A 223,262-nucleotide genomic window follows, 5' to 3' on the forward strand; every position below is an offset into this window, starting at 1 on the left:
ACGCGTTGCAGATCGTGCTGATGCTGGCGCTGGTCGACGGCCTGCTGCGCACACCGTCGCGCGCCACCGGCGCGGTGATGGGGCTGGTCGTTGCCGCCAGCCTTGCCATCGGCCTCGAATCGGCACCCGAACTGGTGGCGGTGATGGCGGCGCTCGGCTGGCTGTGGCTGACCGGCGACGCGCGTGAGGATGGCCGGGCGCTGGGCTTCGGCATCGCGCTGGCGGGGGCGACCGGCCTGATGCTGACGTTCATGCACCCCTATGTCTGGCCGCGCGAATGGTGTGACGGCTTTACCCCCGCCTCGACCAGCGCGACGCTGGCGCTGGCAGCCGGGTGGAGCGTGCTGGGGCTGGCCGGCTCCCGCCTGCGCGGGGTGGGGCCGCGCCTTGCCGTCGCCGCGCTGGTCGGGTGCGTCGTCGCGTGGTCGGTGTCGCGGACGTCGATGGTGTGCCTGGCCGGCCCGTATGACGCGCTCACCCCGTTCCTGAAGCGGGTGTGGATGAGCAATGTCAGCGAGGCGCGCGGGCTGTTCGTCGGACAGGACACGCTGGGCACCATCGTTGCCTACGGCACCCTGTCGCTGATCGGCAGCGCGCTGGCCGTGGTGCAGGCGATACGCGGCGGATGGCGTGCGCGCGACGCCATCGCCTTTGCGATCGTGCTGGCGATCAGCGCGGTCGCCGCGATCCTGCAGATTCGCGTGACCTACATCCTCGCCGGACTCGCCGCGATCCCGTTCGCCATCGGCATCGCCGCGACGCGCGGCGCGCCGGACCAGATGCCCCGCCGCCTGCTGCTGTGGCTGCTGGGCGCCGGCGTCACCTATCTCGCCGTGTCGAAACAGATGGACGCGGTGCTGGCGCAGCCGGTGATGGTCGTGCGGGAGAATGTCGGACGCTGCACCACGGCCGACCAATTCGTCGCGATCGCCCGCCAGCCGCGCGGGCTGGTCGTCGCGCCGATCGATCTCGGCTCCTACCTGATCGGCATGACGCCGCACCGCGTGTGGGCGGCGGGCTATCACCGCAACAATCGCGGCAACATGGCGGCCTATCGCTTCTTCCTCGCCCCGCCCGATCGCGCCGCCGCGTTCGCCCGCCGGTCGGGCGTCGATTATGTCGCGCTATGCCCTGATATCATGCACGAAAGCGAACTCGCGCCCTATCGCCCCGGCAGTCTGGTCGAAGCGTTGCAGGCCGGGCGCGTGCCCGCCTGGCTGGAACCGATCCCGCTCCCCGGATCGATGCTGTTCTTCAAAGTGCGCGGACGCTTGCCCGAAGGCCCTTCCCCCCTCTAAAAGCGGCCGATGCAGGGGGACAGGCTCAACTGGTGGCAGACGCGGTGGTTCGTCGCGCTGATGGCGGTATTGGCGGCGGTGCCGCTGCTATGGCCCGATATTCCGCCGATGGTCGACCTGCCCGGTCATATGGGCCGCTACCGGGTCCAGCAATTGTGGGACACCGGACAGGCGCCTTGGTTCCACGACTGGTATAATTTCGACTGGAGCCTGATCGGCAATCTGGGCGTCGACCTGCTGGTCTGGCTGCTCGAACCGCTGATCGGCCTCGAACCCGCGGTCAAGCTCATCATCCTGACCATCCCGGCGCTCACCGCCGTCGGGCTGCTGTGGATCGCGCGCGAGGTGCATGGCCGCATCCCGGCGACCGCGCTGTTCGCGCTGCCGATCGTCTACAGCTTTCCGTTCCATTTCGGCTTCGCCAATTTCCTGCTGTCGATGGCGCTCGCGCTCAACGCCTTTGCGCTGTGGCTGCGGCTGGGGCGGCAGGGGCGGCTGGTGCTGCGCGGGGTGGTGTTCGTGCCCATCGCCGGACTGATCTGGCTGACGCATACCTTCGGTTGGGGGACGCTGGGCGTGCTCGCCGCCTCGGCCGAGCTGATCCGCGAACATGACAAGCGTCGCAACTGGTTCGCCGCCGCCTTCCACGCCGGGCTCCACTGCCTCGTCCTCGCGCCCCCTGCGCTGCTCATGCTGTTGTGGCGTTCGGGCGGCCATGTCGGCGGGCAGACCGCCGACTGGTTCAACTGGCGCGCGAAGATGCAGTGGATGACGATGACGCTGCGCGACCGCTGGCAGCTCTACGACCTCGCCTCGGTCGCGGTCTTCTACCTCGTGCTGTTCAAGGGGTTGCGCGATCCCAACATCGGCTATTCGCGCAATCTGGGCCTGTCGGCGCTGTTCCTGATCGCGGTCTATGTCCTGCTGCCGCGCATCGTTTTCGGCTCGGCCTATGCCGATATGCGGCTGGTGCCGTATCTGTTCGGGATCAGCCTGATCGCGCTCAGGCCCAAACCCGGCCTGTCGATCCGTCATGCCGGGGTATTGGCAGGGATCGCGCTGGCGATCTTCGTCGGGCGGATGGGGGCGACGACGGCCAGCTTCTGGCTGTACGACCGCGATTACGACCGCGAACTGGCCGCATTGGACCATGTGCCGGTCGGCGCACGGCTGGTGACCTTCGTGGGTGAGACCTGCTACAACGAATGGCGCATGACCCGGCTGCAGCATCTGCCCGGCATGGCGCTCACCCGGCGGCTGGCCTATGCCAACGACCAATGGTCGATGGCCGGCGGACAGCTGCTGACGGTGAAGTACAAGGAAGCGCGCGGGTTCTCGCACGATCCGTCCGAACTGGTCACCGACGTCAAATGCCCGCGCGAATATTGGCGGCCGATCGCCGGCGCGCTGTACAAATTCCCGCGCGATGCGTTCGACTACGTATGGCTGATCCGCCCGCCCAAATATGACCGGCGGCTGGAACAGGGGCTGATCCCGCTGTGGCGCAATGGTCGCTCCGCGCTGTTCCGCATCGACCATAATGTGCCGCCGCCCGTGCTGACATGGAGCGATCTGGGCAATCGTCCGTTCGCCAAACCCCGCCGCCGCCCATCGCGACAGATGGCGGCCAACGAACCGCTGAGGAAAAACTGATGGACCTGCTGAACAACGCCCTGAAGCTGGCCGGCCAATTCGACCTGCCCGCCATCGCCGACAAGGCGGGGATCTCGCAGGAACAGGTACAGACCGTGCTCGGCCTGCTGATGAAGTTCGCCGGCCATGCCGATCCCGCACAGGAAGCCGCCGACCATAGCGGCGTATCGCGCCACCAGATCGAGGCGATCCTGTCCGAAGTCGGCGGTCCCGATGCGCTGGGCCAGTTCGCGCAGTTGCTGGGGCTCGACGTCAATCCCGGTGCGCTGGGCGGGATCGGCGACATGCTGCCGGGCGGCCTGGGCGGATTGATGGGCAAGAAATAAGGCTGGCCGCACAGGGTGTCGTCCCCGCGTGGGGCGGCGCCCCTGTCCGGGTGGATCGGCCGCTATGCCCGCTTGAACGGCGTCAGGTCGTTCAGGAACGCCTGTTCCTGCCCCACGGCCGCGCGCTCACGCTCCAGAAACTCGGCCACGGCCGCGTGGAACCCCGGATCGGGCAGGAAATGCGCCGACCAGGTCGTGACCGGAACATAGCCGCGCGCGAGCTTGTGTTCGCCCTGCGCCCCAGCCTCGACCCGTTGCAGCCCGCGCGCGATGGCGGCGTCGATCGCCTGATAATAGCATAGCTCGAAATGGAGGAACGGCACCTCCTCCACCGCACCCCAATAGCGACCGTAGAGCGCATCGCCGCCGATCAGGTTGAGCGCCCCCGCGATCGGCCGGCCGTCGCGTTCGGCAAGGATCAGCAGCACCGCGTCGCCCATCCGTTCCGACAGCAGCGAGAAGAAGCGGCGGGTGAGGTACGGGCGGCCCCATTTGCGGTTGCCGGTATCCTGGTAAAATGCCCAGAACGCATCCCAATGCGCTTCGGTCAGGTCGCGTCCGGAGAGGTGCCGGACGGTCAGCCCGTCGAGCGCGGCGGCGCGTTCCTTGCGGATCGCCTTGCGCTTGCGGCTGGCCAGGTCGTTCAGGAAATCGTCGAAGCAGCCATAGCCGCGATTGGCCCAGTGAAACTGCGTGCCGGCGCGCAACAGCCAGCCCGCCGCCTGAAACGCCGGCAATTGCGCGTCGTCGATGAAGGTCGCGTGTGCCGACGACAGCCCGTTCTGCCGCACCACCGCCTCGACCGCGCCGATCAGTGCACTGGGATCGGCACCGTCGCGCAGCAACAGCCGCGGACCCGGCACGGGGGTGAAGGGCACCGCGATCTGCAGCTTGGGATAATAATCGCCGCCGGCCCGCTCCCACGCGTCGGCCCAGGCGTGGTCGAACACATATTCGCCCTGGCTGTGCCCCTTGGCATAGGCCGGGGCGATCGCCTGCGGCACGCCATCGGCATCGTCGACGATGATCGGCAGCGGTTGCCACCCCGATCCCGGCGCGACGCTGCCCGATTCCTCCAGCGCCGACAGGAACGCGTGGGACAGGAACGGATTGCCCTTGCCCGCGCAGGCATCCCACTGGTCGGCGGGCACGGCGCGGACGCCCTCGGCGATGCGGGCGGTGATGGCTGTCACGCAGGGCAAGATAGGGGGTGGTCGGCGGCGGCGAAAGGGTGCGCTACCCCTTCGTCCCCTGCGCCCCGTCGCGGAACATCAGCTCGCGCCGCGGCACCGGAATCTCGATCCCATTCTCCTTGAACAGGTCCCACAACCGGTTGAGCACGTCCGACCGGACATTGCCGACGCCCTGTTCGGGGTCGCTGATCCACGCCAGAATCTCATGCTCCACGGCATATTCGCCGTAGGAGATCAGCCAGACATTGGGCGCCGGGCTGCGCAGCACCCGTGCGCTTTCGGTCGCGGACTGCAACATCAGCTGCTGCGCCAGCCGCAGGTCGGTTTCATACCCCACCCCGACCGGAATGCGCACCCGGACGTTGCGGTCGGAAAAGGACCAGTTCTCCACCTCCTGCGTCATCAGGATTTCGTTGGGGATCAAATGCTCCTTGCCATCACGGGTGATGACCGACACCGCGCGCACCCCGATCTTGTTCACCCAGCCGAAACTGTCGCCGACAACGATCACGTCGCCCGGCTTGATCGACCGGTCCATCAACAGGATGATGCCCGCGATCAGGTTGCCGACCGTCTTCTGCAACCCGAACCCGACCGCAAGGCCCAGCCCGCCCGAGAAAATCGCAAAGGTCGTCAGGTCGATGCCGAGCAGGTCGATCCCGAAGAAGAAGGCGGCGATGACCACCGCGATCGACGCCAGCTTTTGCGCCAGCAGTTTCTGCGCGGGGTCGAGGCTCTTCGCCTGATCCACCGCATGGCCGACCAGCTTGTTGGCGACGCGCACCACGGCATAGAGGACGACCGCGGTCAGCAGCGCGCTGACCAGCGCCAGCAGCGACAGGCGGCGGCGGCCCACCGAAAAGCCGATCGCGTCGAGGGTGGTGGTGATCGGCTCCAGCCCGCCGACCGATCCGGCCAGCACCGCGACGAACAGGATCGACGATACCGCCCACGCCAGCCAGCGCGCCAGGTTGACGCCGCGCAGCAGCTGCATCGCGAGGCGGCCGACCGCCGCGCCCAGCGCCAGGCCAACGACGATATCGGCCAGCGCCCCCCAGTCATGCCCCTGCGCGACCAGCGCCAGCGCGATGACCGCCACGAAATGCCGCACGATGTCGCACATGCGCGTGGCAAGGCCGACGGCATGGTCGCCCACCCGATCGCGCCACAGCGTCGTCAGATGCGGCCCGGCCCAGCGCCCGGCCAGCCAGCCGAGCAGCAGCGACAACAGCACCAGCCCTGCCACGATACCGGCCTCGGCCAGTTCCCGCCCGTCGGCGACCGGCAATCCCTGTGCGGCCAGCCCGGCGGCAAGGCCGTTCACGGTGTCGCCCGGAACCGTGCCAGCCCGGCGGCGAGATCGGCGATCAGGTCGTCGGGGTTCTCCAGCCCGATCTGCAACCGGATCATCGGCCCCTCGGCCTCCGCGCGCGTCACGCTGCGATAGCGATGCGGGTCGATCGGCAGGGCAAGGCTTTCGAACCCGCCCCAGCTATATCCGATGCCGAACAGCTTGAGGCCGTCGATCAACGCGACCCGGCCGGCATCGCTGCCGCCGTTCAGGACAAGGGCGAACAGCCCGGCACTGCCACGGAAATCGCGGGTGAAGATGTCATGCCCCGGACAGCCCGGCAGCGCGGGATGCAGCACGCGCGCGACCTCGGGCTGGTCGGACAGCCACCGGGCGATCTTGATCGACGAGTCGCCATGCTGTTTCAGCCGCACCGCCATGGTGCGCAGCCCGCGCGCGCCGAGCGCCGCATCGTCCGGCCCGACATGCTGCCCCAGCTGATAGGTCGCATCGCGCAACGCCGGCCAGTGCGACGCGACGGCGGTGGCCGATCCCAGCATCGCGTCGGAATGGCCGACGACATATTTGGTGCAGGCCATGATCGTCACGTCGACGCCGTGTGCCAGCGCCGGGAACAGCAGCGGCGTGGCCCAGGTATTGTCGAGGATAGTGGTGACGCCCCGCGCCCGCGCGATCGCCGTCATTGCCGGCACGTCCTGCACCTCGAAGGTGAGACTCCCGGGGCTTTCGAGGAACAGCACCTTCGTCGCCGGGGTCATCAGCTCGGCGATCCCCGCGCCGACCATCGGGTCGTACAGCGTGGTGGTGACGCCGATCGTCTTCAGGATACCCTGCGCAAAGGCACGGGTCGGGTCATAGGCGCTGTCGGGCAGCAGCAGGTGATCGCCAGGCTTCAGATACGCGAGCAGCGCGGTGGTGATCGCCGCGACGCCCGATGGATAGAGCAAGGTGCCCTCGGCCCCCGGCTCCAGCTCGGTCAGCGCCTCGGCCAGTGACCATTGGGTCGGGGTGCCGCGCCGCCCGTAATAGAGCCGGTGATGGGTATTCGCCCCCGCCGCCGCGCGAAGATCGGCAACGTCGTCGTACAGGATCGTCGATGCGCGCCAGACGGGGACATTGACCACGCCCCCGGTCCATTCGTCGCGGCGGCCGCCGGTGACGACCTGTGTCTCGGGCGCGTGGGACGCGTCGCGGGCACTCATGCGACCACCTTCGGCGTCTGCGGGTCGGCGGCCCACTCGGTCCAGCTGCCGTCATACAGCGCCGCATCGCGCCCCAGCAGGTGGAGCACAAAGGCCGGGATCGCAGCAGTGATGCCCGACCCGCAGGTCGTCGTCACCGGCCGGTCGAGATCGATCCCCGCCCCGGCGAACAGCGCGGCCAGTTCCCGTGGCGACCGCCACGTCCCGTCGTCGTGGAAGAAACGGGCATAATGCAGGTTGGTGCTGCCCGGGATATGGCCGGAGGGCAGGCCGCGCGGATCGGCCTCGCTCCCGTCGAACCGCGCGGGCGAGCGTGCATCGACCAGCTGCGTCGTATCCTTGTCGAGCGACGCCAGCACCATCGCCTTGGTCCGTACCGGGGCCAGATCGGGATCGGCGGCAAAACGGGTCGGCGTCGGCTGATCCATGCCGGTTTCGAGGGCGCGCCCCTCGGCCCGCCATTTGGCCAGCCCGCCATCGAGGATCGCGACCGGCAGCGCGCGGGCGAAGCGCCGCAGCAGCCACCAGCCCCGCGCCGCCGTATGGTGCGGCGAATTGTCGTACAGCACGACCTGCACATCGTCGTTCAGCCCCAGCGCCCCCAGCCCCGCCGCCAGCTTCTCTGCCGCGGGCAGCGAGGTCGCCTGGCCCGTCGACAGCGCGCGCAGATCGAGGAAGCGCGCGCCCGGAATATGCGCGGCGGCAAATTCGGCGGCTTCGTCGCGGGGAGGATCGGGCTGCACGGCCACGAAGGTCGCGTCGAGGACGACGAGGCCGGGGGTACCGAGCCGATCGGCGAGCCATGCGGTGGAGACGAGCGGTTGCATCGGCCAAGGCTTAGGCGCGCGGCGCGATGGGTCAAGCGCCAGAGCGAAAGACGCCGGTGTATCGTACCCCCGCCTGCGCGGGGATGCGGCTACCCCTCGTACTTCGGCAGCTTGTCGAGCGCCTTCAGAAACCCCTTGGCCTGCCCGCGCAGTTCGCGTTGCGTCTCCTCCGCCATCTTGTCCCACGTCCGGTACGGCATCGCCATGCGTGGATTGCGGCCGAGCTTTTCCTGGTTGCGGGCGATGAAGTCCCAATAGAGCGCGTTGAACGGGCACGCGTCCTGCCCGGTGCGCTGCTTCACATCGTAGCGGCAGGTTCCGCAATAATCCGACATCCGGTCGATATAGGCGCCCGACGATGCATAGGGCTTCGAACCCAGCAGCCCGCCATCGCCGAACTGGCTCATCCCCAGCGTATTGGGCAGCTCGACCCATTCATAGGCATCGGCATAGACCTCCAGATACCAGCGATGGACCTGTTGCGGGTCAGCCCCGATCAGCAATGCGAAATTGCCGGTAATCATCAACCGCTGGATATGATGGGCATAGGCCTTGTCCAGCGTCTGCCCGATCGCCTGGGACAGGCAATGCATGTCGGTCTCGCCGGTCCAGTAGAACGCCGGCAGGTCGCGCTTCGCGCCGAGGAAGTTGCGCGTCACATAGTCCGGCCCTTCGCGCCAATAGATGCCGCGCACGAATTCGCGCCAACCGATGATCTGGCGGATGAAGCCTTCCGCCGCATTGATCGGCACCTTGCCCGCCGCAAACTCCTTCTCGACGGCCTTGCACAGATCGAGCGGGTCGAGCAGCCCGGCATTGATGTAGGGCGAGAGCACCGCATGCCACAGATAGGGTTCGCCGGTCAGCATCGCGTCCTGATTGTCGCCAAAACCGGGCAAGGCGTGGGTCAGAAACGCACGTTGCTGGCGCAGCGCACCTTCACGCGTCACCGCAAAGTCGAACCCGTCGAGCGTGCCGGCATGGTCGCCGAACCGATCCGCGACCAGCGCCAGCACCTCCTGCGTCACGTCGTCGGGCTTGAACGACAGCGGGCGCGGGATCAGCAGGTCACGCTTCGCCGGCTTGCGATTGTCATGGTCGAAATTCCATTTGCCGCCGACCGGCTTGGCGCCGTCCATCAGCAACCCGGTTTCGCGCCGCATCTCGCGATAGAAGAATTCCATGCGCAGTTCGCGCCGCCCCTCGGCCCAGTCGCGAAACCGGTCGTGGGAACACAGGAACCGCGTGTCGGGCCGGATCGACACGGGAATGCCGAAGATCGTCTCCCACGCCTCCAGCATCGCCTGCACCCGCCATTCGCCGGCTTCGGTGACGACGATTCGCGTCGGGTCGTGCCGTTCGATCGCGCGGGCGATCTCTCCGGTAAAGCTGCCGGCATTGTCGGGATCGTCCAGCCGGACATAATCGACACGCCACCCCTTTTCGGCCAGCGCGGCGGCATGGTGGCGCATCGCCGCGAACAGGAACGCGATCTTTTTCGGGTGATGGCGGACATAGGTCGCCTCCTCGACCACCTCCATCATCAGGATCGTGGTCTGGTCGGGATCGGCGTCGGCCAGCGACGACAGGGCAAACGACAGTTGATCGCCCAATATCGGGATCAGCACCCGTTCCATTCGTGCGCCGTCCCTTCTACATGGGGGCCATGGACCCGAAATTCCTTGGCCAGGCCAGCCCGCTTCCAACCACTCCGGAAGCCGCCGAGCTCGATTATGTTCCCAACCCGCGCGGCACGCCGTATCTGGTGCGCTTCACCTCGCCCGAATTCACCTCACTCTGCCCGGTCACCGGCCAGCCCGATTTCGCGCATCTGGTGATCGATTACGTGCCCGCCGCGACCATCGTCGAATCGAAATCGCTGAAGCTGTTCCTCGGCAGCTTCCGCAACCATGCCGCATTCCACGAGGATTGCACCGTCGGCATCGCCGAACGGCTGGTCGCGGAAATGCAGCCGGTGTGGCTGCGCATCGGCGGTTATTGGTATCCGCGCGGCGGCATTCCGATCGACGTGTTCTGGCAATCGGGGGAACCTCCCCGGTCGATATGGATTCCCGATCAGAACGTTCCGGGATATCGCGGACGCGGGTGATCGCCGCGACGGCAGCACGCTTCGCCACGTTATTGTGTCGCAGCGCACAATTCTTGCAACCATTTACCGTGTCGGAATGTTTCTATTTGCGGACACCGCCGATATCGCGCGGATATTGCATCGCAAAGAGGAACGTTGATGAGCCAGAGGGTCGCCCTGGATTCGCTCGATCGCATCGCGCTGATCGGTAATTTCCTGCCGCGCAAATGCGGGCTCGCGACCTTCACCACCGACACGTTCAATGCGTTGCGCGATCGGTATCCCGACATGGCGGTCGACGTCTATGCGATGGACGACCGCCCCGGTGCCTATGCCTATCCGCCCGAAGTGACCCATGCGATCGCGCAGAACGACCGCATCGCCTATCTCGACGCGGCGCGCCGGATCGAGGCGAGCGGCGCACAGGCGGTATGGGTGCAGCATGAATATGGCATCTATGGCGGGCCGGCGGGCGAACATATCGTGGCGCTGCTCGACCGGGTGAACGTGCCGGTCGCCATCACGCTGCACACCATCCTTGAACATCCCAATGCCGACGAACGCCGCGTGCTGGAGGCATTGCTGCGCCGTGCGTCGAAGATCATCGTGATGGCCGACAAGGGGCGCGAAATCCTGATGCGCGTCCACGGTACCGATGCGCGCAAGATCGTGACGATCCCGCACGGCGTCCACGACCGCCCGTTCGTACAGCCCGATGCGATGAAGGCACGGTTCGGCTGGGCCGGCCGCCCCGTCGTGCTGACCTTCGGCCTGCTCGCCCCGAACAAGGGGATCGAGACGATGATCGAGGCGATGCCGACCGTCGTCGCGTCGCATCCCGACGCGCTGTACGTCGTATTGGGCGCGACCCATCCGCATCTCGTCGCGCATGAGGGCGAGGCGTATCGCGACCGGCTGAAGGCACAGGCCGCACAGCTTGGCGTCGCCGATAACGTCTGCTTCCTCGACGGTTTCGTCGAACAGGACGAACTGCTCGACTATCTTCAGGCCGCCGACCTATATGTCACCCCGTACAGCAATCCGGCGCAGATCACCTCGGGCACGCTGTCCTACGCAGTGGGTGTCGGCAAGGTGGTTGTTTCCACCCCTTATGTCCACGCGACCGAAATCCTGGCGGACGACCATGGCGTGATCGTCGATTTCGGCGATGCGGCGGCGTTCGCGCGTGAAATCGTCGACCTGCTGGGCAACGATGCCCGTCGCGAGTCGCTGGCTGGCCGCGCCTATGCCCGCGGCCGGACGATGCTGTTCCCCTGCCTGGCGCAGGCGGCGATGATCGAGATCGGTCAGGCCGTCGCCGCCCGGCCCCGCCGCGTGCGGCCCAGCACCGACCTGACCGCGCTGCAGCCCGATTTCGCCGCCGTCGAACGGATGAGCGACGCGACCGGCATGTTGCAGCACTCGATCTATTCGGTGCCCGACCGCCGCCATGGCTATTGCATCGACGACAATGCCCGTGCGCTGATCCTGATGTCGCAGATCGAGGATATCGATCCGATCGTCCGCGACAAATGGACCACGATCTATGCTTCGTTCCTGCAATATGCGTGGAACCCGGATCGGCGTCGCTTCCGCAACTTCATGAATTTCGACCGGACCTGGTGCGAGGATGAAGGGTCGGAGGACTCGAACGGCCGCACGTTGTGGGCACTGGCGATCACCGCGCGCGATGCGCAGTCGCGCAAGCATCGCGACTGGGCGATGTCGCTCTATGAGCAGACCGCGTCGATCGCGCTCGACCTTGGCAGCCCGCGTGCGCGTGCCTTTGCCATGCTGGGCGCGGTGGCGATGCTCGACATCAACCCCGGCCATGCGCTGTCGACCGAGATTGCGACGCGGTTCGGTGCCGAACTGGTCACGTTGCTCGATGCCGCCCGCCGCCCGGAATGGCGCTGGTTCGAAATCGTGCTGGCCTATGACAATGCCCGCCTGCCCGAAGCGATGATTCGCGCCGGCCACGCCCTGAAGCGGGATGATTTCCTGAAGGTCGGGCTGGATACGCTCGATTGGATCGTCGCGCAGCAGACGTCGCCCGACGGCCGGTTCCGCGCGGTCGGTACCGAGAGTTTCAGCCGTCCTTATGCCGATCCACTGCCGTTCGACCAGCAGCCGCTGGAGGCGCAGGCAACGGTCGAGGCCTGTGTGGCGGCGTGGGACGCGACCCGCGACCAGCGCTGGGTCGACGAGGCGGTCAAGGCGTACAACTGGTATCTCGGTGCCAACGACCTCGACCTGCCGCTGGCGACCGTGGGTGACGGCGGTTGTTTCGACGGACTGATGCCCACCGGATTGAACCGCAATCAGGGCGCTGAGTCGATTCTCGCGCTGCAATTGGCATCGTGTGCTATTTCCGCCCTTTCAAAGGGTCGCGCTTCCGTGGCAGACCCGCGCCGCGCCGTGGCCTGATCCGGCCGCGGCTTCGGCCGGGATTATTGGACGCGCGAATGCTGGATATCTACAACCACCCCTTGCGGCTCTACGCCGACCCTTCGCGTGTGGTGGTGCGCCCCTTTCATATCGCATGGCAGCGCAACGGTTCGGCCCCCAGCCGTACCGAGCGGCTGGTCGGCGAAGTGCTGTCCATGTCGCCCGCCGAAACGCGAGCGCAACTGGACATCGTGCTCAAGGATTTCGAGGCGCGCCACTGGCAGACGCGCCGCGTGTTCATGACGCGCTATGACGAGATCGAGGCGGTGCTGGGCCTCGACGGCAGCACGATCAGCGACGAAAAGCGCCAGCTGATCGGCGCCTATTTTTGCCACGAATACAGCTATGCTGCCGCCGCGCTGATGAACCCCAGCGCCGTGCCGCATTTCGACCAGTCGGGCATGCCCGAGGGGTCGCTGCGCATCCTGATGTCGCTGCGTGCGGTCGGCGAAGGCCACATCTCGTCGGTCGCCTTCCGCGAAGGCATCATCACCGACGATAACGAACTGGTACTGGCCCCCGAACCGCCCTTCGCCACCGCCGCCGATGCGATCGGCGACGAAGAGGAAGCGCCCGAGGGCGAGGTGACGGTCTTCCGCCACCGCGACTCCACCTTGTCCGGCACGGTGATCTTTCCGATCACCGAGGCCCAGTCGAAGGGGCTGGAGGACATGCGCCTCGTCCACTTCACCCATGACGACGGCACCGCCGAATGGCTGGGCACCTATACCGCCTATAACGGGTCGATGATCCAGTCGGAGCTGCTGCGCACCCGCGACTTCCGCGCGTTCGACCTGGTGCCGATGACCGGCAGCGCGGCGCGGAACAAGGGCATGGGCCTGTTCCCGCGCAAGGTGAACGGCCAGTACATGATGATCGGGCGGCAGGACGGCGAAAACCTGTTCCTCATCAAGTCCGACACGTTGACGCATTGGGACGAGGGAGAGCTGCTGCTCAAGCCCGTTTTCCCGTGGGAGCTGGTGCAGATCGGCAATTGCGGCCCGCCGATCGAAATCGACCAAGGCTGGCTGCTGCTGACCCACGGCGTCGGTGCGATGCGCAAGTACGCGATCGGCGCGGTGCTGCTGGACAAGGACGATCCGTCGAAGGTCATCGGCCGCACCCGCGAACCGATCCTGGCGGCGGCGAACGAAGATCGCGAGGGCTATGTTCCGAACGTCGTCTATTCGTGCGGCGCGCTGCGCCATGGCGACCGGATCTTCATCCCCTACGGCGTGGCCGACAGCTCGGTCGCGTTCGCGTTCGTGACGATCGACGAACTGATCGCCGCGATGTGACGACTGGCGGGAAAGGCGGACAAGTGCCTTTCCCGTCCTCCCCCGCGCCGTCTGAAATGACGTCTGTGGAAAGCGGAACCCCCGCCCCTACAGCCGGTGCAGCGCCTGCGTCGCGCTGCCCAGCACCGCTGCCCGCGCGCGCAGGCTCGCCACCAGGAATTCGGTCTGTGCGTGCAGGAACCGGCGCGGGGTGGTGCCGAGCACGGCATGGGCATCGCGCAGGAAATGCGACGCGCTGACATAGCCGGGGTCGATCCGCGAATAATCCAGATCACCCTTCGATTCGATCAGCGGCACTAGGGAGCGGAGGAAGCGCGCTCGGATCAGCAACGTCTTGGGCACGAAGCCGAAATGCCGCCGGCACAACCGCCGCAGCCGTTCGGGCGACATGCCCCATGCCGCCGCCGTTTCGGCCACTGCATTGGGCAGGTCGTCGTTCACCATCCGCGCGATGGTGCGGATCTGCACCTCATCCGCGACCTTCGGCCCGATTTCCGCCAGCAGGAACCGGTCCAGCGCCGGCTTCACGCCATGTTCGTCGGCCACCGACGACAGCAGCGCCACCAGCCGTTCGGCAAAGCCCGGCCGCGCCGCTGCATCCAGCGGCTCGATCCGGTCGGCATAGCGATCCGCCCCGCCGTCGAAGAAGCGGGACCAGCCGAGTGCGCTGATGCCGAACCCGATCATCACCCCGCCGTTGGTGACGGTATGGATCGCATGGCTGGTCGGCCCGAACAGGCTGGCCAGCGGCAATGGATCGCTGCGGAATCGGCCGATCGATACCGCGATCGGCCCGGCGTCCAGCGTGACGCGGACGTTGGCGGTACCGGGCAGGAACCAGTTTTCCAGCCCCGCCGCCGCCGGCCCGCTGGCGGCATAGAGGTGATAGCCGGTGACGTAATCGGCCAGCGCCGGGTCGGGCTGATCATAGCGGATCGCCATGCCCGGCCGCATCGCGAACAGCGACGGGGGGATACCGGGCGTCTCCGTCCCGCCTGAAACATTGTCGATCGCCATGGGGTTATCCGCGAAACAGTCCGCCCAGGACGCCGCGCAACAGCCCCCCGACCAGCCCGCCGCTCTTGGCGCGACCGCCGCGGGTGGTGCCGAACACCTGCTTGCCGATTTCGTTGACGACGATGCGACCGACCGCCGACCCCGCCGAACGCGTCGCCGATTGGGTGGCGCGGTTCCACGGGTTGTTGGCCGCCTCGCGATCGGCAGCACGCGCCGCCTTCTCCGCCTCACGCGCCTCGCGGTCGGCGACGCGCTGCTCGGCAATCCGCTGGCGCTCCGCTTCCTTGGCGAGCCGGGCGTCTTCCTTGGCCTTCAGCGCCGCTTCCTTGTCGGCGGCAGCCTGTGCCTTGCTGGCGGCGGCAGCGGCGGCGGCTTCGTTCGCCTTGGCACCCAGCAGTTCAGCCGCCGATTCGCGGTCGATTGCCGTGTCGTAGCGATCCCCGACCGCGTCGGTCTGCATCAGCACGCCGCGTTCGGCCGGGGTGACCGGCCCGACGCGCGAGCGGGGCGGACGGATCAGCGCGCGCTCGACCGGGCTGGGCGACCCATCGGCCTGCAATACCGATACCAACGCCTCGCCGGTCTTCAGCTCGGTGATCGCCTGCGCGACGTCCAGCTTGGGGTTCGGGCGGAAGGTTTCCGCCGCCGCCTTGATCGCGCGGGCTTCCTTGGGCGTAAAGGCGCGCAGGGCGTGCTGCACCCGGTTGCCCAGCTGCCCGGCGATCGCATCGGGAATGTCGATCGGGTTCTGCGTTACGAAATAGATGCCGACGCCCTTCGACCGGATCAGCCGGACGACCTGCTCCACCTTGTCGACCAGCGCGTCGGGCGCATCGTCGAACAGCAGGTGCGCTTCGTCGAAGAAGAATACGAGCTTCGGCTTGTCGGGGTCGCCCACCTCGGGCAGCGTTTCGAACAGTTCGGACAGCAGCCACAGCAGGAAGGTGGCATAGAGCCGGGGCGACGCCATCAGCTTGTCGGCGGCCAGCACCGACACCACGCCGCGCCCATCCTCGGCCACGCGCATGAAGTCGGCGAGGTCGAGCGCCGGTTCGCCGAAGAAGCGGTCGCCGCCCTGGCCCCGCAGCTGCAACAGCGCGCGCTGGATCGCGCCGACCGATTGCTTGCTAACATTGCCGTAACGGGTGGTCAGGTCGTCGGCCCGTTCGGCACAATGCGCCAGCATCGCCTGAAGATCGTCGAGGTCGAGGAGGAGCAGCCCTTCCTCGTCGGCGACGTGAAAGGCGATGGTCAGCACCCCGTCCTGCACGTCGTTCAGGTTCAGCATCCGGCCGAGCAACACCGGCCCCATTTCGGAAACCGTGGCGCGGATCGGATGGCCCGCCTCGCCGAACAGGTCCCAGAAGACGACCGGCGTGTCACGATACTGCCAGTCGCTATCCCCGATCGCGGCGGCACGTTCGGCAAAGGCGGCATGCGGCTTTGCCGTCGCGCTCCCGGCCATGGCGATGCCCGACAGGTCGCCCTTCACATCGGCCACGAACACCGGCACCCCGGCGGCGGAGAAATTCTCGGCCAGCCCCTGCAACGTCACCGTCTTGCCGGTGCCGGTCGCGCCGGCGATCAACCCGTGGCGGTTGGCGCGTTTCAGGACCAGCGCCTGACGGATGCCGTCTGCGGTCGCGCCCAGAAAGAGTTCGATGTCGGTCATGGCCTGCCCTTCAACTTCCGACGATATCTACCGCGTTTCGGGCCTCGGTCCATCATCCGCAACGGACAAAGAAAAAGGGCGGTGGGATGTCCCACCGCCCTCTGTCCGACCGTTACTTCGCAGCGTCGATGCCGATCGGTACGAACCGCGCGAACGGCTCTCCGGGCAGCTGTACATACATCAGCACCTGCTTGGCCCCGCCGGCACGTGCCTGCTGGATCACGCGGGTCAGTTCGGCCTCGTTCGTCACCGTCTGGCGATTGACGCTCTGGATCACGATGCCGCGACGCAGCCCCTTGGTCGCAGCATCGCTGTTGGGATCAACGTCCGCCACCACGACGCCGCGGATGGTCGAATCGAGCCGCAGCTGCCGGGCGATGGCGGGGGTCAGCGGCTGGACGACCAAGCCGGCGGTGGCCGCCAGGTTGGTGCTGGCGCGTGGCGTCGTCGGCGCGCTGTCGGGGTCGAACTGCTGGCTTTGCGCCGCCAGTTGGTCGTTCGAAGGACGCGTGCCAAGCGTCACCGGAATCTGCTGCCGCTTGCCATCGCGCAGCACGTCCAGCGTGACACGGCTGCCCGGCGCTTCGTTGCCGACCAGATAGGTCAGCGACTGCTGCGGCGTGATCTCCTTGCCGTTCACCGCGATGATGACGTCGCCCGGCCGGATGCCCGCGCGCGCCGCCGGTTCGCCCGGCGAGACGCCGTTGACCAGCGCACCGCGATCCTTCGTGATGTTCAGCGCAGCGGCGATATCGGCACTGATCTCCTGCTGCGTCAGGCCCAGATAGCCGCGCGAGACCGACTGCCCCTTCATCAGCTTGTCGACAATCGGCTTAGCCTGTTCCGCCGGAATGGCGAAACCGATGCCGATGCTGCCGCCGGTCGGCGACAGGATCTGCGAATTGATGCCGATCACATTGCCCTGCATGTCGAACATCGGGCCGCCCGAATTGCCCCGGTTGATCGCGGCATCGGTCTGGATGAAGCGGTCATACGGGCCCTGGCCGACGCGGTTCAGCGCGGAGATGATGCCGGCGGTCACCGTGCCCGACTGACCCAGCGGGTTGCCGATGGTCAGCACCCAGTCGCCGACGCGTGCCTGACGCGAATCGCCGAAGCGGACGAAGGGGAAGGTCGCGCCTTCGATCTTCAGGACCGCAAGGTCGGACAGCTCGTCGCGCCCGACCAGCTTCGCCTTATATTCCTTCTGGTCGGCCAGCGTCACCGTGATCGATTCGACCGTGGCGCCTTCGGCCCCGGCCGACACGACATGGTTGTTGGTGACGATATAACCGTCGCTGGAGATCAGGAACCCCGACCCGAGCGACTGCGCCTCCTGCGTCCGGGGCGTCGCCCCGCCCCCGCCGCCGCGACCGCCGAAGAACTGTTCGAACGGCGTGCCCGAGAACGGGTTCGCCTGCTGCTGCACGGTGATGCGCTGCGTGGTCGAAATGTTGACGACCGCCGGCGACAGGCGCGTCACCATGTCGGCAAAGCTCATCGGCGCGCCAGCGCGCGGAGCCGACACGGCGTTGATCGCGCCCGGTTCGTTCTGCGCGGTCTGTGCGTCCGACGGGTTAAGGGTCAGGGTGGCGGCAGCACCGCCCAGCAAGAGTGCGGATGTAATGGCGTAGGCGTAACGCACGATTGGATGGTCCTCTCAGATATGGCTCGCGACCCCTTCGGGTGCCAACCTGTCGTTGCCTTGCTGAACGCGGATTGAATGGACGGGACCGCCTTAGCGTTCCCGACCACCGAATTCGCGGAGATAGCCGTTGTCCGGCGACAGGATGATCGACGTCGATCCGCTCTGCCCCGGCGCGCCGGCAAAGGTCGTGCGATACGATCGCATCGCCCGCCAGAAGGCATAGAAATCGGCGTCCTTGCCAAAGCTGGCGGCATAGATGCGCGCGGCTTCCGCCTCGGCATTGGCCCGCACGACCTGTGCGTCGCGCTGCCCTTGGGCACGGATCGTCGCGGCTTCCTGTTCGCGGGCCGACCGCATCCGGGTCAGCGCCGATTGCAGCGGGCTGCCATCGGGCAGGTCGGCATGCTTGATCCGCACGTCGACGATCTCCGCGCCATATTGGCGGGCGGTGCGCTGCAATGCGTTCTGGATATTGTCCATTACCGCGCCGCGTTCGGGACTGAGCAGCGAGGCGAAGGTCCGCCGGCCGAGCTCGGCACGCAGCGCCGACGACAGCAACGGTTCGAGCTGGTTGGCGACGCGCTCCTCGGTGCTCGCGGTCGAACCGGTCGAGATCACCGCCTGCAAGGGATCGACGATGCGGAACCGGGCAAAGGCGTCGACCTCCAGCCGCAGCTGGTCGGTCGACAGCACCGGCTGGTTGTTCAGCTCGATGTCCAGCACCCGCTTGTCGATCCACACCACCCGGTCGAAGAACGGGATCTTCGCGACCAGCCCGGCCCCGGTGCGCCCGAACGGCTGGTCCGCGCGATAGGGGTTGAGGATGCCGACCGGCTGCTGGAAGCGCAGGATCACCGCCTGCCGCGTTTCCGGCACGATCACGATCGTGCTGAAAAACAGGATGACGAGGACGAGCAGGGCGATGCCGACGCCCATCGGATTACGCAGCGCGCGGTTCATCGGGCTGCTCCCGTCGCCTGCGTGGGCTGGGCTTGGGTGGACTGGGCCTGCGGGGTCGGGGCGGATGCCTCCGGCTCCGGCGTCACCTGCTGCTGGCGACGGACCTCGGGCAGCGGCAGATAGGCCTGGACGCCGGGCTGGACGATCGTCTTGTCGGCGCGGCTCAACACCTGCTCCATGGTTTCGTAATAAAGCCGCCGGCGGGTCACGTCGGGCGCCATGCGATATTGTTCGTACAGCTTGTCGAATTCGGTCGTGTCGCCCTGCGCTCGTGCGATCACCTGCTGCGCATAGCCGCGCGAGGTGTTCAGGTTCGACTGCGCCTCCTGCTGCGCCGCCGTCACCGCCTTGAACGCGTCGTCGACCTCCGACGGGGCCGCCGCCTTCTGGATACTTACGCCCAGCACGCGCACGCCCGACTGATATTCGTCCAGCAGCGTCTGCATCCGGGTCTGCACATCGGCCTCGATCTCACCGCGGCCCGAACCGATCGCCTGCGTCAGGTTCTTGCTCGCCACTGCCGCGCGCATCGCGCTTTCGGCGACCGCGCGCACCGTTTCCTGGGGGTTCTTGATCTCGAACACGTAATCTTCGGGCGACTTGATGTTCCAGCGCACCGAATAGGCGAGGTCGACGATATTCTGGTCGCCGGTCAGCATCAGGTTCGCCTGATTACCGCCCGCCGGAAAGCTCTCCGTCCGGGTGTTCTGCACATCCTCCACCTGCACCCGCATGATCGGGGCGGGCAGCGTGAACTGGATGCCGGGATTGAGCGTGCCGGTATATTTGCCGAACATCGTCACGACGCCGCGTTCCTGCGGCCCGATCGAATGGAAGCTGGTGAAGGCGATCCACACCAGGATCAGCGCCGCGACCGCCGCCAGCCACAGCCGGCCGGCATTGGCCGGCAGCGAGGGGCCACCGCCCGGCCCGCCGGTGCGCGCACGTTTCAGGAAATCGTCGAGCGAGGTGGAGCCGCCGACCTTGCCGCGCTTGCCGGCGGGCGGCATCGACCACGGGTTGCGCGGGCCATCGTCGCCGCCACCGCCACCCGATCCATTACCGGAATCGCCACCGCCGCCCCAAGGGCCCTTGTCGCTCATTCCGCAGCACCTTGCGCGCGTGCGCGCCGCCCCATGATCCATCGCATCCTTCCTTTATAGGGGGCCTCCCTGCGTTTTACAGTGGTAACGCGCCGTTCGGACGCTACATCGCAGCCTATGGCTTCCGCATCGACCCCCGCCGCCGCGCTCGACGCGTTGCTTGGCCCCATCGCGGCCGGACGCGCCACGGTGCGCGTGACCGGCGATACGGCCAGCATCATCCTCGACGTGACCGGCCTGCCCCCGGCGGCGCGCGACGCATTGGAGGCCGATGTGAAGGCCACCGCCATGACCGCCCCCGGCATCGCCAGCGTGCGGGTCGCGCAGACCAGCGAACGGGTGCAGCAGCGCATCATCGCGGTCGCCAGCGGCAAGGGGGGCGTCGGCAAATCGACCCTTTCCGCCAACCTCGCCATCGCGCTGGCCCGTGCCGGGCGGAAGGTCGGGATGATCGATGCCGACATCTATGGCCCGTCGCAACCGCGCCTGTTGGGCGTCGAGGGGATCAAGGCCGAGGCGCACGACAAGAAGCTGGTGCCGGTCGCCACCCCGCACGGCGTGCCGCTGCTGTCGATGGGGCAGCTGGTGCCGGGGGGGCAGGCGATCGCGTGGCGCGGGCCGATGGCGGCGGGTGCGCTGACCCAGCTGGTCGATGCGCATTGGCAGATGGCCGACACGCTGGTTGTCGACATGCCGCCGGGCACCGGCGACGTGCAGCTGACCATGATCCAGAAGCACAAGCCCGCCGGCGCGGTGATCGTGTCCACGCCGCAGGATCTGGCGCTGATCGACGCGACGCGCGCGATCGACCTGTTTGTGAAGGCAGGCGTGCCGATCATCGGCCTCGTCGAGAATATGGCCGGCTATTGCTGCCCACATTGCGGGGGCATGTCCGACCCGTTCGGCGCGGGCGGCGCGGAAGCGAAGTCGCAGGCGCTGGGCATCCCGTTCCTCGGCCGCATTCCGCTGACGATCGACATCCGCACCGCATCGGATGCCGGCACGCCACCCGCCGCCGGGAACGGCGCGGAGGCCGAGCCGTTCCAGACCATAGCCGCACAGGTCGGCGACTGGTTGCTAAGGAACTGACATGCTCGACGATGATGGTATCCGCACCCTTTTGACCGAGGCGCGGACCATCGCGCTAGTCGGCGCGTCCGACCGCCCCGATCGGGCGTCGTATGGCGTGATGGCCTATCTCCAGCAGCGCGGCTACCGCGTGATCCCGGTCAATCCGCAGATCACCGGCGAGCATCTGCACGGCGAGTTCGTGTTCCGCGACCTCGACCAGATTGGGGAGCCAATCGATATCGTTGATATCTTCCGCAACTCAGCCGCCGCCGGCGATGTCGTAGACGCGGCGATCGCGGCGGGGGCGAAGGCGGTGTGGATGCAGCTGGGCGTGGTGAACGAAGCCGCCGCTGCCCGCGCGGAAGCGGCGGGGTTGCAGGTCGTGATGGATCGCTGTCCGAAGATCGAGATTCCTCGGTTGGGCGTGCCGGCGGTCGGGTAGCTTCCCCCACGTCCCCTGTTGGGTTCGAAACAAACGGGATGGTTGCCTCAGCCGCCCCTCAAACCCGCCCGCCCAGCACCCGCGCGAACAACGCCAGCATCCACCCCGTCGCGGTCACGAACAGCGCCGGATCATAGCGCGGTCCCTCATCGCGCAGAAACGCGTGCTGGGCATTCACCTCATGCCATTCATAGCGCGTGCCCGCTGCCTCCAGCGCCGTGCGGATCGCCTCTCGCCCGGCATAGGGCACATGCGGGTCCTGCCGCCCCCACACGAACAGCATCTCCGCGCCGATCTCGCCGATTCGCGACAGGCTGTCGTCGCAGCGCCCCTCGCCCAGCGTGCCCGAATGGATATCGGTCGGGTAAAAGCACGCCGCCGCCGACACCCGGGGATCCAGCGCGGCGCGATAGGCGAGGTGCCCGCCCAGGCACACGCCCGCCACCCCGATCCGCCCCGAACAGGCCGGATGCGCCGCCAGTAAATCGATCACATGCGCCGCATCGGCATCGAACCCGGCAACGGGCTTCAGGAATTTCAGGTCGTTGCCGCGATCGGTGCCCGGCTTGTCATAGGCCAGCACCGTGCCAGGCGCTTCATAGTCGTGATACACCTCCGGCACCGCCACGACATAGCCATGGCCGGCGATGAACGCCGCCAGCCGCCGGATCGGCGCGGTCACCTGATAGATTTCGGAATAGAGCACGACGCCCGGAAACCGCCCCTCGCCCGCCGGGCGAAAGACATGGGTGCGCATCACGCCGCCGGTCGCGCAGGGCAGGTCGGCGAATTCGTCGCTGAGCAGGATCATGGCCGTGCCGTGCCCCCGGCGGGATCGACTGGCAAGGGGGGAACGGGATCGGTCGGGGCCGGCGCGATCAGTTCGAGCTTCTGCGGCACGGTGCCCATCTCGATCCCCTCCGCCCGGAACCGGGTCAGCAGCTCGAGCAGGATGTTGCTGCGCGCGCGATAGGCGGCACGCGGCGATTCGACATGCGCGAAACAGTTGAACGCGATGCGATCGTTGACGATCGCGTCGATGAACGCATTGGGTGCCGGATCGGCCAGCACCGCCGTCTCGCGCGCGAAGGCATCCAGCACCAGCTGCTGCACCGCCGCGGCATCGACGGTGATCGGGACCGAGAACTGGATCTGGATGCGGCCCAGCGGGCTGGACAGCGTCTTGTTCAGCACCGTTTTGGTGATGAGTTCGGAATTGGGCACGATCAGCGTCGAATGATCGGCCAGCGTGATCTCGGTCGATCGCACGCTGATCCGCTTCACATCGCCCTCATCGGTGCCGACCCGGATCAGGTCGCCGATCTTGATCGGGCGTTCGGCCAGCAGGATCAGGCCGGAGACGAAATTCTGCGTGATCGCCTGCAGGCCGAAACCGATGCCGACCGACAGCGCGGAGAGCAGCAGCGCGATGCGTTCGACGCCGATGCCGAGCGAGGCGAGCGCCCAGATCACCGCCAGCGCGATCCCGACGTAACGCGCGACCAGGCTGACCGAATTGCGCCCGCTGCCATCCAGGTCGGTGGCCGGCAGATAGCGCCCCTCCAGCCAGCGCATGAACCCGCGCACCAGCGTCAGCCCGATGACCAGCACGACGACGCTACGCAGGATCGCGCCGGGCGAGATGGTGACGCCGCCGACCTGTACCCCGCGCGCCAGGTCGCCCATCCGGCTGAGCGCGTCGGACACGCCGCTGCTGCCGAACGGCAACAGCCACAATGCGAAGGCAATGACTGCGATCAGCACGCGCAGCACGCCCGACAGCAGCACTCCGAACTGGTCGACCGTCCCGCCGCGCAGGCCCAGCCCACGGGTCAGCGCCACCCCCAGCCGGCTGTCGCGTTCGAACACCGATGTCGCGACATCGTCGGTCGCGGCCAGCACCAGATAGACCGCCGCGCCCAGCACCAGCGTCCACGCCGCCATCTGCCCGACGAACAGGCTGAACCCGACATAGCCCGCCGCCAGCGCCAGCAGCGCGATGCCCGCGATGCCCCATGCGACCAGCGCCATCGCCGCCAGCCCGGTATTGGCCGGGGCTTCGGTCGTGCCATCCGCCACCGCGCCTGCCTCCGCCCGCATCCGGCCGAGCGTGAACAGCGCACCGGCGATCAGCAGGATGTGGAGCAGCGCCAGCAGCGCATGGGTCGCCATGCGCAGCGCGGCGCTGGTCCCGATCGCACTGTCGGCCGCATCCAGCGCGATGGCGCAACCCGCCAGCCCGGCCAGCAGGAACGAATAGGGCCGGAACCGCGTGGCCGCCGCATCGCTGACCGGGGCGATCCGCCAGCTTGGGCTGCGCCGCATCAGCGTCGCGCCCAACACCGCACTGGAAAAGGCGGCGAACCCGATCGCGCCCAGCCAGATATCGAGCATCGGGTCCCAGCGCTCGGCCACCAGCCCGGCCCAGCGCGCACCGGTCAGCAGCGCACTCGCCGCCAGCACCGGGGCGAGCGTGCCGACCAGCACCCGGCCCAGCGCATTGGCCGAGCGCCGCACCCGCCGCCCCGGCGCCCCTTCGATCAGCAATTGCTGGCCGACCCGTGCCGCCGCCAGCCGGGCGGGTCCCAGCAACAGGATCGCGATGGCGAACCCCAGCAGCGCGGGCCAGCCCTGCGCCAATGCCGCGCCGCGCACCGCATCGACCTCCGCTGCGGCGAATCGTTCGATCCGGTGCAGGTCGCGCGGCATCGCGCGTAGGATCGCGCTCCAGAAGGCAGGCGTCAGCGGCGATGCCCCCCGCCCGAACAGCTTCTGGTTCAGCTCGGCCGCCTGGCTCCCCTGAATCTCGTCGACCAGCTGCTGTGCCTCGACCGACAGCAATTTCGCCCGCTTCGTTGCCGAATCGATCGTGGTCCGCTGCTTGGCGAGCGCGGTGCGTTCGGCACCGATCGCCGGGTCCTCGCCCGACGCCGCCGGTCCCAACTGCGCCAGCCGCGCGTCGATCCGCGCCATGTCGCCGCCCAGCTGCTGCGCGGTGTCGAGCGTCGTTGCCCGTACCGCCTGCGCCCGGCTGCGCAGATTGCCCCGGTCGCTGGGTTCCAGCCGGGTGTCGAGCGCGCCGTCGACCCGCCCCAGTTCGTCGGCGGCACGATCGAGCAACGTCGCATAGTCGGGGGTAACGCTGGTCTGGGCCATCGCGGGGACGGCCGCCATGACCAGCAGCAGCGACAACAGGCAGCGGAGCAGCGATCCGATCATGCTCCCTCGCCTATCGCGATCGGCGATGACGGACAATCGCCGCCATGGCGAAGTGGCTCGGCCCAAGGCCGGTGCCGCCTGAAATTGGCCATTTTGCCAATTCCCAAACAGACCCTAAATGGCCCGATGCTGCGCATCACCGAACTGAAACTGCCGCTCAACCATCCCGAGGAGGCTCTGGCCGCCGCGATCCGCGAACGGTTGCGGATCACGCCGCGCGACCTGATCCGCTACACCGTCGCCCGCCGCGCCCATGACGCGCGTGACAAGGACGATATCCAGCTCGTCTATTCGGTCGATGTTACCGTGAAGAACGAAGGGCAGGTGCTGAACCGGACCAAGCGCGACCGCAATGTCGGGCCGACGCCGGATACCGGCTATCGATTCGTGGCGAAGATGCCCGCCGACTATGCCGGGCCGCGCCCGATCGTCGTGGGTGCCGGCCCCTGCGGCCTGTTTGCCGGGCTGATCCTCGCCCAGATGGGGTTCCGTCCGATCATCCTCGAACGCGGCAAGGTGGTGCGGCAGCGCACGCAAGACACCTGGGGCCTGTGGCGTCGCAGCAAGCTGAACCCCGAATCGAACGTGCAGTTCGGCGAAGGGGGTGCCGGCACCTTTTCCGACGGCAAATTGTGGAGCCAGATCAAGGACCCACGGCATCTCGGCCGCAAGGTGCTGACCGAATTTGTGAAGGCCGGCGCTCCGCAAGAAATCCTGACCGAGGCGCACCCGCATATCGGCACCTTCCGCCTCGTCACCATGGTCGAATCGATGCGTGCGACCGTCGAGGAACTGGGCGGGGAATATCGCTTCTCGCAGCGGGTCGACGATATCGAACTGGAGACGCAAGCCGATGGCTCCCGGCGGCTGACGGGGTTGAAGCTGTCGACCGGCGAGACACTGGCGGCGGACGCCCCGGTGGTGCTGGCGCTGGGCCACAGCGCGCGCGACACCTTCCACATGCTCCACGATCGCGGCGTCTTTCTCGAAGCCAAGCCGTTTTCGGTCGGGGTGCGGATCGAACATCCGCAAAGCTGGATCGACCGTGCGCGCTTCGGGGCGTGCGCCGGCCATCCCGATCTGGGCGCGGCGGCTTACACGCTGTCGCATCACTGCACCAACCAGCGCACGGTCTACAGCTTCTGCATGTGTCCCGGCGGCACCGTCGTCGCCGCGACCTCCGAACCGGGCCGGGTCGCGACCAACGGCATGAGCCAGTATTCGCGCAACGAACGCAATGCCAATTCCGGCATCGTGGTCGGCATCGATCCGGCGCGCGACTATCCGGGCCACCCGCTGGCCGGCATCGCGTTCCAGCGGCAGCTGGAAGAGCGCGCCTATGCCGCCGGTGGTGGCGAGTATCGCGCGCCGGCGCAGCTGATCGGCGATTTCCTTGCCGGGCAACCCTCCACGGCGCTGCGCAGCGTGCTGCCGTCCTATCGCCCTGGCGTCACGCTGACCGACCTGTCCGAATGCCTGCCCGATTTCGCGATCACCGCGATGCGCGAGGCGCTGGTCGCGTTCGGGCGGACGATCCCCGGTTACGACCATCCCGATGCGGTGATGACCGGCGTGGAGACCCGCACCTCGTCGCCGGTACGGATCACGCGCGGCGATGATTTTCAGAGCGTCAATACCGCCAACCTGTTCCCGGCGGGCGAAGGCGCGGGCTATGCCGGCGGCATCCTGTCGGCGGCGGTCGACGGGATCAAGGTCGCCGAGGCCGTCGCGCGGGCGATGACCGGCAGGGTGTAAGGGCCGCCGCTATCGGTCGCCCTGACGGACGAACCGGTCCCGTCCCTGTCGCTTCGCATCGTACAGCAGCGCGTCGACCCGCTCGATCGCGGACAGCAGCGTTTCGCCCGGCGCGATGGTGACCATACCCGCCGACAGGGTGATGCCGTGGATCAGCGTGTCGCTTTCGCGCAGGCGATAGCGGCGTTCGCCGACGGCGATCCGCGCGCGTTGCAGCAGCACCTCCGCCTCGACGACATCGATCCCGGCGATCAGCACGGCGAATTCCTCGCCGCCATAGCGCGCGACCAGGTGGCCGGGACATTCGCGGACCAGCGTCGACCCGATCGCCCGCAGCACCCGGTCGCCGACCGGGTGGCCGTGCAGGTCGTTGATCGCCTTGAAATGGTCGACGTCGCACATCGCGACATGGACCGGCCCCTGCGTGATCGCTTCCACCGCCTCTTCGAACGCGCGGCGATTGGGCAGTTCGGTCAACGGGTCGCGGCGGGCATCGTCATGCGCGGCGGCCAGCTGTTCGCGCAGCTCGCTCGCCTCGCGCGTCGCCTGTTCCAGCCGCGCCTCGGCGATCTCGACCCGTGCGCGCATCGCGGCGGTGATCCGCGCGAGCTCGGCGATCGCGGTGCCGGCGCTCGCGACCGGCGTGGCACGTTCCAGCGCATCGGCACGCTCGGCCAGGTCGCGGCCGAAATCGCGGGTTTCGGTGCGCATCTCCGACACCATCGTCGCGAACCCGGCGACCTGGCGCAGCGTTTCGGTCACCAGGGCGGCAGCCTCGGCAGTCTCGGCAGCCGCCACAGCGACGGGTCCCGGCGGAACCGGGGCCGGTTCGACGGCCGGCGTCACCGCGACCGTTGCCGCCAGCGCATCGATCATGTTGCCCAGCTGCTCGACCTCCGGCCCGGTCAGGCGGATACCGCCATCGGTGCGCCGCGCCACCTCGACCGCCAGCGCACCGGCCGGTTCGCTGACGATGCGATAGGCAAAGCCGTAGTTGAGCGGCGTCGGGTCGAGCCGCTGGTCTTCCAGAAAGGCGAGGACGGCGTGGATCAGCCCGTGACCGGTCGATTCCCCGCCGCCATCGATTTTTTCCAGATACACGCAGGAGCCCTTCGTCCGTGCCCTGCACCCATCGTGCAGGGAAGTTCGGAACGGACCCTAGAGCGGCTTTGCTAAGATCGGGTTTCCCGGAAATTTACCGCACATGCACGATTGCGTACGGCCGATGCCGATGGGCTCAGCCGCGCTTGGCCAGCCCCCGTACCGCCTCCAGCGTGGTGCGGACATGGTCGGCCGGGTTCATGTCGGAATGGACGAATACGATCTTTCCGTCACGGCCAATGACATAGCTGGTGCGGGTGGTCATGGCGCGTGCCTTGCCATCGGCACCGGTCGGGCGATTGAGCGCCACGTCGAATCCCTGGATCACGCGCGGTCCTGCGCTCGCCACCGCGAAACGGCCGGCGCAATGCGCCTTCGAAAATTCCTGCAATTTCCCGATATCGTCGGCCGACATGCCGATCACGGTCGCGCCGGCCGCCTTGAAATCGTCCACCGCGTCGGCAAACGCCTTGGCCTCGGCATTGCAGCCGCCGGTAAATGCCGCCGGGAAGAAATAGAGGACGACCGGGCCTTTGCGGAGTTGTGAGCGCAGGTTGAGGGTAAACGCCTTCCCCGCGATCGCCGCCTGGGTGGTGAAGTCGGGTGCCCGTGCGCCCGGCGCCAGCGCGGCGGACAGCGGTGCGGCGAACGGCAGGGTCAGGGCAGCGGCGAGAAGGGCGAGACGCATCGAGTGGTTTCCTTGCGCGAAGTTGTCGTCATCCTAACAGCTTGCGCGCGCCGCGCCAGCGGTCCCGCGTCACCGGGTGAACGACACACCCAGCCGCGCGCTGGAACTGCGCAGTGCATAATCGTCGATCGCCTCGCCATAGCCGGCAAAGGCCTGTCCGAAGAGATAGATGCCGGTGCGCGCCAGCGGGTAGGACACATACAGCTCGCCCGCGCGGTGGCTGCCCAGCGGATTGCGCAGCGATGCGGCGATGCGCAGCCCATCGACCTGCCCGATCGCCCCGCCCAGCGACATGTTGCCCCAATAGCGGTCGAGATCGCGATAGCCGGTGCCGACATAGGTCCACAGCTTCGGCGTCGCCTCGACCTGCCAGTCGCCGCCGATCGGCAGGACATAGCTGGCCGAGGCGAAGACGCGGTTCACGTCGATCGATCCAGCATCGCGCCCGTTCGAATCATGGGCATAGCCCGCCGCCGCGACGATGCGGTCGTCGACCTGCCGCTGATAATAGACTTCGGGGCTGTAGTTCGTCGAACGGAACGGCCCGGAGGGACGGTCGATCGCCCAGAACATGGTCTGCGTCCAGGCAAGGCGCACCCCGTCCAGCGCGCCCGCCCCGTCGAACGGGCGAAAGGCGAGGCTGACCTGCAGCTTCGCCCCGTCCGACCCTAGCCCGAACGCACCATAGATCGGCGCATGCGGTTCGAACCGGGCGAGCAGGCCCGATACCTGCCCCTGCCCGGTCGGCACCACGGTTTCGCCCGACGCCATGACCGGCGTCGGTGTTGGCGGCGTTGGCGGCGCGGCGACCTGCATGGGCGCGATGCGGTAGCGAAGCGCGCGGAAACTGCCTGGTGCGACTCGCAGCGGTACCGCATCGACCGGCACGATCTTGAGCGGTACCTGATCGGCGGTGACGATCTCCATCGCCGCCGGCACCGCCTCCGCCTCGCTTGCCCCCTCGTTCAGCGCGAAGACGGTCACGCCCCCTTCCGCCGCCGCGACCGAGGCGAGCGGTTCGGCGACGATGCGCAGTTGCGGTTGGGCGGCGGCGGCGAGCAGGGCGAGGACGATCATGCGCCTGATGTGACAGGCATTTGCGACAACCGCGAGCATCGTTTGCGCTTTGGTGGCTCCCCCGCCTATCTGGCGGTTCGCAATATAAAGGCTCCCCATGCCCGTCACCGCCGCCGACCTGACCCTTGCCGCCCAGTTGGCCGATGCCGCCGGCGCCGCGATCCGCCCGCGCTTCCGCAGCAATTACGGGCTGGAGATCAAGGACGACGCCTCCCCCGTCACCCTGGCCGATCGCGAGGCGGAGGCGGCGATGCGTGCGATCATCGAACGCGAACGCCCGTCGGACGGCATCCAGGGCGAGGAATATGGCGTGGCGGAGGGGAGCAGCGGGCGCGTGTGGGTGCTCGACCCGATCGACGGCACCCGCTCGTTCATCGCCGGGCGGCCGATCTTTGGCACGTTGATCGCGCTGGTCGAGGATGGCTGGCCGGTGCTGGGCATCATCGACCAGCCGATCATCGGCGAACGCTGGATCGGCGCGGTCGGGCGCGGCACCACCTTCAACGGGCAACCGGCACAGACCCGCCGCTGCCGCACCCTGGCCGATGCACTGCTGGCGACGACCAGCCCGGCGCTGTTCGACGACGGCCAGCTCCACGGGTTCGAGCATGTCGAGGCGAAGGTGCGGTCGACGGTGCTGGGCGGCGACTGCTATTCCTACGGCACGCTGGCGTCGGGCCATATCGACCTGGTGGTCGAGGCGGGGCTGAAGCTGCACGATTTCGCCGCGCTGGTGCCCGTCGTCGAGGGCGCGGGCGGCACGATGAGCGACTGGTCGGGCGATCCGCTCCATGCCGGCAGCATCGGCGAGGTCATTGCGCTGGGCGATGCCGCGCGGCTGGAGGATGTCGTCGACCTGCTCGCCTGTCGCGGTCACTGATCCTTTTCTTCGCAACCGGGCCGGGCGCGCATCGTTGAGGATGCACGACCCGGTGAGCGAAGGAATATGACATGGGATTGTTTTCAAAGGATATTGCGACGCTGGACGACCTGTTCGTCCACCAGCTGCAGGATATCTATTACGCCGAGAACCAGATTCTGAAGGCGCTGCCGAAGATGGTGGCGAAGGCGACCGATCCCGAACTGAAGGCCGGGTTCGAACGGCATCTGGGTGAGACCGAAGGGCAGATCCGCCGGCTGGAACAGGTGTTCCAGCTCCATGGCGCGGCCAAGAAGGCGGTTACCTGTCCCGCGATCGACGGCATCATCAAGGAAGCGAACGAGGTCGCGGGCGAGATCGCCGACAAGAAGGTGCTCGACGCCGCGCTGATCGCGTCGGCCCAGGCGGTGGAGCATTACGAGATCACCCGCTACGGCACGCTGATCGCATGGGCACGGCAACTGGGCCGCGAGGATATCGCGGCATTGCTCGCCGAAACGCTGGCCGAGGAACGCGCCACCGACGAAAAGCTGACGACGATGGCCGAGCACAAGGTCAATGCGCAGGCCGAACTGGCCGACGTCTGAGGCAGGGGCGGGGTTGCCGACCCGCCCTTATTGCGGGCGACTGGTCAGGATCGGTCGCCCGTTGCTGGGACAGACCGGCATGCCCATCAGCCCGCAACGGGGCGTACCCTGCCGCAATCCATCCGCCTTGCGGTCGAAGACGGGGGTGTCGTCATCGAGTCGATAGCGGTCGTTCTTGCGTTCGGGGCACCCCAGCGCGCGCGGAGTGACGACGCAATTGACCGGATCGGTGATACCGAGCTTGGCCGACGCCGGCGCCGCCTGTGCCATGACCAGCAGCAATAGTATCGACATCGGCGCATTCCCCCTAAAAGATCGTTCGTTCCGAACGCCTTGCCCCGCCTTTGGTTGCTACTTCGCCAAGGGCCGCGCCCGACCGATGCTGCCGCCCCTACGGGTCGATGCGGTTACCCCGGCAAAGCCGCAGCCTTGCAGGAATGCCGACGTTCCGCACGCCGGTTGCGGCACCGCCAGCAGTCGTTCGCGCTCACCCAGCGCATCGACCACCTTTGGATCGCCCTCCGCCGGTGGCGTGGTCAGCGGGACGCGGAAGCGGTCGGCGGTGCGCGCGGCGCATACCACGATCTCGTCCGCCTCCGCATCGGTGCGACATGGCTGGACGATTTGCGTCAGCGACCGGGCGCGGGCGATCATCACCGATGCCGCGCCGCCGTCCTGCGCCATCGCTGCCAACAACATCCACGCCGTCATGCCCGTGCCTTTCGCAGCCGTTATACCGGGTTATCCACAACATGGCTTGCCCGACAAGGGCAGGTCGCCTATCGCCGTGTTTAATACGTTTAACGGCCGGAGCTTCGTCCAATGCAGCCTGTCAGCAACACCCTCGATCGCGTCCTCGTCCTCGAAATGGTGCGGGTCACCGAAGCCGCGGCGATCGCCGCGTCGACGCTGGTCGGGCGGGGCGACGAAAAGGCCGCCGACGCCGCCGCCGTCGAAGCAATGCGCGCCGCGCTGAACGAACTCTACATGGACGGCACCGTCGTGATCGGCGAGGGCGAGCGCGACGAGGCGCCGATGCTGTTCATCGGTGAAAAGGTGGGTCTGGGCAAAGGTCCCGAGATCGACATCGCGCTCGACCCGCTGGAGGGCACCACGATCTGCGCCACCGCCGGTCCGAACAGCCTTGCGGTGCTCGCCATCGCCGAAAAGGGCGGCCTGCTGAACGCGCCCGACGTCTATATGGACAAGATCGCGTGCGGGCCGGGCTATCCCGCCGGCACGATCGACCTCGACAAGTCGCCGACCGAGAACGTCAAGGCGGTGGCAGCGGCCAAGGGCGTCGATCCGCATGACATCATCGTCTGCGTCCTGAACCGCCCCCGCCACGAGGCGATGATCGCCGAGCTGCGCGCGGTCGGGTGCGGCGTGATGCTGATCGGCGACGGCGACGTGGCCGGCGTGATCGCGACCAGCGATCCCGACACCACCATCGACCTGTATATGGGCCAGGGCGGCGCACCGGAGGGCGTGCTGGCCGCCGCGGCGCTGCGCTGCACCGGCGGGCAGTTCAAGGGGCGGCTGGTGTTCCGCAACGACGACGAACGCGCCCGGGCGGCCAAGTGGGGCGTCACCGACCTCGACAAGCAGTACGACCTGACCGAGCTGGCGCGCGGCGACTGCATCTTTGCCGCGACCGGGGTGACCGACGGGTCGCTGCTGGCCGGCGTCAAGCGGATGCCGGGCAAGATGACCACCGAAAGCGTGGTGATGCGCGCCAGCTCGGGCACGGTACGCTGGGTGAAGGGCGAGCATCGGCTGTAACGGCGCGATTTGCTGATACCGTACCCCCGCGCAGGCGGGGGTCCAGGGTGCCACGCGCAACGCCGCGTTGTTGGCTCTGGACCCCCGCCTGCGCGGGGGTACGCGCGTCCGCACGGCCGGCTGGCGCAACCGCAGGGGTTCACGCCGCGTTCAATGCGCCGGCCCTACCCCCATGCCCCAACCTTACGGAGAAGTTTCATGCGCCCGTTCGCGCTCGCCCTTGGTCCCGTGCTGGCTGTTGCCGCCCCCGTCGCCCTGCATGCACAGGCGCCGCAGAACGACCTGGCGTCGGTCCAGCGGCATCTGGCGGCGACGCAGACGATGACCGCGAATTTCTCGCAGACCGATCGTAACGGGCGGGTGCTCACCGGTCAGCTGACGCTGAAGAAGCCGGGCAAGATCCGGTTCCAATATGAAAAGGGCGTGCCGATCCTGCTCGTATCGGATGGCAAGTCGCTCTATTTCCTCGACTATCAGGTCGGGCAGAAGCAGCGCTGGCCGATCGGCAATTCGCCGCTCGGCATCCTGTTGAACCCCGAACGCGATGCGTCGAAGTTCGCGCGCGTCGTGCCGTCGAACGATCCGCGAATCGTCAGCGTCGAGGCCTATGATCCCAAGCGCCCCGAATATGGCCGGATCACGATGATCTTCGCACGACAGGCCTCCGCGCCCGCCGGGCTGATGCTGCAGGGCTGGGTCGCGCTCGATGCGCAGGCGAACCGGACGACGGTGCGGCTGACCAACCAGCAGTTCAACGTGCCCGTCGCCGATAATGCCTTCCGCTTCAACGAACCGCGTCGCGCACGGCGGTGACGCGACGAACCGAGTGGCTGATTCCAAAAATACGGGTGACGTTCATCCTGGCGACAGGTTCGCGATCCTATTGCTGATCTCGCGGTGTTGGAGCGCGTCCGGGATTTTCCCCCCTGTTGCCCGGGTCTCCAACGCCCGCCTGCGTGACCAACGCTAGGTCGGCCCTCGCTCCATGCCCCCGGAGCGGGGGCCTTTCTGTTTATGGGTCCGAATCGGCGTCGCGCGCTATCTGGCGTCGCCGCGTTTGCGACGATACAGGCGTTGGCCATGGACACGCTTTCGGTCGCTTCGTGGAACATCAATTCCGTCCGCTTCCGCATGGATATCGTCGAGAAATTCCTGCGCGAGGCGCAGCCCGACGTGCTGTGCCTGCAGGAAACGAAGGTCGTGAACCAGGATTTCCCGCACGATCCGCTGCGGCGGCTGGGCTATACCCATATCGCGATCAACGGGCAGCGGATGCACCACGGTGTCGCGGTCGTTTCGAAGGTGCCGTTGGCCGAGGATGACCGGCTCGACTGGCAGGCCAATGGCGAGGCGCGGCATATCGGCGTGCGGCTGGCGAACGGCCTGCGGATCGAAAACGTCTATATCCCGGCGGGCGGCGACGTGCCCGACCGCGACGTGAACCCGAAATTCGGCCAGAAGCTGGATTTCATCGAGCGCATGACGACGTGGTCGGCGGGGCTGTCGGGCATCCCGACGCTGCTGGTCGGCGACTTCAACATCGCGCCGCTGGAAAGCGACGTGTGGAGCCACAAGCAGCTGCTTGATGTCGTCAGCCATACGCCGGTCGAGGTTGCGGCACTGGCGCGGTTGCAGGCGGCGAACGACTGGGTGGATCTGGGGCGGCAGTTCGTGCCGGCGCCTGCGCGGCTGTTCACGTGGTGGAGCTACCGCGCCAAGGACTGGGCGGCGTCGGATCGCGGGCGGCGGCTCGACCACATGTGGGCCAGCCGCGACGTGGCGGCCAGGGCGACCGCGCACCGGGTGTACGAGGATGCGCGCAGCTGGCTGAAGCCCAGCGACCATATCCCGATCGTGACCGAGTTCGCATTTTGAGCGAGACCCGCGACGTCGCCCGCGCGATCGACGCGCTGCGGCGCGGCTGGGCGATCGCGATTGCCGCACCCGGCGAGCCGCCGCTGACGCTGCTGCCGATCGAGACGGCCGATGCGACCCGGCTGGGCGATTTCGATCCCGACCGGCAGGCGCATATCCTGCTGTCGTTCGGGAGGGCGGAAACGTTGCGCATCGTTAACCAGCGTGCCGCGGCCGAGCCCGACCAGCCGGTGTCGATCCGGCGGGAGGCGTGGACCGATTTCGCCGCCGCGACCGCACTGGCCGATCCGCAGCTCGATTTGGCGACGCCGATGAAGGGTCCGTTTCGCGGCATCGAATCGCCCGCGCCGATCGCCGCCGCCGCCGCGCTGCGCCTCGCCCGGATCGCGGGGCTGCTGCCGGCCTTTTTCGCGGGCGGTGTGGGAGCCGAGGTGACGATCACCCCGGCGGCGATCGACGCGCATGAGGATGCGAACCGGTTGGCGATCGTCGCGCGGGCGAAGCTGCCGGTGGCGGGTGCCGAACACAGCGAGATTGTCGCGTTCCGCACCCCCGATGCGGCGGGCGAGCAGGTCGCGCTGGTCATCGGCCAGCCCGATGGCCGGCCACCACTGGTCCGGCTGCACAGCGAATGCCTGACCGGCGACGTGCTCGGCAGCCTGAAATGCGATTGCGGGCCGCAGCTGCACGCCGCGATCCATGCGATTGCCGACGCCAACTGGGGCATCCTGCTGTACCTGCGGCAGGAGGGGCGCGGGATCGGTCTGGTCAACAAGCTGCGTGCCTATGCGTTGCAGGACCAGGGGTTCGATACGGTCGATGCCAATACCCGGCTGGGCTTTGCGATCGACGCGCGCGATTTCGGGGTTGCCGGGCGGATGCTGTCGCTGCTGGGGCAGCGGCAGGTGCGCCTGCTGACCAACAACCCGGCCAAGGTCGCCGGGCTGGAAGCGACCGGCATCACCGTGATCGAACGGGTCGCGCACCACTTGCCGCCCAATCCGCACAACGAACGCTATCTGGCGACCAAGCGCGACCGTACCGGGCATCAGTTGTAGATCAACGACTTTCCGACTGAAGATACGCGATCAGGTCGGCGCGCTCCATCGGATCGCGCACCCCGGCAAACGCCATGCGCGTGCCCGGCACCACCTGCATCGGCGCCGCGAGCCACGCGTCCATCCGCGCCGCGTCCCAGCGCCCGCCATGGTCGATCAGCGCCTGGGTATAGCCGAAACGCGGGTTGCTCGCGACCGCGCGGCCCAGAATGCCGTGGAGGTTGGGTCCGGCCAGCGACTGCCCGCCCGCGCCGATCGTGTGGCACGCCGCGCACTGGCCAAAGGCGCGGCGCCCGGCATCGACATCGGCGACCCGCAGCAGGGCGGTCAGGTCGGGGTTTGCCCCGGCACGACGCAGGCGATCGGCCCGGTCGGCATCCCCGCCGCCACAGCCGGCAAGAAACAGGCACAGGCCCGTCAGCACGACCCGCATCAGCGGTTCCGACGACGCAGCGTTTCCCACGCGATCCGCTGCAACGCGGCGGCCTGCTGCCCCGTCAGCCCGAGATCGGCGGCCGACCGCTCGCCCGCACCCAGCCGGCGGACGTCGTACCGGGTTACCCGGCCGAAGATGGTCAGCGCCTCCAGATAATAGCCCGCCGCGCTGCCGTGATAATGGTCGTCGGCCCACAGCCCCAGCTTGCCCGGATCGATCCCGTCATAGGGATTGGCATCGGCGACCCCGGTCGCGATCGCCCGGTTCCATGCCGACCCGACCGGGATGGTGCCCGATATGCCACGCGTGGTCCGCGCCACCCGGCGGTTCGCGGCAGCCAGGTCATTGGCCATCGCCGCAATCGGCTTGCCCGACCAGCGGCTGCCGGGGCGATAGGTCAGGTCGGCGCGCGACCAGGTTTCGACCAGCTCGACCTGCGCCTGTCGGTTCCGCGCATGGACCAACGCGGCGAGTTGCCCGGCGGCGATGCCGTGGCGCGTCGGGTCACCCGGATTATCGGCATCGAGCGTCGAATAGCCCTGCAGGATCACCACGTCCCAACGCCGGTCGATCGCCGCGCGCTTGTTCGCATAATGGAACGCCAGGTCCTTGCCCGGCGACGTTTCGAGCGAGACGGTCCAGTCCAGCCCCGCCTGTTCGGCAAAGCTGCGGAACAGCGCCGGCACGCCGCCAATGCCTTCGCGGTTCAGGTCGGTAACGCTGTCGGGGCGATACTGTTGGACCGGCGCTCCCGCGCCGAAGGTGAAGCTGTTGCCGACGAACAGGATATCGCGCGCGGCGGCGGGCGCCGCGACGAGCAGGACGGCAGCGATGCCGGAGAGAAAGCGAACCATGGCGGCACCATATCGGATCGCCGCGAAGCCGCCCACCCCGGCGTCAGGCAGCGGCGGCGGCAGCGAATTCGCCGCGCAAATCCTCGATCGTCGCGGTCAGGTGGCTGGTCAGCATGGTCTGCACCGCATCGGCATCGCGCGCCAGCCACGCCTCCAGCAGCGCGCGATGTTCGTCCTGCGCGCGGCTGCCGCGACCGGCGGGGCGCAGATGCGCGACGACATAGCGTTCGGCCAGCACCGACAGCCGCTGCACCAGGTCGATGGTCAGGTCGCGCCCGGCCGCCGCGACCAGCGCGGCGTGGAAGGCGCGATTGCGCGCCGCTGCATCCAGCAGGTCGTGTTCGGGCCCGTCCAGCAGCCGGTCGAACGAATCGATCGCCGCCGCACGGTAACGGTCGTCGGCATGGCGCGCGGCATAGGCGGCGGCACTCGGCTCGACGGCGATGCGCAGTTCGTAGATTTCCTCGGCCTGCGACGCCGACATCGGGCGGACGGTATAGCCGCGGTTGGCCTGTCCCGCGACCAGCCCTTCCTGTTCCAGCCGGGCCAGCGCCTCGCGCAGCGGAATCTTGCTGACGCCCAGTTCGCTGGCCAGCGCGTCCTGCCGGATCGGCACGGTTTCGGGCAGCGCACCGCTGACGATCCGTTCGCGGACGATTTCGAACACGCGATCCGACAGGGTTCGAACGACGATGGTCACGCTGCATTCCTTTGCGAAGCGGTCCGTTACCGGATCACGGGGGAGAGGTCGCCCGTCACCGGGTCATCCGAAAGTAGTACATATTCAAAATATACTAGTGCAAGCAATCCCCCCGTGACAGCGGTTACCCCAAAGGGAGTGTTCGTAACGATTGCACGGCTGGGCGCAGGGCGGGTTGTCGCCGGCGAAACGGCGTGGAACGATCGCGGTCGATGGTTGCGTTCCACCGGTCGATCCTGATGTCGTTGCTGTTGTTGTCGGCCTGTGTCGGGGGCGAGCGCCGCGATGATGCGCCGCCGCCGCCCCGCCCCGTCGCACAGCGCCCCTCCGGCCCGGTGACGCTGCCGGGCCAGACGCCGCGCGACACCCAGCAATGCTTTGCCGGCCTGTCGAAGGCGGAGGTCCGCTTCAGCCCGCTGCCCGATCGCGATTACGGGTCGGGCTGCGTCGTGCTGGGCGCGGTGCAGCTGCTCGACATCGGGGTGCCGGTCGCGGGCCTGAAGGCGATTCGCTGTCCCGCCGCGCGTGCGCTGGTCGGCTGGGTCCGCTATGGCGTGCGCCCCGCCGCGCGGCAGATACTGGGCAGCGACGTGGTAAAGATCGACAGCTATGGCACCTATGCCTGTCGCGGCATCATCGGCGGCGGCCCGCGATCCGCCGGGCGGGTGTCCGAACATGGCCTTGCCAATGCGGTCGATATCGGCGGCTTCACCCTCGCCGACGGGCGGCGGATCGTGCTGGAGCGCGACTGGAACAGCGAGGACCCGCAGATCCGTGAGTTCCTGCGCATCGTCCACCGTTCGGCCTGCAAGCGCTTCGTCACCACGCTCGGCCCCGATTATAACGCCGCGCACCGCAACCACTTTCATTTCGACATGGGCGGACGACCGCTCTGCCGCTGACGCATCCCGCTTGCCGCGTCCAAAAGCCGTGCTGAGGGTGCAGGCCCCTAAATGGCAACGGCCGGGACGGAGCCGAAGCTGATGCACGGATAGGAGCAAGGAGGGAGCGATGCACAAGCATCGTGACCGCCGCGCGACGGGGTCCCCGCAAAGTACTACTTTGCGGGGTGCCCCGACACCGCCGTGCATCAGCTTCGGCCCGCCGCTTCGCGGTCGCCGTGGGAAGACCGCTAGCCGCGTCGCTTGCTTGCGCGTGGCGCCGCCACGCGTCTGCGCTACGCTCCTTGCCAGCGGCCTTCCCACGGCGATCACGGCCATTGCCGTTTAGGGGCCTGCACCCTACAACCCTGTCACCTATGACCGATACAAAAGTACCGTCCCGCGTGTTCCGCGGGGCCAAGCAGGAAGCCGAAGCGGCCCGCGCGCAGCTGTCGACCCCCCAGACCGAACACCCCGCCTATCGGCTGGCATTCCAGGACATGGAATTCCTGCTGCGCGAGGATTTGCGCCCGGTGCGGTTCCAGCTCGAACTGCTCAAGCCTTCGCTGCTGCTCGACGAGGCGAACATCGCCTCGACCTTCGTCATCTATGGCTCGGCACGGATTCCCGAGCCGGAAAAGGCCGAGATGCTGCTGGAGCTGGCGCAGGACGACAAGGCCCGCGCCATCGCCGAACGGATTGTCGCCAAGTCGCATTATTACGACGTGGCGCGCGAACTGGCGTTCCATGCCAGCCAGTTCCCTGATGACGTCAACGGCAAGCGCCACTTCGTCGTGTGTTCGGGCGGCGGCCCGTCGATCATGGAAGCCGCCAATCGCGGCGCGAACGAAGCCGGTGCCGAATCGATCGGCCTGAACATCGTCCTGCCGCACGAACAGGCGCCGAACCCCTACGTCACCCCGGCGCTGTCGATGCAGTTCCACTATTTCGCGCTGCGCAAGATGCACTTCCTGCTGCGCGCCCGCGCGGTGGCGGTGTTCCCCGGCGGCTTCGGCACGTTCGACGAGAGCTTCGAGCTGCTGACGCTGATCCAGACCGGCAAGATCGAGCCGATCCCGGTGCTGTTCTATGGCCGCGAATTCTGGGATCGGGTCGTCAATTGGGACGCGCTGGTCGAAGAGGGCGTGATTTCGGAACGCGACCTCGACCTCATCACCTTCGTCGAGACGGCGGAGGAAGGGTGGAATGTCGTGAAGAAATTCTACGAGGATCGGAAGTAAGGGGCGGCAGAAGCTCGCCCTTAATTCCACGTCCCCCCGGACCTGATCCGGGGGGACGTTGCTTTCGCGGGGGTCAGCGCGCCAGCGCCTCGGCGATCAGCTTGCGCGTATTGTCGATGCCGTACAGCGCAATGAAGCTGCCCATGCGCGGGCCCTGCGCCGTGCCGAGCAGCGTTTCGTAGCAGGCCTTGAACCAGTCCCGCAGCGACTCGAACCCGGCGGTCTTGCCGATCTCGTACACCGCGTTCTGGATATCCTCGGCACTCGCATCCGCCGGCATCGCGGCAAGATCGGCATCGAGCCGTTCGAGCGCGGCGCGCTCCACCTCGGTCGGGGCGCGGCGTTCGGGCTTGTCGGCCACGTCGCGGACATAGGCGAGCGCATGGTCGATCAGCGCGTCGAGCGCCGGATACCGCTCGGCCGAGGCATCCTCGACATAATTGGCAAGATAGCCCCACACCTGCGGCTTGGTCGCCTCGCCCATCACCCCGACGAGGTTAAGCAGCAGCCCGAACGTTACCGGCAGCGTTTCGGCGGGCGGCGGGCCGCCATGGATGTGGTGGACCGGGTTGCCCAGCTGCTGTTCGATCGGCTGGGCGGCATAGTTGCCGCGGAACTGCCAATATTCGTCGATCGCGCGCGGGATCACGCCCAGATGGAGCTGCTTGGCCTTTTTCGGTTCGCGATAGGCGTAGAAGGCGACGCTTTCGGGCGGGCCATAGGTCAGCCATTGTTCGAGGCTGAGGCCGTTGCCCTTTGACTTCGAAATCTTTTGGCCATGTTCGTCGAGGAACATCTCGTAGTTAAAGCCCTCGGGCGGGCGAGCGCCCAGCACACGGGCGATCTTCGACGATTGGGTGACCGAATCGATCAGGTCCTTGCCCGCCATCTCGTAATCGACGCCCAGTGCCGCCCAGCGCATCGCCCAGTCGACCTTCCACTGCAGCTTCGCGCCGCCCGACAGGATCGATTGTTCGACACGGGTATCGCCGTCCATGAACGCGACCATGCCGGTATCGGCGTCCAGCACCTCGACCGGGACCTGCAACACGATGCCGCTGGTCGGCGAAATCGGCAGCACCGGCGAATAGGTCGCGCGGCGTTCGGCGCCCAGCGTCGGCAGCATGATGTCGAGGATCGCCTGCATGTTGCGCAGCACGCCCTTCAGCGCATCGTCGAACCGGCCCCCACGATAATAGTCGGTCGACGACGCGAACTCATAGTCGAAGCCGTACTGGTCGAGGAACGCGCGCAGCCGGGCGTTGTTGTGCGCGGCAAAGCTTTGATGCGTGCCGAACGGATCGGGGATTTCGCTCAGCGGCTTGCCCAGATGTTCGCGCAGCATGTCGCCGTTCGGCACATTGTCCGGCACCTTGCGCAGGCCGTCCATATCGTCCGAAAACGCGATCAGCCGCGTCGGCTGGTCCGACAATTCCATGAACGCCTTGCGCACCATCGTCGTGCGCAGCACTTCGTTGAACGTGCCGATATGCGGCAGGCCCGACGGACCATAGCCGGTTTCGAACAGGATCGGTGCACCGCCGGGCTTGCCGTCCGGATAGCGCTTCAACAGCTTGCGCGCCTCCTCATACGGCCAAGCCTTTGAAACCAATGCTGCATCGCGAAGTGTGGGGTCAGTCATCGTCATCAGATACGCGGTTGGCCGCGATATTTCCACCGGTTGCGATGCAACCATTCGCATGGCTGGACGTAGCGTGTTGCGATGATCGTATCCGACGCACCCCGCCTGCCCCGTATCGTCGCCGAAGTCTGGAAACCGGCGCTCGCGCTGTTCGTCTGGGACGTGATCGTGACGATCGTGTACTTCGTCCTGCCGTTCAAGGCGCCGTCGCTGCCGCTGACGCTGTTCGGCTCGGCGTTGGCGCTGTTCCTCGGCTTCCGCGTCAATTCGGCTTATGCCCGCTGGTGGGAAGCGCGCTCGCTGTGGGGGCTGATGATCAACGCCTCGCGCAACCTGGCGCGTGCGTCGATCTCCTTCATCGGGCCGGAGGATGACGGGCAGAAGCGCGATCTGAAGCGGTCGATCGTGCTGCGCCATATCGCTTATGTGAATGCGCTGCGCTGCCAGTTGCGCCGGCTCGATTCGAAGGACGAGGTGCATCGCTTCCTGTCGCGCGACGAGGCGGGCGAACCGCTCGGCCGGACCAACGTCGCCAACGGTCTGCTCGACGGTACCGGCTCGCGCATTGCCCAGGCGCGGCGGCAGGGCTGGATCGACAGCATCCAGCAGACCAGCCTCGAAAGCGTGCTGATCGACATCGCCAACGCGCAGGGCGGCATGGAGCGGATCAAGAACACGCCGCTGCCGGTGCAATATCGCTTCCTGCCGTCGCTGTTCACCCGCCTGTTCTGCGTCGTCCTGCCGATCGGGCTGGTCGAGACGCTGGGCATCGCGACTCCGCTCGGATCGGGCTTGGCGGGGCTGATGTTCCTTGCAGTGTTGCAGATCGGCGAGGATCTGGCCGACCCCTTTGCCAACACCGTTCACGACCTGCCGCTGACCGGCATGTGCCGGACGATCGAGATCGACCTGTTGCAGGCGATCGGTGATCCTGCCCCCGAGCCGCTGACCCCGGCCAAGGGCGTGCTGTGGTGATGGAACGTCGCGTCGGCTGAAACGATTGGCTGTCGAGAGGTGACCGATGGCCGACGAACACAAACCGACCAAGAAGATGGCGGCGAACGCCGAAAAGGGTCTGAAACTGCGCGAAGAATTCGACCGCGGCGGGACCGAGGTCGGCGTGAAGCGCGCGAAACAGATCGTCGAGGGCGGGCCGATGTCCGATGCCGACGTGAAATCGATGCACAGCTATTTCGCGCGGCATAAGGTCGACAAGGATACGAAGGCGCATAGCTGGGGCGACGACAACGATCCGTCGGCGGGCTATATCGCGTGGCTGCTCTGGGGTGGCGATGAAGGCCGCGACTGGGCGGAACGGCAGCACGAACAGCTCGACAGCTAAAATCCTCCCCGCCTGCGGGGAGGGGGACCATCCGGAGGATGGTGGAGGGGGATCGCCGCGCAACGCAACCGGTTCGTAGCGTGGACACCCCCCTCCACCAGCTACGCTGGTCCCCCTCCCCGTGCCGGGGAGGATCTGGCGCCGTTCCACTTCCGTTCCTGACACCGAAACGCTAAGGCGGTGCCATGCTCCCCTACCCCGCCCTGCACGCCAGCCATTCGGGCGTCTGGATCGCGACGGCCGATGGCACGCGCGAGGTCAGTCGGGGGGAGGCGATCGCGCTGGTCGCCGATACGCCGACGATCGTCCTCAATGCGCCGCTGATCGGACAGCGGCTGGGCTATGCCGAGCTGTCGGGGCTGGACCTGCTTGAGCTATTCGCCTTCGTCCATCCCGCGCGCTTCGCGGTGCCGACGCCCAAGGGGATCGCACAGGCGCTCGAACTGCCCCTGCCGACCGACGAAGCCGGTATCGCCGACCTGTTGCGCGCGGCCGCGGCGGCGCTGATCGCGACCGCTTCCGCGCCGTGGAGCGAACAGGAAGGGGCGTGGACCGCCGCGCAGTCGCTATTCCGGCTGCGCTGGCCATGGGCGCCGGCGCTGGGACAGGTGCTGCCCAAGCCCGACACCGCCGAACGCTGGCTGTTCAGCAAGCTGCCCGAATGGGAGGAGGTACCGCCGCGCGTCAACCCGCGCACGGTGACGCTGGCCCCCGATGCGGTGGCCGAGCGGCTGGCGACACTGACCGGAAGCAGCGCGGAGGCCCGGCCGGGCCAGCGCGCCTTTGCCGCCGCCGCCGCCGATGCGTTTGCCCCGCGTGTCGCGCGCGATACGCCGAACCTGGTGCTGGCAGAGGCCGGGACCGGCATCGGCAAGACGCTGGGCTATCTCGCGCCGACCTCGCTCTGGGCGCAGGCCGCCGATGGCGCGGTGTGGGTGTCGACCTTTACCAAGGCGCTGCAACGCCAGCTCGCGCAGGAAAGCACCCGCGTCTATCCCGATCCGGCCGAGCGCCGGGCCAAGGTCGTGACGCGCAAGGGGCGCGAGAATTATCTGTGCCTGCTGAACCTGGAAGACGCGCTGCAAGGCGGGTTTCAGGGGCGGGCGGCGGTGCTGGCGCAGCTGGTCGCGCGCTGGGCGGCATATAGCGCCGATGGCGACATGGTGGGCGGCGACCTGCCCGGCTGGCTGCCGACGCTGTTCCGCCGCAACGGATCGACCGCGCTGACCGACCGGCGCGGCGAATGCATCTATGCCGGCTGCCCGCATTACCGGAAATGCTTCATCGAACGCGCGGCGCGGGCATCGGCGCAGGCCGATATCGTCATCGCCAACCATGCGCTGGTGATGGTCAACGCCGCGCGCGGGCGCGAAACCGGCACCCGCCCGACCCGCTATGTCTTCGACGAAGGGCATCACCTGTTCGAGGCCGCCGACGCGATGTTCTCCGCCGCGCTGACCGGTGCCGAGGCGATCGAGATTCGCCGCTGGGTGCTGGGGCCGGAGGGCGGCGGGCGCGGGCGGCGGCGCGGGCTGGCGGCGCGGCTGTCCGACGTGGCGAGCTATGACGCGGCGGGCGGCGAGGCGGTGGCGGCGGCGGTCGATGCCGCGCGGCTGCTCCCGGCAGAGGGATGGCTGGCGCGGATTCAGGAGGGCAATGCCTTTGGCCCTGTCGAGGAACTGCTGGCCTGCGTGCGCGGCGCGGTGTTCGCGCGGGCGAAGGATGGCGAGGCGGGATACGGGCTGGAGACCGAGCTTAGCGAACCGCCGCCCGAACTGGTCGATGCCGCCGGGCCGGCCGCGCAGGCGCTGGACGCGCTGCTCCGCCCGCTGATTGCGCTGGGCAAGCGGCTGGAGGCAGTGCTGACCGAGGGGCCCGACTGGATGGACGGCCCGGCGCGCGCGCGGATCGAGGGGGCGATCGCCTCGCTCGGCTGGCGGGCGGAGACGGTGGCGGCATGGGGCCGGCTGCTCGCGCGGATCGGCGGCCCGGTCGATCCCGATTTCGTCGACTGGATGACGGTCGATCGGGTCGAGGGGCGCGAGTACGACATGGGGCTGCACCGCCACTGGCTCGACCCCAGCCGCCCCTTTGCCGAAACCGTGCTGAAGCCCGCGCATGGCGTGCTGGTCACCTCCGCGACCCTCCGCGCCGGCGGCGACTGGACGCAAGCCGACGCGCGGGTCGGTGCGCCACACCTGCTGCGCCAGCCGACCCATTTCGAAGCGGTCAGCCCGTTCGCCTATGCGCAGCAGGCAGAGGTGCTGATCGTCACCGATGTGAAGAAGGGCGACCTGCCCGCGCTCGCCAATGCCTATGGCCGGCTGATCGTCGCGGCGGGCGGCGGCACGCTCGGGCTGTTCACCGCGATCCGGCGGTTGCGCGGGGTCCATGCGCGGATCGCCGACCGGTTGGCGCGCGACGGGCTGCCGCTCTATGCCCAGCATGTCGACCCGATCGATACCGGCACGCTGGTCGACATCTTTCGCGACGATCCCCGCGCCTCGCTGATCGGCACCGATGCACTGCGCGACGGGGTGGACGTGCCCGGCCATTCGCTGCGCATGGTGGTGATGGAGGGGGTGCCGTGGGTAAAGCCCGGCGTGCTCCACGCCGCGCGGCGACTGGCCGGGGGGGGCAGCGCCTATGACGACCGCATGGTGCGTGCCCGGCTGGCGCAGGCGTTCGGGCGGCTGATCCGGCGTGCCGACGATCGCGGGCTGTTCGTGCTGCTGTCCGCCGCCATGCCCTCGCGGTTGCTGGGCGCGTTTCCCGAAGGCACGCCGATCGTCCGCTGCACGCTGGACGAAGCGGTGGCGCGCGCCCTTTCCTTAGGGTCCGAAGTCGGGCATGGGGCGCAGGCCCTGCCGATGGAGCCATTGCGATGAAGACGCTGACGCTGCTGCGCCATGCCAAGTCGGGCTGGGACGATCCGGCACTCAGCGATTACGATCGCCCCCTGAACGCCAAGGGTGCCCGCGCCGCCACCGCGATGGGCGCGCATGTCCGACAGGCGGGACTGACGTTCGATACCGTCGTCGCCAGTTCGGCGAAGCGCGTGGTCGAGACGCTGGAGCATTTCCGCCGCGGCTACGGCACCCTGCCCGATGCGCGGCACGACCGCACGCTGTACCTCGCCTCCGCCGGCACCATGCTGGACATCATCCGCGCGCTGCCCGCCGATGCAGATCGCGCGCTGCTGGTCGGGCATAATCCGGGGCTGGAGGATCTGGTCCTGCTGCTGTCGGCCGAGAGCAATCCGCTGCGCGGCGCGGTCGAGGAGAAGTTTCCGACCGCCAGCGTCGCGGTGCTGGAGCTTTCCGACCGCTGGACCGATGCCTGCGATGGCTGCGGGCATCTGACCAGTTTCGTGCGGCCGCGCGATCTCGACCCCTCGCTGGGGCCGAATCACGATTAGCGGCTATGCGTGCTGTTGGCCGGCGGCACGGCGGGGCAGGATCGCCACCAGCAGGACGATCGCCGTCGCCAGCACCGCCGATGCCAGCGGGCGGCTGAAGGCCAGTCCGCCATGGTCGAGCGGCTTGTCGAGGAAATCGCCGACCGCCGCACCCAGCGGACGGGTCAGGATAAACGCTGCCCAGAACAGCCCGACCCGGCTGATGGCGGTAGTGGCATAGAGGATGACGAGCAGCGCAAGTCCGGCGGCAAAGACGCCCGCCGCGCCGCCATAGCCCAAGCCACCGGTATCGGCGAGCCAATCGCCCAGCGCGGTGCCGAGCGTCTGCGACAGGGTGATGGTGATCCAGTAGAACAGCTCGGCGCGCGGTTCGTGCACGCTGTCGACCGAGATCGATCCCAGGGCACCATACCATGCAAACAGCGCGACCAGCACCAGCGCGAGCAGCAAGGTCGAGCCGCCGGTGTAGCCGATCCCCAGCGAACGCGTGGCGAAATCGGCCATGGTCGTGCCCGCCGTCGTGGAAGCGATGATCGTCGCCCAGTACAGGGACGGGCGATACTGTTTTGCTCTGATCTGCAAGGCGACCAATAGGACCAGCAGGCCGAGGAAGATCGCGCTGCCGACCAGATAGCCGAGGTCGAGCGTCATGCTGACCGTATCGCCGGCGGTTTCGCCGAGCGTCGTCGCCAGGACCTTGATGACCCAGAAGCCGAGGGTAACAGCCGGAACCTTGACCAACGTGTCGCGCATATCGTCGGACAGGGGCATGGCAGCGTCGCTCCGCGGTCGATCCTGGCAGATGGAATACCCCTAATCGACGGGATGCTCCAGTAGCGACCAGCGTGCGCTCAGCGCGCCGCCAGCCGCCGCGCGAAATACACCTCGACCGCGCGCTCGACGCTTTTGGCGATCGCGCGACGCCCCTCGACCGAATCCAGCCGCTGTGCGTCGGCGTCGTTCGACAGATAGCCGGTTTCGAACAGGATCGAGGGCAGGTCCGGGGCCTTGAGCACCATCAGCGACGCCATGCGGTGGTAATTGGGCTTGAGCGGGATGACCCCGGTCGCCTCGCGTCCCAGCAGCCGGGCGAAACCGGCCGAGGCGTTCATCGTCTCGCGCTGGGTCAGGTCGATCAGGATCGAGGAAATGTCGGCGCTCTGCCGGCCGAGGTCGACGCCGGCGAGGATATCCGCCTTGTTCTCACGCGCGGCAAGGCGTGCGGCTTCGCGGTCGGAGGCGACTTCGGACAAGGTGTAGATGCTGGCGCCGGTCGCCTGCGGATTGTCGGCGCTGTCGCAATGGATCGAGATGAACAGGCTGGCCCCCAGCCGCCGCGCGATCGCATAGCGTTCCTGTAGCACGAGGAACTCGTCGCGGTCGCGGGTCAGCGCCACGCGCACCCGTCCGCTCGCCAGCAGCGCGTCGCGCACCGCCCGCGCGGTCTTCAGCGTCAGGTCCTTTTCCTGCATCCCGCCATGGGGCGAGATCGCACCCGGATCGTGCCCGCCATGGCCGGCATCGATCACGACGAGCGGCCGGTCGGTATCGCCCTCGATCCGGGGCAGGCGCTGGTTGCGGCGGCGGCTGGGCACGGGGATCGATACGGTCGCGCGCTGCCGGGCGTCGACGATCATCGCCGCCGACGACGACGCCGGCACGACCGTCGCCATCGCGATCTGCGGCTGGAACCGCATCCGCCCGGCCGTGGTCGCGCGGGCATAGCGCTCGGGCGCAACCCCGTTCAGCGTTAGGGTCAGCCGCCGGCCATCGTCCGAAAAGCGGCCGGCGGTGACCATCAGCGGCCGGTCGAGGTCGAACACGATCCGGCTGCCGCCGTCGCGCACCCCCTGCCGCACCGCGCGCACCGACCCGCCCGATTCGCTGCGCCCGCCGGGGCGCACGCCATCGAGGTCGACGACCAGCCGGTCGGGACCGCCCAGCACGAAGCTGGAGGCGCCGGTCGCGGCACGATCGAGGCGGATGACGATGCGATCCGACCCGGCATCCACGCTGTCGACCGTTTGCGCAGCGACAGGCAGGCCGAACCAGATCGACAGAAAGGCGAGCCAGGCACCCATCGGCGCGCTATGCCGTCCAATCGCGTTTTCGGTCCAGCGCAAATCCATGGACGTGGTGCCCGCTTCCCTTTTTCCCGAAGCACCGACCTACGCCCACGCGGTTCAACCTGCGGTGAACCAGCACGCTGAATCCGGCTTTAACCATTTATTCGGATTTGCTTCGCTACCGAAACGACCGCGCCGACGCTGTTGCCGTTGGCGACACCGGGTGCTACGCCCCTAATTACGTCGGTCCCGGACATGGTTCGGGGAAACCGATGCGACACCCCCAAAGCGTACCCGCTCCACGGGGTTTAACCAGGTTGATGTTCGCATGTGGCAAGTTCCGTCCCGTACCGCCTGTGCCGCTGTCGCGGCCGGCGTCGGGGCGACAATTGTCCACCCGGAACTTTCCGGGCTGCCCATGCCAGCAGACGCATATCCCAGCAATCGCGCGCAGGCACCGGGCATGACCCCCGCCGCGCGTTTAGGCGCGCCGACTGGCACGGCCGTCCGGCGCGCCCGGAGACAGTATCATGACCACGCGGATGTTGATCGACGCACGCCACCGGGAGGAAACCCGGGTCGCCGTCGTCAAGGGTAACCGGATCGAGGAATTCGATTTCGAATCGGCCGAGCGCAAGCAGCTCAAGGGCAATATCTATCTGGCCAAGGTGACGCGGGTCGAACCGTCGTTGCAGGCGGCGTTCGTCGATTACGGCGGCAATCGCCACGGCTTCCTCGCCTTTTCGGAAATCCACCCCGACTATTATCAGATCCCGAAGGAAGACCGCGACGCGCTGCTCGCCGAAGAGGCCGAGCACGCCGCCGAGGAAGCCGCGCTGCGTGCCGGCGACCATGACGACGACCTCGATTACGACGATCACGACGACGAGCATGAGGATGGCGTCGAAGTCGTCGAGCGTGACGAGGACGATGACGACCATCACGACGAGGAGGAAGGCGAAGCCCCGGCGCGTCGTCCGCGCAAGGGCAGTGGCGACGATGCCGCGGTCGAGGCGCTGCGCCAGCGCCGGCTGAACCTGCGCCGCCGCTACAAGATCCAGGACGTGATCCGCCGTCGGCAGGTGCTGCTGGTACAGGTCGTGAAGGAAGAGCGCGGCAACAAGGGCGCGGCGCTGACCACGTACCTGTCGCTCGCCGGTCGCTATTGCGTGCTGATGCCCAACACCGCGCATGGCGGCGGCATTTCGCGCAAGATCAGTTCGGCCGCTGACCGCAAGCGGTTGAAGTCGATCATGGCCGAACTGACGCTGCCGGCGTCGATGGGCTGCATCGTCCGCACCGCCGGGCTGCAGCGGTCGCGCCAGGAGATCAAGCGCGACTTCGACTATCTCGCCCGCCTGTGGGACGGGATTCGCGATCAGACACTGACGTCGTCGGCGCCTGCGCTGGTCTATGGCGACAGCGATCTGGTGAAGCGCGCGATCCGCGACATCTATAACAAGGATGTCGACGAGGTGATCGTCGAGGGCGAGGACGGTTTCCGCCACGCCAAGGAATATATGCGCCTCCTGATGCCCGCGCACGCGCGCCGCGTGAAGCAATATGCCGACGCCGTGCCGCTGTTCCAGCGCGCGCATGTCGAGGATCAGCTGGCCGCGATGTACAATCCGGTCGTGCAACTGAAATCGGGCGGGTATCTGGTCATCAACCCGACCGAGGCGCTGGTGTCGATCGACATCAACTCCGGCCGGTCGACCCGCGAACATAATATCGAACAGACCGCGACCGCGACCAATCTCGAAGCGGCGCAGGAAATCGCGCGCCAGCTGCGGCTGCGCGACATGGCCGGTCTGGTCGTCATCGACTTCATCGACATGGACCATGGCTCGAACGTCCGTAAGGTCGAGAAGGCGATGAAGGAGGCGCTGAAGAACGATCGCGCCCGTATCCAGGTCGGCCGCATCTCCGCCTTCGGCCTGATGGAAATGAGCCGCCAGCGGCTGCGCACTGGCGTGCTGGAGGCATCGACCCGCCAGTGCCCGCATTGCGAGGGCACCGGCCTGGTCCGCACCGCGTCGTCGGCGGGCCTGTCGGCGCTGCGCCTGATCGAGGACGAGGCGGCACGCGGTCGCGGGTCTCTGATCCAGCTGCGCGCCAGCCAGGAAGCCGCCTTCTATGTGCTGAACAAGAAGCGCGCCGACATCGCCGAGGTCGAGGACCGGTACGGCGTGACCGTCGAGATCGTGCCCGATGCCGAGATCGAAGGCGCGCGCATGGCGGTCGAGGCATCGGGCCCGCCGCCCGCGCACCCGCCCAAGATCGAGCCGCTGGTCATCGTCGACGATGAAGACGACGCCTATGACGAGATCGAGGACGAAATCGACGAAGAGGTCGAGGACGAAGCGGTCGAGGAAACCGCCCGTGCGCCGCGTGGAGACGATGAAGGCGAAGGTCGCGGCAAGCGCCGCCGCCGCCGTCGCGGACGTCGCGGTCGCAACCGGGAGGAAGGCGAGGCCGGCGATGACGCCGACACTGCCGAAGATGCGGACGAGGAAGGCGAAGACGAGGACGAGGCGGACGCCGAGGTTGCGGCCGACACCGCCGCGCCCGAAGCCGAGCAGGGCGACGAGGGCACCAAGCGCAAGCGTCGCCGTCGCGGCCGTCGCGGTGGCCGTCGTGGCGACGGTGCGTTCGATGCCGCCGATGGCGCCGGCACGGTCGCCGATCTGCCCGCCGAGGACGATGCGACTGACGAAGCGGTCGAAGCCCCGGCCGCGATCGAACCGGTTGCCGAGCCTGACGTCGTCGAGGCCGCCCCTGCTGCCCCGGCGCCCAAGCGTACCCGTCGTCGCCCGAGCGCACGCGCCAAAGTCGAAGGCGTGACCGACGCGGCTCCGGCCGAACTGGTCACCGTCGAGGCCAGCGACGCCGCACCGATCGTGACCCCCGAACCGGCAGCAACGCCGAAGGTCGAGGTCGAGCCGGCGGCGGAAGCGCCCAAGCCGAAGCGGACCCGCAAGCGCAAGGTCGATGCCGCGCCGGTCGTCGAGGCGGAAGCCGAAGCGGAGGCCCCCGCCCCGGCCGTCGAAGCAGAAACGGAAGCCGCGCCCAAGAAGCGCCGCGCGCCCCGCCGCAAGGCAGCGGCTCCGGTAGAGGCACCCGTGGAAGAAGCCGCTCCGGCGGAAGAAACCGTCACGGTCGAAGCGGAAACGCCGGACGCACCGACGGAGGACGCCGACGGTTCGGCATCGCCGCGTCGCGGCTGGTGGCAGCGCACCTTCGGCAACTGATCGAAGGCGGACGGAAAAGAAGGGGGCGGCATCCGATCGGGTGCCGCCCCTTTTTTGCGTTCAGGCTTCGATGGCGAGCGGCTGTTCGCGGACCAGTGCCGACCGGCCGAGATCGATCCGCACCGCCAGCCCCTCGGGTCGCCAGTCGCGGACGATACTGCCGGCGAGCTGCTGTTCGATGCTGAGCGCGGCCAGCCGGGTGCCGAACCCGGTCGCATCCGGTTCGCCCGTGATCGCCGGACCGCCCGATTCGCACCAGTCGATGCGCAGTGCATCGCCGTGCAACCGGGTGGCGATCTCTACCCGTCCGTCGGGCAGCGACAGCCCGCCATATTTCGCGGCATTGGTCGCCAGTTCGTGAAAGATCAGTGCGACCGGCGTGGCGCCGCGATCGTCGATCGGCACGTCGTCCCCCTCGATCCGCCATTGCTCGACGGCATAGGGCGACAACAGCTCGCGCAGGACATGGTGCAACGTCGCCTCGCCGATCAGCGGGCGTGAAATGTCGCTATGCGGCCGGGCAAGGTCGTGCGCCGCGCCCAGCGCCGCGATCCGTCGGGCAAGATCGTCGGCGAAGTCGCGAACCTGCGGCATCCGCCGTGCCGACATCCGCACCAGCCCGCTGATGATCGCAAAGATGTTCTTGATCCGGTGGCTCAGTTCCCGGCTCAAAATGTCGTTCTGTTCGGCGGCGCGCTTGGCCGAATCGATATCGGTGCAGGTGCCGATCCAGCGCACGATTGCGCCGTCGGCGTCGCGGACCGGCAATGCGCGTCCCAGAACCCAGCGATAGGCACCGCTACGGTGGCGCAGGCGATATTCGATCTCGTAATCATCCCCGGTGGCCAGGCTGTGCCGCCAGCGCGCCCATGCCCGGTCCTGATCGTCGGGGTGGAACATGCCGTTCCAGCCTGCCCCATCGGTCGACCCGTCCGGCATGCCGGTGAACCGATACCATTGTGCATTGTAGAAATCGTGATGCCCATCGGGCCGGGTCGCCCAGACCATTTGCGGCATGGCGTTGGTCAGTACGTCTAGTTCGGCGCGGGTAGCGGCCTCCGCCGTTTCTGCCTGTCGCTGCGAATCCTCTTCGCATGCGATCGCGATCCAGCGGCCACGCCCATCCGGCGCCACGCGAAAGCCGACCGACCGGTCGAGAGACTCCGTGACCAGCGGCAGCGTGAGGGTGAAGGCAGTGCCGGTTACCACCCCGTCCTGCCACGCGCGCCGTACCGCGTCACGTCCGGGTCCTTCGTGGCAACAATTCCACAATGCCCGGCCGAGCCGATCCCCGACATCGGCGTGCCAACGCCGGTTGCCCCATAACAATTGCCCGTCATCATCGGCGATCCAGGCAAATATCGGCATCATATCAGCAATATCGCGCCAGATCGTCGCGGTCGGATCGATGGTATCGGCGTGCATGGTCACATCATTTGTCCAAGGTCGACCTGCCCGGATCGGGCAAGGTCGCGGTTCGAGCAAGTTTCAACGTGCCGCCAGCACAGACTGACGGGAATAAAGCCATATCGATGTGGCCCATAGCACCGATCGACGATAAACAATTCGTATGCCATTCGCGGAAATCGACGATTTTACCGGTTAATCCAATCAAATTTAAGATTATCCGCCGCACAGCCATTGACCTGCCCTCCGGCAAGTAGCATTTCGCCGCCATTGAGGAGATCTCCATGACTGACGACAGTTCCGAACTTAACGCGATCGAGCTGGCCACCGAGCTTACCATTGCGTGGTTGAACAACGGCAACAACCGCGTTGCGGCAGAGGATGTTCCGGCATTCCTGCAGACGATGCACGCGACCGTTCTGGGACTGGCATCGGGCACGTCGGAACCGGAGGAAGCCGCGCCGCAGCAGGACCATGTTGCCGCCGTTTCGGTGCGCAAGTCGCTGGCGTCGAAGGATCACATCATTTCGATGATCGACGGCAAGCCGTACAAGACGCTGCGCCGTCACCTTGCCGGCCACGGGCTGACCCCGGAAACCTATCGCGAGCGCTATGGCCTGCGCCCCGATTATCCGATGGTCGCCGAAACCTATTCGCAGAGCCGCCGCGACATGGCGAAACGCATCGGCCTTGGCCGCAAGGCGCGCACCACCAGCGAGGCGGGCGATGCCGCCGGCGACGCGGCACCGCGCCGCGGGCGCAAGCCGAAGGCCGCCGAGTAAGCGATGAAAAAGGGGCGGCCAGCAGGTCGCCCCTTTTTGATTCAGGCGACTGGCTGCGCGGCGTCGCCGCCCCAGACATGGGTGCACAGCTGTGCCCGCGGCGTGTCGCCTTCGACCAGTGCCGCCACCGTCACCCAGCCCTCGCCACGCAGGCGCGCCGCCGTCGCCGGGCTGGTCCCGATCGGCAGGAACAGCCGCCGCCGGTCCTTGGCACCCAGCCCCGAATCGAGCAGCGCATCGGCATAGAGCGAGAAACCGACCGCTGCTTCCTCCTGCCCATCGGCATGACAGACGGTGTAGCTGCCGCCGCGCCCGACTTCGCCCAGCACACCGCGTGCGAAGAGCGAGAAGCCCAGCCAGCTTTGATATTCGAAGCCGTGCCGTTCAGTCGGGTCGAGCGTGACGCCGATATCGGCGGGCAGTGTCGCGACCACCGCCTCGATCGCGTCGAGCCGCGACGCCAGCCGTCCGGCGGCATCGGTTGCGCGCAACCGGGCAAGCGCGGCGGCAAACGGCCCGGCGGCCTCGACCAGCGGCAGATAGGCGGGATCGATCGCCGCGACCCGCCCGGCATCCTTTCCATCCAGCGCCGCGATCAGCGCGTCATGCTGCGGCCCCGGCGGATCACCCGCCAGCGTCGCGACCAGATCGGGCAGGGTGAAGTCGATCGAGATGCCGGTGACGCCCGCCGCGCGCAGCGATTCGACCGCGACCGTCACGATCTCGATCGCGGCCGCCACATTGTCGAGGCCGATCAGCTCCGCCCCGATCTGGCGCAGTGCCCGGCGCGGGCTGAGTTCGCTTGCACGCAGTTTCAGTACCGGGCCGGCATAGGACAGCCGCACCGGGCGCGGGTGGTGGCCCATGCGGGTCGCCGCGATCCGCGCGACCTGCGCAGTAATGTCGGGCCGGATGGCCAGCGTGCGCTGGCTGACCGGATCGACGAAGCGCACCGCATCGGTCGCCGCGGTGCCCTTCAGCCGCCCGACCAGCCCCGCCTCGAACTCGGCGAGCGGCGGGTCGACCTGCTCATAGCCATGGCCATGCGCAACGCCCAGCACCGCCCCTTCGAACCGGCGCAGGCCATCGGCGGCGGGGGGCAGGCGGTCGTGAAACCCTTCGGGAAGGAGGCCGGTATCGTTCATGGGATTCCCCTAGCGGGAGTTGCGGCGCTGTGGAACCGGGCACGCGTCCCGGCCAGCCCACCACGTCACCCCGGACTTGATCCGGGGTCCCGCTTCTTCTTCTGCGCTGGAAAGAAAGCGGGACCCCGGGTCAAGCCCGGGGTGACGGTAAGCGACGACACGCAAACGGGCTGCCGGATCGCTCCGACAGCCCGTCCGCTTACGTCGATCGAACCGATCAGAACTTGAGCGGCATCACCGTCTTCACGCCCGGAAGCGCGCGGACCTTGGCGACCAGTTCCGGCGTCACCGCTTCGTCGACCGACAGCAGCACCACCGCTTCGCCACCGGCATCGCGGCGACCGAGGTGGAAGGTGCCGATATTCACGCCCGCCTCGCCCAGCGTCGTGCCGATGCGGCCGATGAAGCCCGGCGCGTCCTCGTTGACGACGTACAGCATGTGGCCGGCCAGATCGGCCTCGACCTTGATGCCGAACAGCTCGACCAAGCGCGGCTGAGCATTGCCGAACAGCGTGCCCGCGACCGAGCGTTCGCCGGCTTCGGTCTTCAGCGAAACGCGGATCAGCGTGTGGTAATCGCCTTCGCGGTCGTTGCGCACTTCGCGCACCTCGATGCCGCGCTCCTTCGCGAGGAACGGCGCGTTGACCATGTTCACCGTGTCTGACTGGACGCGCAGGAACCCGGCCAGCACCGCGCCGACGATCGGCTTCTGGTTCAGCTCGGCCGCCGCACCTTCGCTATGCACCGACACCCGCGCGATCGCGCCGGTGGTCAGCTGCCCGACCAGGCTCCCAAGCTTTTCGGCCAGCGCCATGTACGGCTTGAGGCGCGGAGCCTCTTCGGCCGACAGCGAGGGCATGTTCAGCGCGTTGGTGACGCCGCCCGATACCAGGAAGTCGGCCATCTGCTCGGCGACCTGGATCGCGACATTGACCTGCGCCTCGCTGGTCGATGCGCCCAGATGCGGGGTCGAGACGAAGTTCGGTGTGTTGAACAGCGGCGATTCCTTCGCCGGCTCCTGCACGAACACGTCGAGCGCGGCGCCCGCGACATGGCCGCTGTCGAGCGCGGCCTTCAGCGCCGCTTCGTCGATCAGCCCGCCGCGCGCGCAGTTGATGATGCGCACGCCCTTCTTGGTCTTCGCCAGATTTTCCGCCGACAGGATGTTGCGGGTCTGGTCGGTCAGCGGCGTGTGCAGCGTGATGAAGTCGGCACGGGCCAGCAGCTGGTCCAGCTCGACCTTTTCCACGCCGATCTCGATCGCGCGTTCGGGCGACAGGAACGGATCGAAGGCGATGACCTTCATCTTCAGCCCCTGTGCGCGATCGGCGACGATCGAGCCGATATTGCCCGCACCGATCAGGCCCAGCGTCTTGGCGGTCAGCTCGACGCCCATGAAGCGGTTCTTTTCCCACTTGCCGGCCTGGGTCGAGGCATCGGCCTCGGGCAGCTGGCGGGCGAGTGCGAACATCAGCGCGATGGCATGTTCGGCGGTGGTGATCGAGTTGCCGAACGGGGTGTTCATCACGACCACGCCAGCGGCGGAAGCGGCGGGGATGTCGACGTTATCCACGCCGATCCCGGCGCGGCCGACGACCTTCAGGTTCTTCGCGGCGTCGAGGATCGTCTTGGTCACCTTGGTCGAGCTGCGGATGGCGAGGCCGTCATAGTCGCCGATGATCGCCATCAGCTCTTCGGGCGTCTTGCCGGTGATCTCGTCCACCTCGACCCCGCGTTCGCGGAAGATCTGGGCGGCCTTGGGGTCCATCTTGTCGGAAATCAGAACTTTAGGCATGTTTGTTTCCTTCTCCCTCTCCCCTTCAGGGGAGAGGGCCGGGGAGAGGGGAAGTCGGGGAGCGAGTGGAGAGGGCGGCGTGACAGCCCCTCTCCCCACCCTCTCCCCTGAAGGGGAGAGGGCTTAAGCCGCCTTCGCGGTGGCGTAGGCCCAGTCGAGCCACGGCCCGAGCGCTTCGATATCGGCGGTATCGACGGTCGCGCCGCACCAGATGCGCAGGCCCGCCGGCGCATCGCGGTATCCCGCGACGTCATAGGCAGCCCCTTCGGCATCGAGCAGCGACGCCATCTTCTTGATGAGCGCCTCGTCAGCACCCTCGACGGTCAGGCAGACGCTGGTCTTCGACCGGGTCGCCGGATCAGCGGCGAGATGGCCCAGCCAGTCGCGGTCGGCCACGATCTTGTCGAGCGCGGCGGCATTGGCGTCGCTGCGCGCGATCAGGCCGTTTTCGCCGAGCGACTTGCCCCATTCGAGGCTGAAGATCGCATCCTCGACCGCCAGCATCGACGGGGTGTTGATCGTCTCGCCCTTGAACACGCCCTCGGTCAGCTTGCCCTTCGACACCAAGCGGAAGACCTTCGGCAGCGGCCAGGCGGGGGTGTAGGTTTCGAGCCGTTCGACCGCGCGGGGCCCAAGGATCAGCACGCCATGCGCGCCCTCGCCGCCCAGCACCTTCTGCCAGCTGAACGTCGCGACGTCGATCTTGGCCCAGTCGATGTCATAGGCGAACACGCCCGAGGTCGCGTCGGCGAACGACAACCCTTCGCGGTCGGGCGGAATGAAATCGGCGTTGGGCACGCGGACACCCGACGTGGTGCCGTTCCAGGTGAACAGGACGTCGTGGGTCCAATCGATCGCGGTCAGGTCGGGCAGCTGGCCGTAATCGGCGCGCACGACGGTCGGGTCGATCTTGAGCTGCTTGACCGCATCGGTCACCCAGCCTTCGCCGAAGCTTTCCCACGCCAGCGCGGTGACGGGACGTGCGCCCAGCATCGTCCACATCGCCATTTCGAACGCGCCGGTATCGGAACCGGGGACGATGCCGATGCGGTGGGTGTCGGGCAGCTTCAGCAGCTCGCGCATCAGATCGATGCAATATTGCAGACGCTGCTTGCCAATCTTCGAACGGTGCGACCGGCCGAGGCTGACGGGGTTGAGGCGGTCGGCGGACCAGCCCGGCGGCTTGGCGCAAGGGCCCGAGGAAAAATACGGGCGAGCGGGAGTCGTAGCCGGCTTAGGCGGAAGATCAGTCATGTCAGTCTCTCCTCACAGAGAGCACGCGCTGCGTTGGGACAGCGTGGCCCGTCGCGGCCATTAGCGGCGTCTGCCGTGCGGCACAAGCGCCATCCGCGCAACATTGTTACCAAGCGACGTTACGGGGCATGTTTTGGGGATGCGGCAGGGCGAGGAACCGACCGGGCGATTCCGCGTTGCCTTGATCGAGATTATATCTGGAAATCCCATGCCAACCCCCACCGTCCTGATCGTCGAAGACGAGATGCTGGTCGCGATCGACCTGGAGGCATCGCTGGAGGAGCATGGCTATCGTCCGGTCGGAATCGCCGCCGACATGTCGCGCGCGCTGGAACTGGCGTCGGCGCGCCCCGATGTGGCGCTGGTCGACTGCAATCTGCGCGACGGGCCGACCGGGCCGATGATCGGACGGATGCTCGGCCAGAAATACGGGACCACCGTCATCTTCCTCACCGCCAATCCCGCGATGCTGGACGACGGAATCGCCGGCACGCTGGGTGTGGTGTCGAAACCGTGCGGATATGAATCGGTCGGCGAACTGGTCGATTTCGCGGTACGCGCCCGGCAGGGTGACCTGTCGCAACCGCCCACCGGCATCAAGCTGTTCGGGGCGCCCGCGTCGTTCGGCGCATCCGCTTAACGCACGGTTCAGCCAGCGGGCGGCATCGCGGCGTTGACCCGTGTCCGCCCCCTGGCCGATAAGGACCTTCATGAAGCGCGCGCTGGGCGGCATCGTCGCCGCCATCCTCCTGTTCACCCAGCCCGCCGCCGCCCAGTCGATGCTGCGCGATGCCGAGACGGAGGCGCTGCTGACCGACATGTCGCGCCCCATCGCGGTCGCGGCGGGGCTCGACCCGCGCAATTTCAACGTCGTGCTGCTGCAGGACAAGTCGATCAACGCCTTCGTCGCGGGCGGACAGACGGTCTACGTCCATAGCGGGCTGATCGACGCCGCCGCCGATGCGAACGAGGTGCAGGGCGTCATCGCGCACGAGATCGGCCATATCGTCGGCGGGCACGTGCCGCTGGCCGGGCGCGGCATGGCCCCGGCTACCGGGATTACCGTGCTCAGCCTGTTGCTGGGCGTCGCGGCGATGGCGGCGGGCGCGGGCGAAGCGGGTGCGGGCATCCTGGCGGCGGGGCAGCAGGCCGCGATGGGCAGCTATCTGGCGTTCAGCCGGACGCAGGAAAGTTCGGCCGACGCGGCGGGCGCGCGGTTCCTGCGCGGCGCCAATATATCGGGACAGGGGATGCTGGACTTCTTCAAGAAGCTCCAGAACATGGAATATCGCCTCGCGATCCCGCAGGACAACGGCTATCAGCGCACCCACCCGCTGACCGGCGAACGCATCGCCAATCTGACGGCCGATGTGCAGGCATCGCCCGCGTTCAAGGCACCGACCGACCCGGCGCTGGAAATCAGGTTCAAGCGGGTACAGGCGAAGCTGCGCGGCTATGTCAGCGATCCGCAGGACACGCTGCGCCGCTATCCGGCCAGCGACCAGAGCATCTATGCCCATTATGCCCGCGCCTATGCCTATCACAAATCGGGCTATCCGGAGCAGGCGGCGGCAGAGACGCTGGCGCTGGTAAAGGCCGCGCCCGACGATCCCTATTTCCTCGAACTCGAAGGGCAGATCCTGCTCGAATCGGGAAAGCCCAAGGAAGCATTGTCGGCGCTGCGCGAGGCCACCGACCGGACGCGCTCCTCGCCGCTGATCGCCGCGACCTTTGGCCATGCGCTGATCGCGGCAGAGGACCCCGCGCTGCTGGACGAGGCGGAACGGGTGCTGAAGCAGGCGATCGCCCGCGACACGCAGAATCCGTTCGCCTGGTATCAGCTGAGCATCCTGTACGAACGGCGCGGCGATCCGGCGCGGGTTGCGCTTGCGATGGCCGAATATGCGTCGCTGGCGGGCGATACCGGCATGGCGCTGGCCAGCGCGCGGCGGGCGATGGCGTTGTTGCCGCAAGGGGCGCGCGACTGGATTCGCGCACAGGACATACAGATGACGTCGCAAACGGCGTTCGAGGAAGAACGTCGCCATCGCCGGCGTCGGGGGGAATGATGGGTAAAATCGGAAATATCGCCATGCTGGTCGCCGCCGCGGCGGCGGGTGCGGGCGGCGCGATCGTCGCCGGGCGCGGCGGGGGTGATCGTGCCGCGACCGAGACGGTGGTGCGCGACTATATCCTCGCCAATCCCGAAATCCTGCCCGAAGCGATGCGCCGGTTGCAGGCAAAGGAATCGGGCAAGGCGGTGGCGGCGAACCGCAGCGCAATCGTCGAGCCGTTCCCCGGTGCGATCGCCGGCAATCCGAAGGGCGATGTCAGCGTCGTCGCCTATCTCGACTATGCCTGCGGCTTCTGCCGCGCCAGCCTGCCCGCGATCACCGGCCTGATCGCCAGCGATCCGAACGTCCGCATCGTCTATCGCGAGCTGCCGATCCTGTCGCCCGACAGCCGCACTGCCGCCGAATGGGCGCTGGCCGCCGCGCTCCAGAACAAGTTCAAGCCGTTCCACGACGCGCTCTATGCCAGCGGCCGGGTCGACGCCGACACGATCCGGCAGGCGGCGACCACCGCCGGGCTGGACATCGCCGCCGCCGAGGCCGCGATCCGATCGCCGCAGGTGGTGGCGGAGATCGAGCGCAACCTGAAGACGGCGGGCACGCTCGGCTTTACCGGCACCCCGTCGTGGGTGGTCGGCGACCAGGTGCTAAGCGGCGCGCAGACGCTGCCCGCGTTGCAGACCGCGGTGGCGGACGCGCGCAAGGCGGGACGGCCAGGATAAGCGTAGGACGGGGGGCAGGCCCATGGCGGTAATCACACGGCGTTCGGTGGTCGGCGGGCTGGTCGCAGGCGGCCTTGCGCCGGGCATGGCGCGTGCGGCGCCCCGCACCGGCCGCGCCCACCGCCTCTTCATCGATTCGCTCAGTTTCCTGCCGAAGGACCTGGCCGATATCGGTCGGGTCGGACTGAACGCGATGATCGCCGACATATCGGAGGTCGAGGAGGTTCGCGATGCAGAGGGCATTCCCCGCTACCTGCGCGGCTTTCGCGCCAATGACGCCGCGATCGACAAGGCGGTGGCCCGGCTGCGCCAATCACCCCATGCCTATGTCGCGCTGAAGGGCAGCGATATCGGCACCCGGCCGGGCTGTGCGACGTTCCTGCAATTCCAGTCGACCGAGATGATTGAGGACGATCTGGGCCGGATCGCACGGTTTCATGCCAAGGGCCTGCGCGTCCTGCAATTCACCCATCACAACGACAACCGGTTTGCCGGCGGCGCGCTGCAACCGAAACAGAGTGGTCTGACGCCGCTCGGCATCGCCGGGCTTGCCGAAATGAACCGGCTGCGCATCCTGCCCGACGTCAGCCACGGGTCGGACGCGACCATGCTGGAGGCGGCGACGCGATCGACCACGCCGATCGCGCTCAGCCACGGCGCCGTCCGCGCGATCGTCGACCATCCGCGCTGCGCCCCCGACACCGTGATCCGCGCGATTGCGGAGCGTGGCGGGGTGATGGGCATCTTCATGATGAGCTTCTGGCTGACGCGCAAAAAGGTGCCGACCGTGGCCGATTATGTCGCGCAGGTCCGGCATGTCGTGCGGGTCGGCGGGATCGATGCCGTCGGCATCGCCAACGATTTTCCGATGGGCGGGCAGGAAAACCTGCTGAAGCTCAACAACGACAATGCCCGCGGCGTCGCCGAATATCTGGAATGGTGGCGGGCGATGCGGTCGCAGGGGATAGCCGGGTTCGATTGGACACCGGAACATGTCGTCATTCCGGCGCTGAACCATATCGACCGGATGCGGCGTATCGCCGACGCGCTCACCGCCGCCGGCTTCCGTGGCAGGGAAGTGGATGCGATCATGGGCGGCAACTGGCGGCGTTTGTTGACCGACGTATTGGGATAGCGACTTCCCCCGGTCATCGAAGCGTGAAACAAGCCGTTCTTATGGAAAGCATTCTTTCGATCCGGGGCATCGCCAAGACGTACAAGTCCGGTACCGTCGCGCTTCAGCCAACCGACCTCGACATTGCGAAGGGCGAGATTTTCGCGCTGCTGGGGCCGAACGGCGCGGGCAAGACGACGCTCATCAGCATCATCTGCGGCATCGTGACCGCCAGCGCGGGCACGATCACCGCCGCCGGGTTCGACACGGTCAGCGACTATCGCGAGACGCGGACCCGGATCGGACTGGTGCCGCAGGAATTGCTGACCGATGCGTTCGAAACGGTTATAGCGACCGTCACCTTTTCCCGCCGGCTGTTCGGGCGGCATGGCGACCCGGCATTCATCGAGAAGCTGCTGCGCGACCTGACCCTGTGGGACAAGCGCGATGCCAAGATGACCGAGCTGTCGGGCGGCATGAAGCGCCGGGTGATGATCGCCAAGGCGCTGTCCCACGAACCCGACATCCTGTTCCTCGACGAACCGACCGCCGGCGTCGATGTCGAGCTGCGCCGCGACATGTGGCGGCTGGTCCACGATCTGCGCCAGCGCGGCGTCACCATCATCCTGACCACGCACTATATCGAGGAGGCCGAGGAGATGGCCGACCGGGTGGGCGTGATCGCCAAGGGCCGGCTGATCCTGGTCGAGGAGAAACAGGCGCTGATGCGCAAGCTGGGCAAGAAGACGCTGACGCTGACGCTGCCCGACCCGCTGGCGCAAGTGCCGGCGGCGCTGGCGCACTGGCCGCTCACCCTCGCCAATGACCGTCATGCGCTGACCTTCGCGTTCGATGCCAAGGCCGAGGATAACGGCGTGCGCGCGCTGCTGCGCGCCGCCGACGAGGCCGGGATCGCGTGGAAGGATATCGCCACCAAACAGTCGAGCCTCGAGGATATCTTCGTCGGGCTGGTCCATGAACAGGAGGGCCGGGCATGACGTTCAACTGGCATGGCGTATTGGCAATCTATCGCTTCGAACTGGCGCGGTTCGGGCGGACGATCTGGACCTCGCTGATGACGCCGGTCATCACCACTTCGCTCTATTTCGTGGTGTTCGGCACCGCGATCGGCAGCCGGATGAACGAGGTATCGGGCGTACCCTATGGCGCGTTCATCGTGCCCGGATTGATGATGCTGACGATGCTGACCGAAAGCATCTTCAACGCCAGCTTCGGCATCTTCATGCCCAAATGGTCGGGCACGATCTATGAATTGCTCTCCGCCCCCGTCTCCACGCTGGAGACCCTGGTCGGCTATGTCGGGGCGGCGGCGAGCAAGTCAGTGATCGTCGCGCTGGTGATCTTTGCCACCGCGCATCTGTTCGTTGACGTGCAGGTCGCGCATCCGATCTGGGCGCTGTGCTATCTGGTGCTGGTCGCGGTCACCTTCTGCCTGTTCGGCTTCATCCTCGGGCTATGGGCCAAGGGGTTCGAGCAGTTGCAGGTCATCCCGCTGCTGGTCGTCACCCCGCTGACCTTCCTCGGCGGGGCCTTCTATTCGATCGACATGCTGCCCGGCGTCTGGCGGACAATCAGCCTGTTCAATCCGATCGTCTATCTCATCAGCGGGTTTCGCTGGACCTTCTTCGGCACCGGCGACGTGCCGGTCGAGGCGAGCCTGGGCGCGACCTTTGGTTTCCTGTGCATCTGCGTCGGCGTCATCACTGTGATCTTCCGCACCGGATGGCGGCTCAAGAAATAAGGACCAACGCGATGGATCTGGGAATTGCCGGTCGCAAGGCGATCGTGTGCGCGTCGAGTGCCGGCCTTGGCCGCGCCTGCGCGCTGGAACTGGCGCGGGCCGGGGTCGATGTCGTCGTCAACGGGCGCGATGCTGCGAAGCTCAGCGAAACGGCGGCAGCAATCCGCGCCGAAACCGGGGTTACGGTGACCGAGGTGGTTGGCGACCTGTCGACCGAGGAAGGCCGCGCGGCACTGCTGGCCGCCTGTCCGGATCCCGACATCCTCGTCAACAACAACGGCGGCCCGCCGCTCAAACCCTATACCGAGCTGGAGGCCGACGGCATCCGTGCCGGGGTGGAGGCCAATTTCGTGACGCCTGCCCTACTGATCCAGGCGGTGTTGCCGGGCATGGTGGCGCGCGGGTTCGGCCGGGTGGTCAACATCACCTCCGGATCGGTCAAGATGCCGCTGCCCGGCCTCGACCTGTCGAGCGGCGCACGCGCTGGGCTGACCGGCTTCGTCGCCGGGATCGCACGGCAGGTGGCGGGGTCGAACGTCACGATCAACGGCCTGCTCCCCGGATCGTTCGACACCGCGCGTATCGCGTCGATGACGCAGGCGGCGGCGGCAAAGAACGGCACGACCCCGGCTGAGGAAAAAGCGAAGCGGGCGGAATCGATTCCCGCCAAACGGATCGGCGATCCGGCGGAATTCGGCGCGACCTGCGCGTTCCTGTGTTCGGACAAGGCCGGGTTCATCACCGGGCAGAGCCTGTTGATCGATGGCGGGGCGTTTCCGGGAATCATGTGATCCCGGTCAGAAGATGCCGAGAAACTTCTTGCGCTGTTCCTTCCGCTCGCTCCGGTTGGAACGGCCATCCTCCGCCTTCGCCGTTGTGCCGCGCCCCACATCGTCACGCGCTTCGCCATCCTTGGTCCGCTGTGCGCGGGCGGTCGCGCCGGACAGGATCGGACCACACGCCGCGCCCTTCGCATCGCCCGGATCGACGAACGCCAGCACGCCCGCGAGCGGCGTCGCCACGATCGAGAGACCCAGCCCGGCCCCGGCACGCCCCAGCAGTTCCGGGCTGATGATCGAATAGCGCGGGGCCGCGAAATAGCCGCCGATGCCTACCGGCGACTGGCCGGCAAACAGCGAGAAGCGTTTCGAATCGGCGCGCACCGCCAGGTCGATCGATTCGTTGCGGAAGCTGAATCCGCCGCGCCCGATCATCACGTTCTTCTGCGTATCGATCAGGATCGGGTCCGCCGCGGCCACGCCGCCGCGCACGGTAAAGCCGATCAGCCCGCAGTTGATCCGCACCGGCTCCTTCAATTTCCCCTCGAACATCTTTTGCGCAAAGGTGCCGAGATCGAGTTCGGACAGCTGGATGTTGCGGGTCCAGAAGCTGCCGGCCGGCAGGATGATCGCGATGCGTCCGTCGGAAGCCGCCAGCGAGTCGTGCACGGTATCGCCGGTGCCGGTCAGCTTCACCCGCGCCTTGACCGTGCCGCTGGTGCCCGCCTCCTCGACGCCCCATCCGGCCAGCAGCCGCCCCATCGGCGTCGGCGACAGGCGGATGTCGTAATCGGTGACGGCGGGGCGGCGGCGGGCGTCGATGGCGATATCCGACGCGACATTGCCGCGCGCCATAGCGAAGGTCAGCGGCGACAGCTTCAGCAGCCGGTCGTTCAGGTCGAGCGTCAGGTCGACGTCCGACACCGGCAGGCTGCGCGCGCGAACCGTGCCGACCTTGTAGCGGACTTTCGCATCGAAATTGCGCAGCGCCTCGACGTTCAGCTTCGCATCGGGCAGCAGGCGCGGCACGCCGCCGTCACGCGCGATCACGCCCGCCGCGCCCTGTGCCTCGACCCGTTCGAGATCATAGCCGACGAACGCCGACATATCGACGATGTCGAGCGTGCGCGACGTCAGGTCGGCGGTGAGCAACAGGCGCGGTTCGCGCTGGGTCACGGTCAGGCTGCCCGCCAGGTCGCTGTCGCCGAACACCCCTTTCAGCCGGGTGAATTTCCAGTCCGCCCCGTCCTTGGTCATGCGCCCGGTCAGGCGATAGCGGCGGGTATTGGGCGTCAGGATGCCAAGCGTCGCGAACACATCGGACAGATTAGCCCCGCGCAGCCGGACGGCGAGGTTCGATCCGTCGAGCTGGGTAGGGCCAGGCAGCGTACCCGCGAGGATAGCGACCGATCGTACGACCTCGATTCGGGCAGTCAGCTGATTTTCCCCGCCGCGAATCGTCGCGTTCGGTGATTGCAGCTGTCCGGTCAGGCGAAACGAGCGTCCGCGCACCGTGCCGCGTCCGGTGGCGCGAATCGCGCTTTCGAATTGCGCGCCCGCGGTGATCGTCGTGTCGAGGTCGAACGTCCCGTCGAGCCGGAATTGCGGATCGCGGTACCGTATCCGCGTATCGCGAAAGATGCCGCTGCGCACGATCGGCAGTTCGAGCTTTTTCCCCGGCTTGTCGGGATCGCCAAAGGTCCAGGTGTTGCGCTTGCGCTGCGCATCCCAGTGGAGATCGGCGCGTGCGCCATCGAGTTCGAGCCAGTTGACCCGCCGCCGCCCGACCACGAAGGTCAGCGTCGCGACCGAACTGTCGAGCTTCTTCGCCTCGAACAGATTGCCGCCGCCGGCCCAGTCGGGGTTCGATACCGACAGCCCTTCGGCAAGGAACTTAAGGTTCAGCGGGTTGAAATAGAATTGGAAATCGCCGGCCACCCGCACCGTCCGCCCGCTCTGCGATGACGCGATGCGCTCGAACGTGCTTTTCAGGAACCGGCCCTTGGTCACGAACAGGATCGCCCAGGCGAGGATGATCGCCGCGACGATGCCGAGCAATGTCCGAATCGCAATCCGCCGCCAGTCGCGGCGGCGTGGGGCATCGGGGGTGCCGGTCGTTGCGGAAACTTCGGCCATCGCGTCCACAAGCGTTCGGGGGCGAAACGAGTTCCGGCAGTTGCGTTTTCGTGACGGGCGGGTTAGGGGCGCGCTCTTTCCACGACCTTTCAGGGATTCGCCCGGCCATCTGGGGCTGCCGCGGCAATCCGCACGTCGTGATATTTGAGGAGACCAAAATGCCCAAGCTCAAGACTAAGAGCGGCGTGAAGAAGCGCTTCAAGCTCACCGCCACCGGCAAGATCAAGCACGGTGTCGCGGGCAAGCGCCACCGCCTGATCTCGCACAACGCGAAGTACATCCGCCAGAACCGCGGGACTTCGGTCCTGGCCGACGCCGACACCGCCCGTGTCAAGGCGTGGGCGCCCTACGGCCTTCGTTAAGGAGTACTGAGCAATGGCACGTATCAAGCGCGGCACGACCACCAAGGCGAAGCACAAGCGTATTTTGGATCAGGCGAAGGGCTATTATGGCCGTCGCAAGAACACGATCCGCATCGCTCGCCAGGCCGTCGAAAAGGCCGGTCAGTACGCTTATCGCGACCGCAAGGTTAAGAAGCGGACCTTCCGTGGTCTGTGGATCCAGCGCATCAACGCCGGTGTCCGTGCGGAAGGCATCACCTATTCGCAGTTCATGCACGGCTGCAAGCTGGCCGGCATCGAACTCGACCGGAAGGTCCTGGCCGACATCGCGATGCACGAGGAAGCCGCCTTCAAGGCGATCGTCGCGCAGGCGAAGGCCGCCCTGCCGGAACAGGCCGCCGCGTAAGCGAACGGTTTGAGGGTAAGCGAAACGCCGGTGGGGTAACCCGCCGGCGTTTTTCGTTGTGTCTGTCGTCGACCTATTTCGTCATCCCGGCGAAGGCAGCCTCACCTTCAACGTCATTCCCGCGAAGGCGGGAATCCATAGACGCTACCGCCTCGGCTCCAGTATCAACGTCAGCGTGTATGGGTTCCCGCCTACGCGGGAACGACGAAGGGGTGGGAATGGTGCGCGTCTTCGAACCCTGCGTCGATATCGTCGCCAGTCGCCGCAACGGCACCATCTAGACCGGCGTGACGAGCAACCTGATCCAGCGCCTGCACCAGCATCGCACCGGCACCTGCCCCGGCTTTACCGCCGAGCACGATTGCCACCGTCTTGTCTGGTTCGAACGCCACGACACGATGGAAACTGCCATCCAGCGGGAAAAGCGGATCAAGAAGTGGAACCGCGACTGGAAGCAGAATCTGGTCGAGCGGGACAACCCCCACTGGCACGACCTCGCCTCGGGGCTAGGCTTCTCCGCCGTTCCGCAATAAAGCCGGTCGCCTACCCCGACCACCGGAGCGACCGTGACCCCCGATCTCGACCAATTGCGTGCCGACCTGCTCGCCGCCATCGATGCCTCTGCGGGCGTCGACGCGCTGGAGGCGGTGCGTGTTCATGCGCTGGGCAAGCAGGGGGCGGTGACCGGCCTGCTGAAGACGCTGGGCAGCCTGTCGCCCGAGGAACGCCAGACCGTGGCGCCGGGCATCCACGCGCTGCGCGAGGCGGTGACCAGCGCAATCGGTGCCCGCAAGGCCGACCTTGAGGCGCGCACGCTGGCGGCGAAGCTGGCGTCGGAACGCGTCGACCTGACCCTGCCCGCCGACCGCATCGCGACCGGCGGAGTGCATCCGGTATCGCAGGTGATGGACGAACTGGCCGAAATCTTTGCCGATCTGGGCTTTGCCGTCGCGACGGGTCCGGAGATCGAGGACGACTGGCATAATTTCACCGCGCTCAACATTCCGGAAACGCATCCGGCGCGGGCGATGCATGATACGTTTTACGCGCAGCGCCGAAGCCCGCAGGGCGAGACCAGCGCAAGCGCGGCCGGCGGCGCCGAAGCGCCGTCCGACGACGGTGGCTCCGCCACCGTCGTCCCCGAACGCTACGTCCTCAGAACCCATACATCGCCGGTCCAAATCCGCACGATGATGACCCAGCAACCCCCGATCCGCATCATCGCGCCGGGCCGGGTCTATCGCAGCGACAGTGACGCGACCCACACCCCGATGTTCCACCAGATCGAGGGGCTGGTGATCGATCGCGGCATCCATATGGGGCATCTCAAATGGACGCTGGAGACGTTCCTGAAAGCGTATTTCGAGCGCGACGACATCGTGCTGCGCCTGCGCCCGAGCTATTTCCCGTTCACCGAACCGTCGGCGGAAGTCGATATCGGCTATACGCTGGAAAAGGGTCGGCGCGTCGTCGGCGGTGATCCGAGCAAGGGCAATGGCGGCTGGATGGAGGTGCTGGGCAGCGGCATGGTCCATCCCAAGGTTATCGCGGCGTGCGGGCTGGACCCCGATGAATGGCAGGGGTTCGCGTTCGGCACCGGCGTCGACCGGCTGGCGATGCTGAAATACGGCATGGACGATCTGCGTCCGTTCTTCGACGGCGATCTGCGCTGGTTGAAACATTATGGCTTTGCGGCGCTGGACGTCCCCACGCTGTCGGGGGGAGTAGGCGCATGAAGTTCACCTTGAGCTGGCTGCACGAGCATCTCGATACCGATGCCTCGCTGGACACGATCCTGGGCGCGCTGAACGCGATCGGGTTGGAGGTTGAGGGCGTCGAGAATCCGGGCGAGAAGCTGGCCGCGTTCCGCGTCGCTCGCGTCATGACCGCCGAACCGCATCCGCAGGCGGACAAGCTGCAGGTATTGTCGGTCGATGCCGGCAATGGCCCGTTGCAGGTCGTGTGCGGTGCGCCCAATGCCCGCGCGGGGCTGGTCGGCGTGTTTGGGATGCCCGGCGCGACGGTGCCGGCCAATGGCATGGTGCTGAAGGTCGCGGCGATCCGTGGCGTCGAATCCAACGGCATGATGTGTTCAACCCGCGAACTGGAGCTGGGCGAGGATCATGACGGGATCATCGAGCTGCCCGCCGATGCGCCGGTCGGGACCCCCTTCCCCGCCTATGCCGGGCTGGACGATCCGGTGATCGACATCAGCGTCACGCCGAACCGGCAGGACTGCATGGGCGTGCGCGGGATCGCACGCGATCTGGCGGCGGCGGGGTACGGGACGCTCAAGGATCTGACGGTGCCGGTCGTGGCGGGCGAAGGTGCCGGCCCCAACGTCCGGGTCGAGGATGCGGCGGGCTGTCCGGCCTTTTATGCGCAGGCGGTGCGCGGGCTGACCAATGGCGAGTCGCCCGAATGGATGCGCCGCCGGCTGAACGCGATCGGGCAGAAGCCGATTTCGACGCTGGTCGACATCACCAATTACGTGATGTTCGATCTGGGGCGGCCGCTGCACGTCTATGACATGGCGAAGCTCGACGGTGGCCTCGTTGCGCGGCAGGCGATGGCCGGCGAGAGCGTCGTGGCGCTGAACGGCAAGTCGTACACGCTGAGCGGCGGCGAGACGGTGATCGCCGATGCCAGCGCGGTGCACGATATCGGCGGCATCATGGGCGGCGAGCACTCGGGCGTGTCGGACACGACCACCGACGTGCTGATCGAATGCGCCTATTTCACCCCCGAAGCGATCGCGCGGACGGGGCAGAGGCTGGCGCTGACCAGCGATGCGCGTACGCGGTTCGAACGCGGGGTCGATCCGGCGTTCGTCGAGCACGGGCTGGCCATCGCCACCGACTATGTGCTGCGGCTGTGCGGCGGACAGGCCAGCGGCGTGACCAAGGCCGGTACGCCACCGACCGAGGCCCGCACGATCATCCATCAGCCGGGCCGCGTCGCGACGCTGGGCGGGCTTGACGTGGCCGAGGACCGGCAGCGCGACATTCTCGAACGGCTGGGCTTCACCGTCGGCGACAATTGGCAGGTGACTGTTCCGTCGTGGCGGCGCGATGTCGAGGGGACCGCCGATCTGGTCGAGGAAGTGATCCGGATCGAGGGGCTGGACAAGGTGCCGTCCACCCCGCTCGACCGCCCCGCCGGGGTGGCGGTGCCGACCGCGACGGCCGAGCAGAAGCTGGAGCGGCGGATGCGCCGCGCGGCGGCTGCACGCGGTCTGGCTGAGGCGATCACCTGGAGCTTCATCGCCGATGACGAAGCCGCGCCGTTCGGCGGCGGTGCATGGGAGGTGGTGAACCCGATCGCCAGCGATATGCGCGTGATGCGCCCGTCGCTGCTGCCCGGTCTGCTCAGCGCCGCCGCGCGTAATGCGAAGCGTGGGGCAAGCAGCGTGCGGCTATTCGAGATCGGCCGGCGCTATCTGGCCGAGGGCGAGCGCGCGACGCTGGGCATCGTGCTGTCGGGCGAGCGGACTCCGCGCAACTGGCGGACGGGCAAGGCGCAGGGCTTCGATGCGTTCGATGCCAAGGCGGAAGTGCTGGCGCTGCTGGAGGCCGCAGGGGCGCCGGTCGGCAATTTGCAGGTGATGGACGGCGCGGGTGACGTGTTCCATCCGGGGCAGTCGGCGACGCTCAGGCTCGGGCCGAAGACAGTGCTGGCGAGCTTCGGCGTGCTGCACCCGACCACCGCCAAGGCGTTCGACCTAGGCGGCGGCGTGGTGGCGGCGGAGATTTATCTCGACGCGCTGCCGGCCAAGCGGGGCCAAGGCTTCATGCGCGCGGCCTATGCGCCGCCGGCGTTGCAGGCAGTAACGCGCGACTTCGCGTTCCTGGTCGCCGATGACGTGACCGGCGACCAACTGGTGCGCGCGGTACGGGGGGCCGACAAGGCGGCGATCGTCGATGCGCGGCTGTTCGATGTCTTTGCCGGCGCGGGTGTCGAACCGGGGCACAAGAGCCTGGCGATCGAGGTCACGTTGCAGCCGGGGGCGAAGAGCTTCACCGATGTCGAATTGAAGGCGATTTCGGACAAGATCGTCGCGGCAGCCAAGAAGATCGGTGGGAGTCTGCGCGCATGACCGTTACCCTGACCAACGGAACGCTGACCGTCGCCGTCGAACCGCTCGGTGCCGAACTGCATTCGATCAAGGACCCGCACGGTCGCGAACTGATGACCAACGCCGACCCGGCGTACTGGACCGGTCATGCGCCGATCCTGTTCCCGATCATCGGCGCGGTGCAGGACGATCGCTATCATGTCGATGGTACGGTCTACCACCTCGCCAAGCACGGCTTTGCGCGGCGGTCGATGTTCGTGAAGGTTGCGCAGACCGACACATCGGCGCGGTTCGAGCTGGTCGATGATGCCGAGACGCGGAAGGTCTATCCGTTCGCGTTCGTGCTTCACGTGGAACATCGGCTGGACGGGGCGACCCTGCATACCGAGGTGACGGTGACCAATAGCGGCGACCGGGACCTGCCGGCGAGCATCGGCTTTCATCCGGCGTTCGCTTGGCCGCTGCCCTATGGGCGCGACCGGGCGGCGCACCGGATGGTGTTTTCGGATGCGGAAGTTGACACCGTCGCGGCGATCGCCGCCAACGGGACGATCGCGGCGGAGCGGCGGCCCAGCCCATTGGACGGTACCCTCCTGACATTGAACGATGCCCTGTTCGCCGATGACGCGCTGGTGTTCGATCCGGTGCAGAGCGACAGCGTCACCTATGGCGCCGAGGACGGGCCGCAGCTGCGCGTCGATTTTCGGGGGATGCCGAAGCTCGGCATCTGGACCAAGCCGGGGTCGGCGTTCGTGTGCATCGAGCCGTGGGACGGCATTGCCGATCCGGAGGGCTTTGCGGGGGACATCTTCGACAAGCCGGGCATCCACCGGGTCGCGCCGGGGGCGACGCATCGGGCGGCGATGTCGGTGACGTTGGTGGAGTGATCGAACCCCGGATCGTGTCCGGGGTGACGTGGGGCCGGGTGTAGCGTTCCATAACGCTCCGTTGCGGGAATCCCCCTGCGGCCCTAAAGGCCGGCGATGGACCATATTTCCGATCGCCGCACCTTTGCGATCATCTCCCACCCCGACGCCGGCAAGACCACGCTGACCGAAAAGCTGCTGCTGTTCGGCGGCGCTATTCACTTGGCAGGCGAGGTGAAGGCGCGCGGTGCCGCGCGGCGCGCGCGGTCGGATTGGATGAAGATCGAGCAGCAGCGCGGGATTTCGGTCACGTCGTCGGTGATGACGTTCGAGCGCAACGGGCTGACCTTCAACCTGCTCGACACGCCGGGCCACGAGGATTTTTCCGAAGATACCTATCGCACGCTGACCGCGGTCGATTCGGCGGTGATGGTGATCGACGCGGCGAAGGGCATCGAGCCGCAGACCCGCAAGCTGTTCGAAGTGTGCCGGCTGCGCAGCGTGCCGATCATCACCTTCGTCAACAAGGTCGACCGCGAAGGGCGCGATCCGTTCGCGCTGCTCGATGAGGTCGCCGACATGCTCCAGCTCGACGTATGCCCGATGACCTGGCCGGCGGGCATGGGCGGGCAGTTCGAGGGGATTTACGACCTGGTCGACAACCGGCTGTTGCAGCCGGAGGCCGGGACCAAGGATTTCCAGGGCAAGGTGGAGCAGTTCACCGGCCTCGACGACGAACGGATCGATTCGGTGCTGTCGGCCGAAGGGGCCGAGCGGCTGCGCGAGGAGGCCGAGCTGGCGACCGGCGGCTACGCGAGCTTCGATGGCGCGGCGTATCGCGCGGGCGATTTGACCCCGGTCTATTTCGGGTCAGCGTTGAAGGAATTCGGTGTCGATTCGCTGATCGACGCAATCGCGCGCCACGCCCCCCCGCCCCGCCCGCAGCCAGCCGAGCCCGCGCCGGTCGATCCGACCGACGACCGCGTGACCGGGTTCGTGTTCAAGGTGCAGGCGAACATGGACCCCAACCACCGTGACCGGATCGCATTCATGCGGCTGTGTTCGGGGGTGTTCAAACGCGGCATGAAGCTGACCCCGACGGGGCACGGCAAGCCGATCGCGATCCATTCGCCGATCCTGTTCTTCGCGCGCGAACGTGAGTTGGCAGACGAGGCCTATCCGGGCGATATCATCGGCATTCCCAACCATGGCACGCTGCGCGTCGGCGATACGCTGTCGGAGCGGGCCGATGTGCGCTTTACCGGGCTGCCGAACTTTGCGCCCGAAATCCTGCGCCGCGTGGTGCTGAAGGACCCGACCAAGACCAAGCAGTTGCGCAAAGCCCTCGACGACATGGCCGAGGAAGGTGTCACGCAGGTCTTCTATCCCGACATCGGGTCGAACTGGGTGATCGGGGTGGTCGGGCAGTTGCAGCTGGAAGTGCTGCTGAGCCGGCTGGAGGTCGAGTACAAGGTCGCGGCGGGGCTGGAAATGGCTCCGTTCGAGACCGCGCGTTGGGTGTCGGCGGGTGATCCGGTGGATTTGAAGGCGTTTACCGACCTGCATCGCAGCGCGATGGCGAAGGATCGCGACGGGAATCCGGTGTTCCTGGCGAAGAGCGCGTGGGAGGTCGGGTATATCGCCGACAAATATTCGAAGGTGAAGTTCGCGGCGACGCGGGAGCGGTAAGTTTGCCCGTACCCTCGCCTAGGCGGGGATACTGTTTGGCGGATCGGCCACGCCTGCCCCTTCGTCACCCCGGACTTGATCCGGGGTCCCGCTTCTTCTTTTTTGCCGGACGAAGAAGGAAGAAGCGGGACCCCGGGTCAAACCCGGGGTGATGTTGTGGGGGAAGGTTACGCCACCCAGTCGCGGCTTAGGCGGCGGCTGGCGAGGGCCATCAGGGCTCCCGCGACCAGATACAGGCACAGCGCCGCCGCGATGGCGTAGCGTAGTGATTCGGTGCCGTAGGTGGGTGCAAGGCCCTTCGACAGCTGCCCGACGACCCAGCTGCCCAGCCCCAGCCCGATCAGATTGTTGATGAGCAGGAAACTGGCCGAGGCGGTGGCACGCATGTGCGCCGGCACCAGATGCTGCACGGCGGTCAGCACCGGCCCCAGCCACACATAGACCAACGCCTGCGGGAGGAGGAACAGCGCAAACGCCGCCACCCAGCCGCTCGACAGCACGCCGGCGATGAACAGCGGCGTGCCGAGCACATAGCAGAGCGCAGGCAGCAGCGCGTACCAGCGCTTGTTGCGCTGGCCCAGCCGGTCGCCGAGCGATCCGCCAAGCAGGATGCCCGCCACCCCGCCGGTCAGCAGCAGCGCGCCGAAGAACTGGCCGGTCTGGATCAGGTCGAGGCCGAAGCTGCGCATCATCAGGCTGGGCAGCCAGAACGCGACGCCATAGCCGCACATCGACCCCGCCGCCGCGCCGAAGGCGAGCAGCCAGAAGCTGGGTTTCGCGGCGAGGATGCCGAACACGCGGCCGACGGGGATACGGTCGGCGCTGGCCACCGCGTGCGGCGGGTCCTTCACCAGCAACCGGAAGAACGGCGCGATGACGAGGCCCGCGAGGCCGACCGTGTAGAAGGCGGTGCGCCATTCCACCGCCTGCGCGATATAGCCGCCGAGCAGGACGCCGCCGGCTGCGCCCAGCGGGATGCCGAGCGAATAGATGGCGAGCGCGCGGGCGCGGCGTTCGGGGGGAAAGGTGTCGGCGATCAGCGCATAGGACGGGGCGACGCCGCCGGCCTCCCCCACCCCGACGCCCAAGCGGAACAGGAACATCTGGGTGAAATTCTGCGCGGTGCCGCACAGCGCGGTGAAGGCGCTCCACACGCCGAGGCTGATCGTGATGACCCAAGTGCGGCTGGTGCGGTCGGCGATCAGCGCGAGCGGAATCGCCAGCGTCGAATAGAGCGCGGCAAAGGCGAGGCCGCCCAACATTCCCATCTGCCCGTCGTCGAGGCCGAGGTCGCGTTGTACCGGCTGCGCGAGGATCGACAGGATTTGCCGGTCGAGGAAGTTGAAGCTGTAGACCAGCAGCAACATGGCGAGGGTGATGCGGGGGTTTTTCATGCACTTCCTCGAAGATCCTCCCCGTTCACGGGGAGGGGGACCAGCACAGCTGGTGGAGGGGGAGCGCCGCGAACGCAACCGTGGCGAAAGGGGACACCCCCCTCCACCACCGCTGCGCGGCGGTCCCCCTTCCCGTGCCGGGGAGGATTTAGAACTTCACTTCGAACGTCGCGGTCGCCGTGCGCGGCGGGCCGTAATAGCCGATGATCGAATTCCCGAAGAGCGCGCCGGGGAAGTTGTAGCCGCCCACCCGGTAGCGTTCGTCGGTCAGGTTGCGCAGCGCCATGCCGAGGCGGTAGCGGCCATTGCCCGACAGCCAGTTCACCGAGGCATTGACCAGTGCATAGCCGTCCTGGTCGAGCGCGGGGGTCGGGATTTCGAACAGCGCATAATCGCTGCGCAGCGTGACTTCGGGCGTGACCGACAGCGCACCGCCGGCGAAATCGGTCGAGGCGGTGAACGACGCGGCGGCGGTGAATTCCGGCGTATTCTGGAACACGCGCTGGTTCGACACGTCGACCGGGGTCGTGCCGCCGTTGATGAAGGTCAGGAATTCCTTGTAGTCGGCATTGGTGTAGCCGAACGACACCTGTGCCGAAAATTCACGCGACGGGACCATCCGCGCCTCGATCTCCAGGCCGTAGATGTCCGCCTTACCGGCGTTATCCACGAAGCTGGCGATACCGCCGTTGATGTTCGGCACCTGCACCGTAACCTGCTGGTCGGTGTAGCGCGAATAATAGCCGGCCATGTTCAGGAACAGGGTGCGGTCGAGGAACGCGCCCTTCATGCCGACTTCGTAGCTGGTGATCTTTTCGGGGTCATAGCCATTGACGGTGGTCGGCGTGAACACCGCGTCGCCGCGCATGTCGAACCCGCCCGATTTGAACCCCCTGCCCCACGACGCATACAGGTTCAGGTCCTTGCGCGGCTCATAGCTGATCGAGACGCGCGGGGTGAACTGTTCGAAGCTGCGGTCGTTGGTGTAATCGGTACGGATCAGGCCCGGTACGGCGTTGGCATTGCCGAAGCGCGGGCTGCGAATGCCGGTATAGTTGCGGCGGAAGACCGTGCCGGTCTTGTCATCCTTGGTATAGCGCAGGCCGCCCGAAATCTTCAGCTGGTCGGTCACGTCGAAGCTGATGTCGCCGAATGCGGCATAGCTCTTGGTCTTCACCTCGCCCGAGGTCAGCGTGGTGAGGTTCAGGCCGCCCAGCACCGTGTCGAACGCGCCCGACGCGGTGGCGTTCAGGTAATACAGGCCGACGATGCCCTGCACCCGGTCGCCCTGCAGCAGCAGCTGGAGTTCCTGCGTGAACTGGTTGTCGTCATATTCCGCCGGCACGTCCAACGTCGGCAGCGCGGTGTTGTCGAAATCGATGACGGTGTTGGTCGCCCCTTCGCGGTAGGCGCTGATCGACTTGAAGGTCAGCAGGTCGGACAGCTGGAACTCGCCGGTCAGCGACACCCCCTGCGCCACCACGCGGTTGCGGTCGCCGATGCCGGCGCGGGTGTCATAGACATTGCCGGTCGGGGCATAGCGCGCGTCGTTGCCGTTGCCGGTCAGGCGGGTGCCGTGGCGCGGGTTCGACCGGTCGAGCGTGCGATCGCCCGCGACGCGGACGAAGATCGCATCAGTCGGAGTCCATTCGGCCGACACACGCGCGGCCAGCACATCCTTGTCATACTGGTCGGCCCCGGTGGTCAGGTTGGTGCCGTATCCGTCGCGCTTGTAGCGGGCGATCGCTCCGCCGATCGCGAAGGTGTCGCCGATCGGCACCGTGACCTGCCCGACCAGATCAAACTGGTTGTACGAGCCGTAGGAGGCACGGGCGGTCGCGGCATAGTCGTGGCCCAGCCGCTTGGTAACGTATTTGATCGCGCCGCCGATGGTGTTGCGGCCGTACAGCGTACCCTGCGGCCCGCGCAGCACCTCGACCCGTTCCACGTCGAAAATGTCGAGCACCGCGCCCTGCGGCCGGGCGACATAGACGTCGTCGAGATAGAGGCCGACGCCGGGTTCGAAGCCCCAGAGCGGGTCCTGCTGTCCGACGCCGCGGCTGAACGCGATCAGCGTCGAGTTCGACCCGCGCGCGATCTGCAGCGTCAGATTGGGGGTCTTGTCCTGCAAGGCGGTGATGTCGACCGCGCCGGTGCGGGTCAGCTGGTCGCCGGTGACGACCGACATGGCGATCGGCACGTCGATGACGCTTTCGGCACGGCGACGCGCCGTGACGACGATATCGCCGTCGCCCTGATCCTCGACCACCGATGCCGAGTCGGCCGGGGCGGCCGGCGGCGTTTCCGTGGTTTGCGCGAGTGCGGGCGATGCGGCGAGTGCCGCCCCCAAAAGCAGACTGGCGCGGATTCCGAATGTGCGGCGCATCGACCTCTCCCTGATATGAACGCCACCCGTTCGCCGGGTTGTACGTCGTTGCGCTTCGCTATACTGAAAGCTGAACCGGGTTTCAACTTATGCCCGACAGGAGAGGAGAAAAATCATGGCGACCGACGCTGCCGGTCCCGGTGCCCCTGCATCGGTGGACAAGGTGCCGCGCACCGAACGCGGTCGCCGGACGCAGCGCGCCATCCTCGACGCCGCCGCCGCCGAGTTCGGGGAAAAGGGATTTCACGAAGGATCGATCAGCGGGATCACGCGGCGGGCGGGCGTGGCGCTAGGCAGTTTCTACACCTATTTCGATTCGAAGGACGCGGTGTTCCGCGCGCTGGTCGCCGACATGTCGGCGCAGGTGCGCGATCATGTCGGCCCGGCGATTCGCGAGGCGGACGGGCGCATCGCGGCGGAGCGTGCGGGCCTGCTGGAATTCATCCGCTTCGTGCGGAGCCACAAGGAAATCTACCGCATCATCGACGAGTCGGAGTTCGTCGATCCCGCCAGCTTCCGGCGGCATTATGCGACGACCGCCGATCGCATCGCCGCGCGCATCCGCACCGGGCCGGACGATACCCAGGCGGAGGTCCACGCCTGGGCGATCATGGGGATGAACGTGTTTCTGGGCCTGCGCTACGGCGTGTGGGACGAGGATCGCACGCCGGAGGCGGTGGCCGATACCATCGCGGCACTGCTGGCGCGGGGCATCGGCTGACCCTTCTCCTATTTCTTCAGCAGGTCTGCCAGGCCGCCGAGCGCCGTCAGCGGTCCCGCCTCTTCCTCCTTCAGCACGCCGGCCGCGCGCAATGCTTCCTCGGCATGGGGGCTGCGCGGATAGGGATCGAGCGCGAGCGCGAGCGTTTCCGCCGCCGCCTCCCCCAGGTCGATCGCCGATCCGGTGTAGAACATCGTGTCGAGCGCGTCGTCGTCGAGTTCGAGTTCGCCATGTTCCACGCTGCCTTCGGGCAGGAACCGCAGGGTGAAGGATTCGTCGACCGTTTCGGGCACCGGTTCGCCGCTGGCGACGCAGGGCTGCGCGACCTTGGCCGTCAGCCGCCCGGTGGCGATGATGCCGGCGGCATCGCGGCGCAGGCTGTAGTCCGCCTCGAGCGAATCGAGTTCGAGCAGGTTGAACCGGCCCATCAGCAGGCGGCGTTCGTCGCTATCGGCGCTGATGTGCTGCTTCAGTTCACCCTCCCCGATCTGGTCGATGCGCACGGGGCGGTGGAATTCAGGTGTCATGGCAGGGTTCCGGCAAGGAGATCGTCGATGGACACGGTGTCGAGCGCAACGCGAAGGGCGCGCAATTCGGCAGCGACATGGGCAAGCGCGTCGGGGGCGGGTTCGACCCCGCGATAGAGGTTGCGGACCAGCGCCGATTCGAAACCGCCATCGGACAGCCCGTCGCGATACGCGCCCAGCCGCCCGCCCAGCGCCGCCATCATCCGCCCGATATGCTTGCCGACCACCATGTCGCCGAAGCCGATCTGGCGCAGCTGCCCGTCCATGTCGTCGACGAAACATTCCGCAAGGCTCGCAGCGGGGGCGGCCCCTGCCCCCTCGCCCTCCAGCCGGAGCATCACCATCGACAAGACGGCCGCGATCATGTCGAACCGCCCGTCGAGCGTGTCGGGCACCCCGCCGGCCAGATACCAGTGCGGCATCCGCCCGCGCGCCACGACCGCATTGTACAGGGTGGTGGCGATGCGCGGCGGCGGTTCGCGACGGAACAGGCGGGATAGCGGCATGACTCTCCGGGCAGATGAAGGGCGCGCTTGTGGATAACGCGGGTCCGTCATATTGAACGCGTGGCTGCGCGATGCAATCGCGTCGGCCCGGTCGCGCGTTCGCTGGACGGAGATTTTATGGTTCGCTTCCCCACCCGTGGCGCAGTGGCGCTGATGATCGCCTGTGCCGCGGCGGGCCTGGGAGGTTGCACGAAGCTGCGCAGCCACCAGGGCTATGTCATCGATCCCGATCTGGTCAACGCGGTCCAGCCGGGCGTGGATACCCGCCAGTCGGTGTTGCAGACGCTGGGCACGCCCACCTTCGTCGGGCAGTTTTCCGACCGCGAATGGTTCTATCTGTCGCGCGACAGCCGCAACCTGGCGTTCAACCGCCCGCGTGCCGTCGACCAGACGACGTTGAAGATCAGTTTCGACCAGGCCGGCAACGTGACCAAGATCGACCGTACCGGCGTCGATCAGGTCGTCGGCATCAGCCCGTGGGACAAGAAGACTCCGACGCTGGGCCGCGAATCGAACTTCTTCCGCGATCTGTTCGGCAATATCGGCACGGTCGGCGCACCGGGCACCGGCGGGCCGGCGCAGAACCGGTAACGGGCGCTCCCGACAGGGGGTCGCCGGCATCCCGGCGACTCCTTACCCTTTCAGAACGCTGACGATCGCATTCGCCGCGCGTTCAGCGCGACTCGGGCATGCCTGTCCTCATCAAGAGGACAGGAGCAATCCCGATGCGAAAGATCATTCTGGCAGCACTGGCGGCGACCGTCGCCCTCCCCGCCGTTGCGACCCCGGCCATGGCCCAGTCGCGCCATGAACTGCGCCGCGACCGGCAGGATATTCGCGAGGAACGCCGCGAATACGCCCAGGCACTGCGCCGTGGCGACCCGCGCGACATCCGCGACGAACGCCGCGACCTGAACCGTGCGCGGCGTGAATATCGCGAGGACCGGCGCGACCGGGCATGGGGCCGCAACGACTGGCGCGCCTATCGCCAGGGGCATCGCGGCATCTATGCCCGCGGCAACTGGAACGCGCCGTTCCGGTATCAGACGTTCCGTCCGGGCATCGCGATCGGGCGCCCCTATTATGCGCAGCGTTACTGGATCGCCGATCCCGGCCGCTATCGCCTGCCCCCGGCCCGCGTGAACCAGCGTTGGGTGCGGCATTATAACGACGTTGTGCTGGTCGATTACCGGCGCGGGCGGGTGATCGACGTAATCCGCAACTTCTATTGGTAAAGCCCGCGGTTCGGCCGCGCCGTCGATACGCTCGGCGCGGCCGGTGCGCGAGGCACCAGTCCCGAAAGGGGGATTAAGGACCGTTTTCGCCAACGTCCCGATTCCCCGGCGGTTCAATCGGACACGATAAAAATTAACGATGGCGGCGATGCTGCGATAGCGAACGGCTTGTCGGGCATCGCCGCCGCGTCGTAGACCATATCCAGGAACGGTTCGGGGGAAACGGGCATGGATGCGGTGATCGCATGGATCGATGCGATCGCGCGCGAGACCATGTTGTTCGCCGCCGTGGGATTCCTGATCGGCGGGCTGGACGATCTGGCGGTCGACGGTGCGTTCCTGCTCCGCGCGATCCGCCGCTGGTGGCGTGGTGCGTCCCAGCCGACGCTGGACGACTTTCCCCGTGGCGGCTGCACCGGACGGATCGCGGTGATGGTGCCGGCATGGGACGAAGCGGTAGTGATCGGCGCGATGCTGCGCGCCACGCTGGCGCGGTTCGACCATCCCGACTGGCGGCTTTATGCCGGGGCCTATCCCAACGACCGCGCGACCATTGCCGCGATCGTCGCGGTGGCGACCGAGGACGATCGGGTGCGGCTGACGCTAACTCCCGCTCCGGGGCCGACGACCAAGGCCGACTGCCTGAACGCGCTATGGCGGGCGATCATCGCCGATGGCGCGGCCGAGGGGCGCCCCTTTACCGCGATGGTGCTGCACGATGCCGAGGACGTGGTGCATCCCGGCGAATTGCGGGTGTACGATCACCTGCTGACCACCGCCGATACGGTGCAGATCCCCGTCCTGCCGCTGGCCGATCCCGCATCGCGCTGGGTTTCGGGACATTATATCGACGAATTTGCCGAGGCGCATGGCCGGCAATTGCCGGTGCGCGGTGCACTGGGTGCCGAGCTGCCGCTGGCCGGGGTGGGCTGCGCCATTTCGGCGGCCATGCTGTCGCGTATCGCCGCGCGGCGCGGGGGCCTGCCGTTCGACGAAACCAGCCTGACCGAGGATTACGAGCTGGGGCTGACCGTTCGCGCGCTGGGCGGGCGGGGGGTGTTCGTGCGGGTGCGGGAAACGCCGGGCGGGCCGCCGGTCGCGGTGCGCGCCTATTTCCCCGCGCGACTGGACGCCGCCGTCCGGCAAAAGGCGCGGTGGATGACCGGGATCGCACTGGCCGGATGGGACCGGATCGGGTGGCAGGCGGGCGGGGGGCCGCACGACCACTGGATGCGGATGCGCGACCGGCGGGCGATCCTGGCGATTCCGGTGCTGGCGGTCGCCTATATCGCGCTGGTCGCGTGGGGGCTGGGCGGGACGGCGCACACCCTGCGCGGGAGCGATGCGACGCCGCTGGACCCGGCGTTGCAGCTGGTGCTGGCGATCAACCTCTGCCTGCTGGTGTGGCGTACGGCGATGCGATGGGCGCTGGTGCGGCACAGCTATGGCCGGGACGAGGCGTGGCGATCGATCCCGCGGATGCTGGTCGGCAATCTGGTCGCGCTGCTGGCCGCACGACGGGCGGTGATGCGCTATGCCGCCACGCTGCGCGGACGCCCGGTACGGTGGGACAAGACCGCGCATCATTTCCCCGACATCGCTGGGCTGCCCGGCGCGTGACCCCGGCCCGCGGACGCCCGTTGCGCTTTCTGGCGGTCGTCACGGTCGGCTGGGTCGGGATGCGGGTCGCGCTGCTATGGCCCGACGGATTGCCGCCGGAGCATTGGGTGCGACTCGTGCTGCCGGGCGTGCGGGTCGTGGCGGTCGCGCAGCCGGAGGTGGCGCTCCACCGGCCGGTGACGCTGCCGCCGCGGGACGTTGCGCCGCCACCCGCCAGCCGGACCACGCTGGCGATGATCGACCTGTCGGCGGTGGCGACGGCACGGGGCGCAGCGCCGGTGCCGGCCGATGCGGATCGGGTGCGGCTGGCCCTGCTCGGCCTGATCGGCTTTGCCTCGGCGGAACCGGTCGACGGCAGCATCGCACCGCTGCAGATGCCGCCGCTGCCGCCGGCTGCGGGTCCGCGCATGACGATCAGCCTGTGGGCGCTGGCCCGGCCGGGCGCGGCGAGCGGCGGGCCGGTACAGCTGGGCGGCGGGCAGGCGGGGATGCGGCTGCGGATGCCGGTGACGGCGGACGGGCATGCGGCGATCGCCGGGCGCATCGCGACACCGCTGGCGGGGCAGGGGCGGGAGGCCGCGTTGGGCGTCGAATGGCGACCCTTGCCCGCGCCGGTGGCGATGGTGGTCGAACGCCGGGTCGCGCTCGATCGGGGGCGCAGCGGGACCGGGATGGGGCTGATCGCCGGGATCGACCGGGGATTGCCCGGCGATCTGGCGATCGAAGCCTATGGTCAGGCTGGCGCGGTCGCGCGCGACGGGATCGAACCCTATGCCGACGGCGCGGCGCGGCTGCTGCATCCGGTCGCCACGGTCGGGCGCGGGACGCTCCGGCTGGGCGTCGGCGGCTGGGGCGGGGCGCAGCGCGAGGGTGCGCGGCTGGATATCGGGCCGTCCGCCGTGGCGGCGGTGCCGGTCGGGCGCGGCACTGTGCGGCTGTCGCTCGACTGGCGGCAGCGGATCGGCGGGGCCGCGGCGCCGGGATCGGGACCGGCACTGACGCTCGGCAGCGACTTTTAAACGCGTTGCTGGCACGCTGGCACCGAACGCGGTAACCGGAAGGCCCATGGACCTCTACCTCCCCATCGCCAACCTGTCGGTCAATGCGCTGGTCATCGTGCTGCTGGGCGGCGGGGTGGGGTTCTTGTCGGGCATGTTCGGGGTCGGCGGCGGATTCCTGACGACGCCACTGCTCATCTTCTACGGCATTCCGCCGACCGTCGCCGCTGCGTCGGCCGCCAGCCAGGTGACCGGGGCGAGCGTGTCGGGCGTGTTCGCGCATCTGCGGCGCGGCGGGGTCGATTTCCGCATGGGATGGGTGCTGGTCGCAGGCGGCGTGCTGGGGTCGATCGCCGGGGCGGGCGTCTTCCGGCTGCTGCAGGCGAGCGGGCAGATCGATACCGTCATCGCCATCCTGTATGTCGTGATGCTGGGCTCGATCGGCGGGCTGATGCTGAAGGAGGCGATCGGCGCGGTACGCGTGCTGCGCGGCGCGATCCCGCCCCGGCCGGCGCGGCGGCGGCATCACCCGCTGGTCGCGGCACTGCCGCTTCGCTGGCGATTCTATGCGTCGGGGCTGTATATCTCGCCACTCGCGCCGTTGCTGCTGGGCTTCGCGACGGGGATGCTGACCGTGCTGCTGGGGGTCGGTGGCGGGTTCATCCTGGTCCCGGCGATGCTGTATCTGCTGGGCATGGGGACGCGGGTCGTGGTCGGCACCTCGCTGTTCCAGATCCTGTTCGTGACCGCCGCGGCGACGATGGTGCATGCGCTGACGACCAAGGCGGTCGATATCGTGCTGGCGGTGTTGCTCCTGATCGGATCGGTCACCGGCGCGCAGATCGGCGCGCGGTTCGCGCAAAAGGCGAAGCCCGAATATCTGCGCCTGGCGCTCGCCATCATCGTGCTGGCGGTGGCGTTTCGCATGGCGCTCGGCCTTGGGTGGCGGCCCGACGACATTTATACGGTGCAGCCGGCGTGAGGCGCGCGCTGGCCCTTGCGATGCTGGCGCCGCTGACGATGGGCGCGGCGGCACCGGTGCTGGTGCCCGATGTGTCGACGCGCGACGTGCAGATCGCCTATTCGTTCACTGGCGCCGAACTGCTGCTGTTCGGTGCGATCCTCTATCCCGGCGGGCGCGTGCCGCAGGGCGATCGCCCGGCGGAGATCGTGGTGGTGGTGAAGGGGCCGCCCGAATCGATCGTGGTACGCGAAAAGGAAAAGGTCGCCGGCATCTGGGTCAATGCCGACCGGATGCGCTATCGCTCGGCCCCATCCTTTTACGCCATCGCGTCTGCCCGACCGATCGAGCGGATGGTGGATGAGCGGACGCGGGCAATCTACGAACTGGGGCTCGACAGCCTGCAATTGTCGCCCGCTGCCGGCACGTCGGCCGAGGATCAGGCGCGCTTTGCCAAGGGGTTCGTCGCCTTGCGCGAACGGGCCGGGCTGTACCGCGAGACGCCGGGCGCGGTCGAGATTACCGACAATGTGCTGTACCGCGCGGCGATCACCATCCCCGCGCGCGTGCCGGTGGGGAAGTTCACCGCCGAAACCTTCCTGATCCGCGACGGGCGGGTGCTGGCGGCGGCGGTGCGCGAGATCGAGATCCGCAAATCGGGGTTCGAACGCTTCGTGGCGATCGCCGCGAACCGTGCGTCGGTGCTCTATGGGCTGGCGGCGGTGCTGTTGTCGGTCGGCTTTGGCTGGGCCGCCGGAGCGCTGTGGCGGCGGTTTTAGGGGTCGATCGGTAAGGCGTTGTAAGCGTTTGGTAAAATTTCCGGGCGCGATCCAAAGTTCACAAAGTTCACACTCGTGCGCAATAGCAAAGGGTATCGTCGGGATCACCCTCACCCTTCCGGCGCTGTGCGCCTCCCTCCCTCTCCCGATGGGAGAGGGACGTGCTAGAAGCCCTGGATCGCGTCCGGATCGACCGCGCCGATCAGGCGACGGGCGGCGCGGCGGGCGAAGGCTAGCGTGCAGCGTTTGCGGACATGCGCGGGTAGGGGGGTGGTCGATGCTTCGCGCAGGATCGTCGCTTCGTATCGGTCGGCGACGATGATCCCGGTACGATCGGGCAGGAACGCCTCCCCCGATAGCGGCGTCACGTCGAACCCGGCGGGAACCGCCCAGAAATAGCGGTCGCAAGACGCCAGATAGTCGGTCCATTTGCCGTCCCCGAGCAGGTCGGCGCGTGACACCTTGATCTCGACGATTACGATCTGTCCGCGCGCATCGAGCGCCATCAGGTCGGCGCGACGGCCGCCATCGAGCGGTACTTCGGCCATTGCGGTCAGATCATGCGCCAGCAGCATGCGGGTGACGCCGCGCGCAACCTCTGCCGCGATCAGCGGATGGGTGTCAGGGGCGGGGGGCTGGATGCCGAGGGCGATACTGGCCATAGGTGCAGTATAGGAACATTAAGCGAACAAGGGAAGAGTGCAGGCTCAGCGATAGAAGATGTGGTTGCCGAGCGAGGCGACGCGGGTCTTGCCCCAGTTCGGGCTGACGCGGCGGGCGTGGAAGAACAAGGCGCCCTGTGCCGGACTTTTCCACAGGTCGTCGCGGGCGATGCGGGCGATGGCGACGGCGGTCTTCCATGCCGGACGGCTGGTATCGACGTCGGGCAGGCGGCCGCCCTTCACGAACGAGAACTGGCTGCGCTGGGTCAGCACGCCGCAGGCCGAGGCGGGGAAGCGGCCCGAGCTGGCGCGGTTGAGGATGACGTCGGCGACGGCGAGCTGTCCGGCGAGCGGTTCGCCCTTCGATTCATAATATACGCCGATGGCGATGCAGTTGAGCTCTGGGTCATCGATGGTCGCGGGCTGCGCGGCAACGGCGGCGGCGAGGGTTGCGTGGTCGGTGTCATCGGCGGCGGGGTCGATGGTAGCGTCGGCGGTGGCAGCGACCGGCTTCGACGCGATGTCCTGTACGATTTCTTGTTGGGGGGCGAAGCGGACGGGAACCTTCGGCGTGGCCGTGAGGTTAGTGATCGAACCGGGTGAGGCTTCCTCCGCCGAAACGGCAGCGGGTACTCCGGCGAACAGGGTCATGGCGGCAAGGATCGCCATGGGGAAGCGCAGCTTCATCGATCGTCACATATCTGCGGTCGACCCGCACCCGACACGTTTCACGTGGAACCTTGGTCCACGGCGAAACCTGAGCGCCTGCCCCCCGACTGCGCCACCGACCCCAACCCGGCCGATACAGCGCTTGTCTCCGATATCCGGCGCTTACCGGTGCCCGAGTCGGGGGGTCAATCGGCCCATAGCGTTTCAGCGGCGAGCGGTTCGGGGCGTGCGACGATCGCCTCCACCACCCACAAATCGGGATCGCGCTGCCGGCGTTCCCGCCAATAGGGGGTGAGGTCCGCTTCGGCCACCAGATCGGGTTTGCGATCGACGATGCGGGCACGCCCGTCGAGGTCGCGTTCGCGCTCCAGCAGGCGGGCGGTGCCGTCGCGCTCGATCGCCAGCAGCAGGACGACGCCTGAATCCCGGTCGCCGCGCGCCAGGATCATGGCGCTGCCACCCGCATTTTCCACCGCCCGCGTGAAGGCGTTGACGCGTAGCGCGGTCGGCCAGTCGCTCACGGTGCGGCGTAGCCGGGCAGGGTGGCGAGCGGGATGCGGCTTTTCATGAAGGTGCCGGTGCCGCGCGCCGCCTCCTCGCCATCACTGTCGATCAGATGGGCGTCGGCGATGAACACGCGGCGCCTGCCCGATACCCAGCGCCCTTCGGCAATCACCCGGCCCGGCCCCAACGGGCGCTGGAGCAGCAGGTTGAACGCGGTGGTCAGCAGGAAACGATCGGTGACGAGGCTGTTGGCGGCGTAAAAGGCGGCGTCGTCGAGCATCTTGAAATAGGTCGTGCCATGCGCTGCCCCGGCGGCATGGAAATGGCGTTCGTCGATCGTGAAATGGATGCGCGCCACCCCGGCCTCGACGATTTCCAGCCGGGAATCGAACAGGCGGTTGATCGGGGCGGCGGCGTAGAGTGCCTCCAATGCCCGGAAATGCGCCGCTTCGCCGGCGGGCACCTCAGGCTGCGTCACGCGCCTCGACACCCGACAGCAGCGCATAGAGCGCATCGGCCGACCCGGCACCGCGCAATTTCGCCCGGAAGCCGGCATCGCGCAGCGCACGCGACACCCGCGCCAGCGCCTTCAGATGGTCGCTGCCCGCTTGGGGGGGCGAGAGCAGCGCAAAGATCAGGTCGACCGGCAATTCGTCGACCGCGCCGAAATCGATCGGGCGGTCGAGCCGGACGAAGATGCCGCAGACCCCCTGCGGCACGTCGATCCGCACATGAGGAATGGCGATGCCGCCGCCAAACGCGGTGGTGCCAAGCTTTTCGCGATCGGACAGGCGATCGGCGACCAGCTTCGGATCGACCCCCGCCGCGACCTGCGCGACGGAGGCGATGTACGCGAACAATGCCTTGCGGGTGCCGGCGGAAACGTCCGCCAGCACCGTTTCCGGCGTCACGAGATCATGGAAATCGAACAAGTCAGGCCGCGCGATTGGGTTCGACCCAGCCGATCGTACCGTCATGGCGACGATAGACCATGTTGAACGATCCGGTGCCGCTGTTCTTGAACAGCAGCGCATTGGTATTGCGCAGGTCGAGCATCATCACCGCGTCCGATACGCTTGCATCCGGCACGTCGACGCGGGTTTCGGCGATGATGAGCGGGGCGTCGGCGACCTCTTCCTCTTCCGGTTCGCCACCGAAGACGGTGTAGCCGGCATTGTTGAAGCCGTTGTCATACCCGCCGGCCTCGTTCATCGCGACGACCTGTGCGGCGTTACGATCCTTCAGGCGGCGGGTGTAGCGGCGCAGCTGCTTTTCGATCTTGTCGGCGGCACCGACGAACGCGCCTTGTGCCTCCTGTCCGCTATTGTGCCCCTTCAGGACGAGGCCCTGGGTCACGTGGCAGACGATGTCGCAGACGAAGCCGTTGTCGTGCGGACCCTTGCTGAAGGTCGCGTTCGCCGAAATCGCGCGCTGGAAATATTTGTCGGCGATGCCCTGGAGTCGCTCCTGGACCATCTCCTTCAGCGCGTCCCCGGTGTCGACCTGGTGCCCCGAAACCCGGATGTCCATGTAATCCTCCGTCATTGTGAAGTCGTGTGAGCCGCTCAAAGCGGGTGTTGTCAACGCCTCAGGTCGGCGACTGGCCCCATAACGGGTCCTTCAACGTGCCGACGAAGGCGGCGTGGACGGCGAGTTCGGCCTCGCTGGCCGAAAACTGGCGCGGCGGGCGCGCGCGCGACGGCGCGACGGTTTCCACCGCTTCGGACTCGGTCGCAGGCGTCGCATCGAGGCCGAAACCGATCTGGCGACCGCCCATCAGCTCGACATAAACCTGCGACAGCAATTGCGCGTCGAGCAGTGCGCCGTGCAGTACGCGCCGGCTGCGGTCGATGCCGAAGCGGACGCACAACGCGTCGAGCGTGTGCTTGGCACCGGGATGGCGGCTGCGCGCGATCGCCAGCGTATCGACCATGCGGGTCAGGCTGATCGGATCGCGCCGGGCCGCACCCAGCTCGCCATTCAGGAAGCCGAAGTCGAAACTGGCATTGTGCGCGATCAGTGGGCTGTCCCCGAGGAATTCGAGCAGTTCGTCGATCGCGGTGTGGAACGCCGGCTTGTCAGACAGGAAGGCGTCGGACAGGCCGTGCACCGCCTCCGCTTCCTTCGGCATCGAGCGGCCGGGATTGAAGTAGCGGTGGAAGGTGGCACCGGTTTCGACCCGGTTCACCAGCTCGACACATCCGATTTCGACCAGCCGGTCGCCTTCCGAAAATTTGAAGCCGGTGGTTTCGGTATCGAACACGATTTCACGCATTCCCACCTTATCCGCCTTCACGTGGCCCCATGCAAGCGACCAGCGCGGCGACTTGGCGCTGCGTCGCGGCGAGTGTCGTGTCGGTATGGATAACATGCCGCGCGCGCGTCCGTTTTTCCGAGTCGGGCAGTTGCGTGGCGAGGATCGCCGCGAATGCCGACTCCGTCATGCCGGGGCGGGCGAGGACGCGGGCGCGCTGAACCTCTGGCGCAGCGGAGACGACCGCGACGGAATCGCAGCGCGAGTCGCCGCCGGTTTCGAACAGGAGTGGGACGTCGAGGACGACCAGCGGAGCGGCGGCATGGGTTTCGAGGAAGCGTTGACGCTCGATCGCGACCGCCGGGTGGACGATCGATTCGAGCAGGCGGCGCGCGTCCGGGTCGTGGAAAATCCGGTCGCGTAAGGCGGGGCGGTCGATTCCGTTCGGGCCGGTGGTACCGGGGAAGGCCGCTTCGATCGCGGGGAGCAGTGCGCCGTTTGGCCCTTGCAGTGCGTGAACGGTCGCGTCGGCGTCGAAGACGGGCACGCCGAGGTCGCGGAACATCTGCGCGACGGTCGACTTGCCCATGCCGATCGATCCGGTGAGGCCGAGGATGTGGGTCATCGATTCAGGGCCGCTGCCGTATCCCCGCGCAGGCGGGGATCCAGGGCCAAACAACACAGGACTGGCGTTCTGCGCCCTGGACCCCCGCCTGCGCGGGGGTACGTGGTAGTCGGGGGAAGGTGGTGCGCTTCACCCCAGCAACCGCGCGCGCAATTCCTCGTCCCGGTCGCGCGGCGGAGCCTGCCCAAAGAACAGCTCGAACGCCAGCGCCGCCTGTCCCACCAGCATTTCGAGGCCGTCGACCGTATCCAGCCCGCGTTCGTGTGCCTGCGCCAGCAACGGCGTCTCGATCGGGGCATATACCGCGTCATAGACCACGGCATCGTCGGGCAGCGGCGACAGGTCGATGTCAAGCGGCGGCTGGCCGGTCATGCCGAGCGTGCTGGCGTTGACCAGCAGCTTCGCCGCCGGCAGCGGGGCGGTCAGCGGCAACGCATCGCCCTTGAGGCCAAAGGTCGACAGCAGCGCGGCGGCCTTTAGCGGATTGCGGTTCAGCACGGTCACCCGTCCGACGCCGAGCCGCGACAGGGCGAACAGGATCGCGCGCGCCGCGCCGCCGGCACCGATCACCGTGACCGGCTGTTTCGTCAGGTCGAGGCCGGCGATCGGCGCGTGGAAACCGGCGGCATCGGTGTTGGTGCCGATCCAGTCGCCGCCCTCGCCGCGAAACACGGTGTTGATCGCGCCGATCGACCCGCGCACGTCGCCCGGATCGGCGATATGGTCGAGCGCGGCCAGCTTGTGCGGCACGGTGACGTTGCACCCGCGCCAGTGCGGATCGGCGCGGCGGCTGTCGAAATAGGCGCCGAGATCGTCAGGTTTCACGTGGAACCTTCGATATTCGGCGTCGAGGCCCAGCTGATCCAGCCAGAAGCTGTGGATAACCGGTGATTTGGAATGGGCGATCGGATCGCCGATCACCTCTGCATAAGGTTTCATGCGGGCAGTTTCCCCCGTTGGCGCAGATAGCGCGCGATTTCGAGCAGGGGCATCCCCAGGATCGTCCAGTGATCGCCATCGATCCGGTCGAACAACTGCACCCCCGGCCCCTCGATCCGGAAACAGCCGACACAGCCGGCGATCGCCGGCCATTCGGCGTCGAGATACGTATCGATGAACGCATCGGACAGCGGGCGGACGGTCAGTTTCGCGTGACCGATATGCCGCCACACCGGACGGCCGCCTTCGACGAACACCGCCGCGCTGAACAGGTCATGGCGCCCTCCCGACATCGCACGCAGATGCGCGGCGGCATCGGCGCGGTCGACCGGCTTGTCGAGGACCGTGCCGTCGGCCAGCGCGACGACGGAATCGCCGCCCAGCACCATTGCCCCGGCGACGCGGGTGGCGGCGCGCATCGCCTTCATCTCCGCCAGTGCATCGGCGAGGTTGCGGGGCTTGAGGTTCTCTGCGGCCAGCGCCGCCTTGGCCGCGTCCTCGTCCAGCCCGCTCGCCATCGCATCATGGGGGATTCCGGCGGCGTCGAGCATCGCGCGGCGGGTGGCGCTCATCGAGGCGAGGACGAAGCTCATGGCCGCGCCTCCAGCCGGCGATCGTTGCACAGGGTGATGATCGCCGCCGCCGTTTCCTCGATCGAACGGCGGGTGACGTCGATCACCGGCCAGCCATTGTCGGCGAACATCCGCCGCGCATAGGACAATTCGCGCACCACCGCATCCTGTTCGACATAATCGGTGTCGGGCATCTGGTTGAGCGACAGCAGCCGGTTGCGGCGGATCGCGATCAGCCGGTCGGCGCTGGTGGTCAGCCCGACGACCAGCGGCTTCTGCAACCCGAACAGGATCGCCGGCGGCGGGCTTTCGACCACGATCGGAATGTTCGCCGTCTTGTACCCGCGATTGGCGAGATAGATCGAGGTCGGCGTCTTGGACGACCGCGACACGCCGGCCAGCACGATATCGGCCTCTTCCCAATCCTCAGACGCGATGCCGTCGTCATGGCCGATGGTCCACTGGATCGCATCCACGCGGGCGAAATAGGCGGCGTCGAGGCTGTGCTGCCGCCCCGGCCGGGCCTTCGCCTCCTGTCCCAACAGGCTGGACAGTGCATTGCTGACCGCATCCATCGGCGCGACGATCGGCAGGCCGAGCGCGGCGCAACGCGCCTCCAGCGTCCGCCGGATCGCCGGGTTCACCAGCGTGAACAACACCAGTCCGGGATTGACCGTGATTTCGGCCAGGATGCGTTCGAGATGGGTTTCGGAACGCACCATCGGCCAGAAATGGCGCATCGTGTCGACATCATCGAACTGCGCCAGCGCCGCCTTGGCGATATTCTCCAGCGTTTCGCCGGTGGAGTCGGACAGGAGGTGGAGGTGCAGCCGCATCAGCCGCCTTTCTGCACAAGGCTGTGGATAAGTCGGGGGCAGGGGCTAGCGTAAGTCGGTCGATCCGCCAAGCTGTGGGAAAGCCCGGTTTCATACCCAAACTATCCACAATCCCGACACAGGGAGCGATTCAGCCCACAGCCTGTGGATAGCGTGGATGGCCCAGCGGGAATCGACGGATTCGAGCGAGTCCTGCGGGGTCAATCTGTTGGCATTTCGGGTAATCCACCATAAGCCCCGCTATCCACGCCCCAACTCCCTTCAACCACCTATTTAGATTCTACTTTAATAGTAGAAGGAGCGACGACGCTGACCGGTTCTCCTGATCCCAAACCGCTTCTCCGGACACTGGCCGGGGAAAAGCTTGCCGTCCCGCCGCTCTGGCTCATGCGACAGGCCGGGCGCTATCTTCCCGAGTATCGCGCGCTGCGGGCGGAGAAGGGTGGCTTCCTCGATCTGGTGAACGATCCCGAAGCGGCGACCGAAGTGACGCTGCAACCGCTGCGCCGGTTCGCGTTCGACGGGGCGATCCTGTTCAGCGACATCCTGATGGTCCCGGGCGCCCTGGGACAGCGGCTGTGGTTCGAAGCGGGCGAGGGGCCTCGCCTGGCACCCGAATTGCGCACACGGGCGGCTATCGAGGCTCTGCGGCCCGATATGGCGATCCTCGATCCGGTCTATGCGACGGTGCGCGGTGTCGCGGCGGCGTTGCCGGCGCAAACGACGTTCCTGGGGTTCGCCGGATCGCCGTGGACGGTCGCGACCTACATGATCGCGGGCAAGGGCAGCCGCGAGCAGGCGGAGGCGCGGCGCATGGCCTATGGCGACCCGGCGGCGGTGCAGGAACTGATCGACCGGATCGTGGCCGTCACGATCGACTATCTGGCGGGACAGGTCGCGGCGGGCGTGGAGGCGGTACAGTTGTTCGACAGCTGGTCGGGCAGCCTTGCCCCGGTCGAGTTCGAACGCTGGGTCATCGCGCCGACCGTCGCGATCGTCGAGGGGCTGCGCGCGCGGGTGCAGGTACCGATCATCGGTTTTCCGAAGGGCGCGGGGGGTAAGCTCGCCGCCTATGCCCGTGAAACGACGGTCGATGCGATCGGGCTGGACGAAACGGTCGATCCGGTGTGGGCACATGCCCAGTTACCCACAGGCTTGCCGGTGCAGGGCAATCTCGACCCGCTGCTGCTGATCGCCGGCGGCGGCGCGCTGGACGCCGGGGTCGACCGGGTGCTGGCCGCCTTTGCCGATCGCCCGCACATCTTCAACCTGGGGCATGGTATCCAGCAGGACACGCCGATCGCGCATGTCGAACGGCTGGTGGCGCGGGTGCGGGGCACATGAGCGGATTCCTGGGCGGCGCCTATCTGTGGATAAAGGCGGCACATATCGTCTTCGTCATCTTCTGGATGGCGGGGCTGTTCATGCTGCCGCGCTATCTGGTGCATCATCAGGAGGGGTTGGCCGACCCGGCCGAGCCGCCGCGCTGGATCAAGCGCGAGGCGCTGCTCCGGCGGATGATCCTGACCCCGGCGATGGGGTTCGTGTGGGTGCTGGGGTTGCTGCTGGCGGCCAATGTCGGGCTGTTCGATGGCGGTGCGGGGCTGGGGTGGCTGCATGCCAAGCTGCTCGTTGTCGTGCTGCTGAGCGGCTATCATGGCTGGGCGGTCGGCTATGCGAAGAAGCTGGCGGCGGGGCGGCCGACGCTGACGCCGAAGCAGTTGCGGCTGGCAAACGAGCTGCCGGCGATCGCGGCGATCGCGGCGGTTGTGCTGGCGGTGGTCAAGCCGTTCTAAAGGGATTGAGCGATGTGGATCATGGCGGCAGCGATGCAGGCGACGGTGACGCCGTTGCCGGCGGGGGTCGAAAACGACCTGAAATGCATGGCGGCTATCTCGCTGGCGGCGCCCGAAATGCCGGCGGATCGACAGGGCGCTATGGGGGCGGGGATGATGTACTTCCTCGGTCGGATCGATCACGCGGCCCCAACGCTGGACTTCACCAGCCAGATGAAGCGATTAATCGCTCAGCCGGGCGGCGAAGCGCTACTGCGTGCCGAATTGCCACGATGCAGCGCCGTGCTGCACGACCGGAGCGACGCCCTGCTCGACCGGGCACCCGAGCCGGACGAACCCCGCTAACCGTCACCGCGTGACCGTCGGTCGCACTGGCTGGGCGGCGGGCTGCTTGACTTGTCGACTACCGCAACCTAGGTCGAAGACAGTGGTGCCCGGTCCTCGGTGCGCCCGTCCCAGCCGCTTGTGTCCGCCTTGTTTGCCGACCTTGCATCTCCATCGCTGATCTGGACCACCCCCCGATGCATCTCAAAGACTTAAAGAAACATGCGCCCGCCGACCTGGTCTCGATGGCCGAGGAACTGGGCGTCGAAGGCGCGTCGACGATGCGCAAGCAGGACCTGATGTTCGCGATTCTCAAGGCACGTGCCGAGAATGGCGAACAGATCATGGGCGTCGGCACCATCGAAGTGCTGCAGGACGGCTTCGGCTTCCTACGCAGCCCGGAGGCGAATTATCTCGCCGGGCCGGACGATATCTATGTCTCGCCGAACCAGGTCCGCAAGCATGGCCTGCGCACCGGTGACACGGTCGAGGGCGAAGTACGTGCGCCGAAGGATGGCGAACGCTATTTCGCGCTAAGCAAGCTGGTGTCGGTCAATTTCGACGATCCCGATGCGGTGCGCCACCGGGTCAATTTCGACAATCTGACCCCGCTCTATCCCGAGAGCAAGCTGACGCTCGATCAGCTCGACCCGACGGTCAAGGACAAGTCGGCACGGGTGATCGACATCGTGTCCCCGCAGGGCAAGGGCCAGCGTACGCTGATCGTCGCGCCGCCGCGCGTCGGCAAGACCGTCATGTTGCAGAACATGGCGAAGGCGATCACCGACAATCACCCCGAAGTGTTCCTGATCGTCCTGCTGATCGACGAACGCCCGGAAGAAGTGACCGACATGCAGCGGAGCGTGAAGGGGGAGGTCGTCTCCTCGACCTTCGACGAACCGGCGCAGCGCCACGTCCAGGTCGCCGAAATGGTGATCGAGAAGGCGAAGCGGCTGGTCGAGCACAAGAAGGACGTCGTGATCCTGCTCGACAGCATCACCCGCCTCGGCCGCGCCTACAATACGGTCGTGCCGTCGTCGGGCAAGGTGCTGACCGGTGGTGTCGACGCGAACGCGCTGCAGCGGCCGAAGCGCTTCTTCGGCGCGGCGCGCAACATCGAGGAAGGCGGTTCGCTGTCGATCATCGCCACCGCGCTGATCGATACCGGCAGCCGCATGGACGAAGTGATCTTCGAAGAGTTCAAGGGCACCGGTAACTCGGAAATCGTCCTCGATCGCAAGGTCGCCGACAAGCGCATCTTCCCGGCGCTGGATGTGGGCAAGTCGGGCACCCGCAAGGAAGAGCTGCTGGTCGACAAGACCAAGCTCAGCAAGATGTGGGTCCTGCGCCGCATCCTGATGCAGATGGGCACCATCGACGCGATGGAGTTCCTGCTCGACAAGATGAAGAATTCGAAGACCAACGAGGACTTCTTCGATAGCATGAATCAGTGATCGAATGCGCCCTGCGACATGCTGTCGCAGGAGACGCATCGATCCGGCCGGCGGGTTGAAAACCCGACCGACGACGCGGGCTTCGCCCGCGTCCGCCCCACGAACCGCCCGTCTTTTCCACAGCGAAAAGGCGGGCGTTGTCGTATCCACCCTGTTCACAAAGCTGTGGATAACTTTCGCAACGGAGCGGCAAACTCCGCACCCTTATCGCCATCCACCGCTTTTCCCCCTATCGTGCCCCCACACCACAGGGGAAAACGCCCATGAAGATCAACGTCGAAGTCGATTGCACGCCGGAGGAAGCGCGCCGCGCGATGGGCTTGCCCGACTTCACGCCGGTCCATGAACGCTATGTCGCAATGCTGACCGATACGATGGAGAAGGGCGCCAGCCCCGAATTGCTCGACCAGTTGATGAAGAGCTGGGCGCCGATGGGCGAGGCGGGCATGACCTTCTGGCGCAAGATGTTCGAAACGACGGGCCGTGGCGGCTGACACGATCTTTGCGGTGTCGAGCGGGCGTCCGCCCGCCGCCATCGCCGTGCTGCGGGTGTCGGGCGCAGGCGCGCTGGAGGCGGCGGCTCGACTGGCCGGGAGCCTCCCGCCGCCCCGCCGTGCTGCCGTGCGGGCGTTGCGTGACCCTGTGGATAACCGGTTGCTCGATCGGGCATTGGTGCTCGTGTTTCCGGGGCCGGCGACCGCGACCGGCGAGGATCTGGTCGAGCTGCACCTGCATGGCGGCCGCGCGGTTGTCGTCAGTGTCGAGCGCGCGCTTGGGCGGCTTTCCGGGCTGCGGGCTGCGGCGCCGGGTGAGTTCACCCGCCGCGCGCTGGCCCATGGTCGCATCGACCTGACCGAAGCCGAAGGGCTGGGCGATTTGTTGTCAGCCGAGACCGAGGCGCAGCGGCAGATGGCGCTGGCGAACAGCGACGGCCGGTTGCGGCGTGCGGTGGCCGAGTGGACCACGACCGCTACCCAGCTGTCGGCGGTGGTCGAGGCGGTGCTCGACCATGCCGACGAGGATGATGTCGACGCCAGCAACGATGTGCTGACCGGCGTTCGTGTGCAGGCCGGTGAACTGACGCGCGCGATCGGCGCGGTACTGGCGGTGCCGCCGGTCGAGCGGTTGCGCGACGGCATCCGCGTGGTGCTGGCCGGGCCGCCCAATGCGGGCAAGTCGACCCTGCTCAACGCGCTGGTCGGGCGGGAGGCGGCGATCGTCTCGCCGATGGCCGGTACGACGCGCGACGTGATCGAGATTCCGGTGACACGCGAGGGCGTGGCGTGGCTGTTCCTCGATACCGCCGGACTGCGCGACGACAGCGACGATCCGATCGAACGGATCGGGATCGCGCGGGCGGAGGGATCGATTGCAGGCGCGGATGTCCTGTTGTGGCTGGGTGACGACGCGCCGCCGGCAACGGAACGCGTGATCGCGCTCCATCCCCGGTCGGATATTCGGGAGGCGGCACCCGATGGGCGTATCGCCGTGTCTGCCGCGACGGGCGACGGAATCAATGCCGTCTGGTTGGCTTTGGCGCGGGAAGCGTCGCTGCTGCTGCCCAAGGTCGACGAATTGTCGCTTAACCGGCGGCAGGCGCAGCACGCCGGGACCGCAGCTGCGGCGTTCGAGCGTGCGGCAATGCAGGACGACCCGCTGTTGCTGGCCGAGGAATTACGCTATGCGGTGCAGGCATTCGCGGCGTTGACCGGAATGCGCGCGACCGAGGCCGTTCTTGACGATCTGTTCGGTCGCTTCTGTATCGGCAAATAATGTTCCACGTGGAACCACGAGCAGCATGACCTTTGATGTAGTGATCGTCGGCGGCGGCCATGCCGGCACCGAAGCAGCCGCAGCGGCGGCGCGACGCGGCGCAACCACGCTGCTGATCGATTTTGACCCCACCCGGATCGGCGCGATGTCATGCAACCCGGCGATCGGCGGGCTGGGCAAGGGGCATATCGTGCGCGAGATCGACGCGCTCGACGGGCTGATGGCGCGGGCGTCGGATGCGGCGGCGATCCATCACCGGATGCTGAACCGGTCGAAGGGGTCGGCGGTGCAGGGTCCGCGTGTCCAGGCGGATCGCGTCCGCTATGCCGCGGCGGTGCGCGACCTGTTGGCGAATCCGAAGCTGACGGTGCTCGGCGGCGATACAGTGGCGCTGATGACCGATGGCGATCGGGTCGCCGGGGTCGAGCTGGCCGATGGCAGCCGGATCGCGGCGCGGACGGTGGTGCTGGCGACGGGCACGTTCCTCGGCGGGACGATGTTCCGGGGCGAGGAGCGCGCCGTCGGGGGCCGTGTCGGCGAACGCGCGGCGACCCGGCTGGGGCAGCAGTTGCGCGACTTGGCGCTGCCGATCGCCCGGTTGAAGACCGGCACGCCGCCGCGCCTCGACGGGCGGACGATCGACTGGGCGGCGTTGCCCGAACAGCCGTCCGATGCCGATGCGTGGACGATGTCGCCGCTGTCCGATCCCGCCCGGCGCCTGCCGCAGCTTGCCTGTGCGATCGCGCGGACAACGGCGGAGACGCACGATATCATTCGCGCCGGGCTGGACCGGTCGCCGTTGTTCAGCGGATCGATCGAGGGGCGGGGGCCGCGCTATTGCCCGTCAATCGAGGACAAGGTGCATCGTTTCGGCGATCGCGACGGGCATCAAATCTTCCTCGAACCCGAGGGGCTGGACACGCATCTGGTCTATCCCAACGGTGTGTCGACCTCGCTGCCGACCGATGTGCAACTGGCGATGCTGCGCAGCGTCGCGGGGCTGGAGCGGGTTGAGATCGTCACGCCGGGCTATGCGGTCGAATATGACTATATCGACCCGCGTGCGCTGTCGGCGACGCTGGGGTTGCGCGCGCTGGGCGGGCTGTATTTCGCTGGGCAGATCAACGGCACGACCGGCTATGAAGAGGCAGGCGGGCAGGGGCTGGTCGCTGGCGCCAATGCGGCGGGCGAGGCGCTGGAACTGGCGCCGCTGATCCTGCCGCGCGAGTCGAGCTATATCGGGGTGATGATCGACGACCTGGTGCTACAAGGCGTGTCGGAACCCTATCGCATGATGACCGCGCGGGCGGAGTATCGGCTGCGGCTGCGGTCGGACAATGCCGCCACGCGACTGGGCACGATCGGTGCGCAGGCCGGGCTGTTGTCGGCGGAGCGGCTGGCGTTCAATGCGGCACGGGAAGCGCGGCGGGTGGACCTAGCCGGGGCGCTATCGACGCGGCATGTCGCCAATGCGCTGGCCGCGAAGGGCGCGCCGGTGGCCGGTACCGATACCCGCAGCGGCGGCGAATGGCTGCTGGTGCCCGGCGTCACGCCGCAGCATCTGGGGATCGAGGGGCAGGACGAGGTGTTGGGCGAGTTGATCGAGGATGCGCGCTATGCGCCTTATCTGGAGCGGCAAGCAGCGGAGCTGGCGGCGGCGCGGGTCGATCACGTCGCGCTGCCGGCGGACTTTGCCTATGGTGCGGTGCCCGGCCTGTCGAACGAAATGATCGAACGGCTGACCTCCGCCGCGCCGGAAACATTGGCGGCGGCAGGGCGTATCCAGGGGGTGACGCCGGCGGCGCTGGTCGCGATCCTGCTGCACCATCGCGGCGGGGGCAAGCTGGCGGCATGACCGAAGCGGATGCACGCAGCTGGATCGAGCAGCGGTTTGGGGCAGAGCGCACCGGCTTGCTCGCGCGGTTTGCCGAGCGGATCGTTGCCGAGACCGCCCATCAAAACCTGATCGCTGCGTCGACGATCGAGCATATCTGGGAACGGCATCTGCTCGATTCCGCGCAGCTGGTGCCGCTTGCCGAAGGAGCGGTTGACGGCAACTGGATCGATATCGGATCGGGCGCGGGCTTTCCGGGTATCGTTGCCGCGATCCTGACCGACCGGCGGGTGGTGCTGGTCGAACCGCGCGCGCGGCGGGCAACGCTGTTGGGGGAGATGGCGGCCGATCTTGGCCTGTCCAACATCGTGGTCCACCAGGCGAAGATCGAGAAGCTGGCGGCGGATCGTCCAGCGGCGATCATCACCGCGCGCGCGGTGGCACGACTGGCCGCGTTATTTGCGATCGGCCATCGGCATAGCGACTCCGATACGATATGGGTGTTGCCGAAAGGACGTTCCGCCGCCGAGGAGCTGGCCGAGGCCAAGGCTGACTGGCGCGGAATGTTTCACGTGGAACATAGCATTACCGATCCGACATCGTCGATCGTGGTCGCCAGGGGAGTGCGCCAAGCATGATTTGCATTGCCATCGCGAACCAGAAGGGGGGCGTCGGCAAGACCACCACGGCGATCAACGTCGGGACCGCGCTGGCCGCGACCGGGTTGGAGGTGCTGATCCTCGACCTCGATCCGCAGGGGAATGCGTCGACCGGGCTCGGCATCGGTCGCAATGATCGCGACTATTCGACCTATGACCTGCTGGTCGGCGATCTGATGCTGAACGAAGCGGCGATCGCGACGAAAGTCCCGCGGCTGTCGATCGTTCCCGCCACCGTCGACCTGTCGGGTGCGGAGATCGAGCTGATTGAGTTCGAGGAGCGGACCCATCGGCTTGATCGGGTGGTCGAGGCGAGCGGCGGCCGTTGGGACGTGATCCTGATCGACTGTCCGCCGTCGCTGGGATTGCTGACCATTAACGCGATGGTAGCAAGCCATGCGCTGTTGGTACCGCTTCAGTGCGAATTCTTCGCGCTGGAGGGGCTCAGCCAGCTGCTGAGCACCGTCGAACGGATTCGCGGCCGGTTCAATCCGGGGCTGTCGATCCTCGGCGTGGTGTTGACGATGTACGACCGGCGCAACCGGCTGACCGATCAGGTGTCGGACGATGTGCGCGCGGTGTTGGGGAAAGTAGTGTTCGATACCGTGATTCCGCGCAACGTGCGCCTGTCCGAAGCGCCCAGCCACGGCATGCCGGCGTTGATCTATGATTATCGCTGTGCCGGATCGGAAGCCTATATCGCGCTGGCGCGGGAAGTGATCGCTCGCCTGCCGTCGCTGGCGGAGGCGGCATGAGCGAGCAGGCAGCACCGCGTCGCCCGCGTATGGGTGGGCTTGGCCGGGGGCTGAGTTCGCTGCTGGGTGACCCGGAAGGGGAAGTGTCGACCGCGCGTGGCGCCACCCCGCCCAGCGGCGTGCGCCAACTGCCGGTTACCGCGCTCGCGCCGCTCCCCGGACAGCCACGTCGGTTTTTTGACGAAACCGCGCTCGACGAACTGGCCGAATCGATTTCGGCGCGCGGCGTGATCCAGCCGATCGTCGTTCGCCCGCACGGCAAGGGCTATCAGATCGTTGCGGGCGAGCGACGCTGGCGCGCGGCGCAGCGGGCGCGGCTGCACGAGGTACCGGTGGTCGTGCGCGACTTCACCGATGCCGAGACGATGGAAATCGCGCTGGTGGAAAACATCCAGCGTCGCGACCTGACCGCGATTGAGGAGGCCGAGGGCTATCGCCGGCTGATCGATGAATTCGGCCATACGCAGGAAGCACTGGCCAATCTGGTCGCCAAGTCGCGCAGCCATGTCACCAACCTGCTGCGGCTGCTCGAACTGCCCAAGCCGATTCAGGATATGGTGGGCGACCAGCGGCTGAGCATGGGGCATGCCCGCGCACTGATCCATGTGCCCGGTGCCGAAACCATCGCCGAAAAGGTGGTGGCGAAGGGGCTGTCGGTGCGCGATGTCGAGCGGATGGCGCGGCAGGCACGCGATCCCGAGCCGAAGCGGGTGCGCACGCCGCGCGATCCGGCCATGGGTGACGGCGGGGCGGACGGCGCGACCGATGCCGACCTGCGCGCGCTGGAGCGGCAGTTGGGCGACGTGCTGGGCCTGAAGATTCAGATCAACCACGGTGAGAAGGGTGGGGCGATCACGATCGGCTATTCCACGCTCGGCCAGCTCGATATGGTTTGCCAAAGGTTAAGCGGCGAACGCATCTGATACGCAAAATTTACGGGTAGGCCGGCATGCTATGGATATGAACATGCCGATTCGCCCGCCCATGGCCGGTACGACCGACAGCGTACCGACGATCGGTATCCTGCTGGATATCTCCGGTGCCTCCAGCCGCCTGCTGCTCGATATGCAGGCGGTGTCGGACTTTGCATCGCGACAGGGACCGGACACCGAATCCGCTGGACAGGTCGGGTCGCTGGTGAAGCTGCAGATCGGCCGGACCTGGGTCGTTGCCAGTATTCGGTCGACCCGGCTGGCGGACGACGGGTTGAACCTTATCGCCGAAGTCGATCTGATGGGGGAGGGCTATGAACCCGAACCCGGGCAAGGCATGCGCGGATTTCGTCGCGGCGTGACGCGGTATCCCTTGCCGGGATCGGCGGTGCATCCGGTGTCGCGCGATGCACTGCGTCGAATCTATGCGATGCAGGACCGCCCGCATATCACCATCGGCACGGTCCATATGGCGCCGGATCTGCGCGCGGCATTGTATGTCGATCCGTTGCTTGGCAAGCATTTCGCATTGGTCGGATCGACCGGGACCGGCAAGTCGACCTCGGCTGCGCTGATCCTGCACCGCATCTGCGACTTCAGCCCGCACGGTCACATTGTCGTGATCGATCCGCATGGTGAGTACGCGACTGCCTTTGCCGACAAGGGTGAGCTGCTCGACGCATCCAATCTGCAATTGCCCTATTGGCTGCTCAACTTTCACGAACATTGCGACATCCTGCTGACGTCCGAAGGGTCGGCGCGGCAGATCGAGGCGGACATTCTCGCGCGCTGCATCCTGGCGGCAAAGGCCAAGAGCCGGATGGCGCAGGAAATCCCCCGCATGACCGTCGATGCGCCGATCCCCTATCTGCTGTCTGACCTGATGACGATTCTACAGGCGGAAATGACGCGGATGGACCGGGGCAGCGACAACGCGCCCTATCTGCGGCTGAAGGCGCGGCTGGAAGAGATACGCGCCGACCCGCGCTACGCATTCATGTTTTCAGGCATGCTCGTCGCCGACACCATGGCCGCTTTCCTGAAGCGCGTGTTCCGCCTGCCGGCAGAGGGCAAGCCGATCTCGATCGTCGACGTGTCGGCGGTACCGTCCGAAATCACGTCTGTCGTCGTTGCCGTCCTGTCGCGGCTGGTGTTCGACTTTGCCATCTGGTCGCGGGGGGAAAGCCCCAAGCCGGTGCTGCTGGTGTGCGAGGAGGCACATCGCTACGTCCCGAACGAGCGGGTCGGATCGGGGTCGTCGGCGGCCGGCATTCTCAGCCGGATTGCAAAGGAAGGTCGGAAATATGGCGTGTCGCTGGGCCTCATCACCCAGCGTCCCTCCGACCTGGCCGAAGGGGTGTTGTCGCAGTGCGGCACGATCCTGACCATGCGGCTGAACAACGAACGCGACCAAGCCTTTGTCCGCGCGGCGATGCCCGAGGATGCGCGCGGATTCCTCGATGCCATTCCGGCGCTGCGCAACCGGGAATGCATCATCGTCGGCGAAGGGGTCGCGACGCCGATCCGGGTATCGTTCGACATGCTCGAAGCCTCACGCTGCCCGGCGTCTGCCTCACCGTCCTTCACGGAATTGTGGCAGCAGGAGGGGGGCGAAGATGCGATGCTGGACCGGACGATCCGTCGCTGGCGCACGCAGGGGCGCTAGGGGCTGACAACAGGAGGTTCGCGGCGGCGCTGTGCCGGCGAACCGGGGCCTACCGCGCGCCGACCCCCATCAGCCGGGCGACATGCTGGCGGAAGCGGGATAGTTCATCGCCCTGCAATTGCTGCACCGTCGCAAAGGCGACCGAGCGCGGATTGACCGGGACGCCGTTCTTCCACAGCTCATAATGCAGATGCGGGCCGGTCGACAGGCCGGTCGAGCCGACATAGCCGATCACTTGCCCCTGCGACACGCGGCTGCCGGCGCCGACGACGATCCGGCTCATATGGCCATAGCCGGTGGCCAGGCCGCCGCCATGGTCGAGCTTCACGAAATTGCCATAGCCACCATGCCATCCGGCGCTGGCGACGCGGCCGTCGGTGGTCGCGCGGATCGGGCTGCCATAGGCGGCGGCGAAATCCATGCCCTTGTGCAGCCGGCGGAAGCCCAGCACCGGATGGACGCGCCAGCCGAAGTTGGACGAGATGCGCGCGGCAACAGGCCACATCATCGTGCCCTTGCGTTCGCCCACGCCCTTGGGATCGAGCCATTCGGTTCGGCTGCCATCCTGCCAGCGGACCAGGCGGACGTCGCGACGGCCATTCAGACCTGCGTAGAGGAGCTGGCCGAGCTGTACTTCGCCGGTGGCGGCGCGGGCCTGTTCGACGATCAGGTCGAAACCGTCGTCCTGGCCGACCTGTCCCATCGGAACGAGACCGGACACGGTGCGGATATAGGTTTCGACCGCCTTGGCCGGGGCACCGGCGGCACGGGCGGCGCGGTACAGGCTGGCGCCGACGCGACCGCGGATGCGCAGCGGGGTGTGGTCGATCGCGATCGGCCGCGCGTCGAGGCGCAGCACACCCCCATCGCGGACGATATCGATCGCGAGATCGAATTTCGCGCGAAAGGCGAGTTTTTCGAGCGGGCGGGGCTGTGACAGGCTGTCGCGGCGGCCAAGCGTAATGTCGAGCCGGGTCCCCGGCGTCAGCTCGCCCGGATCGACCCGCCCGGCGACGAGGGCGGCAACCTGCCGCGCTTCCCCGGCACCGACGCCAGTGCGTTCGAGCGCGCCGGCGATGCCGCTGCCGAGCGTTGCCGTCGCCTCGACGATCGGGCGTTCGGGCGTATTGGCGAGGGGGACAACGCGCGCGGTAGCCGCCAGCCGCATCCCGCTGGTCCCGCCCAGCGCGCTCGCGCCGAACGACAGGCTACGTGCTTCGTCAAGCGCGGTGCCGTCGAGCGGGGCGGGCACCGCGCTCAGGATCGGGCGGTTCCACGATGGCGCCAGTGCCCAGACGGCGGCGCACAGCCCGGTGCAGGTGGCCAGCCCCCGCCACCAGTCGCGCGATCCGATCGCGGCGCCCAGATCGGGGGTCCAGTCGAACGGTTCGATGCGGCCGCGCCATGGGGCGGTGCGCGCCGGGGCGGATAGGATCGGCGCACGACCGAAGCGTAGCGCGCTGGTCCCGCCGGCCAGTTCCAGTCCATGATCGGTGCGCAGGAACACGCCCAGCCCCCAGTATCGGCCGCCCGACCCGGCCCGGTCCTCTTCCCCTGTGAAGCCAAATATTTAAAGTCAAATGAACCACGCGGATGGCGCCAGCGCGTGCGATGGGGCGTGGCTGCGCTGCGACCGGGCGAATCCTTTTGCGGAACCCGCAAAACCCGTTGCGTGCAGCCCGCGCACACCCGATGTTGCAGGGGATGAGCCAGTTCGCGCGTAGCCCGGTCACGGCAGTTCTGGGGCCGACCAACACCGGCAAGACCTATCTCGCGATCGAGCGGATGTGCGGCCATGCGTCGGGGATGATCGGTTTCCCCTTGCGATTGTTGGCGCGTGAGAATTACGATCGGGTCGTCGCGATGAAGGGCGCGGAGCATGTCGCGCTGGTGACGGGCGAGGAACGGATCGTCCCGCCCAAGGCGCGCTGGTTCCTGTGTACTGCCGAATCGATGCCGCTGGAGCGTGAGACGGCGTTCGTCGCGCTGGACGAGGCACAGTTGGGCGCCGATCCGGAACGCGGCCATGTCTTCACCGACCGGCTGTTGCGGGCGCGAGGGCGGGAGGAGACGATGATCCTCGGCTCCGATTCGCTGAAACCCATGATCCGTGCGCTGGTGAAGGATGCCGAAATCATCTCGCGCCCGCGCTTTTCGACGCTCAGCTATGTCGGCGCGCGCAAGCTGTCGCGCCTGCCACGCCGCTCGGCGATCGTCGCGTTTTCGTCCGAAGAAGTGTACGCCGTGGCGGAGGCGATCCGCCGGATGCGCGGTGGTGCGGCGGTGGTGATGGGGGCGCTGTCCCCGCGCACACGCAATGCCCAGGTGGCGATGTTCCAGTCGGGCGAGGTCGATTACCTGGTTGCGACCGATGCGATCGGCATGGGGCTGAACCTCGACGTCGCACATGTCGCCTTTGCTTCGCTGCGCAAGTTCGATGGCCGGCGGCAGCGGCGGCTGACCGTCGCCGAAATGGCGCAGATTGCCGGCCGGGCCGGGCGGCATCACCGCGACGGCACCTTCGGCGCATTGGTCGAGGAGGGACCGAACGCTTTCACGCCGGAGGAGGTGCTGGCGATCGAGGGCCATCACGTCCCGCCGCTGGAGCGACTCTATTGGCGCAGCGGCGAGCCGGATTTCTCCAGCATCGACGCGCTGATCGAGAGCCTAGAACAGCGACCGAACCATCCGGTACTGACCGCCGCGCCTGAAGCGATCGACCTGATCGTGCTCAAGCGACTGGCCGAGGAGGATTGGGTTCGGGCGCGCACCCGCTCGCCGATGATGGTCCGGCGGCTGTGGTCGGCGTGTGGTCTGCCCGATTTCCGCAAGCTGGGGCCCGATCCGCACAGCCGTTTCGTCGGGCGGGTCTTCAGCCATTTGAGCGAGGGGGCGGGGCATATCCCGCATCAGTGGTTCGCCGACGAATTGCAGCGGCTGGACCAGATGAACGGCGATGTCGAGACGATCGCCGGGCGGATCGCGGCGGCACGCAGCTGGGCCTATATCGCGCACCGCGCCGACTGGCTGCTCGATCCCGAACACTGGGCGGCGCGGACGCGCGGCGTCGAGGAAAAGCTGTCCGACGCGTTGCACGACCGGTTGCGGCAGCGCTTCGTCGATCAGCGGACCACGGTGCTGCTGCGGCGGATCGGTGCGGGGGCGGCGGATCTGCCGGTCGATGTCGCCGCCGATGGCGCGGTCAGCGTCGATGGCCATGCGCTGGGCCGGCTGACCGGATTCCGGTTCGAGGTGTCGCCCGACACGCGGGTCGCCGACAAACGTCTGCTGATCGCAGCGGCGGAAAAGGGCTTGGCGGCCGAACTGCGCAAGCGCGGCAGCGAGCTGATCGCGGCGGCCGATGCCGAACTGGCACTGGCGGCCGAGCCGGGCGCGATCCCCGAGATTACGTGGAACGGGCTGACCGTCGCCGCGCTGACCGGCGGTACCACGCTCGACCGGCCGGTGGTGACACTCGACCGCAGCCTGCAGGTCCTCGACCGCACTGCGCAGGGCGAGGTGCGCGAGCGGCTGGCGGCGTGGGTGCAGTCCGACGTCGCCCGGCGCGCGCCAACGCTGGGCGCGCTGGCGGCATTGGCTCGCGATCCGGCGGCGAGCGGATCGCTGCGTGCGGTTGCGGCGGCGCTGACCGAGGTCGGCGGGATCGCCCCGCGCGACGGGTTCGATGCGATGCTGGTGCCGCTGACCGGCGACGACCGGCGGCGGCTGCGCAAGGCGGGGGTGGTGATCGGGGCGCTCGACCTGTTCGATGCGCGGCTGTTCAAGCCGGCGGCCGCCAGGTGGCGTGCAGCGTTGCTGGCGGCGCGCGATGGTCATCCGGTCGAGGCGCTGGCGCCGACTGGCGCGACCGTGTTGCCGGTCGGGCAGGGGGCATGGGGCTTTCGCCGGTTCGGGCCGCAGGCGGTGCGGGTCGACCTGATCGAACGGCTGGCACAGGCGGCACATGACGCGCGCAAGGGGCATGCACCGTTCGCACCCGATCCGGCGCTGGCGGTGTCGATGGGGCTGAAGGCGGAGACGATCGCACGGCTGATGGCGCAGCTGGGCTTTCGACCCACTGCCCCGGCAGGCGACGTGCCGCAATGGCGCTGGGCGCCGGCCCGGCGTCGGGCGCCGGCACCGCCCCCGCGTGTCGTTGCGCGTCCCGGCAGCGCCTTTGCCGCCTTGGCCGATCTGGGGTTCGATCGCTGATGGCGGTGCGCGCGCCGGAACCGGTGCCGCACATGCGGCTCGATATGTTCCTGTGGTATGCGCGCTTTGCCAAGACCCGCAGCGCGGCGCAGGCGATCGCTGAAAAGGGCACGCTGCGGCTGGATGGTCGGCGGATCGAACGGGCGCATTGTCCGGTGCGGGTCGGCATGGTCATCGCCTTTCCCCAGGGCGGCCGGGTCCATATCCTGCGGGTTCAGGCGCTGCCGATCCGGCGTGGCCCGCCCGCCGAAGCGCAGGCGCTGTACACCCTGCTGGAACCGAGTGGGTCCGGCCCCGTTGACGGGGGCGACGACCCGGCATAACGCGTTGGGGAATCGCTTTCTCGGAGTTTGGACGGACCCATGACCTACGTCGTCACCGACGCCTGCATCCGCTGCAAATATATGGACTGCGTCGAGGTGTGTCCGGTCGATTGCTTTTATGAGGGCGAGAACATGCTCGTCATCAACCCGAGCGAGTGCATCGATTGCGGCGTCTGCGAACCGGAATGCCCGGCCGAAGCGATCCTGCCCGACACCGAGAGCGGGCTGGAGCAGTGGCTGGAGCTGAACAACACCTATTCGGCGCAATGGCCCAACGTCACCCGCAACGCCAACCAGACTCCGCCCGACGCCGACAAGTGGAAGGGCGTCGAGAACAAGATCGAGCATTTCTCGGCCGAACCCGGCGCGGGCGACTAAGCTCAGTCGATCATGTTCCACGTGAAACCATGGCCGGGCCGCGACAGCGGTTCCGGCCTTTGGCTTTGCGCTGGTAATTTTGTTGCAACGTTGCTATAATCCCACGTGACGGCGGCAGTTTCATGCCCCGCCCGGAGACCACCTTTAGCAACGTCCCACGTCGTCCAACCTGCCGCCGCCGGATATAGCGATGGCAGGAATCGATGCTTTCGGGACGACGACCACGGAAAGGTTACCAATGGCTGCCAAGGCATTGTCCTTCGATGTCGGCGATTATGTCGTGTACCCCAAGCACGGCGTTGGCCGTGTGATCGAACTCCAGCGTAGTGAGATCGCTGGCATGCAACTCGAACTCTATGTGCTGCGCTTCGAAAAGGAACGCATGACGCTGCGCGTTCCGACCAACAAGGCGGAAAGCGTCGGCATGCGCAAGCTGTCGTCGGACAAGACCATGCGCGAGGCCATGGAAACGCTGAAGGGCAAGCCCAAGGTCAAGCGGACCATGTGGTCGCGCCGCGCGCAGGAATATGAAGCAAAGATCAATTCGGGCGACCTGGTGTCGATCGCCGAAGTGGTCCGCGACCTGTTCCGTGCCGATGACCAGCCCGAGCAGAGCTATTCGGAGCGCCAGATCTTCGAAGCCGCAGCCAGCCGCCTGGCACGCGAACTGGCCGCGATGGAGCAGGTCGACGAGCCCAAGGCGCTGGAGCGGATCATTGAGATCCTGCGCGACGCCGCAGCGATCTATAACAAGGAAAAGACCGCCGCCTGACGGGTGTGCGATCCAGACCCGATAGAAAGGGGCGGCCGGCAACGGTCGCCCCTTTTTTATGGTCGGCCTGCTGGTGATCCGCCCCAACATAGTGTATTACTACAGCAATACATGGAGGGGGCGATGCATCGTTGCATGGTCCTGGCCATGCTCGGCCTGACGGCATGCGGCGGCGATGGCGCCGTTCCTGACGCCGCCACGGACGAGCACCTGGCCACGTTGCGCGATTTCGACACCGTTGCGCTCGACAGTCGCGATTCGGTGGAAGTCCGCCGGGGCGAGGGCTTCGCCGTCCGGGTCGAAGGTCCAGCCGAACGCCGCGCCGGCCTGATACTCCGCCGCGATGGCCATGTCCTGCGGATTAGTCGCAGCGAAGGCGGGCTGTGGGCCGTCGATCGCGATGCTGCACGAATCTTGGTGACGATGCCGGTGATCGCCGCGGCCACGCTGTCGGGGTCGGGCGACATCACGATCGATCAGGCGGGCGATCCGTTTACCGGGACGCTGGGTGGATCGGGTGACATGACCATCGGGCAGCTCCAGGGTGACCGGACGACGCTGACGGTTGCCGGTACGGGCACGATCGCCGCTGCGGGATCGGTGCGGTCGCTGACGCTGAGAGTCGCCGGCTCGGGCGATATCGATGTGCGACAGGTACAGGCGGCCGATGCGGTCGTGTCGATCACCGGCAGCGGCGATATCAAGGCTGCGATCGACGGCCCGGCGCGGGTGTCGCTGACCGGCAGTGGCTCCGCGGTGCTGGGGCGCGGTGCCCGCTGTACCGTCAACCGGGTTGGCACCGGCGAGGCGCATTGTGGCTGAGCGGCTTGCCAGGCAGCCGATAACGCGGGATGCAGGCGGGATGATCGCATCGCTGCTCGCCGCTGTCCTGCTCACGCCCGCCGCGGCTGCCGCCCCGCCGCCGCAGGCCGAGCGTCGCTTGATGCTGACCGGGTTCGACCGGATACAGGTCGACGGGCCGTTCACGGTGCGCGTCGCGGCGGGGGCAGCGATCGGCGGCCGGATCGTCGGCACGCCGCGCGCGCTGGACGCGGTGGACGTGCGGGTCGAGGGGCAGACGCTGATCGTCGCGCCGGCCCGCGACGATCGCGGTCGTCCAAATGCCGCCTCGGCAGAACCCCTGGTGATCGAACTGACCAGCGACCGGGTGATCGGCATTTCGGTGCGGGGTCCGGCGCAGGTCCGGGTCGAGCGGATGGCCGCCGCGCAGGTCGACCTGTCACTGACCGGCGACGGATTTATCGAGGTCGGCACCCTGGATGCGGGGCGGATCGAAGCGATGCTGATCGGATCGGGGCGGCTGGCGCTGGCCGGACGTGGCGATGACGCGCAATTTCTGGTTAACGGCCCCGGCACGATCGATGCCGACCGGCTGACGATCGACGCGCTGCTGGTCCACAGCCAGGGGACCGGTACCGGCAAGTATCGCGCGCGCTATACCGCCGAGGTCAACGCGCAAGGGTCGGGCATGGTGACGGTCGCGGGCATGCCGCGCTGCCGGACGCAGGGTAGCGCGACGATCCGCTGCGGATAGCCGGGGCCAACGCCGCCGGCTATCCGCGCACGGCATCAGGCGGGTTCGTGCGCCAGCGTCGGGTAATCGGTGTACCCTTCCGGCCCATGCGAGTACCACGTCGCCATCTCGTCCTTGTTCAATGCTGCACCGCGCTCCAGCCGCAGCGGCAGGTCGGGATTGGCGAGGAACGGACGGCCAAAGGCGATCGCGTCGGCGACGCCGCCATCGAGTTCGGCCTGCGCCTTTTCGCCATCATAGTCCTGGTTGAGCACCAGCGGGCCGGCAAAGACCTTGCGGATCTCGGGCGAGACGCGCGCCTGGGTCGCGCTGCCGAAGGTGCCGTCGGGGCCGGGTTCGCGCAGTTCGAGGAAGGCGATGCCCTTGTCCGACAGCAGCTGTGCGGCGGGCACGAACACCGATGCCGGATCGCTGTCGATCACGCCCTGCGTATCGCCATTGGGCGAGAAGCGGACGGCGGTGCGGCCGGCACCGACCTCGGCGATCAACCGGTCAACAACCTCGCCCAGCAGGCGGATACGGTTTTCCGGGCTGCCGCCATAATCGTCGTCGCGCTGGTTGGCGCCGTCGCGCAGGAACTGGTCGATCAGATAGCCATTGGCGGCGTGCAGCTGCACCCCGTCGAAGCCGGCGGCCTTCGCATTACGCGCGGCACGCGAATAATCATCAAGGACGCGGGTGATATCGTCCAGCGTCGCGGCGCGCGCCTGTGCATATGGCTTCTTGCCGTCATAGGTGTGCGCCTGGCCCGGTGCGGTCGTGGCCGAGGACGACAGCGGCGCGGCACCGTCCAGGAAATCGGGATGCACCACCCGGCCCATATGCCAGAGCTGTGTCACGATCCGGCCGCCGGCGGCATGGACGGCATCGGTCACCGGCTTCCACGCCTCGACCTGTTCATCGGTCCACAGGCCGGGTGCGAACGGCCAGCCCAGCCCTTCGCGGCTGATGCCGGTTCCTTCGGAAATGAGCAGGCCGGCGGATGCACGCTGCGCATAATAGTCCGCCATGATCGCGGTCGGCACATGTTCGCGCGTACCGCGACCGCGCGTCAGCGGCGCCATCAGCACGCGGTTGGGTGCCTGAATATCCCCCAGCGTGATGGGGTCGAACAGACTGGGCATAACTGAAAACTCCTGAATCCCTGCAAATACAGGCGACGTCAAAAAGATAGGGCGGTAGGGGGCGGCATGCAGCCGGTACCGCCTGAAACAAATATTTTGCCGCCCCCAAGAACGCCGCGTGGCGCGATTGTTGCCGTGGTCGGTGCGAATATCGCGCTCGCCTTTGGGCCATGGTTCGTGCGGCTGGCCGATACCGGGCCGGTCGCGGCGGGGTTCTGGCGGATCGCGCTGGCGCTGCCGGTGCTGCTGGTCGCCGCTGCCGGACGTGACGGGCGGACGATGCTGCCGCCGCGCGGTCTGTGGCTGCCGCTGCTGGTCGGCGGGCTGGCGTTTGCGGTCGATCTGGGGGCGTGGCACATCGGCATCCGCCGGACGACCTTGGCCAATGCCACGCTCTTCGGAAACTGCGCGGTGCTGATCTTTCCGCTGTACGGCTTCATCGCGATGCGCCGATGGCCGACCCGGACGCAGGGACTGGCGCTATCGCTGGCGGCGGTTGGCGGCGTGCTGCTGCTCGGCCGCTCGGCGGAACTGTCGTCGCGGCATCTGGCGGGCGATCTGTTCTGCCTGCTCGCCGGGGTGCTCTACGCCGTCTATTTCATCGCAATGCGCGGGGTGCGCCAGACGATGGCACCGCTGCCCGCGCTGGCGCTGTCGAGTGCTGCGGGGGTGCTGCCGCTGCTGCTGTTCGCGCTGGCGTTGGGCGAGACGATCCTGCCGCAACACTGGGGGCCGCTGTTCGCACTGGCGATGGTCAGCCAGATCGCGGGGCAGGGGCTGATGATCTATGCACTGGGGCATCTCAGCCCGTTGGTCGTCGGGCTGGCGCTGCTCGTCCAGCCGCTGGTCGGCGCGACGATCGGCTGGCTGGCCTATGGCGAGCGGTTGGGGCCGATGGATGCCGTCGGCGGCGCGCTGGTGGCGGCGGCGCTGGTGATCGTCAGCGCCCGCCGCTCCCCCGAGCGATAGGATCAGGCGATCCCGGCGCGGCCCAGATCGACCAGCGCCTCGCCGAAGCGGGCGATGTCGCCGGGTGCGAAGCCCGCGATGTTGATGCGGCCCGATCCGGCCATGTAGATGCCATGCGTCGCGCGCAGCCATTCGATCTGCGCCGGATTGAGCGGCAACGTGGCGAACATGCCCTTGCCGTGCGCCAGCGGGGCAAGATCGACCGATCCGCACTGGCCCAGCCCTGCCAGTTCGCCGCGCAGACCCTGTAACCGGGTGCGCAGCGCGTCCAGCTCGCCGCGCCAGTCGGCGGCCAGCTGTTCGTTTTCCAGCACGATCCGCACGGCGGCGGCACCGTGATCGGGCGGCATCGACCAGTTGGCGCGCGCCAGCGCCAGCAGGTTTGACAGCACGATGTCGCGTGCCTCTCCATCTGGCGTGGTCGCCCACAATGCACCGGTGCGTTCGCGGTACAGCCCGAAATTCTTGTCGCAGGAATAGGCGACGATTGCGAACGGCACCGCATCCAGCACCCTGCGCATGCCGGCGGCGTCCGCCTCCATCCCGTCGCCCAACCCCTGATAGGCAAGGTCGACGAACGGCACGAGCCGGCTGTCGGCGATGGCATCGGCGATCGCCTGCCATTCCTCGGCCGTCGGATCGATGCCGGTCGGATTGTGGCAGCAACCGTGCAGCAGGATCGCGTCGCCCGCCTCCGCCTGACCGATCGCGGCGCGGATCGCGGGCAGGTCGATGGTCTGTGCATCCATGTCGAACATCGGGTGCGGCACGACGACGATCCCGGCAGCGGCAAACACCGGCGCATGGTTGGCCCAGCTCGGCTGGCCGACCAGGATGCGGCGCACCCCGGCCTTCGCCAGCAATTCGGCGCCCAGCCGCAGCGCGCCGGTGCCGCCCGGCGTCTGCAATCCGCAGCGCCGATCCGCCGGGAAATCACGCCCGAACACCAGGGGCTCGAGCAGCGCGACAAAGCCCTTGTCGCCTTCCGGCCCCAGATACGACTTGCTGTCCTGCGTCGCGATCAGGCGCATCTCGGCCTGCTTCACCGCCCGCATCACCGGGGTATGGCCATGGTCGTCGCGAAACACGCCGACGCCCAGGTCGATCTTGTGCGGGCGGGGATCGGCGCGGAACGCCCCGATCAGTCGGAGCAACGAATCGGCGGGCTGGGCGACCAGCGAACGGAACGGCATGGGAACTCCCGGAGATGGGGTGATCGGGTGCCTATATGCCGATCCATGCGGCAAAGGGCAGGCAAAACCCTATCTCCGGGTACGGAAATGGCGCCGGGCGTGGCGCTTCGATCACAGGTTCGCGAGATAGCGTTCCACATCGTCGCTGCCGCCGATGCGCTGGCCGTCGATAAAGGTCTGCGGCGTGGTCTCGACGCCGTGTTCGGCCTTGAACGCGTCCACGTCCTCGCGGCTGCGCAGGATCTGGTCGTCGACGGTGAAGCCCGCCGATTGCAGCAGTTGCTTCGCCTTCACGCCGAACGGACAGGTGTGGTCGGGCAGGACCATGCGGTACAGCGTCGCTTCACGGGTATCGGACATGGGTGGTTCCTTGTGATCGGAGAGGGTGGTGGCATAGCGTACCGGATCGGAGCGGGTTCCGCCGTTGCCGTTTGACCCCGCGCGCCCTAGCTAGAGGCGATGATGGAGGATGCGATGGCCCCGCTGGCACCTGCCGACCTGACACTCGACGAACTGCGCGCCGCGCTGGCGCCGCTGGTCGCCGCCAATGCCGCGTTCGACGGCTGGAACGACAAGGCGGTGGAGGCGGCTGCGCGCACCTTCGGTGCCGATCCCGATGTCGCGCGGCTCGCCTTTTCGGGCGGTGCGGTCGAAATGATCGACGCGTGGTTCGCCGACATCGACCAGCGGATGATCGCGGTGGTCAGCGCCGATGCCCTTGCCGCGATGAAGATCCGCGAACGCATCACCGCGCTGGTCGAGGCGCGACTGGCGGCGGTGGCGGGCGAGCGTGAGGCGCTGCGCCGGGCGCTGGCGATCCTCGCGATGCCGCAGAATGTCGCGCGCGCGACGAAGCTCGGCTGGCGGACGGTCGACCTGATCTGGCGGCTGGCCGGCGACAAGGCGACCGATTACAATCATTATACCAAGCGGGCGATGCTCGGTGCGGTCTATGGCAGCACCATCGCCGTCTTCCTCGACGACGAAAGCGGCGGCCATGCCGATACCCGCGCGTTCCTGGCGCGGCGGATCGACGGGATCATGCGCTTCGAAAAGCTGAAGGGCCGCATCCTTGCGTCGCGCGATCCCGAACGGCGGCTGAGCCTGTCGCGGTTCATCGGACGACTGCGCTATCCGGCGGTCTGATCGGCGGACGCGGGTGGCAAAGAATCCGCTTTCCTTGCGCCGGGCTTATTGCTAATTAGTCGCAATGTTGTCACCCAATCTGCACCTAACCCAGCTGCCCCGCACCTGCCGGGCAACGGTCGCATCGGTCGATTGGGAGGGCATGTCCCCTGGGGAAGCGCGGCGGTTGCGCGAATTCGGTCTCGACGAAGGGGTCGATATCGAACTGCTCCACCGTGCGATGCTGTCGGGCGGGCCGCTGGCCTGCCGCATCGGGCGGATGACGGTGGCGCTGCGGGCGCATGTCGCCGGGGCGATCCGCGTCGCGCCGCTGGCGAGCTGATTTACCCGGCTCCGACGGTCCCGCCACAGTGAACGCTGCACCTCTGGTCGCGCTGGTCGGCAATCCCAATGCCGGCAAGACGGCGCTGTTCAACGCGCTGACAGGTGCCCGGCAGAAGGTCGGCAATTATCCGGGCGTCACCGTGGAACGCCATTCGGGCCGCCTCGCGCTCGACGACGGGCGGCCGATCGAGCTGGTCGACCTGCCTGGTACCTATAGCCTCGACCCCTCCAGCCCCGACGAAGCGGTCACGCGCGACGTCGTGCTGGGGCGGCAGTCGGGGGAGCGGGTGCCCGATGCGCTGATCGTCGTCGCCGATGCCACCAATCTCGACAATCACCTGCGCTTCGTGCTGCAGCTGAAGTCGCTCGGGCGGCCGATGGTGCTGGCGCTCAACATGATCGACATGGCGGCGCGCGACGGGTTGAAGATCGACCTCGCCGCGCTGTCCGCCGAACTCGACCTGCCGGTCGTGGCGACAGTCGCGGTGCGCAAACGCGGCCTCGACGAACTCCGCATGGCGTTGGCCGAAATCCTCGCCGCCGCGCCGCGCACCGCGCCGATCGAAACGGTCGAGTCGGACATCCGCCATTTCCAGCGCGAGGCCCGGCGCATCTCCCGCGCCGCGACCGTCGAACAGCCGCGGATGCGCGCCGTTACGCGCGGGCTGGACCGGGTGGCGCTGCATCCGGTCATCGGCCCGATCCTGCTGCTCGCAATCCTGTTCGTGATGTTCCAGGCGGTGTTCAGCTGGTCCGAAGCGCCGATCGGCTGGATTGAGGGGTTGCAGGCCTGGCTCGCCGATCAGGCGACCGCCGCGCTGCCCGACAACTTCCTGCGATCGCTGCTAGTCGAAGGGATCATCAACGGCGTCGGATCGGTCGTGGTGTTCCTGCCGCAGATCCTGATCCTGTTCCTGTTCATCCTGCTGCTGGAGGCATCAGGGTACATGGTGCGCGCCGCGTTCCTGATGGACCGGCTGATGAGCGGCGTCGGCCTGTCGGGGCGCGCGTTCATCCCGCTGCTGTCGTCCTTTGCCTGCGCGATTCCCGGCATCATGGCCACGCGGTCGATCGACGATCCCAAGGAACGGCTGACCACGATCCTGATCGCGCCGCTGATGACCTGTTCGGCGCGGCTGCCGGTCTACGCCGTCATCATCGGGGCGTTCATCCCGGCGCGGACGGTGCTGCCGGGCGTGGGGCTACAGGGGCTGGTGCTGCTGGTGCTGTACCTGACCGGGATCATCGGTGCGGTGCTGGCCGCGTTCGTGCTGCGCCGTACCGCGACCAAGGGTGTGGGCGGCGGCTTCCTGATGGAAATGCCGCGCTATCAGCTGCCCTCGATCCGCGACATCGCCATCGGGCTGTGGCAGCGCGCCTATGTCTTCCTGCGCCGCGCGGGGACGATCATCCTGCAGGTGACGGTTGCGCTGTGGCTGCTCACCTCCTATCCGGTCGCCCCGGCAGGCGTGAAGCAGTCGGAATATTCGATTGCCGGTCGGATCGCATCGGGGCTGGAGGTCGTGCTACGGCCGATCGGCTTCAACCACGAAATGAGCCTTGCGGTCATCCCGGCCATGGCGGCGCGCGAGGTCGCGGTGTCGGCGCTCCAGACCGTCTATGCGATCGACGCGGCGGATGAGGAACAGGGCGCGCAGGAACTGGGCGGGCGGCTGCGTGGCCGCTGGAGCCTCGCTACCGCGCTCGCCTTCCTCGCGTGGTTCGTGTTCGCGCCGCAATGCCTGTCGACGATTGCGGTCGCGCGGCGGGAAACCAATGGCTGGAAATGGCCGCTGGTGATGATCGGCTATCTGTTCGCGCTCGCCTATATCGCGGCGGGGGCGACCTACTGGACGGCGGTGGCGTTCGGACTGGGGTAGGCGTGTCGCTATTCCTCCAGCTTCGCACCATCTAGCAACGCCTTGCGCCGTGCGTCCTCGCTCTCCTCCACCGCCTTTTCCGCCTTGGTCCGGCCGAACTTGCGGCGATTGGCGTCGGCTTCCTGCGTCTTCGCCGCCTTGGCGCGCCCTTTACGGAACTGGTTGAGGTTGATGACGTCGCCCATGCGCGGCTCCTCCCTGACGCACATAGTCTGAACTCCTGCCGGCCTTGCGGCAAGCACTGGCGTCGCGCCGCGCGCTGGCATAGGAAGCCGGGCTGTATCTTTCTCGGAGAAGCGCCATGGCCGGCAGCGTCAATAAAGTCATCCTCGTGGGCAATCTGGGTCGCGACCCGGAATCGCGGTCGTTCCAGAATGGCGGGAAGGTCGTAAACCTGCGCATCGCGACGTCGGAATCGTGGAAGGACCGCAATTCGGGCGAGAAGAAGGAAAAGACCGAATGGCATTCGGTCGCGATCTTTAACGAAGGCCTTGCCAACGTCGCCGAGCGGTTCCTGCGTAAAGGTTCGAAGGTCTATATCGAGGGCCAGCTGCAGACGCGGAAGTGGCAGGACCAGCAGGGCCAGGACAAGTACAGCACCGAAATCGTGCTGCAGGGCTTCAACAGCGTCCTGACGATGCTCGACGGTCCCGGCGGCGGCCAGGGTGGCGGCGGCGGCAGCCGTGGCGGTGGCGACTTCGGCGGCGGCGATGATTTCAGCGGCGGGTCGGGCGGCGGCTATGGCGGTGGTGCGTCGGGCGGATCGCGCGGCGGCAGCGGCGGCGGGTTCAACTCGGGCGGCAACAAGGGCGGCAATTTCGGTGGCGGTTCGGGTGGCGGCTTCGGCGACGATCTGGACGACGACGTTCCGTTCTGATCGCCCGTCACCATCGACGGCACAAAAACGGCCCGCTTTCCGATGGGAAGGCGGGCCGTTTCCGTTGGCTGGATCGCTCCGCGACCCGGTGGATCAGCCTGTGGATAACCTTGTGGGAAACCGTGTCAGAAACGCGGCCCCGCCACCGCCGCCTTGGGCTTCTTTGCCGGCGTTTCGTCGAGCAGCTTGAGCAACGCCGGCGTGCGGGTGTCGCGCTTGGCATAATCGCGCGCTGACATGCCGGCCATCACGTCGGCCTGGTCGGGATTGGCCCCGGCGGCGATCAGCGTGCGTACCATGTCGAGGTTGCGCAGCTGTACCGCGCGGATCAGCGGGGTTTCGCCGCTGCTGTTCCCCAGGTTCAGGTTCGCATTGCGCGCGGCCAGCGCGTTGATCGCCTCGACCGACCCCGATTCGACCGCCAGCAGCGCGGGCGTGTTGCCGCGATTGTCCTGCAGGTTCGGGTTCGCGCCCTTGGCCAGCAGGAAACGGAGATAGGTCAGGTTGCCGTTCTTCGCGACAATGTGCAGCGCGCCTTCGCCGGTCGAGCGGTCCTTGGTATTGATGATCGTCTGGCCGGGCTGGCCGAGGATATCGTTGACCTTGTTCCCGTCTTCGTCGCGGATCGCCTTTAGGAACAGATAGCCCGGCGACATCTGCTGCGCGTGCGCCGCGGCGGGCAGCATCAGCGCGGCGGCGAGGGCGAGGCGGAGGACGGGCATGGGGGAAGCTCCAAAGGACGTGACGCGGCTTGCAAGGCGTCGCCTATCAGATCATGGCTGGCAACACCATGAACAGCATCCTGCGTACCCTTGCCCCGGCGCTCGCGCTGGCCCTTGCCGCTTGCGGGGGGGCGCCCGAACCGGCCGCCACGCCGCCGCTGGCCGGCGCGCGGATCGGCGGGCCGTTCGTGCTGACCGATTCGGCGGGCAAGGTGGTGCGCGATACCGATTTCGCCGGCAAATGGCGGATCATGTATTTCGGCTATACCTATTGCCCCGATGTCTGCCCGGTCGATGTCCAGAACATCGCCGGCGGGCTGAAGGTGTTCGAGGACGGTTCGCCCGAACTGGGGGCGAAGGTCGTGCCGATCTTCGTCACCGTCGATCCGGAACGCGACACGCCGGCGGTGGTCGGCAAGTTCGTCGCCGCCTTCCACCCGCGCATGGTCGGGCTGACCGGCAGAGCGCAGGCAATCGCCGATGCCGCGCGGGCCTATGGCGTCACCTATGCCAAGTCGCAATCGCCGGGTGCGACCGAATATCTGATGGACCATAGCCGTACCGCGATCCTGATGGATCCGCAGGGGCGCCCGGTCGCGCTGCTGCCGCAGGACGAAAGTCCCGAGGCCGTCGCCGATGCGTTGGCGAAGTGGGTGCGATGAGCGGGCGCTTCTGGGAAGACCTGCCGCTCGCCGCGCTGGACCGCGCGCAGTGGGAGGCGTTGTGCGACGGCTGCGGCAAATGCTGCCTGCACAAGCTGGAGGATGAGGATACCGGCGAAATCCATGCGACCAATGTCGCGTGCAAGCTGCTCGACCGGCGCATGGGCCAGTGCAGCGACTATCGCCACCGCCACGCCTATGTCCCCGAATGCGTGCGGCTGAACGCGCGCAACGTCGGCGACATCGAATGGCTGCCCTCCACCTGTGCCTACCGCCTGCGGAACGAAGGCAAGAAGCTGCCCGACTGGCATTACCTGAACAGTGGTGACCGGGAGAGCGTCCATGCCGCCGGACAGTCGACACGCGGCTGGACCGTGTCGGAGAACGACGTCGGCGACCTCGAACATCACCTGACAGACCGGACGTTGTGATCGACGGGGTCGAGGTCGTCCGCCACCCCCGCGCCCGCGTGGCGCGGCTGTCGGTCGATCCGGCCACCGGCCGCGTGCGCCTGACCGTGCCGAAGCGCATGGCGCTGGCCAAGGCGGTGGCATGGGCCGGTGAAAAGGCCGACTGGATCGCGGCGCAGCGCGCGAAGCTGCCCATGGGGCGGCCGTTCGTCGATGGTGCGGTGGTGCCGGTCGCGGATCGCGCGGTGCGCTTGGTATGGCGCGAGGGGGCGTCGCGGACGGTGCAGTTCATGCCCGCCGCACCCCGTGCCCCCGCGCAGGCGGGGGCACGGGGCCAGGCAGAACAACCGTCAGCGATTGGCGCTCTGGATCCCCGCCTGCGCGGGGATACGGGGGCGGGGGACGACGCCATCCTGACCTGCGGCGGCCCACTGGACCAATTCCCCGTCCGCATCGAACGCTGGCTCAAACGCGAAGCCTTGCGCCTTCTAACCGAAGACACCGCGCACTATGCCGCCAAGGCCGGCGTCACCATCACCAAGGTCGCGATCGGCGATCCGAAGGCGCGCTGGGGCAGTTGCAGCGGCGACGGCACGATCCGCTATAGTTGGCGGCTGCTGCTCGCCCCCGGCTTCGTCCGCCGCGCGACCGTAGCGCATGAGGTCGCGCACCGCGTCCATATGCACCACGGCCCCGATTTCCACGCGCTGGTCGCCGACCTGTTCGAGGGCGACCCCGACGAGTCCCGCCGCTGGTTGCGTGCGGAGGGTGCCGCGCTTCACTGGTACGGGCGGGCGTCCTCTTCGGGATAACGGTCCGCCGGCGGCGGCTGGCGGCGATCGGGGGCCGGGCGGCGCTGCGCCGGAACCGGCTGGTCGGGCCGCTGTCCCCGGCCGAGCGCACGGTCGATCCATTCCTGGTCGAGCTGTTCGTCGGGCGCGCGCTGCTGCTGCTGCGGGATCGTCTCGTCGCCATCGTCGGTCGGGGCGTCGGGCGGGGTTGCGCCCGGCTGTTCGACCGGATTGCCGTCGGGATCGACATAGACCCGGTCGTCGGGCGCGCCGTAATAGCTCTCCGCGTCCGGCTCCTCCTGCCATTCGGGCAGCGTCACCTTGGTATTGAATTCCTCGACCGGCCGGTTCGCCACTGCCTGTCGCATGAACGCGGCGAAGGCGCGGGCAGGGGCGGTGCCGCCCTGCAATCCGGTGACGGCCTTCGCATCGTCGCGGCCCATCCACACGCCGGTGGTGATGCCCGACGAAAAGCCCATGAACCAGCCGTCCTTGTACGAGGTGGTCGTGCCGGTCTTGCCCGCGACCGGGCGCCCGATCTGTGCCGCGCGGCCGGTGCCGGTATTGACCGCGGTCTGCAGCAGGTCGGTCATCTGCTGCGCGACATAGGGGGCGACCAGCACGCGCGAGCTGTCGACCTGATGCTGGTAGATCACCTGGCTGTTGGCGGTCACGCGGGTGATGCCGTAGGGGGCGACCGCCGTCCCGCCGCTCGCGACCGAGGCATAGGCCCGGGTCAGGTCGAGCAGTCGCACGTCGGACGTGCCCAGCACCATCGCCGGCTTCGTGTTGACCGGCGTGGTGATGCCGAAGCGCCGCGCCATGTCGGCGACGGTCGCAAAGCCGACCTCCTGCCCCAGCCGCGCCGACACGGTGTTGAGCGAATAGGCGAAGGCGGTGCGCAGCGACACCTGCCCGCTAAATCGCCGCGAACTGTTGCGCGGGCTCCACCCGTCGATGGTGATCGGCGCGTCGTTAACCTGGCTGTCGGGGTTCATGCCCGCTTCCAGCGCGGCCAGATACACGAACAGCTTCCACGCCGATCCCGGCTGGCGCGTCGCCTGCGTCGCGCGGTTGTAGATCGACGAGACATAATCCTTGCCCCCGACCATGGCGCGCACCGCGCCATCGCGGTCGAGCGCGACCAGCGCGCCCTGCACCCCGGCCGGGGCATTGGCGCGGATCGCGGTGTCGGCGCTCTTCTGCATCGCCGGGTCGAGCGTGGTCCACACGTCCAGCGGCGCTTCGGTTTCGTCGATCAGTGTTTCGAGCTGCGGCAGCGCCCAGTCGGTGAAATAGCGCACGCTGTTCTGCTGCGGCTCGGGGGCCAGCTTGATCGCCTGCGGATCGGCATCCATCGCCTGGCTGGCGGTGATCGCGCCGGTTTCCTGCATCAGCTTCAGCACGACGCCCGCACGGCCGACGGCGGCCTCGGCATCGGCGGTCGGCGAATAGCGCGACGGGGCCTTTACCAGACCCGCGATGACCGCCGATTCCGACAGCGACAGGCTGGTCGCGGGATGGTTGAAGAAGCGCCGTGACGCCGCGTCGATCCCATATGCCCCGCCGCCGAAATAGACCTTGTTCAGATACAGCTCGAGGATCTGGTTCTTGGTGAACTTCCGCTCCAGCGCCAGCGCCAGGATGATCTCGCGGAATTTGCGCCCGACCGTGTAGCTGTTCGACAGGAAGATGGTGCGCGCGACCTGTTGCGTGATGGTCGATGCGCCCTGCAACCGGCGCCCGGTGCCGCGCGTCTCGATCGCGAACTTGGTGATGCGGGCCAGCGCTACCGGATCGACGCCCAGATGCGAGCGGAAGCGGCGATCCTCGACCGACACCATCGCGTCGCGCATCGCCGCCGGGATCTGGGCATAGGGGATCCATTCGCCATAGCTCGGCCCCAACGAGACGAGGATCGACCCGTCCGCTGCGCGCACGCGGATCATCTGTCCGTTGGGCGAAGATTTGAGCTGGCCGAAGCTCGGCAGGTTCGATTTGGCGTTATAGACCGCGACGATCAGCGCGATCGCGCCCAGCACCGCGACGCCCACCCCGATCCCCAGCACCCAGCGCAGGATGCGCCACCAGCGGGAACGGGCGGCGGTGGGCCGCTTCTGCGGGCTTTGGGGAGTGCGTGCCATGGGAATGCGCCGGATACCGCGCCGGCCCCCGGCGGCACAAGCCCCGGACGCACGGCGCATTGGGAATGGCGCGCGCTAGGCGGGCCGCGATGAACGGCGGCTGACGGAATCGATCCGGGTCCAGCGCGCGGCCATGGCCACCAGCGGCGCGATCCGCCCACCGACCAGCAGCAGCGGGTGGGTCGCGGGATGTTCGGCCAGCGTCCTGAGCAGCCCGGCGATCGCGATCGGGCGGTGCAGCCGCCCGCGCAATGCCTGCTGGAATACCGGCGCCCCCGCCGGCCCCTGCGCCTGCCACTGCCGCGCCGCGCGAATCGCGCTGGCGATGGCGATGCCCATGCCTTCGCCGGCCAGCGACGGGATCACCCCGGCCTGATCGCCAAGCCGATAGACACCGGGCACGGTACCCGCCGCGCGCCAGCCATAGGGGACGTTGGCGATGGCATCGATCGCGGGCGTGGCCCCCATATGCGCGAGCCGCTCGCCCAGTGCCGGCAATTCGTCGCCCAGCACCCGCAGCAGCGCGGGCAGGTCGCCCGCCGCCTTGAGGCGCGACCGGCGCAGCGCCATGCACAGGTTTGCACTGCCATCCTCCTGAAGCACCAGCCCGCCATAGCCCCCGGCAAAGGCGTGCAGTTCGATCGCATCACCGACCAGCCGGGTGAGCGACGGATGCGGGGCGAGCCGGACGCGCACGCCCATCGCCGGATCGTCGCCGACCACCGCATCGCGCATCGCCCCGCGCAGGTCGTGCTTGCCGGTGGCGAGGAACAGCGTCTCACCCGTCACGTCAGCGCCGTCGCCGGTGTGGAGCGTAGTGCTCTCCGCCGACCGAATCGTCACCCCGCGCTCGACCCCCGCACCGGCATTGCGCGCAGCATCCAGCAACAGCGCATCGAGTCGCAGCCGCGACAGACCGATGGCGGGGGCGGGCAGGGACGATTCGGCGCGGCCTCTGGCGGTGAACAGCACGACCCGACGCACGACATGGCCGCCCAGCCTTGCCGGATCGATCCCGACGCTAGCCAGCGATTCGAGCGTGCGCCACGACAGGAACCCGCCGCACAGCGCGTCCTGGGACCTACGCGATCGCTCCAGCACCAGCGGCTGGGCACCGCCCTGTGCCAGCAGCAGCGCGGCGACCGACCCCGCCGGGCCGCCGCCCGCGATCAGCGCCGGCGTTCGACGCATAGCCGGAACGGAAAGTGCCGCCGCACCTCGGCCCCGTCGACTCCCGCCTCGCCAAGGATCGGCGGCCATTCGTCGGGGCGATAGGAGCGCGCGATCGACAGCGTACCGTCGGCGCGAACGATCGGGTGCCAGCGCAGCACCATCGCCAGCAGCGGATAGCCGCGATGGGCGAAACGGTGGCGGTGCAGGTCGTTGACCAGCCAGCCACGCGCCGATTCCGCCTCCATGAAGCGGAGAAACGCGACCAGCTGTCGGTGGGTCATGTGATGCGCGACCAGGCTAGAGACGATCACATCCCATCCATCACCCGCCAGATCGGCATAGTCGCCGGTGCGATAGGTGATGGGCAGGTCGGCGTGCGTATCGGCACGGGCAATCGCTTCGCTGCGCGGGTTCAGGTCGATTCCGACCAGTTCGGCCGCCACCCCGCGCTTGCCCGCCCAGCGTGCGATCCGGCGCAGCATGTCGCCATCGCCATAGCCGACATCGAGCAGCTTAAGCCGTTCGCCGCGTGCCACGATACGGTCGAGGAACGCCAGCGTCGGTCGCGCCGCCATCGTCACCACATTGACCTGCGCCAGATCGCGCAGCACCGCGGCATAGGTTTCGGGCGGCAGCGCGGGATCGTCCATTGCCTCTTCGGCGTGCGACCGGGGGAAGCTCATGACGCGCTCCGAAAGCCGAAGCCTTCGGCAGCCAGGCCGGGACCGAACGCCAGCGCGATACCGTTTCGAACCGGCGGCCCATCCAGCATCGCTGCCAGCACGAACATCAACGTCGCCGAAGACATGTTGCCATTGGCCGCCAATACCGCGCGCGATGCCGCCAGTGCGTCCGGTGACAGCGACAAGCTGCGCTCCACCGCATCGAGGATCGACCGCCCGCCGGCATGGACCGCCCAGCCGTCGACCTCCGACAGCGCCCGCCCGCCGGTCGCCGCGCTCGCGAAATCGGGATCGGTCAGGGCGTGTGCGATCCGGCCCGGTACCTCGCCCGACAAATGCATCGCGAAGCCCGCGTCGGTAATGTCCCAGCGGATCAGCGCCGCCGAATCGGGTAATGTCGCGGCAAACGGCGCCTCGATCGCAAAGCCCGTCGCCTCGCTCGTCACCAGCGCGGCGGCGGCGCCGTCGCCGAATTGCAGCATGGCGAGCAGCGGTTCCAGCGTGGTCGCGGGTTGCAGGTGCAGCGTCGACAGCTCGACCGTGACGACCAGCACCCGCGCCTCGGGCTGCGACCGGACGATATGGCGGGCGCTGCGCAGCGCGGCGACGGCGGCGTAACAGCCCATGAACCCGACCAGCAGCCGTTCGACCTTCGGCGACAGGCCGATGCGCGCCGCAACGATCTGATCGATGCCCGGTGCCACGAATCCGGTGCAGCTGGCGACGACCAGATGGGTGATCCCGTCCAGCGCCACCCGGTTCGCCAACGCGTCGATCGCGGCGATCGCCAGCGTCGGCGCGGCATCGGTATAGATCGTCATGCGCGCGGCGGTGCCCGGCATCGCATCGGCATAGAAGCCGCCGGGCGCAACCGGCGACCCGCCATCATCCCCGATCGGCAGCACCGACCAGCGATGGCCGATCCCGGCACGCTCGACCATCCGGTCGAACAGCTTCGCCTCCCGATCGGGCAGCCGACGACGTGCCCAGCCGATAAAGGCGTGGTGAATATCGTGCGAGGGGGTCGCGGTCGCCACGGCATTGAGCCAGGCGACGGGTGCGGGGGTTGGGGTCATCCGGCGATCAACGCGCGGGCAAGCCGGATGCTACCGGATCAATCCTTCCACGCCCACCACAGCTGGGCGGGGGGTACGTTCCACCATTCCATGTCATGGTCGATCCGCGCGAACTGCCGGTCGAGAAAGTCGCGCACGCGCGGATTGAACTGATAGACGAGGAACGCGCCGCCCGGCCGCAACACCGCCTGCGTCGCCGCCGCGATCCGGTCGCCGATGCCCGGCGGCAGGGTGGAAAAGGGCAGGCCCGACAGGACATAGTCGGCATGGGGGTGACCATGGTCGGCCACAATCTGTTCGACGTCCGCCGCCGATCCGTGGACGGCCGAGAACCGCGAATCGAGGATCGTCGCGTTCAGATAATCGATGAAGTCGGAGTTGGTATCGATCACGATCAGCTGCGCATCGGGCGCCAGACGCTGCAGGATCGGGCGACAGAAGGTGCCGACGCCGGGGCCATATTCCACCACGACCTTGGCATTGGCCCAGTCGATCGGGGCCAGCATCTTGCGGATCAGCTTGTTCGACGACGGGATGACCGATCCGACCATCACCGGATGCTTTACGAATCCACGCAGGAAGATGCCGGCCGGCGATGGTACGCCGCGCGGCTTCCGTCGGGTCGCGGCGTTGGAACTCGTCGTCATGCAAATCCTCGAACGGATGGCGCGAAAGGCCATGGTCAGCGCGTCGTCGCAAAAGCGCAACGAACTTGCAAGCGGATCGGTTTCGCGCTGCGACGAATGTCCGTACCGATCGGGTGGGGGACCGGCCGGTGCCGCCGGTCCCCGCACGCGCTATCCCTTCGGCCCGCGCCCTTCGACCATGCCGGGGGCGATGAAGCCGATCGGCTGGATCGCGACCGCATCCTGTTTCAGCCGGGCGGACATGGCGCGATATTCCTCCTCCATCTCGGCCGTTACCGACGCACGCGAGTCGGCCAGCGCCGATTCGAAATGCGCCATCGTCACCTCGCGCGTGTCGAGCGAGGTGCGCAGTGCGAACAGGCCGGCACGACGCACCACATCCTCGAGGTCCGCACCGGTGAACCGGTCGGTTCGTGCGGCGATTGCGTCGAGGTCGACATCGGCGGCCAGCGGCATCTTCTGCGTCTGGATGCCCAGGATGCGCGCGCGGCCCGCCTGATCGGGCACGCCGACATAGATCAGCTCGTCGAACCGGCCGGGCCGCAGCAGCGCGGGGTCGACCATGTTCGGCCGGTTGGTCGCACCGATCACGACCACCGATTGCAGCTCCTCCAGCCCGTCCATCTCGGCCAGGATCGTGTTGACCACCCGCTCGGTCACCTGCGGTTCGCCCAGGCCCCCGCCACGCGCGGGCACCAGCGAATCGAGTTCGTCGATGAAGATCACCGTCGGCGCCACCTGTCGCGCGCGGGCGAACAGCCGGGCGATCTGCTGCTCGCTCTCACCATACCATTTCGACAGCAGGTCGCTCGACTTGGTGGCGATGAAGTTCGCCTCCGCCTCGCGCGCGACCGCCTTCGCCAGCAGCGTCTTGCCGGTGCCGGGCGGGCCGTAGAGCAGAAAGCCCTTCGCCGGACGAATGCCGAGGCGGCGGAACGACTCAGGGGACTTGAGCGGCAGCTCGACGCCTTCCTTCAACCGCATCTGCGCATCGTCCAGTCCGCCGACATCGTCCCAGCGGACGGTCGGGGCCTGGACCATGACCTCGCGCATGGCGCTCGGCTGGACGCGCTTCAGCGCCTCGACGAAATCGTCGCGAGTGACCGACAGGCTGTCGAGCACGTCCTGCGGAATCGTGCCCGCCGACAGGTCGATGCGCGGCATGATCCGCCGTACCGAATCGATCGCCGCCTCGCGGGTCAGTGCCGCCAGATCGGCACCGACAAATCCGTAGGTGGTACGCGACAACTCGCCCAGATCGACATTGTCGTCGAGCGGCATACCGCGGGTGTGGATGCCGAGAATCTCGCGCCGGCCACGCTCGTCCGGCACGCCGACCACGATCTCGCGGTCGAACCGGCCGGGGCGGCGCAGCGCCTCGTCGATTGCTTCGGGACGGTTGGTTGCGGCGATGACGACGATGTTGGCGCGCGATTCCAGCCCGTCCATCAGCGTCAGCAACTGCGCGACCAACCTTTTCTCGGCCTCGCCCGACACCTGCCCGCGCTTGGGCGCGATCGAATCGATCTCGTCGATGAACACGATCGATGGCGATGCCTTGGTCGCTTCCTCGAACACCTCGCGCAGCCGCTTTTCCGACTCGCCATAGGCCGATCCCATGATCTCGGGACCGTTGATGAGGAAGAATTCGGCGTCCGATTCATTGGCGACGGCGCGGGCAAGCCGCGTCTTGCCGGTGCCGGGCGGGCCGTGCAGCAACACCCCCTTGGGCGGATCGACGCCCAGCCGCTGGAACAGTTCGGGATAGCGCAAGGGAAGCTCGACCATCTCGCGCAGTTGGTCGATCGTCTGGCCCATGCCGCCGATATCGTCATAGGTAACGTCGGCGCGGCGTGCCTCGCGCGGTTCCTCATATTCCGATCGCAGCTCGATCTCGGTCGATTCGTCGATATGGACGACGCCCTTGGGCGTGGCCGACACCACCGCGAGACGGATTTCCTGCAAGGAGAAAGCGGGCGCGTTCACATAGCGGCGGACATTGGGCGACAAATTGTCGACCCGCTGGTGCCCGGTCGTCGCGACGATATCGCCCTGGCACAGCGGCCGCCCGAAAAAGGTGCGCTTCAGCGCGTTCGCCGACCCCTGCAGCCGCAGATTCTGTTGCGCCGGGGCAAAGACGACGCGGGTGGCGGGGCGCGATTCGGCCTTGCGCACCTCTACCTGATCGCCCGATCCGACGCCGGCATTGGCGCGCTGCAAGCCGTCGATGCGCACGATGTCGAGGCCCTCGTCCTCAGGATAGGGCGCGATGGCGCGGGCGGGCGTCGTCTTCTTGCCGATGATCTCGACGACATCGCCCTCGTTGATGCCCAGCAGCGCCATCACCGACCGGGGGAGATGGGCGATGCCGCGCCCGCTATCTTCGGGCCGGGCATTCGCCACCTGCAACCGCCGTCCGCCTGTTTCGCTGTCCGCCATCAAATCCCGTCCTGAACTGAACGCCAAGGAACGGCGGATATGGGCGGTGGGTTGCCGGCAACAAGGCGAAAAAAAAGGCCGATCGAAAACGACCGGCCGGAAAGTTTTAGGAGAGGATGCCTGAAAGGCACGTCCTATGTGCGGTGCGGCACGTTTTTGTGCAAGTGCGAACAAAGCAATTCGCATTGCATAAAATGCAACGCTATACGGGAGTCTGGTTGCAAGCGAGACGATCGCGGTGCAGCGTGTACCGCACCGCAACCAAGTTAGGGTATCGGATGCGTCGCCTGCCACCTCTCACCGCGATCGAAGCGTTCGTGCATGTCGCACGGCTGGGCTCGGTCAAGCTCGCCGCCGACGAACTGGCGCTGTCGTCGCCCGCGCTCAGCCGCCGGGTCCAGGCGATGGAGCGCTTCATCGGCAAGCCGTTGTTCGAGCGCCGGCATCAGGCGCTGAGGCTCAACGACGACGGCGAACGGCTGCTGACGCTGTTGTCGGGCGCGCTCGACACGCTGTCGGATGCGGTCGAACAGATGTCGGGCGCGGTGGAGGTGTTGCGGCTGCGGCTGGGCGTGCTGCCGCTGTTCGCGATCCAGCGGCTGATGCCGCGCATGGGCGACCTGCACGACCAGCATCCCGAACTGCACCTCGATTTCGACACCGCGCATCACGGGTTGGGCCGGCTGGGCGAGGGGATCGACGTCGCGATCGTGCTGGACCATGCGATCGACCCGGCGCTCTACGCCCGGCGGCTCGATCGCAACCGGGTCTATGCCATCGCCGGACGCGCGCTGATCGATCGCACGCCGATCACCGATCCGTCGCAGCTGGCGCAGCATACCGCGCTGATCCACCGCGACATGCCCGACACCTTTGCCGACTGGATGCACGCCGCCGGGGTTCCCGATGTCGAGCCGGTCGCGATCGACCGGTTCGATTCGGGCACGCTGATGCTGGAGGCGGCGGCGCAGGGGCTGGGCGTCGCCTTCATGCTCGAATCGCATTTCGAAACGGCGCGCGACGACCGGCTGGTGCCGCTGTTCGATATGGCGGTCGATTCGACCTACAGCCACTGGTTCGTGTGCCGCCCGCGGTTGTTGCAGCAGCGGCCGGTAAAGCTGTTCCACGACTGGCTGGTCACGGCGCTGAACGCGCCGGCGGAGTAACACCCGGTCGTCATTCCCGCCTGCGCGGGAATGACGACAAGGCGGAGGTTCTTACGCTTCCGAACGCGCAGTCACGATCTTGCCGGGGTTACGCGGCGGCTCGCCCTTGGGCAGCGCGTCGACGGCATCCATGCCGCTCTCGACCACGCCCCAGACCGTGTACTGGCGGTCGAGGAAGGTCGCATCGTCGAGGCAGATGAAGAACTGGCTGTTGGCCGAATTCGGGTCCGACGTCCGCGCCATCGAACACACGCCGCGCACATGCGGTTCGGCGTTGAACTCCTGCTTGAGATTCGGTTCCTTCGACCCGCCGGTGCCGTCGCGCCGACCGCCGTCGCCGCCCTGTGCCATGAAACCGTCGATCACGCGGTGGAACGGCACGCCGTCATAAAAGCCCGAGTCGGCAAGCTTGACGATTTGCGCAACGTGGTTGGGCGCGAGGTCGGGGCGCAGCTTGATGCGGACTTCGCCGGTATCGAGCGTCATCACGAGCGTGCTGGGGGTATCGGCCATTGAAAGCTCCTTGAAACCTTGTTTGTCGATCCGGAGATGCCGGATCGCTGCGGTACCGGCCCGCTCCCCCACCCGACCACCCATCAGGATACTGGCTTGGGTGGTCGGGTGGGGGAGCGGGCCGGTACCGCAACGCGCCCGCCTAGCTAGGGGTTCGAACGGCCAAGGACAACCGCACAGGCGTTGGCACGGCGGTGCAGCATGGCTACAGCGGGCGAAACCGCGCGTGGAGGGTTGCGACCATGACCGAACTCGACCTTCCCGATACGACCAGCGAACTGGACGAGGACGACCGGCTGAAGCCCGAATTCGTCCGCGCAGTATGCGACGCGGTGGATCGCGGCGATGACGAGGCCGTGCGCGAGCTGGTCGAACCGCTCCACCCCGCCGACTTGGCCGATTTGTTCGAACTGGTGCCCGGCGAACAGCGCGCCGCCCTGGCCGCCGCCATCGCCGAACGGTTGAACGGCGACGTGCTGGCGGAAATGAACGACTGGGTGCGCGAGGCGGTCATCGACGCGCTGACCGCGACCCAGGTCGCCGATCTAGCCGCGCAGCTCGACACCGACGACGCGGTCGCGATCATTGAGGATCTCGACGATGCGGAACAGCGCGCGGTGCTGCGCGCGCTCGACCCCGACGATCGTGCCGCGATCGAGGAGGCACTGTCCTATCCCGAGGAATCCGCCGGCCGCCTGATGCAGCGCGAGCTGGTCGCGGTGCCCGAGCATTGGACCGTCGGCGACGCGCTGGATTACCTGCGCGCAGACGAAGTGCTGACCACCGATTTCTGGGAAATCTTCGTCGTCGACCCGGCGCACAAGCCGGTCGGCACCTGCCAGCTGTCATGGATTCTCCGCACCCCGCGCTCGGTCGCGATCGCCGATGTGATGGCGCGCGAACAGACGCTTATCCCGGTCGACATGGACCAGGAAGAGGTCGCGCTGCGCTTTCAGAAATACGCGCTGATCTCGGCAGCGGTCACCGATGGCAGCGGACGGCTGGTCGGCATGATTACCGTCGACGACGTGGTCCATATCATCCAGGCGGAAGCGGGCGAGGACGCGCTGCTGCTGTCGGGGGCCGGCGAAGGCGACATCAACGAACCGATACGCGATTCGTACAAGGCGCGGGTGCGCTGGCTCATCACCAACCTGATGACCGCATTGCTGCCCGCGACGATCATCGGCGCGTTCGGCGCCACGATCGACAAGATGGTGACGCTGGCCGCGCTGATGCCGATCGTCGCCGGCCTTGGCGGGAATGCGGGCACGCAGACGATGGCGGTGACTGTGCGTGCGCTCGCCACCAACCAGCTGACACAGTCGAACACGGTACGCGCGATCCGGCGCGAGATGATTATCGCACTGATGAACGGCGCGACCGTCGCCGCGCTGATCGGCACCGGCGTCACCCTGTGGTTCGGCAATCCGCAACTGGGGGCGGTGATCGGCACCGCGATGCTGCTGAACGTCGTCATTGCCGGGTTCGCGGGGGTGTTCGTGCCGCTGACGCTCGACCGGTTCAACGCCGATCCGGCGGTCGCATCGTCGATCTTCGTCACGATGACCACCGATTCGATGGGGTTCCTCGTGTTCCTCGGGCTGGCGACCGTCAGCGGGCTTGCCGGTTGAGATTGGCGGGTTGAGCCGGGCGACCGCGCTTCCCATCTGGGGCGCGTGCCGCTGCATCTCACCAAAGTCGCCTTCGCCATCGAATCGGTCGAACAGCTCGCCGAACGGCTGGCCACGCGCCATGCCGAAGGCGGGTTCCTGACCACCCGCTACCTGCCGAAACGCGCCGCTGAGATCGAGGGCGGGTCGCTGTTCTGGATCCTGAAGCATCGGCTGGTCGCCCGGTCGCCGATCCTCGGCTTTGGCGAAGCGGAGGGTGGCCGAGTCGCGATCCACCTGGGGCCGAAGCTGGTGCTGGTCGAGGGGCGGCCGAAGCGCGCGCATCAGGGCTGGCGCTATCTGGAAGAGGCCGATGCCCCCGCCGATCTGGGCGGGGAGGGCACTGGTGCCGATGAACTGCCGCCGCGGCTGATCGGCGAGCTGATGGCGTTGGGGTTGCTATAGCCCCCGCCAGCGAAGGCCAGTGTTATCCGACCAACCCCGGATACGCCGCCTTCGCCGCCGCGATCTTCGGCTTGTCCCACCGCACGATATAGGGATGTGCCGGGTTCCGCCGGGCGAAATCCTGATGATAGGCCTCCGCCGGATAGAAGGCACCGGTTTCGATCTTCGTCGCGATCGGCTTCGGAAATGCCTTCGCCCGCGTCAGCTGCGCGATATAGCGCCGCGCGGTCAGCGCCTGGGACGGGTTTTGTGGAAAGATTGCCGAACGATAGCTCGGCCCCGAATCGGGGACCTGCCCGTTCAGCTGCGTCGGATCGTGCGCAACCGAGAAATAGACGCGCAGCAACGTGCCATAGCTGACGATGCGCGGGTCGTAGGTGATGAGAATCGCCTCGGCATGGCCGGTGCGTTCGGTCGATACCTGGTCGTAGGTCGCGCTCTGGCGCGTGCCGCCGGCATAGCCGCTGATGACCGATTTCACGCCCTTCACCCGTTCGAACACCGCCTCCATGCCCCAGAAGCAGCCGCCCGCCAGCACGGCGGTGGCAAGGCCGGGGGTGGGGGGCACGTCGCTGGTGACGACGGGGATCGGGACCGCGCGCTCGGCCGTAGCCGGGGGGATCGACAGGGCGGCCACGCCGATGGCGGCGATGGCGACGGGCAGCAGGACTTTCATGGGAAGGTTCCTCGAACAATGCCGGGAACCGAGATGGGGTGCGCCACCGCGCACCGCCAGATCAGCCCCGGATCAACCGATGCGCTGGACGACCGACGGTGCGGGATGGACCGACTTCGCATCGCTGCGATCCGCCACCTGCACCGCGACCAGCGCGACGGCACCCAGCGCGAAACCGCTGATGAAATGGCGAAGGAATCCGGTGCGCTTGGTCGTCATCTGTCTCGTCCTCTTGCCCGGCCGTGCCCCGGATGGGATGCGGCATCGGACGAACCCCGCAAAAGGAGAGGATCGCCCATCACTGGGTGCAAGATATAGGTTGCGGGGCTGAACCGGCGCTGGCGCGTCCGTTCATGTTGCGCACAGCCTCAACCATGTTGCGACTGCGAAATCAAGATGGCGGGGGGTGCGCTTTCGGCAACGCTGCGTTGCAAAACCGGTGGTGCCGACCGGCCCCGCCGCTTTTCGGCATACATTCGCGCATCGGCCTGTCCGACCAGCGTGTCGACCATCACCAACGGTCCCGTGGCCCAGCCGACGCTCAGGTCCGCACCCTCGTCCGGGCCGATCAGTGCAGTGGTACCCTGGGTAAAGCGGGTGGCGATTTCCCCGGCTATCGCCTGCGCCGCGGCATCGTTCAGGCCGGGGAGGACGCAGACGAATTCGTCGCCGCCCCAGCGGAATACCCGGCCCGACATCGGGATCGAACAGACCGCCGCGCGCGTCGCGATCTTCAGCGCCGCATCGCCCGTCATGTGGCCGTGGCGATCGTTCAGCGCCTTGAACCGGTTCAGGTCGATCATCAGCACCGCGCCCTCGCCACGCCACCCCGACCGCGCCCGGTCGAACGCGGTGCGGTTGCCCGCGCCGGTCAGCCCGTCGCGTTCGGCAAGCGTCGCCAGCCGCCGTTCGCACCGCTCCGCATCCATCGTCAGCAGCGAAAAGCCGCGGAACATGATGAAGGCGATCGCCCCCGCCGCCATCCAGGCCGCTGGCCCGCCATGCATGCCGGTCGGATCGCCGCCCAATTGTCCGGTGGCCGCGAACCACGCCCGGCCAAGGAACATCGGCACGGTCATGGCGAACATCACCGCCACGATCCATCCGGTGCGCAGCATTTCGCGACGCGCGATACGTATCGCCAGCAGGACCGTCGCAACGTCGAACAGCGACCGCAGGACGTTCAGATAGGCGATGCGATCGCCAAAATCCCGCGGCAACGACCAGAACAACAGGGGCAGCGCGACGATTCCCGTCAGCACGATCCATCGCCGGATCGGCGCAGCGGGATCGGCGAAGCGGTGCATGCCGACATAGATCGCGCCGTAGCTGAGCGCGGCTGCCGTATTGCCGATCGTCAGGAGGCCGGGGACGCCCAGGCCGCGCAGCAGCGGCATGACCGCGCTGACCCCGAGCAACAGATGCCCGCCGCCCCACCAGTTTGCCCACGAACCAAACCGTCCCCCGGCGGCAGCGGTCAGGTGCACGATGCCGGCCACGACCGAACACAGCGCGACCATCACATACAGGGTGGAGATATCGAGCAGCATGCGGTCCCTATCACAATCCGGATCGTGATAGGGACCAGCCCCTAATAGTCCGTTTCTACAGCAGAATTACCGCAGCGCGGCACAGGCCGTACGGATACGTACACAGGCTTCGCGAAGCAGGTCGTCCGACGTCGCATAGCTGATCCGCATCGCGGGCGAGAGGCCGAACGCCGCGCCCTGCACCGCCGCGACCCGTGCATCCTCCAGCAGATAGCCGACGAAATCCTCGTCGGTGTCGATCCGCTTGCCGCCCGGCGTCGTCTTGCCGATCAGCCCGGAAATGTCGGGATAGACATAGAAGGCGCCTTCGGGCGTGGGGCAGGTGACGCCATCGATCGCGTTCAGTTCGGCCACCACCAGGTCGCGGCGGCGCTGGAATGCGTCGTTACGCTCGGCCAAGAACGACTGGTCGCCGTTCAGCGCGGCGACGGCGGCGGCCTGTGCGATCGAACACGGGTTGCTGGTCGACTGCGACTGCAGCTTCGCCATCGCCTTGATGAGCCACGCCGCGCCACCGGCATAGCCGATGCGCCAGCCGGTCATTGCATAGGCCTTCGAACAGCCGTTCACCGTTAGCGTACGATCGTACAGGCTCGGGTTCACCTCGGCGATCGTCGCGAATTCGAAGCCGGGATAGACGATGTGCTCGTACATATCGTCGGCAAAGATCCAGACGTGCGGGTGCCGTTCCAGCACCTTGCCCAGCTCGCGCAGTTCGTCGCGCGTGTAACCGGCACCGGTCGGGTTGGACGGCGAATTGAGGATGACCCACTTCGTCCGCGCAGTGATCGCCCCTTCGAGCTGTTCAGGCGTGATCTTGTAGTTCTGGTCGGCCCCGGCAGCGATGAACACCGGGGTGCCGCCGGCGAATTGCACGACGTCGGGATAGCTGACCCAATAGGGCGCGGGCACGATCACCTCGTCGCCGGTATCGACCGTCGCGATCAGCGCGTTGAACAGCGTGTGCTTGCCCCCGACGTTCACGCAGATCTGGTTCGCGGCATAGGTCAGGCCGTTGTCGCGCTTGAACTTGGCGGCGATCGCTTCCTTCAGCTCGGGCGTGCCGTCGACATTGGTATACTTCGTCTTGCCGGCGCGAATCGCCTCGATCGCGGCGTCCTTCACGAAATCGGGCGTGTCGAAATCGGGTTCGCCGGCACCCAGGCCGATGACGTCGACGCCCTGCCGCTTCAGTTCGAGGACCTTCGACGTGATGGCGAGGGTCGGCGACGGGTTGATGCGATCGAGCGCGGCGGAGGGCTTCATGGGACGTCCGATGCTGAGAAGGAACAGATGGCGGCGCTCTAGCCCTCCCGATCCGCCTCCGCAACCAACCGCGCACGAATCAATCCGCGAACCGCGTTGCCGATGTAAAATCCTTGCGCCAGATCGGCCGGAGCCAGCGGCATTTCGACCGCCTCGCCCCGCGCGATCAGTTCGCCGCGCAGTACGCCCGGCAACAGCCCGTGGTCGAGCGGCGGGGTCAGCAACTGCGCGCCGCCATCGACGAAGATCGAGGTGAAGCTGCCCTCGGTCAGCTCGCCGCGGTCGTTCAGGAAGATCGTTTCGAAACATCCGGCGGGCGGGGCGGGCCAGAAGCGGCGGTCGCTGGTCTTGTGCGCCAGGCGCAGGTCGCGCGCGTCGAGCGGCAACGGGGCCAGCGCGACATCGACCGCCCCGGCCGGGGCGGTGGGCAGCGGCGTGACATCGACCGCGATCGCTCCACTGCGCGACAGCAACAGCCGCACGCGCGATGGGATCCGCAGGCGAAAGGTCGCCGCCTGCAATTCGTTGCGCGTTGCATGCCGGTCGAACGCAAAGCCCAGCGCGCGGGCGCTGTCGGTCAGCCGCGCCAGATGCCGCTCCAGCAGCGGGATGCCGCTATGCGGATCGAACGCCATCGTCTCGATCAGGTCGAACCGCGCCGTGGGAACGTCGAGGAAGCGCGCCTTGGCCAGACATTCGCGCCATTCGGCGTCGGCCACCGAATCGGCGACGACCCCCGATCCCAGCCCCAGCGTTGCGTGGGATGCGCGGGCGGGCAGGTGCAGGGTGCGAATCGCCACGTTGAACGACGCGTCGCCCGCGGCGTCGATCCAACCGATCGACCCAGTATAGATGCCGCGTGCGCGTCCCTCGACCAAATCGATCGCCTGCATCGCGCGCCGTTTGGGCGCACCGGTGATCGATCCGCAGGGAAACAGCGCCGCCAGCGCATCGACGGCATCCTTGCCGGGTGACAGCTCGGCGTTGACCGAAGAGATCAGCTGATGGATGCTGGGATAGGTTTCGACGACGAATCGCTCGGGCACCCGCACGCTGCCCGGTTTCGCGACGCGCGACAGGTCGTTGCGCATCAGGTCGACGATCATCAGGTTTTCGGCGCGCTGCTTGGGGTCGGTCGCCAGTGCTTGCGCCGCGGCTCGGTCCCGCGCCGGATCGGGATCGCGCGTCGCGGTACCCTTCATCGGCCGCGCGGTGATCCGGCCGCCCTCGACCGTAAAGAACAGCTCGGGCGAAAAGGACAACAGCCAGTCGGTGCCGGTCCACACCACCGCGCCGTGCCCGGCAGCGGCGCGCGGGCGGATCGCGGCATAGAGCGCCAGCGGATCGCCGATGACCGGTACGCGCGCGCCGAAGGTCAGGTTCGCCTGGTAGATATCGCCTGCCGCGATCAGGTCGAGGATGTCGGCACAGCGCACGGCATAGTCGGCGGCGGTGATGTCAGGCGCGACCGTCCCGACCCACGCCCCCGCCGGATCGGGCAGATGGTCGCCCAGATCAACCGTCTCGGCCGCGTCGAACACCCCGAACCACAACAGCGGCCCGTCGCCGCGACGCTCCGGCGCCCCCGGCACCAATGCCGCCCCCGCTTCATAGGTCAGATAGCCCGCAACGCTTTTCCCCGCCGCCGTCGCCGCCTGCAACGCGGTCAGTGCGCCGGCGACCTCGCTTACCCGGTCGGCGCGGATCAGGCGCGTTGGTGCGCGGTACAGCCGTGCGGTTCTGCCCGGCCGGGCATCGTCGAACAGCACGAAGGGCCGGGTCGTGTCGAACATCCGCCCACGCTTGCCGGTTGCGCGCGCGCGGGGCAAGCATCGTGACACCTTTGTGTACGCAGCGTTAAGCGATATGGCCTGTGCCATGACCCCATCCCCGATCCGCGCGGCGATCATTCCGGTGACCCCGCTCCAGCAGAATTGCACCCTCCTGTGGTGTACGAAGACGATGCGCGGCGCGTTCGTCGATCCCGGCGGCGACCTGCCGCGCCTGCTCGCCGCCGCCGAGCAGCAGGGCGTGACGATCGAGAAAATCCTGCTGACCCACGGCCATATCGACCATTGCGGCGAGGCGAAGCCGCTCGCCGACCAGCTGGGCGTGCCGATCGAGGGCCCGCACGAGGCGGATCGCTTCTGGATTGCGCGGCTGGACGAGGACGGCAAGCGCTGGGGCCTGCGCGGTGTCCCGTTCGAACCCGACCGCTGGCTGGTCGAGGGCAACACGGTGACCGTGGGCGAAGCGGTGCTGTCGGTGTACGAAACGCCGGGCCATACGCCCGGCCATGTGATCTTCTTTCACGAAGAGGCCCGATTCGCGCTGGTCGGCGACGTGCTGTTCCAGGGATCGATCGGCCGCACCGACTTTCCGCTGTCGGATCATCAGGCGCTGCTCACCTCGGTGGTCACCAAGCTGTGGCCGCTGGGCGACGACATCGCCTTCGTACCGGGCCATGGTCCCGGCAGCACCTTCGGTCACGAACGCGCGACGAATCCGTTTGTCGGTGACGCGGTAATGGGTAAGTAGCGCCGCACCATATCCCCGCCTGCGCAGGGATATCGTCGGCGTTGATGGCGGCAAAGCCCAACCCAATGCTTGCAACCGCGCACGAAAACGCTATAGGCGCGGTTCGCTTCGCGACCAGCCTGTCTGCCGGTCCGGCGGGTCGCCGGTCGCAGTTATGCGGTTCGGCACTTGCCTGGGCCGCGTCGTCAGTTGGTAGCGAAACCAACTGATACCCAAGTGATAAAGGTGCCGAAATGGCAGTTCCCAAGAGAAAGACCTCGCCCTCGAAGCGCGGTATGCGTCGCAGCCACGACTCGCTGAGCATCGAGTCGTTCCAGGAATGCCCGAACTGTGGCGAACTGAAGCGTCCGCACAACCTGTGCACCGCTTGCGGCCATTATAACGGTCGCGAAGTCGTCTCGGTCGAAGCGTAAACCGCTCAACCGGACAGGAAAGCACGCATGGCTGACGGTTCCTGGATCGCCATCGACGCGATGGGCGGTGACGAGGGGCTTGCCACCATGCTCGCTGGCGTCGCCCATGCCCGGCGACGCCACGAATCGATGCGCTTCCTGCTGGTCGGTGACGAGGCGGCGATTCGCGCCGGTCTCGAATCGCACCCGAACCTCAGTGCCGCGTCGGAGATCGTCCACGCGCCTGAGGTCGTCGGCTCTTCCGACAAGCCCAGCCAGGCGATTCGCCGTGCGAAAACCACGTCGATGGGTATCGCGATCAACCTGGTGAAGCAGGGTCGCGCCGCCGCCGCAGTGTCGTCGGGCAATACCGGCGCGCTGATGGCGATGGCGAAGCTTGCGCTGCGCACCATGCCCGGCATCGATCGTCCGGCGCTGGCGGCGCTGCTGCCCAGTCTTGGCGACAATGATCTGGTCATGCTCGACCTTGGCGCCAATGCCGAGTGCGACGCCCGCAACCTCGTCCAGTTCGCGGTGATGGGGGCAGCCTATGCCCGCACCGCGCTCGACCTCGAAAGCCCCCGCGTCGCGTTGCTGAACATCGGCACCGAGGAGCTGAAGGGCATCGACAGCGTGCGGGAGGCGGCAGCCACGCTGCGCGCATCGCCGCATCTGCCGATGACCTTTTCGGGCTATATCGAGGGGGATCGCTTGTCGCGCGGACAGGTCGATGTCGTCGTGTGCGACGGTTTCTCGGGCAACATCGCGCTCAAGACCGCCGAGGGTACGGCACGCTTCGTCGGCGACCTGCTCAAGCGCGCGTTCCGTTCGTCGGTGCGTTCGAAGATCGGGTTCCTGATTTCGAAGCCCGCGACCGACCTGCTGCGCCATCATCTTGACCCCAACAACCATAACGGCGCGGTCTTCCTTGGCCTCAACGGGTTGGTGGTGAAGAGCCATGGCAGCGCCAATGCGATCGGCGTGTCCAACGCGATCCAGGTCGCCGCGAAAATGGTCCGCGACGACCTGACCCGCAGCATCGCCAGCGATCTGGCCGCAATCGAGGCACAGGCAGCATGATTCGCGCGATCGTCACCGGCACCGGATCGGCGCTCCCCGCCCATCGCGTCTCCAATGCCGAACTGGCCGCGCGGGTCGATACCACCGACGAATGGATCGTCGAGCGCACCGGCATCCGTTTCCGGCACATCGCCGCCGAGCATGAGACGACCTCGACGCTCGCCACCGATGCCGCGCGCGAAGCGATCGCCGCCGCGGGCCTCGACCCCGCGCAGATCGACCTGATCGTGCTGGCGACCGCCACCCCCGATCAGACGTTTCCGGCAACTGCGACCAAGGTGCAGGCGGCGCTCGGCATCGACGATTGCGTCGCGTTCGACGTGGCGGCGGTGTGTTCGGGCTTCCTCTATGCGGTGCAGGTCGCCGATTCGATGCTGCGCGCCGGCGTTCACGCCAAAGCGCTCGTCATCGGGGCCGAAACCTTCAGCCGCATCCTCGACTGGGAGGATCGCACGACCTGCGTCCTGTTCGGCGACGGCGCGGGCGCGATCGTGCTGGAGGCGACCGAGGAGGCGGACGGGCGCGGCATCCTGTCGACCCGGCTCCACGCCGATGGCCGCCACAATGGCCTGCTCTATGTCGATGGCGGGCCGTCGACCACCGGCACCGTCGGCAAGCTGCGCATGAAGGGCAAGGAAGTGTTCCGCCACGCGGTGGTGAACCTCGCCGCCGTCATGGGCGAATCGCTCGAGCTGGCCGGGCTGACCCCGGCCGATGTCGATTGGGTCGTGCCGCATCAGGCCAATGCCCGCATCCTCGATGCGACCGCGCGCAAGCTGAACCTCGCGCCCGAAAAGGTCGTCGTCACCGTCGACCGCCATGCCAACACGTCGGCCGCCTCCGTTCCGCTCGCGCTCGACGTCGCGGTGAAGGACGGCCGGATCCAGCGCGGCGATATCGTCGTGCTGGAGGCGATGGGGGGTGGCTTTACCTGGGGTGCCGCCGTAGTACGTTGGTAATCCTTTCGTATTTTTGAATCTTCGTATACGCCGTGCTAGCGCTTCGACATTGTTCGAAGGGGAAGAAGAACCGATGGCAACCGATGGCACGCTGACCCGCGCGGATCTCGCCGAGGAAATGCACCGTGAGATCGGCCTTTCGCGCGCCGATTCCGCCCGCGTGGTCGAACAGATTCTCGGCGCGATGTGCGAAGCCCTGTCCAAGGGCGAGAACGTCAAGATTTCGGGCTTCGGCAGCTTCGTCCTGCGTGACAAGGGCGAACGTGTCGGCCGCAATCCCAAAACCGGCATCGAAGTGCCGATCGCGCCGCGCCGCGTCCTCACCTTCCGCGCCAGCCAGATGATGCGCGACCGCATCGTCGCGGCGAGCTGATCGGGTCGGATTGGCGCCCCCCGTCGACAAATCGGCCGGCGCCTATCGCTCGATCGGGGAGGTCGCGCGTGAATTGGGGGTACCGCAGCACCGGCTGCGCTATTGGGAAGGGCGCTTCCCGCAGATCAAGCCGCTGACCCGTGCCGGCGACCGCCGCCATTACCGGCCGGAGGATGTCGCGCTGCTGCGCCGTATCCACGGTCTGCTCGGCGAACAGGGCTATACCGTGCGCGGCGTGCAGCAATTGCTGGCGCAGGAGGCGAAGGCCCCGCTGCCGGTCGCCCCGGCCCCGCGCCGCGCCGCGCGTATCACCGAACTTCGCGCTGTCCGGGCGTTGCTGTCCGACGCGCTGGCGGCGGATCGATGACGCTTGTTGCCTGTTCACCCCGTTCGTCCTGAGTAGCCGCTGAGCTTGTCGAAGCGGCGCATCGAAGGACCGTCGCCACCAGTGCTTCGATACGGGTCTTTGACAAGCTCAGCCCCTACTCAGCACGAACGATTTCACATGTCGTGGCATGTTCGCCGTCGCGCGGCCTCTCCCTTTCCCCCACGCCCAAACCTGCTAAACCGCGCGGGCGATGAGCGTATCCGACACCGAAGCCACCCCCGACACCGCGCGCCCCAGCCGGCGCGCCCGTTTCGCCCGTATCCGGCGGCGGTGGTGGTTCCGCCTGCCTGCCGTCGCGCTGCTGCTGGCGGGGATCGGCGTGTTCCTCATCTGGCTGCTGCTGTGGCGCACCTTACCGTCGGTCGATTCGCTGCGCGCCTATGAACCGCCGCTGCCGACCAATGTGCGCGGAATCGAGGGCGATCCGATCCACAGCTATGCCCGCGAACGCCGCGTGCAGCTGTCCTATGCCGAATATCCGCCGCTGTTGGTCCGCGCGTTCCTGGCGGCCGAGGATCGGACCTTCTTCGAACATCACGGCGTCGATTATCCCGGCATTGCCGCGGCGATGTTCAGCAACCTGACGCGCAGCGGCCGCCCGATCGGCGCGTCGACCATCACGCAACAGGTGGCAAAGAACCTGCTGCTGACCAATGAGGTCAGCTATGTCCGCAAGGCGAAGGAGGCGCTGCTCGCCTATCGCATCGAAAGCGCGCTGACCAAGCAGCAGATCCTCGAACTCTATCTCAACCAGATCGCGCTCGGCCGCAACGCGTTCGGCGTGGAGGCGGCGTCCCACGCCTATTTCGGCAAGGAACTGCGCGAGCTGACGCTGCCGCAAATGGCGTATCTTGCGATACTGCCCAAGGGGCCGTCCAACTACACGCCCGAGCGCGGCTATGACCGCGCGATCAAGCGGCGCAACTGGGTGCTGGGCGAAATGGAGCGCAACGGCTTCATCACCGCGAGCCAGCGCGCCAGCGCGGTCGCCCAGCCGCTCGGCACCATCCCGCGGCAGACCCCGCGCAAGGAAACCGCCGGCGGCTATTTCATCGAGGAAGTCCGCCGCCAGCTGATGAACCAGTTCGGCGAGAATGCGAAGGACGGTCCGTATAGCGTCTATGCCGGCGGGTTGTGGGTGCGCACCTCGCTCGACCCCAAGCTGCAGCAGGATGCGCAGGATGCGCTGCGCGCCGGCCTCATCCGCTTCGATTCGGGGCGGGGCTGGTCGGGCCCGCTGAACAAGCCGCGCGCGGAGGTCGACGAGGATAATTGGCAGTCGGTGCTGCTCAACACCAACATCGCCCTCGATTATCAGGACTGGCAGGCAGCAATCGTCATCGCAAAGGATAGCGGCGAGGCGCGGATCGGCTTTGCCGACGGGCGCACCGGCGTCCTGCCGCGTGGCAATGCGGTGATGCCGGTGCGCGGGGTCGGCGGCACCGCCTTTGCCGCGATCCAGCCCGGCGACATCCTTGCCGTCGCGCCGGCCGGCTCACAATGGTCGTTGCGTTCGGTCCCGCGCGTGTCGGGCGGCATGGTGGTCGAGGACCCGCGCACCGGCCGTATCCTCGCGATGCAGGGCGGTTTCGACAGCCGTATCCAGTCGTTCAACCGCGCGACGCAGGCGATGCGCCAGCCCGGATCGACGATCAAGCCGATCGTCTATGCCGCTGCGCTGGAAGCGGGGATGACCCCGGCGTCGATCATCGTCGATGGCCCGTTCTGCGTGAACCAGGGCGGCCGGCTGGGCCAGAAATGCTTCCGCAACTTCGGCGGCGGCGGTGCCGGCCCGCACACCATGCGCTGGGGCGTCGAGCAGTCGCGCAACCTGATGACGGTGCGCGCAGCGGCACAGACCGGCATGGACAAGGTCAACGACCTGATCCAGCGCGTCGGCGTCAGCGACGAGAAGTTTCCGCCGTACCTGTCCTATGCGCTGGGCGCAGGGGAGACGACGGTCATGCGCATGGTCAACGCCTATTCGATCCTGGCGAACCAGGGGCGTGAACTCGACCCCACCGTCATCGATTTCGTGCAGGACCGGCGCGGCAAGGTGATCCTGCCTGAAAACTGGCGTGCCTGCGACCGCTGCAACGCGCCCGACTGGGACGGCAAGCCGATGCCCCGCCCGCAGATCAAGGCGCGGCAGGTGGTCGATGCGATGAGCGCGTACCAGATGGTGCACATCATGGAAGGCGTGATCCAGCGCGGCACCGCGACCACGCTGCGCGACCTGAACCGGCCGATCATGGGCAAGACCGGCACCTCGACCGGGCCGACCGACGTGTGGTTCGTCGGCGGATCGCCGCAGATGATCGCCGGGCTGTATCTGGGCTTCGACACGCCGCGCAACCTGGGCGGTTATGCACAGGGCGGCACGATCGCCGCGCCGATCTACAAGAGCTTCGCGGTCAAGGCGTATCAGGACATGGAGGTGCTGCCGTTCCGCGCACCGGCGGGCATCCGCATGGTCCGCATCGACCGCGCCAGCGGCCGCCCGGTCTATGGCGGCTGGCCGACGACCGATCCCAAGGCCGGGATCATCTGGGAAGCGTTCAAGCCGGAGACCGAGGCACGCCGCGCCACCGGACGCCTTGGCGAAGCGCGCGCGCCCGTCACCCGCGATCCGACCCGCGCCGCGCGCCCCGCGCAACAGGCGCAGCCGCGCGACAGCGACTTCTTGCAACGCGAAGGGGGAATCTACTAGCGCGCCGCCCATATCGGCGGCATTCCCCCTGATTACTTATCCCCGGAGTTTTCCCCATGCGCGCCGAAGCGCAAGCCCATGTAGACAAGATCAACGATGCCCTCGCGCTGCTGCGCCGCTTCCTCGACTGGGACCGCGCGCTGCGCCGGCTTGACGAGCTGAACGCGCGCGTCGAGGATCAGGCATTGTGGAACGATCCCAAGGCCGCACAGGACGTGATGCGCGAACGCCGCCGGCTGGACGAGGCGATCACCGCCACCCGCGACATCGAACGCGACCTGTCCGACACCGTCGAGCTGATCGAGATGGCCGATGCCGAGGGCGACAGCGAGATGGCCGAGGAAGGCGTCGCGAACCTCGCCGAACTGGCTAAGCGCGCCGACCATGACAAGGTACAGGCGCTGCTGTCGGGTGAGGCCGATGGCAACGACACCTATATCGAGATCAACGCCGGTGCCGGCGGGACCGAGAGTCAGGACTGGGCCGGCATGCTGCAACGCATGTACACCCGCTGGGCCGAACGTCGCGGCATGAAGGTCGAACTGGTCGACCAGCATTCGGGCGAACAGGCGGGCATCAAGTCGGCGACGCTGCTCATCAAGGGCGAGAACGCCTACGGCTTCGCCAAGACCGAGGGCGGGGTCCACCGCCTGGTCCGCATCAGCCCGTATGACAGCGCCGCGCGCCGCCACACCTCGTTCGCATCGATCTGGGTCTATCCGGTGATCGACGACAATATCGAGGTTGAATATAACGAAAGCGACCTGCGCATCGACACGTATCGCGCATCGGGTGCCGGTGGTCAGCACATCAACACCACCGATTCGGCGGTGCGTATTACGCATATCCCGACCGGAATCGTGGTGCAGTGCCAGAACCAGCGTTCGCAGCACAAGAACAAGGCCGAGGCCTATAACCAGCTGCGCGCCCGCCTGTACGAGCGCGAGCTGGCGATCCGCGAGGCGGAGGCCAATGCCGAAAACGCGACCAAGACCGACATCGGCTGGGGCCATCAGATCCGCTCGTACGTGCTGCAGCCGTATCAGATGGTGAAGGACCTGCGCACCGGCGTCGTCTCGACCGCGCCGGGTGACGTGCTCGACGGCGCGCTCGACCCGTTCATGGCCGCCGCGCTGTCGCAGCGCGTGACCGGCGAATCGGTCGATGTCGAGGATGTCGACTGAGATGCGCCACGCCCTTCCGCTTGCGCTGCTGATGCTGGCCGGCTGCGACGCGACGCAGCCGAACCCGATCGCCAATGCGCAGCGGGAGGACAAGCCAGTGTTCCCCCGGGCCGACCGGCCGGTGGCGACGATCGTGTCGGCGCGCTGGTCGACCGAGGAATCGCGCGACCGGCTGAACGAAGCCGAACTGGTGATGGACAAGGCCAGCATCGCGCCCGGCATGACCGTCGCCGATATCGGCGCGGGCGAGGGCTATTACACCATCCGTCTCGCCCAGCGGGTCGGTGCCGACGGCCGGGTGCTGGCCGAGGATATCATCCCGCAGATTCGCGACGCGCTGGCGCAGCGCGTGGCGCGCGAACGGCTGGATAATGTCAGCGTCCGGCTGGGCGAACCGGACGATGCGAAACTGCCGATCGGCAGCTTCGACCGGGTGCTGATGGTGCACATGTACCACGAGATCGCCGAGCCCTACGCGTTCCTGTGGAACCTGCGTCCCAGTCTGCGTCCCGGCGGGCAGGTAGTGGTGGTCGACGCCGACCGCCGCACGCAGAACCACGGCACCCCGCCGGCGCTGCTGAAATGCGAATTCGAAGCGGTCGGATATCGGCTGGTCGAGCTGCAGAAGATGCCCTCGGCCGGCGGCTATATCGCGATGTTCACGCCGGACGGGCGACGCCCGGAACCGAAGAACATCGTACCGTGCCGCGTGCCGGCGGCGACGCCTGCGGCCAAGGGCTGAACTCTCTCTCCCCAGCGCGCTTCCGTTTGGTTCGAAGCACACGGGGGAATCGGAAAACGAGAGCGGAGCGTAGGCAGCGAACCTATCCCCACCCGTCACCCCGGGCTTGACCCGGGGTCCCGCTTCTTCCTTCGTCGCCAACCGCCAACAAAGCGGGACCCCGGATCAAGTCCGGGGTGACGAAAGGAAGCTCACCCCAACAGATACGGCGCCAACAGCAACAACAGCTTCACATCCACCGCCTTGCCCGCCGCGCGCTGGTCCGCGATGAACGCGGCCACGTCCGTCAGCTTCACCCGGTGGACCGTGATATTCTCCCCCGGCACCCCGCCGCCGTCGCCGACCTTCACCAGCGCTCCGGCCCGAAACAGCGTGAAGCTCTCCGACACCATGCCGGGCGAGGAATGATATTCGCCCAGCGACACCATCGTGCCCGCGCGATAGCCGGTTTCCTCCTCCAGCTCGCGCGTCGCCGCCACCGCCGCCGCTTCGCCGGCGGCATCGTCGCCGACCAACCCGGCGGGCAGTTCGATGCAGTTGCGGGCCAGCGGTACGCGATATTGTTCGACCAGCAGAACATGACCGTCATCGATCGCGACGATTACCGCCGCGCCGATGCCGTTCGCCCGGCCGACATATTCCCAGCGGCCGCGCTTTTTCGCGGTGATGAAGCGGCCGGCCCACATCACCTCTTCGGGTGCATCGGCGTCGATCATAGTTCGATCAACCGGTCGGGGAGTTCGTTCATTTGCCTGTCTCCTGTCGGAAAATGTTCGGTCAGCACCTGGCCGATCGCGCCCACCGCCTGAACGAGGCCGTCGGCGGGGCGATCCTGTTTCAGCGCGATCAGCAACGCCGCCAGCGCATCGCCCCACACCGCCTGATCGACCCGGTCGTGGATCGCGGCCTCGGCGATCAGTTCGGCACGATGTTCGTCGAGCGAGAGGTAGAGTAGCACGCCGGTCGCCGCCACCGTGCGCCGTTCGGCGGCGGCGCGGAACAGCAGCAGCGCACGGGCATGGACCCGCCGCGCCTTGGTCGACGCCGGGGTCAGCGCCATGCGCAGCGGCATCCACGCGCAGCCATAGCGCACGATCAGGAACACTGCGGCCTGCACCCACGCCATCGTCGTCAGCAGGAACAGCGGGGCAGGGGCATCGCCCCACGGTTCGGCCCAGCCATGGAAGGCCAGCAGCCATCCCGGCCACAGCGCGGTCGCGGCCAGCACCAGCAGCATCGCCAGCACCGCCATGTGCAGCCCGACATCGTGATAGGCGTCCGACCGCCGGGCGAGCACGACGACGATCTCGCCTTCGGTCGTTGCCTCTGCGGTCGCCACGGCATCGCGGATGCGTGCGCGATCGGTATCGGTCAATTCCATCACCAATTCCCCGACGCGCCGCCGCCGCCGCCGGAGCCGCCACCCCCGCCGGTAAAGCCGCCCCCGCTCCAGCCGCCACCCGAACTGCCGCGCGACGATCCACCGGACCATCCCCCGCCACGACTGCCGCCGCGCGCGGCACTGCGCGCCAATTCGTCGGCGATCGACCACAGCACGACCTGCGCGACATCACCCGCCGTGCTGCTGCGATGCGGCTGGCCCCATGGGCCCCGCCGCCGCTGCCGCGACACGGCAAGGATACCAAAGATCAACAGGCCGAACCCGATGAAGAACACGATCCCGATCACCGCACCGCCATCCGAGTCCGATGTCTGCTGGCGACGCCCCCGGTCGAACGCGTCGGCGGCGGCATCGACCTTTGCCTGCGCCTCTTCCGGGCTGGCACGCAGCAGCGCGATCACCGCATCGGTGCCCGCCGTCATCGCCGCCGGAACATCGCCCGTCTTCAGCTTCGGCATCATCTGTTGTTCGATGATCGTACGCGACATCGCGTCGGTCAGCACTGGTTCCAGTCCATAGCCGACCTCCAGCCGTGGTCCGCGCTGCCCGGCGGGATTGTTCGGCGCGATCAGCAGGATGACGCCGTTATCCACACCCTTCAGACCGACCCCCCAGGCGCGCAGCAGTTTGTTGGCATATTCCTCCAGCGGATAGCCCTGCACGTCGCCGATCGTGGCGACGACCAGCTGCCGCTTGGTATCCCGCTGTAAAGCCTGCAATTTCTGCGTCAGGTCGGCACGGGTCTCCGCCGGCAGGACGTTGGCGTCGTCGACGACCAGCCCGGAAAACTTCGGAAATGTCTGCGCGGCCGCCGGCAGCGCAACCATTGTCCACAACGTTATCCACAGGGCGAACAGGATGCGCCGCATGGGGCTACGCGTCAGTTCGCGTTGCCGAAATCGACCTGCGGCGCGACCTCGGCCCCGGCCTGCGCCTGGAAGCTCTGCTTGGGTTTTGCGCCGTAAAAGACCTTGGCCCCGATCGCGTCGGGAAAGGTGCGGATGCGCGTGTTATAGGCCTGTACCGCGTCGTTGTAATCGCGCCGGGCGATGGTGATGCGGTTCTCGGTCCCTTCCAGCTGCGATTGCAGCGCCAGGAAATTCTGGTTGCTGGTCAGCTGCGGATACGCCTCGACCACGGTGCGCAACTGGCCCAGCGCCTGGGTCAGCTGGTTCTGCGCCGCCTGGAATTTCTGAAAGGTCGCCGGGTCGGACAGATCGTCGGTGGTGACGTTGATCGACGTCGCCTGTGCGCGGGCCTGCGTCACCTGCGTCAGCACGCGCTCTTCCTGCTTCGCGAACCCCTTCACCGTCGCGACCAAGTTGGGTATCAGGTCGGCGCGGCGCTGATACTGGTTCTGCACCTCGCCCCATTTGGCGTTCACCTCTTCCTCGGCGGTCGGCACGCTGTTTACGCCGCACGCCGCCAGCGGCACCGCCGCCATCACCATCATCGCCCGCCGCATGTGCATGTCTTCCCACCTGAACCTTGCCTATTGCCATCGTATCGAAGCACTATGGCGCCCTCAAGCAGAGACGGGAGGGTCCAAGTCCATGCTCAAGGAGTTCCGCACCTTCGTCGCGCGCGGCAACGTGCTCGACCTCGCGGTCGGCGTCATCATCGGCGCGGCGTTCGGCACGATCACCAAATCGCTGACCGACGACATCATCATGCCGGTCATCGGCTGGCTGTTCGGCGGCTTCGACTTCTCGAGCTATTTCATCAAGCTCGGCCCGATCCCGGCGACCTACAAGGGTAGCCCGGACAGCTACACCGCGCTGAAGGAAGCCGGCGTGCCGCTGTTCGGCTATGGCCAGTTCGTCAGCGTGATCATCAATTTCCTGATCCTCGCCTTCATCGTGTTCCTGCTGGTCAAGTTCGTGAACCGCGCGATCGCGACGGTGCATCAGGAACAGAAGACCGGCGACGTGCCGCCCGCCGCCGATCCGCCCGAAGTGGCGCTGCTGCGCGAAATCCGCGACGAACTGCGCGCCGCAAAGAAGCTGCCCGAATAATGCCATACCCCCGCGCAGGCGGGGGGCCAGCGCCAAGAACGCGGCGGCAATGCGTGGAACCCTGGATCCCCGCCTGCGCAGGGGTACGAAAGGGTCAGGCCGCGGCCAGTTCCTGCGCGGCCGCCGCCGCCAGGCTGGTGCCATCGAGGATGCGCGCGGTTTCGTCGCGGACGCGCGCCATCGCGTGGCGGATGGCGCAGCTCGCCTCGTCCTTGCAATCGCCGCACGGGCGGTACGCGGTGCGGCTGACACAGGGGACCAGCGCCAGCGGCCCTTCGATCACGCGGATGATCTCACCCAGCGAAATCAGGTGCGCGGGGCGGGCAAGATGATAGCCGCCTGCCTTGCCGCGCGTCGACGACAGGAACCCGGCCTCACGCAGGTCGGCGAGGATCAGTTCGAGGAACTTGCGCGGCACATTCGCGGCGGTGGCGATGCGGTGCATCGGCATCGGTGCCTCGCCCGCAGGCTGTTCGGCCAGAAACAGCATCGCGCGAAGCGCATAGCGGGAACGCTGGGTCAGCATGATCCGATTGCCCATGCCACCGCATCGCGCGCAAGGGAAGTCCGCTTCTTTTCAAAGCGCTTCCGAACGCCTATATGCCCCTTTGTCGGCTTCCAGCCGGCTATGACGATAAACTGCGGCGTGCAATAGACGCAGCGGACCCGGGGGCAGTACCCGGCGGCTCCACCATAAGGTGGTGTTACTGGACACCGTTTCTGACGGGGCCGAACCAGGATCGACGTGTGTTGAAAAGCGCTGTTTTCGTTCGGAATGGGACCACCGCAACGGCCCATACACACAAGTGCCAACGATAACGAAGCACTCGCGATTGCGGCGTAACTAAGGGCCTCACGGCCTGAAGTTACTCTAAAATAGCGCGGTTGGACCGAACCGGGCAACAGAATCGGATTCCAGCGGTACGGGGAGCACCGGGCAACAGAAGCTCCCCACCTTTCCACGAATTTGATCGGGACGGCAGGGGGCGCAGGTTACCCGACGCAGGTTGGGGTCTCTGACCGCCATGCGCTATCTTTCCAGAACCCGCTCTCTTCCATCGTCACCCCGGATCAAGTCCGGGGTGACGGAAGGGGCGCATCGTCGAAAGATCGCCGTCGAATGACGACCGGATACGGGCCGCAAGGTTCCCCGCGCGCGGCTTCCACGCTACGCCCCGCGCCATGGACACCCAACTCATAGCCCTGCTCATGCTTGTCGCGTTCTGCGCCGGCACCATCGATGCGATGGCGGGCGGGGGCGGGCTCATCACCATCCCGGCGCTGCTCGCCGCCGGCGTCCCGCCGGTCGTGGCGCTCGGCACCAACAAGCTGCAAAGCGCGTTCGGCACCGCGGGTGCGACCTTCGCCTTCTGGCGCAAGGGGCATATCGACCTCAACCGGTCGTGGCGGCTCGCGCTCGCCTCGTTCGGTGGGGCGGCGGTCGGCGCGGCGCTGGTGCAGCGGATCGACCCGCATTTCCTGGCCGGTCTGCTGCCGATCCTGCTGGTCGTGATGGCGCTGTATTTCCTGTTCGGGCCGCGCCTGTCCGATGTCGACACCCATGTCCGCCTCGCGCCCGCCGGGCTGCTGCTCGCGGTGGCAGGGATCGGTACCTATGACGGGTTTTTCGGCCCCGGCACCGGATCGTTCTTCACGTTGCTGTTGGTCACTGCCGCCGGCATGGGCGCGACGCGGGCGGTGGCGCATACCAAGCTGCTGAACCTCGCCAGCAACCTGGCCGGCGTGGCGGTGCTGGTCGCGGGCGGCCATGTGTGGTGGACGCTGGGCCTCGCCATGGCAGTCGCCAGCATCGCCGGGGGACAGCTCGGCGCGGCGCTGGCGATCCGCTTCGGCGGGAAGGCGATCCGGCCGCTGCTGGTGGTGGTGTCGCTGGCGCTGACGGTGAAGCTGGTCGCGGACCCGGCCAATCCGCTGCGGGTGTGGTTGGGGGTGTAGCTCTCTCCCGTTCGGTTCGAGCAGCTTCGAGCTTGTCGAGAAGCGTCCGTCGAGAACTTGGCCGTTTGGGGCAACCCCTTCTCGACTTCGGTTCTCGACAAGCTCGAACCTGCACTCGAAGCGAACGGGGTGGGGAATGATGGAGAAGGAGATCAGTCCAGCCGCGCGCCCGCAATCCGCGTCAACCGGCACGCCAGGTCCGCTTCCCCCGACGCCACGATCCAGTCCGCCCCATCCGCCACGATGCCCGTGGTGAACACGACCGGCTGCGGCAGATACGCCTGATGCGCGATCGGCGCGATCAGTGCGGGGGCCGCCTCCAGCACCGGCCGCGATTCGTCGCGCTCCAGCACGGTGCGCACCTCCGCATCGATCAGCGCGCGATAGGTGCGATACACCCCGACCGCGCCCTGTTTCTCGACGCCGTGATACAGCAACATCCACCCGCGCTGCGTCCGCACCGGCGGCGTGCCCCCGCCCAGCTTGTACGCCGCCGCCCCCTTCAACGGCCGCAGCGCCGGTTCGCTCAGCGGCCGCCAGTGCAGCATGTCGGGGGAGGTCGCCAGGTTGATGCTCGGCCCGCTGCCCTCCGCGCCATCGGGCGCCGCGACGAACCACGCATCCGACAAGGGCCGGGTGAGCGACACATAGCGATCGCCGACCCGCCCCTCGAACGGCACCATGTCCTTGTTGCCATGGTCGAGCACGATCCCCTGCGACCGCCAATCGAACCCGTCGTCCGAGCGGTACAGTACGGTGCACAGCCGCCCGCCCGACACGCCGCACACCGTCATCCAGTAGGTGCCGTCGATCAGGACGATGCGCGGGTCCTCGACACCGTACTGGGCATAGTCGGCCGACGGCTCGACCGCGCGGTCGTAATGCACCGCCACCACCCGCTGCCCATCGGCCGACAGCTCGACCGGCAACAGCCACGACAGCGAGGTGAGGCCGAGGAACGGATACGCCCCGCCCTTCAACGAAAAGAAGCGCGGATCGCTGACGTCCGCCGTATCCGCCGGGAACGCATCCAGCATATAGCCACCCGCCGTCCAGCGGATCGATTGCACATGGCCGTCGCGCACCGGTTCGCTGAGCGCCTCCGCGACTCGCACCAGCAGCAGCAGGTTGCCGTTCGGCAACCGCGTCAGCGCCGGGTTGAACGCCCCCAGCACGAAGGTCGGCTCGGCAATGCCCCGCCGGAGCGGCGATCGGGTCAGGTCGACATCGTCGGGCGCGAAGACGATGCGGTCGTCGCTCACTGTGGTGCCCCGTCGTCCTGCAGCGACTGGTGATGGCGAATCACCTCGTCGATGATGAAGCGCAGGAATTTCTCGGAAAATTCGGGATCGAGATCGGCATCGCGGGCCAGCGACCGCAGCCGCGCGATCTGCGACTCCTCGCGCCCCGGATCGGCCGGGGGCAGGCCGTTCTCGGCCTTGTAGTGGCCCACCGCCTGCGTCACCTTGAACCGCTCGGCGAGCAGGAAGACCAGCGCCGCATCGATATTGTCGATGCTCTGGCGGAAGCGTTGCAGCGTCGCGTCGGGCATGATGTCCTTCCTGATCGGCGGCGGGAGCCGGGGACTGCCCCTTTCGCGCGACGGGACGTGGGTTGCAACCCGCCTTTCCCTTGCGTTCGCGTGTTCGAACGGCCACATCGCTTGGGACATGACGGCTACCCTGCACCGCCTCGACAAGCGCACCGACCCCTCGCTCGATCCGCTGATGGCGCTGGTCGCCGACGACATGAATCGCGTGAACGCGGTCATCCTCGATCGCATGCAGTCGAAAATTCCGCTGATCCCCGAACTGGCCGGTCACCTGATCGCCGGCGGGGGGAAGCGGATGCGGCCGATGCTGACGCTCGCGAGTGCCCGGCTGATCGGCTATGGCGGCACGCGCCACCACCTGCTGTCGGCGGCGGTCGAGTTCATCCATACCGCGACGCTGCTGCACGACGATGTGGTCGACGGGTCGGACCTGCGGCGGGGCAAGCGTACCGCCAACATCATCTGGGGCAATCCGGCCAGCGTGCTGGTCGGCGACTTCCTATTTTCCAAGAGCTTCGAGCTGATGGTCGAGGCGGAAAGCCTGAAGGCGCTGCGCGTCCTGTCGGGTGCCTCGGCGGTGATCGCGGAAGGGGAAGTGAACCAGCTGACTGCGATCCGCCGGATCGACACGCCCGAGGATCGCTATCTCGACATCATCGGGGCGAAGACCGCCGCGCTGTTCGCCGCCGCATGCCGCATCGCCGCGATCGTCGCCGATCGCTCGGACGCCGACGAAGCCGCGCTCGACGCCTATGGCCGCAACCTCGGCATCGCGTTCCAGCTGGTCGACGACGCGATCGATTACGTGTCCGACGCCGATACCATGGGCAAGGACGCGGGCGACGATTTCCGCGAGGGCAAGATGACGCTGCCCGTCATCCTCGCCTATGCGCGCGGTGACGAGGAATCGCGGGCCTTCTGGCGCGATGCGGTGTCGGGCAAGCGGGCGAGCGATGCCGATCTGGCGCACGCGATCACCCTGATCCGGTCGACCCGCGCGGTCGACGACACGCTGGCGCGCGCCCGCCATTATGGCCAGCGCGCGATCGATGCGATCGGGCGTTTCCCCAATGGTCCGGCCAAGGATGCGATGATCGAAGCGGTCGAGTTCGCCATCCGCCGCGCCTACTGAACCGGATACGATTCGGCAGGAAACGCTTTATAAACAATATCCTGTGACATTTCGTGCCGCGCATGACGCTGTGCGCCGCTACGGTACAGGACAACCATGCAGATCGCCGACGATCCCGCCTTTCGCGGGGCCATCACTTCCGCGCCGTGGATGCTGGACTTCGCATTGTTCGGGCATTGGGATCTCGGAACTGTGCAGCGCTTCGGCGCGGCGATTCGCGACGCGGTGATGCGGCTGCCTACGCTCGGCGTCCGGCCGGGGGAGCAGGTCGCGCTGTTCGACATCACCGGCTTCGCGGTCCAGTCGCCCGACGTCCTCGCCGCGATCGGTGCCATCGCCGACCGCTCGCGCACGACCTCGCGCAAGATCGCACTGGTGCGCAACAGCGCGCTGCTGTCGATGCAGGCGAAACGCGCGCTGCCCCACCTGCCGATGTTCGATTCGCGCGAGGAAGCGCTGGTGTGGTTGCGCGAGGAGGCGGCGGCCTGACCATCCCACTAACGTCACCCCGGGCTTGACCCGGGGTCCCGCTGCCTTGTCCAACGCCAGAAGAAGAAGCGGGACCCCGGATTAAGTCCGGGGTGACGTTCATGCCGGGCTTTCCTACAGCCCCAAGCCCTGCGACACTCCGGTTACGCTCTTTCGCATCGTGACCGCGTGACCCCCGCCACCGCAAACGCCACGCCGCGCGCGAAACCGTGGCGAGTGTGAACTTTGTGAACTTTGGACCTCAGGCCGCCCGTTTTTCCAGCGCCTGCGCGGCCTCCGCCATCAGCGTGGCGATGATCTCGGCCGCCGGTTCTTCCTTCGTCACCATGCCGACCGACTGCCCGGCCATCAGGCTGCCATGCTCGACATCGCCGTCGATCACCGCACGGCGCAGCGCGCCTGCCCAATAATGTTCGATCTGCAACTGCGCCTCGGCCATCGCGACGCTGCCTTCGTCGAGCAACTGCGCCACTTCGCGCTGCTTGGCGGTAAAAAGCTCGCCCCCGACATTCTTCAGCGCACGCACCGGAATGACGGGAAGCCGCGCGTCGATCTGCACGCTCGCCACGGCATCGCGCGCCGACGCCCGCAGAAACGCCTTCTTGAACGCCGGATGCGCGATCGATTCGGTCGCGCAGACGAACCGCGTGCCGAGCTGCACGCCCGCCGCACCCATATCGAGGTAGCCGGCGATCGCCTCGCCCCGGCCGATCCCACCGGCGACGAACACCGGCACCTGCTCGGCGACCTCGGGCAGCATTTCCTGCGCCAGCACGCTGGTCGACACCGGACCGATATGGCCGCCGGCCTCCATCCCCTCGATCACCAGCGCATCGGCGCCCGAGCGGATCAGCTTCTTGGCCAGCGCGAGGGCCGGGGCGAACGCGATGACCTTGGCCCCGGTCGCCTTGATCGCCTCCAGCGACCCCTTGGGCGGCAGGCCGCCGGCCAGCACGACATGGGTGACGCGGTGGCGGCCGCACACGTCGATCAGGTCGAACAGCGCCGGGTGCATCGTGATCAGGTTCACGCCGAACGGCTTGTCCGTCAGCGCCTTGGTCCCGGTAATCTCGGCATCCAGCAGCTCGGGCGTCATCGCCCCGCACGCGATCACGCCGAACCCGCCGGCGTTGGAGATGGCGGCCACCAGGTTGCGTTCGGACACCCACGACATCGCGCCGCACAGGATCGCGGTGTCGGAGCCAAGGAATTCACAGCCGCGCGCCATGCGGCGCGCCAGGCGCTCGGCGCCGATCGATGCGTTGGTCATGGCTCCCGCCTAGCGCGGGGCGACCGCTTCGGGCAAGCAGGGACGATGATGCGACAGGAACATGGCGAGCTGGTGGTGGTCACCAACGGGCAGGGGCTGGTGCTGGTAACGGGGCAGGTGCGCCACTGGGTCGAATCGACCGGCATCGCCGACGGGCTGCTCACCCTGTTCTGCCGCCACACCTCCGCCTCGCTGCTGATCCAGGAAAATACCAGTGAGACGGCGCGCGACGATCTGGAGCGCTATTTCCGCCACATCGCGCCCGAAAGCGACCGCTATGCCCATGCCGAGGAAGGGCCGGACGACATGCCCGCACATCTGCGCACCGCGCTGACCGGCGTGTCGCTGTCGATTCCGGTGGTCGGTTACCGCCCGGTGCTGGGCATCTGGCAGGGTATCTACCTGTTCGAACACCGGAGAGCCGCGCACCGGCGGCGCGTCGCGGTCCACCTGATCGGCGAGTAGCGAACGGCGGATACGCAGTTCGCTCCGCGCGTTCAGGGAGCAGTGCTGAGCTGACGAAGCGAGTACGCTATGGCAGGCGGGCGTATCCACATCGTAGGGCAGGGAGAAACCCTGTCGCTTATCGCACGACGCTATGGCACCGGCGTCCGGACGCTCGCCCGTCTCAACGGTATTCGCAATCCCGATCGGATCGGCATCGGTCAGCGGTTGCTGCTTCCAGCTTCCCTATCGCCTCCAGCGCGCCGGACAGCGCCGCGACCTTCCCGACAAACGACCCAGATCGGCGGCGGGCGTCTGGTGCTGACGGCGATTGATGTCTTGAACATCAAAAAGACGGTGCAGACCGAATGGGTACAATGGGCCGGTGCTGCGCAGGCGCACGGCATCATCGATACCATTTTGAATCGCACGGCATCGGGCCGTTGGGGATCAACCGTTGCCAGCGTAGTGAACGCTCCGTTCCAGTTCTCGGACATCAATGGCCCCATTTCCCGACGGCATGGACGCCGTTCCGTAGAGCAGTATCCCGCAAGCTCGATCAGTACGCGAGTTCATCAGACAGTAGATGATTATCTCGCACTGCGAGCCGCGGGGCGGGCATCGATCGTCGATACGCATTTGAATTATGCCAACCCGAAATATTCGGATGCAAAGAACCTCAAGTGGATAAACGCTTTGGATGGTCCACGGCTCGGTCGTGGCGATGCCGTCCACTATCATGGCACTGTGCCCGAACTGCAACGCCGCCGCCCTGGCCGGTTTCGCGTGGTTTTGTCCGAAACTGCGGAGCCGGACCATCGGCCGCCGGCAACGGCTAACACGATCGATGGGAATGCCGTAGCCGCAGCGAACGGCGTCCAGGTGAAAAATGCCGGAGTTCGGATCGGGCGCCTTGATCCTGCCATGAGCCTTGTGATCCGTGCGGTTGCCGAAATCGCTGTGCAACAGAATTTGCCAACTCCGGTCATCACGTCCGGGAACGACAGCCATCACGGTCGTCGATCCCTCCACTATGCCGATCGGGCACTCGATTTCCGCGGTAACAATATTACCGTGGCGCAGGGGCGAGCCTGGCAGGTGGCAGTCCGCCAACGGTTGGGGAACGACTATGATGTCCTGTTTGAAACCTTTCCGAATCCGGCAAACAATCACCTGCACGTCGAACATGACCCGAACTGACGGCGGTCGGGTGCGCCATCGTGTCACAGCGATGGCAGCGGTCCTGTGCAGCGCGGCGATTGCCGGTTGTTCGGCTGCGGTCCCACCGCCGCCCGGCAACGACGGCAGTGAAGCGGTTGCTGGCCGCGCGACAGGCGAACGGCGATTGTCGAACGATGCCGGATCGACTGCCCCGGCCGAAGCCGGCGTAGCCGAAAACACAGCGGATGCGCTTCGACCGACCGGCGCGCCCGGCCCGGCGCCACGCAGCTCGAATCGTTACACGGTGTCACAGGTACTGGGAAAGCGCGACCGGACGCTCGTCGGCGGCGACGCTGTGTGCGACATCAGCTTCGTCTATGCCGGGCGAGAGGCAGAGGGCGTATTCTGGGAAGAACCCTGCGATGCCGTCACCGCAACGATGATGGACCGCGCCCAGCTGGAACGGCTGAACCGCTGGGAGCGCCTTGATCGGTTCCAGCAGGGGTTCGTTCAGCAGATGCCGGGCGGCAAAGTATTGTACGTCGGTGGAGCATTCTCCGCCGCCGTCTATCCTTATGGTACGACCGGCACGGTCGAAGAAGTGACCGTGGCCGACTGACCTATTCGGCGTCCAGCCCGTAGGCGGTGTGCAGCACGCGCACGGCCAGTTCGGTGTAATCCTCTTCGATCAGCACGCTGACCTTGATCTCCGACGTGGTGATCGCTTGAATGTTGATGCCGCGATCGGCCAGCGCGGTGAACATCGTCGATGCGACACCGGCGTGGCTGCGCATGCCGACGCCCACCACCGACACTTTGGCGACGCGGGTGTCGTGCAGCACCTTCTGGAACCCGATGTCGGTCTTCGCCTTTTCCAGCGTGTCGAGCGCGCGGGCCAGTTCCGCCGACGGCACGGTGAAGGTCACGTCGGTCGATCCGGTCGAATGGGCGATGTTCTGCACGATCATGTCGACGTTGATGCCGGTGCCGGCCAGCGGCGCAAAGATCGATGCCACCGCGCCGGGGCGGTCGGGCACCGCGACCAGCGTGATCTTCGCCTCGTTCTTGTCGTGGGCGATACCGGTGATGAGCTGCCGTTCCATGTCCGTCACTTCCTCTTCGCCGACGATCAGCGTTCCACGATAACCATCCTCGTCGCGGGTATCGTCGAACGACGACAGCACGCGCACGCGGACCTTTTCCTTCATTGCCAGCCCGACCGAACGGGTCTGGAGCACCTTTGCGCCCACCGAGGCGAGCTCGAGCATTTCCTCGTACGTCACCCGCGCCAGCTTGCGCGCGCGCGGCACGATGCGCGGGTCGGTGGTATAGACGCCGTCGACATCGGTGTAGATGTCGCAGCGATCGGCCTGCATCGCCGCCGCCATCGCCACCGCCGACGTGTCCGACCCGCCGCGCCCCAGCGTGGTGATGCGCTGCGCATCGGTCACGCCCTGGAACCCGGGGATGACCGCCACTTCGCCCTTGTTCAGCGATTCGTCGAGCGCGGTCGTGTCGATCGATTCGATCCGGGCGGTGGCATGCGCGTCGCTGGTGCGGATCGGCAGCTGCCAGCCGAGCCACGAGCGCGCCGGCACGCCGATCGCCTGCAATGCGATGGCCAGCAGCCCGCTGGTCACCTGTTCGCCCGACGACACGACGGCATCATATTCGCGCGGATCGTACAGTGCCGACGCCTCGCGACAAAAGCCGACCAGTCGGTCGGTGTCGCCGGCCATGGCGGATACGACCACCGCGACCTGGTTGCCGGCCTCCACCTCGCGCTTCACGCGCGCGGCGACGCTCCGAATACGTTCGATCCCCGCCATCGAGGTGCCACCGAACTTCATCACGATCCGCGCCATGCGTTTTGCCATTCATCCTTGGGGGGAATGGCGGCGGCTGATAGGAGAGCGCCATGACGAACGCAAGCGAAGCAATCTTTATGTCGCCAAAAGCCACGTCGACGCAATCAAGCGTCGTGGCTCGTGAAGCGGCCCATTTCGGCGAGATGGCCGCCGACTGGTGGAACCCCAAGGGCAGCTCGGCGATGCTCCACCGGCTGAACCCGGTGCGGCTGGCCTTTGTCCGCGCGGCGATCGATTCGCACTGGGACGGCGACACCGCGGGCTTCACCCCGCTGGCCGGCAAGACCGTGCTCGATGTCGGCTGCGGCGCGGGGTTGCTCGCCGAACCGCTCGCGCGATTGGGTGGGCAGGTGACCGGCGTCGACGCCGCGCCCGAGAATATCGGTGCCGCCGCCGCTCATGCTGCGCTCACTGGTCTGTCGATCGAATATCTGGCGGGCGGCGTGGAGGCGATTGCCGGGCGGCAGTTCGATCTGGTCACCTCGCTGGAGGTGATCGAGCATGTCGCCGACCCCGTCGCCTTTGCGCGCGGGTTGGCCTACGCGGTGGCGCCGGGCGGGCTGCTCGTCGTCTCCACGCCCAACCGCACCGCGCTGTCGCGCCTCGCGATGATTACCGTGGCCGAAGGGTTCGGCATGATCCCGCGCGGCACCCATGACTGGGACCGGTTCCTCACCCCCCCGGAACTGACCGCGCATCTGGCGGCAGCGGGGATGACGGTCTCCCCGCCCAGCGGCCTGTCGTTCACGGCGGCGCGGGGCTTTACGTTGTCGGACGATATCTCGCTCGACTATTTCCTGACGGCGACGCGGGGCTGACCCCGCGCCGCTGCCACGTCACTTCTTGTCGAGGTTGATGACGAACATCGGCCCGAATTCGAACACCTGCTTGCCCGTCGCGAGTTGCAGCGACGCCATCAGCTCGCCCGCCGCATAGTCGCGATCGGCCTTGCCCGCGACCTGATGGAATTCGAATGCCTCGCCGACCTCGATCGGGCCGCCGATGACCTGGCTATAGGGTTCCTTGTTCAGCTGGATGCCCGCCACCGCGATTCGCGCCTTGGTGCCAGGCGTCATCCCGCTGGCCCGCGCGTGAAAAGCGAGGACGAGGCGATCGCCCTTTGCCACCGGCGCGTTGGTCGGTGACTGGAGCTGGATCTTCCACGCATCCTTGTCCGCACCCGGAATGGCGAGGCGGATGACCTTGCCGCCATCGACCTCCTTCACCCGCGTCAGCGGCGGCTTGGGCAGGCCATAGACGTTCAGGCTCGCGGGCAGCGGCGCGTTGATGACCTTTGCGGCGAAATCCTCGGCCGTTTGCGCGACGACCGGCGCGGCGACCATGGCGACCGCTGCGGCCACCATCCAATCCTTGTGCATAACCCCTCCCAAGGCATGTTTATCGAGGACGCGATGCTAATCGTATCCGTATCGTCGGATCAACCGTCAACGTTGTCAGAATTTGCGATGGGCGGCAGGGGCTCCCATGTCGATGGCATGAACGATCCGCTTGCCCGCTTCGTCGACGCCCAACGCGACAGCTATCCCACCGCGCTGGCCGAACTGCGCGCGGGTGCGAAGCGCAGCCACTGGATGTGGTTCGTCTTTCCCCAGATTCGCGCGCTGGGGCACAGCGCAATGGCGCAGGCCTATGCCATCGCCGACCGTGCCGAAGCGCAGGCCTATCTCGCGCATCCGTTGCTCGGCGCACGGCTGGTCGAATCGGTGGACGCGTTGCTCGGGCATCGCGGGACCGACATCGCCGCGATCCTCGGCGACGTCGACGCAATGAAACTACGGTCGTCGATGACGCTGTTCGAGGCTGCTGGGGGTGCGAGCGAGCCCTGCTTTGCCGCGATCCTCGATGCCTTTTATGGCAGTGACCGTGATCCGGCGACGCTACGCCTACTGGGCTAGGAGCGCCATCCGCCGGGCGACGGCGGGCAGGGTGCCGTCGTCGAAGGCGCTGGCAAGCAGCCCTTCGTTGAACCGGTCGCCCCGGATCAGGGTCGTCAGCAGGTCCGCCAGCCGATGGGCGTCGGCAAGCGCGATCCGCGTCGGATCGCCCCGCAGCGCGCGATAGTCGGGGCCAGCGGCAAAGTCGGGCCATGCGATATCGGGGCGAACCCAATGTGCGGCGTAGGCGGCGGCGACAAATGCCCCCGCCTCCCGCGACAGCTGGGAATAGGGCATCTCCACCACCCCATCCGACGATCCGCCGCCGCCCCATGATCCGAACGCGAACCCCGGCGTATCGAATATCGCCGCGAACGGTGCCAGCGGGGCGGGGTCGGGGGGCGGCAGGCGCCCGATCACCGCGGCGTCAGCTTCAGCAGCTTGGCGTTCGCGCCGTCCTGCAACACCCAGATCGCGCCATCGGGGCCTTCCTCGACCTCGCGGATGCGGGCGTTGATCGGCCACTGGTCGCCCTTGGCGGCATTGGTGCCGTTGACGTCGACCCGGACCAGCGCCTCGCTCGACAGGCCGCCGATGAACAGGTCGCCGGCATATTGCGGGAACAGCTTGCCCGAATAGACGATCAGCCCGCCGGGCGAGATCACCGGGTTCCACGCGACCTTGGGCGCCTCCAGGTCGGGGCGGGTGCTGTGGCGCGGGATCGGCCGGCCGTCATAATGATCGCCCTCCGACACCAGCGGATAGCCATAGTTGCGGCCCGCGACGATCAGGTTCACCTCGTCGCCGCCCTTCGGCCCCATTTCCTGCTCCCACAGATTGCCCTGCCGGTCGAAGGCGATCCCCAGCAGGTTGCGATGGCCGTACGACCATACCGCCGGATGGAATCCTTTCGCAGTCAGGCCCGGATCGCCCGCCGGCTTTCCGTCGAGCGTCAGGCGCAGCACCTTGCCCAGTGTCGCCTTCGGGTCCTGCGCCGGATCGAATTTCTGCCGTTCGCCATTGGTGAAGAACAGGTGCTGGCCATCGGGGGCAAAGGCGATGCGGCCCGAATAATGGCCGTCGCCGCTGACGAACGGCGTGGCGCGGAACAGTTCGGTGATGCCCGTCACGCGGTTGCCGTCGAGCACGCCGCGCGCCAGCACCACGCCCTTGCCACCGTCCCCCGCGACCGAATAGCTCAGATACACCCGCCGGCTGCTGGCGAAATCGGGGGCAAGCACGACGTCCATCAGCCCGCCTTGCCCGGCCGAATCGACGGGAATCGTCGCGGCGGTCGTCTTCTGGCTGCCATCGGCGCTGACCAGCACCAGCGTGCCGCCCTTCTCGGTCACCAGCATCCGCCCGTCGGGCAGGAAGGTCATCGCCCACGGCGCGTTGAAGGTCGTCACTTCGCGAGTCGCGAACGGCACGCCCCCGGTCGGGGTGGTCGCGGTCGGCGTCGGCGTGGGGGTGGCGGTGGGGGCGGGCGACACCGTGCCCGGCACATCGCTACCGCCGCCATTGCACGCGACCAGCAACATCGCGGCGGGAATCAGCGCATGGATCGGCAGCATCGTAAAAATCCTCTCGCAATATCGTTCTTGATCGTTCTTGCCCATGGCAACGCGCCGGCGGGCACGGCCGATCCGGCGGCCCTTGCCCAGACATGGTTTTTTACATATATGAGCGTTGCTTCCTCGACATCGCCAACGTGCCGAGGCCGGTTCCCAAAGGGGCCGGCAACGAAGCGGCGCATCTGATGGAGACGGCATGGCGGATATCGCCGAACTGACGCGACTGATCGAACCCGAGGCGAAAGCGCTGGGGTTCGCGCTGGTGCGCGTGAAGATGATGGGCGGCAAGTCGGACCCGACGCTGCAGATCATGGCCGAACGGCCCGACACGCGCCAGCTGACAATCGACGACTGCGCCGAACTGTCGCGCCGCATCTCCGACCTGATGGACGAGAACGATCCGATCGAGGAGGCGTATCGGCTGGAGGTTTCGTCGCCCGGCATCGACCGGCCGCTGACGCGCCTTGCCGATTACAACGACTGGAAGGGGTTCGAGGCGCGCGTGACGCTCGACGCGCCGATCGACAATCGCAAGCAGCTGACCGGCATCCTGCTGGGCGCCGAGGGCGATCAGGTCAGCATCGACGTGCGCAAGCACAAGGCGATGACCGTGCCGTTTTCGGCGATCATCGATGCGAAGCTGCTGATTACCGACGCCTTGCTGAAGGCCACTGCGCCGCTCTCTGCCGAGGGCGCCGACGAATTCGAAGACGAACCTGCCGACGACGAACCGGCTGACGCAGAAGGACAGAACTGACATGGCCACCGCCGTCACCGCCAACCGGGCGGAACTGATCGCGATCGCGAATGCGGTCGCATCGGAAAAGATGATCGACAAGGCCATCGTGATCGAGGCGATGGAAGACGCGATCCAGCGCGCCGCCAAGACCCGCTATGGCTCGGAAAACGACATCCGCGCGAAGCTCGATCCGAACACCGGCGACCTGCGCCTGTGGCGCGTGCTGGAAGTCACCGAGCTGGTCGACGACCATTTCAAGCAGATCGGCGAGAAGGACGCGCAGCGGCTGCAGAAGGGCGCGGTCGTCGGCGACTATATCGTCGACCCGCTGCCCCCGATCGAGTTCGGCCGCATCCAGGCGCAGGCATCGAAGCAGGTCATCCTGCAAAAGGTCCGCGACGCCGAGCGCGAGCGCCAATTCGAAGAGTTCAAGGATCGCCAGGGTGAGATCATCACCGGCGTCGTCAAGCGCGTCGAATTCGGCCACGTCGTCGTCGACCTTGGCCGTGCCGAAGGCGTCATCCGCCGCGACCAGCAGATTCCGCGCGAAGCGGTCCGCGTCGGCGACCGTGTCCGCTCGCTGATCTTGAACGTCCGCCGTGAAAACCGCGGGCCGCAGATTTTCCTCAGCCGCGCGCACCCCGACTTCATGAAGAAGCTGTTCGCGCAGGAAGTGCCCGAAATCTACGACGGCATCATCGAGATCAAGGCCGCCGCCCGCGACCCGGGTTCGCGCGCGAAGATCGGCGTCATTTCGCATGACGGCTCGATCGATCCGGTCGGCGCCTGCGTCGGCATGAAGGGCAGCCGCGTGCAGGCCGTCGTGCAGGAAATGCAGGGCGAAAAGATCGACATCATCCCGTGGTCGCCCGACACCGCGACCTTCGTCGTCAACGCGCTTCAGCCCGCCAACGTGGCGCGCGTGGTGCTGGACGAGGAAGAGGACCGGATCGAGGTCGTCGTTCCCGATGATCAGTTGAGCCTTGCCATCGGTCGTCGCGGCCAGAATGTCCGCTTGGCAAGCCAGCTGACCGGCAAGGCGATCGACATCCTGACCGAAGCCGATGCGTCGGAAAAGCGGCAGAAGGAATTCGTCGAACGCTCGGGCATGTTCGAGAAGGAACTGGACGTCGACGAGACGCTGGCACAGCTGCTGGTCGCCGAAGGGTTCGGTGAGCTGGAAGAGGTCGCCTATGTCGAGATCGACGAACTGGCGAGCATCGAAGGCTTCGACGAAGACCTCGCGCAAGAGCTGCAGAGCCGTGCGCAGGAAGCGATGGAGCGTCGCGAACAGGCATCGCGCGAAGAGCGTACCGCGCTCGGCGTCGAGGATGCGCTGGCCGAACTGCCGTACCTGACCGAAGCGATGCTGGTCACGCTGGGCAAGGCGGGCATCAAGACGCTCGACGACCTGGCCGACCTGGCGACCGACGAGCTGGTCGAGAAGAAGAAGGCCGAACCCCGCCGTCGCGGCGACGACGCCCCGAAGCGCGAAGCGCCCAAGGGTGGCATCCTGGCCGAATATGGCCTGAGCGACGAGCAGGGCAGCGAGATCATCATGGCCGCCCGTGCCCATTGGTTCGCCGATGAGGACGTTGCAGCAGAGACTTCGGAGGACGCCGTTGCGGAATCCGAACAATGACACCGCGCGGCTGACCGAAGGCCCGGAGCGCAGCTGCATCCTGTCGCGTGAGCATGGCTCACGCGATGGGCTGGTGCGGCTTGCCCTGTCGCCGGATGGCGACATCCTGCCCGATGTCCGTGCCAAGGCCCCCGGCCGTGGCGCGTGGATCGGCGTGACCCGTGCCGAGCTGGAAACGGCGATGGCCAAGGGCAAGCTGAAGGGTGCACTGGCGCGCGCGTTCAAGGGCGCGACGCTGGCGATTCCCGCCGACCTGCCGCAGCGGATCGAGGATGCGCTGCGGCGTCATGCGCTCGACCGGCTGGGACTGGAGGCGAAATCGGGCTATGTCGTGATCGGCGGCACCGCCATCGAGAAATCGGCGCGCAGCGGCAAGCTGTACGCGCTGTACCATGCCTCCGACGCCGCACCCGACGGCGCCGGAAAACTGGCCCAGGCATGGCGTGTCGGCACCGATGACGAAGGATCGGGGCGCAGGGGATTGGCATTGCCGGTCCCACGCACCATATTGTCATTGGCGCTTGGGCGCGAAAATGTGGTACATGTCGGCCTGACCGACGCACGAGCGGCACAGCGAGCCAATGACGCGCTGTCCCGCTGGCTGCACTTTATCGGACCCGAACCTATCCCTGCGGCTTGCGAAACACCTTCGCAGGGCGCATCGACCGCGCAATTTTCCGGCATGGACGATGCCGGTCACCTGGGCGTCGACCAATTGAAGCAGGACTCTGAGTAACCGGATGAGCGACATCGACAACGACAAGCCGAAGCTGGGCACCCGCGCGCCGCTCGGCCTCAAGCGCACCGTGGAGACCGGCAAGGTGAAGCAGAGCTTCAGCCACGGCCGTTCCAATACGGTGGTCGTGGAGGTGAAGCGCCGCCGTGTGCTCGGCCGTCCCGGCGAGGAACAGCAGGGCGGCGAGCAGCAGGCTGCGCCCGAGGCAGCAGCGGCGGCACCCGCCCCGCAGCGTGCACCGGCACCTGCTCCGGCAGCACCCGCTCCCCGTCCCGCCGCCAGCAGCAATGCCAATGCCGGCCTGTCGCGGCTCGAACTGCAGGCCAAGCTGCTGCGCGAGGCCGAAGAGGCACGCATGAACGCGGCCGAGGAACATCGTCGTCGCGACGAACGGATCGCGCGGGAAACCGCCGAGGCCGAGCGTGCCCGCGTCGAGGAAAAGGCGCGCGCCGCCGCCGAGCCGACCCCGGCACCTGTCGTGGAAACGCCCGCACCTGCTCCGGCACCCGAGCCGAAGCCGGTTGAAGCCGCACCGACGCCCGCGCCCGAACCGACGCCTGCGCCGGTCGCACCGACGCCGGTCGCGGAAACGCCGGCCCCGGCGCCGACGCCTGCCCCCGCGCCCGCGCCGGTCGAGGCAAAGCCCGCCCCGGCACCGGTGCAGGCCAAGCCCGCACCGCGCCCGGCCCCGACTCCGGCCCCCGCGCCGCAGCCGATCATCCTGACCGCCGATCCCAACCGGCCGGCGCCGCGTCGCTTTACCCCGGTACAGCGTCCGGAAATCCCGAAGCCGCAGTCCAAGCCCGAGCCGGCCCCCGCGCCTGCCGCCGCCGCTGCTGCGACTCCGGCCGCCCGTCCCGCCGCCGGTGGCCAGACCGCGCGTCCGACCCCGTCGGGCACCGGTCAGGCGACTCCGCGTCGCAACGAACCGGCGCGCGGTGCCGCACCGTCGCGTGACCGCAAGGGTGACGATCGTCGCCAGTCGGGCAAGCTGACCGTCACCCGTGCCCTTGGCGACGACGGGGCGCGTTCGCGCAGCCTCGCCGCGCTGAAGCGCGCCCGTGAAAAGGAAAAGCGTGGCTTTGGCGGCCCGCGCGAACCGCAGATCAAGCAGGTCCGCGACGTGCAGGTGCCGGAAACGATCACCGTGCAGGAACTCGCCAACCGCATGGCGGAAAAGGGCGCGGACCTGGTCAAGATGCTGTTCAAGATGGGTTCGCCCGTCACGATGACGCAGACGATCGATCAGGACACCGCCGAACTGCTGGTCACCGAATTCGGCCACAACATCGTGCGCGTCAGCGATTCGGACATCGACCTCGCGCTCGACACGGTCGAGGATGCGGTGGAATCGCTGCGTCCGCGTCCGCCGGTCGTCACGATCATGGGTCACGTCGACCACGGCAAGACCTCGCTGCTCGACGCGCTGCGCGGTACGGACGTGGTGCGCGGGGAAGCCGGTGGCATCACCCAGCACATCGGCGCCTACCAGGTGACGATGAAGGACAAGTCGCAGATCACCTTCCTCGACACGCCCGGCCACGAAGCGTTCAGCGAAATGCGCGCACGCGGTGCCGACGTGACCGATATCGTGATCCTCGCGGTCGCTGCCGACGACGGGCTGATGCCGCAGACGATCGAGGCGATCCATCACACGCGTGCCGCCGGCAAGCCGATGATCGTGGCGATCAACAAGGTCGACAAGCACGAGGCGAACCCGCAGCGCATCCGCGAACGCCTGCTCGAACATGACGTGCAGGTCGAGGAAATGGGCGGCGAAACCCAGGACGTCGAAGTGTCGGCGCTCAAGAAGACCGGCCTGCAGGAGCTGATCGAGAAGATCCAGCTCCAGGCCGAACTGCTCGAACTGCAGGCCAACCCCGACCGCGCCGCCGAAGGCAGCGTGATCGAGGCGAAGCTCGACAAGGGCCGTGGCCCGGTCGCGACCGTGCTGGTCCGTCGCGGTACGCTGCGGGTCGGCGATGTGTTCGTGGTCGGCGCGGAAAGCGGCAAGGTCCGCGCGCTGATCGACGACAAGGGACGTCAGGTGAAGGAAGCCGGCCCCTCGACCCCGGTCGAGGTGCTGGGCCTGTCGGGCGTGCCGATGGCGGGTGATCCGCTGCAGGTCGTCGAGAGCGAGGGCCGTGCCCGCGAGGTCGCCGAATATCGCCAGAGCGTGCTGCTCCAGAAGCGCACGACCCAGGCGCCGGCCAGCCTTGAGAGCATGTTCTCCGCGCTCAAGTCGAAGCAGGCGATCGAATATCCGCTGGTGGTGAAGGCCGACACGCAAGGGTCGGTCGAAGCCATCGTCGGGTCGCTCAACAAGATTTCGACCGACGATATCCGGGTGCGCATCCTGCATTCGGGCGTGGGCGGCATCACCGAGAGCGATGTGACGCTGGCAGCGGCATCGGGTGCGCCGATCATCGGCTTCAACACCCGTCCGAATGCCAAGGCACGCGAGATCGCCGAGCGGAACAAGGTGGCGTTGAAATATTACGACGTCATCTACACGCTGACCGACGATATCCGCGCGGGCATGGCCGGTACCCTGGGTCCGGAAGCGTTCGAAACCGTCGTCGGCCGCGCCGAAATCCGCGAGGTCTTCTCGGCGGGTAAGCATGGTCGGGCCGCGGGTCTGCTGGTGGTCGAAGGGATCATCCGCAAGGCGCTCAAGGCACGCATCACGCGCAACGACGTCATCATCTACCAGGGTGAGATCGCGTCGCTGCGTCGCTTCAAGGACGATGTTCCCGAAGTGCGCGCCGGTCTGGAATGCGGTGTCACGTTCACGCAGAACTTCACCGACATCAAGGCGGGCGACTTCCTTGAAACCTACGAAGTCGAACTGCGCGATCGCACGCTGTGAGTGACGGGCGGCAGGGGGCAACCCTTGCCGCCACCCTCCGCTCCCGGCTCCGTTTTGCGGTTGCGTGGGTGATCGGCGGGGCGGCGGCATTGTTCGTCGCCAATCTCCTGTCCTATTGGGCGATACCCGTCGTCGTGGTTCTGCTGGCGCTGTGCTGGCTGGGGCTGGTGATCGACGGACTGGTGCGCAGCTGGCGGCTACGCGCAGCGGGGATACCGGCCTTGTTGCCGGCCTTTGTGCCGATCGTCGCGCTACCCTTTGCCGGGTTCCTGGCCAGTCATGCGCTCTACTGGTCGCATGTCGTGCCGTCGTGGTGGCTGCTGCGGTCGGAGCGTGCCGCGTTCGACCGGGCGCTGTCCGGTGGTGCGGTGCCGGCGGGTGTCGCGATCGTCGAGCGGGCCGGGCCGCGTCGGGCTTTCCCGACCGTCAACGGCAGGGCCATCGTCCATGACCCGACCGACCGCATGGCCGAAGCGCGCGGATGGAATGGCGGGCCGGTCGCTGCCTACATTCGAAACGTCTTCGGCAACACCACCATCTGGTGCCAGCGACTCGACAGCCACTGGTTCCACTGTCAATTCGGTTAGATCATGTCAGACACCACGCCCGAAACCCGCTCCGTCCGCCTGCTGCGCGTCGGCGAACAGGTCCGCCACATCCTGTCCGAAATCCTCGCGCGCGGCGACGTGCATGACGACGTGCTGGAAAAGCATCTTGTTTCCGTCACCGAAGTCCGCATGTCGCCCGACCTGCGCCATGCGACGGTGTTCGTGAAGCCGCTGCTCGGGAAGGACGAACAGATCGTGCTGAAGGCGCTGCGCACCAACACCGCCTATCTCCAGTCGGAGGTCGCGCGGCGGGTGAACCTGAAATACGCCGCGAAACTCAAGTTCCTGATCGACGAGAGCTTCGACGAAGGCACGCGCATCGAGCAGCTGTTACGCGATCCCAAGGTCGCGCGCGATCTGGAAGGTAGCGGCGACGAGGGCGGGACCGAGGACTGAGTGGCCAAGCTCTATTTCTATTACGCGTCGATGAATGCGGGTAAATCGACGACGCTGCTGCAGGCCGATTTCAACTATCGCGAGCGCGGGCTGACGACGATGCTGTTCACCGCCGCGATCGACACGCGTGAGGGGGCAGGGACGATCGGCTCGCGAATCGGCCTGTCCGCGCCGGCGACGCCGTTCGATGCCGACACCGACCTGCTCGAAAGCATTGCCGCAAAGCACCGCCAGCACGCGGTCGGCTGCGTGCTGCTCGATGAGGCGCAGTTCCTGTCGGCGGCCCAGGTCGATCAACTGGCGCAGGTGGCCGACGACCTCGGCGTGCCGGTCCTCGCCTATGGCCTGCGCACCGATTTTCGCGGCGCGTTGTTCGCAGGATCGGCGCGGCTGCTGGCGATCGCCGATGCGCTGATCGAGCTGAAGTCGGTCTGTACCTGCGGTCGCAAGGCCACGATGAATCTCCGCGTCGACAGCGAAGGTCGTGCGGTACGCGACGGGCAACAGACCGAGATTGGCGGCAATGACCGCTATGTCGCGCTGTGCCGCCGCCATTTTTGCGAGGCGATGCGCTGATGCACGGTTGGATCATCATCGACAAACCGCTGGGGCCGGGATCGACGCAGATCGTGTCGGCGGTGAAGCGCGCGCTGCGCGAGGGCGGCTATGGCAAGCACAAGGTCGGCCATGGCGGCACGCTCGACCCGCTGGCGACCGGCGTGCTGCCGGTGGCGATCGGCGAGGCGACGAAGCTTGCCGGGCGGATGCTCGATGCGTCGAAGCGCTATGACTTCACGATCCGCTTCGGGGCGCAGACCGATACGCTGGACCTTGAGGGCAAGGTGATCGCCGAATCGCCAGTGCGGCCGACGCTGGCCGATGTCGAAGCGGTGCTGACGCGCTTCACCGGGCCAATCGAACAGGTGCCGCCGATCTACTCCGCGCTGAAGGTCGATGGTGAGCGGGCTTATGATCTTGCCCGCAAGGGCGAGGAAGTCGTCCTTGCGACCCGGAAGGTGACGGTGTTCGATCTCCAGATTCTCCCCGGCACGGGGAGGGGGACCATGCAAAGCATGGTGGAGGGGGGTGTCCACGAACGCTCCGCCAGCGGCAATCCCCCTCCACCCCCGACTGCGCCGGCGGTCCCCCTCCCCGCGAGCGGGGAGGAGCTGGAGGAAATCACCCTCAGCGCCTTCGTCTCGAAGGGCACCTATATCCGCTCCCTCGCCCGCGACATCGCCCTGGCGCTCGGCACGGTCGGCCATGTCACCATGCTCCGCCGCACCAAAGCAGGCCCGTTCACCCTCGAATCGGCCATTTCGCTGGACAAACTGGCGGAATTGGGTAAGGGCCACGCGCTTGAAGAAACGCTCCTGCCACTGGGGGCGGGGCTGGACGACATCCCGGCTCTGTCCCTCGACCCCGATCAGGCAGGGCGGCTCCGCAAGGGGCTTCGACTGATCGGGTTTGCAGCGGACGACGGTCTGGGCTTTGCGACATTGGACGATGTGCCGGTGGCGCTGGTCGAAACCCTCGACGGGGAAACCCGTGTCGTGCGCGGCTTCAACCTCGAATAGAAAGGATTACGATGTCGATCACTGCTGAAAACCGTCAGGCCCTGATCCAGGAGCATGCCCGCGCCGAAGGCGACACCGGTTCGCCGGAAGTCCAGGTTGCGATCCTGACCACCCGCATCCAGAACCTGACCGAGCACTTCAAGACCCATGCGAAGGACAATCATTCGCGTCGCGGTCTGCTGATGCTGGTCAACAAGCGGCGTTCGCTGCTCGACTATCTGAAGAAGAAGGACGCGGAGCGTTATACGACGCTGATCGCGAAGCTCGGGCTTCGGAAGTAACGACAAAGGGGCGGTCCGACGGGCCGCCCTTTTTCCATGTGGGGCGGCACAAAATCCGCCACCCAATTCCCCGCAAAACGGGGTATAGGCTTGGCGACCGGGTATCCGGCCAAGCCGTCCCGTCGCAATCCGGCGACACGGGACACCGGGCCGAAACGGCCTGACCAAAGGGGTGGTTCGCCACCCAAGCTGCCCCGGCGCGCATAGGGCCGCCGGACGCGAAGGAAACGACATGTTCGATATCAAGAAAAGCACCATGGACCTGGGCGGCAAGATGCTGACCCTCGAAACGGGCCGCGTGGCGCGTCAGGCCGACGGCGCGGTCATCGCGACGCTCGGCGAAACCGTGGTGCTGTGCGCGGTAACCGCCGCCCGCTCGGTCAAGGAGGGGCAGGACTTCTTCCCGCTGACCGTCCACTATCAGGAGAAGTATTCGGCCGCGGGTCGCATCCCCGGCGGCTTCTTCAAGCGTGAGCGCGGTGCGACCGAAAAGGAAACGCTGACCAGCCGCCTGATCGATCGCCCGATCCGCCCGCTGTTCCCCGAAGGTTTCTATAACGAAATCAACGTCATCGCCCAGGTGCTGAGCTATGACGGCGAAAACGAGCCGGACATCGTCGCGATGATCGCCGCGTCGGCCGCGCTGACGATTTCGGGCGTGCCGTTCATGGGCCCGATCGGCGCCGCGCGCGTCGGCTATGTCGACGGCGAATACATCCTGAACCCGACGCTGGACCAGGTGAAGGAAGGCGAGCTCGATCTCGTCGTCGCCGCCACCGGTGACGCCGTGATGATGGTTGAATCCGAAGCCAAGGAGCTGTCGGAAGAGGTCATGCTGGGCGCCGTCGTGTTCGCCCATGACGCGTCGAAGAAGATCGTCGACTGCATCATCGACCTCGCTGAACAGGCCGCCAAGGACCCGTGGGAGCTGGCTCCCGTCGCCGACCAGTCGGCCGCGAAGAAGAAGCTGAAGACGCTGATCGGCAAGGACCTGACGGCAGCCTACAAGCTGACCGACAAGCAGGCCCGCCAGAACGCGATCAACGACGCCCGCACCAAGGCGCGCGAAGCCTATGCCGAGCTGAAGGAGACCGATCCGGCCGCCTATCTCGGCACGCTGAAGCTCGTGAAGAAGCTGGAAGCCGAGATCGTCCGCACCGCCATCCTGAAGGACGGCCGCCGCATCGACGGTCGCGATACGAAGACGGTTCGCCCGATCGAGGCGATGGTCCACTTCCTGCCGCGCGCCCACGGTTCGGCGCTGTTCACCCGCGGCGAAACGCAGGCGATCTGCACCACGACGCTGGGCACCAAGGACGCCGAGCAGATGATCGACGGGCTGAACGGCCTGCACTACGAACGCTTCATGCTGCACTATAACTTCCCGCCCTATTCGGTCGGTGAAGTCGGTCGCTTCGGTGCGCCGGGGCGTCGCGAAGTCGGTCACGGCAAGCTCGCATGGCGCGCGCTGAACCCGGTCCTGCCGACCAAGGACGAGTTCCCCTACACGATCCGCGTCCTGTCGGACATTACCGAGTCGAACGGTTCGTCGTCGATGGCGACGGTGTGCGGCGGTTCGCTGTCGATGATGGATGCCGGCGTTCCGCTGAAGCGTCCGGTGTCGGGCATCGCGATGGGCCTGATCCTTGAAGGTAAGGACTATGCCGTCATCAGCGACATCCTGGGCGACGAGGATCACCTCGGCGACATGGATTTCAAGGTGGCCGGCACCAGCGAAGGCATCACCTCGCTCCAGATGGATATCAAGATCGCCGGGATCACCGAAGAGATCATGAAGGTCGCCCTGGCGCAGGCGAATGAAGGCCGCGCGCACATCCTCGGCGAAATGGCCAAGGCGCTGGGCGAAACCCGTGGCGAGCTGTCGGCGCACGCGCCGCGCATCGAAACCTTCACGATCGACAAGTCGAAGATCCGTGAAGTGATCGGCACCGGCGGCAAGGTGATCCGCGAGATCGTCGCGACGACGGGCGCGAAGGTCGACATCGACGACGAGGGCGTCATCAAGGTGTCGTCGAGCGATCCGGCGCAGATCGAAGCCGCGATCAACTGGATCAAGGGCCTCGTCGAAGAGGCCGAGGTCGGCAAGATCTACAACGGCAAGGTCGTCAACCTCGTCGATTTTGGCGCGTTCGTGAACTTCATGGGCGGCAAGGACGGTCTCGTTCACGTCAGCGAAATCCGCAACGAGCGGGTCGAGAAGGTCGCCGACGTCCTGTCTGAGGGCCAAGAAGTGAAGGTCAAGGTCCTCGAAGTCGATCCGCGCGGCAAGGTTCGCCTGTCGATGCGCGTCGTCGACCAGGAAACCGGTGCCGAGCTGGAAGACTCGCGTCCGGCACGCGAACCGCGCGAAGGCGGCGACCGTGGCCCGCGTGGGCCCCGTCGTGACGGCGGCGATCGTGGCGACCGTGGTCCGCGCGGCGAAGGCGGTGATCGCGGCCCGCGTCGCGACGGCGGCGACCGTGGCCCGCGCCGCGACCGTGGCGACCGCGCTCCGCGTCGTGAAGAGTCGAAGGAAGACGGCGGCAACGCCGGCCTGCCGTCGTTCATCACCGACAACTGATCGGTACGCTTCGGCGTGAGGGAAGGGGGCTCGCGGCAACGCGGGCCCCTTTTTCTATGCGCCGTATCCCTGCGCAGGCGGGGATGCAGAGCCACCAGCGCTGCCGTTTGTTGCAGGACGCCGTCCGCTAGATCCCGGCATACCAGTCATAGCCCGCGACGTCCTCCCAGAAGCCGCCCTTGCCCCCGGCGATCCCGCTCAGCGCCGCGACCGCCTCGATCCGCTGCACATATTTGGCGTGCTTGTACCCCAGCTGTCGTTCGACCCGTAGGCGGAGCGGCGCCCCATTGGGCACCCCCAGCAACCGGTCGTTGAGCGCCCACGCCAGGATCGTCTGTGGGTGAAAGGCATCGACCAGATCGATCGATTCATAATAGGGCCGCCCGCCGATCGCATCGGCGCAGTGGAACACCAGATAGCGCGCGTTCGGCCGCAACCCCGCAAGGTCGAGCAGCCGTGACAGCCTTGGGCCCGTCCATTTGCCGATTGCGCTCCAGCCTTCGACGCAATCGTGTCGGGTAATTTGTTGCCGCGAGGGCATCGAGCGAATCTGGTCGAGTCGCAGCGATAGCGGCCGCGCGACCAGCCCGTCGATCGACACCCGCCAGTCGGCGAAACGGTTCGCGGCATGGGCGTTGTAATCGGCGGTATTCGGATTGTTGGTCCCGTTGGCGCGAAAGATCGGCGAGCGTTGCTCGGGGCGATATTCGACCGCCAGCGCGTCGCGCGCGGTGATCGCGCGCTGCAGCCCGCGATGGACGTCCTCCGCCCCGCCCAGCAGCGTCTGCGCCGCCGGCAGCTGCGCCACCTTGTCGCACGCCGCGACCAGCCCGCCGGCCCCGACCACCAGCGCCGAGCGCCGCGAAATCAGCCGGCTCATTCGGGTACCCGCCAGCGACCGGTAATCATCGAGCGCACCTCGTTGAACGCACCGGCGAGGATCACCAGCACCAGATGGACGATCACGAACAGCGTGATGCCGCTGGCCGCAAGGAAATGGATCGACCGCGCCGACTGCCGCCCGCCCAATAGCTCCAGCAGCCACGGAAACGCCGCGTTCAGCCCCGGCGACATGGTGATGCCGGTCGCGATGACCAGCGGCAGCAGTCCAAAGATCACCAGCACATAGCTCAGCTTCTGCAGCACGTTATAGTCGCCCGGCGCCTCCGGATCATGGAAGCGGAAGGCGAGATGCGCGCGGATGTCGGTCAGCAGGTGGCGCGGCGACAATTCCCGCCGCCTGAGCACCAGATCGCGCTGGAAATGCCGATTGAGCAGGCTCGCGATCATATAGGCCAGCAGCCCGAACCCCAGCACCAGCGCAAAGGTGAGGTGCCAGTTGCGCGCGAGCGCGAGGTTGTACGTCTGCGGGATCGTCACCCATCCCGGAAACCGGTCGAACGTAATCCACGCATGGTCGAAATTCGCGCCATAGCGCCCCCAATAGAGCCGGGGATGCGCGTTCAGGATCATCAGCCCGCTGCCGATCAGGATGATGACCGCGACCGCATTGACCCAGTGCCACAGCCGGGTGGCCAGCGCATGGCGCTTGATCGTTGGCGATGTCATGGCCGCATCCTATGCCGCCACGCGCCCGGTGCGAAGGGGCCTTGCACCCCTGGTCCGGATCGTGCGTTGGGGAACCCCATGACCGATTTCCATTCCTATGCCCCGGCCGATGGCCATCGCCTGCCGCATGATCCGTTCAACGCGATCATCGCGCCGCGTCCGATCGGCTGGATTTCCACCCTGTCGGCCGAGGGGAAACGCAATCTCGCACCCTACAGTTTCTTCAACGCGTTCAACTATCGCCCGCCTATCATCGGCTTTGCCTCTACGGGCGCGAAGGACACGCTGGCCAATGCCCGCGATACGGGCGAGTTCGTGTGGAACCTCGCGACCCGGCATCAGGCGGAGGCGATGAACGCTACCTCGGCGATGACCGATGCGGACGAGTTCACGCTGGCAAAGCTCGACACGCTGCCCTCGACCATGGTCGCCCCGCCGCGCGTCGCCGGGTCGCCGGTCCAGTTCGAATGCCGCACGACGCAGATCGTCCGCCTGAGCGACAGCCATGGCGGCGATATAGACACCTGGCTGGTGCTGGGGGAGGTGGTGCAGGTGCATATCGACCCGGCGCTGCTCGACGACGGCATCTATCGCACCGAACGCGCCCGCCCGATCCTGCGCGGCGGCGGCGCGGGCGATTATTTCGAGCCGGGCGAACGCTTCGACATGCGCCGGCCGGGTTAGCCGTAGGCGCGGACGAAGAACACGACGGTCACGCTGAACGTGACCAGCAGCGTCCATGCGCGAATCTGCCCCGGCGTCAGCCGCACGCCCAGCTTCGCGCCCAGCCATCCGCCGAGAATGCCGCCCACGATCATCGGCACGCACGCGGCCCACGCGACCATGCCGGTCGCGACAAAGATGATCGCCGCCGCGCTGTTGGCCGTCGCCAGCATCAGCGTGCGCGGGGCCGCCATCGACTTCACGCTCTGCCCGGCGAGCAGGCCATAGGTCGCGGTGACCATCATCCCCACGCCGCCGCCGAAATAGCCGCCATAGATGCCCAGCAGCACCTGTGCCACGACCAGCGTCGCCGGGCCGATCGTCACCTTGTCGTGCAGCCAGTCCGCCGCCCGCCGCCCGAACGCGATGGCGAGGAACGCGACCAGCAGCAGCCACGGCACGATTACGTCGAACAGGCTGCTGGGCGTCCACACCAGCAACAGGCTGCCGAGCAGGCCGGAGACGAAGGTGATGCTGGCCAGCACCCGGATCGGTATCCCGCCCAGCGGCCCCAACCCCCGGCGGAATGCCCAAGCGCTGGCGATCGCGCCGGGCTGCAACGCGACGTTGGAGGTCGCATTGGCGATCGATCCGGGCAGGCCCAGGCCGATGAGTGCGGGCATCGTCGCAAAGGTGCCACCCCCGGCCAGCGCATTCATCGCACCGCCGAGCACGCCGGCACCGGCGGCAAGGGCAAGGGAGGTCGCATCGAGCATCGTTGCGCTAGATACTATCGCGGGAGTGCTGTCGAGAGGTGGTGACGGCAGGCCCGTCGGTGCGGTAGCATTGCGTCATGCTCTTCGCGCCCTCCCTCGCCCCGCGACCGCACCGGCATCGCATCGTCCGTGACGGGGAAGGGGAGCGGATCGTGATCCCGGCGCGCCGCAACTGGTTTGTGCTGCTCTTCACCAGCTTCTGGCTGTGCGGATGGAGCATCGGCGGTGTCGCGGTGATCGGGATATTCGTTACGACCGGCGACCCCTTTCTGGCGGTCTGGCTGATCGCTTGGGCGGCGGGATGGTTCGCCGCACTCGTGACCGTCCTTTGGCAGGCGATCGGGCATGAGGTGATCGCACTACGGCAGGGCGATCTGTTCGTGGAGAGACGCGCGGGACCGTTCCGTCGAACGCTCCGATTCCCGGTTACGCACCTCGCCCGGCTGCGCGTCGCGCCACGCGGCTTTTTCGACGGTATGCGCAACAACTTCCCGCCGTTCTTCGACCGATCCGGCCTGCTCCGGTTCGACCTGGGGGCGCGAACGGTCCGCTTCGGTGGCGGCGTTGACCAAGCCGAAGCCGCCATTCTGCTGGGCTGGCTGCTCGCCCGCCTGCAGCGCAGCGCCGCATCGATCGACTGACGCGGAGCGCGGTTCTCGCTTAGGCGAAGGCCCCCGCTCGAATCAGGCCGCCGCCGCTTCCGCCGCCTCGCGATCGAGCTCCGCCCGGCTCTTCTTCTCGGCCGCCGTCTTCAGCTGGCCGCAGGCCGCGCCGATATCCTGCCCGCGCGTGCGGCGGACGGGGGCGGAGATGCCGCCTTCGAACACGATATCGCTGAACGCGCGGATGCGGTCGGGCGTCGAGCATTCGTAGGGCGCACCCGGCCACGGGTTGAACGGGATCAGGTTGACCTTCGCCGGCAGCTGGTATTTGCGCAGCAGCCGCACCAGTTCGCGCGCATCGTCGTCGCTGTCGTTCTTGTCCTTCAGCATCACATATTCGAACGTGATCCGCCGGGCATTGTTCGCACCGGGATAATCGGCGCACGCCTGCAACAGCTCCTCGATGCCGTATTTGCGGTTCAGGGGCACGATCTCGTCGCGCACTTCCTTCGTCACGGCATGCAGCGACACCGCGAGGTTCACGCCGATCTCCGCGCCCGCGCGCGCCATCATCGGCACCACGCCCGACGTGCTGAGCGTGATCCGCCGCTTGGACAGGGCAAGGCCGTCACCGTCCATGACGACACCCAGCGCGTCGCGCACCGCATCGAAATTATACAGCGGCTCGCCCATGCCCATCATCACGATGTTGGTCAGCATCCGCCCCTCGGGCTGGCTCGGCCATTCGCCCAGCGAATCGCGCGCCAGCATGACCTGTCCGACGATTTCGCCGGCGGTCAGGTTGCGCACCAGCCGCATCGTGCCGGTGTGGCAGAAGGTGCAGTTGAGCGTGCAGCCGACCTGGCTCGACACGCACAACGTCCCCCGATCGGCGTCGGGAATGAACACCATCTCATAATCCTGCCCGTCGGGCGAGGTGAGCAGCCATTTGCGCGTGCCGTCGGTCGACACCGGCGCTTCCTTGACCGCCGGCCGGCCGACGACGAAGTGCTTTTCCAGCACCGGATGCTGCGCCTTGGCGATGTCGGTCATCGCGGTGAACTCGGTCGCGCCGCGATTGTAGATCCAGTGCCACAGCTGCTTGGCGCGCAGCTTGGCCTGCCGCGCATCGAAGCCGGCCGTTTCCAGCGCGGCGCGAATCTCCGGCTTGGTCAGCCCAACCAGATCGATGCGACCATCGGGACGCGGGGCAAGGCCGCGCGGCACGGGCACGGGGTCGACATGGCCGGGAATCGGCATGGGCGGCGTCGATACTGTCAGCATCGGCGGGATATAGCCGATTTCGGGTGGGATTTCCACTGGCCCACGATCGCCCCGCCACACCATCGTCACCCCGGACTTGATCCGGGGTCCCGCTTCTTCTTCTACTGCGGCGGCGGGCAAAAAGCGGGACCCCGGATCAAGTCCGGGGTGACACGCTTTCCTGGTTGACGGGTGGCCCCTACAAACACCCCAGCGCCGCCGCATCGATCGCCGTCGCCGCCCCCGACAGCGCATATACATCGACGAACGCCGCCCCGTTCGCGGCGACGCTCTCGACGCTCATCGACCGCCCGCCGCGCATCGCCGCGACGATCGCGCGGTCGGTCGCCGCATCCGGGCTCCACGCATCGATCCGCCCGGCGGTCAGGTCGAACCGCCGCTCGCCGATGGTCAGCACGACGCGCGCGCGGTCGCTCTTCGGCCGGCTCAGCCGCACATGCAGCTGTCTCCGCACGCCCGCGCCGGGCCAGGTCGCGACGCTGGCGAATGGCGCGCCGGTCTTGCCCTGCACCGGGCGGCTGATCGCATAGCAGCGCGTCGGGCCATCGCCCCGAAACGCACCCCAGCGCTGGTGAATCCCGATCGCCTGCGGTGCCGCCACCGCCAGCAGCAGCGCGATCAAGCAGGTGCGGCGAGCGAGGCCCGCCCGCGCCCGACATGCGGCACGCTCTCCCGCCCACCCTCTATCAGCGCGATCGACCCCTGCGGCAGATCGTCGGCGATCGGCGCATCAAAGCGTGGATCGACCGGCGCGCCGGTCAGCACCCCGCGCAGCACCCGGCTGGACATGCCGTGCATGATGACCAGCCGGTCGCCGGGATCGTCCGCCGTATCCGCCGCCCAGCTTCCCACCCGCGTGACGATCGCATCATACCATTCGCCACCCGGCGCGGGGCGGCGGTACAGCCGCGCCTCGACATCGAGGAAGTCGGCATCCGCCCCGGTCAGCTCGCGATAATAGCGGCCCGACCAGTCGCCCATGCCGATCTCGACCAGCCGGTCGTCGCGATGCGCCGCGTGCCAGTCCAGCTCCAGATGCTCGGCGATGATCGCCAGCGTCTGCAACGCCCGGCCCGCGCTCGACGCCCACAGCGTCAGTTTCGGCCGTGCACCCAGCATCTCGCGCAGCGCCGCGCCCATCGCCTCCGCCTGGGCAAAGCCGGCGCGCGTCAGCGGGGTGTGCAGGTGATCGCCCTGCATCCGCTGCGCGATATTATAGACCGTCTCGCCATGCCGGGCGATGAAGTCGCGGCCTTGGCGGGGGGCGGGGGATTGGGTCGTCATCATCCTGCTTTCAAGCCGGTGTTGCGCAATTGCAACGGATTTCGCTGTTTAGGTGAGGTTCATGCAACGTGCCGGCAAACCGTCCATTGATCCCCCGCGCCCTGACCATGGGCGGTGACAATGGAGTTTTTAGTATGCGTACCCTCATCCTCGGTCTTGCCGCTGCCGGCACGATGCTGGCGACCCCTGCGCTGGCGCAGGACGTGAACCCCGCCTTCACCGGTTTCCGCGTCGGCGCGCTGGCCGGCTATGACGGTATCCGTGCGGGCAGCACCCAGGATAGCGACCTCGACGGCGATAACCAGACCGTGAACGGCATGGTCTACGGTGTCGACGCCGGCTACGACTTCGCGCTCAGCAACTTCCTGATCGGGGTCGAGGGCGAATATACCGGATCGACCGGCAAGGTCGAAACCGCGCGCACCGATCCGAACTTCTTCGGCTTCGGCAGCGTGAAGACCGGCCGCGACCTCTATGTCGGTGCCCGTGCCGGCCTGCTCGTCGCGCCGACCACGCTCGCCTATGTGAAGGGCGGCTACACCAACGCCCGTCTGAACGTCGTCGCCAGCGACGGCAGCGTCGACACGCGCCAGAACTATGAACTGAACGGCTACCGCCTGGGTGCCGGTGTCGAACAGGCGATCGGCAGCCGCGCCTATGCCAAGCTCGAATATCGCTATTCGAACTACAACAACGCCGATTTCCAGTTCCGCGACGGCAGCACCACGTCGCAGTTCGACATCGACACCGACCGGCACCAGGTAGTCGCCGGCGTCGGCATCCGGTTCTGATGAACAAACAGGGTTAGCGCGTTAACCATGTGCTAACCACTTGGACGCGAGGAAGGTCGGAGCAGCTTGCTCCGGCCTTTCTTTGCGTTAGACAGGCTGCATTGGATTTTAGGAGGTGCCGGCCGAGTCCGCCGGACCTCGATTACGATGCGCATCCGCGCGGGGGAACATCATGAAGGCGACGATCGAACGCGCGACCCTGTTGAAGGGCCTCAGCCACGTCCAGTCGGTGGTCGAGCGGCGCAATACCATCCCGATCCTGTCGAACGTCCTGATCGAAGCGGGCGAATCGAGCATCCGCCTGATGGCGACCGATCTCGACCTGCAGATCGACGAAACCATCGCCGCGGCGATCGACCAGCCCGGCGCGATCACCGTGTCGGCACACACGCTGTTCGACATCGCGCGCAAGCTGCCCGACGGCGCGCAGGTCCAGCTGTCGGCCGCCGAAGGCCGCCTGACCATCGTCGCCGGGCGCGCGCGCTTCAACCTGTCGACGCTGCCGCGCGACGATTTCCCGGTGATCGCGGAAGGCGAGCTGCCCACGCAGTTCGAACTGCCCGCGACCACGCTGAAGGCGATCATCGACAAGACCCGCTTCGCGATCTCCACGGAAGAAACGCGCTATTACCTCAACGGCATCTTCCTGCATGTCGCCGAGGATAACGGGAAGCCGGTGCTGAAGGCCGCCGCGACCGACGGCCACCGCCTCGCGCGCATGACGGTCGAGCGGCCGGAGGGCGCCGACAAGATGCCCGACGTCATCGTGCCGCGCAAATGCGTCGCCGAACTGCGCAAACTGCTTGATGAAGTCGACGGGTCGGTCGGCGTGTCGCTGTCGGGCAGCAAGATCCGCTTTGATCTGGGACAGGCGATCCTGACCAGCAAGCTGATCGACGGCACCTTCCCCGATTATTCGCGCGTCATCCCGACCGCGAACGACAAGCTGCTGAAGCTCGATCCGAAGAGCTTCATGGCCGGCGTCGACCGCGTGTCGACCATCGCCACCGAAAAGACCCGCGCGGTGAAAATGGCGCTCGACCGTGACAAGATCACCCTGTCGGTCACCTCGCCCGAAAACGGCGCGGCGGCAGAGGAAGTCCCCGGCGAATATACCGCACTGCCGTTCGAGATCGGCTTCAACAGCCGCTACCTGCTCGACATTCTGGGCCAGATCGACAGCGATCTGTGCGAGGTCCACCTGTCGGACGCCGCCGCGCCGACGCTGATCCGCGAGAACGACGCCTCGCCCGCGCTCTATGTCTTGATGCCGATGCGCGTCTGACGCGCGCACGGTCGTCGTCCAACCGGCCCCGTGCGCGTTGCGTGCGGGGCCTTTTCGTATCCGGTCGGGGCCATCGGTGCTTTACTCCCCCGGCCATCCGCTTATTTATCGCTAGACGATAAGCTCGAAGGAATTGCCGTGAAACTGGTCCGGGGTGCGTGGAAGCTGCTGGTCGGGATCAAGGACGGCCTGGTGCTGCTCCTGATGCTGTTGTTCTTCGGCGCGCTGTTCGCCGCGCTGTCGGCCAAGCCCAACACCCGCATCACCGATGGCGCGCTGGTGCTCGACCTGTCGGGATCGATCGTCGAACAACCGGCCGAGGCCGATCCGGTCGCGCTGCTCAGCGGCCAGCCGGCGGCACAGGAACTGCGGCTGCGCGACGTGGTGCGCGCGCTCGACACCGCAAAGGGCGATACGCGGGTCAAGGCGGTGGTCCTCGACATGGACAAGTTCACCGGCGGCTATCCCGCGGCGCTGGCCGAGGTCGGCGATGCCGTCGCCCGCGTTCGCGCCAGCGGCAAGCCGGTGCTGGCCTATGCCACGCTCTACACCGATGGCGGCTATCGCATCGCGTCGAACGCCAGCGAAGTGTGGCAAAATCCGTTCGGCGGCACGATGTTTCGCGGCCCCGGCGGCCCGCAGCTTTATTACAAGGGCCTGATCGACAAGCTGGGCGTCAACGCCCACGTCTACCGCGTCGGCCAGTTCAAGTCGGCGGTCGAACCCTTCACCCGCGCCGACCAGTCCGAACCGGCCCGCGCCGCCAATCAGGCGCTGTACGGCGCGATCTTCGACCAGTGGCGTTCGGCGGTGCAGAAGGCCCGGCCCAAGGCGCAGCTCGACGCATTCCTGACCCGTCCCGAAGCGGTGATCCAGGCGGCGGGCGGCGACGTCGCGCAGGCCAATCTGAAGAGCGGGCTGGTCGACCAGCTCGGCGACCGCGTCGCCTTCGGCAAGCGCGTCGCGGCGCTGGCGGGTGAAGATGCCGGCAAGGCAGCGGGCAGCTTCCGCACGATCAGCTATGCCAACTGGCTGGCGGCCAACCCGGTATCGGCCTCGGGCGATGCGATCGGCGTCATCACCGTCGCCGGCACGATCGTCGATGGCGAGGCGAAGCCGGGCACGGCGGGCGGCGACACCATCGCCAAGCTGCTGCTCGATGGCCTCGCGACCAAAAACCTGAAGGCGCTGGTCGTCCGGGTCGATTCGCCGGGCGGATCGGTGCTGGCGTCCGAACGCATCCGCCAGGCGATCCTGCAGGCGAAGGACGTCGCCAAGATCCCGGTGGTCGTGTCGATGGGCGGGCTCGCCGCGTCGGGCGGATACTGGGTGTCGACGCCGGGCGACGTGATCTTTGCCGAACCCAACACCATCACCGGGTCGATCGGCGTGTTCGGCGTCATCCCGACGTTCGAAAACAGCCTGTCGAAGATCGGCGTGTCGGCCGATGGCGTCGGCACCACGCCCTTGAGCGGCCAGCCCGACGTGCTGCGCGGCACCAACCCGGCGTTCGACGCGATCATGCAGAGCGGGGTCGAGCATATCTATGCCCGCTTCACCGGCCTCGTGGCGCAATCGCGCAAGCTGCCGCAGCCGCGCGTCGACCAGATCGGGCAGGGCCGCGTCTGGGACGGCGGCACCGCGCGTCAGCTTAAATTGGTCGACCGCTTCGGCAGTCTGGGCGATGCGGTGGCCGAGGCCGCGCACCGTGCCAAGCTCGACCCGGCGACGGTGCAGACCGTCTATCTCGAAAAGGAACCCTCAGCCCTTGAAAAGGCGCTGAAGGGCTTTGCCGACCGGCAACGCGGCGATGCGCCGGACCAGGCGGCGACCGACATGCTCGGCCGCGTGGCAATCGAACAGCGGGCCGTACTGGCGCAGGCGCTGGGCGATGCGCGGCGGATGCTGACCGCGCCGACCGGCGTTCAGGCGCGCTGCATCGAATGTGCCGGGCTGGGGCCGGTTCGGGCGTCGGCGGAGGATGCGTCGCTGTTCGACCTGATCGTCGCGCGGTGGTTCGCATGATCGCGATCCGCCCCGCGCGGAGCGAGGACGCCGCCGCCATCGCCGCGATCTATGCCCCCTATGTGCTGGGCGGCACGGTGTCGTTCGAAACCGAAGCCCCCGACGCCCGCGCGATCCGCAGCCGGATGGCGCACAGCGACGGCTATTATCCCTGGCTGGTCGCGACCACCGGCGAAGCGGATGGCGATGCGGTGCTGGGCTATGCCTATGCAACGAAGTTCCGCGACCGCCCGGCGTACCGCTATGTCGTCGAAACCTCGATCTACATGGCGGGCGGCGCGCAGCAGAAGGGCACCGGGCGGCTGCTTTACGAAGCCTTGGTCGATACGCTGCGCGCGCAGGGCTTTACCCAGGCGATCGGCGTATTGTCGCTCCCCAATGACGCGTCGATCACGCTGCACGAGGCGGTCGGCTTCCGCCGCGCCGGGGTGTACCGCGAGATCGGCTTCAAGCAGGGCCGCTGGATCGATGTCGGCTTCTGGCAATGCGAGCTGAACGACAGCGCGGTACCGCCGCGGGAACCGAAGCCGTTCAGTGAGACGGGGGTGGTGCGGGGGTAGTCTCGCGCTACCTTACCCCAATCCACCCCGTTCGGTTCGAGCAGCTTCGAGCTTGTCGAGAAGCGTCCGTCGAGAACGTGGTAGTTTGTGGCACCCCCTTCTCGACTTCGGTTCTCGACAGGCTCTAACCTACGCTCGAAGCAAACGGGGGCGGGTAAGGAGGAGGGGAGAGGCAAACCCCTACCGCTTCCCCCGATACGCCGGCAGCGCGATCCGGAACCGGATCGCCGCGCCCCTGAGCGCAAACCCCGCCGCCGCCGCCGGCAGCGCCGCCACGAACGGCGGCAGCCCGCACGCGACCAGCACGACATGCAGCCCCGCCGACAGCGCTGCCGCCGTCACATACAGTTCCGGCCGCATCAGGATCGACGGCACGCCCGCCAGCACGTCGCGGATGATCCCCCCGACGCACGCGGTCAGCACCCCCATCATCCCCGCCTGTAGCGGCGGGACCCCGAAACTCAGCGCCTTCGCCGCGCCAAACACGGCATAGGCGGCAAGGCCCGCGGCATCGAGCCAGTCGAGTGCCTTGTCCCGCCACCAATGCTGCGGCGTGATCCACACCAGCCCCGCCACCCCGACACAGATCGCCGCGACCGGCGAGCCATGTACCCAGAACACCGGCGCACCGATCAGCAGGTCGCGCACCGTGCCGCCCCCGACCCCGGTGATGAGCGCGAAGAACGCGGCGGTGACGAACGTCTGCGCCGCGCGCGTCGCCGCCAGCGCGCCCGACGCGGCGAACACCGCGATACCGATCATGTCGAGTGCGCCGAGCATCTGCCCCAGCGCCTGCGGAGAGGGAACCATCCCGCCTCGCTATCGTACGGATGGGCGATAGGCGAGGGGGCATTGCCCCGCCCCCCGTCGATCGGGCAATAGGAATTCCATGCGTCGTCTTACCCCCGCCGCCACCCTCGTCACCGTCCTGCTCGCCGGTCTGGCGGGTATCGTCGATGCGCTGGCGTTCAGCGGCCTTGGCGGATTCTTCGCCTCGTTCATGTCGGGCAACTCGACCCGCTTCGGCGTCGGCCTTGCCCATGGCTGGAACGGCGCGTCGGCCATTGCCGCCGCGCTGGTGCTGTCGTTCGTGGCGGGGGCGATGTTCGGCACCATCGCGGGTGCGGCCGCGGCCGAGCGGCTGGGGCAGGGGCGCCGGGCGGAGGCGGTGATGGGCCTCGTCACGATCCTGCTCGCGCTCGGCGCGGCGCTGTCGACCTTCGCCCCGCTCACCCTCGCCATGCTGTTGCTCGCCGCTGCGATGGGCGCGCAGAACGGCGTCGTCGCGCCCGATGGCGAGGTGCGGATCGGCCTCACCTACATGACCGGCACGCTGGTGCGAATCGGCCAGCGGCTGGCCCGCCGCCTGATGGGCGAGCGCGACGCACCCGGGCCGCGCCGCGACCTGCTGTTATGGCTGGGCTTCGTCGTCGGCGTGACGATCGGCGCGCTGGCGTGGAACTGGCTGGGCCTCGCGTCGCTCTGGGTCGTGGCGGCGCTCGCGGCGTTGCTGACGATGCTGGTGGCGAAGGTGGATTGGGAGTGAGGGGGCAGGCAGCACGCCCCCCGATCGTCACCCCGGCCCTGCGCCGGGGTCCCGCTTCTTCTTCTGCTACGCCGACCGGAGGAAAGCGGGACCCCGGATCAAGTCCGGGGTGACGGGAAGGGCGAATCGTCCGCCCCCGATTCGCCATCCTCCCCCCGAACCTCCTCGACCGGCAGCAACGCTCGCACCTCACCGACGAACCGCACCACCGAAATCGGCTTGGTGACATAGGCATTGGCCCCCGCCGCGCGCACCCGGTCCTCGTCGTCGCGGCCGGAATAGGCGGTGACCGCCATGATCGGCACGGCGCGCAGGCGCGGATCGGCCTTCAGCATCTGGATCAGTTCCAGCCCCGTCATGTGCGGCAACTGGATATCGGTGATGATCAGGTCGGGCAGGAACGCCCGCGCCTTTGCCACTGCCTCGCGTCCGTCGCGCACCGGTTCGGTTTCGAAGCCATGCGCGCGCAACAGGTCGCAGAACAGCTTCAGGTTCAGTTCGTTGTCCTCGACAACGAGTACCCTTTTTGCCACGCGCTTTGCATCCCGTTGGAAGTTCGAAAGGCTGTCTAGGCGATGCGCAGGCCGGAAACAAATGAAGACGCGGCGACGCTTGGCCTGCATGCGCTGGTCTGGGTGATCGGCGACGACACCCGCCGCGACAGGTTCCTGGCGCTGACCGGCATCGACCCCGCCGACCTGCGCGCGCGGGCCGGCGATCCCGCCTTCCTCGCGCAACTGCTCGGCCATCTGGAGGGTTACGAACCCGACCTGATCGCCTGTGCCGATGCGCTGGCCGTGGCCCCGACCGCCCTGGTCCGCGCCCGCGCCGAACTGGAGACTGCATGAAACCCCTGCTCATCACCGATTGCGACGAAGTCCTGCTGCACATGGTCCGCCATTTCGGGCACTGGCTGGGCGAGGAACATGCGATCGACTTCAACATGGCCGGCGGTGATTTTGCCAGCTCGATGACCCGCGCCGACGGCACCACGCTGGAACGCGACGAGATGTGGGGGATGCTCGACGGCTTCTTCCCCGATCAGATGGGACGCCAGACCCTCGTGCCCCATGCGCGCGAAGCATTGGCGGCGCTGGCGCAGCAGGCCGATATCGTCGTCCTGACCAACCTGCAGGACCATTGCCGCACCCACCGGATCGAGCAGCTGGCGACCCATGGCATCGTCCATCGCGTCGACTGCAACCAGGGGGGCAAGGGCCCGCCGGTCGCCCGGCTGCTGGCCGAATATACTCCTAGCGTCGCGGTGTTCGTCGACGACCTTGCCGTCCATCACGAATCGGTCGCCGACAGCGCGCCGGGCGTCTTCCGCCTGCACATGGTCGCCGAACCCGACCTTGCCGTCCACATACCCGCCGCCCCCGCCGCCCATGCCCGCATCGACGACTGGGTGGCGGCACAGGCCTGGATCGAGGCCCGCTTTGCCGAGGGGCAGCCGGCGAAGGCTTGACCCGATCCGCTATCCACGAGAGGAACGCACCATGGCTTATGATATCCCCGCAAAGCTGGCCGAACGCGGCCTGTCGCTCCCCGTCGCCGCCGCGCCCGTAGCGGCCTATGTCCCCGCCGTGGAGGCCGGTGGCCTGCTCCACCTGTCGGGCCAGCTGCCGTTCGAGGATGGCAACCTGATGACCGGCCGCGCCGGCGAAGACCGCGACCTGGCCTATGCCACGTCGGCCGCGCAGAAGTGTGCGCTGATGATCCTGGCACAGGCGGAAAAGGCGCTGGGCAGCCTCGACCGGATCGAGCGTGTCGTGAAGCTCGGCGTGTTCGTCAATTCGGCGGGCAGCTTCACCGACCAGCCGAAGGTCGCCAACGGCGCATCGGAACTGATGGTCGAACTGTTCGGCGATGCCGGCCGCCACGCCCGCAGCGCGGTCGGCGTGCCGGTCCTGCCGCTGGGTGCCGTTGTCGAGATCGACGCGATCCTCGCCATCCGCGCCTGAGTTCTTTTTCGTTTCCAGCACACCCGCTGTTGCCACGCTGCAACAGCGGGTGTGTCGTATCCGGCGTCGGAGCAATTTCGATTGTGCGGCGCGGCATGGTTCGACATATTCGGTCGCAGAGGGCCAGACCGCTCGAGCCACAAGGCTCATCCAATCGCGGCGACCCTCGAACGCAGGAGAATCACCACGTAACCGCAGAAAGGGTTTACGATGCGATTCTCGACCTTCCTCCCGGCCGCGATCCTCGCCGCCACCACCGCCGTGCCCGCCTTTGCGCAGGACACCGCACCCCCGCCGCCCGTCACCATCAGCGGCAGCGCCAGCGTCACCTCCGACTATCGCTTCCGCGGCGTGTCGCAATCGGACAAGAACGTCGCCGTACAGGGCGGCATCACCATCGCCCATGAAAGCGGCGTCTATATCGGCACCTGGGGGTCGAACCTCGCCGGCTGGGGCACGTTCGGCGGCGCCAATCTCGAACTCGACCTGATCGCCGGGTACAAGAAGACGTTCGGCACCGCGACGGTCGATGCCGGCGTTACCTGGTACACCTATCCGGGCGGCGCGGACGAAACCGATGTCGTCGAATTCTATGGCAAGCTGTCGGGCACCGCCGGTCCCGCCACGCTGACCGCCGGTGCCTTCTACGCGCCCAAGCAGACCTCGCTCAGCCGCGCCTTCGCCTCGGCGACGCCGCTGGTCGTCGGCAGCGGCAAGCGCGACGACAATATCTACCTGTCGGGCGATGCGGTCGGCGCGGTGCCGAACACCCCGCTGACGCTGAAGGCGCATATCGGCTATTCGGACGGCAATCCGGGCCTGGGGCCGAACGGCACCAGCCTGTCGCCGACCGGCAGCTATTGGGACTGGTCGCTCGGCACCGACTTCACCTACAAGAACCTGACGCTGGGCGTCGCCTATGTCGACACCGACATTTCGAACCGCGAAGCGGCGTACATCACGCCGAACTTCAGCAAGACGACCAACGGCAGCCCGATCGCGGCCAGCACGGTCGTCGTATCGCTGACCGCCGCGTTCTGATCCGGGGGCGGAAGCGGGCGATTGCGCCTGCCCCCGCATCCAATCCCACCCCCGTTCGGTTCGAGCAGCTTCGAGCTTGTCGAGAAGCGTCTGTCGAGAATGCCCCGCTTGGGGCAACTCCCTCTCGACAGGCTCGAATCTCCGCTCGAAGCAAAACGGAGCGGGTGACGGACAAAAAAAGGCCGGTCACCCCATGGGGCAACCGGCCTTTCCCATATCCGAAAAACCCGCCCGGTTACGGCGTGGTCGTCTTCGCGGCCTGCCCGTCGCCTGCCGGGGCGGCGATGATGTCGCGGGTCGTCGCACCCTTGTCGACGACGTTGGTGCCCGGATCGGCCACGCCCGACCGGATGCCCGCATCGGCCGCACCCGACCCACCGGCCTGTTCCAGCGTCAGCCGCTCGGTCGCGCTACGCTGTGCCGGGCCACCGAACAGTGCCTGCATCGCCTGCGTCGATGCGGCGGTGTCCTGCGGACGCGGCGCGCCCGGCTTCGGGGGGACGAGCGCATAATCGGGCGGGATCACCAGCGGCGCCTGGCGCGCGACGGCGAATTCGTCGGGACGCTGGCGGTTCAGGGCGTTGCCCTGACACCCGGCAAGGATCAGGCCGAGGCTGCTGATGACGACAAACTTACGCATTGGCCTTCTCCACAGGAACATCGTGCTTCGGCTTCGGCGTGAACAGCGCGCGGACGAGCAGGATCACGACACCGATCGAAATCGCCGCATCGGCGATGTTGAATACCAGAAACGGGCTGTAGCCGAAAATATGGAAGTCGGCATAGTCGACGACATAGCCGAAGCGCACCCGGTCGATGATGTTGCCGAGTGCCCCGCCCAAGACCAGCCCCAGGCCGATCAGCTCGGGCTTCTGCGTCTCGCGCCGGATCCACACCGCCACGCCGGTGGCAATGATCGCGGTCATCGCGACCAAGGCCCAGCGCGCGAACTCGCTGCCCGCCTGCAACAGCCCCAGCGACACGCCGAAATTCTGGACGAAGCGCAGCGTGAACACCGGCAACAGGTTCAGCTCCGCGCCGGGATAATCGATCCCCATCGGCCCGGTGACCCAATATTTGACGAACTGATCGACGATCAGCACGACCAGCGCGACCACGACCGCGACCTTGCGCACGCTCATGCCACCACCTCCGCACAGCGACCGCACAGGTCGCCATCGGTTGCCACGTCGGGCAGATGCCGCCAGCAGCGCCCGCACTTGGCCGCCTCCGTCCGCGTCACCGTGATCGGGCCATCAGCCTCCGTCACCTTCGCGACGATGAACAGCTCGGCCAATTCGTCCGCCGGCAGCGGCAGCGACGGTACCGTCACCTCGGCCTCCAGGCTCGATCGCACTGTCTTGGCCCGGCGCAGCGGCTCGATCGCCTCGGTGACCTGCTGGCGCAGCACGCGCACTTCGGCCCAGGCGGTGCCCAGCGGCTGGTCGGCGGGCAGCTGCGGCAGTTCGGGCCATTCGAGCAGGTGGACCGACGTGTCCTCGCTCGGGAACCGCGCCTGCCACACTTCCTCGGCGGTGAACGCCAGGATCGGCGCGGCATAGCGGACCAGCGCGTGGAACAGCGTGTCCAGCACCGTGCGATACGCCCGCCGCCGCAGGTCGTCGGCGGCGTCGCAGTAGAGCGAATCCTTGCGGATATCGAAGAAGAACGCCGACAGATCCTCGTTCGCGAAATCGGTCAGCGCGCGGGCATAGCGATTGAACTCGAACGCTTCCGCCGCCGAGCGCAATTCAGTGTCGAGCGTGCCCAGCAGATGCAGGACATAGCGTTCCAGCCCCGGCATCTCGGCGACCGGCACCCGTTCGTCTTCGCTATACCCGTCGAGCGCACCCAGCAGATAGCGGAAGGTGTTGCGCAGCTTGCGATACGCATCGCCGGTGCCGGCCAGCACTTCCTTGCCGATCCGCACATCCTCGAAATAATCAGTCTGCGCGACCCAGAGGCGGAGGATGTCCGCGCCCGATTCGCCGATCACCTTCAACGGATCGACGACATTGCCGAGCGACTTCGACATTTTCCGGCCATTGCCATCCAGCGCAAAGCCGTGGGTCAGCACCGCCTTGTACGGTGCGTGGCCCCGCGTGCCGCTGCTCTCCAGCAGCGACGACTGGAACCAGCCACGATGCTGGTCCGACCCTTCGAGATACAGGTCGGCGCGGGTGCCCGCCCCGAACCTTTTCTCGATGGTGAAGACATGGGTGCAGCCCGAATCGAACCACACGTCGAGAATATCGGTCACGACCTCATAGTCGGCGAGGCGGTAGTCCGGCCCCAGCAGCGCCTGATGATCGGCGGCATACCACGCATCGGCCCCGCCCTCACGGAAGGCGGTCAGGATGCGGTCGTTGACGCTTTCGTCTTGCAGATATTTTCCGCTTGCCCGGTTCACGTACAATGCGATCGGCACGCCCCACGCACGCTGCCGGCTGATGACCCAGTCGGGCCGCCCCGACACCATCGCCCCGATCCGATTACGGCCCTTTTCGGGCACGAACCGGGTGCGTTCGATCGCGTCGAGCGCGATCTCACGAAGGGTAGCGCCATTCGACTCCCTCTCCCCTTCAGGGGAGAGGGCCGGGGAGAGGGGAAGTCCGTCGAGGTGCGTGACCGAGAGCAACGGATCGCCCGACAGCCCCTCTCCCAACCCTCTCCCCTCAAGGGGAGAGGGCTTTGCGGCCCTATCCATCGGGATGAACCACTGCGGCGTGGCGCGGAAGATCACCTTCGCCTTCGACCGCCAGCTATGCGGATAGCTGTGCGCGAAGTCGTCCGACGCCGCCAGCAGCGCGCCCGCTTCGCGCAGGTCGCGACAGATCGGCCCTTCCTCCAGCTTGCCGCCACGCCCGGCGGCAACAAACTTCGGGTTGATGACGCTGCCCTCGCCGCCCAGCCACGCCCAATCGTCGCGATACCGCCCATCGCCCTCCACCGCGAACACCGGCTTGATGCCATGCGCCTTACACAGCTCGAAATCGTCCTCGCCGTGATCGGGGGCCATATGGACGAGCCCGGTGCCGGCATCGGTCGTCACGAAATCGCCGGGCAGCAGCCGACGCGGCTTGGCGAAGAAGTCGCCGCGCTCATACATTGGATGACGCGCTGTAGCGCCCGCAAGATTGGAGCCTTTGACCACTGGACCTACCGTCCAGTCAGCGATCAGGCGCTGCCCACGCAAGTCTGGAGACAAGTCTCGTTCTTCGGCGGTCGTCAGTCTACCGACGAACTCGTCGACGAGGTCTACAGCGACCAAGAACGGACCTTCCCGACGACAACCGTCTAGCGGAGTTTTCGCGGGGTCATCAGCGAAGAAATAGCGGATATTGACCAGACCGTACTCAATCTCCGGCCCATAAGCCAAAGCCTGATTGACCGGGATCGTCCACGGCGTCGTGGTCCAGATCACCGCATGCGCGCCGACCAGTTCGGGCGCGTTCGGCGCGTCGACGATCTCGAACGCCACGTCGATCTGCGTCGACACGACATCCTCATACTCGACCTCGGCCTCGGCCAGCGCGGTCTTTTCGACCGGCGACCACATCACCGGCTTGGCCCCGCGATACAGCTGGCCCGACATCGCGAACTTCAACAATTCCTCGGCGATGGTCGCCTCGGCGTCGAACTTCATGGTCAGGTACGGGTCTTCCCAATCGCCCAGGATGCCCAGCCGCTGGAACTGGCCCTTCTGCACGTCGACCCATTTGGCGGCATAGGCGCGACATTCGGCGCGGAACTCGGCCGGGGGCACCTCGTCCTTGTTGCGCTTCTTGGCGCGGTACGCTTCCTCGATCTTCCATTCGATCGGCAGACCGTGACAGTCCCAGCCCGGGATGTACGGCGCATCCTTGCCCATCAGCGACTGGGTGCGGACGACGATGTCCTTCAGCACCTTGTTCATCGCATGGCCCATATGGATGTCGCCATTGGCGTAGGGCGGGCCATCGTGCAGCAGAAAGCGCTCGCGGCCCTGCCGCTCGGCGCGGAGGCGATCGTACAGCCCCATCTTCGCCCAGCGATCGAGGATCGCGGGTTCCTTGGCGGCAAGGCCGGCCTTCATCGGGAAGTCGGTCTTCGGCAGGAAGACGGTGTCGCGCCAGTCGCGCGTCGGTTCGGGCGTGTCGGTCATAGGAATGCCCGCGATTAGCCGATGCGGGCGCGCACGCAAACCGCTTTCCTACACCGGCGGCCAAGCGCAGGATCGCCGCGCTCTTTGCACCGTTCAGCCCCCATCGTCGCCGCAGCGCAGGCCGGCCGCTCAAGCGGCGTCTGCCACACCCGGCAATCGCACCGCGCGCAAACCGTGGCGAGTGTGAACTTCGTGAACTTTGGCCGATTTTCAGCCGGCCAGGATCGCCCGCGCGTGCTCACAATCCGCCGCCATCTGCACCTTCAGCGCATCCAGCGACTCGAACTTCGCTTCGCCGCGCAGAAACTCGATCAGCGCGACCTCGATCACCTGCCCGTACAGATCGCCGTCGAAATCAAAGAAATAGGGTTCGAGCAGCTCGATCGGCTCGCCTTCGATCGTCGGCCGGATGCCCAGATTCGCGGCCCCCTGCAGCACCCGCCCGTCGGGCAGCCGCCCGGTCACCGCATAGATGCCGTATGCCGGGCGCAGATAGCCGCCCATCGACAGGTTCGCGGTCGGATAGCCCAGCTGCCGGCCGAGCTTCGCGCCATGTTCTACCACGCCCTCGACCGCGAACGGCCGGGTCATCAGCGCCGTCGCCTCGCGCGGGCGGCCTTCGCGCAGGGCATCGCGGATGCGCGACGACGACACCACCGCCTGTCCGTCGCCGACCGGGGCCACCGTCTCGGCGGAAAAGCCATGGGCGTCGCCCAGCGCGCGCAGCGTCGCCACATCGCCGCTGCGCGCCTTGCCAAAGGTGAAGTCGGTGCCGGTGACGACTCCGCCGACGCCCATCCGCTCGACCAGCCGTTCGGCCGCGAAATCCGCCGCCGACAGCCCGGCCAGCGCGGCATCGAAGCGGAAGACCAGCATCGCATCGGCCCCGGCGGCGGCGAACAGCCGCTCGCGCTGGTCGAGGCTGGTCAGGCGCAGCGGCGGCAGGCCCGGCTGGAAATAGCGGCGGGGATGCGGATCGAACGTCGCCACGATAGCCGGTCGCCCCTCGGCCCGCGCGCGGTCGACCGCGCGCCCGACCACCGCCTGGTGCCCGGCATGAAACCCATCGAAATTGCCCAGCGCGACGATGCCGCCGCGCAAAGGACCGGGCACCGCCGCGCCCCCGTCCAGACGCTGCATCGCCGCCCCTTAGCGGGCGGGGGCTGCCGGCGAAAGGGGCTGCATCCCGGCGCGCAGCACCCGGATCGCATTGCCGCCCATCACCTTGTCCACCTCGTCCCGGCCGAGTCCCGCCTGTCGCAGCGCCTCGGCGACCAGTCCGACCCACGCGGTATCGAACCCGGTCGTCACCGCCCCGTCGAAATCGGACCCCAGCGCCACATGGTCGATGCCGGCGATGGCGCGGACATGGACGATGGCCTTGGCGATCGCCGCCGGATCGGTCGAACACACCGCGCCCGCCCAATATCCGATGCCGACCACGCCGCCGGTCCGCGCGATCCCGCGCACCTCGGCATCGGTCAGGTTGCGATTGACCCGGCACGTCGCCTGCACCCCGCCATGGCTCGACACCACCGGCCGCCGCGCGACCTTCAGCACGTCGGCGATGCCGGCATGGCTCAGATGCGCGACATCGACGATCATGCCCCGGTCCTCCATCCGCGCGACCACCTGTCGCCCGAACGGGGTCAGGCCGCCTTTGATGCGGCCGTGCATCGACCCGGCGACCTCGTTGTCGTAGAAGTGGGTGAGGCCCGCCATGCGGAACCCGCTGCGAACCAGCCGGTCGAGATTGGCGAGGCTGCCCTCCAGCCCGTTCAGCCCCTCGATCGACAGCAGCGCACCGACCGGGGCGGGGCGGTTGTCGTGCAGGCGAAATGCCTTTGCCTCGCGCTCGATCAGCAGCGAATCTAGATCGGCGGCCGACCGGATCAGCCACAATTGTCCATTCGACTGTGCCGCCGCCCGGCGCAGCTTCGTCGCATGCCACAACGACCGGTTGAGCAGCGATCCCCAGGTGCGCACCGGCTGCAACTGCGCGATCACCAGCGGGGTGATATTGTCGCTGTCGTCGCCATTGCTGTCGTAATTCTGCCCGCGCGGCGTCTTGGTCACCGACGAGAATATCTGGAGCGCGACATGGCCGTCCTGCAGGCGCGGCAGGTCGACCTGTCCCTGCGTCCCCCGGTTCAACAGGTCGCGCGACCATAGCAGCGTGTCGGCGTGCAGGTCGACGATCGGCGCGGCCTCGACCGGGCGCGGCTTGGCGGCCATGCGCCGGGCCAGTGCCGGGGTCGGTTCGACCTTGTTCATCGATCGCTCGACGATGCCGGGCGCCAGCGTAAAGAAGGCGGCGGCCACGATCGCCAGCAACGCCACGCCCCACCAGATCGCCCTGCGCATCCGCTCCCCCTTGCGGCACCCGTCGCGGGGCCGCCGGTCCCTTACGCGGTGGGGGCGGGGCGGAGCAATGTGACGAAGCTGTACGCCGGGCGTTCTCCCTCGCCACTGTGATCCTCGCGCCACGCCTCGACCCAGCCGGTGAAGGGCGGGACGATCGCATCGCCCGTGGGGGCAGCATGGACCTCAGTCAGCTCGACCCGCTCGATGCCGGGCAGCAGCAGCGCGAGAATCTCCGCCCCGCCGATCACGGCGGCATCCGGCCCGGCCAGCGCCAGCGCGGCATCGGGATCATGCGCCACCTCCGCCCCCGCCGCCTGCCAGTCGCGGTCGCGCGTCAGCACGATGTGCCGCCGGCCGGGCAGGGGGCTGGGGAAACTCTCGAACGTCTTGCGCCCCATCACCATCGCCCGGCCCATGGTCAGTGCCTTGAACCGCTTCAGGTCGGCGGGCAGGTGCCACGGCAACTGGCCATCGACCCCGATCACGCCATTATCGGCCCGTGCGAGGATCGCGTCGATCATATCGCCACCGCCGCCTTGATATGCGGCTGCGCGACATAATCGTGCAGCACGAAGTCTTCGATTGCGTAGCCGTCGATCGCGTCGGGCCTGCGCACGATCTCCAGCCGGGGCAGCGGGCCGGGCGTCCGGGTCAACTGCTCGCGCGCCTGGTCCAGATGGTTCTCGTACAGGTGGCAATCGCCGCCGGTCCAGATGAACTCGCCGACCTCCAGGCCGCATTGCTGCGCCAGCATATGGGTCAGCAGCGCATAGCTCGCGATGTTGAACGGCACGCCCAGGAAGATGTCGGCGCTGCGCTGGTACAGCTGCAACGACAGCCGGCCATTGGCGACATAGGTCTGGAACAGGCAATGGCACGGCGACAGCGCCATCGCGTGCAGCTCACCCGGATTCCACGCGGTCACGATCTGCCGGCGCGATGCGGGGTTGGTGCGGATCGTCGCGATCAGCTCGGCGATCTGGTCGATATGCCGCCCATCGGCCGCCACCCAGTCGCGCCACTGCTTGCCGTACACCGGGCCAAGATCACCATTGGCGTCGGCCCATTCGTCCCAGATGCTGACCCGCTGCTCCTGCAACCACCGCACATTGGTATCGCCGCGCAGGAACCACAGCAGCTCGATGATGATCGATCGCAGGTGCAGCTTCTTGGTCGTCAGCACCGGAAAGCCCGCCGACAGGTCGAACCGCATCTGGTGCCCGAACACCGAGCGCGTGCCGACCCCGGTACGGTCATCGGTCGGAACGCCGTCGGTCAAGGCGCGCTGCATGAGGTCGAGATAAGGGGTCATTGGGCACCTGCGTCTGGTCGGCCGTTCGTCCTGAGTAGCCATTAAGCCTGTCGAAAGGGCGTATCGAAGGACCGCGAGTGGTCGGATGCTTCGATACGGGTCTTCGACTGCGCTCAGCCCCTACTCAGCACGAACGGGGTGTGTAGCGGATACACATCCAACCGGTTCGATGCACAAAAAAAGGGCCGATGCGTCGCCGCACCGGCCCAGGGGTTTTCCGCAGGAGGAAAGTGGTGACCGGGCGGCAGGGGACTAGGCCGCCGCCCGGAAGAGGAGAAACTCAGTAATTATAGGCGCGCTCGCCGTGCTCGCCGAGGTCGAGGCCTTCCAGCTCGACTTCCTTCGACACCCGGCCACCGGTCAGCGCCTTGGCGACGAACCATGCGACGGTGGTACCGATCGAGGCCCAGACGATGGTGACCAGCACCGCGAACACCTGCACGCCGAGCTTGGCACCCATGTCATAGTCGGCCGCACCCGGACCGCCCAGCGACGGGGCATAGACGACCGCGGTACCGATCGCGCCGATGATCCCGCCGACGCCGTGGATGCCGAACGCGTCCAGCGAGTCGTCATAGCCGAGCTTGGGCTTGAGCACCGTCACTGCAAAGAAGCAGACGATCGAGGCGATGGCACCCAGCACGATCGCACCGAACGGACCCGAATTGCCCGCCGCCGGCGTCACCGCGACGAGGCCCGCGATGATGCCCGAACAGAAGCCCAGCGCCGAACCCTTGTGCCCCGAAAACTTCTCGGCGAGCATCCAGAACAGCCCGGCAGAGGCGGTGGCGACGAAGGTGTTGATCATCGCCAGACCGGCGGTGCCGTTCGCTTCCAGCGCGGAACCCGCGTTGAACCCGAACCAGCCCACCCACAGCAGCCCGGTGCCGACCATGGTCAGCGTCAGCGAATGCGGCGCCATGCGCTCGGTCGGGAAGCCCAGCCGCTTGCCCAGCAGCAGGGCAAGCACCAGCGACGACACACCGGCGTTGATGTGCACCACGGTGCCACCGGCGAAGTCGAGCGCACCTGCCTTGAAGAAATAGCCGCTGGTCGCCCACACCATGTGCGCGATCGGGAAATAGGTGATCGTCAGCCACACGATCGCAAAGACCATGACGGCAGCGAACTTGATGCGTTCGACCACCGACCCCAGCACCAGCGCGATGGTGATCGCGGCAAAGGTCATCTGGAAGCTGATGAAGACATATTCGGGGATTTCGACGCCCGGCGTAAAGGTCGCCGCCTGCGACGCGGCGGTGACGCCGGCCAGGAACGCCTTGCCGGGGCTGGCGATGAAGCCCGACAGCGTGGCGTTGGCGACATCGGGGCCGAACGCCAGCGAATAACCGTACATCACCCAGATCAGCATCGCGAGCGACGCGACCGCGCCGATCTGCGTCATCACCGACAGCATGTTCTTGGTCCGGGTCAAACCGCCATAGAACAGCGCGAGGCCCGGCACGATCATCATCAGCACGAGGACGGTCGACACCATCATCCACGCGGTGTCGCCCTTGTTCACGGTGGCGACGGGCGCGGCAGCGGCGGTCTGCGCCCAGGCGGGCAGTGCGGCGAACAGGCCCAGGCTCAGCCCGGCCAGCAAGGTCTTCGGATGTTGCATGATGCCCCCCATCACAAAGCGGTCAGATCGGTTTCGCCGGTGCGGATGCGCACGGCCTGGCCCACGTCGAGGACGAAGATCTTGCCATCGCCGATCGCGCCGGTGTTTGCCGCGGCCTGCACCGCCTCGACCACGCGGGGCGCGATGTCGCTGTCGCACACGACCTCGATCTTGATCTTGGGCACCATGTTGGTGCTGTATTCGGCCCCGCGATAGATCTCGGTCTGGCCCTTCTGCCGCCCGAACCCCTTCACTTCGCTCACCGTCATGCCGGCGACGCCGATCTCGGTCAGTGCTTCGCGTACCTCATCCAGCTTGAACGGCTTGATGATGGCGATGACTAATTTCATGTCGCCCCCCGTGTCGCATGTTGCTCGACAAGGGGTATCGCAACGACCGTGCCAAATACGCGCAACAGCATTTACCGGGGGTTATCGCCCCGGCCGGCAGCTTAACGAGCGGTTAATTTGTGCAGCGCGTCAAAACTGCCTGTTTTTCAGGCAGCGCCATCCGCCGCGTCGACGATTGCGCGCGCCGCGTTCAGATCGTCTTCGTCGACCATCACCCGCACCGGGATCAGCAGCCAGCTGCCGTCGCCGATGCTCGCCTCGCCATCGAACGCGACCGCCGGGACGCCCTCGCTTTCCAGCCGCCCGACGATGATCTGCGCCTCGACCCGCGGAAACCGCCCCAGCTCGGCCAGCGGCATCAGGCGGTGCCGCCGACGGTCAGGCCATCGATCAGCAGCGTCGGCTGCCCAACGCCGGCGGGCACCGACTGCCCGGCCTTGCCGCACATGCCGACCCCTTCGTCGAGCGCGAAGTCGTTGCCGATGCCGCGCACCTGCTTCAGCACCTCCGGCCCGTCACCGATCAGCGTCGCGCCCTTGATCGGCGCGCCGATCCGGCCATTTTCGACCCGGTACGCCTCGGTGCACGAAAACACGAACTTGCCCGACACGATGTCGACCTGTCCGCCGCCGAACGACTTGGCGAAGATACCGTTCTTCACCCGCGACAGCAGCTCGGCCGGATCGTCCTTGCCGCCGGTCATGAAGGTATTGGTCATGCGCGGCATCGGCGCGTGCGAGAAATCCTGCCGTCGCCCGTTGCCGGTCGGCGCGACGCCCATCAGCCGCGCGTTCAGCCGGTCGTGGATATAGCCTTTCAGGATGCCGTCCTCGATCAGGATATTCTCCTGGGTCGGCGTCCCCTCGTCATCGATGCTGAGCGACCCGCGCCGGTCGGCGATCGACCCATCGTCGATCACCGTCACGCCGGGTGCCGCCACCCGCTCGCCGATCCGGCCCGAAAAGGCACTGGTGCCCTTGCGGTTGAAATCGCCCTCGAGGCCATGGCCGATCGCCTCGTGCAGCAAAATCCCCGGCCAGCCCGCGCCCAGCAGCACGGTCATCTCGCCCGCCGGCGCATCGACCGCCTCCAGGTTCACCAGCGCTTGGCGCAGCGCCACGTCGATCGCCCGGTTCCACGTCTCCGGCGCGAACAGCGACTCGTACAGATAGCGCCCGCCGATCCCGAAGCTGCCCGTCTCGCGCCGCCCGTTCGCCTCGACCACGATCGACACGTTCAGCCGTACCAGTGGGCGCACGTCGGTCGCGATGAAGCCATCGGGCCGCACGATCTCGACCACCGTCCACGATCCCAGCAGGCTCGCCGAAACCTGCACGACGCGCGGGTCCCGCGCCCGCGCCGCCGCGTCGATCGACTGGCACAGCGCAACCTTGTCGGCGAACGGAATCAGGTCGAGCGGATCGGCGGCGGTATAGAGATGCCGGTTGTTGCCGCGCGGCGGCGGCGCCTTCGCCCCCTTCGCCGGATCGATCAGCGCCATCGTCTCGCCCGCACGCCGGATCGCCGCTTCGGATAGCTCGTTGGCATGCGCGAACGCGGTCGTCTCCCCCGACACCGCACGCAGGCCAAAGCCGGCATGGGTGTCGTACGACGCGGTCTTCAGCCGTCCGTCATCGAACCCGAACGCTTCGGATCGGCGATACTGGAGATAGAGTTCGCCATCCTCGGCGTTTGCCAGCGTCGCCTGCGTGGCGCGCAGCGCTGCGGCCGGGTCGAGGTCGCCGGAATAGAGATACGAGCGGGGATCGGTCGGGGTCATCGGTGCAATATAGGGCGGCGGTTGCGTGGGGGAATGGGTCCGCCGGCAGTTGACGTATCGACCCGGACCTACTTGCAGACCTTCGTCCGTACCGCCAGACGTTGGGCATGGGAGAAACTTCGCCGCCTAATTGTGTCTGCGCTTCGCTATCCGATCTTGCGGCCGTTCCAATGGGCGGCGACGGGCTGGATGAGCGCGTGTTCGCCACGATCGAGGAGATACGCCGCCACGGCGACGATCTTTGGTGGCTGCATCTGGCTTGCTGCAGTGCTTGTAATCAGCATTGGATGATCGCGCAGGAAGAGCGGATTTTCGATATCCATTTCCTCCGGCGTGTAGGCGATGACGTTGCTGAAAATATTATGCGAGGCGATTGGCCTGCAGAATTCATGACGTACGAACGCGTACTCGAAATAGGTCATGCCTTCGCGAGACCCTGTGTATTTCTGGACCCTCGTGCCAGTTCGCTACAATGGTCAGCCGAAGATTTGCGGGCCGCACGTCCGGACATTACGATCGGCGAGGTGGCGCGATTGCTGGGCGTCACGCCGAAGAACGCTGCGCGTCTGCTTCAGGGGCAGGGTCGGCTCGCCGCTGCATGGGCACGCTGGCGTGCGGCGTTACGGTGACGGGATGCGGGCGATAGCCTTACGGCTTGGAATGCATTTTCAACTGCGGCGAATTGCGGACGGGTGGAGGGGGTGTCCCTGCCAAGTAGACGTCGCCCCAGCGTAAGCTGGGGCCTTAAACGGCTCTTGTCCCACCCGATTACCGGTAGATCCCAGCCTTCGCTGGGATGACGGTTTGGTTAAATGGGACGTCGGACATCACCGCCGCGGCAAAGCCGCGTCGTCGGTCGGCAGGCAAGGGCGAGCTTGCCCGCCGCCGGCCGGGCGCGGGCCTGGTCGGTCGTCCGAACTGCGTTCGGCCTTACCGGCCCGCGCCGTCCCCATGATCCTTCAACTGGCTGTGATCCGCCCCATCCGCCGGCCCACCGACCAGCACGAAACGCCGGTCGCAGTAACCGCAATCGACATAGCCCGTGTCGTCGATCTGCAACCACACGCGCGGGTGGCCCAGCGCAGGGGCGATCTCGCCGCCGCCATCACAGGCGACGCGGGGGGTGGTGACGCGGAGGAGTTCGGGCGGAGGCAACATGGCCCCGCGAATAGCAATCGCCATCGCCCTCGACAAGTCGATGCTTCCCTTGGCCGCACCACCGGCGTATCGGCCGATCCCATGGAAACCCAAGCCGCCATCTCGATCCACGACCTGTGCAAGACCTATGCAGCGGGGAAGGGCGGCGCGCCTGCCAAGGTCGCCTTGGACGGCGTGTCGTTCGACGTGCCGCGCGGGCAAATCTTCGGCCTGCTCGGCCCCAATGGCGCGGGCAAGTCGACGCTCATCAACACCCTCGCCGGCCTCGTGAACAAGACCAGCGGATCGGCGTCGATCTGGGGCTTCGACATCGACCAGCATCCGCGCAATGCGAAGGCGTCGATCGGCATCGTCAATCAGGAAATCCTGTTCGACCCGTTCTTCACGCCCGCCGAAACGCTGGAGATTCAGGCCGGGCTGTACGGCGTGCCGAAGGCGAAGCGCCGCACGATGGACCTGCTGCGCGCGGTGCACCTGGCGGACAAGGCCAACGCCTATGCCCGCACCCTGTCGGGGGGCATGAAGCGGCGGCTGATGGTCGCCAAGGCGATGGTCCATGCGCCGCCCGTCCTCGTCCTCGACGAACCTACCGCCGGCGTCGATATCCAGCTGCGCAACCAGCTGTGGGACTATGTGCGCGAATTGAATGCCGACGGGGTGACGGTGGTGCTGACCACCCATTACCTCGAGGAAGCCGAGCAGTTGTGCGACCGCATCGCCATCATCAACCATGGCCGCGTCGTCGCCAACCAGCCGACCCGCGAACTGCTGGGCATGGCGCAGGAAAAGGCGGTCGAACTGACCCTCGACCGCGACCTCACCGACCTGCCCGACGCGCACTGCTTCGAAAAGGTGGAGCGCAAGGGCGACCGCCTGCTCGCCATCACCTATCGCAAGGATGTGGCCAATGCCGGCGAAGTCCTCGCGGCGGTCAGCGCACAGGGCTACGGCATCGTCGACGTGGTAACCCGCGAGGCGGACCTCGAGGACGTGTTCCTCAACCTGACGAACAGCTGAGCGGCCCGTACCGCGCGCTCCGTGCCCCCGCGCAGGCGGGGGCCCAGAGCCAAGCAATGCAACGGCTGCGGGTGCCGCCCTGGACCCCCGCCTGCGCGGGGGTACGCCGGATCAACGACGGTCGGCGTATTCGCCTTTTGTTCTTGCGCCACCGCTCGCGCCAGCCCATTGTAGCCCCGCGCAATGTCGGACCCCACCCGCAAGATCATCCATGTCGACATGGACGCCTTCTTCGCGTCGGTCGAACAGCGTGATGCCCCCGAGCTGAAGGGCAAACCCGTCGCGGTCGGCGGGTCGAGCGGGCGCGGGGTGGTCGCTGCCGCCTCCTACGAAGCGCGCGTGTTCGGCGTGCGCTCCGCCATGCCGTCGGTCACCGCCATCCGCCGCTGCCCCGACCTGATCTTCGTCCGCCCCCGCTTCGAAGTGTACAAGGCGGTCAGCCAGCAGATCCGCGAGATCTTCCTCGACTATACCGATCTGGTCGAACCGCTGTCGCTCGACGAAGCCTATCTCGACGTCACCGAAAACCGCCGCAACCTGCCCAGCGCCACCGCGACGGCCGAGGAGATCCGCGCGCGTATCCTCGCCGTCACCGGCCTCACCGCCTCGGCCGGGATCAGCTACAACAAGTTCCTCGCCAAGCTCGCCTCCGACATGAACAAGCCCAATGGCCAGTGCGTGATTCCGGTGAAAGCCGGCCCGCGCGTCGTCGCGTCGCTGCCGGTCGGCAAGTTTCACGGCATCGGCCCGAAAACGGTCGAGCGGATGGAGGCACTCGGCATCCGCACCGGCGCCGACCTCGCCGCGTGGAGCCTCCCCGACCTGCAGCGCACCTTCGGCAAGGCGGGCGGCTGGTACCACGGCATCGCCCGCGCACAGGACGATCGCCCGGTGCGCCCCAACCGCGTGCGCAAGTCGTCCGGCTCCGAAACCACCTTCCACAGCGACCTGACCGACCCCGAATCGATCGAGGAGCGGGTACTGGCGATGGCCGACGACGTGTGGGAGTGGGTCGAAAAGACCGGCCAGCACGGCCGCACCGTGACGGTAAAGGCGAAGTACGCAGACTTCCGCATCGTGACGCGCAGCCGCACGCTTGCCCACCCCGTGCGCGACCGCGCGACGCTCCACGCCACCGCCCGCAGCCTGATCGCGACGCTCTACCCGTTGCGCACCGGCCTCCGGCTGGTCGGCGTGACGATGGCCGGCTTCGGCGGTGAAGAGCCCAGCGGACAACTCGACCTGTTGTAAGTTGAACAGGACCCACCCCCACCCGTCACCCCGGACTTGATCCGGGGTCCCGCTTCTTCTTCTGCGGGGACAAGAAAAGCGGGACCCCGGGTCAAGCCCGGGGTGACGGTCGATCGGGATGGACGCCCACCCCCAACCAGCCTACAACCGCCCCGTCCCCGGGGGAGCGTTCCGTCACGCTTGAGAGGAAGGCCGCAGCCTTCGACCCGCTGAACCTGATCCGGCTGACACCGGCGTAGGGAGGGCGCGGCCAGACAAGTTCCGCCCCCTCCGCATGGAGTGGAATATGGCAGACATCCCCGCAAAGACTGAAATCGGCGTAACGACCGGCCCGATCCGTGGCAGCCGCAAGATTCACGTCGGCCCGCTGAACGTCGCGATGCGCGCGATCGACCTCGACCCATCGTCCGGTGAACCACCGCTCAACGTCTACGACACGTCGGGCCCCTACACCGACCCCAATGCCCGCATCGACATCATGGCCGGCCTGCCGCAACTGCGCCGCGACTGGATCATGGCCCGTGGCGATGTCGAGAGCTACGATGCCCGCGAACTCCGCCCCGAGGATAACGGCCAGCTCGGCCCCGACCGCTCGGGCGGCGTCCAGCCCTTCCCCAACGTCGTCAAGCGACCGCTCCGCGCCAAGGCCGGCGCGAACGTCAGCCAGATGCACTATGCCCGGCGCGGCATCATCACGCCCGAAATGGAATATGTCGCGACCCGCGAAAATCTCGGCCGCGAGATGCTGCGCGACTATGTCCGCGACGGCGAGAGCTTCGGCGCGAGCATCCCCGATTTCGTGACCCCCGAATTCGTCCGCGACGAAGTGGCGCGCGGCCGGGCGATCATCCCCAACAACATCAACCACCCCGAAACCGAACCGATGGCGATCGGCCGCAATTTCCTGGTCAAGATCAACGCCAATATCGGCAACAGCGCGGTCGCATCGAACGTCGCCGCCGAAGTCGACAAGCTCGTCTGGTCGATCCGCTGGGGTGCCGACACGGTCATGGACCTGTCGACCGGCCGCAACATCCACGACACCCGCGAATGGATCCTGCGCAACTCGCCCGTCCCGATCGGCACCGTGCCGATCTATCAGGCGCTGGAAAAGGTCGGCGGCATCGCCGAGGAACTGACCTGGGACATCTTCCGCGACACGCTGATCGAACAGGCCGAACAGGGGGTGGATTACTTCACCATCCACGCCGGCGTCCGCCTGCCCTATATCCCGATGACCGCGAAGCGCGTCACCGGGATCGTGTCGCGCGGCGGGTCGATCATGGCGAAATGGTGCCTCGCGCATCACCGCGAATCGTTTCTCTACGAACATTTCGACGAGATCACCGAGATTATGAAGGCGTATGACATCGCCTATTCGCTGGGCGATGGCCTGCGCCCCGGATCGATCGCCGATGCGAACGACGAAGCGCAGTTCAGCGAGCTGTTCACTTTGGGCGAACTGACCCACCGCGCCTGGGCACAGGACGTGCAGGTCATGATCGAAGGGCCCGGCCACGTGCCGATGCACAAGATCAAGGAGAATATGGAAAAGCAGCTGCAGGTCTGCGGCGAAGCGCCCTTCTATACCCTCGGGCCGCTCACCACCGACATCGCGCCCGGCTACGACCATATCACCAGCGGCATCGGCGCGGCGATGATCGGCTGGTACGGCACGGCGATGCTCTGCTACGTCACGCCCAAGGAGCATCTGGGCCTGCCCGACCGTGACGATGTGAAGGTCGGCGTGGTCACCTACAAGCTGGCCGCCCACGCCGCCGATCTGGCCAAGGGCCACCCGGCCGCACAGATGCGCGACGACGCCCTGTCGCGCGCCCGCTTCGACTTCCGCTGGCGCGATCAGTTCAACCTGTCGCTCGACCCCGACACGGCGGAGAGCTACCACGACCAGACGTTGCCCGCAGAAGGTGCCAAGACCGCGCATTTCTGCTCAATGTGCGGCCCCAAATTCTGCTCGATGAAGATCACGCAGGAAGTCCGCGACTTCGCCGCCAAGCAGAACGCCTCGGCCGACACGTTCCTCGCCGCCGATGCTGCCGACGCCGACCGCGCGGTCTTCGCCGGCGGCTCGGTCGCGGCGGACGCCGGCATGGCCGAAATGAGCGAGAAGTTCCGCGAGAAGGGCAGCGAGGTGTACCTGCCGGCGGAGTGAAACGCTTAAAGCTCCTCCCCGCCGTGTGGGGAGGAGTTGTTCTTAAATAGCCGATTTAGGTGGAGGGAGTTGCTGGGAATGCGAGGACTTAATTCCAGCATTATAGGCTTTTGATATCAGCGTGGCACTTTCTTTGGCGAAGTACGTCAAGATGCGCAGATTTATATCTTTCTTCTGCATTTTTTGCTTGTCGGTCAACGTCGTGCGTTTGCGCCAATATTCTCGATAATCCAATGCTTCTTGATATGAGATCACGCCACGATCTCTGAATAGGTCAAGTGATGCAGGATTGAGAGATTTTTGATTGTTAGCTTGAAGTCGCTTCAGGACAGAAAATATCCGATTGGATAGCAAGCGAAGAAATCGCTTTACGCACACATTTCCTACTTCGGTGGTAGCGCTATTCTTCTGATTTTTAATGCAACAGATTTGGTGAATTGGTGAGTGTCCGCATTCACACGCTCGATCAGAATTATCTATGTAAACAAAATCCAGCTGCCATTCCGATTTCGCTTCGTCCCAGTTATTGGAAACGCTTAGACCTAGAATTGCCGCTTTGAAATTTGCCTCGTTATGTCCGCCCTTACCCATGGCGTTTCCTCCGCAATCCGGCCAGCGGGACACGCGCGGTCGGTTGACTAAACAAAGGAGGCTCCGTAGGGTTCGCGCGCTTCGCAAGAGCACGAGGTGGGATGTCCGCCTCCGATTTGGGGTCGCCGCTGCAACGGCGGCCCCAATTTCGTTAGGCAGGGCTTCTGGTCGCCATGCTTATGCCTTGCCTGCCAAGTGTTTCTGATCCCCGCGGGTGCGGGGGAGCTTCTTTTCCGCGCATCACGAACGAGGCACAAAGAGGGCCATCCCCGCGTGAGTGCTGAATCAGATGGCCAAGGTAGAGGCTAGCTGATTTTCTGGGCTTGGAATGTCTCATTAGCATTCGCTGGAACACTGAATCCAAAGCCTTGCCCTCCTTTTTGACGCGCTGTTGCGCTGCGGGGGAATGATGCGGTGTAACGTCCTTAACCTCGTTTCGGTTCCAAATCAAATATGTATTTCGCATCACAAATTGAGGCTCAAAGGTTCAAACCTTTCTCATCATTGTATTGCGATGGAGTCGGATACCGGCACGAACAGCGATACGCCCAAAAACCACTATCCTACAAGTTCCCAATATGTTCCCCTCCCGCCCATGCGCAACGACCCCCAGCTCCCGGAGCCTTCGCCCGCGCCCGCACCGGCGCTCGACCCCTCGAACCTGACCGTTCCGTCCGAGACGCCGTATCTCGACGCCAACGGCTATGACCCCGCCGACTATCAATGGGTCCCCGTCCGCCGCAAACCGCGTGCCGATGGCTGGTCGGACAGCAAGCAGCGTGACTTTATCGAGGCGCTCGCCGATGGCGGGTCGGTCGCCGAAGCGGCGCGCGCCGTCCACATGTCGGCCAGCAGCGCCTATCGCCTGCGCCGCTCGCCCGGTGGCGAGGCGTTCGCGCGCGCGTGGGATGCGGCGGTGGCGCAGGCGGTGGGGATGCTGGTCGATGTCGCGTTCGACCGGGCGATCAACGGCACCGTCGAACCAGTGCTCGACGCCGATGGCCGCCGCATCGGGTCGCGCCACCGCCCCGGCGACCGGATGCTAATGTTCCTGCTCGCCGCCCATTATCCCGACCGCTACGGCAGGCAATATCGCCGCCGCCCGGCACGCGGCGAGGCGGAGGCACCGCCGCCCGCCCCGGCCCCCAGCGTCGCCGAGGCGCTCGACGCGCTCACCCCCGTGACCCCGCCCGAACCGGACAAGCTGATGGCTCCCGCCGATCTCGACGTGGCGATCGAGGTCGCCGACCTGAGCGACGGCCGGCTGCCCCAGTGGCTCGACCCCGATCACCGCGCCGAACCGGTGCCCGCGCCCTACCGGCAGGAACCGCCGCTCCACGACGCCCTCGCCGCCGCGCTGGCGGCGCAGGACGACCTCTACATCCCCGAACCGGGTCCCTTGGGTACGGCGTTCGAGGTCGAACTGGAACTCGCCAAGCGCGGCATCGTCGTGCCCCGCCCCAAACCACAGCCCAACCGCCGCGCGCGTCGCGCCAAGCGGCGAGTGTGAACTTTGTGAACTTTGGAATGTCGGAGCGGGATCATCGCCTTCATCGACAGGCGTCACCGCAGCCTGCACCGGGGTGACGCGTGGTGTCGGCGGGAGGACTCGGCATTCGGCGTACCCCCGCGCATGCGGGGGCACGGGGCGGGGGCGGTCGCCTCCGCGACACTCGCCAGGGCGGCATCGTCTTCGCCGTGACGCGACGTGCGCCCTACACGCAAAAAGGGCGCCGCGTGGTTCCCACGCAGCGCCCCTTCTAGTCCGTAATGCCGCAAGGCGCGAATTACATCGCGTTCTTTACAGCCTGCTCGACCTGCGCGTTGTCGTCGTCGTCGGCCTTGTCGGCGGCGTCTTCGCCCATTTCACGCACGTTCGATGCCTGCGCTTCCAGCGCGTCCGAAACCTGCTCGTTGCTGGTCAGGTCGGCCTGATCTTCCAGCGCGTCCGCCTTGTTCTCGGTCATCGCCTCGATATTGGCGGCGGCCTTGTCGTCGGCATTGCCACCGCACGCACCCAGCAGCATCAGCGCGGCCAGACCGGTCGCCGTCATCATCGTCTTCATGGCAATTCCCTCTTTGATCCCGCCCCTGTGGCGGACAAGCCCGTTCAATCGTTTGGGTGCGCAGATGGTTCCGTCTGCGTATCGAGCGGGGGGATCGCCCAGTCGATCGCGCCCCGGCCCTGCGCCTCCAGAAACGCGTTTGCCTGGCTGAACGGACGGCTGCCGAACCAGCCGCTATGCGCCGACAGGGGGGAGGGGTGGCGGCTTTTGAGCACCAGATGCCGGCCGCCGGCGGCCACGTCGCGCACGAACCCCGCCTTCTTCTGGGCATGCGCGCCCCACAGCAGGAAGACGCTCGGCCGCCCCTGCTCGGCCACTGCATGGACCACCGCGTCGGTCAGCGCTTCCCACCCCTTGCCGGCATGGGCGGCGGCGCGGCCCTGCTCGACGGTCAGCACCGCGTTCAGCAGCAGCACCCCCTGCCGCGCCCAATGCTCGAGGAACCCGTGGGTGGGCGGTACGATGCCAAGGTCGCTGTGCAGCTCCTTGTAGATGTTGCGCAGCGACGGCGGCACCGCCACCCCCGGCCGCACCGAAAAGGACAGGCCATGCGCCTGCCCCGGCCCGTGATAGGGGTCCTGCCCGAGAATCACGACCCGCACTTGGTCCAGCGGGGTCAGTGCCAGCGCGGTGAACCAGTCGGCACTGTGCGGCAGGATGCGCTTCCCCGCCGCCTTCTCGGCCTTCAGGAAATCGCGCAGGGCAGCCATCGCCGGCTGCTCGAACACCGGCCCCAGCGCCTCGGCCCAGCTCGGATCGATCGCGGCGGGGATCATGTCCGCTTGCGCACGAACTCGGCGCGCAGCACCAGCCCCTTGATCCCGTCGAACTTGCAGTCGATCTCCTGGTCATCACCGGTCAGGCGGATCGATTTGATCAGCGTGCCGCGCTTCAGCGTCTGCCCTGCGCCCCTGACGGTCAGGTCCTTGATCAGCGTCACCTGATCGCCATCGGCCAGCACATTGCCCACCGCATCGCGCACGACGACGCCCCCGTCCTCGGCCGGTGCGGCGGCGGTCGCCTGCGACGCCGGCACCCACTCGCCGCTCGCCTCGTCATAGATATAGTCGTCGTCGCTCATGGCGTCTGTCCTTTCGATCCGCTCACGCGGATGCGGCACCGGCCCGCTCCCCCACCCGGCCACCCATCAGGATACTGGCGTGGGTGGCCGGGTGGGGGAGCGGGCCGGTGCCGCCTGTCGAAAGAATCGTAGCCGAGCGACCCGGCTTAGAACAACCCCGGCACCTCGCGCTGTGCGGTGCTTGGCCGGGCGGGTTGCAGCAGGGCGCGTTCGTCGAACCGCCCCTCGCCCGCCTGCGCGCTGGCCCCGGTCGATGCCGAGATGCGCGAGCAGGTCCGCCCGGCAAGGAAGTCGAGCGCGCGGGCGACCGACTGCTCGCGATTGTCACCCAGCGGGTAGCTGATGTCGTCGCTCGCCTGGCACGTATTGGGCACCGTCGCCGCCAGCCCGTCAAAATAGGCCGCCGACCGCGCCGAATTCTGCACCGCCAGCGCGACGATCCGGAACCGGTCGTCGCACTCTTTCTTGTCGACCGCGATCTGCCCGACCGGCTTGCCATAGGTGTTGGTGCCGATCAGCGCCATGTTGGTGCCGAGGTAGGGCACGAACGCATTGATGACGAGCTCGCTGGCCGATGCGGTGCGTCCGGTGCCGATAAAGGCGATCTTGGTCGGCGTCACCGACTGGTTGGTCGGGGCGAAATACTTGACCGTATTTTCGGACGACTTTTCGGGCCGGAACGTGGTGTAGCTATACACCTGGCTGCTCGTCTTGCCCCCGCCCAGCAGGTCGCCCATCAGCTCGGCGACATTGATGAGGCCGCCGCCATTATAGCGGAAATCGATGATGAACTCGCTGATCCCCTGCGCCCGGAAATTGGCAAAGGCATTCTTGAGCGGCGTCTCGGCGGACGAGATGAAGGTGCGCAGGTTGATGTACCCGACCTTCTTGCCGTTATCGTTCAGCACCTTGGCGCCATAGCGGGTGGAGACGGGCAGCAGCGAGAAGTCGGTCTTGGTCACCGTCGCGGTCGTGGTCGTGCCGTCGATCGTGCGGAACTGGAACACGCGCGCCGTGCCCGGCGTATCGGGGCCAAGCGCGGTGTTCAGCCCGGCGGTCCCCTCCGCATCGACGATCGCCGACACGTTGCGCAGATTGCTGGTCGAGGTGCCGATCTGCAGGATCTCGGTCCCGCGATCGATCCCGGCGTTCAGCGCCGGGGCCCCTTCGAACGATTCGATGACGAACAGCCGCCGCCCGGTCTGGTCGAGCGCGAAGCGGGTGCCGAACCCGGCGGTCGCGCCCGAATTGTAATAGGCGTCCTCTTCCTTGATCGACGTCAGATAGGTGAAGAACCGGTCCTTGCGCTGCGCCCGCGCGGTGGCGGTCAGCGAATCGATATAGTCGTCGACCGTGGAAAAGGCCGCCGGGTTCGGATTGCTCGGCAGCGTTTCGGGGAACAGATACCATTCGCGCAGCTGCGCCAGGGCCCAGTCCTGCCGCTCGCGCAGCGAACAGCCCGCCGTGGTGGAGGGGGTAGGGGTCGGGGTGGCGGTCGATGTCGGCGTCGGTGTCGGGCTGCCCCCGATCACGCCGCCGCCGCCACCACCGCCCCCGCCGCATGCCGACAGCATCGCCAACACGCCCAACGCCGCACCGATCCGTACCCGCATCACACCCACTCCATGTACTGACGCCAGCCTAGATGGCTGTTGGCCGAAGGGAAGGGGGATTCGCTGGTCCGTTCCCGTTCGAACAGCGACAATGCCGGCGCGTTGGTGATCGGCGGCTGAACAGACGGGCGCGCCTCACGCGACTGTTGCGATCGAACAACAATGGCGAACGGCGTTACGCCGGGCGTTCAGTATTTCTTTGCGCTTTGGCGGCATAGCGGGTCGGTGTCGGATTGCCTTACACCTGTATCGGGATCGCCGCGATGATTCGGCTGTTCAAACACTATATCCCGCATGCCGTGCTGCTGCTCGGCATGCTCGACCTGTGCGCGCTGCTGGTCGCCGCCGAACTCGGCTGGATCACGCGCGCGATGCAGATCGGCATGGCGATCGATCCGATCCACACGCGCGTGCCCCAGCTGATGAGCTTCGCGCTCAGCCTGGAGGTCGCGATGGTCGCGGTCGGGGTCTATGGCACCGACGCGCTGCAATCGGTGAAGTTCGCCGCGGCCCGCCTGATCGTCGCGATCCTGCTCGGCGTCATCTTCCTCGCGGTGCTGTTCTTCCTGGCACCCGGCATCACCTTCTGGCGATCGAACCTGCTCTACGCCGTCGGCTTCGCGACCGTGCTGCTGCTGCTGCTGCGCGTCGTCACCGGCACCTTGCTGGGCGGGCAGGCATTCAAGCGACGGGTGATCGTGCTGGGCGCGGGACCGCGGGCGCAGCGGCTGAAGGATCTCGGCCAGCGCCCCGGCGCGGGCTTCGTCGTCGTCGGCTATATCGCGATGAGCGAGGCGAACCGCGTGATCCCCGAGGCGATCGCCCGCGACGCGATCTACAACCTTGCCGATCACGTCGTGCTGCTCGGCGCGTCCGAAGTCGTGCTGGCGCTGGAGGAGCGGCGCAACGCGCTGCCGCTGAAGGATCTGCTGCGCATCCGCACCACCGGCGTGCACGTCAACGAAATCTCGACCTTCCTCGAACGCGAGACGGGGCGCGTCGACCTCGACAGCGTCAATCCGTCGTGGCTGATCTTTTCCGACGGCTTCTCGTCGGGGCGGGTGGTGTCGAGCGTGTTCAAGCGGATGTTCGACATCGCCGCCAGCCTGCTGCTGCTCGCGCTGACGCTGCCGGTGATCCTGCTCGCCGCGCTCGCGGTAAAGCTGGATAGCCGTGGCCCGGTCTTCTACCGCCAGCGGCGCGTCGGCCTCTACAGCACCGGGTTCGACATCCCCAAGCTGCGATCGATGCGCACCGATGCGGAGGCCGCCGGATCGGCGATCTGGGCGGAAAAGAACGATCCGCGCATCACCCGGATCGGCCGCGTCCTGCGCAAGACGCGGATCGACGAACTGCCGCAATGCTGGAGCGTGCTGATCGGCGAGATGAGCTTTGTCGGCCCGCGCCCCGAACGCCCCGAATTCGTGTCGGCGCTGGAGGAGAAGCTGCCCTATTACGCCGAACGGCACATGGTGAAGCCGGGCATCACCGGCTGGGCGCAGATCAACTATCCCTATGGCGCGTCGATGGACGATGCGCGGCAGAAGCTCGAATACGACCTCTATTATGCCAAGAACTACTCGCCCTTCCTCGACCTGCTGATCCTGCTCCAGACGATCCGGGTCGTGATCTGGTCGGGCGGGGCGCGGTGATGCGATGCTGACCGGGGTCGTCGTTTGGGGCCATGCCATCGCCGCGCTGCTGTTCGGCGGGCTGGCCTTCTGGACCGTGCGGCGCGGTGCGGCCGACGGTGCGCTGCCGCGCCGCGGGCTGTCGGTCGCGCTGGCGCTGACGGCGCTGTGGGCGCTGGCGGTGGCGGGGATCGCCGACAGCCATCCGGTCACGCATCTGCTGGGCGGGCTGCGCACGCTCGGCTGGCTGGCGCTGCTGTTCGCGATCCAGCAGCGCAGCGGCGAACGCGGCGGCGAAGCGCTCGGCCGGACCCTCGCATTCGGTGCGGTGATGATCGTCGACGTGGCGGCGTTGCTGCTCGATTCGATCAGCGCGGCGGCCGGCAACCCTGTCGCCGCCACCATGATCGGCGATGTCGCGACGGTGCTGGGGATGCTCGCCGCGCTCGGGGCGCTGCTGCTGCTGCACGGCCTGTTCCGTACCACGACCTCGGCTGCGACGCGGCTGGTGCTGGTGACGGCGGGGGCGTTCTGGCTGATCGACGTCAACAGCTGCATCGCCAGCTACCTGGTCGGCGGCGCACCCGCCGAACTGATCGCGGCGCGCGGCGCGGCGGTGGCGGGCATGGCGCTGCTGATCGCGCTGGCCCTGTCGCGGCCGGGCGATGGCGGGGTGCAATTCTCGCGCACCGCGACGTTCCACACTCTTTCGCTGCTCGGCCTCGTCGCCTATTTCGCGATCACGATCATGGCGACCAGCCTGATCGAGGTGCTGGGCGGTACCCACGCCCGCATCGCGCAGACCGCCTTCGTCTTCGGATCGACCGTCGCGATGCTGACCGCCGCCTCGTCCGGCTGGCTGCGCGCGTGGATCAAGGTGAAGCTGGTCAAGCACCTGTTCCGCCACCGCTACGACTATCGCGCCGAATGGACCCGCTTCACCGAAACGCTGGGCGAGCCGAAGGGCGGCGCCCCGCTCGACGAACGGCTGGTGAAGGCGGTCGGCGACCTGATCGATGCGCCCGCCGGGCTGCTGCTGGTCGCCGATGGCGATACGCTGGCGCTGCAGGCGTCGTGGTGTTGGGACGGGCAGGCGCTGCCCGGCGACGATGACGGCAGCGCGCGGCTGGCCGCCTATCTGCGCACGACCGGGCGCATCCTCGAACTCGACCCCTTACGCGAACGGCCCGATGATCCCGACCGGGCGGCGGTGCCGGAGGCGATGCTGGCCCATCCCGATGCGTGGGTGGTCGTGCCGCTGCCGCATCTGGGGCGGTTGATCGGCGCGATCCTGCTCGCCCGGCCGATCCTTGCCCGCGCGCTCGACTGGGAGGATTTCGACCTGCTGCGCATCGCCGGGCGACAGGTCGCCAGCTACCTGGCCGAGGAACGCGCCCAGTCCGCCTTGTCCGAAGCGCAGCGGTTCGAGGAGTTCAACCGCCGCTTCGCCTTCATCCTGCATGATGTGAAGAATATCGTGAGCCAGCTGAGCCTCGTCGCGCGCAACGCCCCGCGTCATGCCGACAACCCCGCATTTCGCGCCGACATGGTCGCGACGCTGAACGAATCCGCCACGCGGATGAACGACCTGCTCGCCCGCCTGTCCGAACGCGAGGCACCCCGGATGGAGGCCCCACGCGCCGTCGCACTGGCGACCATCGCCGCGCAGTCGGCCGCACGCTTCCGCGCGCGCGGCGTCGTGGCGATCGAGGGTGATCGCAACGCCCACGCCGCCGCCGATCCGGCGCGGCTGCAACAGGTGCTCGACCATCTGGTCCTGAACGCGCTGGATGCCGGCGGCAGCGACCCGGTGCGCGTGGTCCTGGGCCATGCCGCCGATCGCGTCTGGATCGATGTGGTCGACACCGGACAGGGCATGACCCAGCAATTCGTCCGCGACGACCTGTTCCGCCCGTTCGTGTCGTCCAAGCCCACCGGCTTCGGCATCGGCGCGTTCGAGGCGCGGCAGCTGGCCCAGGCGATGGGCGGCACGATCGAGGTGGAGAGCCACCCCGGACGCGGCACGCGGTTCCGCGTCACGCTGGCGGCGGCGACCCCCACGCTGGAGCAGGCGGCATGACGACGCGCAAATGCCTGTTGATCGTCGAGGACGATGCCGGGCTGCAACGCCAGCTGCGCTGGGCCTATGAAGGCTATGACATCGTGGTCGCCGGCGACCGCGACGCGGCGATCGCCGCCGTCCGTGCGGAGGAGCCGCAGGTCGTCACCCTCGACCTGGGGCTTCCGCCCGATCCCGATGGCGTCAGCGAAGGCTTCGCGACGCTGGCAGCGATCCTGGCGATGAAGCCCGATACCAAGATCGTGGTGGCCAGCGGCCATGGCGACCGCTCCAGCGCGCTGCGCGCCATCGATCTGGGCGCGTGGGATTTCTATGCCAAGCCGATCGACATCGACGCGCTGGGCCTGATCGTCGCGCGCGCCTTCCATGTCCATGCGCTGGAGGCGGAGAACCGCCGGCTGGCGGAGCGGATCGAGGGGCAGGCGGTGCTGGGCGGCATGATTACCGCCGCGCCCGAAATGCTGAAGGTCACGCGCACGATCGAACGCGTGGCCCCGGCCGACGTCTCGGTGATGCTGCTCGGCGCATCGGGCACCGGCAAGGAGCTGCTGGCGCGCGGCGTCCATGACGCATCGCGACGCAAGCGCGGCAATTTCATCGCGATCAACTGCGCCGCCATCCCCGAAACCCTGCTCGAAAGCGAGCTGTTCGGCCATGAGAAGGGCGCGTTCACTGGCGCGGTGAAGACGACCGAGGGCAAGATCGAACAGGCGGCGGGCGGCACGCTGTTCCTCGACGAGATCGGCGACGTACCGCTGCCCTTGCAGGTAAAGCTGCTGCGCTTCCTGCAGGAACGCGTGATCGAACGGATCGGCGGGCGCAAGGCGATCCCCGTCGACACCCGCATCGTCTGCGCGACGCACCAGGATATCGACGCGATGGTCGCCGAGGGGCGTTTCCGCGAGGACCTCTATTACCGCCTTGCCGAGATCGTGGTGCGCATCCCCTCGCTGTCGCAGCGGCCCGGCGATCCCGCGCTGCTCGCGCGCCATTTCCTCGACCGCAACGCCGCGCAGATGGGGCTGGGGCCGAAACGCTTCGCCCCCGACGCGCTGGCCGCGATCGAGGCATGGGGTTGGCCCGGCAATGTCCGCGAGCTGGAAAACCGGGTGAAGCGCGCCGCGATCATGGCCGATGGCAAGGCGGTGACCGCCGCCGATCTCGACCTCGCCAGCCCCGACTTGGGCGCAGGCCCGATCAACCTGAAGGCGGTGCGCGAGGCGGCGGATCGTTCCGCCATCCGCTCCGCGCTGGCGCAGGCGCAGGGCAATATCTCGGGCACCGCCCGCCTGCTCGGCATCAGCCGCCCGACCCTCTACGACCTGATGAAGAGCTATGACCTGCAACCCTGACCGTTCGATCCGTGCGCTGCTGGGGGCAGGGGGGCTGGCGGTCGTCGCCGTCGCGCTGGCGTCGCTCGGTGGGGTGCTGCCCGCGCGCGCCGATGCGGCGGACGCACGGACGAAGGTTGCGCAGGCGCTGGCGCAGTTCCAGGGCGGGCACTGGACCGCCGCACGCGACCGCGCCCGTGCCGCGACGCAGGCCGATCCGGCATCGGGCTTTGCGCAGGCGGTGCTGGCGCGCACCCAGTTGGCGCTGGGCGACGGGGCGGGGGCGCAGGCATCGCTCGACCGCGCAAACAAGGCCGGGTTCGATCCGGCGCGCGCGCACCAGCTCTATGCCCATGCCCGGCTGTTGCAGGGCGATCCGGCGGGCGCGGTGGCGGAGGCCGATCGCACGCTCCCCCGCTATCGCGGCTATGCGACGACCATCCGTGCGCAGGCGGTGGCGGCCAGCGGCGATGTCCGCGCCGCGCTGTCGACGCTGGAGGCACGGGTCGCCACCGCGCCCGGCGACGCGTTTGCCTGGGTCGCGCTCGGCCGGCTGCGGCAGGACGCGGGCGACATGGTCGGTGCGATCAACGCCGGCACTGCGGCGGTGCGCGCCGATCCGGCCTCGCCCGACGCGCTCCGGCTGCGGGCGCAGACGATACGGACCCAATATGGACTGGTCGCGTCGCTGCCGTGGTTCGAGGCGGCGTTGGCCCGCGACCCGTACGCCCATGACACGCTGATCGACTACGCCGCGACGCTGGGCGATGCCGGGCGGGCGCGCGACATGCTGGCGGCGGTGCGCCGGGCGATGGCGGTGCGGCCGGGCAGCGCGCAGGGGCTGTACCTGCAATCGGTACTGGCGGCGCGGGCCGGTGACCTCGTGACCGCGCGCAGCGTGCTGGACAAGGCCGGGCGTGGCCTTGCCGGCGTGCCCGGCGCCCTGCTGCTCAGCGGATCGATCGGTCTTGCCGCCGGCGAAGCGGCGCAGGCGGCGATCCCTTTACGCGAACTCGTCGCGCGGCAACCGACCAATATTACCGCGCGCAAGCTGCTGGCGTTGGCCCTGTTGCAAAGCGATTCGGCGCGCGAGGCGTTCGACACCATCCTGCCGGTCGCCTCGCGCGGCGATGCCGACAGCTACACGCTGCTGCTGGCCGCCCGCGCGCTGGAGCGGATCGGCGACCGCGCCAATGCCGCGCCTTTGTTCGACCGTGCCGCCGCGCTGCGCCGGGGTCGGTCGGGCGCGTTCGCGACCGGAGAGAACCTCACGACCCTCGCCAACGAAGCGGCGGCGGCCCCCGGCAGTCCGGGCGCGACGCTGCCCTATATCCGTGCGCTGTCGGCCGGGGGCGATGCCACCGGTGCGCTGGCGGCGGCGCAGGCGCTGGCCGATGCCAATCCGGGGTCGCCATCGGCGCAGCTGGTGCTGGGCGATGCGCTGGCCGGGGCGGGGCGGATGGCCGATGCCGCCACCGCCTATGCCCGCGCCGCAGCGACCCGCTTTGATGAAGCGACGATGCTGCGGCTGGTCGATGCCCGCGACCGTGCCGGCCAACGCGATCAGGCGGGAGCCACCCTCTCGCTGTTCCTCACCCAGAACCCCGGCAATGTCGCGGCACTCCGCCTGCTGGGCAGCTGGCAGGTCGCGGCGGGCGAGCATGACGCGGCGATCGAGACGCTCGAACGCTTGCGCGAACACGTCGGCGACCGCGATCCCGCGCTGCTGGCGCTGCTCGCCTTCGCCTATGCCGGCGCGGGCGAGCCGGAGGCGGCGCAGGGCTATGCCAGCGCGGCCTACACCCTCGCCCCGTCCAACCCGATGACGGCCGATGCGCTCGGCTGGGCACTCTATGCCGGCGACAATGTGGGGGCAGCGGTGCCGCTGGCGGTGAAGGCGGTGCGGCTGGCCCCGCAGGACGCCACGATTCGCTGGCACATGGCACAGATCGCCGATGCCGCCGGCAACCGCCCGGTCGCCATCGCCAATGCGCAGGCGGCCTTGCGCGACACGGCGTTTGCCGACCGGGCCGCGGCACAGGCGTTGATCGCCGGGAGCTGATGCTTGGCCGCGCATGTCGCCCCGGCATGTGCCGGGATGACGTGCCTGATGCGTTTGCGCTAGGGCCGGTGCCATGACCGATCCGCTCATCCGCATCGCCGCCGCCCTCGAACGCCTGTCGCCGCCGCCGCCACCGGCCGCCGATCCGCTGGCGCATCCCGCCTATGGCTGGGACGGCGTAGGTTTGCGCGCTGCGCGGGGCTTCCGGCCGCTGGCGCTCGACCGGCTGGTCGGGATCGATGCGCAAAAGACCGCACTAACCGACAATCTCGCCCGTCTCGCCGGCGGCGCGGCGGCGCATGACGTGCTGCTGTGGGGTGCGCGCGGCACCGGCAAGTCGGCGCTGGTCAAGGCCGCGGTCGGGCAGGTGCAGGCGACCGGCGGCGCACTGGCGCTGGTCGAGGCACCGGCCAATGCGCTGGCCGGGCTCCCGCGCCTGTTCGCGCTGCTGGCCGACGTCCCGCGCGCGTTCGTGGTGTTCGTCGACGATCTCGGCTTCGACACCCCCGCCGACGGTCGTGCGCTGCGCTCGCTGCTGGAGGGCGGCGCGGAAGGGCGGCCGGGCAATGTCCGGCTGATCGTCACCGCCAACCGCCGCCACCTCGTGCCGCGTGACCTGAAGGAACAGGACAGCGCGATCAACCCGCGCGACGGCATCGACGACGCGCTGGCGCTGGCCGACCGCTTCGGCCTGTCGCTTGGCTTCCACGTCGTCGACCAGGATCATTATGTCGCGATCGTCGAGCGCTACTGCGCCGCCTACGACCTGCCGTTCGATGCGCAGGAGGCGATCAACTGGGCCACGAAGCGCGGCAGCCGCTCGGGGCGGGTGGCGTGGCAATATGTGACTGAGTTGGCGGGAAGGCACGGCAAGGCGGTCTAAAGATCCTCCCCGCGAGCGGGGAGGGGGACCGCCGCGCAGCGGTGGTGGAGGGGGGCTTCCACCACCGGAACGTACGCGGATAACCCCCTCCACCAGCCTGCGGCTGGTCCCCCTCCCCGTGCCGGGGAGGAGCTTCAAGCCTCGGCCATCTCGGCCAGCGCCAGCCAGCGCTCCTCCGCCGCATCCTTTTCCGCGCGCGCCTTCTCGATCTGCGCATTCAGCGCCGCGAACCGCTTCGGGTCCTTGGTATAGAGCGCCGGATCGGCCAGCAGCGCCTCGTCGCGTTCGATCGCCGCCTCCAGCTCCTCGATTCGGCCGGGCAGGATGTCGAGGTCGCGCTGGTCCTTGTAGCTCATCTTGGTCGATTTGGGCTTCGCCGCCACTTCGACCGGCTTGGCCTTCACCTTTGCCGCCGTCCGCTCGCGCCGCTTCGCCACCCAGTCGGCATAGCCGCCCGGCACGACATCGACATCGCCGCTGCCGTCCATCCCCAGCGTCACCGTGACCGTCCGGTCGAGGAAGTCGCGATCGTGGCTGACGATCAGCACGGTACCGGCATAGTCGCCGATCACCTCCTGCAACAGATCGAGCGTTTCGAGGTCGAGGTCGTTGGTCGGCTCGTCCAGCACCAGCAGGTTCGACGGCCGCGCGAACTCGCGCGCCAGCAACAGCCGCGACCGCTCGCCGCCCGACAGCGTGCCGATCCGCGCCTCGGCGATCGACGGATCGAACAGGAACTCCTTGAGGTAGCCATGGACGTGCTTCTTCGAGCCATTGACCTCGATCCAGTCGCCGCCATCGGCCAGCACGTCGCGCACCCGCTTTTCCGGGGCCATCAGCTTGCGCTGCTGGTCGATCACGATCCCGTCCAGCGTCTGCGCGCGCATGATCTTGCCGCTGTCGGGTTCCAGATCACCGGTCAGCAGTCGCAGCAACGTCGTCTTGCCCGCGCCATTGCCGCCGACGATGCCGATCCGGTCGCCGCGCCGCACGCGCAGCGAAAAGTCCTTCAGCACCGTACGGTCGCCGAACGCCTTGGTCACATGCTCGGCATCGATCACGACCTTGGTCTTGGTATCGTCGGCCTCGACCTGGATCTTGGCGGTCCCCTGCGGCCCCTGCATCGCCGCACGCTGGGCGCGCAGTTCGTGCAGCTTTTCCAGACGCCCCATGTTGCGCTTGCGCCGCGCGGTGACGCCGCGGTGGAGCCAATGCTCCTCGATCTTCAGCTTCGCGTCCAATCGCTGGGCGGCGCGCTCCTCTTCGGCGGCGGCCTGTTCCATCCACGCCTCGAACCCGCCGAAACCGATTTCGGCCCGGCGAATACCGCCCCGGTCCAGCCACAGCGTCGATTTGGTGAGGCGCGTCAGGAAGGTGCGATCGTGGCTGATAACGATGAACGCGCCGTTATAACGGTTCAGCCATTCCTCCAGCCATTCGATCGCCGACAGGTCGAGATGGTTGGTCGGCTCGTCGAGGAGCAGGACGTCGGGATTTTCCGCCAGCGCGCGCGCGATCGCCGCCCGCCGCCGCTCGCCGCCCGATGCGGTCGCGGCCTCACGGTTCAGGTCGATGCCCAGCTGGTCGGCGATCGCGTCGACCTCATGTTCGGCCGGCGCACGTGGCCCCCTGAGCGCGAAGTCGCGCAGCGTCGCATAGCCATCGACCTTGGGGTCCTGTTCCAGCAGCACGACATGCGTGCCCGGCACGATCGTCCGGCGCCCTTCGTCCGCATCGATCGACCCGGCGATCAGTTTCAGCAGCGTCGTCTTGCCCGCGCCATTGCGCCCGATCAGCGCCAGCCGGTCCCGCTGCCCGACATGGATGTCGAGTCCGCGAAACAACCAGCCATTGCCCTGGATCAATCCAAGGCCCTCATAGGACAATATCGGTGCAGCCATGTGTGGCAGGTAAGCCGCAGTCGCGAACGAAGCAAGTTACGCCAGCCTGTCTGCCCTATTCACGGACTGTTCAACGCATTGCCCCTATGCCACGCCCTATGTCGATGATCGTTCGGTTCCTTGTGCTGGGATTGCTGGCGGTGTCGGGTAATGCGCAGGCATTGCCCGACCAGGTGCTGCGCGATCATGAAGCAGCGCGCGCGGCGCGCGCCGAGGGGCGCATCCTGCCGCTGCGCGAGATCGAACGCCGGGTCGTGCCGCAGATGCGCGGCGCACAATATCTGGGCTTCGACTATGATCCCGATCGCGGGATTTACACGCTCAAGTTCCTGCGCGATGGGGCGGTCATCTGGGTCGATGTCGACGGCCGTACCGGCCAGGTCACCGGCCGCAGCCGTTAAACGAATAGGGGAGAACAGCCGATGCGCGTCCTGATCGTCGAGGACGAACCCAATCTCGGCCGCCAGCTGCGCGCCACGCTGGAGGGCGCGGGCTATGCCGTCGACCTCGCCACCGATGGCGAGGAGGGGCATTTCCTGGGATCGACCGAAACCTATGATGCGATCATCCTCGACCTGGGGCTGCCCGAGGTCGACGGGCTGACTGTGCTCGACCGCTGGCGCAAGGAGGGGCGCACCGCCCCGGTACTGGTGCTGACTGCGCGCGACAGCTGGTCGGACAAGGTCGCCGGGCTGGACGCGGGCGCGGACGATTATGTCGCCAAGCCGTTCCAGACCGAGGAACTGATCGCCCGCCTGCGTGCGCTCATTCGCCGCGCGTCGGGCAATGCCTCGGCCGAACTGACCGCCGGCGACATCCGCCTCGACACCCGTTCGGGCAAGGTGACCAGGGCAGGCGAGCCGGTGAAGCTGACCGCGCAGGAATACAAGCTCCTGTCCTACCTGCTCCACCACAAGGGCAAGGTCGTCAGCCGTACCGAGCTGATCGAGCATATCTACGACCAGGATTTCGACCGCGATTCGAACACGATCGAAGTGTTCGTGACGCGCATCCGCAAGA

At 67.2% G+C, this 223,262-nt stretch carries 222 protein-coding genes, 1 other RNA gene, 1 pseudogene and 1 riboswitch (2 of these 225 running past the window's edge); of the genes and pseudogenes, 123 read left to right on the top strand and 101 right to left on the bottom strand.

What is annotated here, in order from left to right; translation table 11 throughout:
- The 3 genes in view from ASE67_RS04085 to ASE67_RS04095 are tightly spaced (at most 9 nt apart) and all read left to right on the top strand, a layout consistent with a single transcriptional unit that may run on beyond the window.
- Positions 1-1,298, top strand: the 3' portion of a protein-coding gene (locus ASE67_RS04085) for a hypothetical protein (protein WP_156348518.1). Its footprint begins 490 nt before the window's first position; only the last 1,298 of its 1,788 coding nucleotides appear in the window; the start codon falls outside the window, past its left edge; it ends in the stop codon at positions 1,296-1,298.
- A gap of 9 nt (positions 1,299-1,307) precedes the next feature.
- Positions 1,308-2,951, top strand: coding sequence for a hypothetical protein (locus ASE67_RS04090; RefSeq protein ID WP_055757113.1), 1,644 nt, complete (start codon positions 1,308-1,310; stop codon positions 2,949-2,951).
- The gene (locus tag ASE67_RS04095) at positions 2,951-3,277 is read left to right on the top strand and encodes a hypothetical protein (protein ID WP_055757115.1); all 327 of its coding nucleotides are present in this window, start codon (positions 2,951-2,953) and stop codon (positions 3,275-3,277) included. Before ASE67_RS04090 ends, ASE67_RS04095 begins: the two co-directional genes overlap by 1 nt.
- A gap of 62 nt (positions 3,278-3,339) precedes the next feature.
- Here the strand turns inward: ASE67_RS04095 and ASE67_RS04100 are convergent, their stop codons facing one another.
- The 5 genes from ASE67_RS04100 to ASE67_RS04120 form a co-directional block, all read right to left on the bottom strand.
- A complete protein-coding gene (locus ASE67_RS04100) occupies positions 3,340-4,470 on the bottom strand; it encodes a GNAT family N-acetyltransferase (RefSeq protein WP_055757117.1) in 1,131 nt (376 codons plus the stop codon).
- A gap of 43 nt (positions 4,471-4,513) precedes the next feature.
- Positions 4,514-5,794, bottom strand: coding sequence for a mechanosensitive ion channel family protein (locus ASE67_RS04105; protein ID WP_327196657.1), 1,281 nt, complete (start codon positions 5,792-5,794; stop codon positions 4,514-4,516).
- Positions 5,791-6,984 (bottom strand): cystathionine beta-lyase, encoded by a 1,194-nt coding sequence (gene metC, locus ASE67_RS04110; protein WP_055757118.1) that lies wholly within the window; start codon positions 6,982-6,984, stop codon positions 5,791-5,793. The genes ASE67_RS04105 and metC overlap by 4 nt, the downstream gene beginning before the upstream one ends.
- Positions 6,981-7,811 carry a sulfurtransferase gene (locus ASE67_RS04115; RefSeq protein ID WP_055757121.1) on the bottom strand — a complete coding sequence of 277 codons (831 nt, stop codon included), beginning with the start codon at positions 7,809-7,811 and terminating at the stop codon, positions 6,981-6,983. Before ASE67_RS04115 ends, metC begins: the two co-directional genes overlap by 4 nt.
- An 89-nt stretch (positions 7,812-7,900) precedes the next feature.
- Positions 7,901-9,448, bottom strand: coding sequence for a cryptochrome/photolyase family protein (locus ASE67_RS04120; protein WP_055757122.1), 1,548 nt, complete (start codon positions 9,446-9,448; stop codon positions 7,901-7,903).
- 29 nt (positions 9,449-9,477) lie between these two features.
- On the opposite strand from ASE67_RS04120, the gene queF reads away from it, so the two are divergent.
- The 3 genes from queF to ASE67_RS04135 all read left to right on the top strand — a co-directional run bounded on the left by queF (position 9,478) and on the right by ASE67_RS04135 (position 13,646).
- A complete protein-coding gene (queF, locus tag ASE67_RS04125; RefSeq protein ID WP_055757124.1) occupies positions 9,478-9,921 on the top strand; it encodes a preQ(1) synthase in 444 nt (147 codons plus the stop codon).
- A 138-nt stretch (positions 9,922-10,059) separates the two neighbouring features.
- A complete protein-coding gene (locus tag ASE67_RS04130) occupies positions 10,060-12,327 on the top strand; it encodes a glycosyltransferase family 4 protein (protein WP_055757126.1) in 2,268 nt (755 codons plus the stop codon).
- 38 nt (positions 12,328-12,365) lie between these two features.
- A complete protein-coding gene (locus tag ASE67_RS04135; RefSeq protein WP_055757128.1) occupies positions 12,366-13,646 on the top strand; it encodes a glycoside hydrolase family 130 protein in 1,281 nt (426 codons plus the stop codon).
- 87 nt (positions 13,647-13,733) lie between these two features.
- Here ASE67_RS04135 and ASE67_RS04140 read toward each other — a convergent pair whose 3' ends face one another.
- The 5 genes from ASE67_RS04140 to hflK form a co-directional block, all read right to left on the bottom strand.
- Complete coding sequence (locus ASE67_RS04140) at positions 13,734-14,663, bottom strand: AraC family transcriptional regulator (RefSeq protein ID WP_055757131.1); 930 nt, start codon at positions 14,661-14,663, stop codon at positions 13,734-13,736.
- A gap of 4 nt (positions 14,664-14,667) precedes the next feature.
- Positions 14,668-16,335, bottom strand: a complete 1,668-nt coding sequence (locus tag ASE67_RS04145; protein ID WP_055757133.1) for a helicase HerA-like domain-containing protein — start codon at positions 16,333-16,335, stop codon at positions 14,668-14,670.
- Between the two features lie 112 nt (positions 16,336-16,447).
- Complete coding sequence (locus ASE67_RS04150) at positions 16,448-17,980, bottom strand: Do family serine endopeptidase (RefSeq protein WP_055757134.1); 1,533 nt, start codon at positions 17,978-17,980, stop codon at positions 16,448-16,450.
- 93 nt (positions 17,981-18,073) lie between these two features.
- Positions 18,074-18,943 (bottom strand): protease modulator HflC, encoded by an 870-nt coding sequence (hflC, locus tag ASE67_RS04155; protein WP_055757136.1) that lies wholly within the window; start codon positions 18,941-18,943, stop codon positions 18,074-18,076.
- Entirely contained in the window at positions 18,940-20,046 is a 1,107-nt protein-coding gene (hflK, locus tag ASE67_RS04160; RefSeq protein ID WP_055757138.1) for a protease modulator HflK, read from the bottom strand. Before hflK ends, hflC begins: the two co-directional genes overlap by 4 nt.
- Positions 20,047-20,163: 117 nt before the next feature.
- Here hflK and ASE67_RS04165 point away from each other — a divergent pair, with 117 nt between their 5' ends.
- On the top strand, positions 20,164-21,135 hold the full coding sequence (locus ASE67_RS04165) for an Mrp/NBP35 family ATP-binding protein (RefSeq protein WP_082456948.1): 972 nt from the start codon (positions 20,164-20,166) through the stop codon (positions 21,133-21,135).
- A gap of 1 nt (position 21,136) precedes the next feature.
- The gene (locus ASE67_RS04170; RefSeq protein WP_055757140.1) at positions 21,137-21,559 is read left to right on the top strand and encodes a CoA-binding protein; all 423 of its coding nucleotides are present in this window, start codon (positions 21,137-21,139) and stop codon (positions 21,557-21,559) included.
- A gap of 58 nt (positions 21,560-21,617) precedes the next feature.
- Here the strand turns inward: ASE67_RS04170 and ASE67_RS04175 are convergent, their stop codons facing one another.
- A complete protein-coding gene (locus ASE67_RS04175) occupies positions 21,618-22,370 on the bottom strand; it encodes a dienelactone hydrolase family protein (RefSeq protein ID WP_055757143.1) in 753 nt (250 codons plus the stop codon).
- The gene (locus tag ASE67_RS04180) at positions 22,367-24,778 is read right to left on the bottom strand and encodes a DUF3772 domain-containing protein (protein ID WP_055757144.1); all 2,412 of its coding nucleotides are present in this window, start codon (positions 24,776-24,778) and stop codon (positions 22,367-22,369) included. The genes ASE67_RS04175 and ASE67_RS04180 overlap by 4 nt, the downstream gene beginning before the upstream one ends.
- Positions 24,779-24,904: 126 nt before the next feature.
- On the opposite strand from ASE67_RS04180, the gene ASE67_RS04185 reads away from it, so the two are divergent.
- Positions 24,905-26,533 carry an NAD(P)/FAD-dependent oxidoreductase gene (locus ASE67_RS04185; protein WP_055757146.1) on the top strand — a complete coding sequence of 543 codons (1,629 nt, stop codon included), beginning with the start codon at positions 24,905-24,907 and terminating at the stop codon, positions 26,531-26,533.
- 9 nt (positions 26,534-26,542) lie between these two features.
- Here ASE67_RS04185 and ASE67_RS04190 read toward each other — a convergent pair whose 3' ends face one another.
- The 3 genes from ASE67_RS04190 to ASE67_RS04200 form a co-directional block, all read right to left on the bottom strand.
- Entirely contained in the window at positions 26,543-27,634 is a 1,092-nt protein-coding gene (locus ASE67_RS04190) for a GGDEF domain-containing protein (RefSeq protein ID WP_055757148.1), read from the bottom strand.
- A gap of 136 nt (positions 27,635-27,770) precedes the next feature.
- Positions 27,771-28,322 (bottom strand): peroxiredoxin, encoded by a 552-nt coding sequence (locus tag ASE67_RS04195; RefSeq protein WP_055757151.1) that lies wholly within the window; start codon positions 28,320-28,322, stop codon positions 27,771-27,773.
- Between the two features lie 69 nt (positions 28,323-28,391).
- Positions 28,392-29,399, bottom strand: a complete 1,008-nt coding sequence (locus ASE67_RS04200) for a phospholipase A (RefSeq protein ID WP_055757153.1) — start codon at positions 29,397-29,399, stop codon at positions 28,392-28,394.
- Between the two features lie 97 nt (positions 29,400-29,496).
- On the opposite strand from ASE67_RS04200, the gene hisN reads away from it, so the two are divergent.
- Both hisN and ASE67_RS04210 read left to right on the top strand, forming a co-directional pair.
- A complete protein-coding gene (hisN, locus tag ASE67_RS04205) occupies positions 29,497-30,279 on the top strand; it encodes a histidinol-phosphatase (RefSeq protein ID WP_055757154.1) in 783 nt (260 codons plus the stop codon).
- 71 nt (positions 30,280-30,350) lie between these two features.
- Positions 30,351-30,866, top strand: a complete 516-nt coding sequence (locus tag ASE67_RS04210) for a YciE/YciF ferroxidase family protein (protein WP_055757157.1) — start codon at positions 30,351-30,353, stop codon at positions 30,864-30,866.
- Positions 30,867-30,893: 27 nt separating this feature from the next.
- Here ASE67_RS04210 and ASE67_RS04215 read toward each other — a convergent pair whose 3' ends face one another.
- Together ASE67_RS04215 and ASE67_RS04220 are read right to left on the bottom strand one after the other, a co-directional pair.
- Positions 30,894-31,160, bottom strand: a complete 267-nt coding sequence (locus tag ASE67_RS04215; RefSeq protein ID WP_055757159.1) for a hypothetical protein — start codon at positions 31,158-31,160, stop codon at positions 30,894-30,896.
- 57 nt (positions 31,161-31,217) lie between these two features.
- The gene (locus tag ASE67_RS04220; RefSeq protein ID WP_055757161.1) at positions 31,218-31,577 is read right to left on the bottom strand and encodes a hypothetical protein; all 360 of its coding nucleotides are present in this window, start codon (positions 31,575-31,577) and stop codon (positions 31,218-31,220) included.
- A gap of 111 nt (positions 31,578-31,688) precedes the next feature.
- On the opposite strand from ASE67_RS04220, the gene glpX reads away from it, so the two are divergent.
- The 4 genes from glpX (at position 31,689) to ribA (ending at position 35,581) form a co-directional block, all read left to right on the top strand.
- Entirely contained in the window at positions 31,689-32,648 is a 960-nt protein-coding gene (glpX, locus tag ASE67_RS04225) for a class II fructose-bisphosphatase (RefSeq protein WP_055757163.1), read from the top strand.
- A 198-nt stretch (positions 32,649-32,846) separates the two neighbouring features.
- A complete protein-coding gene (locus ASE67_RS04230; RefSeq protein WP_055757165.1) occupies positions 32,847-33,461 on the top strand; it encodes a LolA family protein in 615 nt (204 codons plus the stop codon).
- Between the two features lie 267 nt (positions 33,462-33,728).
- Positions 33,729-34,523: an exodeoxyribonuclease III gene (locus ASE67_RS04235; RefSeq protein WP_055759089.1), complete on the top strand. Its 795-nt coding sequence runs from the start codon at positions 33,729-33,731 to the stop codon at positions 34,521-34,523.
- Positions 34,520-35,581, top strand: coding sequence for a GTP cyclohydrolase II (gene ribA / locus ASE67_RS04240; RefSeq protein ID WP_443025526.1), 1,062 nt, complete (start codon positions 34,520-34,522; stop codon positions 35,579-35,581). Before ASE67_RS04235 ends, ribA begins: the two co-directional genes overlap by 4 nt.
- A 1-nt stretch (position 35,582) precedes the next feature.
- On the opposite strand, the gene ASE67_RS04245 is transcribed toward ribA, so the two are convergent.
- From ASE67_RS04245 to ASE67_RS04255, 3 genes are read right to left on the bottom strand one after another with little or no spacing between them, the layout of a single operon-like run.
- A complete protein-coding gene (locus ASE67_RS04245; protein WP_055757167.1) occupies positions 35,583-36,014 on the bottom strand; it encodes a c-type cytochrome in 432 nt (143 codons plus the stop codon).
- Positions 36,014-36,871, bottom strand: coding sequence for a glycosyl transferase family 1 (locus tag ASE67_RS04250; RefSeq protein WP_055759094.1), 858 nt, complete (start codon positions 36,869-36,871; stop codon positions 36,014-36,016). Before ASE67_RS04250 ends, ASE67_RS04245 begins: the two co-directional genes overlap by 1 nt.
- A gap of 43 nt (positions 36,872-36,914) precedes the next feature.
- The gene (locus tag ASE67_RS04255; RefSeq protein WP_055757169.1) at positions 36,915-37,571 is read right to left on the bottom strand and encodes a GntR family transcriptional regulator; all 657 of its coding nucleotides are present in this window, start codon (positions 37,569-37,571) and stop codon (positions 36,915-36,917) included.
- A gap of 212 nt (positions 37,572-37,783) precedes the next feature.
- Between ASE67_RS04255 and ASE67_RS04260 the strand changes: the two genes are divergently transcribed.
- Positions 37,784-38,473, top strand: coding sequence for an extensin family protein (locus ASE67_RS04260; protein ID WP_055759097.1), 690 nt, complete (start codon positions 37,784-37,786; stop codon positions 38,471-38,473).
- Positions 38,474-38,829: 356 nt separating this feature from the next.
- The gene (locus ASE67_RS04265) at positions 38,830-39,693 is read left to right on the top strand and encodes a TIGR00730 family Rossman fold protein (RefSeq protein WP_055757171.1); all 864 of its coding nucleotides are present in this window, start codon (positions 38,830-38,832) and stop codon (positions 39,691-39,693) included.
- A gap of 73 nt (positions 39,694-39,766) precedes the next feature.
- Here the strand turns inward: ASE67_RS04265 and ASE67_RS04270 are convergent, their stop codons facing one another.
- Positions 39,767-41,341, bottom strand: a complete 1,575-nt coding sequence (locus tag ASE67_RS04270) for a lysine--tRNA ligase (RefSeq protein WP_055759100.1) — start codon at positions 41,339-41,341, stop codon at positions 39,767-39,769.
- Positions 41,342-41,416: 75 nt separating this feature from the next.
- Between ASE67_RS04270 and ASE67_RS04275 the strand changes: the two genes are divergently transcribed.
- The 4 genes from ASE67_RS04275 to ASE67_RS04290 all read left to right on the top strand — a co-directional run bounded on the left by ASE67_RS04275 (position 41,417) and on the right by ASE67_RS04290 (position 46,095).
- The gene (locus ASE67_RS04275; protein ID WP_055757173.1) at positions 41,417-42,310 is read left to right on the top strand and encodes a bestrophin family protein; all 894 of its coding nucleotides are present in this window, start codon (positions 41,417-41,419) and stop codon (positions 42,308-42,310) included.
- 46 nt (positions 42,311-42,356) lie between these two features.
- Entirely contained in the window at positions 42,357-42,677 is a 321-nt protein-coding gene (locus ASE67_RS04280) for a hypothetical protein (RefSeq protein ID WP_055757175.1), read from the top strand.
- A gap of 185 nt (positions 42,678-42,862) precedes the next feature.
- Positions 42,863-45,565, top strand: a complete 2,703-nt coding sequence (locus tag ASE67_RS04285; RefSeq protein WP_055757178.1) for an ATP-dependent DNA helicase — start codon at positions 42,863-42,865, stop codon at positions 45,563-45,565.
- On the top strand, positions 45,562-46,095 hold the full coding sequence (locus tag ASE67_RS04290; RefSeq protein WP_055757180.1) for a SixA phosphatase family protein: 534 nt from the start codon (positions 45,562-45,564) through the stop codon (positions 46,093-46,095). Before ASE67_RS04285 ends, ASE67_RS04290 begins: the two co-directional genes overlap by 4 nt.
- Before the next feature lie 3 nt (positions 46,096-46,098).
- Here ASE67_RS04290 and ASE67_RS04295 read toward each other — a convergent pair whose 3' ends face one another.
- Positions 46,099-46,866, bottom strand: coding sequence for a COG4705 family protein (locus tag ASE67_RS04295; RefSeq protein WP_235511795.1), 768 nt, complete (start codon positions 46,864-46,866; stop codon positions 46,099-46,101).
- Positions 46,867-46,946: 80 nt separating this feature from the next.
- The gene (locus tag ASE67_RS04300; protein WP_055759106.1) at positions 46,947-48,176 is read right to left on the bottom strand and encodes an N-acetylmuramoyl-L-alanine amidase; all 1,230 of its coding nucleotides are present in this window, start codon (positions 48,174-48,176) and stop codon (positions 46,947-46,949) included.
- A gap of 515 nt (positions 48,177-48,691) precedes the next feature.
- Between ASE67_RS04300 and ASE67_RS04305 the strand changes: the two genes are divergently transcribed.
- Entirely contained in the window at positions 48,692-51,412 is a 2,721-nt protein-coding gene (locus ASE67_RS04305) for an Rne/Rng family ribonuclease (protein ID WP_200922171.1), read from the top strand.
- Between the two features lie 60 nt (positions 51,413-51,472).
- Here the strand turns inward: ASE67_RS04305 and ASE67_RS04310 are convergent, their stop codons facing one another.
- Positions 51,473-52,837 carry a PAS domain-containing protein gene (locus ASE67_RS04310; RefSeq protein ID WP_055757184.1) on the bottom strand — a complete coding sequence of 455 codons (1,365 nt, stop codon included), beginning with the start codon at positions 52,835-52,837 and terminating at the stop codon, positions 51,473-51,475.
- A gap of 266 nt (positions 52,838-53,103) precedes the next feature.
- Between ASE67_RS04310 and ASE67_RS04315 the strand changes: the two genes are divergently transcribed.
- Positions 53,104-53,601: a MucR family transcriptional regulator gene (locus tag ASE67_RS04315; protein ID WP_055757186.1), complete on the top strand. Its 498-nt coding sequence runs from the start codon at positions 53,104-53,106 to the stop codon at positions 53,599-53,601.
- A gap of 41 nt (positions 53,602-53,642) precedes the next feature.
- Here the strand turns inward: ASE67_RS04315 and ASE67_RS04320 are convergent, their stop codons facing one another.
- The 3 genes from ASE67_RS04320 to ASE67_RS04330 form a co-directional block, all read right to left on the bottom strand.
- Positions 53,643-54,746 carry an ATP phosphoribosyltransferase regulatory subunit gene (locus tag ASE67_RS04320; RefSeq protein ID WP_055757188.1) on the bottom strand — a complete coding sequence of 368 codons (1,104 nt, stop codon included), beginning with the start codon at positions 54,744-54,746 and terminating at the stop codon, positions 53,643-53,645.
- Positions 54,747-54,963: 217 nt separating this feature from the next.
- Positions 54,964-56,541, bottom strand: coding sequence for a phosphoglycerate dehydrogenase (gene serA, locus ASE67_RS04325; protein WP_055757190.1), 1,578 nt, complete (start codon positions 56,539-56,541; stop codon positions 54,964-54,966).
- A gap of 123 nt (positions 56,542-56,664) precedes the next feature.
- Positions 56,665-57,795: a phosphoserine transaminase gene (locus ASE67_RS04330; protein WP_055757192.1), complete on the bottom strand. Its 1,131-nt coding sequence runs from the start codon at positions 57,793-57,795 to the stop codon at positions 56,665-56,667.
- A 208-nt stretch (positions 57,796-58,003) separates the two neighbouring features.
- On the opposite strand from ASE67_RS04330, the gene ASE67_RS04335 reads away from it, so the two are divergent.
- From ASE67_RS04335 to ASE67_RS04365, 7 genes are all read left to right on the top strand, one after another.
- The gene (locus tag ASE67_RS04335; RefSeq protein WP_055757194.1) at positions 58,004-58,435 is read left to right on the top strand and encodes a response regulator; all 432 of its coding nucleotides are present in this window, start codon (positions 58,004-58,006) and stop codon (positions 58,433-58,435) included.
- 70 nt (positions 58,436-58,505) lie between these two features.
- On the top strand, positions 58,506-59,864 hold the full coding sequence (locus ASE67_RS04340; protein ID WP_055757196.1) for a M48 family metalloprotease: 1,359 nt from the start codon (positions 58,506-58,508) through the stop codon (positions 59,862-59,864).
- Entirely contained in the window at positions 59,864-60,589 is a 726-nt protein-coding gene (locus ASE67_RS04345) for a DsbA family protein (RefSeq protein ID WP_082456951.1), read from the top strand. Before ASE67_RS04340 ends, ASE67_RS04345 begins: the two co-directional genes overlap by 1 nt.
- A gap of 22 nt (positions 60,590-60,611) precedes the next feature.
- Positions 60,612-61,724 (top strand): membrane dipeptidase, encoded by a 1,113-nt coding sequence (locus ASE67_RS04350; RefSeq protein WP_055757198.1) that lies wholly within the window; start codon positions 60,612-60,614, stop codon positions 61,722-61,724.
- Positions 61,725-61,765: 41 nt separating this feature from the next.
- Positions 61,766-62,701 carry an ABC transporter ATP-binding protein gene (locus ASE67_RS04355; protein WP_055757200.1) on the top strand — a complete coding sequence of 312 codons (936 nt, stop codon included), beginning with the start codon at positions 61,766-61,768 and terminating at the stop codon, positions 62,699-62,701.
- Positions 62,698-63,465 (top strand): ABC transporter permease, encoded by a 768-nt coding sequence (locus tag ASE67_RS04360; RefSeq protein ID WP_055757202.1) that lies wholly within the window; start codon positions 62,698-62,700, stop codon positions 63,463-63,465. Before ASE67_RS04355 ends, ASE67_RS04360 begins: the two co-directional genes overlap by 4 nt.
- 11 nt (positions 63,466-63,476) lie before the next feature.
- The gene (locus ASE67_RS04365; RefSeq protein ID WP_055757205.1) at positions 63,477-64,256 is read left to right on the top strand and encodes an SDR family oxidoreductase; all 780 of its coding nucleotides are present in this window, start codon (positions 63,477-63,479) and stop codon (positions 64,254-64,256) included.
- Between the two features lie 6 nt (positions 64,257-64,262).
- Here the strand turns inward: ASE67_RS04365 and ASE67_RS04370 are convergent, their stop codons facing one another.
- Positions 64,263-66,380 carry an AsmA family protein gene (locus ASE67_RS04370; protein WP_055759112.1) on the bottom strand — a complete coding sequence of 706 codons (2,118 nt, stop codon included), beginning with the start codon at positions 66,378-66,380 and terminating at the stop codon, positions 64,263-64,265.
- Between the two features lie 158 nt (positions 66,381-66,538).
- Between ASE67_RS04370 and rpmI the strand changes: the two genes are divergently transcribed.
- The 7 genes from rpmI (at position 66,539) to ASE67_RS04405 (ending at position 73,757) form a co-directional block, all read left to right on the top strand.
- Complete coding sequence (rpmI, locus tag ASE67_RS04375; RefSeq protein ID WP_055757212.1) at positions 66,539-66,742, top strand: 50S ribosomal protein L35; 204 nt, start codon at positions 66,539-66,541, stop codon at positions 66,740-66,742.
- Positions 66,743-66,755: 13 nt separating this feature from the next.
- Positions 66,756-67,127: a 50S ribosomal protein L20 gene (gene rplT, locus ASE67_RS04380; protein WP_055757215.1), complete on the top strand. Its 372-nt coding sequence runs from the start codon at positions 66,756-66,758 to the stop codon at positions 67,125-67,127.
- 287 nt (positions 67,128-67,414) lie between these two features.
- Positions 67,415-67,660, top strand: coding sequence for a GIY-YIG nuclease family protein (locus tag ASE67_RS04385; RefSeq protein ID WP_055757217.1), 246 nt, complete (start codon positions 67,415-67,417; stop codon positions 67,658-67,660).
- A 33-nt stretch (positions 67,661-67,693) separates the two neighbouring features.
- Positions 67,694-68,863: a phenylalanine--tRNA ligase subunit alpha gene (pheS, locus tag ASE67_RS04390; RefSeq protein WP_055757219.1), complete on the top strand. Its 1,170-nt coding sequence runs from the start codon at positions 67,694-67,696 to the stop codon at positions 68,861-68,863.
- On the top strand, positions 68,860-71,223 hold the full coding sequence (gene pheT / locus ASE67_RS04395; protein ID WP_055757220.1) for a phenylalanine--tRNA ligase subunit beta: 2,364 nt from the start codon (positions 68,860-68,862) through the stop codon (positions 71,221-71,223). Before pheS ends, pheT begins: the two co-directional genes overlap by 4 nt.
- Complete coding sequence (locus ASE67_RS04400) at positions 71,220-72,089, top strand: aldose 1-epimerase family protein (protein ID WP_055757222.1); 870 nt, start codon at positions 71,220-71,222, stop codon at positions 72,087-72,089. The genes pheT and ASE67_RS04400 overlap by 4 nt, the downstream gene beginning before the upstream one ends.
- Positions 72,090-72,185: 96 nt before the next feature.
- The gene (locus tag ASE67_RS04405; RefSeq protein ID WP_055757225.1) at positions 72,186-73,757 is read left to right on the top strand and encodes a peptide chain release factor 3; all 1,572 of its coding nucleotides are present in this window, start codon (positions 72,186-72,188) and stop codon (positions 73,755-73,757) included.
- A 167-nt stretch (positions 73,758-73,924) separates the two neighbouring features.
- Here ASE67_RS04405 and ASE67_RS04410 read toward each other — a convergent pair whose 3' ends face one another.
- Both ASE67_RS04410 and ASE67_RS04415 read right to left on the bottom strand, forming a co-directional pair.
- The gene (locus ASE67_RS04410) at positions 73,925-75,151 is read right to left on the bottom strand and encodes a spinster family MFS transporter (RefSeq protein ID WP_055757227.1); all 1,227 of its coding nucleotides are present in this window, start codon (positions 75,149-75,151) and stop codon (positions 73,925-73,927) included.
- Between the two features lie 148 nt (positions 75,152-75,299).
- A complete protein-coding gene (locus ASE67_RS04415) occupies positions 75,300-77,537 on the bottom strand; it encodes a TonB-dependent receptor (protein ID WP_055757228.1) in 2,238 nt (745 codons plus the stop codon).
- Positions 77,538-77,652: 115 nt separating this feature from the next.
- Here ASE67_RS04415 and ASE67_RS04420 point away from each other — a divergent pair, with 115 nt between their 5' ends.
- The gene (locus tag ASE67_RS04420) at positions 77,653-78,258 is read left to right on the top strand and encodes a TetR/AcrR family transcriptional regulator (RefSeq protein ID WP_055757230.1); all 606 of its coding nucleotides are present in this window, start codon (positions 77,653-77,655) and stop codon (positions 78,256-78,258) included.
- An 8-nt stretch (positions 78,259-78,266) separates the two neighbouring features.
- Here the strand turns inward: ASE67_RS04420 and ASE67_RS04425 are convergent, their stop codons facing one another.
- Complete coding sequence (locus ASE67_RS04425; RefSeq protein WP_055757232.1) at positions 78,267-78,785, bottom strand: YceD family protein; 519 nt, start codon at positions 78,783-78,785, stop codon at positions 78,267-78,269.
- Positions 78,782-79,291, bottom strand: coding sequence for a ubiquinol-cytochrome C chaperone family protein (locus ASE67_RS04430; RefSeq protein ID WP_055757235.1), 510 nt, complete (start codon positions 79,289-79,291; stop codon positions 78,782-78,784). The genes ASE67_RS04425 and ASE67_RS04430 overlap by 4 nt, the downstream gene beginning before the upstream one ends.
- Before the next feature lie 117 nt (positions 79,292-79,408).
- Here ASE67_RS04430 and ASE67_RS04435 point away from each other — a divergent pair, with 117 nt between their 5' ends.
- The 6 genes from ASE67_RS04435 to ASE67_RS04460 all read left to right on the top strand — a co-directional run bounded on the left by ASE67_RS04435 (position 79,409) and on the right by ASE67_RS04460 (position 84,884).
- The gene (locus ASE67_RS04435; protein ID WP_055759115.1) at positions 79,409-79,882 is read left to right on the top strand and encodes an outer membrane protein assembly factor BamE; all 474 of its coding nucleotides are present in this window, start codon (positions 79,409-79,411) and stop codon (positions 79,880-79,882) included.
- Between the two features lie 134 nt (positions 79,883-80,016).
- Positions 80,017-80,526 carry an RcnB family protein gene (locus tag ASE67_RS04440; protein ID WP_055757236.1) on the top strand — a complete coding sequence of 170 codons (510 nt, stop codon included), beginning with the start codon at positions 80,017-80,019 and terminating at the stop codon, positions 80,524-80,526.
- 228 nt (positions 80,527-80,754) lie between these two features.
- The gene (locus tag ASE67_RS04445) at positions 80,755-82,146 is read left to right on the top strand and encodes a glycosyl transferase family protein (RefSeq protein ID WP_055757238.1); all 1,392 of its coding nucleotides are present in this window, start codon (positions 80,755-80,757) and stop codon (positions 82,144-82,146) included.
- Positions 82,143-83,165, top strand: coding sequence for a hypothetical protein (locus ASE67_RS04450; protein WP_055757240.1), 1,023 nt, complete (start codon positions 82,143-82,145; stop codon positions 83,163-83,165). The genes ASE67_RS04445 and ASE67_RS04450 overlap by 4 nt, the downstream gene beginning before the upstream one ends.
- A gap of 46 nt (positions 83,166-83,211) precedes the next feature.
- Positions 83,212-84,126 (top strand): sulfite exporter TauE/SafE family protein, encoded by a 915-nt coding sequence (locus tag ASE67_RS04455; protein ID WP_055757242.1) that lies wholly within the window; start codon positions 83,212-83,214, stop codon positions 84,124-84,126.
- A gap of 38 nt (positions 84,127-84,164) precedes the next feature.
- The gene (locus ASE67_RS04460) at positions 84,165-84,884 is read left to right on the top strand and encodes a TIGR02186 family protein (RefSeq protein ID WP_156348549.1); all 720 of its coding nucleotides are present in this window, start codon (positions 84,165-84,167) and stop codon (positions 84,882-84,884) included.
- 164 nt (positions 84,885-85,048) lie between these two features.
- Here ASE67_RS04460 and ASE67_RS04465 read toward each other — a convergent pair whose 3' ends face one another.
- The 11 genes from ASE67_RS04465 to ASE67_RS04515 all read right to left on the bottom strand — a co-directional run bounded on the left by ASE67_RS04465 (position 85,049) and on the right by ASE67_RS04515 (position 91,945).
- Positions 85,049-85,546, bottom strand: coding sequence for an MmcB family DNA repair protein (locus tag ASE67_RS04465; RefSeq protein WP_055757249.1), 498 nt, complete (start codon positions 85,544-85,546; stop codon positions 85,049-85,051).
- 45 nt (positions 85,547-85,591) lie between these two features.
- Positions 85,592-86,233, bottom strand: coding sequence for a cell wall hydrolase (locus ASE67_RS04470; protein ID WP_055757251.1), 642 nt, complete (start codon positions 86,231-86,233; stop codon positions 85,592-85,594).
- Positions 86,234-86,400: 167 nt separating this feature from the next.
- Positions 86,401-86,736, bottom strand: a complete 336-nt coding sequence (locus ASE67_RS04475; protein WP_055757253.1) for a DUF1491 family protein — start codon at positions 86,734-86,736, stop codon at positions 86,401-86,403.
- Positions 86,733-87,224 carry a PaaI family thioesterase gene (locus ASE67_RS04480; protein WP_055757255.1) on the bottom strand — a complete coding sequence of 164 codons (492 nt, stop codon included), beginning with the start codon at positions 87,222-87,224 and terminating at the stop codon, positions 86,733-86,735. Before ASE67_RS04480 ends, ASE67_RS04475 begins: the two co-directional genes overlap by 4 nt.
- Positions 87,184-87,651, bottom strand: coding sequence for a PTS sugar transporter subunit IIA (locus ASE67_RS04485; RefSeq protein WP_055757257.1), 468 nt, complete (start codon positions 87,649-87,651; stop codon positions 87,184-87,186). Before ASE67_RS04485 ends, ASE67_RS04480 begins: the two co-directional genes overlap by 41 nt.
- 1 nt (position 87,652) lies before the next feature.
- Positions 87,653-88,249: a ribosome hibernation-promoting factor, HPF/YfiA family gene (hpf, locus tag ASE67_RS04490; protein ID WP_055757259.1), complete on the bottom strand. Its 597-nt coding sequence runs from the start codon at positions 88,247-88,249 to the stop codon at positions 87,653-87,655.
- Between the two features lie 58 nt (positions 88,250-88,307).
- Positions 88,308-88,994 (bottom strand): DNA polymerase III subunit epsilon, encoded by a 687-nt coding sequence (gene dnaQ, locus ASE67_RS04495; protein WP_055757261.1) that lies wholly within the window; start codon positions 88,992-88,994, stop codon positions 88,308-88,310.
- Positions 88,995-89,001: 7 nt separating this feature from the next.
- Positions 89,002-89,598 (bottom strand): dephospho-CoA kinase, encoded by a 597-nt coding sequence (coaE, locus tag ASE67_RS04500; RefSeq protein WP_055757263.1) that lies wholly within the window; start codon positions 89,596-89,598, stop codon positions 89,002-89,004.
- A gap of 129 nt (positions 89,599-89,727) precedes the next feature.
- Positions 89,728-90,537: a shikimate dehydrogenase family protein gene (locus ASE67_RS04505; RefSeq protein WP_055757265.1), complete on the bottom strand. Its 810-nt coding sequence runs from the start codon at positions 90,535-90,537 to the stop codon at positions 89,728-89,730.
- Complete coding sequence (locus tag ASE67_RS04510; protein ID WP_082456952.1) at positions 90,534-91,130, bottom strand: Maf family protein; 597 nt, start codon at positions 91,128-91,130, stop codon at positions 90,534-90,536. Before ASE67_RS04510 ends, ASE67_RS04505 begins: the two co-directional genes overlap by 4 nt.
- Positions 91,127-91,945 carry a pyruvate, water dikinase regulatory protein gene (locus ASE67_RS04515; RefSeq protein ID WP_200909363.1) on the bottom strand — a complete coding sequence of 273 codons (819 nt, stop codon included), beginning with the start codon at positions 91,943-91,945 and terminating at the stop codon, positions 91,127-91,129. Before ASE67_RS04515 ends, ASE67_RS04510 begins: the two co-directional genes overlap by 4 nt.
- 309 nt (positions 91,946-92,254) lie before the next feature.
- On the opposite strand from ASE67_RS04515, the gene hemE reads away from it, so the two are divergent.
- The 11 genes from hemE (at position 92,255) to ASE67_RS04570 (ending at position 103,138) form a co-directional block, all read left to right on the top strand.
- Positions 92,255-93,289 (top strand): uroporphyrinogen decarboxylase, encoded by a 1,035-nt coding sequence (gene hemE / locus ASE67_RS04520; RefSeq protein ID WP_055757269.1) that lies wholly within the window; start codon positions 92,255-92,257, stop codon positions 93,287-93,289.
- Positions 93,286-93,741, top strand: coding sequence for a CopD family protein (locus tag ASE67_RS04525; protein WP_055757272.1), 456 nt, complete (start codon positions 93,286-93,288; stop codon positions 93,739-93,741). The genes hemE and ASE67_RS04525 overlap by 4 nt, the downstream gene beginning before the upstream one ends.
- Before the next feature lie 21 nt (positions 93,742-93,762).
- Positions 93,763-94,086, top strand: coding sequence for a hypothetical protein (locus tag ASE67_RS04530; RefSeq protein ID WP_156348519.1), 324 nt, complete (start codon positions 93,763-93,765; stop codon positions 94,084-94,086).
- 176 nt (positions 94,087-94,262) lie between these two features.
- Entirely contained in the window at positions 94,263-95,519 is a 1,257-nt protein-coding gene (gene rho, locus ASE67_RS04535) for a transcription termination factor Rho (protein ID WP_055757276.1), read from the top strand.
- Positions 95,520-95,782: 263 nt separating this feature from the next.
- A complete protein-coding gene (locus ASE67_RS04540; protein WP_055757278.1) occupies positions 95,783-96,013 on the top strand; it encodes a DUF6489 family protein in 231 nt (76 codons plus the stop codon).
- Complete coding sequence (gene mnmE, locus ASE67_RS04545; protein ID WP_055757280.1) at positions 96,003-97,292, top strand: tRNA uridine-5-carboxymethylaminomethyl(34) synthesis GTPase MnmE; 1,290 nt, start codon at positions 96,003-96,005, stop codon at positions 97,290-97,292. The genes ASE67_RS04540 and mnmE overlap by 11 nt, the downstream gene beginning before the upstream one ends.
- Before the next feature lie 25 nt (positions 97,293-97,317).
- Positions 97,318-99,147, top strand: coding sequence for a tRNA uridine-5-carboxymethylaminomethyl(34) synthesis enzyme MnmG (gene mnmG, locus ASE67_RS04550; RefSeq protein WP_055757282.1), 1,830 nt, complete (start codon positions 97,318-97,320; stop codon positions 99,145-99,147).
- Complete coding sequence (gene rsmG, locus ASE67_RS04555; RefSeq protein WP_055757284.1) at positions 99,144-99,764, top strand: 16S rRNA (guanine(527)-N(7))-methyltransferase RsmG; 621 nt, start codon at positions 99,144-99,146, stop codon at positions 99,762-99,764. Before mnmG ends, rsmG begins: the two co-directional genes overlap by 4 nt.
- Complete coding sequence (locus tag ASE67_RS04560) at positions 99,761-100,540, top strand: ParA family protein (protein ID WP_055757286.1); 780 nt, start codon at positions 99,761-99,763, stop codon at positions 100,538-100,540. Before rsmG ends, ASE67_RS04560 begins: the two co-directional genes overlap by 4 nt.
- Entirely contained in the window at positions 100,537-101,463 is a 927-nt protein-coding gene (locus ASE67_RS04565) for a ParB/RepB/Spo0J family partition protein (RefSeq protein ID WP_055757288.1), read from the top strand. Before ASE67_RS04560 ends, ASE67_RS04565 begins: the two co-directional genes overlap by 4 nt.
- Before the next feature lie 61 nt (positions 101,464-101,524).
- Complete coding sequence (locus ASE67_RS04570) at positions 101,525-103,138, top strand: ATP-binding protein (RefSeq protein ID WP_235511796.1); 1,614 nt, start codon at positions 101,525-101,527, stop codon at positions 103,136-103,138.
- 49 nt (positions 103,139-103,187) lie between these two features.
- On the opposite strand, the gene ASE67_RS04575 is transcribed toward ASE67_RS04570, so the two are convergent.
- On the bottom strand, positions 103,188-104,645 hold the full coding sequence (locus ASE67_RS04575; RefSeq protein ID WP_055757290.1) for a M23 family metallopeptidase: 1,458 nt from the start codon (positions 104,643-104,645) through the stop codon (positions 103,188-103,190).
- 197 nt (positions 104,646-104,842) lie between these two features.
- On the opposite strand from ASE67_RS04575, the gene ASE67_RS04580 reads away from it, so the two are divergent.
- The 4 genes from ASE67_RS04580 to ASE67_RS04595 all read left to right on the top strand — a co-directional run bounded on the left by ASE67_RS04580 (position 104,843) and on the right by ASE67_RS04595 (position 108,823).
- The gene (locus tag ASE67_RS04580) at positions 104,843-107,350 is read left to right on the top strand and encodes a helicase-related protein (protein ID WP_055757292.1); all 2,508 of its coding nucleotides are present in this window, start codon (positions 104,843-104,845) and stop codon (positions 107,348-107,350) included.
- Positions 107,350-107,673, top strand: coding sequence for an RNA-binding S4 domain-containing protein (locus ASE67_RS04585; protein WP_235511797.1), 324 nt, complete (start codon positions 107,350-107,352; stop codon positions 107,671-107,673). Before ASE67_RS04580 ends, ASE67_RS04585 begins: the two co-directional genes overlap by 1 nt.
- Positions 107,674-107,712: 39 nt before the next feature.
- A complete protein-coding gene (fdxA, locus tag ASE67_RS04590) occupies positions 107,713-108,051 on the top strand; it encodes a ferredoxin FdxA (RefSeq protein ID WP_055757295.1) in 339 nt (112 codons plus the stop codon).
- Between the two features lie 238 nt (positions 108,052-108,289).
- The gene (locus tag ASE67_RS04595) at positions 108,290-108,823 is read left to right on the top strand and encodes a CarD family transcriptional regulator (RefSeq protein WP_055757298.1); all 534 of its coding nucleotides are present in this window, start codon (positions 108,290-108,292) and stop codon (positions 108,821-108,823) included.
- A gap of 99 nt (positions 108,824-108,922) precedes the next feature.
- Here the strand turns inward: ASE67_RS04595 and ASE67_RS18520 are convergent, their stop codons facing one another.
- Positions 108,923-109,174, bottom strand: coding sequence for a hypothetical protein (locus ASE67_RS18520; protein WP_235511841.1), 252 nt, complete (start codon positions 109,172-109,174; stop codon positions 108,923-108,925).
- Here ASE67_RS18520 and ASE67_RS04600 point away from each other — a divergent pair.
- Positions 109,085-109,645: a GIN domain-containing protein gene (locus ASE67_RS04600; protein WP_235511834.1), complete on the top strand. Its 561-nt coding sequence runs from the start codon at positions 109,085-109,087 to the stop codon at positions 109,643-109,645. The two genes, ASE67_RS18520 and ASE67_RS04600, sit on opposite strands and share 90 nt — an antisense overlap.
- Before the next feature lie 40 nt (positions 109,646-109,685).
- On the top strand, positions 109,686-110,378 hold the full coding sequence (locus ASE67_RS04605; protein WP_055757302.1) for a GIN domain-containing protein: 693 nt from the start codon (positions 109,686-109,688) through the stop codon (positions 110,376-110,378).
- 35 nt (positions 110,379-110,413) lie between these two features.
- Here the strand turns inward: ASE67_RS04605 and ASE67_RS04610 are convergent, their stop codons facing one another.
- Positions 110,414-111,502: an alkene reductase gene (locus ASE67_RS04610; protein WP_055757304.1), complete on the bottom strand. Its 1,089-nt coding sequence runs from the start codon at positions 111,500-111,502 to the stop codon at positions 110,414-110,416.
- Positions 111,503-111,637: 135 nt separating this feature from the next.
- Between ASE67_RS04610 and ASE67_RS04615 the strand changes: the two genes are divergently transcribed.
- Positions 111,638-112,471, top strand: coding sequence for a DMT family transporter (locus tag ASE67_RS04615; protein WP_327196661.1), 834 nt, complete (start codon positions 111,638-111,640; stop codon positions 112,469-112,471).
- Positions 112,472-112,473: 2 nt separating this feature from the next.
- Here ASE67_RS04615 and ASE67_RS04620 read toward each other — a convergent pair whose 3' ends face one another.
- Entirely contained in the window at positions 112,474-113,664 is a 1,191-nt protein-coding gene (locus ASE67_RS04620) for an amino acid aminotransferase (protein WP_055757306.1), read from the bottom strand.
- A 111-nt stretch (positions 113,665-113,775) separates the two neighbouring features.
- Complete coding sequence (locus ASE67_RS04625) at positions 113,776-114,024, bottom strand: glutaredoxin domain-containing protein (protein WP_055757308.1); 249 nt, start codon at positions 114,022-114,024, stop codon at positions 113,776-113,778.
- A 114-nt stretch (positions 114,025-114,138) separates the two neighbouring features.
- On the opposite strand from ASE67_RS04625, the gene ASE67_RS04630 reads away from it, so the two are divergent.
- From ASE67_RS04630 to feoB, 3 genes are all read left to right on the top strand, one after another.
- A complete protein-coding gene (locus ASE67_RS04630; protein WP_235511798.1) occupies positions 114,139-114,810 on the top strand; it encodes a COQ9 family protein in 672 nt (223 codons plus the stop codon).
- A 64-nt stretch (positions 114,811-114,874) separates the two neighbouring features.
- A complete protein-coding gene (locus ASE67_RS04635; RefSeq protein WP_055757311.1) occupies positions 114,875-115,132 on the top strand; it encodes a FeoA family protein in 258 nt (85 codons plus the stop codon).
- Between the two features lie 28 nt (positions 115,133-115,160).
- The gene (gene feoB, locus ASE67_RS04640) at positions 115,161-117,014 is read left to right on the top strand and encodes a ferrous iron transporter B (RefSeq protein WP_055757313.1); all 1,854 of its coding nucleotides are present in this window, start codon (positions 115,161-115,163) and stop codon (positions 117,012-117,014) included.
- An 8-nt stretch (positions 117,015-117,022) separates the two neighbouring features.
- Here the strand turns inward: feoB and ASE67_RS17660 are convergent, their stop codons facing one another.
- Positions 117,023-117,199 carry a DUF4169 family protein gene (locus ASE67_RS17660; RefSeq protein WP_082456955.1) on the bottom strand — a complete coding sequence of 59 codons (177 nt, stop codon included), beginning with the start codon at positions 117,197-117,199 and terminating at the stop codon, positions 117,023-117,025.
- A 116-nt stretch (positions 117,200-117,315) separates the two neighbouring features.
- Between ASE67_RS17660 and ssb the strand changes: the two genes are divergently transcribed.
- Complete coding sequence (ssb, locus tag ASE67_RS04645; RefSeq protein ID WP_055757315.1) at positions 117,316-117,891, top strand: single-stranded DNA-binding protein; 576 nt, start codon at positions 117,316-117,318, stop codon at positions 117,889-117,891.
- A 125-nt stretch (positions 117,892-118,016) separates the two neighbouring features.
- On the opposite strand, the gene ASE67_RS04650 is transcribed toward ssb, so the two are convergent.
- Positions 118,017-118,613, bottom strand: coding sequence for an ankyrin repeat domain-containing protein (locus tag ASE67_RS04650; protein WP_055757318.1), 597 nt, complete (start codon positions 118,611-118,613; stop codon positions 118,017-118,019).
- 53 nt (positions 118,614-118,666) lie between these two features.
- Here ASE67_RS04650 and ASE67_RS04655 point away from each other — a divergent pair, with 53 nt between their 5' ends.
- From ASE67_RS04655 to ASE67_RS04665, 3 genes are read left to right on the top strand one after another with little or no spacing between them, the layout of a single operon-like run.
- Positions 118,667-119,275, top strand: coding sequence for an SCO family protein (locus tag ASE67_RS04655; RefSeq protein ID WP_055759132.1), 609 nt, complete (start codon positions 118,667-118,669; stop codon positions 119,273-119,275).
- On the top strand, positions 119,272-119,706 hold the full coding sequence (locus tag ASE67_RS04660; protein ID WP_055757320.1) for a YcgN family cysteine cluster protein: 435 nt from the start codon (positions 119,272-119,274) through the stop codon (positions 119,704-119,706). The genes ASE67_RS04655 and ASE67_RS04660 overlap by 4 nt, the downstream gene beginning before the upstream one ends.
- Positions 119,703-120,497: a M48 family metallopeptidase gene (locus ASE67_RS04665; RefSeq protein WP_055757322.1), complete on the top strand. Its 795-nt coding sequence runs from the start codon at positions 119,703-119,705 to the stop codon at positions 120,495-120,497. Before ASE67_RS04660 ends, ASE67_RS04665 begins: the two co-directional genes overlap by 4 nt.
- Here the strand turns inward: ASE67_RS04665 and ASE67_RS04670 are convergent.
- The 6 genes from ASE67_RS04670 to ASE67_RS04695 all read right to left on the bottom strand — a co-directional run bounded on the left by ASE67_RS04670 (position 120,464) and on the right by ASE67_RS04695 (position 128,638).
- The gene (locus ASE67_RS04670) at positions 120,464-122,620 is read right to left on the bottom strand and encodes a transglycosylase domain-containing protein (protein WP_082456957.1); all 2,157 of its coding nucleotides are present in this window, start codon (positions 122,618-122,620) and stop codon (positions 120,464-120,466) included. The genes ASE67_RS04665 and ASE67_RS04670 overlap by 34 nt on opposite strands.
- Positions 122,621-122,695: 75 nt before the next feature.
- Complete coding sequence (locus ASE67_RS04675; RefSeq protein WP_055757323.1) at positions 122,696-123,811, bottom strand: NAD(P)/FAD-dependent oxidoreductase; 1,116 nt, start codon at positions 123,809-123,811, stop codon at positions 122,696-122,698.
- A complete protein-coding gene (locus tag ASE67_RS04680) occupies positions 123,790-124,476 on the bottom strand; it encodes a methyltransferase domain-containing protein (RefSeq protein ID WP_055757325.1) in 687 nt (228 codons plus the stop codon). Before ASE67_RS04680 ends, ASE67_RS04675 begins: the two co-directional genes overlap by 22 nt.
- Positions 124,473-125,552: a type III polyketide synthase gene (locus tag ASE67_RS04685; protein WP_055757327.1), complete on the bottom strand. Its 1,080-nt coding sequence runs from the start codon at positions 125,550-125,552 to the stop codon at positions 124,473-124,475. Before ASE67_RS04685 ends, ASE67_RS04680 begins: the two co-directional genes overlap by 4 nt.
- 38 nt (positions 125,553-125,590) lie before the next feature.
- A complete protein-coding gene (locus ASE67_RS04690; protein ID WP_055757329.1) occupies positions 125,591-126,199 on the bottom strand; it encodes a class I SAM-dependent methyltransferase in 609 nt (202 codons plus the stop codon).
- Positions 126,200-126,349: 150 nt separating this feature from the next.
- Positions 126,350-128,638 (bottom strand): CDC48 family AAA ATPase, encoded by a 2,289-nt coding sequence (locus ASE67_RS04695; RefSeq protein ID WP_055757331.1) that lies wholly within the window; start codon positions 128,636-128,638, stop codon positions 126,350-126,352.
- A 278-nt stretch (positions 128,639-128,916) separates the two neighbouring features.
- Here ASE67_RS04695 and ASE67_RS04700 point away from each other — a divergent pair, with 278 nt between their 5' ends.
- Positions 128,917-129,804 carry a LysR substrate-binding domain-containing protein gene (locus tag ASE67_RS04700; RefSeq protein ID WP_055757334.1) on the top strand — a complete coding sequence of 296 codons (888 nt, stop codon included), beginning with the start codon at positions 128,917-128,919 and terminating at the stop codon, positions 129,802-129,804.
- Between the two features lie 51 nt (positions 129,805-129,855).
- On the opposite strand, the gene ASE67_RS04705 is transcribed toward ASE67_RS04700, so the two are convergent.
- Positions 129,856-130,317 (bottom strand): peptidylprolyl isomerase, encoded by a 462-nt coding sequence (locus ASE67_RS04705; protein ID WP_055757336.1) that lies wholly within the window; start codon positions 130,315-130,317, stop codon positions 129,856-129,858.
- Between the two features lie 242 nt (positions 130,318-130,559).
- On the opposite strand from ASE67_RS04705, the gene mgtE reads away from it, so the two are divergent.
- Together mgtE and ASE67_RS04715 are read left to right on the top strand one after the other, a co-directional pair.
- The gene (gene mgtE, locus ASE67_RS04710; RefSeq protein ID WP_055757338.1) at positions 130,560-131,951 is read left to right on the top strand and encodes a magnesium transporter; all 1,392 of its coding nucleotides are present in this window, start codon (positions 130,560-130,562) and stop codon (positions 131,949-131,951) included.
- A 45-nt stretch (positions 131,952-131,996) separates the two neighbouring features.
- The gene (locus ASE67_RS04715) at positions 131,997-132,395 is read left to right on the top strand and encodes a DUF1489 family protein (RefSeq protein ID WP_055757340.1); all 399 of its coding nucleotides are present in this window, start codon (positions 131,997-131,999) and stop codon (positions 132,393-132,395) included.
- Between the two features lie 22 nt (positions 132,396-132,417).
- Here the strand turns inward: ASE67_RS04715 and msrA are convergent, their stop codons facing one another.
- The 5 genes from msrA to pabB form a co-directional block, all read right to left on the bottom strand.
- Positions 132,418-133,071, bottom strand: coding sequence for a peptide-methionine (S)-S-oxide reductase MsrA (gene msrA / locus ASE67_RS04720; RefSeq protein WP_055757342.1), 654 nt, complete (start codon positions 133,069-133,071; stop codon positions 132,418-132,420).
- A gap of 72 nt (positions 133,072-133,143) precedes the next feature.
- The gene (locus ASE67_RS18110; RefSeq protein WP_156347731.1) at positions 133,144-133,290 is read right to left on the bottom strand and encodes a hypothetical protein; all 147 of its coding nucleotides are present in this window, start codon (positions 133,288-133,290) and stop codon (positions 133,144-133,146) included.
- 149 nt (positions 133,291-133,439) lie between these two features.
- Positions 133,440-134,621, bottom strand: a complete 1,182-nt coding sequence (locus tag ASE67_RS04725; RefSeq protein WP_055757344.1) for a GGDEF domain-containing protein — start codon at positions 134,619-134,621, stop codon at positions 133,440-133,442.
- A gap of 66 nt (positions 134,622-134,687) precedes the next feature.
- On the bottom strand, positions 134,688-135,887 hold the full coding sequence (locus tag ASE67_RS04730) for a pyridoxal phosphate-dependent aminotransferase (protein ID WP_055757346.1): 1,200 nt from the start codon (positions 135,885-135,887) through the stop codon (positions 134,688-134,690).
- Positions 135,888-135,925: 38 nt separating this feature from the next.
- Complete coding sequence (pabB, locus tag ASE67_RS04735; protein ID WP_200922186.1) at positions 135,926-137,680, bottom strand: aminodeoxychorismate synthase component I; 1,755 nt, start codon at positions 137,678-137,680, stop codon at positions 135,926-135,928.
- A gap of 85 nt (positions 137,681-137,765) precedes the next feature.
- On the opposite strand from pabB, the gene ASE67_RS04740 reads away from it, so the two are divergent.
- From ASE67_RS04740 to ASE67_RS04780, 9 genes are all read left to right on the top strand, one after another.
- Positions 137,766-138,425 carry an MBL fold metallo-hydrolase gene (locus ASE67_RS04740; RefSeq protein WP_055757348.1) on the top strand — a complete coding sequence of 220 codons (660 nt, stop codon included), beginning with the start codon at positions 137,766-137,768 and terminating at the stop codon, positions 138,423-138,425.
- Between the two features lie 233 nt (positions 138,426-138,658).
- Positions 138,659-138,838 (top strand): 50S ribosomal protein L32, encoded by a 180-nt coding sequence (gene rpmF, locus ASE67_RS04745; RefSeq protein WP_055757350.1) that lies wholly within the window; start codon positions 138,659-138,661, stop codon positions 138,836-138,838.
- Between the two features lie 27 nt (positions 138,839-138,865).
- Positions 138,866-139,897 carry a phosphate acyltransferase PlsX gene (gene plsX / locus ASE67_RS04750; RefSeq protein WP_055757351.1) on the top strand — a complete coding sequence of 344 codons (1,032 nt, stop codon included), beginning with the start codon at positions 138,866-138,868 and terminating at the stop codon, positions 139,895-139,897.
- A complete protein-coding gene (locus ASE67_RS04755) occupies positions 139,894-140,856 on the top strand; it encodes a beta-ketoacyl-ACP synthase III (RefSeq protein WP_055757354.1) in 963 nt (320 codons plus the stop codon). Before plsX ends, ASE67_RS04755 begins: the two co-directional genes overlap by 4 nt.
- A 73-nt stretch (positions 140,857-140,929) precedes the next feature.
- Positions 140,930-141,229: an integration host factor subunit alpha gene (locus ASE67_RS04760; protein WP_055757356.1), complete on the top strand. Its 300-nt coding sequence runs from the start codon at positions 140,930-140,932 to the stop codon at positions 141,227-141,229.
- A gap of 10 nt (positions 141,230-141,239) precedes the next feature.
- On the top strand, positions 141,240-141,596 hold the full coding sequence (locus tag ASE67_RS04765) for a MerR family transcriptional regulator (RefSeq protein WP_055757358.1): 357 nt from the start codon (positions 141,240-141,242) through the stop codon (positions 141,594-141,596).
- Between the two features lie 211 nt (positions 141,597-141,807).
- A complete protein-coding gene (locus ASE67_RS04770) occupies positions 141,808-144,327 on the top strand; it encodes a penicillin-binding protein 1A (protein WP_055757360.1) in 2,520 nt (839 codons plus the stop codon).
- Positions 144,328-144,383: 56 nt separating this feature from the next.
- Entirely contained in the window at positions 144,384-145,511 is a 1,128-nt protein-coding gene (gene prfB / locus ASE67_RS04775) for a peptide chain release factor 2 (RefSeq protein WP_055757362.1), read from the top strand.
- Position 145,512: 1 nt separating this feature from the next.
- On the top strand, positions 145,513-146,253 hold the full coding sequence (locus ASE67_RS04780) for a class I SAM-dependent methyltransferase (RefSeq protein ID WP_156347743.1): 741 nt from the start codon (positions 145,513-145,515) through the stop codon (positions 146,251-146,253).
- Positions 146,254-146,444: 191 nt separating this feature from the next.
- Here ASE67_RS04780 and ASE67_RS04785 read toward each other — a convergent pair whose 3' ends face one another.
- Genes ASE67_RS04785 through ASE67_RS04800 form a run of 4 tightly spaced genes read right to left on the bottom strand, consistent with a single transcriptional unit; the run spans position 146,445 to position 149,126 of the window.
- Positions 146,445-146,969 (bottom strand): NUDIX hydrolase, encoded by a 525-nt coding sequence (locus tag ASE67_RS04785; protein WP_055757366.1) that lies wholly within the window; start codon positions 146,967-146,969, stop codon positions 146,445-146,447.
- On the bottom strand, positions 146,966-147,634 hold the full coding sequence (locus tag ASE67_RS04790) for a TPM domain-containing protein (protein ID WP_082456958.1): 669 nt from the start codon (positions 147,632-147,634) through the stop codon (positions 146,966-146,968). Before ASE67_RS04790 ends, ASE67_RS04785 begins: the two co-directional genes overlap by 4 nt.
- Positions 147,634-148,482, bottom strand: a complete 849-nt coding sequence (locus ASE67_RS04795) for a TPM domain-containing protein (protein WP_235511799.1) — start codon at positions 148,480-148,482, stop codon at positions 147,634-147,636. Before ASE67_RS04795 ends, ASE67_RS04790 begins: the two co-directional genes overlap by 1 nt.
- Before the next feature lie 53 nt (positions 148,483-148,535).
- Positions 148,536-149,126: a LemA family protein gene (locus tag ASE67_RS04800; RefSeq protein WP_055757373.1), complete on the bottom strand. Its 591-nt coding sequence runs from the start codon at positions 149,124-149,126 to the stop codon at positions 148,536-148,538.
- A gap of 82 nt (positions 149,127-149,208) precedes the next feature.
- Between ASE67_RS04800 and mscL the strand changes: the two genes are divergently transcribed.
- Positions 149,209-149,670: a large conductance mechanosensitive channel protein MscL gene (gene mscL / locus ASE67_RS04805; protein ID WP_055757375.1), complete on the top strand. Its 462-nt coding sequence runs from the start codon at positions 149,209-149,211 to the stop codon at positions 149,668-149,670.
- A 94-nt stretch (positions 149,671-149,764) separates the two neighbouring features.
- On the opposite strand, the gene ASE67_RS04810 is transcribed toward mscL, so the two are convergent.
- Positions 149,765-150,196 (bottom strand): RrF2 family transcriptional regulator, encoded by a 432-nt coding sequence (locus ASE67_RS04810; protein WP_055759141.1) that lies wholly within the window; start codon positions 150,194-150,196, stop codon positions 149,765-149,767.
- 44 nt (positions 150,197-150,240) lie between these two features.
- Between ASE67_RS04810 and ssrA the strand changes: the two genes are divergently transcribed.
- Positions 150,241-150,587, top strand: a transfer-messenger RNA (tmRNA) gene (ssrA, locus tag ASE67_RS17665).
- 265 nt (positions 150,588-150,852) lie between these two features.
- Positions 150,853-151,626 carry a TSUP family transporter gene (locus ASE67_RS04815; RefSeq protein WP_055757378.1) on the top strand — a complete coding sequence of 258 codons (774 nt, stop codon included), beginning with the start codon at positions 150,853-150,855 and terminating at the stop codon, positions 151,624-151,626.
- Between the two features lie 152 nt (positions 151,627-151,778).
- Here ASE67_RS04815 and ASE67_RS04820 read toward each other — a convergent pair whose 3' ends face one another.
- Positions 151,779-152,888, bottom strand: coding sequence for a glycosidase (locus ASE67_RS04820; protein ID WP_055757380.1), 1,110 nt, complete (start codon positions 152,886-152,888; stop codon positions 151,779-151,781).
- On the bottom strand, positions 152,885-153,178 hold the full coding sequence (locus tag ASE67_RS04825; RefSeq protein ID WP_055757382.1) for a chorismate mutase: 294 nt from the start codon (positions 153,176-153,178) through the stop codon (positions 152,885-152,887). The genes ASE67_RS04820 and ASE67_RS04825 overlap by 4 nt, the downstream gene beginning before the upstream one ends.
- 118 nt (positions 153,179-153,296) lie before the next feature.
- Between ASE67_RS04825 and ASE67_RS04830 the strand changes: the two genes are divergently transcribed.
- On the top strand, positions 153,297-154,310 hold the full coding sequence (locus tag ASE67_RS04830) for a polyprenyl synthetase family protein (protein WP_055757384.1): 1,014 nt from the start codon (positions 153,297-153,299) through the stop codon (positions 154,308-154,310).
- A gap of 96 nt (positions 154,311-154,406) precedes the next feature.
- The gene (locus ASE67_RS04835; protein ID WP_055757386.1) at positions 154,407-154,799 is read left to right on the top strand and encodes a hypothetical protein; all 393 of its coding nucleotides are present in this window, start codon (positions 154,407-154,409) and stop codon (positions 154,797-154,799) included.
- Positions 154,800-155,040: 241 nt separating this feature from the next.
- On the opposite strand, the gene ASE67_RS04840 is transcribed toward ASE67_RS04835, so the two are convergent.
- Positions 155,041-156,027, bottom strand: a complete 987-nt coding sequence (locus ASE67_RS04840; RefSeq protein ID WP_082457015.1) for an NAD(P)H-dependent flavin oxidoreductase — start codon at positions 156,025-156,027, stop codon at positions 155,041-155,043.
- 90 nt (positions 156,028-156,117) lie between these two features.
- Between ASE67_RS04840 and ASE67_RS04845 the strand changes: the two genes are divergently transcribed.
- The 3 genes from ASE67_RS04845 (at position 156,118) to ASE67_RS18115 (ending at position 158,293) form a co-directional block, all read left to right on the top strand.
- The gene (locus ASE67_RS04845; protein WP_055757391.1) at positions 156,118-156,534 is read left to right on the top strand and encodes a secondary thiamine-phosphate synthase enzyme YjbQ; all 417 of its coding nucleotides are present in this window, start codon (positions 156,118-156,120) and stop codon (positions 156,532-156,534) included.
- Positions 156,535-156,603: 69 nt separating this feature from the next.
- Positions 156,604-157,713, top strand: coding sequence for a LysM peptidoglycan-binding domain-containing protein (locus tag ASE67_RS17670; RefSeq protein ID WP_082456960.1), 1,110 nt, complete (start codon positions 156,604-156,606; stop codon positions 157,711-157,713).
- Positions 157,714-157,978: 265 nt separating this feature from the next.
- Positions 157,979-158,293: a hypothetical protein gene (locus ASE67_RS18115; RefSeq protein ID WP_156348520.1), complete on the top strand. Its 315-nt coding sequence runs from the start codon at positions 157,979-157,981 to the stop codon at positions 158,291-158,293.
- A gap of 1 nt (position 158,294) precedes the next feature.
- Here ASE67_RS18115 and ASE67_RS04860 read toward each other — a convergent pair whose 3' ends face one another.
- Entirely contained in the window at positions 158,295-159,539 is a 1,245-nt protein-coding gene (locus tag ASE67_RS04860; RefSeq protein WP_055757394.1) for an aspartate kinase, read from the bottom strand.
- A gap of 53 nt (positions 159,540-159,592) precedes the next feature.
- Between ASE67_RS04860 and ubiG the strand changes: the two genes are divergently transcribed.
- Entirely contained in the window at positions 159,593-160,360 is a 768-nt protein-coding gene (gene ubiG, locus ASE67_RS04865) for a bifunctional 2-polyprenyl-6-hydroxyphenol methylase/3-demethylubiquinol 3-O-methyltransferase UbiG (protein WP_443025531.1), read from the top strand.
- Between the two features lie 18 nt (positions 160,361-160,378).
- Here ubiG and ASE67_RS04870 read toward each other — a convergent pair whose 3' ends face one another.
- Complete coding sequence (locus ASE67_RS04870) at positions 160,379-160,903, bottom strand: hypothetical protein (protein WP_156348521.1); 525 nt, start codon at positions 160,901-160,903, stop codon at positions 160,379-160,381.
- Positions 160,904-161,038: 135 nt separating this feature from the next.
- Here ASE67_RS04870 and ASE67_RS04875 point away from each other — a divergent pair, with 135 nt between their 5' ends.
- Positions 161,039-161,458 carry a DUF1810 domain-containing protein gene (locus ASE67_RS04875; RefSeq protein ID WP_055757397.1) on the top strand — a complete coding sequence of 140 codons (420 nt, stop codon included), beginning with the start codon at positions 161,039-161,041 and terminating at the stop codon, positions 161,456-161,458.
- On the opposite strand, the gene ASE67_RS04880 is transcribed toward ASE67_RS04875, so the two are convergent.
- On the bottom strand, positions 161,447-161,857 hold the full coding sequence (locus ASE67_RS04880) for a DUF6508 domain-containing protein (RefSeq protein ID WP_055757398.1): 411 nt from the start codon (positions 161,855-161,857) through the stop codon (positions 161,447-161,449). The two genes, ASE67_RS04875 and ASE67_RS04880, sit on opposite strands and share 12 nt — an antisense overlap.
- Positions 161,854-163,011, bottom strand: a complete 1,158-nt coding sequence (locus ASE67_RS04885; protein ID WP_055757400.1) for a PQQ-dependent sugar dehydrogenase — start codon at positions 163,009-163,011, stop codon at positions 161,854-161,856. Before ASE67_RS04885 ends, ASE67_RS04880 begins: the two co-directional genes overlap by 4 nt.
- 196 nt (positions 163,012-163,207) lie before the next feature.
- On the opposite strand from ASE67_RS04885, the gene rimP reads away from it, so the two are divergent.
- The 10 genes from rimP (at position 163,208) to pnp (ending at position 174,440) form a co-directional block, all read left to right on the top strand.
- Positions 163,208-163,768 carry a ribosome maturation protein RimP gene (rimP, locus tag ASE67_RS04890; protein WP_055757401.1) on the top strand — a complete coding sequence of 187 codons (561 nt, stop codon included), beginning with the start codon at positions 163,208-163,210 and terminating at the stop codon, positions 163,766-163,768.
- A gap of 1 nt (position 163,769) precedes the next feature.
- Positions 163,770-165,392 (top strand): transcription termination factor NusA, encoded by a 1,623-nt coding sequence (gene nusA / locus ASE67_RS04895; RefSeq protein WP_055757403.1) that lies wholly within the window; start codon positions 163,770-163,772, stop codon positions 165,390-165,392.
- Entirely contained in the window at positions 165,337-166,128 is a 792-nt protein-coding gene (locus ASE67_RS04900; protein WP_200922173.1) for a DUF448 domain-containing protein, read from the top strand. Before nusA ends, ASE67_RS04900 begins: the two co-directional genes overlap by 56 nt.
- Before the next feature lie 4 nt (positions 166,129-166,132).
- Positions 166,133-168,997, top strand: coding sequence for a translation initiation factor IF-2 (gene infB, locus ASE67_RS04905; protein ID WP_055757405.1), 2,865 nt, complete (start codon positions 166,133-166,135; stop codon positions 168,995-168,997).
- A complete protein-coding gene (locus tag ASE67_RS04910) occupies positions 168,994-169,584 on the top strand; it encodes a hypothetical protein (protein ID WP_156348522.1) in 591 nt (196 codons plus the stop codon). Before infB ends, ASE67_RS04910 begins: the two co-directional genes overlap by 4 nt.
- Positions 169,585-169,587: 3 nt before the next feature.
- Positions 169,588-170,001 carry a 30S ribosome-binding factor RbfA gene (rbfA, locus tag ASE67_RS04915; RefSeq protein ID WP_055757409.1) on the top strand — a complete coding sequence of 138 codons (414 nt, stop codon included), beginning with the start codon at positions 169,588-169,590 and terminating at the stop codon, positions 169,999-170,001.
- Entirely contained in the window at positions 170,002-170,577 is a 576-nt protein-coding gene (locus ASE67_RS04920) for a thymidine kinase (RefSeq protein WP_055757411.1), read from the top strand. It abuts the gene before it with no gap.
- A complete protein-coding gene (gene truB / locus ASE67_RS04925; protein WP_055757413.1) occupies positions 170,577-171,578 on the top strand; it encodes a tRNA pseudouridine(55) synthase TruB in 1,002 nt (333 codons plus the stop codon). The genes ASE67_RS04920 and truB overlap by 1 nt, the downstream gene beginning before the upstream one ends.
- A gap of 11 nt (positions 171,579-171,589) precedes the next feature.
- The gene (rpsO, locus tag ASE67_RS04930) at positions 171,590-171,859 is read left to right on the top strand and encodes a 30S ribosomal protein S15 (RefSeq protein ID WP_055757416.1); all 270 of its coding nucleotides are present in this window, start codon (positions 171,590-171,592) and stop codon (positions 171,857-171,859) included.
- Positions 171,860-172,091: 232 nt separating this feature from the next.
- On the top strand, positions 172,092-174,440 hold the full coding sequence (gene pnp / locus ASE67_RS04935) for a polyribonucleotide nucleotidyltransferase (protein ID WP_055757418.1): 2,349 nt from the start codon (positions 172,092-172,094) through the stop codon (positions 174,438-174,440).
- Positions 174,441-174,567: 127 nt separating this feature from the next.
- Here the strand turns inward: pnp and ASE67_RS04940 are convergent, their stop codons facing one another.
- Together ASE67_RS04940 and ASE67_RS04945 are read right to left on the bottom strand one after the other, a co-directional pair.
- Entirely contained in the window at positions 174,568-175,320 is a 753-nt protein-coding gene (locus ASE67_RS04940) for a molybdopterin-dependent oxidoreductase (RefSeq protein ID WP_055757420.1), read from the bottom strand.
- Positions 175,317-176,009, bottom strand: coding sequence for a cytochrome b/b6 domain-containing protein (locus tag ASE67_RS04945; protein WP_055757422.1), 693 nt, complete (start codon positions 176,007-176,009; stop codon positions 175,317-175,319). The genes ASE67_RS04940 and ASE67_RS04945 overlap by 4 nt, the downstream gene beginning before the upstream one ends.
- 78 nt (positions 176,010-176,087) lie before the next feature.
- Here ASE67_RS04945 and ASE67_RS04950 point away from each other — a divergent pair, with 78 nt between their 5' ends.
- Positions 176,088-176,693: a flavin reductase family protein gene (locus ASE67_RS04950; RefSeq protein WP_055757424.1), complete on the top strand. Its 606-nt coding sequence runs from the start codon at positions 176,088-176,090 to the stop codon at positions 176,691-176,693.
- Here ASE67_RS04950 and ASE67_RS04955 read toward each other — a convergent pair.
- Positions 176,690-177,448, bottom strand: a complete 759-nt coding sequence (locus tag ASE67_RS04955; protein WP_055757426.1) for a sulfite exporter TauE/SafE family protein — start codon at positions 177,446-177,448, stop codon at positions 176,690-176,692. The genes ASE67_RS04950 and ASE67_RS04955 overlap by 4 nt on opposite strands.
- A 77-nt stretch (positions 177,449-177,525) precedes the next feature.
- On the opposite strand from ASE67_RS04955, the gene ASE67_RS04960 reads away from it, so the two are divergent.
- Positions 177,526-178,089 (top strand): hypothetical protein, encoded by a 564-nt coding sequence (locus ASE67_RS04960; RefSeq protein ID WP_055757428.1) that lies wholly within the window; start codon positions 177,526-177,528, stop codon positions 178,087-178,089.
- 42 nt (positions 178,090-178,131) lie between these two features.
- Here ASE67_RS04960 and rlmN read toward each other — a convergent pair whose 3' ends face one another.
- From rlmN to ASE67_RS04975, 3 genes are all read right to left on the bottom strand, one after another.
- Positions 178,132-179,334: a 23S rRNA (adenine(2503)-C(2))-methyltransferase RlmN gene (gene rlmN / locus ASE67_RS04965; protein WP_055759149.1), complete on the bottom strand. Its 1,203-nt coding sequence runs from the start codon at positions 179,332-179,334 to the stop codon at positions 178,132-178,134.
- 178 nt (positions 179,335-179,512) lie between these two features.
- Positions 179,513-179,956 (bottom strand): hypothetical protein, encoded by a 444-nt coding sequence (locus tag ASE67_RS04970; RefSeq protein WP_055757430.1) that lies wholly within the window; start codon positions 179,954-179,956, stop codon positions 179,513-179,515.
- A complete protein-coding gene (locus ASE67_RS04975) occupies positions 179,953-180,618 on the bottom strand; it encodes a histidine phosphatase family protein (RefSeq protein WP_055757431.1) in 666 nt (221 codons plus the stop codon). The genes ASE67_RS04970 and ASE67_RS04975 overlap by 4 nt, the downstream gene beginning before the upstream one ends.
- A gap of 134 nt (positions 180,619-180,752) precedes the next feature.
- On the opposite strand from ASE67_RS04975, the gene ASE67_RS04980 reads away from it, so the two are divergent.
- From ASE67_RS04980 to ASE67_RS04995, 4 genes are all read left to right on the top strand, one after another.
- On the top strand, positions 180,753-181,409 hold the full coding sequence (locus ASE67_RS04980) for an outer membrane protein (RefSeq protein WP_055757432.1): 657 nt from the start codon (positions 180,753-180,755) through the stop codon (positions 181,407-181,409).
- Positions 181,410-181,581: 172 nt separating this feature from the next.
- Positions 181,582-182,694 carry a DNA polymerase III subunit beta gene (dnaN, locus tag ASE67_RS04985; protein ID WP_055757434.1) on the top strand — a complete coding sequence of 371 codons (1,113 nt, stop codon included), beginning with the start codon at positions 181,582-181,584 and terminating at the stop codon, positions 182,692-182,694.
- A 138-nt stretch (positions 182,695-182,832) separates the two neighbouring features.
- A complete protein-coding gene (gene sppA / locus ASE67_RS04990) occupies positions 182,833-184,719 on the top strand; it encodes a signal peptide peptidase SppA (RefSeq protein WP_055757436.1) in 1,887 nt (628 codons plus the stop codon).
- Entirely contained in the window at positions 184,716-185,279 is a 564-nt protein-coding gene (locus ASE67_RS04995) for a GNAT family N-acetyltransferase (protein ID WP_055759152.1), read from the top strand. The genes sppA and ASE67_RS04995 overlap by 4 nt, the downstream gene beginning before the upstream one ends.
- Before the next feature lie 180 nt (positions 185,280-185,459).
- Here ASE67_RS04995 and ASE67_RS05000 read toward each other — a convergent pair whose 3' ends face one another.
- A complete protein-coding gene (locus tag ASE67_RS05000) occupies positions 185,460-186,089 on the bottom strand; it encodes a trimeric intracellular cation channel family protein (RefSeq protein WP_055757438.1) in 630 nt (209 codons plus the stop codon).
- Positions 186,090-186,168: 79 nt separating this feature from the next.
- On the opposite strand from ASE67_RS05000, the gene ASE67_RS05005 reads away from it, so the two are divergent.
- The gene (locus tag ASE67_RS05005; RefSeq protein WP_055757441.1) at positions 186,169-186,825 is read left to right on the top strand and encodes a YoaK family protein; all 657 of its coding nucleotides are present in this window, start codon (positions 186,169-186,171) and stop codon (positions 186,823-186,825) included.
- A gap of 173 nt (positions 186,826-186,998) precedes the next feature.
- On the opposite strand, the pseudogene ASE67_RS05010 reads toward ASE67_RS05005, so the two are convergent.
- Positions 186,999-187,358, bottom strand: a pseudogene (locus ASE67_RS05010) (response regulator); the annotation flags it as partial.
- Between the two features lie 42 nt (positions 187,359-187,400).
- On the opposite strand from ASE67_RS05010, the gene ASE67_RS05015 reads away from it, so the two are divergent.
- The 4 genes from ASE67_RS05015 to ASE67_RS05030 all read left to right on the top strand — a co-directional run bounded on the left by ASE67_RS05015 (position 187,401) and on the right by ASE67_RS05030 (position 189,830).
- Entirely contained in the window at positions 187,401-187,673 is a 273-nt protein-coding gene (locus ASE67_RS05015; RefSeq protein ID WP_055757442.1) for a DUF3572 domain-containing protein, read from the top strand.
- Positions 187,670-188,293 (top strand): hypothetical protein, encoded by a 624-nt coding sequence (locus ASE67_RS05020; protein WP_055757445.1) that lies wholly within the window; start codon positions 187,670-187,672, stop codon positions 188,291-188,293. The genes ASE67_RS05015 and ASE67_RS05020 overlap by 4 nt, the downstream gene beginning before the upstream one ends.
- Before the next feature lie 31 nt (positions 188,294-188,324).
- Positions 188,325-188,789, top strand: a complete 465-nt coding sequence (locus ASE67_RS05025; protein WP_055757447.1) for a RidA family protein — start codon at positions 188,325-188,327, stop codon at positions 188,787-188,789.
- A gap of 210 nt (positions 188,790-188,999) precedes the next feature.
- On the top strand, positions 189,000-189,830 hold the full coding sequence (locus ASE67_RS05030; protein WP_055757449.1) for a TorF family putative porin: 831 nt from the start codon (positions 189,000-189,002) through the stop codon (positions 189,828-189,830).
- Between the two features lie 235 nt (positions 189,831-190,065).
- On the opposite strand, the gene ASE67_RS05035 is transcribed toward ASE67_RS05030, so the two are convergent.
- The 13 genes from ASE67_RS05035 to ASE67_RS05095 all read right to left on the bottom strand — a co-directional run bounded on the left by ASE67_RS05035 (position 190,066) and on the right by ASE67_RS05095 (position 202,562).
- Entirely contained in the window at positions 190,066-190,470 is a 405-nt protein-coding gene (locus ASE67_RS05035; RefSeq protein ID WP_055757451.1) for a DUF3035 domain-containing protein, read from the bottom strand.
- Complete coding sequence (gene lspA, locus ASE67_RS05040; protein WP_156347727.1) at positions 190,463-190,972, bottom strand: signal peptidase II; 510 nt, start codon at positions 190,970-190,972, stop codon at positions 190,463-190,465. Before lspA ends, ASE67_RS05035 begins: the two co-directional genes overlap by 8 nt.
- The gene (gene ileS / locus ASE67_RS05045) at positions 190,969-193,974 is read right to left on the bottom strand and encodes an isoleucine--tRNA ligase (protein ID WP_055757453.1); all 3,006 of its coding nucleotides are present in this window, start codon (positions 193,972-193,974) and stop codon (positions 190,969-190,971) included. The genes lspA and ileS overlap by 4 nt, the downstream gene beginning before the upstream one ends.
- A 210-nt stretch (positions 193,975-194,184) precedes the next feature.
- Positions 194,185-195,114 carry a bifunctional riboflavin kinase/FAD synthetase gene (locus ASE67_RS05050; RefSeq protein WP_055757456.1) on the bottom strand — a complete coding sequence of 310 codons (930 nt, stop codon included), beginning with the start codon at positions 195,112-195,114 and terminating at the stop codon, positions 194,185-194,187.
- Positions 195,115-195,123: 9 nt separating this feature from the next.
- Positions 195,124-196,338, bottom strand: a complete 1,215-nt coding sequence (locus tag ASE67_RS05055) for a dipeptidase (RefSeq protein ID WP_055757458.1) — start codon at positions 196,336-196,338, stop codon at positions 195,124-195,126.
- Positions 196,339-196,379: 41 nt separating this feature from the next.
- Positions 196,380-196,859, bottom strand: coding sequence for a dihydrofolate reductase (locus ASE67_RS05060; protein ID WP_055757460.1), 480 nt, complete (start codon positions 196,857-196,859; stop codon positions 196,380-196,382).
- Positions 196,856-197,650: a thymidylate synthase gene (locus ASE67_RS05065; RefSeq protein WP_055757462.1), complete on the bottom strand. Its 795-nt coding sequence runs from the start codon at positions 197,648-197,650 to the stop codon at positions 196,856-196,858. The genes ASE67_RS05060 and ASE67_RS05065 overlap by 4 nt, the downstream gene beginning before the upstream one ends.
- A 280-nt stretch (positions 197,651-197,930) precedes the next feature.
- The gene (locus ASE67_RS05070; RefSeq protein ID WP_055759158.1) at positions 197,931-199,274 is read right to left on the bottom strand and encodes an ammonium transporter; all 1,344 of its coding nucleotides are present in this window, start codon (positions 199,272-199,274) and stop codon (positions 197,931-197,933) included.
- An 11-nt stretch (positions 199,275-199,285) separates the two neighbouring features.
- Positions 199,286-199,624 carry a P-II family nitrogen regulator gene (locus ASE67_RS05075; protein ID WP_055757464.1) on the bottom strand — a complete coding sequence of 113 codons (339 nt, stop codon included), beginning with the start codon at positions 199,622-199,624 and terminating at the stop codon, positions 199,286-199,288.
- Positions 199,625-199,770: 146 nt separating this feature from the next.
- Positions 199,771-199,983 carry a putative signal transducing protein gene (locus tag ASE67_RS05080; protein WP_055757466.1) on the bottom strand — a complete coding sequence of 71 codons (213 nt, stop codon included), beginning with the start codon at positions 199,981-199,983 and terminating at the stop codon, positions 199,771-199,773.
- Positions 199,983-201,404 (bottom strand): metalloprotease TldD, encoded by a 1,422-nt coding sequence (gene tldD, locus ASE67_RS05085; RefSeq protein ID WP_055757469.1) that lies wholly within the window; start codon positions 201,402-201,404, stop codon positions 199,983-199,985. The genes ASE67_RS05080 and tldD overlap by 1 nt, the downstream gene beginning before the upstream one ends.
- A 146-nt stretch (positions 201,405-201,550) precedes the next feature.
- Positions 201,551-201,826 carry a hypothetical protein gene (locus ASE67_RS05090; RefSeq protein WP_055757471.1) on the bottom strand — a complete coding sequence of 92 codons (276 nt, stop codon included), beginning with the start codon at positions 201,824-201,826 and terminating at the stop codon, positions 201,551-201,553.
- Positions 201,827-202,334: 508 nt separating this feature from the next.
- A complete protein-coding gene (locus ASE67_RS05095) occupies positions 202,335-202,562 on the bottom strand; it encodes a zinc-finger domain-containing protein (RefSeq protein WP_055757473.1) in 228 nt (75 codons plus the stop codon).
- Positions 202,563-202,643: 81 nt separating this feature from the next.
- Here ASE67_RS05095 and ASE67_RS05100 point away from each other — a divergent pair, with 81 nt between their 5' ends.
- The 3 genes from ASE67_RS05100 to thiC all read left to right on the top strand — a co-directional run bounded on the left by ASE67_RS05100 (position 202,644) and on the right by thiC (position 207,003).
- A complete protein-coding gene (locus ASE67_RS05100; RefSeq protein WP_055757476.1) occupies positions 202,644-203,579 on the top strand; it encodes an ABC transporter ATP-binding protein in 936 nt (311 codons plus the stop codon).
- Positions 203,580-203,762: 183 nt separating this feature from the next.
- Positions 203,763-204,830, top strand: coding sequence for a DNA polymerase IV (gene dinB, locus ASE67_RS05105; RefSeq protein ID WP_055757478.1), 1,068 nt, complete (start codon positions 203,763-203,765; stop codon positions 204,828-204,830).
- Between the two features lie 149 nt (positions 204,831-204,979).
- A riboswitch (TPP riboswitch) is annotated at positions 204,980-205,090 on the top strand.
- 26 nt (positions 205,091-205,116) lie between these two features.
- Entirely contained in the window at positions 205,117-207,003 is a 1,887-nt protein-coding gene (gene thiC / locus ASE67_RS05110) for a phosphomethylpyrimidine synthase ThiC (RefSeq protein ID WP_055757480.1), read from the top strand.
- A gap of 42 nt (positions 207,004-207,045) precedes the next feature.
- Here the strand turns inward: thiC and ASE67_RS18120 are convergent, their stop codons facing one another.
- Positions 207,046-207,594, bottom strand: a complete 549-nt coding sequence (locus ASE67_RS18120) for a hypothetical protein (RefSeq protein WP_156348524.1) — start codon at positions 207,592-207,594, stop codon at positions 207,046-207,048.
- A gap of 595 nt (positions 207,595-208,189) precedes the next feature.
- Between ASE67_RS18120 and ASE67_RS05115 the strand changes: the two genes are divergently transcribed.
- Entirely contained in the window at positions 208,190-209,104 is a 915-nt protein-coding gene (locus ASE67_RS05115) for a hypothetical protein (protein WP_055757483.1), read from the top strand.
- Positions 209,105-209,381: 277 nt separating this feature from the next.
- Here ASE67_RS05115 and ASE67_RS05120 read toward each other — a convergent pair whose 3' ends face one another.
- From ASE67_RS05120 to ASE67_RS05135, 4 genes are all read right to left on the bottom strand, one after another.
- Positions 209,382-209,660 carry a hypothetical protein gene (locus ASE67_RS05120; RefSeq protein ID WP_055757484.1) on the bottom strand — a complete coding sequence of 93 codons (279 nt, stop codon included), beginning with the start codon at positions 209,658-209,660 and terminating at the stop codon, positions 209,382-209,384.
- Positions 209,661-209,704: 44 nt separating this feature from the next.
- The gene (gene ung / locus ASE67_RS05125; RefSeq protein WP_055757487.1) at positions 209,705-210,436 is read right to left on the bottom strand and encodes a uracil-DNA glycosylase; all 732 of its coding nucleotides are present in this window, start codon (positions 210,434-210,436) and stop codon (positions 209,705-209,707) included.
- The gene (locus tag ASE67_RS05130) at positions 210,433-210,741 is read right to left on the bottom strand and encodes an alkylphosphonate utilization protein (RefSeq protein WP_055757489.1); all 309 of its coding nucleotides are present in this window, start codon (positions 210,739-210,741) and stop codon (positions 210,433-210,435) included. The genes ung and ASE67_RS05130 overlap by 4 nt, the downstream gene beginning before the upstream one ends.
- A 146-nt stretch (positions 210,742-210,887) precedes the next feature.
- On the bottom strand, positions 210,888-212,354 hold the full coding sequence (locus tag ASE67_RS05135; protein ID WP_055757491.1) for a S41 family peptidase: 1,467 nt from the start codon (positions 212,352-212,354) through the stop codon (positions 210,888-210,890).
- A gap of 263 nt (positions 212,355-212,617) precedes the next feature.
- On the opposite strand from ASE67_RS05135, the gene ASE67_RS05140 reads away from it, so the two are divergent.
- The 5 genes from ASE67_RS05140 to ASE67_RS05160 all read left to right on the top strand — a co-directional run bounded on the left by ASE67_RS05140 (position 212,618) and on the right by ASE67_RS05160 (position 220,341).
- Positions 212,618-214,006, top strand: coding sequence for a TIGR03013 family XrtA/PEP-CTERM system glycosyltransferase (locus tag ASE67_RS05140; protein WP_055757493.1), 1,389 nt, complete (start codon positions 212,618-212,620; stop codon positions 214,004-214,006).
- A gap of 4 nt (positions 214,007-214,010) precedes the next feature.
- Positions 214,011-216,065: an XrtA/PEP-CTERM system histidine kinase PrsK gene (gene prsK / locus ASE67_RS05145; RefSeq protein ID WP_055757495.1), complete on the top strand. Its 2,055-nt coding sequence runs from the start codon at positions 214,011-214,013 to the stop codon at positions 216,063-216,065.
- Entirely contained in the window at positions 216,062-217,417 is a 1,356-nt protein-coding gene (prsR, locus tag ASE67_RS05150; protein WP_055757497.1) for a PEP-CTERM-box response regulator transcription factor, read from the top strand. Before prsK ends, prsR begins: the two co-directional genes overlap by 4 nt.
- Positions 217,401-219,458 carry a tetratricopeptide repeat protein gene (locus tag ASE67_RS05155; protein ID WP_055757499.1) on the top strand — a complete coding sequence of 686 codons (2,058 nt, stop codon included), beginning with the start codon at positions 217,401-217,403 and terminating at the stop codon, positions 219,456-219,458. The genes prsR and ASE67_RS05155 overlap by 17 nt, the downstream gene beginning before the upstream one ends.
- Positions 219,459-219,531: 73 nt before the next feature.
- On the top strand, positions 219,532-220,341 hold the full coding sequence (locus tag ASE67_RS05160; RefSeq protein WP_055757500.1) for a DUF815 domain-containing protein: 810 nt from the start codon (positions 219,532-219,534) through the stop codon (positions 220,339-220,341).
- A gap of 134 nt (positions 220,342-220,475) precedes the next feature.
- Here ASE67_RS05160 and ASE67_RS05165 read toward each other — a convergent pair whose 3' ends face one another.
- A complete protein-coding gene (locus ASE67_RS05165; RefSeq protein ID WP_055757503.1) occupies positions 220,476-222,242 on the bottom strand; it encodes an ABC-F family ATP-binding cassette domain-containing protein in 1,767 nt (588 codons plus the stop codon).
- 98 nt (positions 222,243-222,340) lie between these two features.
- Between ASE67_RS05165 and ASE67_RS05170 the strand changes: the two genes are divergently transcribed.
- Positions 222,341-222,643 carry a hypothetical protein gene (locus tag ASE67_RS05170; protein ID WP_156347720.1) on the top strand — a complete coding sequence of 101 codons (303 nt, stop codon included), beginning with the start codon at positions 222,341-222,343 and terminating at the stop codon, positions 222,641-222,643.
- Positions 222,644-222,664: 21 nt separating this feature from the next.
- Positions 222,665-223,262 carry the 5' portion of a response regulator transcription factor gene (locus ASE67_RS05175; protein ID WP_055757508.1) on the top strand. It continues 92 nt past the right edge of the window, so 598 of the gene's 690 nt are visible here — the first part of the coding sequence; its start codon is at positions 222,665-222,667; its stop codon lies off the right edge, out of view.

The organism is Sphingomonas sp. Leaf23, assembly GCF_001421585.1.
Taxonomy (GTDB): Bacteria; Pseudomonadota; Alphaproteobacteria; order Sphingomonadales; family Sphingomonadaceae; genus Sphingomonas.

What these genes read in the sequence shown, in the direction of transcription:
- ASE67_RS05140 (WP_055757493.1), top strand. Translation starts at nt 212,618, where the DNA reads ATGATTCGGCTGTTCAAACACTATATCCCGCATGCCGTGCTGCTGCTC.
- ASE67_RS04605 (WP_055757302.1), top strand. Translation starts at nt 109,686, where the DNA reads ATGATCGCATCGCTGCTCGCCGCTGTCCTGCTCACGCCCGCCGCGGCT.
- ASE67_RS04675 (WP_055757323.1), bottom strand. Translation starts at nt 123,811, where the DNA reads ATGCGTCGAACGCCGGCGCTGATCGCGGGCGGCGGCCCGGCGGGGTCG.
- ASE67_RS04840 (WP_082457015.1), bottom strand. Translation starts at nt 156,027, where the DNA reads ATGGCGCGCGGCTGTGAATTCCTTGGCTCCGACACCGCGATCCTGTGC.
- ASE67_RS04560 (WP_055757286.1), top strand. Translation starts at nt 99,761, where the DNA reads ATGATTTGCATTGCCATCGCGAACCAGAAGGGGGGCGTCGGCAAGACC.
- rsmG (WP_055757284.1), top strand. Translation starts at nt 99,144, where the DNA reads ATGACCGAAGCGGATGCACGCAGCTGGATCGAGCAGCGGTTTGGGGCA.
- nusA (WP_055757403.1), top strand. Translation starts at nt 163,770, where the DNA reads ATGGCCACCGCCGTCACCGCCAACCGGGCGGAACTGATCGCGATCGCG.
- ASE67_RS04305 (WP_200922171.1), top strand. Translation starts at nt 48,692, where the DNA reads ATGACCACGCGGATGTTGATCGACGCACGCCACCGGGAGGAAACCCGG.
- ASE67_RS04960 (WP_055757428.1), top strand. Translation starts at nt 177,526, where the DNA reads ATGCTCTTCGCGCCCTCCCTCGCCCCGCGACCGCACCGGCATCGCATC.
- ASE67_RS04330 (WP_055757192.1), bottom strand. Translation starts at nt 57,795, where the DNA reads ATGACTGATCTTCCGCCTAAGCCGGCTACGACTCCCGCTCGCCCGTAT.
- ASE67_RS04625 (WP_055757308.1), bottom strand. Translation starts at nt 114,024, where the DNA reads ATGTCCGATACCCGTGAAGCGACGCTGTACCGCATGGTCCTGCCCGAC.
- ASE67_RS04510 (WP_082456952.1), bottom strand. Translation starts at nt 91,130, where the DNA reads ATGAGCTTCGTCCTCGCCTCGATGAGCGCCACCCGCCGCGCGATGCTC.
- ASE67_RS04230 (WP_055757165.1), top strand. Translation starts at nt 32,847, where the DNA reads ATGCGCCCGTTCGCGCTCGCCCTTGGTCCCGTGCTGGCTGTTGCCGCC.
- ASE67_RS04480 (WP_055757255.1), bottom strand. Translation starts at nt 87,224, where the DNA reads ATGCGCTGCTGTCGGGTGTCGAGGCGCGTGACGCAGCCTGAGGTGCCC.
- ASE67_RS04400 (WP_055757222.1), top strand. Translation starts at nt 71,220, where the DNA reads ATGACCGTTACCCTGACCAACGGAACGCTGACCGTCGCCGTCGAACCG.
- ASE67_RS05035 (WP_055757451.1), bottom strand. Translation starts at nt 190,470, where the DNA reads ATGCGTAAGTTTGTCGTCATCAGCAGCCTCGGCCTGATCCTTGCCGGG.
- dnaN (WP_055757434.1), top strand. Translation starts at nt 181,582, where the DNA reads ATGAAGGCGACGATCGAACGCGCGACCCTGTTGAAGGGCCTCAGCCAC.
- ASE67_RS04940 (WP_055757420.1), bottom strand. Translation starts at nt 175,320, where the DNA reads ATGAGCCGGCTGATTTCGCGGCGCTCGGCGCTGGTGGTCGGGGCCGGC.
- ASE67_RS05115 (WP_055757483.1), top strand. Translation starts at nt 208,190, where the DNA reads ATGCGCAACGACCCCCAGCTCCCGGAGCCTTCGCCCGCGCCCGCACCG.
- mscL (WP_055757375.1), top strand. Translation starts at nt 149,209, where the DNA reads ATGCTCAAGGAGTTCCGCACCTTCGTCGCGCGCGGCAACGTGCTCGAC.
- ASE67_RS04570 (WP_235511796.1), top strand. Translation starts at nt 101,525, where the DNA reads ATGGCCGGTACGACCGACAGCGTACCGACGATCGGTATCCTGCTGGAT.
- ASE67_RS04780 (WP_156347743.1), top strand. Translation starts at nt 145,513, where the DNA reads ATGCGCCACGCCCTTCCGCTTGCGCTGCTGATGCTGGCCGGCTGCGAC.
- ASE67_RS04220 (WP_055757161.1), bottom strand. Translation starts at nt 31,577, where the DNA reads ATGACGGCGTGGATGTTGTTGGCAGCGATGGCGCAGGACGGCGGCGCG.
- ssb (WP_055757315.1), top strand. Translation starts at nt 117,316, where the DNA reads ATGGCCGGCAGCGTCAATAAAGTCATCCTCGTGGGCAATCTGGGTCGC.
- ASE67_RS04260 (WP_055759097.1), top strand. Translation starts at nt 37,784, where the DNA reads ATGGTTGCGTTCCACCGGTCGATCCTGATGTCGTTGCTGTTGTTGTCG.
- ASE67_RS04235 (WP_055759089.1), top strand. Translation starts at nt 33,729, where the DNA reads ATGGACACGCTTTCGGTCGCTTCGTGGAACATCAATTCCGTCCGCTTC.
- ASE67_RS04180 (WP_055757144.1), bottom strand. Translation starts at nt 24,778, where the DNA reads ATGATCGGATCGCTGCTCCGCTGCCTGTTGTCGCTGCTGCTGGTCATG.
- ASE67_RS04620 (WP_055757306.1), bottom strand. Translation starts at nt 113,664, where the DNA reads ATGCCGTTCCGTTCGCTGGTCGCCCAGCCCGCCGATTCGTTGCTCCGA.
- ung (WP_055757487.1), bottom strand. Translation starts at nt 210,436, where the DNA reads ATGATCCCCGCCGCGATCGATCCGAGCTGGGCCGAGGCGCTGGGGCCG.
- fdxA (WP_055757295.1), top strand. Translation starts at nt 107,713, where the DNA reads ATGACCTACGTCGTCACCGACGCCTGCATCCGCTGCAAATATATGGAC.
- rplT (WP_055757215.1), top strand. Translation starts at nt 66,756, where the DNA reads ATGGCACGTATCAAGCGCGGCACGACCACCAAGGCGAAGCACAAGCGT.
- ASE67_RS18520 (WP_235511841.1), bottom strand. Translation starts at nt 109,174, where the DNA reads ATGGCCATCGCGGCGGAGTATCAGGCCGGCGCGGCGTTCGGCTGGACC.
- ASE67_RS05030 (WP_055757449.1), top strand. Translation starts at nt 189,000, where the DNA reads ATGCGATTCTCGACCTTCCTCCCGGCCGCGATCCTCGCCGCCACCACC.
- ASE67_RS05070 (WP_055759158.1), bottom strand. Translation starts at nt 199,274, where the DNA reads ATGCAACATCCGAAGACCTTGCTGGCCGGGCTGAGCCTGGGCCTGTTC.
- ASE67_RS04760 (WP_055757356.1), top strand. Translation starts at nt 140,930, where the DNA reads ATGGCAACCGATGGCACGCTGACCCGCGCGGATCTCGCCGAGGAAATG.
- rbfA (WP_055757409.1), top strand. Translation starts at nt 169,588, where the DNA reads ATGTCAGACACCACGCCCGAAACCCGCTCCGTCCGCCTGCTGCGCGTC.
- ASE67_RS04650 (WP_055757318.1), bottom strand. Translation starts at nt 118,613, where the DNA reads ATGCCCGTCCTCCGCCTCGCCCTCGCCGCCGCGCTGATGCTGCCCGCC.
- ASE67_RS05080 (WP_055757466.1), bottom strand. Translation starts at nt 199,983, where the DNA reads ATGCCGCTGGCCGAGCTGGGGCGGTTTCCGCGGGTCGAGGCGCAGATC.
- ASE67_RS04800 (WP_055757373.1), bottom strand. Translation starts at nt 149,126, where the DNA reads ATGCACATGCGGCGGGCGATGATGGTGATGGCGGCGGTGCCGCTGGCG.
- prfB (WP_055757362.1), top strand. Translation starts at nt 144,384, where the DNA reads ATGCGCGCCGAAGCGCAAGCCCATGTAGACAAGATCAACGATGCCCTC.
- ASE67_RS17670 (WP_082456960.1), top strand. Translation starts at nt 156,604, where the DNA reads ATGGCAGGCGGGCGTATCCACATCGTAGGGCAGGGAGAAACCCTGTCG.
- pabB (WP_200922186.1), bottom strand. Translation starts at nt 137,680, where the DNA reads ATGTTCGACACGACCCGGCCCTTCGTGCTGTTCGACGATGCCCGGCCG.
- ASE67_RS04785 (WP_055757366.1), bottom strand. Translation starts at nt 146,969, where the DNA reads ATGATCGACGCCGATGCACCCGAAGAGGTGATGTGGGCCGGCCGCTTC.
- queF (WP_055757124.1), top strand. Translation starts at nt 9,478, where the DNA reads ATGGACCCGAAATTCCTTGGCCAGGCCAGCCCGCTTCCAACCACTCCG.
- ASE67_RS04530 (WP_156348519.1), top strand. Translation starts at nt 93,763, where the DNA reads ATGGCGGCAGCGATGCAGGCGACGGTGACGCCGTTGCCGGCGGGGGTC.
- pnp (WP_055757418.1), top strand. Translation starts at nt 172,092, where the DNA reads ATGTTCGATATCAAGAAAAGCACCATGGACCTGGGCGGCAAGATGCTG.
- ASE67_RS04415 (WP_055757228.1), bottom strand. Translation starts at nt 77,537, where the DNA reads ATGCGCCGCACATTCGGAATCCGCGCCAGTCTGCTTTTGGGGGCGGCA.
- ASE67_RS04365 (WP_055757205.1), top strand. Translation starts at nt 63,477, where the DNA reads ATGGATCTGGGAATTGCCGGTCGCAAGGCGATCGTGTGCGCGTCGAGT.
- ASE67_RS04275 (WP_055757173.1), top strand. Translation starts at nt 41,417, where the DNA reads ATGATCGTATCCGACGCACCCCGCCTGCCCCGTATCGTCGCCGAAGTC.
- ASE67_RS05075 (WP_055757464.1), bottom strand. Translation starts at nt 199,624, where the DNA reads ATGAAATTAGTCATCGCCATCATCAAGCCGTTCAAGCTGGATGAGGTA.
- ASE67_RS04435 (WP_055759115.1), top strand. Translation starts at nt 79,409, where the DNA reads ATGGTTCGCTTCCCCACCCGTGGCGCAGTGGCGCTGATGATCGCCTGT.
- ASE67_RS04440 (WP_055757236.1), top strand. Translation starts at nt 80,017, where the DNA reads ATGCGAAAGATCATTCTGGCAGCACTGGCGGCGACCGTCGCCCTCCCC.
- ASE67_RS05000 (WP_055757438.1), bottom strand. Translation starts at nt 186,089, where the DNA reads ATGGTTCCCTCTCCGCAGGCGCTGGGGCAGATGCTCGGCGCACTCGAC.
- ASE67_RS04705 (WP_055757336.1), bottom strand. Translation starts at nt 130,317, where the DNA reads ATGGCCGATACCCCCAGCACGCTCGTGATGACGCTCGATACCGGCGAA.
- ASE67_RS04090 (WP_055757113.1), top strand. Translation starts at nt 1,308, where the DNA reads ATGCAGGGGGACAGGCTCAACTGGTGGCAGACGCGGTGGTTCGTCGCG.
- ASE67_RS04795 (WP_235511799.1), bottom strand. Translation starts at nt 148,482, where the DNA reads ATGGTTGCGCTGCCGGCGGCCGCGCAGACATTTCCGAAGTTTTCCGGG.
- ASE67_RS04350 (WP_055757198.1), top strand. Translation starts at nt 60,612, where the DNA reads ATGGCGGTAATCACACGGCGTTCGGTGGTCGGCGGGCTGGTCGCAGGC.
- ASE67_RS05090 (WP_055757471.1), bottom strand. Translation starts at nt 201,826, where the DNA reads ATGACCTATTTCGAGTACGCGTTCGTACGTCATGAATTCTGCAGGCCA.
- ASE67_RS04595 (WP_055757298.1), top strand. Translation starts at nt 108,290, where the DNA reads ATGGCTGCCAAGGCATTGTCCTTCGATGTCGGCGATTATGTCGTGTAC.
- ASE67_RS04670 (WP_082456957.1), bottom strand. Translation starts at nt 122,620, where the DNA reads ATGGCACGCACTCCCCAAAGCCCGCAGAAGCGGCCCACCGCCGCCCGT.
- ASE67_RS05065 (WP_055757462.1), bottom strand. Translation starts at nt 197,650, where the DNA reads ATGACCCCTTATCTCGACCTCATGCAGCGCGCCTTGACCGACGGCGTT.
- ASE67_RS04245 (WP_055757167.1), bottom strand. Translation starts at nt 36,014, where the DNA reads ATGCGGGTCGTGCTGACGGGCCTGTGCCTGTTTCTTGCCGGCTGTGGC.
- ASE67_RS04185 (WP_055757146.1), top strand. Translation starts at nt 24,905, where the DNA reads ATGCTGCGCATCACCGAACTGAAACTGCCGCTCAACCATCCCGAGGAG.
- ASE67_RS04315 (WP_055757186.1), top strand. Translation starts at nt 53,104, where the DNA reads ATGACTGACGACAGTTCCGAACTTAACGCGATCGAGCTGGCCACCGAG.
- rho (WP_055757276.1), top strand. Translation starts at nt 94,263, where the DNA reads ATGCATCTCAAAGACTTAAAGAAACATGCGCCCGCCGACCTGGTCTCG.
- ASE67_RS04285 (WP_055757178.1), top strand. Translation starts at nt 42,863, where the DNA reads ATGCTCCCCTACCCCGCCCTGCACGCCAGCCATTCGGGCGTCTGGATC.
- ASE67_RS04835 (WP_055757386.1), top strand. Translation starts at nt 154,407, where the DNA reads ATGCAGATCGCCGACGATCCCGCCTTTCGCGGGGCCATCACTTCCGCG.
- thiC (WP_055757480.1), top strand. Translation starts at nt 205,117, where the DNA reads ATGGCAGACATCCCCGCAAAGACTGAAATCGGCGTAACGACCGGCCCG.
- ASE67_RS04845 (WP_055757391.1), top strand. Translation starts at nt 156,118, where the DNA reads ATGCGACAGGAACATGGCGAGCTGGTGGTGGTCACCAACGGGCAGGGG.
- ASE67_RS04815 (WP_055757378.1), top strand. Translation starts at nt 150,853, where the DNA reads ATGGACACCCAACTCATAGCCCTGCTCATGCTTGTCGCGTTCTGCGCC.
- ASE67_RS05025 (WP_055757447.1), top strand. Translation starts at nt 188,325, where the DNA reads ATGGCTTATGATATCCCCGCAAAGCTGGCCGAACGCGGCCTGTCGCTC.
- ASE67_RS04270 (WP_055759100.1), bottom strand. Translation starts at nt 41,341, where the DNA reads ATGACGATGACTGACCCCACACTTCGCGATGCAGCATTGGTTTCAAAG.
- ASE67_RS05160 (WP_055757500.1), top strand. Translation starts at nt 219,532, where the DNA reads ATGACCGATCCGCTCATCCGCATCGCCGCCGCCCTCGAACGCCTGTCG.
- ASE67_RS04610 (WP_055757304.1), bottom strand. Translation starts at nt 111,502, where the DNA reads ATGCCCAGTCTGTTCGACCCCATCACGCTGGGGGATATTCAGGCACCC.
- ASE67_RS04875 (WP_055757397.1), top strand. Translation starts at nt 161,039, where the DNA reads ATGAACGATCCGCTTGCCCGCTTCGTCGACGCCCAACGCGACAGCTAT.
- ASE67_RS17660 (WP_082456955.1), bottom strand. Translation starts at nt 117,199, where the DNA reads ATGGGCGACGTCATCAACCTCAACCAGTTCCGTAAAGGGCGCGCCAAG.
- ASE67_RS04725 (WP_055757344.1), bottom strand. Translation starts at nt 134,621, where the DNA reads ATGCTGCTCGATATCTCCACCCTGTATGTGATGGTCGCGCTGTGTTCG.
- ASE67_RS04130 (WP_055757126.1), top strand. Translation starts at nt 10,060, where the DNA reads ATGAGCCAGAGGGTCGCCCTGGATTCGCTCGATCGCATCGCGCTGATC.
- ASE67_RS05095 (WP_055757473.1), bottom strand. Translation starts at nt 202,562, where the DNA reads ATGTTGCCTCCGCCCGAACTCCTCCGCGTCACCACCCCCCGCGTCGCC.
- ASE67_RS04955 (WP_055757426.1), bottom strand. Translation starts at nt 177,448, where the DNA reads ATGCTCGATGCGACCTCCCTTGCCCTTGCCGCCGGTGCCGGCGTGCTC.
- ubiG (WP_443025531.1), top strand. Translation starts at nt 159,593, where the DNA reads ATGACGAACGCAAGCGAAGCAATCTTTATGTCGCCAAAAGCCACGTCG.
- ASE67_RS04120 (WP_055757122.1), bottom strand. Translation starts at nt 9,448, where the DNA reads ATGGAACGGGTGCTGATCCCGATATTGGGCGATCAACTGTCGTTTGCC.
- ASE67_RS04445 (WP_055757238.1), top strand. Translation starts at nt 80,755, where the DNA reads ATGGATGCGGTGATCGCATGGATCGATGCGATCGCGCGCGAGACCATG.
- ASE67_RS04455 (WP_055757242.1), top strand. Translation starts at nt 83,212, where the DNA reads ATGGACCTCTACCTCCCCATCGCCAACCTGTCGGTCAATGCGCTGGTC.
- ASE67_RS04170 (WP_055757140.1), top strand. Translation starts at nt 21,137, where the DNA reads ATGCTCGACGATGATGGTATCCGCACCCTTTTGACCGAGGCGCGGACC.
- ASE67_RS04695 (WP_055757331.1), bottom strand. Translation starts at nt 128,638, where the DNA reads ATGGCGGACAGCGAAACAGGCGGACGGCGGTTGCAGGTGGCGAATGCC.
- ASE67_RS04295 (WP_235511795.1), bottom strand. Translation starts at nt 46,866, where the DNA reads ATGCCCCTGTCCGACGATATGCGCGACACGTTGGTCAAGGTTCCGGCT.
- ASE67_RS04195 (WP_055757151.1), bottom strand. Translation starts at nt 28,322, where the DNA reads ATGCGTCTCGCCCTTCTCGCCGCTGCCCTGACCCTGCCGTTCGCCGCA.
- ASE67_RS05165 (WP_055757503.1), bottom strand. Translation starts at nt 222,242, where the DNA reads ATGGCTGCACCGATATTGTCCTATGAGGGCCTTGGATTGATCCAGGGC.
- coaE (WP_055757263.1), bottom strand. Translation starts at nt 89,598, where the DNA reads ATGACCCACATCCTCGGCCTCACCGGATCGATCGGCATGGGCAAGTCG.
- ileS (WP_055757453.1), bottom strand. Translation starts at nt 193,974, where the DNA reads ATGACCGACACGCCCGAACCGACGCGCGACTGGCGCGACACCGTCTTC.
- ASE67_RS04525 (WP_055757272.1), top strand. Translation starts at nt 93,286, where the DNA reads ATGAGCGGATTCCTGGGCGGCGCCTATCTGTGGATAAAGGCGGCACAT.
- ASE67_RS04210 (WP_055757157.1), top strand. Translation starts at nt 30,351, where the DNA reads ATGGGATTGTTTTCAAAGGATATTGCGACGCTGGACGACCTGTTCGTC.
- serA (WP_055757190.1), bottom strand. Translation starts at nt 56,541, where the DNA reads ATGCCTAAAGTTCTGATTTCCGACAAGATGGACCCCAAGGCCGCCCAG.
- rlmN (WP_055759149.1), bottom strand. Translation starts at nt 179,334, where the DNA reads ATGCTGACAGTATCGACGCCGCCCATGCCGATTCCCGGCCATGTCGAC.
- ASE67_RS04300 (WP_055759106.1), bottom strand. Translation starts at nt 48,176, where the DNA reads ATGGGTGCCTGGCTCGCCTTTCTGTCGATCTGGTTCGGCCTGCCTGTC.
- ASE67_RS04405 (WP_055757225.1), top strand. Translation starts at nt 72,186, where the DNA reads ATGGACCATATTTCCGATCGCCGCACCTTTGCGATCATCTCCCACCCC.
- ASE67_RS04250 (WP_055759094.1), bottom strand. Translation starts at nt 36,871, where the DNA reads ATGGTTCGCTTTCTCTCCGGCATCGCTGCCGTCCTGCTCGTCGCGGCG.
- ASE67_RS05020 (WP_055757445.1), top strand. Translation starts at nt 187,670, where the DNA reads ATGAAACCCCTGCTCATCACCGATTGCGACGAAGTCCTGCTGCACATG.
- mnmG (WP_055757282.1), top strand. Translation starts at nt 97,318, where the DNA reads ATGACCTTTGATGTAGTGATCGTCGGCGGCGGCCATGCCGGCACCGAA.
- ASE67_RS05050 (WP_055757456.1), bottom strand. Translation starts at nt 195,114, where the DNA reads ATGCAGCGTCTGGACGGGGGCGCGGCGGTGCCCGGTCCTTTGCGCGGC.
- hflK (WP_055757138.1), bottom strand. Translation starts at nt 20,046, where the DNA reads ATGAGCGACAAGGGCCCTTGGGGCGGCGGTGGCGATTCCGGTAATGGA.
- infB (WP_055757405.1), top strand. Translation starts at nt 166,133, where the DNA reads ATGAGCGACATCGACAACGACAAGCCGAAGCTGGGCACCCGCGCGCCG.
- ASE67_RS04565 (WP_055757288.1), top strand. Translation starts at nt 100,537, where the DNA reads ATGAGCGAGCAGGCAGCACCGCGTCGCCCGCGTATGGGTGGGCTTGGC.
- ASE67_RS04945 (WP_055757422.1), bottom strand. Translation starts at nt 176,009, where the DNA reads ATGACATCGCCAACGATCAAGCGCCATGCGCTGGCCACCCGGCTGTGG.
- ASE67_RS04810 (WP_055759141.1), bottom strand. Translation starts at nt 150,196, where the DNA reads ATGCTGACCCAGCGTTCCCGCTATGCGCTTCGCGCGATGCTGTTTCTG.
- ASE67_RS04095 (WP_055757115.1), top strand. Translation starts at nt 2,951, where the DNA reads ATGGACCTGCTGAACAACGCCCTGAAGCTGGCCGGCCAATTCGACCTG.
- rpmF (WP_055757350.1), top strand. Translation starts at nt 138,659, where the DNA reads ATGGCAGTTCCCAAGAGAAAGACCTCGCCCTCGAAGCGCGGTATGCGT.
- ASE67_RS04140 (WP_055757131.1), bottom strand. Translation starts at nt 14,663, where the DNA reads ATGGCGATCGACAATGTTTCAGGCGGGACGGAGACGCCCGGTATCCCC.
- ASE67_RS04540 (WP_055757278.1), top strand. Translation starts at nt 95,783, where the DNA reads ATGAAGATCAACGTCGAAGTCGATTGCACGCCGGAGGAAGCGCGCCGC.
- ASE67_RS04660 (WP_055757320.1), top strand. Translation starts at nt 119,272, where the DNA reads ATGAGCGGGCGCTTCTGGGAAGACCTGCCGCTCGCCGCGCTGGACCGC.
- ASE67_RS18110 (WP_156347731.1), bottom strand. Translation starts at nt 133,290, where the DNA reads ATGACGACCAAGCGCACCGGATTCCTTCGCCATTTCATCAGCGGTTTC.
- ASE67_RS05005 (WP_055757441.1), top strand. Translation starts at nt 186,169, where the DNA reads ATGCGTCGTCTTACCCCCGCCGCCACCCTCGTCACCGTCCTGCTCGCC.
- ASE67_RS05060 (WP_055757460.1), bottom strand. Translation starts at nt 196,859, where the DNA reads ATGATCGACGCGATCCTCGCACGGGCCGATAATGGCGTGATCGGGGTC.
- ASE67_RS04360 (WP_055757202.1), top strand. Translation starts at nt 62,698, where the DNA reads ATGACGTTCAACTGGCATGGCGTATTGGCAATCTATCGCTTCGAACTG.
- ASE67_RS04370 (WP_055759112.1), bottom strand. Translation starts at nt 66,380, where the DNA reads ATGGCCGAAGTTTCCGCAACGACCGGCACCCCCGATGCCCCACGCCGC.
- ASE67_RS04290 (WP_055757180.1), top strand. Translation starts at nt 45,562, where the DNA reads ATGAAGACGCTGACGCTGCTGCGCCATGCCAAGTCGGGCTGGGACGAT.
- ASE67_RS04975 (WP_055757431.1), bottom strand. Translation starts at nt 180,618, where the DNA reads ATGACGACCCAATCCCCCGCCCCCCGCCAAGGCCGCGACTTCATCGCC.
- ASE67_RS04680 (WP_055757325.1), bottom strand. Translation starts at nt 124,476, where the DNA reads ATGAGCTTCCCCCGGTCGCACGCCGAAGAGGCAATGGACGATCCCGCG.
- ASE67_RS04825 (WP_055757382.1), bottom strand. Translation starts at nt 153,178, where the DNA reads ATGCCCGACGCGACGCTGCAACGCTTCCGCCAGAGCATCGACAATATC.
- ASE67_RS05170 (WP_156347720.1), top strand. Translation starts at nt 222,341, where the DNA reads ATGTCGATGATCGTTCGGTTCCTTGTGCTGGGATTGCTGGCGGTGTCG.
- ASE67_RS04700 (WP_055757334.1), top strand. Translation starts at nt 128,917, where the DNA reads ATGCGTCGCCTGCCACCTCTCACCGCGATCGAAGCGTTCGTGCATGTC.
- tldD (WP_055757469.1), bottom strand. Translation starts at nt 201,404, where the DNA reads ATGACCCCGACCGATCCCCGCTCGTATCTCTATTCCGGCGACCTCGAC.
- hpf (WP_055757259.1), bottom strand. Translation starts at nt 88,249, where the DNA reads ATGGACATCCGGGTTTCGGGGCACCAGGTCGACACCGGGGACGCGCTG.
- glpX (WP_055757163.1), top strand. Translation starts at nt 31,689, where the DNA reads ATGCAGCCTGTCAGCAACACCCTCGATCGCGTCCTCGTCCTCGAAATG.
- rpsO (WP_055757416.1), top strand. Translation starts at nt 171,590, where the DNA reads ATGTCGATCACTGCTGAAAACCGTCAGGCCCTGATCCAGGAGCATGCC.
- ASE67_RS05120 (WP_055757484.1), bottom strand. Translation starts at nt 209,660, where the DNA reads ATGAAGACGATGATGACGGCGACCGGTCTGGCCGCGCTGATGCTGCTG.
- ASE67_RS04320 (WP_055757188.1), bottom strand. Translation starts at nt 54,746, where the DNA reads ATGAACGATACCGGCCTCCTTCCCGAAGGGTTTCACGACCGCCTGCCC.
- plsX (WP_055757351.1), top strand. Translation starts at nt 138,866, where the DNA reads ATGGCTGACGGTTCCTGGATCGCCATCGACGCGATGGGCGGTGACGAG.
- ASE67_RS04430 (WP_055757235.1), bottom strand. Translation starts at nt 79,291, where the DNA reads ATGCCGCTATCCCGCCTGTTCCGTCGCGAACCGCCGCCGCGCATCGCC.
- ASE67_RS04215 (WP_055757159.1), bottom strand. Translation starts at nt 31,160, where the DNA reads ATGTCGATACTATTGCTGCTGGTCATGGCACAGGCGGCGCCGGCGTCG.
- ASE67_RS04690 (WP_055757329.1), bottom strand. Translation starts at nt 126,199, where the DNA reads ATGACGACGAGTTCCAACGCCGCGACCCGACGGAAGCCGCGCGGCGTA.
- ASE67_RS04145 (WP_055757133.1), bottom strand. Translation starts at nt 16,335, where the DNA reads ATGACCGACATCGAACTCTTTCTGGGCGCGACCGCAGACGGCATCCGT.
- ASE67_RS04635 (WP_055757311.1), top strand. Translation starts at nt 114,875, where the DNA reads ATGTTGTCACCCAATCTGCACCTAACCCAGCTGCCCCGCACCTGCCGG.
- prsR (WP_055757497.1), top strand. Translation starts at nt 216,062, where the DNA reads ATGACGACGCGCAAATGCCTGTTGATCGTCGAGGACGATGCCGGGCTG.
- ASE67_RS04770 (WP_055757360.1), top strand. Translation starts at nt 141,808, where the DNA reads ATGAGCGTATCCGACACCGAAGCCACCCCCGACACCGCGCGCCCCAGC.
- ASE67_RS05135 (WP_055757491.1), bottom strand. Translation starts at nt 212,354, where the DNA reads ATGCGGGTACGGATCGGTGCGGCGTTGGGCGTGTTGGCGATGCTGTCG.
- mgtE (WP_055757338.1), top strand. Translation starts at nt 130,560, where the DNA reads ATGACCGAACTCGACCTTCCCGATACGACCAGCGAACTGGACGAGGAC.
- ASE67_RS04115 (WP_055757121.1), bottom strand. Translation starts at nt 7,811, where the DNA reads ATGCAACCGCTCGTCTCCACCGCATGGCTCGCCGATCGGCTCGGTACC.
- ASE67_RS04420 (WP_055757230.1), top strand. Translation starts at nt 77,653, where the DNA reads ATGGCGACCGACGCTGCCGGTCCCGGTGCCCCTGCATCGGTGGACAAG.
- ASE67_RS04830 (WP_055757384.1), top strand. Translation starts at nt 153,297, where the DNA reads ATGACGGCTACCCTGCACCGCCTCGACAAGCGCACCGACCCCTCGCTC.
- prsK (WP_055757495.1), top strand. Translation starts at nt 214,011, where the DNA reads ATGCTGACCGGGGTCGTCGTTTGGGGCCATGCCATCGCCGCGCTGCTG.
- ASE67_RS04900 (WP_200922173.1), top strand. Translation starts at nt 165,337, where the DNA reads ATGAGGACGTTGCAGCAGAGACTTCGGAGGACGCCGTTGCGGAATCCG.
- ASE67_RS05130 (WP_055757489.1), bottom strand. Translation starts at nt 210,741, where the DNA reads ATGAGCGACGACGACTATATCTATGACGAGGCGAGCGGCGAGTGGGTG.
- ASE67_RS04740 (WP_055757348.1), top strand. Translation starts at nt 137,766, where the DNA reads ATGACCCCATCCCCGATCCGCGCGGCGATCATTCCGGTGACCCCGCTC.
- ASE67_RS04655 (WP_055759132.1), top strand. Translation starts at nt 118,667, where the DNA reads ATGGCTGGCAACACCATGAACAGCATCCTGCGTACCCTTGCCCCGGCG.
- ASE67_RS04345 (WP_082456951.1), top strand. Translation starts at nt 59,864, where the DNA reads ATGGGTAAAATCGGAAATATCGCCATGCTGGTCGCCGCCGCGGCGGCG.
- ASE67_RS04860 (WP_055757394.1), bottom strand. Translation starts at nt 159,539, where the DNA reads ATGGCGCGGATCGTGATGAAGTTCGGTGGCACCTCGATGGCGGGGATC.
- ASE67_RS04505 (WP_055757265.1), bottom strand. Translation starts at nt 90,537, where the DNA reads ATGAAACCTTATGCAGAGGTGATCGGCGATCCGATCGCCCATTCCAAA.
- pheT (WP_055757220.1), top strand. Translation starts at nt 68,860, where the DNA reads ATGAAGTTCACCTTGAGCTGGCTGCACGAGCATCTCGATACCGATGCC.
- ASE67_RS04410 (WP_055757227.1), bottom strand. Translation starts at nt 75,151, where the DNA reads ATGAAAAACCCCCGCATCACCCTCGCCATGTTGCTGCTGGTCTACAGC.
- ASE67_RS05055 (WP_055757458.1), bottom strand. Translation starts at nt 196,338, where the DNA reads ATGCGCAGGGCGATCTGGTGGGGCGTGGCGTTGCTGGCGATCGTGGCC.
- ASE67_RS04995 (WP_055759152.1), top strand. Translation starts at nt 184,716, where the DNA reads ATGATCGCGATCCGCCCCGCGCGGAGCGAGGACGCCGCCGCCATCGCC.
- ASE67_RS04580 (WP_055757292.1), top strand. Translation starts at nt 104,843, where the DNA reads ATGAGCCAGTTCGCGCGTAGCCCGGTCACGGCAGTTCTGGGGCCGACC.
- ASE67_RS18120 (WP_156348524.1), bottom strand. Translation starts at nt 207,594, where the DNA reads ATGGGTAAGGGCGGACATAACGAGGCAAATTTCAAAGCGGCAATTCTA.
- ASE67_RS04465 (WP_055757249.1), bottom strand. Translation starts at nt 85,546, where the DNA reads ATGGCCAGTATCGCCCTCGGCATCCAGCCCCCCGCCCCTGACACCCAT.
- ASE67_RS04335 (WP_055757194.1), top strand. Translation starts at nt 58,004, where the DNA reads ATGCCAACCCCCACCGTCCTGATCGTCGAAGACGAGATGCTGGTCGCG.
- rimP (WP_055757401.1), top strand. Translation starts at nt 163,208, where the DNA reads ATGGCGGATATCGCCGAACTGACGCGACTGATCGAACCCGAGGCGAAA.
- ASE67_RS04685 (WP_055757327.1), bottom strand. Translation starts at nt 125,552, where the DNA reads ATGACCCCAACCCCCGCACCCGTCGCCTGGCTCAATGCCGTGGCGACC.
- ASE67_RS04265 (WP_055757171.1), top strand. Translation starts at nt 38,830, where the DNA reads ATGACCGATACAAAAGTACCGTCCCGCGTGTTCCGCGGGGCCAAGCAG.
- ASE67_RS04280 (WP_055757175.1), top strand. Translation starts at nt 42,357, where the DNA reads ATGGCCGACGAACACAAACCGACCAAGAAGATGGCGGCGAACGCCGAA.
- ASE67_RS04310 (WP_055757184.1), bottom strand. Translation starts at nt 52,837, where the DNA reads ATGCACGCCGATACCATCGATCCGACCGCGACGATCTGGCGCGATATT.
- ASE67_RS04585 (WP_235511797.1), top strand. Translation starts at nt 107,350, where the DNA reads ATGGCGGTGCGCGCGCCGGAACCGGTGCCGCACATGCGGCTCGATATG.
- ASE67_RS04355 (WP_055757200.1), top strand. Translation starts at nt 61,766, where the DNA reads ATGGAAAGCATTCTTTCGATCCGGGGCATCGCCAAGACGTACAAGTCC.
- dinB (WP_055757478.1), top strand. Translation starts at nt 203,763, where the DNA reads ATGTCGGACCCCACCCGCAAGATCATCCATGTCGACATGGACGCCTTC.
- ASE67_RS04515 (WP_200909363.1), bottom strand. Translation starts at nt 91,945, where the DNA reads ATGCGGCTGCACCTCCACCTCCTGTCCGACTCCACCGGCGAAACGCTG.
- ASE67_RS04200 (WP_055757153.1), bottom strand. Translation starts at nt 29,399, where the DNA reads ATGATCGTCCTCGCCCTGCTCGCCGCCGCCGCCCAACCGCAACTGCGC.
- ASE67_RS05015 (WP_055757442.1), top strand. Translation starts at nt 187,401, where the DNA reads ATGCGCAGGCCGGAAACAAATGAAGACGCGGCGACGCTTGGCCTGCAT.
- rpmI (WP_055757212.1), top strand. Translation starts at nt 66,539, where the DNA reads ATGCCCAAGCTCAAGACTAAGAGCGGCGTGAAGAAGCGCTTCAAGCTC.
- truB (WP_055757413.1), top strand. Translation starts at nt 170,577, where the DNA reads ATGCACGGTTGGATCATCATCGACAAACCGCTGGGGCCGGGATCGACG.
- ASE67_RS04630 (WP_235511798.1), top strand. Translation starts at nt 114,139, where the DNA reads ATGGCCCCGCTGGCACCTGCCGACCTGACACTCGACGAACTGCGCGCC.
- ASE67_RS04165 (WP_082456948.1), top strand. Translation starts at nt 20,164, where the DNA reads ATGGCTTCCGCATCGACCCCCGCCGCCGCGCTCGACGCGTTGCTTGGC.
- ASE67_RS04470 (WP_055757251.1), bottom strand. Translation starts at nt 86,233, where the DNA reads ATGAAGCTGCGCTTCCCCATGGCGATCCTTGCCGCCATGACCCTGTTC.
- ASE67_RS04460 (WP_156348549.1), top strand. Translation starts at nt 84,165, where the DNA reads ATGGGCGCGGCGGCACCGGTGCTGGTGCCCGATGTGTCGACGCGCGAC.
- hflC (WP_055757136.1), bottom strand. Translation starts at nt 18,943, where the DNA reads ATGAACCGCGCGCTGCGTAATCCGATGGGCGTCGGCATCGCCCTGCTC.
- metC (WP_055757118.1), bottom strand. Translation starts at nt 6,984, where the DNA reads ATGAGTGCCCGCGACGCGTCCCACGCGCCCGAGACACAGGTCGTCACC.
- ASE67_RS04730 (WP_055757346.1), bottom strand. Translation starts at nt 135,887, where the DNA reads ATGAAGCCCTCCGCCGCGCTCGATCGCATCAACCCGTCGCCGACCCTC.
- ASE67_RS04950 (WP_055757424.1), top strand. Translation starts at nt 176,088, where the DNA reads ATGACCGATTTCCATTCCTATGCCCCGGCCGATGGCCATCGCCTGCCG.
- msrA (WP_055757342.1), bottom strand. Translation starts at nt 133,071, where the DNA reads ATGAAAGTCCTGCTGCCCGTCGCCATCGCCGCCATCGGCGTGGCCGCC.
- ASE67_RS04755 (WP_055757354.1), top strand. Translation starts at nt 139,894, where the DNA reads ATGATTCGCGCGATCGTCACCGGCACCGGATCGGCGCTCCCCGCCCAT.
- lspA (WP_156347727.1), bottom strand. Translation starts at nt 190,972, where the DNA reads ATGAGCGTGCGCAAGGTCGCGGTCGTGGTCGCGCTGGTCGTGCTGATC.
- ASE67_RS04340 (WP_055757196.1), top strand. Translation starts at nt 58,506, where the DNA reads ATGAAGCGCGCGCTGGGCGGCATCGTCGCCGCCATCCTCCTGTTCACC.
- ASE67_RS04425 (WP_055757232.1), bottom strand. Translation starts at nt 78,785, where the DNA reads ATGACACCTGAATTCCACCGCCCCGTGCGCATCGACCAGATCGGGGAG.
- ASE67_RS04790 (WP_082456958.1), bottom strand. Translation starts at nt 147,634, where the DNA reads ATGGAATTGACCGATACCGATCGCGCACGCATCCGCGATGCCGTGGCG.
- ASE67_RS05100 (WP_055757476.1), top strand. Translation starts at nt 202,644, where the DNA reads ATGGAAACCCAAGCCGCCATCTCGATCCACGACCTGTGCAAGACCTAT.
- dnaQ (WP_055757261.1), bottom strand. Translation starts at nt 88,994, where the DNA reads ATGCGTGAAATCGTGTTCGATACCGAAACCACCGGCTTCAAATTTTCG.
- ASE67_RS04885 (WP_055757400.1), bottom strand. Translation starts at nt 163,011, where the DNA reads ATGCTGCCGATCCATGCGCTGATTCCCGCCGCGATGTTGCTGGTCGCG.
- ASE67_RS04175 (WP_055757143.1), bottom strand. Translation starts at nt 22,370, where the DNA reads ATGATCCTGCTCAGCGACGAATTCGCCGACCTGCCCTGCGCGACCGGC.
- hisN (WP_055757154.1), top strand. Translation starts at nt 29,497, where the DNA reads ATGCCCGTCACCGCCGCCGACCTGACCCTTGCCGCCCAGTTGGCCGAT.
- ASE67_RS05155 (WP_055757499.1), top strand. Translation starts at nt 217,401, where the DNA reads ATGACCTGCAACCCTGACCGTTCGATCCGTGCGCTGCTGGGGGCAGGG.
- ASE67_RS04980 (WP_055757432.1), top strand. Translation starts at nt 180,753, where the DNA reads ATGCGTACCCTCATCCTCGGTCTTGCCGCTGCCGGCACGATGCTGGCG.
- ASE67_RS04135 (WP_055757128.1), top strand. Translation starts at nt 12,366, where the DNA reads ATGCTGGATATCTACAACCACCCCTTGCGGCTCTACGCCGACCCTTCG.